The organism is Pseudomonas sp. SLBN-26 (assembly GCF_006715895.1).
Taxonomy (GTDB): domain Bacteria; phylum Pseudomonadota; class Gammaproteobacteria; order Pseudomonadales; family Pseudomonadaceae; genus Metapseudomonas; species Metapseudomonas otitidis.
Window position 1 is genome coordinate 4725836 of sequence record NZ_VFOB01000001.1, and the last position, 228716, is coordinate 4954551.

The 228716-nt window shown below is 66.4% G+C and carries 198 protein-coding genes, 3 pseudogenes and 2 riboswitches (1 of these 203 cut by a window edge); of the genes and pseudogenes, 111 read left to right on the top strand and 90 right to left on the bottom strand.

Features of this window, described 5'->3' with window-relative positions; genetic code table 11:
- The first annotated feature begins 86 nt into the window (after window positions 1-86).
- The 9 genes from FBY21_RS21900 to FBY21_RS21940 all read left to right on the top strand — a co-directional run bounded on the left by FBY21_RS21900 (window position 87) and on the right by FBY21_RS21940 (window position 7022).
- Window positions 87-1745 carry an OFA family MFS transporter gene (locus FBY21_RS21900; protein WP_142013644.1) on the top strand — a complete coding sequence of 553 codons (1659 nt, stop codon included), beginning with the start codon at window positions 87-89 and terminating at the stop codon, window positions 1743-1745.
- A gap of 131 nt (window positions 1746-1876) precedes the next feature.
- Window positions 1877-2470, top strand: a complete 594-nt coding sequence (gene hisB, locus FBY21_RS21905) for an imidazoleglycerol-phosphate dehydratase HisB (protein WP_069559962.1) — start codon at window positions 1877-1879, stop codon at window positions 2468-2470.
- Window positions 2470-3108 (top strand): imidazole glycerol phosphate synthase subunit HisH, encoded by a 639-nt coding sequence (hisH, locus tag FBY21_RS21910; protein ID WP_044405402.1) that lies wholly within the window; start codon window positions 2470-2472, stop codon window positions 3106-3108. Before hisB ends, hisH begins: the two co-directional genes overlap by 1 nt.
- A 4-nt stretch (window positions 3109-3112) precedes the next feature.
- Window positions 3113-3370, top strand: a complete 258-nt coding sequence (locus FBY21_RS21915) for a DUF2164 domain-containing protein (protein WP_044405403.1) — start codon at window positions 3113-3115, stop codon at window positions 3368-3370.
- A 40-nt stretch (window positions 3371-3410) separates the two neighbouring features.
- Complete coding sequence (gene hisA, locus FBY21_RS21920; RefSeq protein ID WP_142013646.1) at window positions 3411-4148, top strand: 1-(5-phosphoribosyl)-5-[(5-phosphoribosylamino)methylideneamino]imidazole-4-carboxamide isomerase; 738 nt, start codon at window positions 3411-3413, stop codon at window positions 4146-4148.
- A 4-nt stretch (window positions 4149-4152) separates the two neighbouring features.
- The gene (locus FBY21_RS21925; RefSeq protein WP_142013648.1) at window positions 4153-4449 is read left to right on the top strand and encodes a chorismate mutase; all 297 of its coding nucleotides are present in this window, start codon (window positions 4153-4155) and stop codon (window positions 4447-4449) included.
- A gap of 22 nt (window positions 4450-4471) precedes the next feature.
- Window positions 4472-5242, top strand: a complete 771-nt coding sequence (gene hisF, locus FBY21_RS21930; protein ID WP_044405405.1) for an imidazole glycerol phosphate synthase subunit HisF — start codon at window positions 4472-4474, stop codon at window positions 5240-5242.
- Between the two features lie 134 nt (window positions 5243-5376).
- Window positions 5377-6132, top strand: a complete 756-nt coding sequence (locus FBY21_RS21935; RefSeq protein WP_142013651.1) for a substrate-binding periplasmic protein — start codon at window positions 5377-5379, stop codon at window positions 6130-6132.
- Window positions 6133-6266: 134 nt separating this feature from the next.
- A complete protein-coding gene (locus FBY21_RS21940) occupies window positions 6267-7022 on the top strand; it encodes a substrate-binding periplasmic protein (RefSeq protein ID WP_069559958.1) in 756 nt (251 codons plus the stop codon).
- A gap of 46 nt (window positions 7023-7068) precedes the next feature.
- Here FBY21_RS21940 and FBY21_RS21945 read toward each other — a convergent pair whose 3' ends face one another.
- The 5 genes from FBY21_RS21945 to gpmI form a co-directional block, all read right to left on the bottom strand.
- Window positions 7069-8568: a hypothetical protein gene (locus tag FBY21_RS21945; RefSeq protein WP_142013653.1), complete on the bottom strand. Its 1500-nt coding sequence runs from the start codon at window positions 8566-8568 to the stop codon at window positions 7069-7071.
- Window positions 8569-8638: 70 nt separating this feature from the next.
- Entirely contained in the window at window positions 8639-9628 is a 990-nt protein-coding gene (locus FBY21_RS21950) for a divergent polysaccharide deacetylase family protein (protein WP_309296038.1), read from the bottom strand.
- Between the two features lies 1 nt (window position 9629).
- Window positions 9630-10964, bottom strand: a complete 1335-nt coding sequence (locus tag FBY21_RS21955) for a S41 family peptidase (protein WP_074973843.1) — start codon at window positions 10962-10964, stop codon at window positions 9630-9632.
- A gap of 31 nt (window positions 10965-10995) precedes the next feature.
- On the bottom strand, window positions 10996-12258 hold the full coding sequence (locus FBY21_RS21960; protein WP_074973840.1) for a murein hydrolase activator EnvC family protein: 1263 nt from the start codon (window positions 12256-12258) through the stop codon (window positions 10996-10998).
- 126 nt (window positions 12259-12384) lie between these two features.
- Window positions 12385-13920, bottom strand: coding sequence for a 2,3-bisphosphoglycerate-independent phosphoglycerate mutase (gpmI, locus tag FBY21_RS21965; RefSeq protein WP_142013655.1), 1536 nt, complete (start codon window positions 13918-13920; stop codon window positions 12385-12387).
- Between the two features lie 143 nt (window positions 13921-14063).
- Here gpmI and FBY21_RS21970 point away from each other — a divergent pair, with 143 nt between their 5' ends.
- The 3 genes from FBY21_RS21970 to secB are packed head-to-tail and all read left to right on the top strand — an operon-like array spanning window position 14064 to window position 15240.
- Window positions 14064-14477, top strand: a complete 414-nt coding sequence (locus FBY21_RS21970; protein ID WP_044405412.1) for a rhodanese-like domain-containing protein — start codon at window positions 14064-14066, stop codon at window positions 14475-14477.
- Window position 14478: 1 nt separating this feature from the next.
- The gene (grxC, locus tag FBY21_RS21975; RefSeq protein WP_044405413.1) at window positions 14479-14733 is read left to right on the top strand and encodes a glutaredoxin 3; all 255 of its coding nucleotides are present in this window, start codon (window positions 14479-14481) and stop codon (window positions 14731-14733) included.
- 36 nt (window positions 14734-14769) lie between these two features.
- Window positions 14770-15240 carry a protein-export chaperone SecB gene (gene secB, locus FBY21_RS21980; RefSeq protein ID WP_044405414.1) on the top strand — a complete coding sequence of 157 codons (471 nt, stop codon included), beginning with the start codon at window positions 14770-14772 and terminating at the stop codon, window positions 15238-15240.
- A 66-nt stretch (window positions 15241-15306) separates the two neighbouring features.
- Here the strand turns inward: secB and FBY21_RS21985 are convergent, their stop codons facing one another.
- Entirely contained in the window at window positions 15307-15768 is a 462-nt protein-coding gene (locus FBY21_RS21985) for a tRNA (cytidine(34)-2'-O)-methyltransferase (RefSeq protein WP_142013657.1), read from the bottom strand.
- A 64-nt stretch (window positions 15769-15832) separates the two neighbouring features.
- Here FBY21_RS21985 and FBY21_RS21990 point away from each other — a divergent pair, with 64 nt between their 5' ends.
- Window positions 15833-16207, top strand: a complete 375-nt coding sequence (locus FBY21_RS21990) for a hypothetical protein (RefSeq protein WP_232060772.1) — start codon at window positions 15833-15835, stop codon at window positions 16205-16207.
- Window positions 16208-16925: 718 nt separating this feature from the next.
- Here the strand turns inward: FBY21_RS21990 and ntrC are convergent.
- The 5 genes from ntrC to glnA form a co-directional block, all read right to left on the bottom strand.
- A complete protein-coding gene (ntrC, locus tag FBY21_RS21995; protein WP_142013659.1) occupies window positions 16926-18362 on the bottom strand; it encodes a nitrogen regulation protein NR(I) in 1437 nt (478 codons plus the stop codon).
- Window positions 18359-19444, bottom strand: coding sequence for a nitrogen regulation protein NR(II) (gene glnL, locus FBY21_RS22000; RefSeq protein ID WP_044405420.1), 1086 nt, complete (start codon window positions 19442-19444; stop codon window positions 18359-18361). The genes ntrC and glnL overlap by 4 nt, the downstream gene beginning before the upstream one ends.
- A gap of 189 nt (window positions 19445-19633) precedes the next feature.
- Complete coding sequence (locus FBY21_RS22005; protein ID WP_142013661.1) at window positions 19634-20251, bottom strand: DUF4124 domain-containing protein; 618 nt, start codon at window positions 20249-20251, stop codon at window positions 19634-19636.
- Between the two features lie 8 nt (window positions 20252-20259).
- Window positions 20260-20799: a DUF4124 domain-containing protein gene (locus tag FBY21_RS22010; protein ID WP_142013663.1), complete on the bottom strand. Its 540-nt coding sequence runs from the start codon at window positions 20797-20799 to the stop codon at window positions 20260-20262.
- Between the two features lie 197 nt (window positions 20800-20996).
- A complete protein-coding gene (glnA, locus tag FBY21_RS22015; protein ID WP_044405511.1) occupies window positions 20997-22400 on the bottom strand; it encodes a glutamate--ammonia ligase in 1404 nt (467 codons plus the stop codon).
- 331 nt (window positions 22401-22731) lie between these two features.
- On the opposite strand from glnA, the gene thiI reads away from it, so the two are divergent.
- From thiI to FBY21_RS22030, 3 genes are all read left to right on the top strand, one after another.
- Window positions 22732-24186, top strand: a complete 1455-nt coding sequence (gene thiI / locus FBY21_RS22020) for a tRNA uracil 4-sulfurtransferase ThiI (protein WP_044405426.1) — start codon at window positions 22732-22734, stop codon at window positions 24184-24186.
- A 129-nt stretch (window positions 24187-24315) separates the two neighbouring features.
- Window positions 24316-26133: a translational GTPase TypA gene (typA, locus tag FBY21_RS22025; protein WP_044405428.1), complete on the top strand. Its 1818-nt coding sequence runs from the start codon at window positions 24316-24318 to the stop codon at window positions 26131-26133.
- A gap of 144 nt (window positions 26134-26277) precedes the next feature.
- On the top strand, window positions 26278-26550 hold the full coding sequence (locus FBY21_RS22030) for a hypothetical protein (protein ID WP_107330419.1): 273 nt from the start codon (window positions 26278-26280) through the stop codon (window positions 26548-26550).
- A gap of 16 nt (window positions 26551-26566) precedes the next feature.
- Here the strand turns inward: FBY21_RS22030 and FBY21_RS22035 are convergent, their stop codons facing one another.
- Together FBY21_RS22035 and FBY21_RS22040 are read right to left on the bottom strand one after the other, a co-directional pair.
- Complete coding sequence (locus tag FBY21_RS22035; RefSeq protein ID WP_142013665.1) at window positions 26567-27187, bottom strand: trimeric intracellular cation channel family protein; 621 nt, start codon at window positions 27185-27187, stop codon at window positions 26567-26569.
- Between the two features lie 21 nt (window positions 27188-27208).
- A riboswitch (glycine riboswitch) is annotated at window positions 27209-27308 on the bottom strand.
- Window positions 27309-27399: riboswitch (glycine riboswitch) on the bottom strand.
- A 47-nt stretch (window positions 27400-27446) separates the two neighbouring features.
- Complete coding sequence (locus FBY21_RS22040; RefSeq protein WP_044405434.1) at window positions 27447-29090, bottom strand: methyl-accepting chemotaxis protein; 1644 nt, start codon at window positions 29088-29090, stop codon at window positions 27447-27449.
- A gap of 294 nt (window positions 29091-29384) precedes the next feature.
- Here FBY21_RS22040 and FBY21_RS22045 point away from each other — a divergent pair, with 294 nt between their 5' ends.
- A complete protein-coding gene (locus FBY21_RS22045; protein WP_142013667.1) occupies window positions 29385-30149 on the top strand; it encodes a hypothetical protein in 765 nt (254 codons plus the stop codon).
- A 78-nt stretch (window positions 30150-30227) separates the two neighbouring features.
- On the opposite strand, the gene FBY21_RS22050 is transcribed toward FBY21_RS22045, so the two are convergent.
- On the bottom strand, window positions 30228-31712 hold the full coding sequence (locus FBY21_RS22050; protein WP_142013669.1) for a M4 family metallopeptidase: 1485 nt from the start codon (window positions 31710-31712) through the stop codon (window positions 30228-30230).
- A gap of 539 nt (window positions 31713-32251) precedes the next feature.
- Between FBY21_RS22050 and cptA the strand changes: the two genes are divergently transcribed.
- Together cptA and FBY21_RS22060 are read left to right on the top strand one after the other, a co-directional pair.
- A complete protein-coding gene (gene cptA / locus FBY21_RS22055) occupies window positions 32252-34036 on the top strand; it encodes a phosphoethanolamine transferase CptA (protein WP_142013671.1) in 1785 nt (594 codons plus the stop codon).
- 190 nt (window positions 34037-34226) lie between these two features.
- Window positions 34227-35135, top strand: coding sequence for a DUF808 domain-containing protein (locus FBY21_RS22060; protein WP_142013673.1), 909 nt, complete (start codon window positions 34227-34229; stop codon window positions 35133-35135).
- Window positions 35136-35202: 67 nt separating this feature from the next.
- Here FBY21_RS22060 and FBY21_RS22065 read toward each other — a convergent pair whose 3' ends face one another.
- Window positions 35203-35601, bottom strand: coding sequence for a YkgJ family cysteine cluster protein (locus tag FBY21_RS22065; protein WP_142013676.1), 399 nt, complete (start codon window positions 35599-35601; stop codon window positions 35203-35205).
- A 238-nt stretch (window positions 35602-35839) separates the two neighbouring features.
- Here FBY21_RS22065 and FBY21_RS22070 point away from each other — a divergent pair, with 238 nt between their 5' ends.
- From FBY21_RS22070 to FBY21_RS22100, 7 genes are all read left to right on the top strand, one after another.
- Window positions 35840-39532: a DUF2339 domain-containing protein gene (locus tag FBY21_RS22070; RefSeq protein ID WP_142013678.1), complete on the top strand. Its 3693-nt coding sequence runs from the start codon at window positions 35840-35842 to the stop codon at window positions 39530-39532.
- The gene (locus tag FBY21_RS22075) at window positions 39529-40893 is read left to right on the top strand and encodes a DUF3999 domain-containing protein (protein WP_142013680.1); all 1365 of its coding nucleotides are present in this window, start codon (window positions 39529-39531) and stop codon (window positions 40891-40893) included. Before FBY21_RS22070 ends, FBY21_RS22075 begins: the two co-directional genes overlap by 4 nt.
- 183 nt (window positions 40894-41076) lie before the next feature.
- Window positions 41077-42726: a histidine kinase N-terminal 7TM domain-containing protein gene (locus FBY21_RS22080; protein WP_253543761.1), complete on the top strand. Its 1650-nt coding sequence runs from the start codon at window positions 41077-41079 to the stop codon at window positions 42724-42726.
- 159 nt (window positions 42727-42885) lie between these two features.
- Window positions 42886-43896 carry a class 1 fructose-bisphosphatase gene (locus FBY21_RS22085; protein ID WP_074973619.1) on the top strand — a complete coding sequence of 337 codons (1011 nt, stop codon included), beginning with the start codon at window positions 42886-42888 and terminating at the stop codon, window positions 43894-43896.
- Between the two features lie 3 nt (window positions 43897-43899).
- Complete coding sequence (locus FBY21_RS22090; protein WP_142013684.1) at window positions 43900-44499, top strand: DUF924 family protein; 600 nt, start codon at window positions 43900-43902, stop codon at window positions 44497-44499.
- Between the two features lie 69 nt (window positions 44500-44568).
- Complete coding sequence (locus FBY21_RS22095; RefSeq protein WP_044405457.1) at window positions 44569-44823, top strand: lipoprotein; 255 nt, start codon at window positions 44569-44571, stop codon at window positions 44821-44823.
- Window positions 44823-45374 (top strand): lipocalin family protein, encoded by a 552-nt coding sequence (locus tag FBY21_RS22100; protein ID WP_044405460.1) that lies wholly within the window; start codon window positions 44823-44825, stop codon window positions 45372-45374. Before FBY21_RS22095 ends, FBY21_RS22100 begins: the two co-directional genes overlap by 1 nt.
- Before the next feature lie 16 nt (window positions 45375-45390).
- Here FBY21_RS22100 and FBY21_RS22105 read toward each other — a convergent pair whose 3' ends face one another.
- Window positions 45391-46749, bottom strand: a complete 1359-nt coding sequence (locus FBY21_RS22105; protein ID WP_142013686.1) for a formimidoylglutamate deiminase — start codon at window positions 46747-46749, stop codon at window positions 45391-45393.
- Window positions 46750-46911: 162 nt separating this feature from the next.
- Here FBY21_RS22105 and hutC point away from each other — a divergent pair, with 162 nt between their 5' ends.
- The 9 genes from hutC (at window position 46912) to FBY21_RS22150 (ending at window position 57407) form a co-directional block, all read left to right on the top strand.
- Window positions 46912-47664 carry a histidine utilization repressor gene (gene hutC / locus FBY21_RS22110; protein ID WP_069559931.1) on the top strand — a complete coding sequence of 251 codons (753 nt, stop codon included), beginning with the start codon at window positions 46912-46914 and terminating at the stop codon, window positions 47662-47664.
- Window positions 47661-48233 carry a HutD family protein gene (locus tag FBY21_RS22115; RefSeq protein WP_142013688.1) on the top strand — a complete coding sequence of 191 codons (573 nt, stop codon included), beginning with the start codon at window positions 47661-47663 and terminating at the stop codon, window positions 48231-48233. Before hutC ends, FBY21_RS22115 begins: the two co-directional genes overlap by 4 nt.
- Before the next feature lie 319 nt (window positions 48234-48552).
- Complete coding sequence (locus FBY21_RS22120) at window positions 48553-49878, top strand: YjiH family protein (protein WP_107330153.1); 1326 nt, start codon at window positions 48553-48555, stop codon at window positions 49876-49878.
- 38 nt (window positions 49879-49916) lie between these two features.
- On the top strand, window positions 49917-51587 hold the full coding sequence (hutU, locus tag FBY21_RS22125) for a urocanate hydratase (protein ID WP_142013690.1): 1671 nt from the start codon (window positions 49917-49919) through the stop codon (window positions 51585-51587).
- 6 nt (window positions 51588-51593) lie between these two features.
- Window positions 51594-53126, top strand: coding sequence for a histidine ammonia-lyase (hutH, locus tag FBY21_RS22130; RefSeq protein WP_142013692.1), 1533 nt, complete (start codon window positions 51594-51596; stop codon window positions 53124-53126).
- 76 nt (window positions 53127-53202) lie between these two features.
- Window positions 53203-54597: an amino acid permease gene (locus tag FBY21_RS22135; protein WP_074973633.1), complete on the top strand. Its 1395-nt coding sequence runs from the start codon at window positions 53203-53205 to the stop codon at window positions 54595-54597.
- 87 nt (window positions 54598-54684) lie between these two features.
- The gene (gene hutI / locus FBY21_RS22140) at window positions 54685-55893 is read left to right on the top strand and encodes an imidazolonepropionase (protein ID WP_142013694.1); all 1209 of its coding nucleotides are present in this window, start codon (window positions 54685-54687) and stop codon (window positions 55891-55893) included.
- Entirely contained in the window at window positions 55886-56689 is an 804-nt protein-coding gene (hutG, locus tag FBY21_RS22145; protein ID WP_142013696.1) for an N-formylglutamate deformylase, read from the top strand. Before hutI ends, hutG begins: the two co-directional genes overlap by 8 nt.
- Before the next feature lie 181 nt (window positions 56690-56870).
- Window positions 56871-57407, top strand: a complete 537-nt coding sequence (locus FBY21_RS22150) for an REP-associated tyrosine transposase (protein WP_142016561.1) — start codon at window positions 56871-56873, stop codon at window positions 57405-57407.
- 246 nt (window positions 57408-57653) lie between these two features.
- On the opposite strand, the gene FBY21_RS22155 is transcribed toward FBY21_RS22150, so the two are convergent.
- Complete coding sequence (locus FBY21_RS22155; RefSeq protein ID WP_142013698.1) at window positions 57654-58085, bottom strand: hypothetical protein; 432 nt, start codon at window positions 58083-58085, stop codon at window positions 57654-57656.
- A gap of 95 nt (window positions 58086-58180) precedes the next feature.
- Here FBY21_RS22155 and pip point away from each other — a divergent pair, with 95 nt between their 5' ends.
- From pip to FBY21_RS22180, 5 genes are all read left to right on the top strand, one after another.
- Window positions 58181-59155, top strand: a complete 975-nt coding sequence (gene pip / locus FBY21_RS22160) for a prolyl aminopeptidase (RefSeq protein ID WP_044405487.1) — start codon at window positions 58181-58183, stop codon at window positions 59153-59155.
- Window positions 59155-59592 (top strand): D-aminoacyl-tRNA deacylase, encoded by a 438-nt coding sequence (dtd, locus tag FBY21_RS22165; protein ID WP_044405489.1) that lies wholly within the window; start codon window positions 59155-59157, stop codon window positions 59590-59592. Before pip ends, dtd begins: the two co-directional genes overlap by 1 nt.
- 157 nt (window positions 59593-59749) lie before the next feature.
- On the top strand, window positions 59750-60541 hold the full coding sequence (locus tag FBY21_RS22170; protein WP_044405490.1) for a transporter substrate-binding domain-containing protein: 792 nt from the start codon (window positions 59750-59752) through the stop codon (window positions 60539-60541).
- Between the two features lie 94 nt (window positions 60542-60635).
- Window positions 60636-61598, top strand: coding sequence for an amino acid ABC transporter permease (locus FBY21_RS22175; protein WP_074973645.1), 963 nt, complete (start codon window positions 60636-60638; stop codon window positions 61596-61598).
- Window positions 61591-62325, top strand: a complete 735-nt coding sequence (locus tag FBY21_RS22180) for an amino acid ABC transporter ATP-binding protein (RefSeq protein WP_044405493.1) — start codon at window positions 61591-61593, stop codon at window positions 62323-62325. Before FBY21_RS22175 ends, FBY21_RS22180 begins: the two co-directional genes overlap by 8 nt.
- Window positions 62326-62714: 389 nt before the next feature.
- Here FBY21_RS22180 and FBY21_RS22185 read toward each other — a convergent pair whose 3' ends face one another.
- From FBY21_RS22185 to ubiE, 14 genes and pseudogenes are all read right to left on the bottom strand, one after another.
- Window positions 62715-63137: a UPF0158 family protein gene (locus FBY21_RS22185; protein ID WP_069565327.1), complete on the bottom strand. Its 423-nt coding sequence runs from the start codon at window positions 63135-63137 to the stop codon at window positions 62715-62717.
- 55 nt (window positions 63138-63192) lie between these two features.
- Complete coding sequence (locus FBY21_RS30350) at window positions 63193-64056, bottom strand: methyl-accepting chemotaxis protein (RefSeq protein WP_409563821.1); 864 nt, start codon at window positions 64054-64056, stop codon at window positions 63193-63195.
- Window positions 64048-65133, bottom strand: a pseudogene (locus FBY21_RS30355) (methyl-accepting chemotaxis protein); the annotation flags it as partial. The pseudogene FBY21_RS30355 and the gene FBY21_RS30350, both read right to left, overlap by 9 nt.
- Before the next feature lie 205 nt (window positions 65134-65338).
- Window positions 65339-66202: a methyl-accepting chemotaxis protein gene (locus tag FBY21_RS30360; protein ID WP_371320947.1), complete on the bottom strand. Its 864-nt coding sequence runs from the start codon at window positions 66200-66202 to the stop codon at window positions 65339-65341.
- Window positions 66197-67258, bottom strand: a pseudogene (locus tag FBY21_RS30365) (methyl-accepting chemotaxis protein); the annotation flags it as partial. The pseudogene FBY21_RS30365 and the gene FBY21_RS30360, both read right to left, overlap by 6 nt.
- 86 nt (window positions 67259-67344) lie before the next feature.
- Complete coding sequence (locus tag FBY21_RS22200; protein WP_142013704.1) at window positions 67345-68052, bottom strand: 16S rRNA (uracil(1498)-N(3))-methyltransferase; 708 nt, start codon at window positions 68050-68052, stop codon at window positions 67345-67347.
- Window positions 68049-68834 carry a twin-arginine translocase subunit TatC gene (gene tatC, locus FBY21_RS22205; RefSeq protein ID WP_142013706.1) on the bottom strand — a complete coding sequence of 262 codons (786 nt, stop codon included), beginning with the start codon at window positions 68832-68834 and terminating at the stop codon, window positions 68049-68051. The genes FBY21_RS22200 and tatC overlap by 4 nt, the downstream gene beginning before the upstream one ends.
- Complete coding sequence (tatB, locus tag FBY21_RS22210) at window positions 68831-69325, bottom strand: Sec-independent protein translocase protein TatB (RefSeq protein WP_142013708.1); 495 nt, start codon at window positions 69323-69325, stop codon at window positions 68831-68833. Before tatB ends, tatC begins: the two co-directional genes overlap by 4 nt.
- Before the next feature lie 6 nt (window positions 69326-69331).
- Complete coding sequence (locus FBY21_RS22215) at window positions 69332-69595, bottom strand: twin-arginine translocase TatA/TatE family subunit (protein ID WP_074973657.1); 264 nt, start codon at window positions 69593-69595, stop codon at window positions 69332-69334.
- 24 nt (window positions 69596-69619) lie between these two features.
- Window positions 69620-69955 (bottom strand): phosphoribosyl-ATP diphosphatase, encoded by a 336-nt coding sequence (locus tag FBY21_RS22220; protein WP_142013710.1) that lies wholly within the window; start codon window positions 69953-69955, stop codon window positions 69620-69622.
- Window positions 69948-70349, bottom strand: a complete 402-nt coding sequence (hisI, locus tag FBY21_RS22225; RefSeq protein WP_044406666.1) for a phosphoribosyl-AMP cyclohydrolase — start codon at window positions 70347-70349, stop codon at window positions 69948-69950. The genes FBY21_RS22220 and hisI overlap by 8 nt, the downstream gene beginning before the upstream one ends.
- 73 nt (window positions 70350-70422) lie before the next feature.
- Complete coding sequence (gene ubiB / locus FBY21_RS22230) at window positions 70423-72018, bottom strand: ubiquinone biosynthesis regulatory protein kinase UbiB (RefSeq protein ID WP_142013712.1); 1596 nt, start codon at window positions 72016-72018, stop codon at window positions 70423-70425.
- Complete coding sequence (locus tag FBY21_RS22235; RefSeq protein ID WP_044406672.1) at window positions 72015-72632, bottom strand: SCP2 domain-containing protein; 618 nt, start codon at window positions 72630-72632, stop codon at window positions 72015-72017. Before FBY21_RS22235 ends, ubiB begins: the two co-directional genes overlap by 4 nt.
- On the bottom strand, window positions 72632-73402 hold the full coding sequence (ubiE, locus tag FBY21_RS22240) for a bifunctional demethylmenaquinone methyltransferase/2-methoxy-6-polyprenyl-1,4-benzoquinol methylase UbiE (RefSeq protein WP_044406675.1): 771 nt from the start codon (window positions 73400-73402) through the stop codon (window positions 72632-72634). The genes FBY21_RS22235 and ubiE overlap by 1 nt, the downstream gene beginning before the upstream one ends.
- A gap of 127 nt (window positions 73403-73529) precedes the next feature.
- Here ubiE and FBY21_RS22245 point away from each other — a divergent pair, with 127 nt between their 5' ends.
- From FBY21_RS22245 to FBY21_RS22255, 3 genes are all read left to right on the top strand, one after another.
- Entirely contained in the window at window positions 73530-73805 is a 276-nt protein-coding gene (locus FBY21_RS22245; protein ID WP_044406678.1) for a polyhydroxyalkanoic acid system family protein, read from the top strand.
- Window positions 73806-73916: 111 nt separating this feature from the next.
- Window positions 73917-74357 carry a phasin family protein gene (locus FBY21_RS22250; RefSeq protein WP_044406681.1) on the top strand — a complete coding sequence of 147 codons (441 nt, stop codon included), beginning with the start codon at window positions 73917-73919 and terminating at the stop codon, window positions 74355-74357.
- A gap of 10 nt (window positions 74358-74367) precedes the next feature.
- Window positions 74368-75135 carry a phasin family protein gene (locus FBY21_RS22255; RefSeq protein WP_142013714.1) on the top strand — a complete coding sequence of 256 codons (768 nt, stop codon included), beginning with the start codon at window positions 74368-74370 and terminating at the stop codon, window positions 75133-75135.
- A 47-nt stretch (window positions 75136-75182) separates the two neighbouring features.
- Here FBY21_RS22255 and FBY21_RS22260 read toward each other — a convergent pair whose 3' ends face one another.
- The 10 genes from FBY21_RS22260 to FBY21_RS22305 all read right to left on the bottom strand — a co-directional run bounded on the left by FBY21_RS22260 (window position 75183) and on the right by FBY21_RS22305 (window position 87926).
- The gene (locus FBY21_RS22260) at window positions 75183-75800 is read right to left on the bottom strand and encodes a TetR/AcrR family transcriptional regulator (protein ID WP_044406688.1); all 618 of its coding nucleotides are present in this window, start codon (window positions 75798-75800) and stop codon (window positions 75183-75185) included.
- Between the two features lie 56 nt (window positions 75801-75856).
- A complete protein-coding gene (gene phaC, locus FBY21_RS22265; RefSeq protein WP_044406691.1) occupies window positions 75857-77539 on the bottom strand; it encodes a class II poly(R)-hydroxyalkanoic acid synthase in 1683 nt (560 codons plus the stop codon).
- A 168-nt stretch (window positions 77540-77707) separates the two neighbouring features.
- Window positions 77708-78565: a poly(3-hydroxyalkanoate) depolymerase gene (gene phaZ / locus FBY21_RS22270; protein ID WP_044406694.1), complete on the bottom strand. Its 858-nt coding sequence runs from the start codon at window positions 78563-78565 to the stop codon at window positions 77708-77710.
- A 152-nt stretch (window positions 78566-78717) separates the two neighbouring features.
- The gene (phaC, locus tag FBY21_RS22275) at window positions 78718-80397 is read right to left on the bottom strand and encodes a class II poly(R)-hydroxyalkanoic acid synthase (RefSeq protein WP_044406696.1); all 1680 of its coding nucleotides are present in this window, start codon (window positions 80395-80397) and stop codon (window positions 78718-78720) included.
- Between the two features lie 290 nt (window positions 80398-80687).
- A complete protein-coding gene (locus tag FBY21_RS22280; RefSeq protein ID WP_074973668.1) occupies window positions 80688-81059 on the bottom strand; it encodes a gamma-butyrobetaine hydroxylase-like domain-containing protein in 372 nt (123 codons plus the stop codon).
- Between the two features lie 71 nt (window positions 81060-81130).
- Window positions 81131-82468 (bottom strand): ATP-dependent protease ATPase subunit HslU, encoded by a 1338-nt coding sequence (hslU, locus tag FBY21_RS22285; RefSeq protein WP_044406700.1) that lies wholly within the window; start codon window positions 82466-82468, stop codon window positions 81131-81133.
- A 29-nt stretch (window positions 82469-82497) separates the two neighbouring features.
- Window positions 82498-83028, bottom strand: coding sequence for an ATP-dependent protease subunit HslV (gene hslV / locus FBY21_RS22290; RefSeq protein WP_044406703.1), 531 nt, complete (start codon window positions 83026-83028; stop codon window positions 82498-82500).
- 97 nt (window positions 83029-83125) lie between these two features.
- Window positions 83126-83836 carry an SPOR domain-containing protein gene (locus tag FBY21_RS22295; protein ID WP_142013716.1) on the bottom strand — a complete coding sequence of 237 codons (711 nt, stop codon included), beginning with the start codon at window positions 83834-83836 and terminating at the stop codon, window positions 83126-83128.
- A gap of 7 nt (window positions 83837-83843) precedes the next feature.
- Entirely contained in the window at window positions 83844-85583 is a 1740-nt protein-coding gene (gene argS / locus FBY21_RS22300) for an arginine--tRNA ligase (RefSeq protein WP_142013718.1), read from the bottom strand.
- 123 nt (window positions 85584-85706) lie between these two features.
- The gene (locus FBY21_RS22305) at window positions 85707-87926 is read right to left on the bottom strand and encodes a primosomal protein N' (RefSeq protein ID WP_142013721.1); all 2220 of its coding nucleotides are present in this window, start codon (window positions 87924-87926) and stop codon (window positions 85707-85709) included.
- 194 nt (window positions 87927-88120) lie between these two features.
- Here FBY21_RS22305 and rpmE point away from each other — a divergent pair, with 194 nt between their 5' ends.
- From rpmE to FBY21_RS22320, 3 genes are all read left to right on the top strand, one after another.
- Complete coding sequence (gene rpmE / locus FBY21_RS22310; protein WP_003453200.1) at window positions 88121-88333, top strand: 50S ribosomal protein L31; 213 nt, start codon at window positions 88121-88123, stop codon at window positions 88331-88333.
- A gap of 156 nt (window positions 88334-88489) precedes the next feature.
- The gene (locus FBY21_RS22315; protein ID WP_142013722.1) at window positions 88490-89923 is read left to right on the top strand and encodes a M48 family metalloprotease; all 1434 of its coding nucleotides are present in this window, start codon (window positions 88490-88492) and stop codon (window positions 89921-89923) included.
- Between the two features lie 99 nt (window positions 89924-90022).
- The gene (locus tag FBY21_RS22320; protein ID WP_074973678.1) at window positions 90023-91291 is read left to right on the top strand and encodes a malic enzyme-like NAD(P)-binding protein; all 1269 of its coding nucleotides are present in this window, start codon (window positions 90023-90025) and stop codon (window positions 91289-91291) included.
- Window positions 91292-91396: 105 nt separating this feature from the next.
- On the opposite strand, the gene FBY21_RS22325 is transcribed toward FBY21_RS22320, so the two are convergent.
- The gene (locus FBY21_RS22325) at window positions 91397-93817 is read right to left on the bottom strand and encodes a penicillin-binding protein 1A (protein ID WP_174244764.1); all 2421 of its coding nucleotides are present in this window, start codon (window positions 93815-93817) and stop codon (window positions 91397-91399) included.
- Between the two features lie 184 nt (window positions 93818-94001).
- On the opposite strand from FBY21_RS22325, the gene FBY21_RS22330 reads away from it, so the two are divergent.
- From FBY21_RS22330 to hemE, 11 genes are all read left to right on the top strand, one after another.
- A complete protein-coding gene (locus FBY21_RS22330; RefSeq protein ID WP_044406728.1) occupies window positions 94002-95066 on the top strand; it encodes a pilus assembly protein PilM in 1065 nt (354 codons plus the stop codon).
- Window positions 95066-95638 (top strand): type 4a pilus biogenesis protein PilN, encoded by a 573-nt coding sequence (gene pilN, locus FBY21_RS22335; RefSeq protein WP_044406731.1) that lies wholly within the window; start codon window positions 95066-95068, stop codon window positions 95636-95638. Before FBY21_RS22330 ends, pilN begins: the two co-directional genes overlap by 1 nt.
- On the top strand, window positions 95635-96258 hold the full coding sequence (pilO, locus tag FBY21_RS22340) for a type 4a pilus biogenesis protein PilO (RefSeq protein ID WP_142013726.1): 624 nt from the start codon (window positions 95635-95637) through the stop codon (window positions 96256-96258). The genes pilN and pilO overlap by 4 nt, the downstream gene beginning before the upstream one ends.
- The gene (gene pilP / locus FBY21_RS22345) at window positions 96258-96788 is read left to right on the top strand and encodes a type 4a pilus biogenesis lipoprotein PilP (protein ID WP_107331194.1); all 531 of its coding nucleotides are present in this window, start codon (window positions 96258-96260) and stop codon (window positions 96786-96788) included. The genes pilO and pilP overlap by 1 nt, the downstream gene beginning before the upstream one ends.
- A 54-nt stretch (window positions 96789-96842) precedes the next feature.
- A complete protein-coding gene (pilQ, locus tag FBY21_RS22350) occupies window positions 96843-98927 on the top strand; it encodes a type IV pilus secretin PilQ (protein ID WP_142013728.1) in 2085 nt (694 codons plus the stop codon).
- A gap of 5 nt (window positions 98928-98932) precedes the next feature.
- Entirely contained in the window at window positions 98933-99451 is a 519-nt protein-coding gene (gene aroK, locus FBY21_RS22355) for a shikimate kinase AroK (protein ID WP_074973697.1), read from the top strand.
- A 52-nt stretch (window positions 99452-99503) separates the two neighbouring features.
- Window positions 99504-100607: a 3-dehydroquinate synthase gene (gene aroB, locus FBY21_RS22360; RefSeq protein WP_142013730.1), complete on the top strand. Its 1104-nt coding sequence runs from the start codon at window positions 99504-99506 to the stop codon at window positions 100605-100607.
- A gap of 10 nt (window positions 100608-100617) precedes the next feature.
- On the top strand, window positions 100618-102285 hold the full coding sequence (locus FBY21_RS22365; RefSeq protein ID WP_142013733.1) for an SPOR domain-containing protein: 1668 nt from the start codon (window positions 100618-100620) through the stop codon (window positions 102283-102285).
- A gap of 264 nt (window positions 102286-102549) precedes the next feature.
- Window positions 102550-106995 carry a glutamate synthase large subunit gene (gene gltB, locus FBY21_RS22370; RefSeq protein WP_142013735.1) on the top strand — a complete coding sequence of 1482 codons (4446 nt, stop codon included), beginning with the start codon at window positions 102550-102552 and terminating at the stop codon, window positions 106993-106995.
- Between the two features lie 113 nt (window positions 106996-107108).
- Window positions 107109-108527 carry an FAD-dependent oxidoreductase gene (locus FBY21_RS22375; protein WP_074973707.1) on the top strand — a complete coding sequence of 473 codons (1419 nt, stop codon included), beginning with the start codon at window positions 107109-107111 and terminating at the stop codon, window positions 108525-108527.
- Window positions 108528-108790: 263 nt separating this feature from the next.
- On the top strand, window positions 108791-109858 hold the full coding sequence (gene hemE, locus FBY21_RS22380; RefSeq protein WP_044406752.1) for a uroporphyrinogen decarboxylase: 1068 nt from the start codon (window positions 108791-108793) through the stop codon (window positions 109856-109858).
- Window positions 109859-109916: 58 nt separating this feature from the next.
- Here hemE and FBY21_RS22385 read toward each other — a convergent pair whose 3' ends face one another.
- The 23 genes from FBY21_RS22385 to FBY21_RS22495 all read right to left on the bottom strand — a co-directional run bounded on the left by FBY21_RS22385 (window position 109917) and on the right by FBY21_RS22495 (window position 129844).
- On the bottom strand, window positions 109917-110342 hold the full coding sequence (locus FBY21_RS22385; protein WP_044406755.1) for a hypothetical protein: 426 nt from the start codon (window positions 110340-110342) through the stop codon (window positions 109917-109919).
- 208 nt (window positions 110343-110550) lie between these two features.
- Window positions 110551-110997, bottom strand: coding sequence for an excinuclease (locus FBY21_RS22390; protein WP_044406758.1), 447 nt, complete (start codon window positions 110995-110997; stop codon window positions 110551-110553).
- Window positions 110998-111023: 26 nt separating this feature from the next.
- Window positions 111024-111431, bottom strand: a complete 408-nt coding sequence (locus FBY21_RS22395; RefSeq protein WP_142013737.1) for a hypothetical protein — start codon at window positions 111429-111431, stop codon at window positions 111024-111026.
- 14 nt (window positions 111432-111445) lie between these two features.
- Window positions 111446-112672, bottom strand: coding sequence for a beta-ketoacyl-ACP synthase (locus tag FBY21_RS22400; protein ID WP_044406764.1), 1227 nt, complete (start codon window positions 112670-112672; stop codon window positions 111446-111448).
- Window positions 112672-113400, bottom strand: coding sequence for a 3-oxoacyl-ACP reductase FabG (fabG, locus tag FBY21_RS22405; protein WP_142013739.1), 729 nt, complete (start codon window positions 113398-113400; stop codon window positions 112672-112674). Before fabG ends, FBY21_RS22400 begins: the two co-directional genes overlap by 1 nt.
- Window positions 113397-113846, bottom strand: coding sequence for a hotdog family protein (locus tag FBY21_RS22410; RefSeq protein ID WP_044406769.1), 450 nt, complete (start codon window positions 113844-113846; stop codon window positions 113397-113399). The genes fabG and FBY21_RS22410 overlap by 4 nt, the downstream gene beginning before the upstream one ends.
- Window positions 113843-115030, bottom strand: coding sequence for a beta-ketoacyl-[acyl-carrier-protein] synthase family protein (locus tag FBY21_RS22415; protein WP_142013741.1), 1188 nt, complete (start codon window positions 115028-115030; stop codon window positions 113843-113845). The genes FBY21_RS22410 and FBY21_RS22415 overlap by 4 nt, the downstream gene beginning before the upstream one ends.
- On the bottom strand, window positions 115027-115524 hold the full coding sequence (locus FBY21_RS22420; RefSeq protein ID WP_142013743.1) for a hypothetical protein: 498 nt from the start codon (window positions 115522-115524) through the stop codon (window positions 115027-115029). Before FBY21_RS22420 ends, FBY21_RS22415 begins: the two co-directional genes overlap by 4 nt.
- The gene (locus FBY21_RS22425; protein ID WP_377743920.1) at window positions 115521-116255 is read right to left on the bottom strand and encodes a class I SAM-dependent methyltransferase; all 735 of its coding nucleotides are present in this window, start codon (window positions 116253-116255) and stop codon (window positions 115521-115523) included. The genes FBY21_RS22420 and FBY21_RS22425 overlap by 4 nt, the downstream gene beginning before the upstream one ends.
- A gap of 4 nt (window positions 116256-116259) precedes the next feature.
- Window positions 116260-117501: an NAD(P)/FAD-dependent oxidoreductase gene (locus tag FBY21_RS22430; RefSeq protein WP_142013745.1), complete on the bottom strand. Its 1242-nt coding sequence runs from the start codon at window positions 117499-117501 to the stop codon at window positions 116260-116262.
- Window positions 117488-118645 carry a sodium:proton antiporter gene (locus tag FBY21_RS22435; RefSeq protein ID WP_142013747.1) on the bottom strand — a complete coding sequence of 386 codons (1158 nt, stop codon included), beginning with the start codon at window positions 118643-118645 and terminating at the stop codon, window positions 117488-117490. Before FBY21_RS22435 ends, FBY21_RS22430 begins: the two co-directional genes overlap by 14 nt.
- Window positions 118642-120972 carry an MMPL family transporter gene (locus FBY21_RS22440; RefSeq protein WP_142013749.1) on the bottom strand — a complete coding sequence of 777 codons (2331 nt, stop codon included), beginning with the start codon at window positions 120970-120972 and terminating at the stop codon, window positions 118642-118644. The genes FBY21_RS22435 and FBY21_RS22440 overlap by 4 nt, the downstream gene beginning before the upstream one ends.
- Window positions 120962-121570, bottom strand: a complete 609-nt coding sequence (locus FBY21_RS22445; protein WP_074974123.1) for an outer membrane lipoprotein carrier protein LolA — start codon at window positions 121568-121570, stop codon at window positions 120962-120964. The genes FBY21_RS22440 and FBY21_RS22445 overlap by 11 nt, the downstream gene beginning before the upstream one ends.
- On the bottom strand, window positions 121567-121992 hold the full coding sequence (locus FBY21_RS22450; protein WP_044406790.1) for an acyl-CoA thioesterase: 426 nt from the start codon (window positions 121990-121992) through the stop codon (window positions 121567-121569). The genes FBY21_RS22445 and FBY21_RS22450 overlap by 4 nt, the downstream gene beginning before the upstream one ends.
- On the bottom strand, window positions 121985-123526 hold the full coding sequence (gene hutH, locus FBY21_RS22455) for a histidine ammonia-lyase (RefSeq protein ID WP_074974122.1): 1542 nt from the start codon (window positions 123524-123526) through the stop codon (window positions 121985-121987). The genes FBY21_RS22450 and hutH (FBY21_RS22455) overlap by 8 nt, the downstream gene beginning before the upstream one ends.
- Complete coding sequence (locus tag FBY21_RS22460) at window positions 123507-124439, bottom strand: glycosyl transferase (RefSeq protein ID WP_044406796.1); 933 nt, start codon at window positions 124437-124439, stop codon at window positions 123507-123509. The genes hutH (FBY21_RS22455) and FBY21_RS22460 overlap by 20 nt, the downstream gene beginning before the upstream one ends.
- Window positions 124436-125170, bottom strand: a complete 735-nt coding sequence (locus FBY21_RS22465; protein WP_044406798.1) for a glycosyltransferase family 2 protein — start codon at window positions 125168-125170, stop codon at window positions 124436-124438. Before FBY21_RS22465 ends, FBY21_RS22460 begins: the two co-directional genes overlap by 4 nt.
- Before the next feature lie 374 nt (window positions 125171-125544).
- Window positions 125545-127212, bottom strand: a complete 1668-nt coding sequence (locus FBY21_RS22470) for an AMP-binding protein (RefSeq protein WP_142013751.1) — start codon at window positions 127210-127212, stop codon at window positions 125545-125547.
- Complete coding sequence (locus FBY21_RS22475) at window positions 127209-127754, bottom strand: hypothetical protein (protein ID WP_107330500.1); 546 nt, start codon at window positions 127752-127754, stop codon at window positions 127209-127211. Before FBY21_RS22475 ends, FBY21_RS22470 begins: the two co-directional genes overlap by 4 nt.
- Entirely contained in the window at window positions 127751-128005 is a 255-nt protein-coding gene (locus FBY21_RS22480; protein ID WP_074974116.1) for an acyl carrier protein, read from the bottom strand. Before FBY21_RS22480 ends, FBY21_RS22475 begins: the two co-directional genes overlap by 4 nt.
- Window positions 128006-128015: 10 nt before the next feature.
- Window positions 128016-128276 (bottom strand): phosphopantetheine-binding protein, encoded by a 261-nt coding sequence (locus FBY21_RS22485; RefSeq protein ID WP_044406810.1) that lies wholly within the window; start codon window positions 128274-128276, stop codon window positions 128016-128018.
- Complete coding sequence (locus FBY21_RS22490; RefSeq protein WP_164707400.1) at window positions 128257-129078, bottom strand: lysophospholipid acyltransferase family protein; 822 nt, start codon at window positions 129076-129078, stop codon at window positions 128257-128259. The genes FBY21_RS22485 and FBY21_RS22490 overlap by 20 nt, the downstream gene beginning before the upstream one ends.
- Window positions 129079-129121: 43 nt before the next feature.
- Window positions 129122-129844, bottom strand: coding sequence for a beta-ketoacyl synthase chain length factor (locus FBY21_RS22495; protein WP_142013753.1), 723 nt, complete (start codon window positions 129842-129844; stop codon window positions 129122-129124).
- Window positions 129845-130100: 256 nt separating this feature from the next.
- Here FBY21_RS22495 and FBY21_RS22500 point away from each other — a divergent pair, with 256 nt between their 5' ends.
- Window positions 130101-130868, top strand: coding sequence for a ParA family protein (locus tag FBY21_RS22500; protein WP_044400610.1), 768 nt, complete (start codon window positions 130101-130103; stop codon window positions 130866-130868).
- A 36-nt stretch (window positions 130869-130904) separates the two neighbouring features.
- Here the strand turns inward: FBY21_RS22500 and FBY21_RS22505 are convergent, their stop codons facing one another.
- Both FBY21_RS22505 and FBY21_RS22510 read right to left on the bottom strand, forming a co-directional pair.
- Window positions 130905-131723, bottom strand: a complete 819-nt coding sequence (locus FBY21_RS22505) for a universal stress protein (RefSeq protein ID WP_044400613.1) — start codon at window positions 131721-131723, stop codon at window positions 130905-130907.
- A gap of 189 nt (window positions 131724-131912) precedes the next feature.
- On the bottom strand, window positions 131913-132356 hold the full coding sequence (locus FBY21_RS22510) for a YiiD C-terminal domain-containing protein (protein ID WP_044400616.1): 444 nt from the start codon (window positions 132354-132356) through the stop codon (window positions 131913-131915).
- A gap of 527 nt (window positions 132357-132883) precedes the next feature.
- Between FBY21_RS22510 and FBY21_RS22515 the strand changes: the two genes are divergently transcribed.
- Window positions 132884-133375: a Bro-N domain-containing protein gene (locus FBY21_RS22515; RefSeq protein WP_253543764.1), complete on the top strand. Its 492-nt coding sequence runs from the start codon at window positions 132884-132886 to the stop codon at window positions 133373-133375.
- 253 nt (window positions 133376-133628) lie between these two features.
- On the opposite strand, the gene trxC is transcribed toward FBY21_RS22515, so the two are convergent.
- The 3 genes from trxC to FBY21_RS22530 form a co-directional block, all read right to left on the bottom strand.
- Window positions 133629-134066, bottom strand: coding sequence for a thioredoxin TrxC (gene trxC / locus FBY21_RS22520; protein ID WP_142013757.1), 438 nt, complete (start codon window positions 134064-134066; stop codon window positions 133629-133631).
- Between the two features lie 63 nt (window positions 134067-134129).
- Window positions 134130-135407 (bottom strand): bifunctional O-acetylhomoserine aminocarboxypropyltransferase/cysteine synthase, encoded by a 1278-nt coding sequence (locus tag FBY21_RS22525; RefSeq protein WP_142013759.1) that lies wholly within the window; start codon window positions 135405-135407, stop codon window positions 134130-134132.
- Window positions 135408-135534: 127 nt separating this feature from the next.
- Complete coding sequence (locus tag FBY21_RS22530; RefSeq protein WP_044400627.1) at window positions 135535-136512, bottom strand: sulfite exporter TauE/SafE family protein; 978 nt, start codon at window positions 136510-136512, stop codon at window positions 135535-135537.
- 226 nt (window positions 136513-136738) lie between these two features.
- On the opposite strand from FBY21_RS22530, the gene FBY21_RS22535 reads away from it, so the two are divergent.
- Window positions 136739-137434: an aspartate/glutamate racemase family protein gene (locus FBY21_RS22535; protein ID WP_142013761.1), complete on the top strand. Its 696-nt coding sequence runs from the start codon at window positions 136739-136741 to the stop codon at window positions 137432-137434.
- 7 nt (window positions 137435-137441) lie between these two features.
- Here the strand turns inward: FBY21_RS22535 and selO are convergent, their stop codons facing one another.
- The 3 genes from selO to FBY21_RS22550 all read right to left on the bottom strand — a co-directional run bounded on the left by selO (window position 137442) and on the right by FBY21_RS22550 (window position 144155).
- Window positions 137442-138902, bottom strand: coding sequence for a protein adenylyltransferase SelO (gene selO, locus FBY21_RS22540; protein ID WP_074974103.1), 1461 nt, complete (start codon window positions 138900-138902; stop codon window positions 137442-137444).
- Window positions 138903-138970: 68 nt separating this feature from the next.
- Window positions 138971-142276, bottom strand: coding sequence for a mechanosensitive channel MscK (gene mscK, locus FBY21_RS22545; RefSeq protein WP_142013763.1), 3306 nt, complete (start codon window positions 142274-142276; stop codon window positions 138971-138973).
- 130 nt (window positions 142277-142406) lie between these two features.
- Window positions 142407-144155, bottom strand: coding sequence for a potassium/proton antiporter (locus tag FBY21_RS22550; protein ID WP_142013765.1), 1749 nt, complete (start codon window positions 144153-144155; stop codon window positions 142407-142409).
- A gap of 429 nt (window positions 144156-144584) precedes the next feature.
- On the opposite strand from FBY21_RS22550, the gene FBY21_RS22555 reads away from it, so the two are divergent.
- The 11 genes from FBY21_RS22555 (at window position 144585) to FBY21_RS22605 (ending at window position 159386) form a co-directional block, all read left to right on the top strand.
- Entirely contained in the window at window positions 144585-146288 is a 1704-nt protein-coding gene (locus tag FBY21_RS22555; protein WP_409563804.1) for a ShlB/FhaC/HecB family hemolysin secretion/activation protein, read from the top strand.
- Window positions 146289-146314: 26 nt separating this feature from the next.
- Complete coding sequence (locus tag FBY21_RS29725; RefSeq protein ID WP_142013767.1) at window positions 146315-154087, top strand: DUF637 domain-containing protein; 7773 nt, start codon at window positions 146315-146317, stop codon at window positions 154085-154087.
- A 10-nt stretch (window positions 154088-154097) separates the two neighbouring features.
- Entirely contained in the window at window positions 154098-154445 is a 348-nt protein-coding gene (locus tag FBY21_RS22565) for a hypothetical protein (protein WP_142013769.1), read from the top strand.
- Window positions 154446-154525: 80 nt separating this feature from the next.
- The gene (locus FBY21_RS30370; RefSeq protein WP_222119530.1) at window positions 154526-154750 is read left to right on the top strand and encodes a restriction endonuclease fold toxin; all 225 of its coding nucleotides are present in this window, start codon (window positions 154526-154528) and stop codon (window positions 154748-154750) included.
- Between the two features lie 101 nt (window positions 154751-154851).
- Window positions 154852-155250, top strand: a complete 399-nt coding sequence (locus FBY21_RS22575; RefSeq protein WP_142013771.1) for an Imm7 family immunity protein — start codon at window positions 154852-154854, stop codon at window positions 155248-155250.
- 119 nt (window positions 155251-155369) lie between these two features.
- The gene (locus tag FBY21_RS22580; RefSeq protein WP_142013773.1) at window positions 155370-155696 is read left to right on the top strand and encodes a hypothetical protein; all 327 of its coding nucleotides are present in this window, start codon (window positions 155370-155372) and stop codon (window positions 155694-155696) included.
- A gap of 228 nt (window positions 155697-155924) precedes the next feature.
- A complete protein-coding gene (locus FBY21_RS22585; protein WP_222119531.1) occupies window positions 155925-156278 on the top strand; it encodes a DUF596 domain-containing protein in 354 nt (117 codons plus the stop codon).
- 15 nt (window positions 156279-156293) lie between these two features.
- Window positions 156294-156839, top strand: coding sequence for a hypothetical protein (locus tag FBY21_RS22590; RefSeq protein WP_142013775.1), 546 nt, complete (start codon window positions 156294-156296; stop codon window positions 156837-156839).
- Window positions 156840-157132: 293 nt separating this feature from the next.
- On the top strand, window positions 157133-157498 hold the full coding sequence (locus FBY21_RS22595) for a hypothetical protein (RefSeq protein ID WP_142013777.1): 366 nt from the start codon (window positions 157133-157135) through the stop codon (window positions 157496-157498).
- A 211-nt stretch (window positions 157499-157709) separates the two neighbouring features.
- Complete coding sequence (locus tag FBY21_RS22600) at window positions 157710-158102, top strand: hypothetical protein (protein WP_142013779.1); 393 nt, start codon at window positions 157710-157712, stop codon at window positions 158100-158102.
- 825 nt (window positions 158103-158927) lie between these two features.
- Window positions 158928-159386, top strand: a complete 459-nt coding sequence (locus FBY21_RS22605) for a hypothetical protein (RefSeq protein ID WP_142013781.1) — start codon at window positions 158928-158930, stop codon at window positions 159384-159386.
- Window positions 159387-159442: 56 nt separating this feature from the next.
- On the opposite strand, the pseudogene FBY21_RS22610 reads toward FBY21_RS22605, so the two are convergent.
- A pseudogene (locus tag FBY21_RS22610) lies at window positions 159443-159766 on the bottom strand (acyl-CoA dehydrogenase C-terminal domain-containing protein); the annotation flags it as partial.
- Between the two features lie 173 nt (window positions 159767-159939).
- Between FBY21_RS22610 and FBY21_RS22615 the strand changes: the two are divergent.
- The 3 genes from FBY21_RS22615 (at window position 159940) to FBY21_RS22625 (ending at window position 162860) form a co-directional block, all read left to right on the top strand.
- Complete coding sequence (locus FBY21_RS22615) at window positions 159940-160305, top strand: hypothetical protein (protein ID WP_139233726.1); 366 nt, start codon at window positions 159940-159942, stop codon at window positions 160303-160305.
- A gap of 435 nt (window positions 160306-160740) precedes the next feature.
- Window positions 160741-161106, top strand: a complete 366-nt coding sequence (locus tag FBY21_RS22620; protein WP_142013785.1) for a hypothetical protein — start codon at window positions 160741-160743, stop codon at window positions 161104-161106.
- Between the two features lie 1295 nt (window positions 161107-162401).
- A complete protein-coding gene (locus FBY21_RS22625; protein WP_142013787.1) occupies window positions 162402-162860 on the top strand; it encodes a hypothetical protein in 459 nt (152 codons plus the stop codon).
- A 56-nt stretch (window positions 162861-162916) separates the two neighbouring features.
- Here FBY21_RS22625 and FBY21_RS22630 read toward each other — a convergent pair whose 3' ends face one another.
- Window positions 162917-164719 carry an acyl-CoA dehydrogenase gene (locus FBY21_RS22630; protein WP_142013790.1) on the bottom strand — a complete coding sequence of 601 codons (1803 nt, stop codon included), beginning with the start codon at window positions 164717-164719 and terminating at the stop codon, window positions 162917-162919.
- Window positions 164720-164857: 138 nt separating this feature from the next.
- Between FBY21_RS22630 and FBY21_RS22635 the strand changes: the two genes are divergently transcribed.
- The gene (locus tag FBY21_RS22635) at window positions 164858-165697 is read left to right on the top strand and encodes a 23S rRNA (adenine(2030)-N(6))-methyltransferase RlmJ (RefSeq protein ID WP_142013793.1); all 840 of its coding nucleotides are present in this window, start codon (window positions 164858-164860) and stop codon (window positions 165695-165697) included.
- A gap of 63 nt (window positions 165698-165760) precedes the next feature.
- Here the strand turns inward: FBY21_RS22635 and msrA are convergent, their stop codons facing one another.
- The gene (gene msrA, locus FBY21_RS22640) at window positions 165761-166408 is read right to left on the bottom strand and encodes a peptide-methionine (S)-S-oxide reductase MsrA (RefSeq protein WP_107328976.1); all 648 of its coding nucleotides are present in this window, start codon (window positions 166406-166408) and stop codon (window positions 165761-165763) included.
- Between the two features lie 63 nt (window positions 166409-166471).
- The gene (locus FBY21_RS22645; RefSeq protein ID WP_142013795.1) at window positions 166472-169171 is read right to left on the bottom strand and encodes a putative bifunctional diguanylate cyclase/phosphodiesterase; all 2700 of its coding nucleotides are present in this window, start codon (window positions 169169-169171) and stop codon (window positions 166472-166474) included.
- 80 nt (window positions 169172-169251) lie between these two features.
- On the opposite strand from FBY21_RS22645, the gene FBY21_RS22650 reads away from it, so the two are divergent.
- A complete protein-coding gene (locus FBY21_RS22650) occupies window positions 169252-169782 on the top strand; it encodes a hypothetical protein (protein ID WP_107328978.1) in 531 nt (176 codons plus the stop codon).
- A 181-nt stretch (window positions 169783-169963) separates the two neighbouring features.
- Here FBY21_RS22650 and aceF read toward each other — a convergent pair whose 3' ends face one another.
- Window positions 169964-171946 carry a dihydrolipoyllysine-residue acetyltransferase gene (gene aceF / locus FBY21_RS22655; protein WP_142013797.1) on the bottom strand — a complete coding sequence of 661 codons (1983 nt, stop codon included), beginning with the start codon at window positions 171944-171946 and terminating at the stop codon, window positions 169964-169966.
- An 11-nt stretch (window positions 171947-171957) separates the two neighbouring features.
- A complete protein-coding gene (aceE, locus tag FBY21_RS22660; RefSeq protein ID WP_044400963.1) occupies window positions 171958-174603 on the bottom strand; it encodes a pyruvate dehydrogenase (acetyl-transferring), homodimeric type in 2646 nt (881 codons plus the stop codon).
- A gap of 239 nt (window positions 174604-174842) precedes the next feature.
- Between aceE and glnE the strand changes: the two genes are divergently transcribed.
- The 15 genes from glnE (at window position 174843) to FBY21_RS22735 (ending at window position 192852) form a co-directional block, all read left to right on the top strand.
- Complete coding sequence (gene glnE / locus FBY21_RS22665) at window positions 174843-177791, top strand: bifunctional [glutamate--ammonia ligase]-adenylyl-L-tyrosine phosphorylase/[glutamate--ammonia-ligase] adenylyltransferase (protein ID WP_074970667.1); 2949 nt, start codon at window positions 174843-174845, stop codon at window positions 177789-177791.
- A gap of 53 nt (window positions 177792-177844) precedes the next feature.
- A complete protein-coding gene (locus FBY21_RS22670) occupies window positions 177845-178768 on the top strand; it encodes a branched-chain amino acid transaminase (RefSeq protein WP_044400969.1) in 924 nt (307 codons plus the stop codon).
- A 93-nt stretch (window positions 178769-178861) separates the two neighbouring features.
- Complete coding sequence (waaF, locus tag FBY21_RS22675; RefSeq protein WP_142013799.1) at window positions 178862-179899, top strand: lipopolysaccharide heptosyltransferase II; 1038 nt, start codon at window positions 178862-178864, stop codon at window positions 179897-179899.
- Window positions 179896-180957, top strand: a complete 1062-nt coding sequence (gene waaC / locus FBY21_RS22680; RefSeq protein WP_142013802.1) for a lipopolysaccharide heptosyltransferase I — start codon at window positions 179896-179898, stop codon at window positions 180955-180957. The genes waaF and waaC overlap by 4 nt, the downstream gene beginning before the upstream one ends.
- Window positions 180957-182078: a glycosyltransferase family 4 protein gene (locus FBY21_RS22685; protein WP_142013804.1), complete on the top strand. Its 1122-nt coding sequence runs from the start codon at window positions 180957-180959 to the stop codon at window positions 182076-182078. Before waaC ends, FBY21_RS22685 begins: the two co-directional genes overlap by 1 nt.
- Window positions 182075-182881, top strand: a complete 807-nt coding sequence (gene rfaP, locus FBY21_RS22690) for a lipopolysaccharide core heptose(I) kinase RfaP (RefSeq protein WP_142013806.1) — start codon at window positions 182075-182077, stop codon at window positions 182879-182881. Before FBY21_RS22685 ends, rfaP begins: the two co-directional genes overlap by 4 nt.
- A complete protein-coding gene (locus FBY21_RS22695; RefSeq protein ID WP_142013808.1) occupies window positions 182881-183615 on the top strand; it encodes a lipopolysaccharide kinase InaA family protein in 735 nt (244 codons plus the stop codon). Before rfaP ends, FBY21_RS22695 begins: the two co-directional genes overlap by 1 nt.
- Window positions 183612-184358, top strand: coding sequence for a lipopolysaccharide kinase InaA family protein (locus tag FBY21_RS22700; RefSeq protein WP_142013809.1), 747 nt, complete (start codon window positions 183612-183614; stop codon window positions 184356-184358). Before FBY21_RS22695 ends, FBY21_RS22700 begins: the two co-directional genes overlap by 4 nt.
- The gene (locus tag FBY21_RS22705; RefSeq protein ID WP_142013810.1) at window positions 184355-185809 is read left to right on the top strand and encodes a lipopolysaccharide kinase InaA family protein; all 1455 of its coding nucleotides are present in this window, start codon (window positions 184355-184357) and stop codon (window positions 185807-185809) included. Before FBY21_RS22700 ends, FBY21_RS22705 begins: the two co-directional genes overlap by 4 nt.
- An 86-nt stretch (window positions 185810-185895) precedes the next feature.
- On the top strand, window positions 185896-187650 hold the full coding sequence (locus FBY21_RS22710; RefSeq protein ID WP_142013811.1) for a carbamoyltransferase: 1755 nt from the start codon (window positions 185896-185898) through the stop codon (window positions 187648-187650).
- Window positions 187637-188743 (top strand): glycosyltransferase, encoded by a 1107-nt coding sequence (locus tag FBY21_RS22715; RefSeq protein WP_142013813.1) that lies wholly within the window; start codon window positions 187637-187639, stop codon window positions 188741-188743. The genes FBY21_RS22710 and FBY21_RS22715 overlap by 14 nt, the downstream gene beginning before the upstream one ends.
- Window positions 188740-189789 (top strand): hypothetical protein, encoded by a 1050-nt coding sequence (locus FBY21_RS22720; RefSeq protein WP_142013815.1) that lies wholly within the window; start codon window positions 188740-188742, stop codon window positions 189787-189789. The genes FBY21_RS22715 and FBY21_RS22720 overlap by 4 nt, the downstream gene beginning before the upstream one ends.
- A 161-nt stretch (window positions 189790-189950) precedes the next feature.
- The gene (locus FBY21_RS22725; protein ID WP_142013818.1) at window positions 189951-190823 is read left to right on the top strand and encodes a DUF6625 family protein; all 873 of its coding nucleotides are present in this window, start codon (window positions 189951-189953) and stop codon (window positions 190821-190823) included.
- A complete protein-coding gene (locus FBY21_RS22730; protein WP_142016576.1) occupies window positions 190820-191971 on the top strand; it encodes a glycosyltransferase in 1152 nt (383 codons plus the stop codon). The genes FBY21_RS22725 and FBY21_RS22730 overlap by 4 nt, the downstream gene beginning before the upstream one ends.
- A complete protein-coding gene (locus FBY21_RS22735; protein WP_142013821.1) occupies window positions 191968-192852 on the top strand; it encodes a glycosyltransferase in 885 nt (294 codons plus the stop codon). Before FBY21_RS22730 ends, FBY21_RS22735 begins: the two co-directional genes overlap by 4 nt.
- A 9-nt stretch (window positions 192853-192861) precedes the next feature.
- On the opposite strand, the gene FBY21_RS22740 is transcribed toward FBY21_RS22735, so the two are convergent.
- Together FBY21_RS22740 and FBY21_RS22745 are read right to left on the bottom strand one after the other, a co-directional pair.
- Window positions 192862-193512, bottom strand: a complete 651-nt coding sequence (locus tag FBY21_RS22740; protein WP_142013824.1) for a lipopolysaccharide kinase InaA family protein — start codon at window positions 193510-193512, stop codon at window positions 192862-192864.
- Window positions 193512-194693: an O-antigen ligase family protein gene (locus tag FBY21_RS22745; RefSeq protein ID WP_160158618.1), complete on the bottom strand. Its 1182-nt coding sequence runs from the start codon at window positions 194691-194693 to the stop codon at window positions 193512-193514. Before FBY21_RS22745 ends, FBY21_RS22740 begins: the two co-directional genes overlap by 1 nt.
- A 126-nt stretch (window positions 194694-194819) precedes the next feature.
- Here FBY21_RS22745 and msbA point away from each other — a divergent pair, with 126 nt between their 5' ends.
- The 6 genes from msbA to FBY21_RS22775 all read left to right on the top strand — a co-directional run bounded on the left by msbA (window position 194820) and on the right by FBY21_RS22775 (window position 203167).
- Window positions 194820-196655, top strand: coding sequence for a lipid A export permease/ATP-binding protein MsbA (msbA, locus tag FBY21_RS22750; RefSeq protein WP_142013830.1), 1836 nt, complete (start codon window positions 194820-194822; stop codon window positions 196653-196655).
- A complete protein-coding gene (locus FBY21_RS22755; protein WP_142013833.1) occupies window positions 196655-197551 on the top strand; it encodes a GNAT family N-acetyltransferase in 897 nt (298 codons plus the stop codon). Before msbA ends, FBY21_RS22755 begins: the two co-directional genes overlap by 1 nt.
- A 4-nt stretch (window positions 197552-197555) precedes the next feature.
- Window positions 197556-198956: a PIG-L deacetylase family protein gene (locus FBY21_RS22760; RefSeq protein WP_142013837.1), complete on the top strand. Its 1401-nt coding sequence runs from the start codon at window positions 197556-197558 to the stop codon at window positions 198954-198956.
- 72 nt (window positions 198957-199028) lie between these two features.
- Window positions 199029-200450, top strand: coding sequence for a bifunctional D-glycero-beta-D-manno-heptose-7-phosphate kinase/D-glycero-beta-D-manno-heptose 1-phosphate adenylyltransferase HldE (hldE, locus tag FBY21_RS22765; RefSeq protein WP_074970633.1), 1422 nt, complete (start codon window positions 199029-199031; stop codon window positions 200448-200450).
- Between the two features lie 162 nt (window positions 200451-200612).
- Window positions 200613-201893 (top strand): acyl-CoA dehydrogenase family protein, encoded by a 1281-nt coding sequence (locus FBY21_RS22770; RefSeq protein ID WP_142013841.1) that lies wholly within the window; start codon window positions 200613-200615, stop codon window positions 201891-201893.
- Window positions 201894-201958: 65 nt separating this feature from the next.
- Window positions 201959-203167 (top strand): acyl-CoA dehydrogenase family protein, encoded by a 1209-nt coding sequence (locus FBY21_RS22775; RefSeq protein ID WP_074970629.1) that lies wholly within the window; start codon window positions 201959-201961, stop codon window positions 203165-203167.
- A gap of 22 nt (window positions 203168-203189) precedes the next feature.
- Here the strand turns inward: FBY21_RS22775 and FBY21_RS22780 are convergent, their stop codons facing one another.
- The 4 genes from FBY21_RS22780 to FBY21_RS22795 all read right to left on the bottom strand — a co-directional run bounded on the left by FBY21_RS22780 (window position 203190) and on the right by FBY21_RS22795 (window position 206535).
- A complete protein-coding gene (locus FBY21_RS22780) occupies window positions 203190-204098 on the bottom strand; it encodes a hypothetical protein (RefSeq protein WP_044401024.1) in 909 nt (302 codons plus the stop codon).
- A gap of 41 nt (window positions 204099-204139) precedes the next feature.
- The gene (locus FBY21_RS22785; protein WP_044401028.1) at window positions 204140-204949 is read right to left on the bottom strand and encodes an aldo/keto reductase; all 810 of its coding nucleotides are present in this window, start codon (window positions 204947-204949) and stop codon (window positions 204140-204142) included.
- The gene (locus tag FBY21_RS22790; protein ID WP_142013844.1) at window positions 204946-206121 is read right to left on the bottom strand and encodes an NAD(P)/FAD-dependent oxidoreductase; all 1176 of its coding nucleotides are present in this window, start codon (window positions 206119-206121) and stop codon (window positions 204946-204948) included. Before FBY21_RS22790 ends, FBY21_RS22785 begins: the two co-directional genes overlap by 4 nt.
- Before the next feature lie 81 nt (window positions 206122-206202).
- The gene (locus tag FBY21_RS22795; RefSeq protein ID WP_044401034.1) at window positions 206203-206535 is read right to left on the bottom strand and encodes a DMT family transporter; all 333 of its coding nucleotides are present in this window, start codon (window positions 206533-206535) and stop codon (window positions 206203-206205) included.
- 93 nt (window positions 206536-206628) lie between these two features.
- Here FBY21_RS22795 and FBY21_RS22800 point away from each other — a divergent pair, with 93 nt between their 5' ends.
- A complete protein-coding gene (locus tag FBY21_RS22800; protein WP_074970621.1) occupies window positions 206629-207513 on the top strand; it encodes a LysR family transcriptional regulator in 885 nt (294 codons plus the stop codon).
- Between the two features lie 85 nt (window positions 207514-207598).
- Complete coding sequence (gene waaA, locus FBY21_RS22805; protein WP_142013848.1) at window positions 207599-208870, top strand: lipid IV(A) 3-deoxy-D-manno-octulosonic acid transferase; 1272 nt, start codon at window positions 207599-207601, stop codon at window positions 208868-208870.
- A gap of 25 nt (window positions 208871-208895) precedes the next feature.
- On the opposite strand, the gene FBY21_RS22810 is transcribed toward waaA, so the two are convergent.
- Together FBY21_RS22810 and FBY21_RS22815 are read right to left on the bottom strand one after the other, a co-directional pair.
- Entirely contained in the window at window positions 208896-209489 is a 594-nt protein-coding gene (locus FBY21_RS22810; RefSeq protein ID WP_044401043.1) for a cupin domain-containing protein, read from the bottom strand.
- Window positions 209490-209575: 86 nt separating this feature from the next.
- The gene (locus tag FBY21_RS22815) at window positions 209576-211525 is read right to left on the bottom strand and encodes an FAD-dependent oxidoreductase (protein WP_142013851.1); all 1950 of its coding nucleotides are present in this window, start codon (window positions 211523-211525) and stop codon (window positions 209576-209578) included.
- A 262-nt stretch (window positions 211526-211787) separates the two neighbouring features.
- On the opposite strand from FBY21_RS22815, the gene FBY21_RS22820 reads away from it, so the two are divergent.
- Window positions 211788-212750 carry an ABC transporter substrate-binding protein gene (locus FBY21_RS22820; protein ID WP_409563822.1) on the top strand — a complete coding sequence of 321 codons (963 nt, stop codon included), beginning with the start codon at window positions 211788-211790 and terminating at the stop codon, window positions 212748-212750.
- Window positions 212751-212817: 67 nt separating this feature from the next.
- Entirely contained in the window at window positions 212818-213609 is a 792-nt protein-coding gene (locus FBY21_RS22825; RefSeq protein WP_044401052.1) for a class II aldolase/adducin family protein, read from the top strand.
- 37 nt (window positions 213610-213646) lie between these two features.
- Here FBY21_RS22825 and FBY21_RS22830 read toward each other — a convergent pair whose 3' ends face one another.
- Both FBY21_RS22830 and FBY21_RS22835 read right to left on the bottom strand, forming a co-directional pair.
- Window positions 213647-214531 (bottom strand): dihydrodipicolinate synthase family protein, encoded by an 885-nt coding sequence (locus tag FBY21_RS22830; RefSeq protein ID WP_142013857.1) that lies wholly within the window; start codon window positions 214529-214531, stop codon window positions 213647-213649.
- A 48-nt stretch (window positions 214532-214579) separates the two neighbouring features.
- Entirely contained in the window at window positions 214580-215362 is a 783-nt protein-coding gene (locus FBY21_RS22835; RefSeq protein ID WP_044401056.1) for an aldolase, read from the bottom strand.
- Between the two features lie 136 nt (window positions 215363-215498).
- Between FBY21_RS22835 and FBY21_RS22840 the strand changes: the two genes are divergently transcribed.
- Both FBY21_RS22840 and FBY21_RS22845 read left to right on the top strand, forming a co-directional pair.
- The gene (locus FBY21_RS22840) at window positions 215499-216038 is read left to right on the top strand and encodes a helix-turn-helix domain-containing protein (protein WP_107331363.1); all 540 of its coding nucleotides are present in this window, start codon (window positions 215499-215501) and stop codon (window positions 216036-216038) included.
- 43 nt (window positions 216039-216081) lie between these two features.
- The gene (locus FBY21_RS22845; RefSeq protein WP_142013860.1) at window positions 216082-216717 is read left to right on the top strand and encodes a TetR family transcriptional regulator C-terminal domain-containing protein; all 636 of its coding nucleotides are present in this window, start codon (window positions 216082-216084) and stop codon (window positions 216715-216717) included.
- A gap of 21 nt (window positions 216718-216738) precedes the next feature.
- Here the strand turns inward: FBY21_RS22845 and FBY21_RS22850 are convergent, their stop codons facing one another.
- On the bottom strand, window positions 216739-217545 hold the full coding sequence (locus tag FBY21_RS22850; RefSeq protein ID WP_409563805.1) for a helix-turn-helix transcriptional regulator: 807 nt from the start codon (window positions 217543-217545) through the stop codon (window positions 216739-216741).
- Window positions 217546-217692: 147 nt separating this feature from the next.
- On the opposite strand from FBY21_RS22850, the gene FBY21_RS22855 reads away from it, so the two are divergent.
- The 8 genes from FBY21_RS22855 to FBY21_RS22890 all read left to right on the top strand — a co-directional run.
- Window positions 217693-219102: an aminotransferase gene (locus FBY21_RS22855; RefSeq protein ID WP_142013863.1), complete on the top strand. Its 1410-nt coding sequence runs from the start codon at window positions 217693-217695 to the stop codon at window positions 219100-219102.
- A gap of 53 nt (window positions 219103-219155) precedes the next feature.
- Window positions 219156-220553, top strand: a complete 1398-nt coding sequence (locus FBY21_RS22860) for an APC family permease (RefSeq protein WP_142013867.1) — start codon at window positions 219156-219158, stop codon at window positions 220551-220553.
- Between the two features lie 173 nt (window positions 220554-220726).
- Window positions 220727-221461, top strand: a complete 735-nt coding sequence (locus FBY21_RS22865; protein WP_107331359.1) for a response regulator transcription factor — start codon at window positions 220727-220729, stop codon at window positions 221459-221461.
- Between the two features lie 2 nt (window positions 221462-221463).
- Window positions 221464-222231: a substrate-binding periplasmic protein gene (locus FBY21_RS22870; RefSeq protein WP_142013870.1), complete on the top strand. Its 768-nt coding sequence runs from the start codon at window positions 221464-221466 to the stop codon at window positions 222229-222231.
- The gene (locus FBY21_RS22875; protein ID WP_142013873.1) at window positions 222228-224441 is read left to right on the top strand and encodes an ATP-binding protein; all 2214 of its coding nucleotides are present in this window, start codon (window positions 222228-222230) and stop codon (window positions 224439-224441) included. Before FBY21_RS22870 ends, FBY21_RS22875 begins: the two co-directional genes overlap by 4 nt.
- Before the next feature lie 345 nt (window positions 224442-224786).
- On the top strand, window positions 224787-226214 hold the full coding sequence (locus FBY21_RS22880) for an amino acid permease (RefSeq protein ID WP_074970598.1): 1428 nt from the start codon (window positions 224787-224789) through the stop codon (window positions 226212-226214).
- A gap of 648 nt (window positions 226215-226862) precedes the next feature.
- Window positions 226863-227651, top strand: coding sequence for an enoyl-CoA hydratase/isomerase family protein (locus FBY21_RS22885; RefSeq protein WP_142013876.1), 789 nt, complete (start codon window positions 226863-226865; stop codon window positions 227649-227651).
- Between the two features lie 17 nt (window positions 227652-227668).
- Window positions 227669-228716, top strand: partial view of an acyl-CoA dehydrogenase family protein gene (locus FBY21_RS22890; RefSeq protein WP_142013879.1) — the 5' portion only. It continues 113 nt past the right edge of the window; only the first 1048 of its 1161 coding nucleotides appear in the window; the start codon lies at window positions 227669-227671; its stop codon lies off the right edge, out of view.

The following is a 228716-nucleotide window of genomic DNA, read 5'->3' on the forward strand; positions in this document are numbered from 1 at the left end:
TGTGAGTTTGTGGGCGGTGCGTGGGGAGACTGTGCGCACCGCTCGACCCACCTGCGTGCATATCAAAAAAACAGGATAACGACACAATGAGCAGTACCCTGAGCTTGGGCGGCGATGCCGTCCGGCCCGCGTTCCTTTCCAAGGAACGCACCATCGCCCGACCGGGCTTCAACCGCTGGCTGGTGCCGCCGGCGGCCCTGGCCATCCACCTCTGCATCGGCATGGCCTATGGCTTCTCGGTGTTCTGGCTGCCGCTGTCCAAGGCCATCGGCATCACTGCGCCGGTGGCCTGCTCCCCGGAGATGAGCTTCATCGCCCAGGTGTTCTCCAGTGACTGTGACTGGCCGATCTCCATGCTGGGCTGGATCTACACCCTGTTCTTCATCTTCCTCGGCTGCTCGGCCGCCATCTGGGGTGGCTGGCTGGAACACGCCGGCCCGCGCAAGGCCGGCCTGGTCTCGGCCTTCTGCTGGTGCGGTGGTCTGCTGATCTCGGCCTTCGGCGTCTACATCCACCAGATCTGGCTGATGTGGGTCGGCCTGGGGGTGATCGGCGGCATCGGCCTGGGCCTGGGCTATATCTCGCCCGTTTCGACCCTGATCAAGTGGTTCCCGGACAAGCGCGGCATGGCGACCGGTATGGCCATCATGGGCTTCGGTGGTGGTGCCATGGTCGGCGCGCCGCTGGCAGCCGAGCTGATGAACCACTTCGCCAGCGCTGAAAGCGTCGGTGTATGGCAGAGCTTCGTGGTGATGGCGGTGGTCTATTTCATCTTCATGGTGGGCGGCGCCCTGGCGTACCGCGTGCCGCCGACCGGCTGGAAGCCCGAGGGCTGGACCGCGCCGGTGAAGAAGGCCAACAACGCGATGATCACCAAGGGCCACGTCCACGTGAACACCGCGTGGAAGACCCCGCAGTTCTGGCTGGTCTGGGCCGTGCTGTGCCTGAATGTCTCTGCCGGCATCGGCATCATCGGCATGGCCTCGCCCCTGCTGCAGGAAGTGTTCGGCGGCAAGCTGATCGGCAACCACCTGAGCTTCAACGAGCTTGACGCCGCGCAGCTGGCGCAGATCGCCGCCATCGCGGCCGGCTTCACCGGCCTGCTGAGCCTGTTCAACATCGGTGGCCGCTTCTTCTGGGCGTCCTTCTCCGACCTGATCGGCCGCAAGGCGACCTACTTCGTGTTCTTCGCCCTGGGCTTCCTGCTCTACGCGCTGGTGCCCTGGACCGGCCACCTGGGCAGCGTGGCGTTCTTCGTCTTCTGCTTCTGCCTGATCCTGTCCATGTACGGCGGCGGCTTCGCCACCGTGCCGGCCTACCTGGCGGACCTGTTCGGCACCCAGATGGTCGGTGCCATCCACGGTCGCCTGCTGACGGCCTGGGCCTTCGCCGGCATCCTCGGCCCGGTGCTGGTGAACTACATCCGCGAGTACCAGCTGAGCGTGGGTGTCGAGCGCGCTGCCGCGTACGACATCACCCTGTACATCCTCGCCGGCCTGCTGGTGCTGGGCTTCCTGTGTAACCTGCTGGTGCGCCCGGTGGCGCCGAAGTACTTCATGACCGACGTCGAACTGGCCGCCGAGCGCGCCATCGGCCATGACGCCAGCCAGAGCACCCAGGTGCTGGAGTGGTCGGCCGACCCGTCCAGCCGCCCGCTGGTGATCGCCGCCTGGCTGGCCGTCGGCCTGCCGCTGGCCTGGGGTGTGTGGATCACCCTGCAGAAGACCGCCGCGCTGTTCGGCTGATCGTCCCTGCACCGGGCGATGTCGGCGTCTTGCCGGCATCGCCCGGCTTCCTCCGCCGATCGGCTTCAAGCCTGTGGAAAACTCGGCCTATAATGTCGCCCCTTTCGCCCAATGATTTTGCGGAGTTGGTGATGGCCGAACGTAAGGCATCCGTTGAGCGCAACACCCTGGAGACCCAGGTCAAGGTCTCGATCAACCTGGACGGCACTGGCAAGGCCCGCTTCGATATCGGCGTGCCCTTCCTTGAGCACATGCTCGACCAGATCGCCCGCCATGGCCTGATCGACCTCGACATCGAGTGCAAGGGTGATCTGCACATCGACGACCACCACACCGTGGAAGACGTCGGCATCACCGTCGGCCAGGCCTTCGCCCAGGCCATTGGCGACAAGAAGGGCATCGTCCGCTACGGCCATGCCTATGTCCCGCTGGACGAGGCGCTGTCCCGCGTGGTGATCGACTTCTCCGGCCGCCCCGGCCTGCAGATGCACGTCCCCTTCACCCGCGCCACCGTCGGCGGCTTCGACGTGGACCTGTTCCAGGAGTTCTTCCAGGGCTTCGTCAACCACGCCCTGGTGACCCTGCACATCGACACCCTGCGTGGCCACAACACCCACCACCAGATCGAGACCGTCTTCAAGGCCTTCGGCCGCGCCCTGCGCATGGCCATCGAGCTTGACCCGCGCATGGCCGGCCAGATGCCGTCCACCAAGGGCGTGCTCTGATGCAGACCGTCGCAGTCATCGATTACGGCATGGGCAACCTGCACTCGGTTGCCAAGGCCCTGGAGCACGTCGGCGCCGGCCGGGTGCTGGTCACCAGTGACGCCAGCGTGATCCGCGAGGCGGACCGCGTGGTGTTCCCCGGCGTGGGTGCGATCCGCGATTGCATGGCCGAGATCCGCCGCCTGGGCTTCGACAGCCTGGTGGCCGAGGTCAGCAAGGACCGCCCGTTCCTCGGCATCTGCGTCGGCATGCAGGCGCTGCTGGAGCACAGCGAGGAGAACGACGGCGTCGACTGCATCGGCCTGTTCCCGGGCCAGGTGCGCTTCTTCGGCAAGGACCTGGCCGAGGCCGGCGAGCCGCTGAAGGTGCCGCACATGGGCTGGAACGAGGTGCAGCAGAGCGTGGCTCATCCGCTCTGGCACAACATCCCGGACCTGGCGCGCTTCTATTTCGTGCACAGCTACTACATCGAGGCCGGCAACCCCAAGCAGGTGGTCGGTCGCGGCCACTACGGCAAGGACTTCGCCGCCGCGCTGGCCGAGGGCTCGCGCTTCGCCGTGCAGTTCCACCCGGAGAAGAGTCACACCCACGGCCTGCAGTTGCTGCAGAACTTCGCCGCCTGGGACGGCCGCTGGTAAACCCATGAGCCGCGGGAAGAAGGCCCCCAGCCTGCAACTCGACGCGACCCAGACCCAGGACGCCGTGCTGGCCATCAAGCGTTTCATGGCCGACCGCTTCGAACTGGAGCTGGGTTCCTTCGAGGCCGAGGAAGTCCTGGACTTCTTCGCCCGCGAATTCGCTCCGCATTTCTACAACAAGGCGATCTCCGACGTGCAGGCGCACCTGAAAGACAGGTTCGACAGCATCGAGAGCGACTTGTGGGCGCTCGAGAAAGCCTGAGCGCACCGCCGACTCCACTGACTTCGAACAGGTTGAACCGATGCTGATTATCCCCGCTATCGATCTGAAGGACGGTGCCTGCGTGCGCCTGCGCCAGGGCCGCATGGAAGACTCCACGGTGTTCTCCGACGACCCGGTGAGCATGGCCGCCAAGTGGGTGGACGGTGGCTGCCGCCGCCTGCACCTGGTGGACCTCAATGGCGCCTTCGAAGGCAAGCCGGTGAACGGCGAGGTGGTCACCGCCATCGCCAAGCGCTACCCGAACCTGCCGATCCAGATCGGCGGCGGCATCCGCTCCCTGGAAACCATCGAGCACTACGTCAAGGCCGGCGTCAGCTACGTGATCATCGGCACCAAGGCGGTGAAGGAGCCCGAGTTCGTCACCGAGGCCTGCAAGGCCTTCCCCGGCAAGGTCATCGTCGGCCTGGACGCCAAGGACGGGTTCGTCGCCACTGACGGCTGGGCCGAGGTGAGCAGCGTGCAGGCCGTGGACCTGGCCCGCCGCTTCGAGGCTGATGGCGTCTCCGCCATCGTCTACACCGACATCGCCAAGGACGGGATGATGCAGGGCTGCAACGTCGAGGCCACGGCGGCCCTGGCCGCTGCCAGCCGCATCCCGGTGATCGCCTCCGGCGGCATCCACAACCTGGGCGACATCGAGAAGCTGCTGGCCGCCAAGGCCCCCGGCATCATCGGTGCCATCACCGGTCGCGCCATCTACGAAGGCACCCTGGACGTCGCCGAGGCCCAGTCCTTCTGCGACAGCTACAAGGGCTGATCCCATGGTCGAGTGCCAGTCCATCGAGCAGGTCAGGGAACAGATCGACGCGCTGGACCGGCGCATCGTCCAGTTGCTGGCCGAGCGCAGCGGCTATGTCCGCCAGGCGGCGCGCTTCAAGACCGACGCGGATGCCGTCCGCGCCCCGCAGCGCGTGGAGCAGGTGATCGCCAAGGTCAGGGCGCTGGCGGCCGAGAACGGTGCACCCGTCGAGGTCGTCGAGCAGGTCTACCGGGCAATGATCAACGCCTTCATCGACGCCGAGCTGGCCGAGCACGCGGCCCTGAATCCTTCCGCCTGAGGGCGGCAGTAGGAGAGAGAACATGGCTTTAGCCAAACGCATCATCCCCTGCCTCGACGTGGACAACGGCCGCGTGGTGAAGGGCGTCAAGTTCGAGAACATCCGCGACGCCGGTGACCCGGTGGAGATCGCCCGCCGCTACGACGAACAGGGGGCTGACGAGATCACCTTCCTCGACATCACCGCCAGCGTCGACGGCCGCGATACAACGCTGCACACCGTCGAGCGCATGGCCAGCCAGGTGTTCATCCCGCTCACCGTGGGCGGTGGCGTGCGCACCGTGCAGGACATCCGCAACCTGCTCAACGCCGGTGCCGACAAGGTCTCCATCAACACCGCCGCGGTGTTCAACCCCGAGTTCGTCGGCGAGGCGGCCTCGCGTTTCGGCTCCCAGTGCATCGTCGTCGCCATCGACGCCAAGCGGGTCTCCGCGCCGGGCGAGACGCCGCGCTGGGAAATCTTCACCCACGGCGGCCGCAAGCCCACCGGGCTGGATGCAGTGGCCTGGGCGGCGAAGATGGAAGAGCTGGGTGCCGGGGAAATCCTCCTGACCAGCATGGACCAGGACGGCGTGAAGAGCGGTTACGACCTGGGCGTTACCCGCGCCATCAGCGAGCGTGTGCGTATCCCTGTGATCGCCTCCGGTGGCGTCGGCAATCTCGAGCACCTGGCCGCCGGCATCCTCGACGGCAAGGCCGATGCGGTGCTGGCCGCGAGCATTTTCCATTTCGGCGAATACACTGTTCCGGAGGCGAAGGCCTACTTGGCCAGCCGGGGCATCGTGGTGCGCTGAGCACGATTCTTGCCTTCATTTATGCTTTGGCTGCAACCGTGATCCGGTTCGCAGCCTGGGCAGCCGAGGCCGATACCCTGTACCCGGGGTCAGGCCCGTTGGTTTTACCCATCCTCCTTACAAGGTAGTTGCATATGTCGAAACGCCTCCTGCTCGCCCTGGCGAGCACTCTCCTGGTGCTCGCCGGGACCGTTCGCGCCGAAGTGGACGAGAACTACACCGTGGTGCTCCTGACGGAGAACTTCCCGCCGTACAACATGGCGATCAACGGGAAGAACTTCGCCCAGGAAGACAACATCGACGGGATCGCTGTCGACATCGTGCAGGCAATGTTCAAGCGCGCCGGGGTCAAGTACACCATGACCCTGCGCTTCCCCTGGGACCGCATCTACAAGCTGGCGCAGGAGAAGGCCGACTACGGCATCTTCGTCACCGCCCGCCTGCCGGAGCGCGAGGCCTCCTTCAAGTGGGTCGGCCCCATCGGCCCGGACGACTGGGTCCTGCTGGCCCGTGGTGACAGCACCATCAGTGTCAGCAGCCTGGAGCAGGCCAAGCAGTACAAGGTGGGCGCCTACAAGGGCGACGCCATCCACCAGGCCCTGACCGACAAGGGCATCGAGGCGCATGCCTCCCTGCGTGACCAGGAAAACGCCAAGAAGCTGGAGAAGGGCCAGATCGACCTCTGGGCCACCGGCGATCCCGCTGGCCGCTACCTGGCCAAGCAGGAAGGCATCACCGGTCTGAAGACCGTGCTGCGCTTCAACCAGACCCCGCTGTACCTGGCGCTGAACAAGAACGTGCCGGACGAGGTGGTCAAGAAGCTCCAGGACGCCCTGGAGCAACTGCGTAGCGAAGGCTTCGTGGACAAGACCATCAACAGCTACCTGTAAGAACCTCGCGACCGGCCCAACAGCCGGTCGCTTGCCATTGGATGGCAGGACGGGCTGAGTGAACGTCTGTGGGACCGTGCCCACGCAGGGATGCCGCTGGCCATAATCACAACACCAACGCGAGCGGTAGAACGATGCACAAGCTATTCAGACCTCTTCTGGCCCTGGGCCTGATCACCCTTTCCCTGGCGGCTCGCGCCGAGCTTCCGGCCGACTACAAGGTGGTCCTGCTCACCGAGAACTTCCCGCCCTTCAACATGGCGGTCGACGACAAGAACTTCGCCCGTGACGACGGCATCGACGGCATCAGCACCGATATCGTCCGCGAGATGTTCAAGCGCGCCGGCATCTCCTACAACCTGACCCTGCGCTTCCCCTGGGATCGCCTCTACCGCCTGACCCAGGAGAAGCCCAACTACGGCCTGTTCTCCACCACCTACACCGAAGAGCGCAAGCCGCAGTTCAAGTGGGTCGGTCCGCTGGCCAAGAGCGGTTGGGTGCTGCTGGCTGCGCCGGGTAGCACGCTGAGCGTGAAGGACCTCAAGAGCGCCGGGCAGTACCGCATCGGTGCCTACAAGAACGACGCCGTCAGCCAGTACCTGGAGACCCAGGGCCTGAGCCCGCAGAACGCCCTGCGTGACCAGGAGAACGTGAAGAAGCTGGAGAAGGGCCAGATCGACCTGTGGGCGACCACCGACCCGGTGGGACGCTACCTGGCCAAGCAGGAAGGCGTGACCGGGCTGCAGACCGTGCTGCGCTTCAACGAGGTCGAGCTGTACCTGGCCTTCAACAAGGACACCCCCGACGAGGTGATCGAGCGACTGCAGAAGGCCCTGGACCAGATGCGCGCCGAAGGCTTCGTCGAGGAAGCGACCAAGAACTACCTCTGAGTCCCGTCTCCCAGCCGGCGCGCCGTAATGGTGCGCCGGCTTCGCCTTACTTCAGGCCGTAGCGATAGATGCGCCGGTCGTTGCTGTCGTACCAGTTGCCCTTGGCCCAGAACACCTGGTCCTGATTGCGGTCCAGCCCGAGCACGCCCAGGTAGCCGGCGATGGCCAGGCGCGACCAGGAGCGGCCGCCGTCGCGGGAATAGAACACCGCATCCGCTGAAATACGCGCCGACTCGCCATCCTCCGTGGGGTACAGCCACTGGGGCACTTCGTAGCGGCTGTCGGTATTGGCCAGCAGCACGCCGTTACCCGCCAGGAACCCTCGCAGCCCGCTGGACGCCGGGAGCGGCCAGAAGGGCGTGGGCAACGCGCCGTTGACCTGCCAGGTGCCGCTGTCCCGCTGCCACTCGGCCACCTCCGTGGCGCGTTCGCCCTCCCGGCTGATCACGCCGTACACCTGGCCCTGGCCGGTGCCCACCAGCTCTTCCACCAGCACGCCGGTGTCCCGCTGCAGCGGGCCGATGCGCCATTGCCCGCCTTCGCGGACCAGCTCCGCGCGGGTGGTGACGAACAGCGGGGTGTCGAGGTAGCGCCCGCCGGGCTTGCCGTAGAGGAAGGACTGCCCGATCCACAGCGCCGCGTGGTCGTCGTCGTACTGCCAGACGTGCGGGGTGATGGTGCCGAAGGTCCCGGCGCTGTCGCCCCACTCGGCGTCGGCGGGCGCGCGTTTGCGGATCTCGTCCAGGCCCACCAGCAGGTTCTCCGAAGCGGCCAGGGCCTGGCGGGTGTGCCCGCGATCGGGGGAGTAGTAGAGGCCGGCACGGTTGTCGGCGACGGTGTCGGGCTCGTAGTCGTACGCCGCGCTGGGTGTGGCGCTCTGCGGCAGGGTGGCCCAGGCCCAGACCTGGTCGGCATCGTGGAAGTAGGGCTTGAGGGACCAGGCCAGGTTATCGGCCTCGGGGAAGAAGCCGTCCGGCAGCACCTGCCAACTGGCGCCCTGGTCATCGCTGCGCAGCACCACGGTCTGCTGCAGGCCCTCCAGCGGGTCCTTGCCGGGGCGATCCACGCCGGTCAGCAGGAACAGGCTGCTGCCGTCGGCATTGGCCACCAGGCAGGCGGTCTCGTCCAGGCGGGCGACCTGGACGAAGCGGCCCTGCTCATCCAGCCGCGACAGGTAGGTGGTCTGTGCTTCACGGGACAGGCCGCCGAAGAACGGGGTGAAGGTGCTCGGTTCGTCGCCGTCGTCGGGCTTCTTCTCGCCACGGATCAGTTGGCTGAGGTCCTGGCCTACTGCTTCGTCCTCGGAGCGGTCGCCTTCCATGCGTCCCACCAGCCAGGTATTGCGTGGCGTGGCCACGACGCCGGTGCAGTACTGCTCCATGGCGCGCTGCTCGATGCGTTCGACGCTGCCGACCACGGCCTCGTCGGGGCTGGCGCCACCCAGTTCCAGCTTGGCGCTGGTGATGATCCAGATGAAGCCGAGGGGCACCACGGCGGCAAGGGCCACGGCGGCGAGCGGTACGAAGTGGTCACGGCGGAGGGGCATGGCGGGCTTCCGTTCAGGGCGGGCGGCCAGCCTATAGCCCTGGCGCGCGCTTGCCCAGGCTGGCGCGGTGCTAGCGGTACTGGCCGCCCTTGCCGTGGGCGGCCATGGCGCGGTTGCTGCGCAGGGCGATCATCTGCGGCACGCTCACCAGCTCGAAGCCGCGGGCGGCCAGGCGCGGCAGCTCGCGTTCGAGCAGGGCGAGGGTGGCCGGGTGAGGATGACCGATCATCACGGCAGTGCCCTGCTTGCGCGCCAGGCTGAGGGCGGCCTCGAACTGCCGGGCGATGGCCTCGGGGTGCTGGTCGTCATCGAGGAACACATCCCGGGAGAGGCTGGCCAGCCCGACCTTCTGCGCTTCGGCGGCGGCGACGGTGGCGGCGCTGGTGCGGCTGTCGACGAAGAAGCGGTGGTCGGCCTGCAGGCGCTTCATCAGCCAGGCCATGGCCTCGGGCTGGGCGGTCATGCGGCTGCCCATGTGGTTGTTCACGCCCTGGCTGTAGGGCACGGCGGCGAAGGCTGCGTCCAGCCGCCGGGCCAGCTCGGCCTCGGGCAGGCCGGGGTGCCAGGCGAAGGGACCGCCGGCGGGGTCCATCGGCAGGTGCAGCATCACCGTGCGGCGGGCGTCGTGGGCGCGCCGGGCCAGGTCGGTGGCGTGAGGAGTATCGGGGATGATCGCCAGGGCGACGGTGGCCGGCAGGGCGAGGACGCGGCGGTCGCGCTCAGGGGTCTGCCCCAGGTCGTCGATGATCAGCGCCAGGCGGGGTCGCGCGTGACTGGCCGGTGCAGCGGGCTTGGCCGAGGGTTTGGCCGGAGTTGGCGTGGGTTGTGTAGGCGCGGGAACAGGAACAGGAACAGGTGCGTGGGCGGGTGCCGGTGAGGCACCGACAGCGGGAGCCCGCGGGTTGAGGACCAGCGGGCCCGGCCGGATCGGCTCCGGCTGGGCCACCGGCGCCTGCTCCGGCGCCGCCAGGGGCAGCCGGGGCAGGGGTGGCAACGGCTCGCGGGCCTCGGCCACCAGCGCGCCGAACAGCAGCGCGAGCAGCCAGGCGCGGCGACGCACCCTACTCTCCGCGGGTGACGTTGAGCCCTTTGAGCAGGTTGAGGGCCTGGTTCAGCTGGAAGTCGTCGTCCTGCGGACGCGCGGCGGCAGCCTTGCCCTTGCTGGAGCTGGGACGGTCGGCGCCGCCGTTGCCGTTGCCCAGGTGGCCGGCCAGGTCCGCTTCCTTGAAGTTCTCGGTGTCCTGCTCGCGGGTCACCTTGGCGCGGCTGACCTCGATGTCCGGGACGATGCCCTGGGCCTGGATGGAGCGGCCGTTGGGGGTGAAGTAGAGCGCGGTGGTGAGCTTCAGGGCGCGGTCGTTGTTCAGCGGCAGCACGGTCTGCACCGAGCCCTTGCCGAAGCTGTCGGTGCCCATCAGCACGCCACGCTTCTGGTCCTGCAGGGCGCCGGCGACGATCTCGGCCGCCGAGGCACTGCCGCCGTTGATCAGCACCACCAGCGGTACGCCTTCGCTGGCGTCGGCCGGGTCGGCGGAGAAGCGCAGCTCGGAGTTGGCGATGCGGCCCTTGGTGTAGACGATCAGGCCCTTGGTGAGGAAGTGGTCGGCCACTTCCACCGCAGCCTGGAGCACGCCGCCGGGGTTGTTGCGCAGGTCCAGCACGAGGCCGGCGAGCTTCTTGTCGCCGTTGTCCTTGCGCAGCTTGGCCAGGGCCTTGCCCACTTCCTCGCCGGTGTTGACCTGGAACTGGGTGATGCGGATGTAGCCGTAGTTCTTGTCCAGCAGCTGGCTCTTGACGCTCTTGACCTTGATCACCGCGCGCTTGAGCTCGACGTCGAAGGGCTGGCCGCCCTCGCGCACGAGGGTCAGGACGATGGGGCTGCCGGCCTTGCCGCGCATCTTGTCGACCGCTTCCATCATCGACAGGCCCTTGGTGGGCTGGCCGTCGATCTTGACGATCAGGTCGCCCGGCTGGATGCCGGCCTTGGAGGCGGGGGTGTCGTCGATGGGCGAGACGACCTTGATGAAGCCGTCCTCGGTGCCCACTTCGATGCCCAGGCCGCCGAATTCACCGCTGGTGCTCTCCTGCAGCTCCTGGAACGCCTCGGGCTCTAGGTAGGCGGAGTGCGGGTCGAGGTTGCTGAGCATGCCCTTGATGGCGTTCTCCAGCAGGGTCTTGTCGTCCACCGGCTCGACGTAGGCCGATTTGATGCGGTCGAGCACCTCGGCGAAGGTGCGCAGCTCGTCGAGGGGCAGGGGCGCCTTGCCGGGGGCCGGGGCCGGTGCGGCTGCAGCGGGCGCGGCGGCTTTGGACTCCTGGGCGGCGTGGATGAGCGGCGAGCCCACGAGCAGCGCCAGGGCCATGGCCAGGGGGGTAAGGCGGGACAGATGCGGCATGCGTATCAACTCCTACGGGATTGGGTGGCGCTTATCCTTGCGCTCGGCACCACTGCGCGGGGTCGCTGGGGCGCCCCTGCTGGCGGATGGCGAAATACAGCGCGGGTGTGTCCTGGCCGCCGGTGGTGCCGACGGTGGCGATGGACTCACCGGCTTTGACGACGTCGCCGGCGTTCTTCAACAGGCTCTGGTTGTGGCCATACAGGCTCAGGTAGCCGTTGCCGTGGTCGAGGATGACCAGCAGCCCGGCGCCGCGCAACCAGTCGGCGAACACCACGCGCCCGCCATGGATGGCGCGCACCTGGCTGCCGGCGGAGGCTCCGATGAGCACACCGTCCCACTTGGTTCGTTCGTCTTCGCCGCGCGGAGTTCCAAATCTCGCCACCAGGCGACCATTCACCGGCCAGGGCAGCTTGCCCCGGGCGCTGGAGAACGGGCCGCCGTAGGAGGTGCCGGCGCTGGAGACCAGCGGGCCTTCGACGGTGCGCGGCGGGGTGCCGGGGGTGCGTTTGAGGGCTTCTTCCTGGCGCTGGCGCTCGGCCAGTTCGCGCTTGCGCGCTTCCTCGGCTTCGCGGGCCTGGCGGGCCAGGGTTTCCTCGATGGTCTTGAGCACGCGGCCGAGCTCGGCCTGTTCCTGCTCGCGGGCCTTGAGCTTGCGGTCGCGGTCGCTGACGTCGCGGTTGAGCTTGGCCAGGGCCAGCTGGCGCTCCTTGCGCAGGGCAGCGAGCTGCTCGCGGCGGCCGTCCAGGGCGCTTTTCTGCTCGACGAGGGCGGCCTGCTGGGTGGCGATGTCGCGTTCGACGTTGGCCAGCTGGCGCAGGGTCTCGTTGAAGGTGGCCAACTGCTCCATGCGCGCCTGGCTGAGGTAGTCGTAGTAGGTGAGGGTGCGGGCGAACTTCTCGGGGTTCTGCTGGTTGAGCAGCAGCTTGAGGTATTCCTGCTGGCCGCTCTGGTAGGCGGCGCGGGCCTGGATGCCGATCAGCCGCTGCTGTTCAGCGCGCGCGCCCTGGAGTTTTTTTTTCTCCTGATCCAGGCGCTTCACCTCGCCTTCGCCCTTGTCCAGCTCCTGCTGGAGGTCCTTGACCTGCTTCTCCAGCTGGCCCATGTCGGACTCGGTCTTCTTCAGGTCGGCCTGGACGCCGGATTTCTCCTCCTGCAGCTGCTTGAGCAGCTTCTTCAGCTCGGCGACGTCCTTGGCGGCCTGGTCCAGCTGCTGCTGGGTCTGGGCGCGTTCGTCGGCGAAGGCCGGTGCCAGGAGGCAGGCGCAGAGGAGGAACGTGAAGGCGCGGAACATGAGGGGTGCGTCACCAGGCGGGAGGACCGGCCTAGTATGCCCGTCACGCTCTGTAAAAAAAACGCCCCGGGGCCTGCGCACCGGGGCATTCGGACCAATCCGAGGGGCCGGCGGTCGGCCCTGGGGTCATTTCAGCTCGACGATCGGGGTGCCGGTCATCTCGGGCGGCACCGGCAGGCCCATCAGGGTCAGCACGGTGGGGGCCACATCGGCGAGGACGCCGCCTTCGCGGATGCGGGCGGGGCGCTTGCCGTAATAGATGAAGGGCACGGGCTCGCAGGTGTGTGCGGTGTGGGCCTGGCCGGTGGCTTCGTCTTCCATCTGCTCGACGTTGCCGTGGTCGGCGGTGATCAGCGCTTCGCCGCCGACCTTGTCGAGGGCGGCGGTGATGCGGCCCAGGCAGGTGTCCAGGCACTCGACGGCCTTGACCGCCGCCTCGAACACGCCGGTGTGGCCGACCATGTCGCCGTTGGCGTAGTTGACGATGATCACGTCGTAGCGCAGGTGCTCGATGGCGTCGACGATGCGGTCGGTGACCTCGGGGGCGCTCATCTCCGGCTGCAGGTCATAGGTGGCGACCTTCGGCGAGGGGATGAGGATGCGCTCTTCGCCGGCGAAGGGCTCTTCGCGGCCGCCGGAGAAGAAGAAGGTGACGTGGGCGTACTTCTCGGTCTCGGCGATGCGCAGCTGGGTCTTGCCGTTGTTGGCCAGGTATTCGCCGAGCACGTTGTTCAGGGATTCGGGCTTGAACGCGCTGGGGGCGGGGATGCTGGCGGCGTACTGGGTCAGCATCACGTAGCCGGCCAGAGCGATTTCGCGGGCACGGGCGAATTCCTTGAAGCCGGGCTCGACGAAAGCGCGGGACAGTTCGCGGGCGCGGTCGGCGCGGAAGTTCATGAACACCACGGCATCGCCGTCTTCCACCCGCACCGGCGCGCCGATGGTGGTGGCCTTGACGAACTCGTCGCTCTCGCCGCGCTCATAGGCGGCGGCCAGGCCTTCGGCGGCGGTGGCGGCGGTGAACTCGCCACGGCCTTCGGTGATCAGGTTGTAGGCGGCTTCGACGCGGTCCCAGCGGTTGTCGCGGTCCATGGCGTAGTAGCGGCCGATCAGGCTGGCGATGCGGCCCTTGCCGAGGCGGGCAAAGGCGGCGTCGAGCAGTTCGATGGAGGGCTGGGCGCTTCTGGGCGGGGTGTCGCGGCCGTCGAGGAAGGCGTGCAGGTAGATCTTCTCGGCGCCGCGCTGGGCGGCCAGTTCGGCCATGGCGACCAGGTGGTCCTGGTGGCTGTGCACGCCGCCATCGGAGAGCAGGCCCATGAAGTGCACGGCCTTGCCGGCGGCGACGGCCTTGTCCACGGCGTCGACGATCACCGGGTTGGCGAAGAACTCGCCGTCGCGGATGGCCTTGGTGACGCGGGTGAAGTCCTGGTAAACCACGCGGCCGGCGCCGAGGTTCATGTGGCCCACCTCGGAGTTGCCCATCTGCCCGTCGGGCAGGCCCACGTCCATGCCGGAGCCGGAGATCAGCCCGTTGGGCTGGGTCGCGCGCAGGTGGTCATAGACCGGGGTGCGGGCGGCGTGGATGGCGTTGTAGTCCGGGCTGTCACTGTGACCGAAGCCGTCCAGGATGATCAGGACCAGGGGTTTGGGCGTGGCTGTCATGGCGTCCGACTCGCAAGGGGGCGTGAGCAAAAAGGGAGCGGCATTTTACGTACAAGTTCCTTGTACGTCACCGCTGGCCGGGGTTTGGTGGACCTGTGGCGCTGTGTATACTGGCCGGCATTTTACCGCCCCGGGACCCGTCGATGCTTGCCCACCTGATTGAATTTGCCACTAACCACTATGTGCTGAGCGCTATCTTCGTCGTCCTGCTGGTGCTGCTGATCGCCCATGAACTGCGCCGCAGCGGTCGTGCGGTGAGCACCCGCGAGCTGACCGCGCTGGTCAACGCCGGCCAGGGCCTGGTGCTGGACGTGCGCTCGGTGAAGGACTTCGGCACCGGCCACATCGTCGACTCCCTGAACATCCCCTTCGAGAAGCTCGCCGCCCGCATGGCCGAGCTGGAAAAGCACAAGGACAAGGCCATCATCGTGGTCGATGCCATGGGCCAGCACGCTGGCACCGTTTGCCGTGACCTGAAGAAGGCCGGTTTCAATGCGCTCAAGCTGTCCGGCGGTATCGGCAGCTGGCGCGGCGAAAACCTGCCCCTGGTGAAGTGAAATGCCGAACGTCGTCATCTATTCCAGCGACTGGTGCCCCTACTGCATGCGAGCCAAGCAGCTGCTGCAGAGCAAGGGCGTCCAGTACGAAGAGATCAAGGTGGACGGGAAGCCCGATGTACGCGCCGAGATGACCCGCAAGGCGGGCCGCACCTCGGTGCCCCAGATCTGGATCGGCCCGACCCATGTGGGCGGCTGTGACGACCTCTATGCCCTGGAGCGGGCCGGGAAGCTGGATGCCCTGCTCGAGGCTTGACCCTCCGGTAACGGACGAACAAGAAGGTTCTGCCAAATGACTGAACAAGCAAACGGCGCTTCCCAGGAAGCCGCACCGCAATTCTCCCTGCAGCGCATCTACGTGCGTGACCTGTCCTTCGAGGCCCCCAAGAGCCCCGAGATCTTCCGCCAGGAGTGGTCCCCCAGCGTCGCGCTGGACCTGAACACCCGCCAGAAGAACCTGGACGGCGACTTCTACGAAGTCGTGCTGACCCTGTCCGTGACCGTGAAGAACGGCGAGGAAACCGCCTTCATCGCTGAAGTGCAGCAGGCCGGCATCTTCCTGATCAAGGGCCTGGATGCGGCGTCCATGAGCCACACCCTGGGCGCCTTCTGCCCGAACATCCTGTTCCCCTATGCTCGCGAAACCCTGGACAGCCTGGTGGTGCGCGGCTCCTTCCCGGCGCTGATGCTCTCCCCGGTGAACTTCGATGCCCTGTACGCCCAGGAAATGGCGCGTATCCAGGGTGGCGAAGCCCAGGCCTGAGCCGTTCCGGCTCCATGAAAAAGCGCCCTTCGGGGCGCTTTTTTGTTGGCGGCGACCGGCCCGGGGTCAGTCCAGGCAGAAGCCGTGCTGGCGCCAGGCCTCGTAGACCGCCACGGCGACGCTGTTGGAGAGGTTCAGGCTGCGGCAGCCCGGGCGCATCGGCAGGCGCAGGCGCTGGGATTCGGGCAGTGCGTTGCGCACGTCGTCCGGCAGGCCGCGGCTCTCCGGGCCGAAGAGAAACGCGTCGCCCTTCTCGAAGGCGACATCGTGGAACAGCCGGCTGCCCTTGGTGGTGAAGGCGAACACCCGGGGTTGGCCGAGGCTGGCCAGGCAGCTGTCCAGGTCGGGATGACGCCGCAGGGTGGCGTACTCGTGGTAGTCCAGCCCGGCACGGCGTAGGCGCTTGTCGTCCAGCTCGAAGCCCAGGGGCTCGATCAGGTGCAGGTCGCAGCCCGAGTTGGCACACAGCCTGATAATGTTGCCCGTGTTTGGCGGGATTTCCGGTTGAAAGAGGATGACGTGGAACATGCGTGGCCCCGAGCCCGAAACAGGGCGGCATTCTAGCGCCGAAAAGGACGAGCGTAGGCGTCTGTTGCCGCGCTTCATCGGCTCGCTGGCGATCTTCGGCCTGCTGCTGGGAATGATGATCGGCCGCCTCACCGAACCCGAGCCCACCCGCCTGGAGCGTATCGAGGTGGCCGAGGGTGGCCTGGTGCTGTGGTTCAACCGCACGCCGCGCCAGACCGCCGAGCACCGTGACGGCGCACTGGCCTTCGTCTTCGAAGCGCGCGCCCAGTCGGCCCAGGGGCGCCTGCAGATGGCGGGGCGACCGGTGAACTGGCGATTGCAGATGACGCCCGCCGGGGCGGTGCTGCACTTCGTGGCCATGCGCCCGTTGAAGGGCGAGTGGCAGGGGGCTTGGGTGGACGGCCAGTGGCGCCTGTCCATCGACCTGCACGAAGGGTAGTGAAAAGAAAAGGGCTCCGGGCCTGCCTGTACCCGAAGCCCCTGAAGGCTGCTCGCCACGGTGCGTGGCTGGAGCGCTACAAGAAAGGGGATTCCCCGGCCTGCCTGTACCAAGGTCCCCGAAAGGGTTTGCCCGTTGCCGCGCCTGGGGCGGCGGCTGCGAGCGGCTGTAAGAAGGGGGATTCCCCGGCCTGCCTGTACCAAGGTCCCCGAAAGGGTCTTGCCCGTTGCCGTGCCTGGGGCGACGGCGGCGAGCGGTTGTAAGAAAGGGGAATCCCCGGCCTGCCTGTACCTGGGCCCCCGAAAGGGTTTGCCGCTGTTCGGTCGCGGAGCGGGGCTCGACGCGGGACCGGGCAGCGGGTGGTGCATATAAAGAGGGGGCTTCTCGGCCTGCCTGTACCAAGGGCCCCTGAAACTGTACGTACCAGGACCAATGCAGAGGCTGTGCCAAGTTGTGTTCCGGCGTGGTTCTGTCGGCTGTGGATAACGCTGCAAGCCAGTGGATACGCGGCCTGCAGCTTTACAGGCAGTGCCTTCGCGGAGGGGGTGAAGGGGCTCTGACAGGCAGACGCTGAGCCCGCGCTTCGGCACAGGGCTGGGGCATCTGATCGAACGGTTGCACAGGTGCGGGGCAGGCGGCTGATGCGTTGAAAGGCCTGCTGCAGAGCGATTGCCAATGAAAAGGCCGCCCGCAGGCGGCCTTGGAGGGCGGGGAGGGGTCAGGCGTCGTCGCCGTCGTCCTCGTCGGCACCGTCCACTTTCATGCCCAGCTCCTTGATCTTGCGGGTGAGGGTGTTGCGCCCCCAGCCCAGCAGCACGGCAGCGTCGCGGCGGCGGCCGGCGGTGTGCTTCAGGGCGGTCTCGATCATGATCCGCTCGAAGGCGGGTACGGCGGTGTCCAGCAGGCTGGACTGGCCACGGCCCAGGGCCTGGTCGGCCCATTGGCGCAGGGCCTGCTCCCAGTTGGTGACTGGCGCCGCGTCCTGGGGCTGGGTGAGCAGTTCCGGCGGCAGGTCGTCGACATGCACTTCGCGGCCCGAGGCCATCACGGTGATCCAGCGGCAGGTGTTCTCCAGCTGGCGCACGTTGCCCGGCCAGGGCAGGTTCTTCAGGTATTCCTCGGTCTCCGGCTTGAGCAGCTTGGGCTCCACGGCCAGTTCCTGCGCCGCGCGGGCGAGGAAGTGGCGGGCCAGGGCGGGGATGTCCTCGCGGCGGTCGGACAGCCGGGGAATGTGGATGCGGATGACGTTGAGGCGGTGGAACAGGTCCTCGCGGAACTTGCCAGCCTGCACCAGGTTTTCCAGGTTCTGGTGGGTGGCGGCGATGATGCGCACGTCCACCTTCACCGGGGTGTGGCCGCCCACGCGGTAGAACTCGCCATCGGCCAGCACCCGCAGCAGGCGGGTCTGGGTGTCGGCGGGCATGTCGCCGATCTCGTCGAGGAACAGGGTGCCGCCGTCGGCCTGCTCGAAGCGGCCACGGCGCTGGTTGGCCGCGCCGGTGAAGGCGCCTTTCTCATGGCCGAACAGCTCGGACTCCATCAGGTCCTTGGGGATCGCCGCCATGTTCAGGGCGATGAAGGGCGAGGCGGCGCGCGGGCTGTGGCGGTGCAGCGCATGGGCCACCAGCTCCTTGCCGGTGCCGGATTCGCCGTTGATCAGCACGGTGATGTTGGAGTGGCTGAGGCGGCCGATGGCACGGAACACCTCCTGCATCGCCGGCGCTTCGCCGATGATTTCCGGGGTGCGCGGCTGGTTGGCCGGGGCCACCAGGTTCTGCTGTTCCTGGGCGTGCTGGAAGGCGCGCTTGACCAGGGAAACGGCCTCGTCGACGTCGAACGGCTTGGGCAGGTACTCGAAGGCGCCGCCCTGGTAGGAGGCGACTGCGCTGTCCAGGTCGGAATGGGCGGTCATGATGATCACCGGCAGGCGCGGGTACATCTCACGGATGCGCGCCAGCAGGTCCAGGCCGCTGGCTCCGGGCATGCGGATGTCGGAGATGATCACGTCCGGCTGCTGCCGGGTCAGGCGGCTGAGCACGCTGTCGGCGCTGTCGAAGCTCTGGGTGGTCATGCCTTCCTGCTGCAGGGCCTTTTCCAGCACCCAGCGGATGGAGCGGTCGTCGTCGACGATCCAGACGGTTTCACTTCGGGTCATGAGGATGCGGCTCCTTGTTCCAGCGGCAGGAAGAGCGAGAAGACGGTGTGGCCGGGGTGGCTCTCACACTCGATCAGGCCCTGGTGCTGGCTGATGATGTTCTGGGCGATGGCCAGGCCGAGGCCGGTGCCGTCCGGGCGCCCGCTGACCATGGGGTAGAAGATGGTGTCCTGCAGCTCGGGGGGGATGCCCGGGCCGTTGTCGATGATCTCCACCTTGGCCACCAGGCGATGGCGGGTGTGACCGATGGTGAACTGGCGCAGGGTGCGGGTGCGCAGGGTGATGCGGCCCAGGCGCAGGTCGTTCTGGCCGGACAGGGCCTGCATGGCGTTGCGCACGATATTGAGCACGGCCTGGATCATCTGTTCCTTGTCGATGAACACGTCCGGGATGCTCGGGTCGTAGTCGCGCACCAGGTTGACGCCGCCCTGGCTCTCGGCCTCCACCAGGCTGCAGACGCGCTCCAGCACCTCGTGGACGTTGGTCATGGCCAGCTGCGGCAGCTTGTTGGAGCCGAGCATGCGGTCCACCAGGTTCCGCAGGCGGTCGGCCTCTTCGATGATGACGTTGGTGTAGTCCTTCAGGCTTTCCTCGGGCAGCTCCCGGGCCAGCAACTGGGCAGCGCCACGGATGCCGCCCAGGGGGTTCTTGATCTCGTGGGCGAGGCCGCGCACCAGCAGCTTGGTGGTTTCCTGCTTGGAGAGTTGGGCCTCTTCCTTGGTGATGCGCAGCAGGCGGTCGCGGGGGTGTACTTCCAGCAGCAACAGGGTGGCGCCCTTGTTGAGGATGGGCGTCACCGCGTAGTCCACCGTGATGGTCTGCCCGGAGAGCGAGGTCAGCATGGCCTCGCGCTTGGTGAAGGGGTGGGCCTGTTCCACGGCCTGGCGCAGGGACGCCAGGGCCTCGGGGGATTCGGTGAACAGCTCGCTGATGAACTGGCCGTGGCTGCGCTGGCCGCTGACGGCCAGGAGCATTTCCGCCGCCGGGTTCATGTACTCAAGGCGCAGGTCGGCATTGAGCAGGATCACCGCGGTGGTCAGGTTGTCGAGCAGCAGTCGATGCAGGGCGTCGTTGATGGTCATGGGTCGGTCATCTCGGCGATGCGCGGGAAAATGCAAGAAGCAAACCAAGCCCTGAAAAGACGCGCGGAATGCCGCCCACAGCGGTGCCCGGCCACGCGACGGCGCATGCCGGGGCGCAGCGGGCGAACCAAAATGGGGAGAGTATAGAAAGTGGTGCGCCTGCTCGCACCGAAATGGTGCGAGGTGCGATCAGAGGAACGGCAGGATGCCGATGATGCCCTTGTCCGGCTCTTTCGGCTTGTCCTTCAGCGGGCATTCGGGGCGCACGCCCCAGTCGGCTTTCTTGCAGGGGTTCACGCGGCGTTTCTGGTCGAGGGATACGCGTTTCACGTGCACCGGCTGGTTGGGGGTGCGCTCCACCACGCGGCCCTGCGTGTCGATGATCTCCACCGCCAGCTGGTGGGTGCCCCGCTCCAGGTTGCTGAGGGGGAAGACCGGGCTGCGGCCGGGCTCGCCCTGGACGTTGCCGTCGAGCACCAGGCGGTAGTTGTGGCCGTCGCGCAGTACCGGATCGCTGGTGGCGGTGACGATCAGGCCGCCGTCGCCGGTGACGGTGGCATCAGGCTCGGGGATCAGGATGCGCAGCACCTGGTAGCCCTGCTCCCGTGGGATGGGGGCGGGCGGCGCCACCAGTGGCGCACCGCGCTGCGGGGTCATGGCGTTGGAGGGGGCCAGTTCGATGCGTTTGGCATTGCCGGGCTTGGGCTGGTCGGTGAAGACGCGGTTTCCCTCCTCGTCGATGTAGGTGTAGACCTGGGCGACGGCGGGCAGGCTGGCGAGAAGCAGGCAGAACAGGAGCGTGCGCATGGGGCGGGCTAGGTTCTCGGCGTGGGTTGCGGGCGCAGGGCCGGGCTTTTGAGGTCGACCCGCTGCAGGGTGAAGGTCTGGGTGTCGCTCTGCTGCACTACCTTCTCGCCCTCCATCACCTGGACGGACACGCTGTGCTCGCCACGGCTGGCGTTGGTGACCTGCAGGCGCGGGACATTGGCGGGGCTGCCATAAGGTTTGCCATCCATCACCAGGCGCAGACTGTGGCCGGGCTGCAGGCGCGGTTTGATGCGCACATCGAGGGTGAACGAGCCGTTGTTGGCGCGCAGGGCTTCGTCGTTGGGCAACACCAGGCTCAATTGCTCGTAGGCGGCGCTGACCTTCTTCTCGGGTTCGGCCGGCGGCGGGGCAACGGGTTTCTGGGCCTCGACGGTGTTGGTCGGCGGCAGGTCGACCGTTTCCACCTTGCCCCCTTCCGGCGGCTGGTTGGTGAACACGGTATGGCCGTTGGCGTCGGTGTACTTGTAGATCTGCGCGCTGGCGGGCAGGGCGAGCGTCAGCAGCAGGCAGGCGAGCATGGGGCGCATGGCCGGTCTCTCCGGATGGGAATGGCGCTAAGCCTTGCACCGGTGGGCGGTGCTGGCAAGTTCGGGCTGCCGGTGCTGTGCGGTGTCGCCGAAAACCCGGGCCGGGAACGGGGTTGCGGGGATGAAAAAAGGCCTCCCGAAGGAGGCCTCTCGAAACGTGCCGCTGGTGCGGCACTCTGCCTGGGCAGGCGACTGGATCAGACGCTGTAGTACAGGTCGTATTCCAGCGGGTGCACGAAGGTGCGCACCTTGATCTCTTCTTCGCTCTTCAGCTCGATGTAGGCATCGATGAAGTCGTCGGAGAACACGCCGCCCTTGGTCAGGAAGGCACGGCCCTTGTCCAGCTCTTCCAAGGCTTCCTTCAGGCTGCCGCAGACCTGCGGGATCTCTTTCGCCTCTTCCGGCGGCAGGTCGTACAGGTTCTTGTCGGCGGCATCGCCGGGGTGGATCTTGTTCTGGATGCCGTCCAGGCCGGCCATCAGCAGGGCTGCGAAGCACAGGTAGGGGTTGGCAGCCGGGTCCGGGAAGCGCGCTTCGATGCGGCGGGCTTTCGGGCTGTTGACGTACGGGATGCGGATCGAGGCGGAACGGTTGCGGGCGGAGTAGGCCAGCATGACCGGGGCTTCGAAGCCGGGCACCAGACGCTTGTAGGAGTTGGTGGACGGGTTGGTGAAGCCGTTCAGCGCCTTGCCGTGCTTGATGATGCCGCCGATGAAGTACAGGGCGGTATCGGACAGGCCGGCATAGCCTTCGCCAGCGAAGGTGTTCTTGCCATCCTTGGAGATGGACATGTGAACGTGCATGCCCGAGCCGTTGTCGCCGTACAGGGGCTTCGGCATGAAGGTCACGGTCTTGCCGTAGGCGTCGGCGACGTTGTGCACGCAGTACTTCAGGGTCTGGACTTCGTCAGCCTTGGCAACGAGGGTGTTGAACTTCACACCGATCTCGTTCTGGCCGGCGGTGGCCACTTCGTGGTGGTGAACTTCGACCACCAGGCCCATTTCTTCCAGGGCGTTGCACATGGCGGTACGGATTTCGTGGTCGTGGTCGACCGGCGGTACCGGGAAGTAGCCGCCCTTCACGCCCGGACGGTGGCCCTTGTTGCCGCCTTCGATGTCGGCGTCGGTGTTCCAGGAGGCCTGTTCGGAGAAGATCTTGAACATGGAGCCGGAGATGTCGGACTTGAACTTCACTTCGTCGAAGATGAAGAACTCGGGCTCCGGACCGACGAATACGGTGTCACCGATACCGGTGGACTTCAGGTATTCCTCGGCGCGACGGGCGATGGCGCGCGGGTCGCGGTCGTAGCCTTGCATGGTGCTCGGCTCGATGATGTCGCAGACCAGGATCAGGGTCGGCTCTTCGGTGAAGGGGTCCAGGACGGCGGTGCTGTCATCCGGCAGCAGGATCATGTCGGAGGCTTCGATACCTTTCCAGCCGGCGATGGACGAACCGTCGAACATCTTGCCGTGTTCGAAGAAATCGTCGTCGGCGTCACGGGCCGGCATGGTCACGTGCTGCTGCTTGCCTTTGGTGTCGGTGAAGCGCAGATCAATCCACTTCACGTCGTGTTCTTTAATCAGTTGAAGCGACTTCGACATGTTGTCCTCCAGGTGGATGAGGGCGGCATTCATGCGACCCCCAATAAAGGTGAAGCCGGGGCGGGATAGTCCGCCAGGGCGACCTGCCTCACAAGGGAGCAATTTGCGTGCCAGTGCCCAGGAATGGGCCGGAGCCCCACAGCTCAGGCGGGCCGGGGACTGCGGCCGGTTTGTGCACAGTTTTGCGCACCATAAACGTGCCAGTTTGATGTGTCGTGCACCGTATTGGTGCTCGATTGTGGTGCGTGATTGATTTTGGTCAAAGCTTGAACAATTTCCGCTATAATCCGCGCCCCTCTTTTTCCGTCGCCTTTGCGGGCGCAGTTTTTCCATGAAACTCATCATCAAGGTCTTCCCAGAAATCACCATCAAGAGCCGGCCGGTGCGCAAGCACTTCATCCGCCAGCTCGCGAAGAACATCCGGTCCGTGCTGCGCGACCTCGACCCGGATGTCGAGGTGTCTGGCGTCTGGGACAACCTGGAGCTGGTGACCCAGTGCACCGAGCCCAAGCTGCTGGCCGAGATGATCGAGCGCCTGAGCTGCACGCCGGGCATCACCCATTTCCTGGAAATCAACGAATACCCGCTGGGTGATTTCGACGACGTCTTCGAGAAGTGCAAGCTGCACTACGCCGACCAGCTGCCCGGCAAGATCTTCGCCGTGCGCTGCAAGCGTGCCGGCAAGCACAGCTTCAGCTCCATGGAACTGGAGCGCCACGTCGGCAGCCGCCTGCGTCGCGAGTGCGGTGCCGCCGGCATCTCGCTGAAAAACCCGGAAGTGGAAGTGCGGATGGAAGTGCGAGACCAGCGCCTGTTCGTCATCCACCACCAGCACGAAGGCCTCGGCGGCTACCCGCTGGGCTCCCTGGAGCAGACCCTGGTGCTGATGTCCGGTGGTTTCGACTCCACCGTCGCCGCCTTCCAGATGATGCGCCGCGGCCTGATGACTCACTTCTGCTTCTTCAACCTCGGCGGCCGTGCCCATGAAGTGGGCGTGATGGAAGTGGCCCACTACCTGTGGGAGAAGTACGGCCGTTCCCAGCGAGTGCTGTTCATCAGCGTGCCCTTCGAGGAAGTGGTCGGCGAGATCCTCGGCAAGGTCGACAACAGCCAGATGGGCGTGGTGCTCAAGCGCATGATGCTGCGCGCCGCCACCCACATGGCGAAGAAGCTGCACATCGATGCCCTGGTGACCGGCGAGGCCATCTCCCAGGTGTCCAGCCAGACTCTGCCCAATCTCTCGGTGATCGACTCGGCCACCGACATGCTGGTACTGCGTCCGCTGATCGCCAGCCACAAGCAGGACATCATCGACACCGCCACCCGCATCGGCACCGCCGAGTTCGCCAAGCACATGCCCGAGTACTGCGGCGTGATCTCGGTGAACCCCACCACTCGCGCCAAGCCGGGCCGCATCGAGCACGAGGAAGAGCAGTTCGACATGGCCGTGCTGGAGCGCGCCCTGGAGCGCGCCCGCCTGGTGGCCATCGACCGCGTGATCGACGAGATGGGCCAGGACCTGCAGGTGGAGGAAGTGCGCGAGGCCCTGCCGGGGCAGATCATCCTCGACATCCGCCACCCCGACGCCCAGGAAGACGAGCCGCTGGCGCTGGAAGGCATCGACGTGCAAACGCTGCCCTTCTACGCGATCAACAGCCGCTTCAAGGACCTGGACGCCAACCGCCAGTACCTCCTGTATTGCGACAAGGGCGTCATGAGCCGCCTCCACGCTCACCACCTGCTCAGCGAGGGGCATACGAATGTGCGCGTTTATCGCCCGGCTTAAGCAGCCCGGGCTCTACGGCGGCAGCATCCGTCACCGCCCCCCCGACCGGCGGCCGCGCCGAATCGACTGATCTTCATACAGGCCGCCTAGACTCAGCGGCACACCGAATCCCCTGATCGAGATACACCCGTGATCGAAAAACTGCGCAACATCGCCATCATCGCCCACGTCGACCATGGCAAGACCACCCTGGTAGACAAACTGCTGAAGCTCTCTGGCACCCTCGACCGCAAAGAAGCGGAATCCGAGCGCGTGATGGACTCCAACGACCAGGAGAAAGAGCGCGGCATCACCATCCTGGCGAAGAACACCGCCATCAAGTGGAACGGCTACAACATCAACATCGTCGACACCCCCGGCCACGCCGACTTCGGTGGCGAGGTGGAGCGCGTGATGTCCATGGTGGACTCCGTGCTGCTGGTGGTCGACGCCCAGGACGGCCCCATGCCGCAGACCCGCTTCGTGACCCAGAAAGCCTTCAAGGCCGGCCTGCGTCCGATCGTCGTGGTCAACAAGATCGACCGTCCGGGCGCGCGTCCCGACTGGGTCATCGACCAGATCTTCGACCTGTTCGACAACCTCGGCGCCACCGACGAGCAGCTCGACTTCCCGATTGTCTACGCCAGCGCCCTGAACGGCATCGCCGGCCTCGACCACGAGAAGATGGACGACAACATGGACGCCCTGTTCCAGGCGATCATCGACCACGTCCCGGCCCCGGTGGTGGACACCGAAGGCCCGTTCCAGATGCAGATCTCCCAGCTGGACTACAACAGCTTCCTCGGCGTGATCGGCATCGGCCGCATCGCCCGCGGCAAGATCAAGACCAACACCCCGGTGGTGGCCGTCAGCGACGACGGCAGCAAGCGCAACGGCCGCGTCCTGAAGATCATGGGTCACTCCGGCCTGCAGCGCGTCGAAGTCGCCGAAGCCGAAGCCGGTGACATCGTCTGCGTCAGCGGCATGGACGAACTGTTCATCTCCGACACCCTGTGCGACCCGCAGAACGTCGAAGCCCTGCCGCCGCTGACCGTCGACCAGCCCACCGTGAGCATGACCTTCCAGGTCAACGACTCGCCCTTCGCCGGCAAGGAAGGCAAGTTCGTCACCAGCCGCAACATCAAGGACCGTCTGGAGAAGGAACTGCTGCACAACGTCGCCCTGCGCGTCGAAGCGGGCGATTCCGCCGAGAAGTTCAAGGTCTCCGGTCGTGGTGAGCTGCACCTGTCCGTACTGATCGAAACCATGCGCCGTGAAGGCTTCGAGATGGGCGTAGGTCGTCCGGAAGTGGTGATCATCGAGAAGGACGGCGAGAAGCAGGAGCCCTACGAGAACGTCACCATCGACATCGAAGAGCAGCACCAGGGCTCGGTGATGGAGCAGATGGGCCTGCGCAAGGGCGATCTGACCAACATGATCCCCGACGGCAAGGGCCGTGTACGCCTGGAATACACCATCCCGGCGCGTGGCCTGATCGGCTTCCGCAACAACTTCCTGACCCTGACCTCGGGCACCGGCATCCTGACCTCGACCTTCAGCCACTACGGCCCGATCAAGGCCGGCGAAGTCACCAACCGTCAGAACGGCGTACTGGTCTCCATGGCCACCGGCACCGCCCTGACCTACTCGCTGGAAACCCTGCAGAGCCGCGGCAAGCTGTTCCTCGCCCCGGGCGACGAGATCTACGAAGGCCAGCTGTGCGGCATCAACAGCCGCGACAACGACCTAGTGATCAACCCCACCAAGGGCAAGAAGCTCGACAACATGCGCGCTTCCGGCAAGGACGAAGTCATCGCCCTGGTTCCGCCGATCAAGTTCACCCTGGAACAGGCGCTGGAATTCATCGCCGACGACGAGCTGGTGGAAGTGACGCCGAAGTCCATCCGCCTGCGCAAGAAAATGCTGAACGAGAACGACCGCAAGCGCTACGAGCGCAGCAAGGTCTGATCTCCGATCAGTAACTGAAAAGCCCCCGCCGGATCGCTCCGGCGGGGGCTTTTTGTTGGGTGTGTCGCGGTGCTGTCCAGGTGTTGTGCGCTGGCTGTACCGTATGCGTCGGTCTTCCAATCAGCGTGATTTGCAAGGGACTGTATGGACTCTCCCAATTTCCTCATGCCCATGCTGGTGGTCAGCTCTCTGATCGTCGCCAGCCTGATCCTGCTTCCTTTCATGGTCGTACGGCTGACTCAGCCCCGTTGGGCGCTTTTCAAGTCTGCAATCGAGTTCGTTCTCATGGCCTGCCTTCTTTCGGCCCTGTTTACCGGGGCTGTCGGCGTACCCGTTGCACTCGCTCTTGCGGTGCTCAGCCACCGCCGCCGTGCTTCACGATACGCCGCGTCCTCTCCCGGTCCGGAGGAGAGCTGAGGCGGCGCCGAAAGGGCTAGTGCTCCCACCGCCCCGGCGCATAGGAAAACATCGGCAGCGACCAGCCGAAGCGGATCGCCGACAGCCTCAGCAGCAGGCCGACGCTGAAGGAGGCGAGCAGGTTGATGTCCTCGTTCACGCCCTGCTGGCGCAGGCCCAGGTAGAGCAGGGCGACCAGCAGGGAGACGCTGGCGTAGAGCTCCTGGCGCAGCACCTGCGGGGTGCGGTTGCAGAGGATGTCGCGGAGGATGCCGCCAAAGATGCCGGTGATGATCCCGGCCATCGCCACCACCGGCAGCGCGTAGTCCAGGCCCAGGGCGACGTTGCAGCCGATCACCGTGAAGGCGATCAGGCCCATGGCATCGAGCACCAGGAACAGCTGCCGCAGGTGGTGCATGAAGCGTGACAGCAGTATGGCCATTAGGCCGGCGCCTATGGTGAGGAAGATGTACTCGGGGTGCTGGGTCCAGCTCACCGGATAGTGGCCGAGGAGGATGTCGCGGACGGTGCCGCCGCCCAGGGCGGTGAGGAAGGCGATGAGGCTGACGCCGAACAGGTCCATGTTGCGGCGACCGGCAGCGAGGGCGCCGGACATGGCTTCTGCACAGATGGCGATCAGGTAGACAGAGGTAAGCACACAGAACTCCTGCGTTGTGCTGCCCCTCCCCCTGTCCTGTGTACCTGAGAGTTTCTACGGCGTGTGCCGTTTGCCCCTTCGGTGGGCCGCTCGCCGGCGGCCGCTCTCCAGTTGGCGATCATGGAAATCCGCAGTGACTGCTGCCTGAGCGATTATGGGAGTTTGCGCCTTCGGCGGGAGCGCATGGCGCCCCTCTCTCCTGCGGGGCGCGGAGTATATGCGTTGCACCAAAGTTGTGCGAGCGGTCAGCTTCCCTGTGTCAGGTGCGGAACACGCCCAGCCCGCTCTTCAGGGCGCGGGCCGTATCGCCCAGTTCGGCGGCGGAATGGTTGATGGCGTCCACGTCCTGGCGGGTGTGCTCGAAGGCGCTGCGCATGTCCCCCAGGCGGCCGGACATGTCGGCCACCGCGTGCTGGATGTGTTCGCTGCTGGCCAGGGCCTGCTCGACGTTGGCGTTCACCTCGCCCATCTGGCGCACCAGGGTGTCCAGGGCGTCCAGCGCTTCGTCGGCATTGCCGGCCAGGGCGCGGGAACGCTCGGCGGTACTGCCCATGCGCTGGGCGATCTGGCGGATGGCGCCGGTCACCTGGTCGATCACCCGGTGGGCGTCGCTCAACACGCTCTTGGTCTGGCCCGCCAGCTTGCGCACCTCGTCGGCCACCACGGCGAAGCCCCGGCCGGCGTCCCCGGCGCGGGCGGCTTCGATGGCGGCGTTGAGGGCCAGCAGGTTGGTCTGTTCGGAGATGCCGGCGATCATCTGCAGCACCTGGCCGATCTGCTCCGCCTCGCGGCTGAGGCCGTCGAGGTCGGTGGCCAGTTCGATGTTGGACGAGGTGCTGCCGTGCACGTCGGCGATCAGCTGCTGCAGCTCCTGGTGGGCCCGGCTCAGCTCGCTGCTGGTGCGCTCGAGGTTGCTGCGCACCGCGCCGGCCAGGTTGGAGGATTGCCCGGCGGCCTGCTGGATGGACTGGCCGTGATGATCCACGTCCGCCAGCTGGTGGGCGGCCTGCTGGATCTGCTGGGTGATGTCGTCGGCGCGGCGGAGGAAGGTTTCCGCCAATTGCTGGTTGCTGTCGGCCATGCCGAGGGCGCCGGCAAGGGTCTGGCGCAGGTCCTGCAGCAGGCCGGACAGGCGCGTGCCCATCTGCCCCAGCTCGTCCTCGCTGGTGACGGCCAGCGGGCGGGAGAGGTCGCGGTTCTGGGCGATCTGGTTGAGCTGGCCGGTCAGGCCGCGAATGGCGTGCACCAGCATGCGGGTCACCAGCCAGGACAGCAGCAGGCCGATGCCCAGGGTCACGCTGCCGATCAGCAGCAGGCTGTGCAGGCTGTCGGTGATGGCCTGGTCGAGGCTGGTCAGGGTCACGTCCACGCCGACGACATAGGGCTGGCCGCTGGCAGTGCGCATCGGCAGGAAGATGGAGCGGAAGGTCCCGTAGCTGTCGGTGTATTCGTCGAACTGCGCCTGGCCGCTGCGGGCTGCCTGGATAACCGCCGGGCTGGCGTCCTTGTACTCCTCCAGGTGCTTGGCGTAGCTGTCGCTGGCGATCTCGTCGCCGCTGGCGCCGTCGGAGAGGTAGAAGACCCGGCCGCTGCCGTCGACCATCAGGGTGTAGGCGAACTTCAGGCCCACCTCGCCGGCGTACTCGCCCAGGTTGCGCACCTGCTGCAGGTACTCGCCCTCGCGCAGGCCGTCGGCGGTGCGCGTGCGTTCCAGGTAATCGTTGCCCAGCAGGCGCGGCACGGCATGGGCGGCGGCACGCAGGCGGTTGTCCATCTGCTCGCGGATGTCCAGCGACTTCACGTACTGCGCGTAGCTGATGAAGGTGGCGATGCTGATCAGGTTGACCAGGGTGATGGCCAGCAGAATCTTGGTCTGCAGGCTGACAGAACGCAGCGACGGCATGAGGTCAGTTCCATCCGAGAGGGGAGTCCGGCCGTCGTTGCGTCGGCCTACATTTTGTTTCGGAATACTCTGACAGAACTTGAGTGGCAAGTGGCCAGGTCGTGCCTGGGATTTCGAAGATTTTCCTCGCCCCCCCCCCTGGCCGTTCTTTTGTGTGACGCAGGCCCATGCTCAAGCGGGCGCCATCGGTAGAATGGCCACTCGCCATCACCGGGGTGGTGGCGTGTGCGCAATGGGTTGAGCAGCAAGGGTGAGGGGCCGGTATCCGGCGTCTTGCCAAGGAGAAGCAAGCCAGTGACTGGCCTGACGGTGGTGATTCTCGCTGCGGAGAGCGGCGTAAAGCGTGAGCGCTGGACCCGGGAGTCCGTGCCCAAGCAGTTGATCAAGGTGCGTGGCGAGACCCTCCTGGGTCGCACCCTGAGGATGCTGGAGGCCCGGGGCGTGCAGTGCCCCTGGTTGCTGACCGCCGACGAGGCCCTCGCCCGTCTGCCGGTACGGGCCTGGTGCCCGGTGCGCCGGGATACCAAGGCTGACAGCCTGCTGTCGATCCGCCCGCTGTGGCAGCGCGGCGACCTGCTGGTGCTCTACAGCGATGTGTATTACTCCGAGGCGGCCTTCGAGGCGATCTTCGCCGGCGCGGGTACCCGCTTCTTCGGGCGCGACGGCCGCAGTGCCTACACCTTCAAGAACTACGGCGAGCTGTTCGCCCTGCGCATCACCGCGGCGGACCGGCCCCGGGCGCGCCAGGCCCTGGAGGCGACCGTGGACTTCCACCGGCGTACCGGCAATCAGAGCTTCTGGACCTTCTACCGGTTGATGGCGGGGTTGCCCCTGGAGGATACGAAGGCCATCGAGCGGGATTGCTTCGTGGACATCCACGATGAGACCGACGACATCGACTTCGTCGAAGAGGTGCCGCAACTGCTGGCAGCCATCGACAAGCCGCTGAGCTGGCGAGTGCGTCATCTGCTGCGGCGTCTCAGCCTGCTGAACAAGAAGCGTCGGGATCGCAAGCGGCTCATCCTCGCTGGGGCGGGCAGTGTGCAGCCATCTGCCTAGGCGGGTGGTGCTTGTTCAGTCTGAGAAAACGCATGACCCCGGTAGTCCAGCACGCCGGGGTCATGCGTCAGGTCGGGGTTACAGCGCTGTCTTGCAGCTCACGCCCACGGCCTTGAACGCGTTGATCACATCCGCCGTCGGCAGGCTGCGGTTCTGCGCTGAGCGGATCACGCCGCAGGCACCCTGGTCGAAGTTGCTGGTCTCGGTCCAGTAGAAGCGGTTGGCGTCGACGAACACTTCGAAGGCCTTGCGGGTGTTCCAGCCGGTGGACTGGGCCAGCAGGTAGAAGGCCCGGTTGTACACCCCGCTGGCGTGGTGCACGTCGATGCCGTCGTAGTAGTCGCTGGCGTTGTCGATGGAACTGCCGTCACGGCTCGGCTGGTCCATGTAGCGCAGTGAGCCGGTGCCCTTGAAGATCTCGGCGCCCACCTTCCAGTCGTTCTGGCCTTTCATGTAGTACTCGGCGGCCTCGCCGGCCATGTCCGAGAAGGCCTCGTTCATGCCGCCCGACTGCCCCTCGTAGACCAGGCCGGAGTTCAGCTCGGTGAAGCCGTGGCTGACCTCGTGGGCCGACACGTCGAGGGAAACCAGCGGGTAGAAACGGTTCTTGCCGTCGCCGAAGGTCATCGCCTGGCCGTCCCAGAACGCGTTCTCGTAGCCGTTGCCGTAGTGGACCTTCATGTACAGCTTCTTCTCGTTCAGCGGGCGCAGGCCGCCGAACCAGTTGCCGTACATCTGGAACACCACGTTGCCGAAGTAGTGGGCGTCGTTGAGGGGCGAGTAGGCGCCGTTGGTCAGCTTGTACTCGTTGTACGGGCAGGCGAAGCGGAAGGGCTTGGTGCTGGTGTTGCTGGTGCTGTTGCCGAGGTTCACGGTGATCACGTCGCCGCTGTTCATCTCGCAGCGGTCATTGACGATCAGCGGGCCGTACTGGGTGCCGTACAGGTAGCGGCCGGTCTTGGTGTTGCCACCCGGGCCGGTGGCTTCGGCGTGGGCCAGGCCCTCCCAGCGGCGCAGCACCTCGCCGGTGTTGGCCTCGATCATCACATGGGGCCGCGACGGCTCCGGCCCGCCGACGAAGAACGAGACCACATAGGCCAGCTGGGCCTGCTTCTGCTCGTTCAGGCGCACCACCAGTTCGCTCTGCTCGTTGCTCACCGGCTGGCTGGTGTTCACCAGGCTGCGGGCCTGCTGCAGGGCCTGCTCGGCGCTGAGGGTCGGGGTGGCGTCGCGCACCAGGTCCTGCTCGATGCCGGCCACCAGTCGCCCGGCGCGCCGGGGCTGGCTGCCGGTGGCGGCCTCGGTGATGGCTTCGCCCCAGACGCGGACGCCCTTGTAGTACTGCTGGTAGCGGGTGACCTGCGTGCCGCTGGGCAGGCGGGTGCTCGATTCCTTGACCAGGTCATCGTCCGCCACGCCGAGGGCGGCGCGGATGTCGCCACCGGCCAGGCCGGAGCGCGGGGTGGGGAGGGTGGATACGTCGATCAGTTCCGCCGCGAATCCCATCGCGGGGGTGGCCAGGGCAGCCACGATCAACGAGTGCTGGAACAGTTTCCTTTGCATGGCGTGGTTCTCCTTTTTTGTTGGGAAACGGAGGGTGACTCCGTGTTGCTCCGGCGGCCTTGTGGGGGTGAGAGCGGAGCGAGACACCGCGCTGGCCCGGTGGGTGGCCCGGGCCAGGGCGATGAGCGCTTAGATATAGACGGGTGATTTCGAATATCAAAGATGTTCGAAGAGAATTTATTGATATCGAGTCAATTCAAAGAACTTAAGTCCTGCTTAAATCCTAGTGCGACAAGGGTTTCGCTGGGGTGACCCAAATTGGTGCAGTCAGGGAAGGCGACGAAAGGACGTGCAGCGAAGGGCGAGAGGTCGCCTGGAGCGTTATAGCCGGCTTCGACTTCTTGTGCGAGGCCGTTGGTCAAGTCGGCATTTTCGCCATAGCGTCCGTTAACCATGTCAGTTATATGGCGAATTGATGTCATCTACGTTGTGTCGGACGTGGGACTTTGCTTTGACGAAGTTTTCACAGGGGGTTCGGCACAGTCCCTTCGGATAGCGCCGACCCTGTCGGCATCCGAAGCTCGAACTGGGGAGTCTGTATGTCGCAAGCACAGGTTGCAGGGAAGCGCGGAAAGGTCGACTGGGCCGGCATTGGCCGGTTGTTCCTGTACTTCTGGCTGTTCTCAGGCCTCACCCAGACCCTGATCCTCGCCACCGGCACCAGTGGTTTCACCGGCTTCCGCCAGGCCTTCCTGCTGAGCGGTCTGTGGCTGATCCCGGTGCTGCTGTTCCCCGCCCGTACCCGGCTGATCGCCGGCGTCATCGGCGTGCTCCTGTGGCTCGCCTCCCTGCCGGCGTTCTTCTACTTCCTGGTGTACGGCCAGGAGTTCTCCCAGAGCGTCATCTTCATCATGTTCGAGTCCAACACCGCCGAGGCCAGCGAGTACCTGACCCAGTACCTCGCCTGGTGGATCCCGCTGGTGGTGCTGGCCTACGCCGGCGTGGCCTGGCTGCTGTGGCGCGGTCTGCGGCCGATCTACCTGCCCCGGCGTACCGCCTGGGTGGCCAGCCTGGTGCTGGGCATCGCCCTGCTGGGCTACCCGGTGACCCGGCAGATGGTGGTGAACGCCAACATGGCCGAAGCCATGGACGCCATCGACAAGCGCCTGGAACCGGCCGTGCCCTGGCAACTGGCCGTGGGCTACCGCCAGTACCGCCAGCAACTGTCGAACATGCAGGACCTGCTGGAAGGCAACCGCGCCGTCGCCACCCTGCCGGGCCTGAAGGACAGCCTCGGCAACGCGCCGGCCACCCTGGTGCTGGTCATCGGCGAGTCCACCAACCGCCAGCGCATGAGCCTGTACGGCTACCCTCGCGCCACCACGCCCAACCTCGACCGCCTGCGCAACGAGCTGCAGGTGTTCGACAACGTCGTCACCCCGCGCCCCTACACCATCGAGGCGCTGCAGCAGGTACTGACCTTCGCCGACGAGCAGCACCCCGACGCCTACCTGTCCACGCCTTCCATCGTCAACGTGATGAAGCAGGCCGGTTACAAGACCTACTGGATCACCAACCAGCAGACCCTGACCAAGCGCAACACCATGCTCACCACCTTCTCCAAGCAGGCGGACGAGCAGTTCTACCTGAACAACAACCGCAACCAGAACGCCCGCCAGTACGACGACGATGTCTTCGAGCCGTTCTCCAAGGTCCTGGCCGAGGACGCCCCGCGCAAGTTCATCGTGGTGCACCTGCTGGGTACCCACATGAGCTACCAGTACCGCTACCCGGAAGCGTTCGAGCGCTTCACCGACCGCCAGGGCGTGCCGCCGAACGTCACCGACGACCAGCTGCCCACCTACAACAGCTACGACAACGCCGTGCTGTTCAACGACCACGTGGTCTCCACCCTGATCGAGCGCTTCAAGGCCACCGACCCCAACGGCTTCCTGCTCTACCTGTCCGACCACGGTGAGGCGGTGTTCGACCCCGAGCACCCCACGGTGCTGGGGCGCAACGAGGCGGCGCCCACCTCGCCCATGTACACCATCCCCTTCATGGTCTGGACCAGCCCGAAGTGGAAGCGTGACCACCCGCAGCAAGTGGCCGGCGTCGAGTCGCGTCCGCTGAGCAGCAGTGCGCTGATCTACACCTGGGCGGACCTGGCGGGCCTGCGCTTCGACACCTTCGACCCCAGTCGCAGCGTGGTGAATGCCGCGTTCAAGGAGCGCCCGCGGCTGATCGGCAACCCGGACCAGCCCAAGTCGCTGATCGACTTCAGCCTGATCAAGCCAAAGCCCAAGGCGCCCGCCCCGGTGGAGGTGGCCCGTGAGGGCGATGAGGTGCCGCTCAAGAGCGGCCCGCCCAGCACCCGGGGCTGACCCCCAGCGGCCCGTGTCGGATGACGCGGGCCGTTTCGTTTCACCCCCTCGTCCGATCGCGCCGCTCTTCCATGAGCGGTGAGGGCGTCTTTTTTGTCGGTTTTTCCATCCCGTGCATGGAATGGGGCAGGGCGCTGTTGCATCATGCCGCCCCAGCGTTTCACCGCCCCAACCGACGAAGGATTCCCCCATGGCCGGAGCCAGCCTGCTCACCCTGATCGACGACATCGCCAGCGTGCTCGACGACGTTTCCCTCATGACCAAGGTCGCCGCGAAGAAGACTGCCGGCGTGCTGGGAGACGATCTCGCCCTCAATGCCCAGCAGGTTTCCGGCGTGCAGGCCGAGCGTGAGTTGCCGGTGGTGTGGGCCGTGGCCAAGGGCTCGGCGGTGAACAAGGCCATCCTGGTGCCGGCCGCGTTGCTGATCAGCGCCGTCGCTCCCTGGCTGGTGACCCCGCTGCTGATGGTGGGCGGCGCCTACCTCTGCTTCGAAGGCTTCGAGAAGCTCGCCCACAAGTGGCTGCACAGCGCCGAAGACGACGAGAAGGCCCATGCCGAACACGTTGACGCCCTGGCCAAGAGCGACGTCGACCTGGTGACTTTCGAGAAAGAGAAGATCAAGGGGGCCATCCGCACCGACTTCATCCTCTCGGCCGAAATCATCGCCATCACCCTCGGCACCGTCAGCGAGTCCAGCTTCGCCGTGCAGGTCGCGGTGCTGGTGGGCATCGCCGCGATCATGACCGCCGGTGTCTACGGCCTGGTGGCCGGCATCGTCAAACTCGACGACCTCGGTTTCTACCTGGTGCGCAAGGCCAGCGCGACGGCCCAGGCCATCGGTCGCGGCATCCTGCGGGCCGCGCCGTACATGATGAAGGCACTCTCGGTGATCGGTACCGCCGCGATGTTCCTGGTCGGTGGCGGCATCCTCACCCACGGCATTCCCGCTACCCATGAGCCGATCCACCACCTGGCCGAGGCCGCCGGGGCCGTTGGCGTGGCCGTCCCGACCCTGGTCAACGGCGTGGTCGGCATCCTCGCCGGCGCCGTGGTGCTGATGGGCGTGAGCCTGGTGAAGAAGGTGCTGGGCAAGGGCTGACCTTCAGCCGCCGCGCGTTCCCGGGCGGAAGCCCGGGCTGCAGGAGCCCCGCCTGGGGCGAGGGCGATCAGGCCTCGATCGGCTTGAAGGCGCAGTAGCCGGGGCGGGGGCCGATCTTCGGGTGGTTGCGGCAGGTTTCCGGGCGCTTGTCGTAGATGGTGCACAGGCGCGTCTTGCGGTTGAGGAAGTAGCAGTCGTTGTTGCTCATCCGCGTCAGGGTGAAGAGCCCGGTCTTCTGGTTGAAGCGCTCCACCACCCCGTCCTTCATCAGCCGCTTGGCGATGTTCTTCAACGGCTCGCCGCGCTCGAATTCGTCCACCAGCTCCATGCGGATCAGGTCGCTCAGGCGGGCTTCCACCGGCATGGTGCAGCAGCTGGAAACGCATGCGTGGCACATGCTTTTCTCGTAGCGGATCCAGGTTTCGGTGCGATCGAGATCGGCGCCGACGATCAGCAGGGTCTTCATGTCAGGGCAGGGTCAGGGCTTGGAGGGGCGCGCATCATAGCGGGATTGGCCAATTTGTGAACAGCGCGCCGCCGACCGGCGCGTGACGGCCCGAATTTCCGTGAAATTGCTGTGTCTGTGAGGCAACCGGCATTCGTCTGTAGGGAGCGGCACCTTGCGCCGAATATACTGGCGCATCGCCGCAAGGCCCGGCCTCGATGCCGGCACGGCGACTTTCTCACTCTCGGGAAGACAGCGCATGCAATGGATTTTCATGCTGGTCGGCTTGGCCATGGGGGCGGCGGCTGGTGAATCGATCACCGGCGCCTTGCTGGGGGGGCTGATGGGCCTCGGCCTGGGGCAGGCGATCCGCCTGCAGGGCCTGGGGCAGGAAAATGCCCGCCTGCAGAAGGAACTCCGCGAATTCTCCACCCGCTTCGAAAAGGGCACCGAAGCCCTGTTCCAGCGCCTGCTGGAGGTGGAGAAACGCACCGCCGAGCGGCCGACCCGCGCCCCGGCGGCCGACGCGCCGCCCACCCCGGCGGTGGAAACGCCCGCCGCTGCGCCTCAGCCCGAGGTCACCGCCCGGCCCGAGCCGCAGCCTGAAGAGACCGAACTGGTCTGGGAACTGCCGGCCGACGTGGAGCCGCCCGTGGCCGCGCAGGTCGCCGCCGAGGGGCCTGCCGCGCCCGAAGCGCCGCTGGACTGGACCCTCGAGCCCCTCCCCGAACCCGTTGCCGCCGCTGAAGCGGCGCCTCAGCGACCGGAGCAACCTGCACCACGCCCCATCGTCCGGCATGCCCCGGCGCCCCGCAGCGAGCCGGCCTACCGCCACGAGCCCTCGCTGTTCGAGCGCGGTTTTGCCGCGGCCAAGGCCTGGCTGTTCGGCGGCAACACCGTCCTGCGCATCGGTGTGCTGCTGCTGTTCCTCGGCCTGGCCTTCCTGCTGCGCTACGCCACCGAAGGCATGGTGGTGCCGATCCAGGTGCGCTACGCCGGCGTGGCGGCGGCCGCCATCGCCCTGCTGGGGCTCGGCTGGTGGCTGCGCCGCCGCAACCCCTCCTATGCCTTGATGCTGCAGGGCGCGGGGATCGCGGTGCTGTACCTGACGGTGTTCGCGGCCATGCGCCTGCACCCGCTGCTGGACCCGAAGGCCGCGCTGGTGCTGCTGGTGGTGGTCACGCTGTGCTCGGCCGTGCTTGCGGTGCTGCAGGATGCACTCGGCCTGGCCGCTGCTGCGGCGCTGGGCGGTTTCGCCGCGCCGATCCTCACCTCCACCGGCAGCGGCAACCATGTGGCGCTGTTCTCCTACTTCGCCCTGCTCAATGCCGGCATCTTCGCCATCGCCTGGTTCAAGGCCTGGCGCCTGCTCAACCTGATCGGCTTCGTCGGCACCTTCGGCATCGGCATGGCCTGGGGCAACCGCTCCTACACGCCGGAGCTGTTCGCCAGCACCGAGCCCTTCCTGGTGCTGTTCTTCCTGATGTACGTGGCCATCGGCCTGCTGTTCGCCCGTCGGCGCCTGCGCGAGGCGGCCAACGCACCGACGGAGCGCGACGCGCTGTTGAATTGGTCGGTCCGCCAGGGTGACTACCTCGATGCCACCGTGCTGTTCGGCCCGCCGCTGGTGGGCTTCGGCCTGCAGTACGCGGTGATCCGCCACTTGGAATTCGGTGCCGCCTTCAGCGCCCTGGCCCTCGGCCTGTTCTACATGGTGCTGGCGCGCCTGGTGGCCGGGCGCACCGCCGGCCGCGCGCTGCTGCTGGTGGAAACCTGCCTGGCCCTGGGCGTGGTGTTCGGCACCCTGGCCATCCCGCTGGGGCTGGACGCCCGCTGGACCTCTGCCGCCTGGGCGGTGGAAGGGGCCGGCATCTTCTGGCTCGGCCTGCGCCAAGGGCGCCCGCTGGCCCGCGCCTTCGCCCTGGCCCTGCAGGCCGGCGCGGCGCTGGCCTTCATCAGCGGCCTGGAGCTGGGTCGCAACAGCCTGCTGGAAGGCGCGCCTCTGGGCGCCCTGATGCTGGGCGTGGCCGGCCTGTTCAGCTACTGGCAGCTGCGCATCACCCCGGCGGACCGCCTGCGCAGCCACGAGCCCGGCCTGCAGCCGGTGCTGGCGGCCTGTGGCCTGGGCTTCCTCTACCTGATCGCGCCGCTGTGCTGGTACGCCGAAGGCACCGCCATCGCCTGGGCGCTGGCCGGCCTGGCCACGCTGTTCGCCGGCCTGCGTCTGCGTTCGCGCACCTTCCTCTTCGCCGCTTTCGCGGTGCAACTGCTGGGTGGGGCGGTGTTCCTGCTGGGCATCGACCGCGACAGCCTGGGCGTCGGCGGCGCGCTGGGCTGGCGCAGCCTGATCACCGCCTCGCTGATCGGCCTGGCGCTGATCGGCGGCATGCTGGTGGCCGCGCGGGACGAGATGGTGCGCGACGACGCGCGCCTGCTGCGCGGTATGTCCGTGGTGCTGTTGGCGGGCCTGGTGTTCATCAACCTGGCGGTGCTGTTCGTCCTGCCGTGGCGCTCGGCCGCCGCCGTCTGGGGCGGCAGCGGCCTGCTGATCATCTGGCTCAGCCTGCACCTGCAACTGCGTGCCAGCTTCGTCTTCGGCCTGGGGCTGCAGGCCGTGGCCGGCATCACCTTCCTGGCGGTCAGCCCGCTGCTGCTGGGTGAGCTGAGCAGCGAAGGGCTGCGCCCGCTGGCCCATGCCGGCTTCTGGACGCCGGCCGTGCTGGCCCTGGCGGCGCTGGTGGGGGCCTGGCGCCTGCACCGCGAGCACCGCCGCGAAGACCCGCGCCTGCCGGGCGTCAGCCTCGGCCACCTGGCCCAGCTGCTGCTGGTGTGGAGTGCCGGCTGGTGGGCCCTGGCGGGGTTGTCGGAGATCATCCGCTTCGCCGAGCCGGCGCTGCGCGTGCCCCTGGCGCTGGTACTGGCGGCCCTGAGCGTGGCGGCCTGGTCGCAACTGGCGCGTCGTGAACGCTGGGAAGGCCTGGCGCTGCTCTGCCTGCTGCTGGTGCCGGCGGCGCTGGTGGCCCTGCTCGGTGCCTGGACGCCGCGCTACCACCCGGCGGCCGACTTCGGCTGGCTGGGCTGGGGGCTGGTGTTCGCCGCTCACCTGCTGGTGCTCAAGCGCCTGCATGACCTGCTGCCGGAGGGCGCGCGCAGTGCCGCCCATGTGCTCGGCTGCTGGTTGATCCTCGGTGTGTTGGCGCTGGAGCTGCGCTACCTGCTCCTGCTGCTCTCCGAGCACTACAACGCCTGGCGCTGGCTGGGCTGGGCGCTGCTGCCGAGCCTCTACCTGCTGGCGATGACCCGCCTGCCGCGCTTGCCCTGGCCGGTGTCCGCGCACCCGCGCGAGTACCGCCTGTGGGCCGCGCTGCCGCTGGCGCTGATGATGCTCGGCTGGTTCTGGGTGGCCAACGCCTGGAGCGACGGCAGTGCCGATCCGCTGCCCTACCTGCCGCTGGTCAACCCGCTGGAGCTGGGCCTGCTGTTCGCCCTGCTGGGGGTCAGCCTGTGGCTGCGCGACTACCTGCCCGAGTTCGGCCTGGGCGAAGACGTGGAGCTCTGGCTGCCCCAGGTGGTGGTGGGCGCCTCGCTGTTCGCCCTGGCCACGGCCGTGGTGTTCCGTACCGCCCACCACTGGGGCGGCGTGCCCTTCACCCTGCAGGCCCAGCTGGATTCCATGCTGGTGCAGGCGGGGCTGTCCCTGGTCTGGACCACCATCGCCCTCGGCCTGATGGTCGGCGGCCACCGCCGCGTGCACCGCGAGCTGTGGCTGGTGGGCGCGGCGCTGATCGGCGTGGTGGTGGCCAAGCTGTTCTTCGTCGAACTGGGCAACCGGGGCGGCCTGGAACGCATCATTTCCTTCATCGGCGTCGGCGTGCTGCTGCTGGTCGTCGGTTACTTCGCGCCCTTGCCGCCCAAGCGGGGCGCCGCTGAAACGGAGCAGGTCAGTACATGAGTCGTCTAACCCTGTTGCTGGGCGCCTGCCTGGCAGTGGCCAGCCCGGCATTCGCCGCCGAGAAACTCGCCGACTACACCGCCCAGATGCCGCTCAAGGTGGAGGGGCAGGGCCCCTGGTACCGCCTGGAGTTGCCCATGGCCCTGCAACTGGCGGCAGCCCATGGCGACCTGCGTGACCTGCGGGTGTTCAACGCCGAGGGTGAGCCGCTGGCCTACTCGCTGACCCGCAGCGAAGGCAGCACCGCCCGCACCGAGCAGGCGCTGGACCTCAAGTGGTTCCCCCTGCGTGGCCCGGCCAATGTGGACAGCGCGCCCCGCGTGCGGGTGGAGCGCAGCACCACCGGCACCCTGGTGGAAGTGGTGCCGGAGGAGCCCGCCGCGCCGGGCGAGCGCCTGCGCGGCTGGCTGCTGGACGCCAGCGCCGCCCAGGGCCCGCTGGAGCGCCTAGTGCTGGACTGGACGACGGGCGAAGAGGGCTTCCAGCGCTTCTCCATCGAGGCCAGCGACGACCTGCAGGACTGGCGCCCCTGGGGCACCGGCCAACTGGCCCGGCTGAGCTTCGGCGGGGATCGCATCGACCAGCGTGAAGTGGCGCTGCCGGGCCAGCCCGCCCGCTACCTGCGCCTGTTGTGGCTGGACGCCGAGGCTCCGGTGCTGTCCGCCGCGCGGGTCACCACGGCCAGCCGCGAGAGCCGCCCGGCGCCGATGGTCTGGTCCGATCCGCTGCCGGCGCGCCGCGAAGGGGAGGGCGAGTACCGCTGGGACCTGCCGCTGCCCATCGCCGCCGAGCGCCTGTGTTTCGCCCTGGAGCAGCCCAACACCCTGGCACCGGTCCAGCTGCAATCGCGCAACGACCCGGCCGGCCAGTGGCGGCCGCTCACTTCAGGCCTGCTCTACCGCCTGCCGGGGGAGGGCAAGGAGAACGTCCATGACGAGCTGATCCTCTCCGGCTGGGACCGCATCCAGCAGGTGCGCCTGAAAGTGGACCTGCGTGCCGGCGGCTTCGGCACCCAGGGCCCGGCGCTGCGGGTGGGCATGCGCGCCACCGAGGTGGTGTTCCTCGCGCGGGGCACCGGCCCCTTCGTGCTGGCCGTCGGACGCCCAGCGGCCACGTCCTCGGCGCTGCCGCTGGGCACCCTGGTGCCCGGCCTGCGGAACGACTCGCTGGCGAAGATGGGCCAGGCGCGTATCGAGGGCGACCTGCGCGTCACCCAGGCCGTGGCGGAGGACAAGGCCGCCGTCCAGGCCGAGCAGACCGACTGGAAGCGCTTCGGCCTCTGGGCCGTCCTGCTGCTGGGCGTGGGGCTGCTGGTGATGATGGCGGTCAGCCTGCTGCGCGCCCAGAACAAGGGCGCATAAGCGGCGTTGTTGCCACCATCTGTCACATGGATGGTGGCTTTTTGCTGTATCGTTGCGCGGTCGCGCGGTATGGGCCGCGCCTCTTTTCCAGACAGGTTCCGACGCCGTGAAACGCGCTTTCTTCCCGCTGCCCCGTGCCCTTGTCCGGCATGCCGGGGCCGCTCGCCCTGTGGAAGCGCGTCGGTGAGCCTGTGTTCGATCCCGGGCTGGAGCCTCACGCCGCCGGTGCTGTTCACCGGGGTGGTGGCGGTCGGGGTCATCCTGCTGGCGCGCTGGGTCGGCCGGCAGCGTTACTTCCCCGGCCGCGCCAGCTTCATCCTCATGCACCTGGGCATCCTCTGGTGGCTGGGGGCCGCCGGCCTGGAGCTGGCTGCCGAGGGCGCCTCGTGCAAGGTGCTGTGGGCCACCATGGCCTGGCCGGGCATTGTCGGGGTGCCGACGCTCTGGGCGGTGTTTCTCTGGCAGTACGTCAACAGCATCCGTGAGCCCCTGTCTCCACGTCGCTACCTGGCCCTGTCCATCGCGCCGCTGCTGGCCTGGGCGCTGGCGGCCAGCAACCCCTGGCACCAGGCCTTCTACGGGCCGGGCACGGCGCCGCTGAGCGACCTGCCCGGTGCGCCGGTGCGTTACGAGCACGGGGTGCTGTTTCACGGCGTGGCGGTCTACGTCTATCTGCAGATGCTGTTCTGCCTCTACGTGGTGGCGCGCGCGGTGCTGGCCAGCCACGGCCTGCACCGCCGGCACTACCTGGCGTTCGTCTTCGTCACCTGCGTGCCCTGGGTCGCCAATGCGTCCTACGTGATGTTCGGCTGGACCCTGTTCGGGTTCGATCCGACCCCCTTCAGCTTCGCCTTCACCCTGGCGGCGTTCTCCTGGCTGATCGTCGGTGTGCGCCTGTTCGACCTGATGCCGGTGGCGCGCCACCTGCTGCTGGAGGAACTGCCCGATCCGGTGCTGGTGGTGGATGCCAAGGGCCGTGTCATCGAGGCCAACCCGGCGGCCCTGCGCCTGGCCGGTCTGCGCGGTGGCTGGCAGGGCCGGGTGCTGGCGGAGTGGCCGGTGGTCGGCCAGCCGCTGCAGGCGCTGTTGCAGGAGTCGGGCAACCTGGAGGCGATGCTCACCCTGGAGGCGCCGGAGCGGTACTTTGAGGTGCGCTGCCGGGCCATCGAGCGGCTGACCCGCACCGGCAACCACGTGCTGGGGCGGATGATCTACCTGCGCGACGTCACCGCGCGGCATTGCAGCGAGCTGCAGCTGGCCGAGGCCCTTGCCACCAGCGAGGAACGCCTGCGGACCATCTCCAGCCTCCACGAGCAGTTGCGCCAGCAGGCCCTGCGCGACCCGCTCACCGGCCTCTACAATCGCCGCTACCTCAGTGAGTTCTTCGAGCGCGAGATGGCCCGTGGCCTGCGCGAGCAGAGCCCGATCGCCCTGGCGCTGATCGACCTGGACCACTTCAAGCAGCTCAACGACCGCCACGGCCACCTGGTGGGGGACGACGTGCTCAAGGGCGTCGCCGGCTACCTGGAGTGCAGCCTGCGCAGCTCGGACGCGGTGTTCCGCTTCGGCGGCGAGGAGTTCCTGCTGGTGATGCCCGGGGCCGATGCCCACGAGGCGGCCGAGCGCCTGGAGGCGATCCGCCGTGAACTGGCCACCACGGCCCTGGTGACCCGCAACGGCGAGCTGCGGGTGACCCTGTCCGCCGGCCTGGCGGTCTGGCCGGGCCAGGGGCAGGGCCTCGACGAGCTGCTGCAGATCGCCGACGCCGCCCTCTACGAGGCCAAGCGCAACGGCCGCAACCGCGTCTGCAGCCTGGCGAGCCTTTCGTCCTGAGCCGTCACTGAACCTGTGCGCCCGTGTCGCGTCTGATCCTTCGGCACCGCTTCGTCAGGGCCCTGCCTACCGTCCGCCGTGTCGCCTGGCGTGAAGCAATGCGCCGCGAGTCGCGCTAAACTGCGCGCGTTTTTTCCCCATTCCATCCGGAGCCAATTCATGTCCCGCGTTACCCTCAGTCGCTATCTGATCGAGCAGACCCGTAGCCACAACACCCCTGCCGATCTGCGCTTCCTCATCGAGGTGGTGGCGCGTGCGTGCAAGGAGATCAGCCACGCGGTGTCCAAGGGCGCGCTGGGTGGCGTGCTGGGCAGCATGGGCACCGAGAACGTCCAGGGCGAAGTGCAGAAGAAGCTCGACGTGCTCTCCAACGAAATCCTGCTGGAAGCCAACGAATGGGGCGGCCACCTGGCCGGCATGGCCTCCGAGGAAATGGACAACGCCTACCAGATCCCCGGCAAGTACCCCAAGGGCGCGTACCTGCTGGTGTTCGACCCGCTGGACGGCTCCTCCAACATCGACGTCAACGTCTCGGTCGGCACTATCTTCTCGGTGCTGCGCTGCCCGGATAAGTACCTCTCGCAGAATGACAGCCTGAACGAACAGGCCTTCCTCCAGCCCGGCACCCAGCAGGTCGCCGCCGGCTACGCCATCTATGGCCCGCAGACCATGCTCATGCTGACCCTGGGCGACGGCGTGAAGGGCTTCACCCTGGACCGCGAGCTGGGCTCCTTCGTGCTCACCCACGACAACATCCGCGTGCCGGAAACCACCGCCGAGTTCGCCATCAACATGTCCAACCAGCGCCACTGGGAAGCCCCGGTGAGCCGCTACGTGGGCGAGATGCTGGCCGGCAAGGAAGGCCCGCTGGGCAAGAACTACAACATGCGCTGGATCGCCTCCATGGTGGCCGACGTGCACCGCATCCTGACCCGTGGCGGCGTGTTCATGTACCCCTGGGACGCCCGTGAGCCGGAGAAGCCCGGCAAGCTGCGGCTGATGTACGAAGCCAACCCGATGTCCTTCATCATCGAGCAGGCCGGCGGCGCCGCCACCAACGGTCGCCAGCGCATCCTCGACCTCCAGCCCGAGTCCCTGCACCAGCGCGTGCCGGTGTTCCTGGGCTCCAAGGAAGAAGTGGCCCGGGTCACCGGCTACCACCTGGAGTAACCCATGCAGCCCTGGCAGCCGCTGCTGGACTGGTGGTTCGGGCCCGAGGCCCCGGCCAGCGAGGTGGTGGCGAGCCGCCAGGGCCTGTGGTTCGGCAAGCGTGACAGCCAGGACCGCGAGGCCAGGGAGCGCTTCGGCCCGCTGGTGGAGCAGGCCCTGGCCGGCGGCCTCGCCGAGTGGGGCCAGTGCCCGGACGGCTGGCTGGCCCGGTTGCTGTTGCTGGACCAGTTGCCGCGCATGATCTTCCGCGACCAGCCCCGCGCCTTTGCCGGCGATGCCCTGGCCCGCGAGCAGGTCCGCGACGGCCTGGCGCAGGCGTGGGACCGGCAGCTCCCGCCGATCCGCCGCGTCTTCGCCTACCTGGTGCTGGAGCACGCCGAGGACCTGGCCCTGCAGGACGAGGCCGTGCAGCGCTTCGCCGCCCTGCGGGATGCGCTGCCCGAGGCCGAGCGCGGCCCCTTCGACAGCTACCTGGACTACGCCGAGCGGCACCGCGCGGTGATCGCCCGCTTCGGTCGCTTTCCCCACCGCAACGCCATCCTGTCGCGCGCCTCCACCGAGGCGGAGCTGCGTTTCCTCGAGGAACCCGGCTCGCGCTTCTGAATCCAATGGGCATCCGCCGCCTCGCTGTGCCAAGCTTTGCGGCGTTCCTACCCCTGAACGGAGTCATCCATGCGCCTGCGTATCCTCGCCCTGCTGTCCGTCTGCGTCGCACTCGCCGCGTGCAACAAGATCAACCAGGAGAACTACTCCAAGATCAAGGCCGGCATGGCCAAGACCGAGGTGGAGCAACTGATCGGCGAACCCACCGAATGCTCCGGCGCGGTCGGCCTCACCAGTTGCACCTGGGGTGACCAGCAGACCTTCATCAGCATCCAGTTCGCCGCCGACAAGGTGGTGATGTACCAGGGCAAGGGGCTGAAATGATGCGCCGGGCCCTGTTTGCCGCCGCCCTGCTGCTGGCTGGCTGCGCCGGCACCGGCAGCCCGGCGGAACCGCCGCGCACCGCCGGGCAGGTGGACCTGCAGCGCTACCAGGGCACCTGGTACGAGCTGGCGCGCCTGCCGATGTTCTTCCAGCGCAACTGCGCCCAGTCCGAGGCCCACTACAGCCTGGAAGGCGAGGGCCGCGTCGGGGTGCTCAACCGCTGCCGCACCCCCGAGGGCGAGTGGCAGGAGGCACGCGGCTACGCCGTGCCCCAGGTGGAGGGGCAGACCGACAAGCTCTGGGTGCGCTTCGACAACGTCTTCACCCGGCTCTTCCCGAACCTCGCCAAGGGCGACTACTGGGTGCTCTACCTGGACGAGGGCTACACCACCGCGCTGGTGGGCAACCCGAACCGCGAATACCTGTGGATGCTCTCGCGCACCCCGGTGGTTTCGGAGAAGACCCGCGCGCGCCTGGTGCGCCTGGCCCAGTCCCAGGGCTACGACACCGACCGTCTGATCTGGCGCACACCCGACAGCCAGATGCCCTGACCCCGGCGGCGGGCCGTCAGCCCAGGACGGTCCGCAGCACCTCGGCGAAGGCCCAGGCCGTCGCTTCCTCGGCAGGGTGGTGGCCGTTGCGCACCACCCAGCGTCCGCCCACCATCACATCCCGCACCTGGCGGTCGCCGCCGGCGAACAGCCAGCGGTTGAGCAGCGCATCCCCCTCGGCGGTGGCCAGGTAGGGGTCGGTGCCGTCCAGCACGATCCAGTCGGCCCGGCTGCCCACGGCCAGCGCCCCCACCGGTTGCCCCAGGGCCTGGGCGCCGCCGGCCAGGGCCGCATCGAACAGGGTGCGGCCCACCTGGGGCTGCTCCGGGCGATTCAGGCGATTGCGCCGCTGGTCACGCAGGCGCTGGCCGTATTCCAGCCAGCGCAGTTCCTCCACCACGCTCACCGACACATGGCTGTCGGAGCCGATGCCCAGGCGCCCGCCCCGGGCGAGGAAGTCCACCGCCGGGAAGATCCCGTCGCCCAGGTTGGCCTCGGTGGTCAGGCACAGGCCCGCCACCGCACGGCTGCGGGCCATGGCCTGCACCTCATCGGCCTCGGCGTGGGTGGCGTGCACCAGGCACCAGCGCGGGTCCACCGGCGCGTGTTCGTACAGCCACTGCAAGGGGCGACGGCCACTCCAGGCCAGGCAGTCGTCCACCTCCTTCTGCTGCTCGGCGATGTGGATGTGGATCGGCCGGGCCCCGTCTTCGGCGGCCAGCACCGTGGCCAGTTGGTCGGGCGTCACCGCCCGCAGGGAGTGGAAGCACAGCCCCAGCCCCTGATCCGCCGGCAGTGCCTCGCGCAAGCGCTGTTGCAGGGTCAGGTAACTGTCGGTGCTGTGGATGAAACGGCGCTGGCCCTCGTTGGGCGGCAGGCCGCCGAAGCCGGCGTGGCTGTAGAGCACCGGCAGCAGGGTCAGGCCGATGCCGCTGTCGCGGGCGGCGCGGCTGATGCACAGTGCCAGCTCCGCAGGGTCGGCATAGGGGCGGCCGGCCGGGTCGTGGTGCACGTAGTGGAACTCGGCCACGGCGGTGTAGCCGGCCTTGAGCATCTCCACGTAGAGCTGGCGGGCGATCACCTCCATCTGCTCGGGGCTGAGGCGGCCCACCAGGCGGTACATCAGCTCGCGCCAGGTCCAGAAGCTGTCATTGGGGTTGCCCGCCACCTCGGCCAGGCCGGCCATGGCCCGCTGGAAGGCATGGGAGTGCAGGTTGGGCATGCCCGGCAGCACCGGCCCGTGGAGCCGCTCGGCGCCCTCGGAACCGGCATCGGGGAGGACCTGTTCAAGCAGGCCGGAAGCCCCGACCTCGAAGCGGACATTGCGTGCCCAGCCCGAGGGCAGGAGGGCTCGTTCAGCGTGGAAGGCAGGCATGGCGCGGGCTCCCGGTGAGTGGTCTTATTTGTATATACATATACAGACGTTGTAGGGCGCCGTAAACTTGCGGCTGTCCGTGCTTGTCCGCCGGTGTCGAATCCGGTACATGCCGGTAGCGGGTGCCTGCCTGGTGCCCGCCGTTTCCACAAGGAGATTCCCGTGTCCCCATCGCCCTCCGCGCCGTCCTCCCTGGCCGCCCAGATCGGTGACGCCCCCGCGCCGCTGTACGCCCGGGTGAAGCAGATGATCACCCAGCAGATCCAGTCCGGCGCCTGGCCGCCGCACTACCGGGTGCCGTCGGAGAGCGAGCTGGTGAGCGAGCTGGGCTTCAGCCGCATGACCATCAACCGTGCCCTGCGCGAGCTGACCGCCGACGGCCTGCTGGTGCGCATGCAGGGCGTGGGCACCTTCGTCGCCGAGCCCAAGGGCCAGGCTGCGCTGTTCGAGGTGCACAACATCGCCGAGGAAATCGCTGCCCGTGGCCACCGTCACCACTGCGTGGTGGTCAGCCTGCAGGAAGAGCAGGCCGGCCCCGAGCGCGCCCTGGCGCTGGACCTGCGCGAAGGCCAGCGGGTGTTCCACTCGCGCATCGTGCACTTCGAGAACGACGTGCCGGTGCAGATCGAGGACCGCTACGTGAACCCCGCCGTGGCCCCCGACTACCTAGCCCAGGATTTCACCCGCCAGACGCCCCACGCCTACCTGTCCCAGATCGCCCCGCTCACCGAGGGCGAGCACGTGGTGGAGGCCATCCTCGCCGACGCCGACGAGTGCCGCCTGCTGCAGATCGAACGGGGCGAGCCCTGCCTGCTGATCCGCCGTCGCACCTGGTCCGGGCGCAACACCGTCACCAGCGCCCGCCTGCTGTACCCCGGCTCGCGTTACCGCCTCGAAGGACGCTTCGGCTCATGAACCGCATCCGCCTGCTCAAGGCAGCCGACTACCCGCGCATGCCGTGGAAGAACGGCGCCGGCTCCACCCTGGAGATCCTCCGGGATGCCGGGGACGGCCTCGACCGCTTCGGCTGGCGCCTGTCCATCGCCGATGTCGGCCAGTCCGGCCCGTTTTCCGCCTTCAGCGGCTACCAGCGCGTCATCACCGTGCTGGAAGGTGCCGGCATGCGCCTGACCGTGGACGGCCAGCCTTCCCGCGACCTGGGCCCCCTGGATGCCTTCGCCTTCGACGGCGGGGCGGTCGTGGACTGTACCCTCATCGACGGGCCGATCCGCGACTTCAACCTCATCTACGCCCCCGCGCGCTACGCCGCCCGCTTGCAATGGCTGCGCCTCGACGGGCCGCAGTCGCTGTTCAGCGATGCCGATCACCTGCTGCTGTTCGCCGCCGAAGCAGGCGCCGGCCTCCAGGGCGGCCCGCTGCTGGAACGCCACGACTGCCTGCACCTGGAGCGCTCGGGCAGCCTGTCCGAGGTCCGTCTCGAGGGGGCCGGCACCCTCTGCCTGATCGAGCTGCTGGCGCGCTGAGGCGCGCCCGACCTTCCCTGCCTTCCCCGCGCTGTTCGCCCTTGCCGGGCACCCCCGTCCGCCTGCCTCCCACTGTTACCGAACGCCTCAACGGTGTGCGGTGCTGCTCCCGAATGATGCGCCGCTGCCCCAGGTAGCGGTCGGATCGGTTGCGCCCGTGTAAACCGGGGATGCCTGCCCGAGCCCAGGTAATCCGGCGCTTTCCTCCGTGATGCAGGCGCAGCGGAGCGGGTTGGTCCCTGAATTGCATATGCTTGTATGTACAAGTAGATACGTGTCTGTTCCTGAGTCCTGAACACCCTGTAACCGGAGACGCGCGATGCCTGGCAACCTTTCAGCGACTGCACAGCCGAACCGCACCCTGGCACTCGTCCGCCTGCTGGGCTACAGCGCCATCGGGCTCGTGCTGTTCTTCGTCCCGTTCGAGATCGCCGGCCGTTCCACCATCCTGATCGACCACGCCGCCTCGGCCCTGCAGGTGCACGCGCGTCCGCTGGTCATCGGTCTGGCGTTGCTCTTCATGCTCTACGGCGCCATCGAGCCCTGGCGCAGCGGGCGCTGGCGCCAGGGCTTCACCCACCTGGTGTTCAGCGTCCTCAAGGGCGTCGGCTTGCTGGTCGGGGTCGCCTACCTGTTCCAGGTGGGGCCCGCCGCCGTCTATGAGCCGGGCATGCTGCCGTTCCTCTTCGACAAGCTGGTGCTGAGCCTGGCCCTGATCGTGCCGCTGGGGGCCCTGGCGCTGGTGTTCCTCATCGGCTTCGGCCTGCTGGAGCTGGTGGGCGTGCTGATGCAGCCGGTGATGCGCCCCATCTGGCGGACCCCGGGCAAGTCGGCCATCGACGCCGTGGCCTCCTTCGTCGGCAGCTACTCCGTCGGCCTGCTGATCACCGACCGCATGTACCAGCAGGGCCACTACAGCGTGCGCGAGGCCGCCATCATCGCCACCGGGTTCTCCACGGTGTCGGCGCCCTTCATGGTGATCATCGCCAAGACCCTCGGCCTGATGGGGCAATGGAACCTCTACTTCTGGGGCGCCATGCTGGTGACCTTCGCCGTGACCGCCGTCAGCGCGCGGATCTATCCGCTGTCGCGGCTGCCGTCCGAAGGCCGGGCCGAACCGCCGCTGGCACCCGGTGCCAGCCGCCTGGCCAGTGCCTGGCGCGCTGGGCTGGAGCAGGCCGCCCAGGCCCCGACGCTGGCATCGGCCCTGCGGGAAACCTTCATCGATGGCCTGCGCATGACCGCCGCCATCCTGCCCAGCATCCTTGCCGTCGGGCTCCTCGGGTTGCTGGCCGCCCGCTACACGCCGCTGTTCGACGCCGTCGGCCTGCTGCTCTATCCCGTTACCTGGCTGCTGGGCCTGGGCGAGCCGATGGTGGTGGCCCGCGCCCTCGCTGCCGGCCTGGCCGAGATGTTCCTGCCGGCGATGCTGCTCAAGGACGCTGACGTGCTGGTGCGCTTCGTCACCGCCATCGTGTCCGTCAGCAGCGTGCTGTTCCTGTCCGCCTCGATCCCCTGCGTGCTGGCCACGCGGATCCCGCTCCGCCTGCGGGACCTGCTGCTGGTCTGGCTGCAGCGCACCCTTCTCAGCCTGGTGTTCAGCGTGCCGCTGGCCTACCTGGCGCAATTCCTGGGCTGGCTGTGAGCCGCCCGAACATCCATCCACCTTCGCTGGAGACTGCCATGACCAAGTACCGCGACATCGAGATCCGCGCCCCGCGCGGCACCACCCTCAACGCCCGGAGCTGGCTCACCGAAGCCCCGCTGCGCATGTTGATGAACAACCTCGACCCCGAGGTGGCGGAGAACCCGAAGGAGCTGGTGGTGTACGGCGGCATCGGCCGCGCCGCGCGCAACTGGGAATGCTTCGACGCCATCGTCGACAGCCTGAAGAAGCTCGGCGACGACGAGACCCTGCTGGTGCAGTCCGGCAAGCCGGTGGGGGTGTTCCGCACCCACGCCGACGCCCCCCGCGTGCTGATCGCCAACTCCAACCTGGTGCCGCACTGGGCCACCTGGGAACACTTCAACGAACTGGATGCCAAGGGCCTGGCCATGTACGGCCAGATGACCGCCGGCAGCTGGATCTACATCGGCAGCCAGGGCATCGTCCAGGGCACCTATGAAACCTTCGTCGAGGCCGGCCGCCAGCACTACAACGGCGACCTCAAGGGCCGCTGGGTGCTCACCGCCGGCCTGGGCGGCATGGGCGGCGCCCAGCCCCTGGCCGCGACCCTGGCCGGGGCCTGCTCGCTGAACATCGAGTGCCAGCAGAGCCGCATCGACTTCCGCCTGAAGACCCGCTACGTGGACGAGCAGGCCAAGGACCTCGACGACGCCCTGGCACGCATCGCCCGCTACACCGCCGAAGGCAAGGCCATCTCCATCGCCCTGCACGGCAACGCCGCCGAGATCCTCCCGGAGCTGGTGCGCCGGGGCGTGCGCCCGGACATGGTGACCGACCAGACCAGCGCCCACGACCCGCTCAACGGCTACCTGCCCGCCGGCTGGACCTGGGAGCAGTACCGCGACCGCGCGCAGACCGACCCGGCCGGCGTGGTCAAGGCTGCCAAGCAGTCCATGGCCGTGCACGTGCGCGCCATGCTCGACTTCCAGAAGCAGGGCATCCCCACCTTCGACTACGGCAACAACATCCGCCAGATGGCCCAGGACGAGGGCGTGGCCAACGCCTTCGACTTCCCCGGCTTCGTCCCGGCCTACATCCGCCCGCTGTTCTGCCGGGGCATCGGCCCGTTCCGCTGGGCCGCGCTCTCCGGCGACCCGCAGGACATCTACAAGACCGACGCCAAGGTGAAGGAGCTGATCCCCGACGACGCCCACCTGCACCGCTGGCTGGACATGGCCCGCGAGCGCATCGCCTTCCAGGGCCTGCCGGCACGCATCTGCTGGGTCGGCCTGGGCCTGCGCGCCAAGCTGGGCCTGGCCTTCAACGAAATGGTGCGCTCGGGCGAACTGTCCGCACCGGTGGTGATCGGCCGTGACCACCTGGACTCCGGCTCGGTGGCCAGCCCCAACCGCGAGACCGAGGCCATGGCCGACGGCTCCGACGCCGTCTCCGACTGGCCGCTGCTCAACGCTCTGCTGAACACCGCCAGCGGCGCCACCTGGGTGTCGCTGCACCATGGCGGCGGCGTGGGCATGGGCTTCTCCCAGCACTCCGGCGTGGTGATCGTCTGCGACGGCACCGACGCCGCTGCCGCGCGCATCGCCCGCGTGCTGACCAACGACCCGGCCACCGGCGTCATGCGCCATGCCGATGCTGGCTACGCTGTGGCCATCGATTGCGCCCGCGAGCAGGGCCTGAACCTGCCCATGATCGGCAAGGGGGAATAAGCCGAAATGAATGCCTTGCACCTCACTCCCGGCCACCTGACCCTGGCCCAGCTGCGCGCCGCCTTCCAGCAGCCCCAGCGCATCACCCTCGACGCCTCGGCCGATGCGCCCATCGCCGCCAGCGTCGGCTGCGTCGAAGCGATCATCGCCGAGGGCCGCACCGCCTATGGCATCAACACCGGGTTCGGCCTGCTGGCCTCCACCCGCATCGCCCCCCATGACCTGGAGAAGCTGCAGCGTTCCCTGGTGCTGTCCCACGCCGCCGGAGTCGGCGAGGCGCTGGACGACGCTATGGTGCGGCTGATCATGCTGCTCAAGGTCAACAGCCTGGCGCGCGGCTTCTCCGGTATCCGTCGCGCGGTGATCGACGCCCTGGTGGCGCTGCTCAACGCCGAGGTCTATCCGCACATCCCGCTCAAGGGCTCGGTCGGTGCCTCCGGTGACCTGGCGCCGCTGGCGCACATGTCCCTGGTGCTGCTCGGCGAGAGCCGCGCCCGCCACAAGGGCCAATGGCTGCCCGCCCGCGAGGCCCTGGCCATCGCCGGGCTGGAGCCGCTGACCCTGGCCGCCAAGGAAGGGCTGGCACTGCTCAACGGCACCCAGGCGTCCACCGCCTACGCCCTGCGCGGGCTGTTCGAGGCCGAGGACCTGTTCGCCGCCGCCACCGTCTGCGGCAGCCTCAGCGTCGAGGCCATGCTCGGCTCGCGGGCACCGTTCGACGCGCGCATTCATGCCGCCCGTGGCCAGCGCGGCCAGGTGGATGTGGCGGCGGCGTACCGCGAGCTGCTCACCGCCAGCAGCGAGATCGCCCGCTCTCACGAGAAGTGCGACAAGGTCCAGGACCCGTATTCCCTGCGCTGCCAGCCCCAGGTCATGGGCGCCTGCCTGACCCAGCTGCGCCAGGCCGCCGAGGTGTTGGAGATCGAAGCCAACGCGGTTTCCGACAACCCCCTGGTGTTCGCCGAGGAAGGCGACGTGGTGTCCGGCGGCAACTTCCACGCCGAGCCGGTGGCCATGGCCGCCGACAACCTGGCCCTGGCCATCGCCGAAGTGGGCTCGCTGTCCGAGCGGCGCATCTCGCTGATGATGGACATGCACATGTCCCAGCTGCCGCCCTTCCTGGTGGAGAACGGTGGGGTCAACTCGGGCTTCATGATCGCCCAGGTCACCGCTGCCGCCCTGGCCAGTGACAACAAGGCCCTGGCCCATCCCCACAGCGTCGACAGCCTGCCCACCTCGGCCAACCAGGAGGACCACGTGTCCATGGCGCCGAACGCCGGCAAGCGCCTCTGGGCCATGGCCGAGAACGTGCGCGGCATCCTCGCCATCGAGTGGCTGGGGGCCTGCCAGGGGCTGGACTTCCGCACCGGCCTGAAGACCTCGCCGAAGCTGGAGCAGGCCCGCACCACCCTGCGCCAGCAGGTGCCCTACTACCAGGAGGACCGCTTCTTCGCCCCCGACATCGAGGCCGCCAGCGACCTGCTGGCCAGCGGTTGCCTCAACGCCCTGGTGCCGGCCGGCCTGCTGCCGAGCTTCTGAGCCCCTTCGCCGCCCCGGTCCCGGGGCGGCTCCATGCCTGCCTCTGCATGACAAGAACAATCAGGAGAGCAATGGAATGACCACGTCACACTCTTCCCTCCAGCGAGGCCTGAGCGCCCGCCACATCCGCTTCATCGCCCTGGGCTCGGCCATCGGCACCGGCCTGTTCTACGGCTCCGCCTCGGCCATCCAGATGGCCGGCCCTTCCGTGCTGCTGGCCTACCTGGTGGCCGGTGTCGCGGTGTACATGGTGATGCGCGCTCTCGGTGAAATGGCCGTGCGCAACCCCACGCCCGGCGCCTTCGCCGAATACGCCAGCACCTACATCGGTCCGCTGGCCGGGTTCATCACCGGCTGGACCTATGCGTTCGAGATGGTGATCGTCTGCCTCGCCGACGTGACCGCCTTCGGCATCTACATGGGGTTCTGGTTTCCCGACGTGCCCCGGTGGATCTGGGTGCTGTCGATCATCTGCTTCATCGGCGCGCTGAACCTGTGCACGGTGAAGGTTTTCGGTGAGCTGGAGTTCTGGCTGTCGCTGATCAAGGTCGGGGCCATCGTTGCCATGATCCTCGGCGGCTTCGGCATCATGCTCTACGGTTTCGGCCTGGAGACCGGCCATGCCGGCACCGGTCTCGAGAATCTCTGGCAGCACGGCGGTTTCATGCCCCATGGCTTCGGTGGCCTGGTGGCCTCCCTGGCCGTGGTGGTGTTCGCCTTCGGCGGCATCGAGATCATCGGCGTGACCGCTGCCGAAGCCCGCGACCCGCAGAAGGTCATCCCCCGTGCGGTGAACGCGGTGCCGGTGCGCATCCTGCTGTTCTACGTGCTGACCCTGTTCGTGCTCATGGCGATCTTCCCCTGGCCGCAGATCGGCACCCAGGGCAGCCCCTTCGTGCAGATCTTCGACGGGCTGGGTATCGGCTCGGCCGCCATGATCCTCAACCTGGTGGTGATCTCCGCCGCCGTGTCGGCCATCAACAGCGACGTATTCGGCGCCGGTCGCATGCTCTATGGCCTGGCGCTGCAAGGCCAGGCGCCGTCCGGCTTCGCCCGGGTCTCGCGCCATGGCGTGCCCTGGCTGACCGTGGTGGTGATGGCTGGCGCACTGCTGATCGGCGTGGTGCTGAACTACCTGATCCCGGAGCGGGTGTTCCTGCTGATCGCTTCCATCGCCACCTTCGCCACCGTCTGGGTCTGGCTGATGATCCTCGTTTCCCAGGTGGCCATGCGTCGGCGCATGAGCCCGGCCGAACAGCAGGCATTGGCGTTCAAGGTGCCGTTCTGGCCGGTGGGACCGGTCCTGGCCATCGCCTTCATGCTGTTCATCTTCGCCGTGCTGGGCTGGTTCCCGAAGACCCAGATGGCGCTGCTGGTGGGGCTGGTGTGGATTGCACTGCTGGTGCTCGCCTACTGGCTCTGGGTGCGTCCGTCGGGCCGCGAGCCCGAGCCGCTCGCCGAACTGCCTTGAACCCCGTGCCGCCCGCAATGCGGGCGGCCTCATCCATGGAGGATCCATGACCCTCGCCCATTCCAGCCATGCAAAGGGCCCACGATCATGAAGACGCTCTGGCACAACGCCCACATCGCCACCCTGCGGGACGGGCGCTACTCCATCATCGAGCACGGCGCGCTGCTCACCGAAGGTGCGCTGATCCGCTGGGTCGGCCCGCTGGCCGAGGCCCCGGATACCGGCGATGCCAGGCGGGTCGACCTCGGTGGCGCCTGGGTCACCCCGGGGTTGATCGACTGCCACACCCACCTGGTGTTCGGTGGTGACCGCAGCGCCGAGTTCGAGCAGCGCCTGGAGGGCGTCAGCTACGCCGAGATCGCCGCCCGGGGCGGTGGCATCGCCAGCACCGTGCGCGCCACCCGCGAGGCCAGCGAGGACGAACTGCTGGCCAGCGCGGTGACGCGCGCCCGGCATCTGCTGCGAGACGGCGTCACCACCCTGGAGGTGAAGTCCGGCTACGGGCTGGACCTGGCCAGCGAGCGCAAGATGCTGCGGGTCGCCCGGCGCCTGGGTGAGGTGCTGCCGGTGACGGTGAAGACCACCTGCCTCGCCGCCCACGCCTTGCCGCCGGAATACGCCGGCCGCGCCGACGACTACATCGAAGTGGTCTGCACCGAGATCCTGCCGGCACTGGCCGCCGAGGGCCTGGTGGATGCGGTGGACGCCTTCTGCGAGCACCTGGCCTTCTCCCCGGCCCAGGTCGAGCGGGTGTTCCAGGCTGCGCGCGGACTGGGGTTGCCGGTGAAGCTGCACGCCGAGCAGCTGTCGTCCCTGCATGGTTCCAGCCTGGCGGCGCGCTACGACGCCCTGTCGGCGGACCACCTGGAATACATGACCGAGGACGACGCCATCGCCATGGCCGATGCCGGCACCGTCGCCGTGCTGCTGCCGGGCGCCTTCTACCTGCTGCGCGAGACCCAGCTGCCGCCCATCGACGCCCTGCGTCGCCACGGCGTGACCATGGCGGTGGCCAGCGACCTCAACCCCGGTACCTCGCCGGCGCTGTCCCTGCGGCTGATGCTCAACATGGCCTGCACCGCGTTCCGCCTGACCCCGGAAGAGGCACTGGCCGGCGTCACCCTCAACGCCGCCCGCGCCCTGGGCCTGGCCGAGCGTTGCGGCAGCCTGGAAGCGGGCAAGCTCGCCGACTTCGTCGCCTGGGACATCCAGCGCCCGGCGGAGCTGGCCTATTGGCTCGGCGGCACCTTGCCCAACCGGGTGGTGCGCCACGGACAGGAGATCGACCTTGGATAACGTCCTCGACTTCACCCCCGGCCGCGTGCCGCTGCTGATCAGCATGCCGCACCCCGGCACCCGCCTGACCCCGGCGGTGGAGGCCGGCCTGAGCGATGCCGCGCGCTCGCTGATCGACACCGACTGGCACATCCCGCTGCTGTACGACTTCGCTGCCGAGCTGGGGGCCGCGACCCTGGCGGCGCGCTACTCGCGCTACGTCATCGACCTCAACCGCCCGGCGGACGACACGCCGCTCTACGCCACCGCCACCACCGGCCTGTTCCCCGACGTGATGTTCGACGGCCAGCCGCTGTTCCGGGCGGGGTGCGAGCCTTCGGCCGAGGAGCGCGCCGGTTACCTGGACGGCATCTGGGCGCCGTACCACGGGCGCATTGCCGAGGAGCTGGCGCGGCTGAAGCGCGAGTTCGGCTATGCGCTGCTGTTCGACGCCCACTCCATCCGCGCCTTCATCCCCCGCCTGTTCGACGGCCACCTGCCGGACTTCAACCTCGGCACCAACGCCGGCGCCAGCTGCGACCCGGGCCTCGCCGATGCGCTGGTCAGCGTCTGCGCCCGCGTCGAGGGTTACAGCCACGTGCTCAACGGCCGCTTCAAGGGCGGCCACATCACCCGCCACTACGGCCAGCCGGCCCAGCACATCCACGCCGTGCAACTGGAACTGGCCCAGCGCACCTACATGAACGAAGAGGAGCCCTTCGCCTTCCGCGAAGATCTCGCCGTTCCCACCCGCAAGGTCATCCGCCAGCTGCTGCTGGCGATGCTCGCCTGGGGGCGGGAGCGCTACGGGCGATAGACCCTGCACCAGGTAGCCCGGGCTTCAGCCCGGGGAGGGGCGGGCACTTTCCACCTTTCCCGGGCTGAAGCCCGGGCTACGACGGATGCAGACGCTTCGGCGGGCCGTTCGGCCTCGAGCCGACAGAGCGCGGGTGGTCACCCTGCAAGGCTCTCCGGCCCCCTATCCGGACGTGCCATTCATGGTGATGTATCGACGAGCCCGCCAAGCCGGGGGCTGCTACTTCCTTACCCTGGCGCTGGCAGATCGGCGAAGCGATCTGCTCGTGCGCCATTTCGATCTGTTGCGCGAAGCGATTCGCCAGGCCCGCTCGCGACGGAGCTTTCGCCTCGATGCGATCGTTGTGCTGCCCGAGCACCTGCACATGGTGATGAGCCTGCCCGAAGGGGACGACGACTTCTCAAGCCGCATTGCGTCGATGAAGGCGGCCTTCGTCCGGGCGTTGCGTGCGCAGGGGCATCCCGTGAGACCCAACGCCAAGCGTGAGGCCGGGCTGTGGCAGCCTCGCTTCTGGGAGCACTTGCTACGGGACGAGAGGGATTTCGCTGCCCATGTCGACTACATCCACATCAATCCGCTCAAGCACGGCCTGGTCACACGGGTCGCCGACTGGCCGCATTCGAGTTTCCACCGTTACGTGCGGGAGGGCCTGTTACCGGCGGATTGGGCCGGGGGCGAGGAGAGCCGCATCACCGGAGCAGGCGAACGGCGTGCATAGCCGGAGTGTTGTGTGAGGTGCACGGACTCCCGGGCTGAAGCCCGGGCTACGGGTGGGTGTTCCCTTGTGCCGATGGTTCAGGCCGGGCGCTGGTGTAGCCCGGACTTCAGTCCGGGATGGTCTTGGGCGCACGGGATTCCCGGGCTGAAGCCCGGGCTACGGGTGGACGCTTCCTTATGCCGGTGGGGCCGGCTGGGTGCTTTCGTAGCCCGGACTTCAGTCCGGGGCGAGGCACAACGGCCGGGGTCACTCCCAACTGAGGCGGGCGAGCTTCCAGTCGCCGTCGTCGCGCCACCATTCGAGTTTCACGGCGTATTGGCGGGCGGCATCGGGGATGAGGCCTTCGGCGCCGGTGAGGGCGACGCGGGCGTCGGTGTGGCCCTTTTCACGGTAGGTGGTGTCGAGGCGGCTGTCCTGGCTCAGGGCGATGATCGACACGTTCTTGTGGCGCATGAACAGCAGCGCCATGGTGCGCCGTGCCCACTCACGGTCGTTGCCGTCGGCGGTGGTGAACTGCGGGTGCAGCTGCTTCATCACCGCGCCGGTGTCCTTCGCTTCCAGGTTGGCCTGCAGGGCCTTGACCGCTGCCTCCAGCTCGGCGGCCGGATCTTCGCGGCCGCAACCGGCGAGCAGGGCCAGGAACAGTACGATCGGTAGGGTGAACAGCCTCGCTGACATATTCGAACTCCATTTCCCTCGTTTATGATGCCGGGCACATTAGGCGGCGGATGTCCCGTGGGGCATTGGCCTAGAGCACAGAATCGGAGCCCAGCATGCTGACTTTGTATCCGGAAATTAAGCCCTACGCCCGCCACGAACTGGCTGTGGACGAACCGCATGTGCTCTACATCGACGAGAGCGGCACCCCCGACGGCTTGCCGGTGGTGTTCATCCACGGCGGCCCGGGTGCCGGCTGCGATGCCCTGAGCCGGCGCTTCTTCGACCCGACCCTGTACCGCATCGTCACCTTCGACCAGCGTGGCTGTGGCCGCTCCACCCCCCACGCCAGCCTGGAGAACAACACCACCTGGGACCTGGTCGCCGACCTCGAACGCATCCGCGAGCACCTGGGCATCGACCGTTGGGTGCTGTTCGGCGGTTCCTGGGGTTCCACCCTGTCGCTGGCCTACGCCCAGGCCCACCCGGACCGGGTGCGGGCACTGATCCTGCGCGGCATCTTCCTGTGCCGTCCCCAGGAGCTGAAGTGGTTCTACCAGGAGGGCGCGAGCCGGCTGTTCCCCGACTACTGGGAGGACTACCTGGCGCCGATCCCGGCGGACGAGCAGGACGACCTGATCCAGGCCTTCTACAAGCGCCTCATCGGCACCGACCAGATCGCCCAGATGCACGCCGCCAAGGCTTGGTCCACCTGGGAAGGCCGCACCGCCACCCTGCGCCCCAGCGCCTCGGTGGTGGAGCGCTTCAGCGAGCCGATGCGCGCGCTGTCCATCGCCCGCATCGAGTGCCACTACTTCGTCAACAACGCCTTCCTCGAACCCAACCAGCTGCTGCGCGACATGCCGCGCATCGCCCACCTGCCGGGGGTGATCGTGCACGGTCGCTATGACGCCATCTGCCCCCTGGAGAACGCCTGGGAGCTGCACAAGGCCTGGCCCAACAGCGAGCTGCAGATCGTCCGCGACGCCGGCCACGCCGCCTCCGAAGCGGGCATCACCGATGCCCTGCTGCGCGCCACGGACAGCATCGCCCGCCGCCTGCTGGACCTGCCGCCGGAAGAGGAAGCCTGATGAAGGCGCTGCTGCAACGGGTCTCCGCCGCCCGGGTGGACGTCGCCGGGGAGACCGTCGGCGCCATCGACCGCGGCCTGCTGGTGCTGGTGGGCGTCGAGCCCCAGGACACCGAGGCCAGCGCCGACAAGCTGCTGCACAAGCTGCTCAACTACCGTGTGTTCAGCGATGCCGAGGGGAAGATGAACCTGTCCCTCGGTGCCGTGGAGGGCGGCCTGCTGCTGGTCTCGCAGTTCACTCTGGCCGCCGACACCCGCAGCGGCCTGCGCCCGAGCTTCTCCAGCGCCGCGCCGCCGGCCCAGGGCGAGCGCCTGTTCGACTACCTGGTGGCGCGGGCCCGTGCCCAGCACGCCCAGGTCGCCACCGGGCGCTTCGGCGCCGACATGCAGGTGCACCTGGTCAACGACGGCCCGGTCACCTTCCTGCTGGAAAGCTGAGCCCGCTTCGCTCCGCGCCGCCTGTCCGATAGTGGCGTGCTTGTTGCTTCGGGTTGACTCGCCATCCACGGTCCGGGCGGTTAGGATTTCGCGCCATGCCCGTCGGGTCCGTGGGCGCCGCTTCACACAATAACGATCTGCCCTGTCAGGAGTAAGAATGAAGAAGCTTCTCGCATCCCTGTTGCTCTCCGCCTGCGCCTTCACCGGCCTGGCCCACGCCGGCGTCGTCGATGACGCGGTCAAGCGCGGCACCCTGCGGGTCGGCATGGACCCGACCTACATGCCCTTCGAAATGACCAACAAGCGCGGCGAAATCATCGGCTTCGAAGTGGACCTGCTCAAGGCCATGTCCAAGGCCATGGGCGTGAAGCTGGAGCTGGTGTCCACCAGCTACGACGGCATCATCCCGGCCCTGCTGACCGACAAGTTCGACATGATCGGCTCCGGCATGACCCTGACCCAGGAGCGCAACCTGCGCATCAACTTCTCCGAGCCCTTCATCGTGGTCGGCCAGACCCTGCTGATCCGCAAGGACCTGGAAGGCAAGATCAAGTCCTACAAGGACCTCAACGACGGCCAGTACCGCATCACCTCCAAGATCGGCACCACCGGCGAGATGGTCGCCAAGAAGCTGATCGCCAAGGCCCAGTACCACGGCTTCGACAACGAGCAGGAAGCGGTGATGGACGTGGTCAACGGCAAGGCCGATGCCTTCATCTACGACGCCCCCTACAACGTGGTTGCGGTGAACAAGGCCGGTGCCGGCAAGCTGGTGTACCTGGAAGAGCCCTTCACCTACGAGCCCCTGGCCTTCGGCCTGAAGAAGGGTGACTACGACAGCATCAACTGGATCAACAACTGGCTGCACCAGATCCAGAAGGACGGCACCTACGAGCGCATCCATGCCAAGTGGTTCAAGAACACCGCCTGGCTGAAGGACATGGAATAACGGGACGCGCTCCCCGCTGCACGCGACAGGTCCGGCCCACGAGGCCGGACCTGTCTTTTTCGCCCCCCAGGCATCGCCATGAGCGAGACCCATCGTGACTAGAAAACACCGCCGTACCTGGCCCTGGCACCTGCTGACGGGCCTGATCCTGCTGGTGGTCGCCTACGGCCTCTGGTACTCCACCTCCCTGATCTCCTACGAGTGGCGCTGGAACCGGGTGCCGCAGTATTTCGCCTACCAGGCCGAAGAGGCCCAGCGCGCGGCCGACTACGCGCGGGTCGAGGCCATTGCCGAGGAAGGCGCCAACGCCCGGGTGACCCTGGTCACCGAGGGCGGCGAGGAGCAACAGCTGCAGGTGGCCAAGGACAGCCTGCAGGTCAGCCAGGGCGACGACCTCTCCGAAGGTGACGTGGTCGGCGTGACCCGACACTGGGCGGCCGGCCCGCTGCTCTGGGGCCTCTGGACCACCCTGTGGATATCCGTGCTTTCCGGCGCGCTGGGGCTGGTGATCGGCCTTTTCACCGGGCTCTGCCGGCTGTCGCAGAACCCCACCCTGCGCGACCTCTCCACCGTGTACGTCGAGCTGGTGCGGGGCACCCCGCTGCTGGTGCAGATCTTCATCTTCTACTTCTTCATCGGCACTGTGCTGGACCTCTCCCGGGAGTTCGCCGGCGTCGCCGCCCTGGCGCTGTTCACCGGGGCCTACGTGGGCGAGATCGTCCGCGCCGGCGTGCAGTCCATCGCCCGTGGGCAGAACGAGGCCGCGCGTTCCCTCGGCCTCACCGGCGGCCAGTCGATGCGCTACGTGATCCTGCCCCAGGCGTTCAAGCGCGTGCTGCCGCCGCTGGCCGGGCAGTTCATCAGCCTGGTGAAGGACACCTCGCTGGTGTCGGTGATCGCCATCACCGAGCTGACCAAGAGCGGCCGCGAGGCGATCACCACCTCGTTCTCCACCTTCGAGATCTGGTTCTGCGTCGCCGCGTTGTACCTGGTCATCAACCTGCCGCTGTCGCAGATCGCCAACCGACTGGAGCGGAGGCTCGGGAAAAGTGATTGAAGTCCGTAACCTGATGAAAGTCTTCGATGCCCGTGGCCAGGAAGTGCGCGCCGTCGACGACGTGACCACCTCGGTCAAGCGCGGCGAGGTGGTGGTGGTGATCGGCCCCTCCGGCTCCGGCAAATCCACCTTCCTGCGCTGCCTCAACGGCCTGGAGGAACTGGACGCGGGTTCGGTGAGCATTGACGGCGTCGACCTGGCCAACCCGAAGACCGATGTGAATGCCTACCGCCGCGAAGTCGGCATGGTGTTCCAGCACTTCAACCTGTTCCCGCACATGACCGTGCTGGAGAACCTCTGCCTGGCGCAGAAGGTGGTGCGCAAGCGCGGCAAGGCCGAGCGCGAGGAGAAGGCCCGGGCGCTGCTGGCCAAGGTGGGCATCGCCCAGAAGGCCGGCGAGTACCCCTCGCGCCTGTCCGGCGGCCAGCAGCAGCGCGTGGCCATTGCCCGGGCGCTGTGCATGGAGCCGAAGGTGATGCTGTTCGACGAGCCCACCTCGGCGCTGGACCCGGAGATGGTCGGCGAGGTGCTGGACGTGATGAAGCAGCTGGCCCAGGAGGGCATGACCATGGTCTGCGTCACCCACGAGATGGGCTTCGCCCGCGAGGTGGCCGACCGGGTGCTGTTCTTCGACCATGGCAAGTTGCTGGAGGATGCGCCGCCGGCGCAGTTCTTCGACCAGCCCCGGGACCCGCGTGCGCAGGCGTTCCTCAGGCAGGTGCTGTAAGGGAATGGAAAGGGCCGCGATGCGGCCCTTTTTCTTTGATCGTCCAGGGGGGGAGCATCGAGAGCTTTGTCGCCAAGCTGGTTACCGAGCTCGGCGGATGTCACCTGTTTCGCCCCGCCGGGCGAGTTTCTTTTTTCAGTCGCCAAAAAAGAAACCAAAAAGGCTCGCCCCTGCATCCGGCCCGACTGCGTCGGGTTCCCTCGCTTCACCGCCGCTCCAGGGGCCCGCGCTGACGGGCCATCCCTGGCCCGGCAGCGCTTTCGCGACATCCATGTCGCTCAACCCCTTCCACTGCGGCTTCGCTCGGCCTTCTGAAGGGGCCGTTTCCCGGCCCCACCATCGAAGCTGAGCAGAGCATTCAGTTGCGCATCAAGCTGGGTTCAAAGGCGTCAATGCAGGGGCACAGCCGCCTGCAATTCGTTGTCCTCCAGCCAGTCCTGCGCCAGCTCCCTCAGGCGGGCCGCTTCGAAGTGGTGCCAGGCTTCCAGCAGCACCGGGTATTCCATCAGCACGTGGCGGAAGGCACGGGCCGGTTTGCGGCCGGCCAGGGCCTGTTGCAGGGCGGTGTAGGCGTGGGGGTGGACGACTTCGTGGAGGAATTCCTCCATCAGCCGCAGCTCGTCGCCGTGGGTGAGGGGTTCCACCAGCAGGAAACGCTCCGGCTCTTCGCGCAGGAGGGTTTCCAGCTGGGGATCGGCATCCTCTTCAGGGATCAGCAGGACCTTGCCGGTGAGCAGGTCCAGGTAGTGGTCCAGGCCCTCGGTGGAGAGGGCGAAGGCCAGTTGGTCGAGGTCGATGGTCAGGGGGCGCATGGCTCGGGCCTCGGCAAGGGGGAAGGCCCGATCCTACGCCCTCCGGCGGGCGGTGTCAGACCCGGAAGCGCCCGACCATCTGTTGCAGTTCGTTGCCCAGGCGTGCCAGCTCAACGCTGGACGCGGCGGTCTGGTCGCTGGCGGCGGCGGTCTGCTCGGAGATGTCGCGCACGTTGAGGACGCTGCGGTTGATCTCCTCGGCCACGGCGCTCTGCTGCTCGGCGGCGGCGGCGATCTGCTGGTTCATCGACTGGATGGCCGAGACGGCGCCGGTGATGGAGGTCAGCGAGTCGCCGGCCTCGCGGGCCAGGCGCAGGGTGTCTTCGGTCAGCTCCAGGCTGCTTTCCATCATGCCGGCGGCCTGCTGGCTGCCGTTCTGCAGGCCGGCGATCAGCTCCTGGATTTCCTCGGTGGACTGCTGGGTGCGCTGGGCCAGGCCGCGCACTTCGTCGGCCACCACGGCGAAGCCGCGCCCGGCCTCGCCGGCGCGGGCGGCTTCGATGGCGGCGTTGAGGGCCAGCAGGTTGGTCTGGTCGGCGACGGTCTTGATCACGTCCAGCACGCTGCCGATCTTGTCGCTCTCGCGGCGCAGCTGCTGCACGGACTCGGTGGAGCGGCCCACTTCGGCGGCGAGGCGGTCCACCTGGCCGAGGGCTTGGCGCACCAGGCGGTCGCCCTGGGCGGCTTCGCGGTCGGCGGAGGCGGCGGCTTCGGAGGCCTGCTCGGCGTTGCGCGCCACGTCGTGGACGGTGGCGGCCATTTCGTTCATGGCGGTGGCGACCTGGTCGGTCTCGACCTTCTGCGCGTTCACGCCGGCGCTGGTCTGTTCGGTGACGGCGGAGAGTTCTTCGGCGGCGCTGGCGATCTGGGTGACGCCGTCGCCGATGCGCCCGATCAGCTGGCGCAGGTTGCCGGCCATGGCCTGGAGGGCGCGCTGCAGCTGGCCCAGTTCGTCCTGGCGATCGGCCTGCAGTTCGGCGCGCAGGTCACCGTCGGCGATGCGCGAGGCGAAGGCCAGCGCCTGGCGCAGCGGGGCGAGGATCTGCCGGCTGATGGACCAGGCGGCGAACACGGCGAGGCTGATGGCCAACAGGGTGCTAATGAGCAGTTGGCTGCGGGCGCTGGTGGCGTCGCTGCTGCGGGCCTTCACCTGCAGCTCGTAGATCCGGTTGCCCTGGTCGCGCATGGTCTCCGCGTGCTTGCCCATGGTGTCGATGGCGGCGCGGCTGGCCTCGACGCCCTGGCCGAACTGGCGCACGGCGCTGAGGTAGGCATCGAAGGAGGGGCGGGCGCGGGCCAGGTAGTCGGCGAAATCGCCGGTGGCCTGCTGCCTGAGTGCGTCGAGGTCGCGCTGCAACTGCGCCAGGGCGGCCTGGGCCGGTTGTTCGGATTCCGGGGTCTGCTGGAAGACGAAGCCACGCACCAGGTAGCGGATGGACAGCAGCTGCTGGTTGAGCCCGGTGATGGTGCGGGTTTCGTCCAGTAGTGCAGGGTTGGTCGGGTCGCGGGCGAGGTCGTCGAAGCGCCGCTTCTGCAGTTCGGCGAACTGGGCGAGTACGGCCTCGGCGGACTTGATCAGCACGGCACGGGCGGCGTTGCGGTCGTCCTGGGCGCGGACCAGTGCGGCGAGGGACTGGCGGTAGGCGTTGATCTCGCTGCGCAGTTGCTCCAGTCGGGTCCGGCCTTGGGCGGTGTGGGCGTCGGCCTCCAGGCGGTCGCTGATGGCGAGCATGGCGTCGATCAGCTGTTCGATGTTGCGGGCGTGCTGCAGGTCGCCGGTGCTGACGAACTGCAGGCGTTGGGCGCGGGCGTCCTTGATGGTGTTTTCCAGCTCGCTGACGGTGACCATCTGGTCGCTGCTGTCGATCATGCGGTCGATGCCGCGGATGCCGGTGAACATCACCGCCAGGGTGAGGAGCAGGACGAGGCCGAAGCCGAAGGCAAGTTTGCGGCCGACCCGCAGGTCGGCGAGCCGTTGTGTGCACCAGTGGTACATGGTTTCTCCCGGGAATGCGTAAGCCCGGCGGTGCGCGGGGCATCGCCGTGGCGGGTGAGGCGTCTGTTGGAGTTATTGGGAAAGGCGCTGCCGAGACGGCGGCCTGTGACGCGGGGGCGGGAGAGTAGCCGGCGCCCCGGGGCGCCGGCAAGAATATGGTGGCAGTTTGATATTTCGTCTGATGGCCGGCCCGGACGGCTTGCTATCAGACGCGGAAGCGGCTGACCAAGTCCTGCAGGCTGCCGCCCAGGCGGGCCAGTTCGACGCTGGAGGTGGCGGTCTGATGGCTGGCGGAGGCGGTCTGCTCGGAGATGTCGCGCACGCTGACCACGCTGCGGTTGATCTCTTCGGCCACGGCGCCCTGCTGCTCGGCAGCGGCGGCGATCTGCTGGTTCATGGCCTGGATGGTGGACACCGATTCGGCGATGGCGCCCAGGCGGCGGCCGGCGCGGCGGGTCAGTTCGACGGTGCTGTCGGTCAGCTCGCGGCTGGTTTCCATCAGGCTGGCGGCGCGTTGGGCACCGCTCTGCAGGCCGGCGATCAGCGCTTCGATCTCCTGGGTGGATTGTTGGGTGCGCTGGGCCAGACCGCGCACTTCGTCGGCCACCACGGCGAAGCCGCGACCGGCTTCGCCGGCTCGGGCGGCTTCGATGGCGGCGTTCAGGGCCAGCAGGTTGGTCTGGTCGGCCACGGTCTTGATCACGTCCAGCACGCTGCCGATGCGTTCGCTCTCCTGCTTGAGGTGGGTGACGGCGTCGCTGGAGCGGGTGACCTCGTCGGCCAGGCGATCCATCTGCTGCACGGCGTCGTTGACGGCCGTCTCGCCTTCGCGGGCCTGGCGGTCGGCGGCGCTGGCGGACTGGGAGGCGTCTTCGGCGTTGCGGGCGACCTCGTGGACGGTGGCGGCCATCTCGTTCATGGCGGTGGCGACCTGGTCGGTCTCGACCTTCTGGGCGTTCACGCCGGCGCTGGTCTGGGTGGTGATGGCGGAGAGTTCCTCGGCGGCACTGGCGAGCTGGGTGACGCTGTCACGGATGCGGCCGATCAGGTCGCGCAGGCTGGCGTTCATGCGCTGGATGCTGCCCTGCAACTGGCCCACCTCGTCGCTGCGCTGCACCACCAGGTCCCGGCTGAGGTCGCCGGCGGCGATGCGCTCGGCGGCGTCGAGGGTGTCACGCAGGGGCTGGGTGATCTGCCGGGTGATGAGCAGGGCGGCGAACAAGCCGAGCACCAGGGCGATGATCGAGGCCACCAGCAGCATGACGTGGGTCTGGCGGGTCTCGGCTTCGAGCTTGGCGTTCTGTTGTGTGTACAGGCGCGCACTGATCTCCAGCAGGCGCTGGCCCTGCTGGCCCATGGCGTCGAACTGGGCCTGGGCGTTGTCGTTGGCGCGGCGATAGGCGCTGATGGCGTCGCGGTAGGTCTTGAGGTTGCTGCCAACGCGGGCCAGGTCGGTGTCGTCGTTGCCCAGGGTGGCGGCCAGCTTGGCCTGGTTGCCGAGGGCGGCGTCCACGGCTTGCAGGGCGGCGTCCTGGAAGCTGGGGTCGTTGCTGAAGGTGTAGCCACGGACCTGGAAGCGGGCCTGCATTACTGAGAGGCGCAGGTCGGCCAGTTCGTGGAACTGGGTGAGGCGGCCGGCATCGTCGAGGGTGATGTCGGCGAGGACGCGCTCAATGAGGTTGCCGATGGAGGCCATGGCGGCGTCGGCGCTGGTGCCCAGTTGGCTGCGCGCGCCCTCGCGGGTCTGGTAGGCCTTGCCGAGCTCGGTGAAGGCGGCCTGGTAGGCCTGGGTCGCCTGGCGGGCCTGCTCCATGTGCTCGCGGTCGCGGGCGTCGGTGAAGTGCTGTTCGAGGGTGCGGGTGTGGTCGTTGATGGCCTGCACGCGCGCGCGTACACGCTCGGCGTTGTTGGCGTCCTGCTTGAGCTGGTAGGCCTGCTGGCTGATCTGCAGGTCCTTGGCCAGCTCGCTGAGGTTGGCCGAGTCCTGGAGTTTCTGGCCTCGATCCAGGGTCTCGTCGATGGCGAGCCAACCGGTGAGGGTGATGAGCAGGGTGAGCAGCAGAACGAGGCCGAAGCCGATGGCGAGCTTGAGGCTGACACTGAGGTTACTGAACCAGCGTGACATGCTTCTTCTCCTGGCGAACGCGGCAGAGAGGTTGAGGGAGGTGGAAGTTTATCGGCGGATTGCCGGGGCGCTTGATGGGGCGCCTGTCAGAACAGGCGGGCGAGCAGAGCGGTAACCGCCGTCTCGACCCGCAGGATGCGTTCGCCCAGTTGCACCGCTTCGAATCCGGTGGCTTGCAGCTTCTCGACTTCGTAGGGGATCCAGCCGCCTTCGGGGCCGATGGCGAGGGTGACGGGGCCTTCCACGGCCCGTGGGCAGTCCGGCCAGGGGCCGGGGTGGCCGACCAGGGCACGGGTGCCGGCGGCGAGGGCGGGCAGGCGGTCTTCGACGAAGGGCTTGAAGCGTTTCTCGATCACCACCTCGGGGAGCACCGTGTCGCGGCCCTGTTCGAGGCCGAGGATCAGTTGCTCACGGATGGCGGCGGGTTCGAGGAAGGGGGTCTGCCAGAAGCTCTTCTCGACCCGGTAGCTGTTGAGCAGCACCAGGCGTGGCACGCCCATGGTGGCGACGGTCTGCAGCACGCGGCGGAGCATCTTCGGGCGTGGCAGGGCCAGCAGCAGGGTCAGCGGCAGCTTGGCCGGCGGCGGCTGGTCGAGGCTCACCTGCAGTTCGGCGTGGTCGGCTTCCAGGACGGTCAGCCGGCCTTCGCCCATGGCGCCGCCGAGCAGGCCGACCCGCAGGCTGTCACCGGCTTCGGCGCGGTGCACGTCATGCAGGTGCTTGAGGCGGCGGCCACGCAGGAGGGCGTGGCCGGGGGCGACGAAATCGCCCTCTTCCAGCAGCAGGAGGTTCACGGGCGGGTGGCGGGCGGCTGGTCTTCGGGCGCGCTTTCCGGCGTGTCGTTGCGCCGGCGCACCAGGCCGCCGCAGAACACGCCGACCTCGAACAGCAGCCACATGGGCACGGCCAGGAGGGTCTGGGAGAAGATGTCCGGCGGGGTGAGGATCATGCCGACCACGAAGCAGCCGATGATCACGTACGGGCGGATCTTCTTCAGGTAGGCCACGTCGACCACGCCGATCCAGATCAGCAGCACCACCGCGACGGGGATCTCGAAGGCGACGCCGAAGGCGAAGAACAGCGTCATGACGAAGTCGAGGTAGCTGGCGATGTCCGTCATCATCGACACGCCTTCGGGGGTGACACTGGCGAAGAAGTGGAAGATCAGCGGGAACACCAGGAAGTAGGCGAAGGCCATCCCGGAGTAGAACAGCACGATGCTGGACACCAGCAAGGGCATGGCCACGCGCTTCTCGTGCTTGTACAGGCCGGGTGCGATGAAGCCCCAGACCTGATGCAGGATCACCGGCATGGCGAGGAACAGCGCCACCACCATGGTCAGCTTGAATGGGGTGAGGAAGGGCGAGGCCACGTCGGTGGCGATCATCGTCGCGCCTTCCGGCAGGTACTGGCGCAGCGGTGCGGAGACGAGGGTGTAGATCTTCTGGGCGAAGTAGAACAGCCCGGCGAAGATCAGGAACACCGCCGCGACGCAACGCAGCAGGCGGGTACGCAGTTCGGCGAGGTGCGAGACCAGGGGCATCTCCTGGTCGTATTCCGGCTTCTGGTCGCTCATAGGGGGCGGGGCGGCTGTGGCGGTTCGGCGGAGGGGGGCGTGGCAGCCGGCGGGGTCGCCAGCGGGGCGGCGACCGTGGCGCCGGACGCGGCGGGTGTCGTGCTGGGCACGGGCTGGGCAGCAGGCGACGGTGGGGCGCTGGCTGCCGCGACGGGAGCCGGTACCGGCTGCGGGGCGGCCGGGGTGGGCGAGGCCTCGGCGGCTTCGTCGCGCTGCGCCGGGTCGGCCAGCAGGTTCTCCAGGCTGGGCGGCACGATGCTTTCCTTGATCTGCCGCTCCATCGCCATGATCTGCTCGTTGTGCAGTTGGCGACGGATCTCGTCGGCGCCGATCTCGCGCTCCACTTCCTGCTTGATGGCGTTGAAGCTGCGTTTCAGGCGGCCGATCCACAGGCCTGCCGTACGTGCAGCACCCGGCAGGCGCTCGGGGCCGAGCACCAGCAGGGCCACGAGGCCGATCAGCAGCAATTCACCAAAGCTGATGCCGAACATGGCGCATCAGTCCTTGCGCACAGTCGGCTCTTCGACCTTGTGTGCCTGGCCGTCGATGGTGTGCGGCTGGTTCAGCGGGGCGGCAGTCGGCTGGGCGGCGGGCTGCTGGGGCTGCTCGGCCTTCTGCTCCTCTTCGGTGTTCATGGCCTTGCGGAAGCCCTTGATGGCTTCGCCGACGTCGGAGCCGAGGTTCTTCAGGCGCTTGGTGCCGAAGACCAGGACGACGACGATCAGAATGACCACCCAGTGTTTCCAGTCGAAAATACCCATGGTTTGCTCCTGCGTATCGATTCGTTAGGCGGAAGGCTGGCGGGCGGCTTTTTCAGCGTGCCCGGACAGGCCGAAGCGACGCTCCAGTTCTTCCAGTACGGCCTGGGGATGCTGGCCGAGGGCGGCGAGCATGACCAGGCTGTGGAACCAGAGGTCGGCGGTTTCGTAGATCAGGTCGCTGCAGTCGCCGCTGGTGGCGGCATCCTTGGCGGCCAGGATGGTTTCAACCGATTCCTCGCCCACCTTCTCGAGGATCTTGTTCAGCCCCTTGTGGTACAGGCTGGCCACGTAGGAGGAGTCGGCCGGCGCGTTCTTGCGGGCTTCGAGCACCTCGGCGAGGCGGGAAAGGGTGTCACTCATGTGCATGTCCTGCGTGGTAGATCGCGTCGGGGTCCTTGATGACCGCGTCGACGGTCTTCCAGCCGCCGTTCTCGTAGACGCGGTAGAAGCAGCTTTCGCGGCCGGTGTGGCAGGCGATGCCGCCGATCTGCTCGACCATCAGCACGATCACGTCGGCGTCGCAGTCCAGGCGCAACTCGTGGAGCTTCTGCACATGGCCGGATTCCTCACCCTTGCGCCAGAGTTTGCCGCGCGAGCGTGACCAGTAGATGGCACGGTTCTCGGCCACGGTCAGGGCCAGGGATTCGCGGTTCATCCAGGCCATCATCAGGATGCGTCCGGTCTTGTGGTCCTGGGCAATGGCCGGGACCAGGCCGTCGGCGTTCCAGTGGATGTCTTCCAGCCAGTCGTTCATGTCGGTTTCCACGAGCAGGCCGGGTGCGGGCCCGGCCGGGGGCAGTAGTGTGCCAGCGCTGGCGCGGCCTTGGCTATCGGCGAAGTACGAGATATAGACCACTGGCCAGCATCAGCCAGGCCGGCCAGGCGGCGAGGTGCTGCTCCAGGCCGGTACTGGCCGCGCCCACCAGCAGGGCGGCGCCGATCAGGCGCGGGGCGAGGCCGTCGCTGGAGCGGCGCCAGGGTGGTGGCGGGTCGCTGGCGTGGGGCTGGCTCATGCGCTCCAGCAGGTCGCGGGTCATGCCGGCCAGGTGCGGCACCTGCTCGACCTGGGCCTGCAGGTTGGACAGCAGGCTCTTGGGGCTGACGCGCTCGCGCATCCAGCGCTCCAGGTAGGGCTGGGCGGTGCTCCAGAGGTCGAGGTCGGGGTAGAGCTGGCGGCCGAGGCCTTCGATGTTGAGCAGGGTCTTCTGCAGCAATACCAGTTGCGGCTGCACTTCCATGTTGAAGCGGCGTGCGGTCTGGAACAGGCGCAGCAGCAGCTGGCCGAAGGAGATGTCCTTCAGCGGCTTCTCGAAGATGGGTTCGCAGACGGTGCGGATGGCCGCTTCGAAGTCGTTCACCCGGGTTTCCGCCGGGACCCAGCCGGAGTCGATGTGCAGCTGGGCGACGCGGCGGTAGTCACGCTTGAAGAAGGCGATGAGGTTGCGCGCGAGGTAGTCCTGGTCCTCGGGGGTGAGGCTGCCGATGATGCCGCAGTCGATGGCGATGTACTGCGGGTTCCAGGGCTGGCGGGTGCTGACGAAGATGTTGCCGGGGTGCATGTCGGCGTGGAAGAAGCTGTCGCGGAACACCTGGGTGAAGAAGATCTCCACGCCGCGTTCGGCCAGCAGCTTGAGGTCGGTGCGCTGGTCGGCAAGGGTGGCCAGGTCGGTGACCGGGACGCCGTAGATGCGCTCCATCACCAGCACCTTGGGGCGGCACCAGTCCCAGTAGACCTGGGGCACGTAGAGCAGCGGCGAGCCTTCGAAGTTGCGCCGCAGCTGGCTGGCGTTGGCCGCCTCGCGCAGCAGGTCGAGCTCGTCGTAGATGGTCTTCTCGTAGTCGCTGACCACTTCCACCGGGCGCAGGCGGCGGGCGTCGCTGGAGAGACGCTCGGCCAGGCGGGCGATGAGGAACAGCCAGGCGAGGTCCTGGCGGATCACCGGCTTGAGGCCCGGGCGCACCACCTTGACCACCACGTCTTCGCCGCTCTTCAGGCGTGCGGCGTGGACCTGGGCCACGGAGGCGGAGGCCAGCGGGGCGACGTCGAAGCGGGTGAAGACGTCGCTGATGCGGGCGCCGAGCTGCTCTTCGATCAGGCGCACGGCCTGCTCGGGGTCGAAGGGGGGGACCTGGTCCTGCAGGCGTGCCAGCTCGTCGGCGATGTCCGGCGGCAGCAGGTCACGGCGGGTGGAGAGCAGTTGGCCGAACTTGATGAAGATCGGCCCGAGGCCTTCGAGGGCCAGGCGCAGGCGCTCGCCACGGGTCAGCTGCAGGTCGCGCCGGGGGAACCAGCGCCAGGGCAGCAGGCAGCCGAGCATGCGCAGCCACCAGGGCAGCGGGAGGTCGAATATCAGGTCGTCGAGGCGGTAGCGGATGACCACGCTCTGGATGCGCAACAGGCGGCGGACGGCGAGCAGCTTCATGCGTCTGGGGGACTTTTCCGGGTCAGGCGACCGATGCGGGCTTCGAGACGGTCGAGATCGATCTTGAGACGGTCCAGTTCGGCGAAGCGGGCTTCCGCTTCACGCTGGCCCACCAGGGTGCGGGATTCCTCGGCGAGGTAGTCGGCGAGGTTCTGGCGCAGGCTGTCCAGGCTCTGCCCGGCCCAGCCGGCGCGGCTGCGCAGGTGGCCGGCGAGCAGTTGGGTGCCCACCGGACCGAGCCAGCGGGAGACTTCGTATTCCCAGTCCAGCTCCAGGTCCTGCAGCACCGCGGCCAGTTCCATGAGCGCAGCGCTGTCGCCTTCCAGTTCCACCTCGGGGCGGTGCAGGACGGCGGTCTTCTCCTTGCTCAGGGCCAGGCGCAGCAGGCTCGCGGCGGGGGCGCGCAGGGTGCAGTCGGCCGGTGCGGCCCAGTGGGCGGCGAGGACCAGGCCGTCGCCGCCGGGCAGCAGGTAGAGCTCCAGCGCGGGGGCCTGGCAGTCGATGCGGATCACCTTGCCTTCCAGGCGGGACAGCCGGGGCAGGGCGGTGGCGTCGAGGCGCAGGACCCGGTTGAGGCCGTGTTCGGCGCCGGCCAGCAGGGCCTGGGTGAGCATCAGGGCTTGATGCCGCGATGCAGGGCGACGATGCCGCCGGTCATGTTGTGGAAGGTGGTCCGCTCGAACCCGGCTTCCACCATCATGGCCTTGAGGGTTTCCTGGTCGGGGTGCATGCGGATCGATTCGGCCAGGTAGCGGTAGCTCTCGGCGTCGTTGGTGATCAGCTTGCCCATCAGCGGCAGCAGGGTGAAGGAGTAGGCGTCGTAGGCCTTGCTCAGCAGGTTGCTGGTGGGCTTGGAGAACTCCAGCACCAGCAGGCGGCCACCGGGCTTGAGCACGCGCAGCATGGAACGCAGGGCGGCGTCCTTGTGGGTGACGTTGCGCAGGCCGAAGGCGATGGTGACGACGTCGAAGTGGTTGTCGGGGAAGGGCAGCTTCTCGGCATCGGCCTGGACGAAGCTGACGTTGCCGGCGACGCCGCTGTCCAGCAGCTTGTCGCGACCGACCTGGAGCATGGAGGCGTTGATGTCGGCGAGGACCACTTCACCGGTGGGGCCGACCAGGCGGGAGAACTGGCGGGTGAGGTCGCCGGTGCCGCCGGCGATGTCCAGCACGCGGTTGCCCGGGCGCACGCCGGACAGTTCGATGGTGAAGCGCTTCCACAGCCGGTGGACGCCGCCGGACATCAGGTCGTTCATCAGGTCGTACTTGGCGGCCACCGAGTGGAACACTTCGGCGACCTTGGCGGCCTTCTGGCTCTCCGGCACGTTCTGGTAGCCGAAGTGGGTGGTGGGTTCGGCGTCGTGGCCTTTGCGCGGTTCGTTCATGTCGCTGCCCCGGAATAGAATTGGCGGCCATTCTAGGCTTGTCGGCCTGGTTTGTCTTGGGCTGCGCCCGGCGCCTGGAGTGGCCTGCTATAGTCGCGCGACCTTAAGTCGCAGTCCGGAGACACCCATGGCACGCATCCACGTCGAACGTTCCCACCAGCTCGGAAAAGCCGCCGTGCGGGAGAAGGCCGAGCAGCTCGCCGAGCGCCTGGCGCGCGAGTACGACGTGCGTTACCAGTGGCGCGGCGACACCCTGGAATTCAGTCGTAGCGGGGCTGACGGGCGCATCGAGGTGAGCGACGACAGGGTCAATGTCGAGGTGAAGCTGGGCCTGCTGCTGTCGGCCATGGGCGGCAGCGTGAAGCGCGAGATCGAGAAGGCCCTCGACGAATACCTGGCCTGACGGCCGCCGCACCCGTCCTGCGGCTAGTATGCGGTTTCTAATTTTCCTGGCTAACGTGCACCCCAAGCCCCGATTCCGGGCGAGTCCCCCACAATCCGCGTGAGGTGCACCATGGCCAAGGCAGCCACCGCCAAGAAGAAAGTCGAAGTAGAGAAGACCCCCGTTCTTTCCGACGTACGCCTCTATGCCAGGAAGATCTGGCTGGCGGGCCTAGGCGCCTACGCCAAGGCCGGCCAGGAAGGCGTCGACTACCTGCGTGAGCTGGTCAAGGCCGGCGAAGGCGTCGAGAAGCGCGGCCGCAAGAGCGTCGATGCCGGTGTCGAGGCGGCCAACAGCCAACTCGATTCGGTCAAGGGCAGCGTGCTCGAGAGCGTGGCGGGCGTGAAGGAAAAGGTCGAGGTCCAGATCGACCGCATCGAGAAAGCATTCGACAACCGCGTAGCAGTGGCACTCAATCGCCTCGGGATTCCCTCCCGCCAGGACGTTGAGGCACTCTCTGCTAAGCTCGATGAGTTGAGCGCATTGCTCGAACACGTCGCGCGAACCAAATAAGGAGAGCAGGATGGCTGGTAAGAAGAAAACCGCAAAAGAAACCAACTCCTGGATCGGCGAGATCGAGAAATACTCGCGCCAGATCTGGTTGGCGGGCCTCGGGGCCTATTCCAAGATCAGCAACGACGGCACCAAGCTGTTCGACACCCTGGTCAAGGATGGCGAGAAGGCCGAGAAGCAGGCCAAGACCGAAGTCGACAAGCAGGTCGATGCCGTCAAGTCCCGTGTCGGTTCGCGCGTGGATTCGGCCAAGTCCCGGGTCGATGAAGTGAAGGACAAGGCGCTCGGCAAGTGGAGCGAGCTGGAAGAGGCTTTCGACAAGCGCCTGAACAGCGCCATCTCCCGCCTGGGCGTGCCCAGCCGCAACGAGGTGAAGGAACTGCACGGCAAGGTCGAGGCCCTGACCAAGCAGATCGAGAAGCTGACCGGTGTTTCCGCCAAGGCGGTCAAACCGGCAGCCAAGCCCGCCGCCAAGGCAGCGCCGGCGAAGGCCGCTGCAGCCAAGCCGGCCGCTAAGCCTGCTGCCAAACCGGCGGCCAAGCCTGCCGCCAAGGCTGCTCCGGCGAAAGCCACTGCTGCCAAGCCGGCCGCCAAGCCCGCGGCTGCCAAACCGGCTGCTGCTAAGCCCGCCGCCAAACCGGCTGCGAAGAAGGCTCCGGCCAAGAAGCCGGCTCCGGCGAAAGCGGCGGCTCCGGCCCCGGCGGCTGCGCCCACTGCTCCGGCAGCACCGGCTCCGGCCGCTGCGGATGCGCCGAGTGCGGCAACGCCCCAGGCCTGATCCCCTCAGGTCACCTGAACGCCCGGCCCATGCCGGGCGTTCTCGTTTCAGGCTTCCAGGTAGCGACGGGCGAGGCCTTCGACGGCCATCCGCGCCTCCGGGCGCAGGTGTGGCGCCACCAGCATCATGATCTGGAAGACCACCAGTTGGCTCTCGCCGGCGCCGTTGCCGAGGATGCGCTGGTAGTCCAGCGAGAACAGCAGGGTGAGGGTGATCTGCTCCACCAACTGGCCGAGGGCGGGGGTGTCGCTCACCAGCTGGTCGTCCGCCTTCAGGCGCGCCAGCAGGGCGGCCAGGGTGCGCTTGAGGGCGTTCAGCCAGTGGCGCATGCCGCGTGCGAGCCGGGGCAGGCGCCCGGCCAGGTTGGACAGGTCCTGGAAGAGGAAGCGGTAGCGCGCCACCCGCTCGACGATCAGGTGCAGGAACAGCCAGTACTCCTCCACGTCCAGCCGGGCGCCATCGGGTGGGTCGAGCAGGGGCTCGGTCTCGGCCTGGAAGCGCTCCAGCAGCGCCATCACCAGCGGCTCCTTGCCGTGGAAGTGGTAGTAGAGGTTGCCGGGGCTGATGCCCAGCTCGGTGGCGATCTCCAGGGTGGTGACGTTGGGTTCGCCCTCCTGGTTGAACAGCGCCAGGGCGCATTCGAGTATGCGGTCGCGGGTCTTCATCCTGCCTTCTTGTTCTGTTCTGCCGGACCCGCCCACCGGGTCCGGCGACTTCCTGTTCAGCGTACGTGTACGTAGGTGCCGGGCGAGGCCTCCATCGGCGGGTAGTCCGGGTTGCCCAGCGCCACCTGGGTTTCCCGCTGCTCGCCCGAGCGCGCCTGGATCCACTCCAGCCATTTCGGCCACCAGCTGCCGGCGACGCTCTCCGCGTCGTAGTACCAGGCACGGTGGTCGGAGCTGAGGGTGGGGTTCTCCAGGTGGGTGGCCTTGGGGTTGCCGGGCGGGTTGAGGATGCTCTGGATGTGGCCGCTGTTGGAGAGCACGAAGCGGCTCTCGCCCCCTAGCAGCAGGGCGGAGCGGTAGACCGACTCCCAGGGCGTGATGTGGTCGTTGATGCCGGCCACGCTGAAGCTGTCGACGGTGACCTTCTTCAGGTCGATCGGCGTGCCGCACACTTCCAGCGCGCCGGGGCGGGTCAGCGGGTTGTGCTTGAACAGGTCGAGCATGTCGCCGTGCATGGCGGCCGGTAGCCGGGTGTTGTCGTTGTTCCAGTAGAGGATGTCGAAGGCCGGTGGCTGGCGGCCCAGCAGGTAGTTGTTGATGAAGTAGTTCCACACCAGGTCGTTGGGACGCATCCAGGCGAAGATCTTCGACATGTCGCGGCCATCCAGCACGCCGGCCTGGTAGGAGCGGCGCTTGGCGGCTTCGAGGGTCTGCTCGTCGGCGAACAGCGCGGCCGGTGTTTCCACCTGGGAGTCCAGCAGGCTGACCAGGTAGGTGGCGCTGCTGACCTTGCGCAACTGCCGCTTGGCCTGCAGGTGGCCTTGCAGGGCGGCGATGGTCAGGCCGCCGGCGCAGGCACCGACCAGGTTGAGGTCCTTGCTGCCGGTGATAGCGCGGCACACATCGGTGGCTTCCTCCAGGGCCTGCACGTAGCTGGACAGGCCCCACTCGCGGTGACGCGCGTCGGGGTTGCGCCAGCTGATGGCGAACACCTGCAGGCCGTTCTTCAGGGCGTACTGGACGAAGCTCTTCTCCGGCGTCAGGTCGAAGATGTAGAACTTGTTGATCTGCGGGGGAACGATCACCAGGGGCTTGAGGTACTGCTTCTCGCTCATGGGCTTGTACTGGATCAGCTCCAGCATCTCGTTGCGAAACACCACCGAGCCCGGTGTGGTGGCCAGGTTCCGCCCGACTTCGAAGGCATGCTTGCTGACCTGGCTGGGCATGGCGTTGTTGTGCAGCAGGTCGTCGAACAGGTGGCGCGCACCGTTGATCAGGCTGAGGCCGCCGGTGTTGAACAGCTCCTTGACCGCCAGCGGGTTGAGCAGGCTGTTGGACGGGGCCACGGCATCGCTGAGCAGCGACAGCACGAAGCGTGCGCGGGTGCGGTCGTCCGGGGACAGCTCGCTGTCGTCGATCCACTCCATCAGGTGCTGCTGCCAGGCCAGGTAGGCCTGGAGCCCGCGCCGGTAGAAGGGGTTGAGCCGCCAGGACGGATCGGCGAAGCGGGCATCCTGCGGGTTGGGGGTGTAGGGCGTGTCTCCCAGCAGCACCCGGCCGAGCTTGCCGCCCAGCTTGAGCAGGTGGCGGGCGCTGTGCACCGGGCGCTTGGCGCTGTGCACGGCCAGGGTGCGGACGGTCGAGGCCAGGTCCTTGCCTCGGAGGCCGACAATGGCGCTCTGCACGTTCATGAAGTTAGCGGGGACCGGCAAGGCGCCCGAGTCCTTTTTCTCTCGCATGGGGGCAACACTCCGTAATCAGTCCATCGTCATGGAGGGTCAGCAAGGCTCGTACCACGAGCACAACAGGTGCATTCCAGACCAGTTCCCGGGAAATTCAAGTCCGGGCGGGCTGCACCGTGCCGGCGCTCAGGTAGGGAAGGGCCCCATCCTGGGGCGCGATTTGGCTCAGGGGGTGCGGGGCAGCAGCGGCTTGGGGTGCATGACTGCCCGCCGCCGCTCCTGGGCGAGGAACTTCATGATGATCGGCGCGACTGTTTCAGCGCGTGTCACCAGGAACAGGTGGCCGTCGTCGATCACGTGCAGCTCCGCATTGGGGATGCGCCAGGCCAGCAGGCGCATGTTCACCAGCGGGATGATCGGGTCGTCATCGCCGGCCAGCACCAGGGTCGGCTGGCGGATGCGGTGCAGCCAGTGGATGCTGGTCCAGCCGAGGCCGGCGAACAGTTGCCAGTAGTAGCCCAGCTTGCCGGAGGAGCGCACCTTGCTCGCGTGGGCCATGGCCAGGCCGGGGTCGCGGCGGAAGGCGCCGCCGTAGATGTCCGGGGCGATGTGCACGCCGTAGGACGGCTGGATGTAGCGCCGCGGGCTGGCCATGCGCATCAGCACCTTGGGCTTGCCGGGCACCATCACCGCGCCGGCGGAGGTGGCGGCGAGGATCAGCTTCTTGCAGCGCTCGGGGTAGTCGTGGGCGAACTGCTGGGCGAGCGCGCCACCCCAGGAGACGCCGATGGCGTTGACCTGGCCGTAGTCGAGGTAGTCCAGCATCCGCGCGGCGAGCTTGGCCAGGCCGGGGAAGCGGTAGGGCGTGCTGGGGGTGGAGGAACCGCCGACGCCGGGGACGTCGAAGGCGATCACCTCCTGGTCCGGGTCCAGCGCCTGGACGAAGGGGAACACCAGCTCGAGGTTGGCGCCGATGCCGTTGAAGATCAGCAGCGGCGTCAGGTGTTCGCCGCCCGGACGTACCGCAGTGCGGATGGTCTGGCCGTCGAGGTCGATGGTGCGGAAGACGAAAGGTTGCGGCATGCGCGAGCCCCTATGGGTGGATACGGCGGGCGGCGCCGGCTGGGGCTCCGCCTGGACTGCCGGGGATGAGCCGGCTCAGGCCGCCGCCCATTCGGGCGGCGAACCGGTTCGGCACGTCCGGGTGCCGGGGCGACGATGCGCGCGAGGCGCTATCAGCGCTCGTGGACATAGGTTCCTGGGGACGCCTCGCCGGCCGGGTAGGCCTTGTTGCCGAGGGTCAGCGTGGCTTTCTTCAGCTTGCCCGAGCGCTCGGCCAGCCAGGCCTGCCAGTGCAGCCACCAGGAGTCGGCGTGCTTGGTGGCGTTCTCCTGCCAGGCCTTCGGGTCGGCGGGCATGTCGCTGCCGGTGGAGAAGCGCGCCTTGGGGTTGCCGGGCGGGTTGAGGATGCTCTGGATGTGGCCGCTGTTGGATAGCACGAACTCGCACTTGCCGCCCAGCAGGCGGGCCGAGCGGTAGCAGGCTTCCCAGGGGGTGATGTGGTCGGTGGTGCCGGCCACGCAGAAGAAGTCGCAGGTGACCTTCTTCAGGTCGATCGGTGTGCCGCAGACTTCCAGCGCGTCGGGCCGGGTCAGCGGGTTGGTCTTGAACATCTCCACCAGCTCGCCGTGGAAGGCGGCGGGCAGGCGTGTGGTGTCGTTGTTCCAGTAGAGGATGTCGAATACCGGCGGCTCGTTGCCCAGCAGGTAGTTGTTCACCCAGTAGTTCCAGATCAGGTCGTTGGGCCGCATCCAGGCGAACACCTTGGCCATGTCCTTGCCTTCGAGCACGCCCGACTGGTACGAGCGGCGCTTGGCGGCTTCGAGGGTCTGCTCGTCGGCGAACAGCGCGACCTGGGTGTCGAGGTTGAAGTCCAGCACGCTCACCAGCTGGGTGAAGGCGTGCACCTTCTGCTCGCCGATGGCCTGGTAGTGACCCAGCAGGGCGACGGTGGTGATGCCGCCAGAGCAGGCGCCGAGCATGTTGAGGTCCTTGGCGCCGGTGATCTTCAGCACCACCTCGATGGTTTCCTTGAGGGCCTCGATGTAGGTCGACAGGCCCCATTCGCGCTGGGCCTTGGTGGGGTTGCGCCAGCTGACGATGAAGGTCTGGATGCCGTTGCGCAGGTTGAAGCGCGCCAGGCTCTTCTCCGGGGAGAGGTCGAAGACGTAGAACTTGTTGATCTGCGGCGGCACCACCAGCAGCGGGCGTTCATGCACCTGCTCGGTGATGGGCTTGTACTGGATCAGCTCCAGCACGTCGTTGCGGAACACCACGGCGCCTTCGGTGGTGGCGAGGTTCTTGCCGACCTCGAAGGCGTCCATGTTCACCTGGCTCGGCATGCCGCCGTTGTTCACCAGGTCCTTGGCCAGGTGGGAGAGGCCGTCGAGCAGGCTCTTGCCGCCGGTCTCGAAGAAGCGCTTGACCGCTGCCGGGTTGGCCATGGTGTTGGTGGGGGCCATGGCCTCGGTCATCAGGTTGATCACGAAGTGGCCGCGGCTGGTATCGGACTCTGACAGGTTGCTGTGCTCGATCCACTGGTGCAGTTCCTTGCGCCAGGCGAGGTAGGTCTGCAGGTAGCGGCGATAGAGCGGGTTCTGGCTCCAGGCCGGGTCGTTGAAGCGGCGGTCGTCCGCTTCGGGGTGCAGGTCGGAGGAACCGAGCAGCACGTTCTTCAGTTCGACGCCGAAACGGGCGACATGCTTGGCACTGTGGAAGGGCTGCTTGACGGCCTGCAGCATGACCATGCGTGCGGAGGTCAGCAGATCCTTCCCGCGGATGCCGATCACCGGGTTCAGGCCCAGGGTGTTCTCCGAGGCTTGTCGCTGCAGGTCTTCGTTGTTCTTGTTGCTCATCTACGACGCTCCATTGTCCTGAGACGGATACCGGCGAACTGCTGTACGGGACAGTTAAGCGTGGCCTGGTACTGCTCGGGTTACCGGGGGTGCGAAGAGAACTTCGCCTGTTTCTGTGAACCTTTGGTTGCCAAATGCATGGAACCTGCCAGTTCTGGTTACCCGAGTTTAGGTGAATGCGCAAGCTGGCCCGGGGGCTGGCGTGCGTCGAAGAGTATGGCGGCGGGATCTAGAAAATGCGCTCTAACCGCGTGCGCCCTGGCCAGGATGGGGCCAGGGCCTGCACCGCTTCAGAGCATGAGGCGGACGACGCTTTCGTCGGGGTCGCGGGAGCGCCCGGCGGCCTGGAGCTGCGCCAGGTAGTCCTTCCAGAGCTCGTCCTGGCGGGTGGCGAGTTCGTAGAGGTAGTCCCAGGTGAACAGGCCGCTGTCGTGGCCGTCGTCGAAGGTCAGTTTCAGGGCGTAGTTGCCGGCGGGTTCGACCTTCACCAGGGCGACGTTCTGCTTGCCGTATTGCAGCACCGGCTGGCCGTGACCCTGTACCTCGGCGGAGGGGGAATGCACGCGAAGGAATTCGGCGGGCAGGCTGTGGCGTTCAGTGCCGTAGCTGAGCACCAGGGTGCGGGATGCCTTGTGCAGTGCGATGGCGGTGGGGATGCGCATGGGCGGGGCTCCGGACCGGGGCGGCCAGCCGGGCGGGATGCCGCGGCTGGCACGCGAGTGTGTCGCACAGCTTAGAGGATGTAGCGCGACAGGTCTTCGTCCTGGGCCAGCTCGCCCAGGTGGCCGTTGACGTAGGCGGCATCGATGCGGATCGGGGCCTCCTCGTGCTGGGCCGCGAGGTCGCCGGCGCTGAAGGAGACTTCCTCCAGCAGGCGCTCCAGCAGCGTGTGCAGGCGACGGGCCCCGATGTTCTCGGTCTTCTCGTTGACCTGCCAGGCGATCTCGGCCAGGCGCTTGATGCCCTCGGGGGCGAACTCGACGTTCAGGCCCTCGGTCTTCAGCAGTGCGGTGTACTGCTCGGTGAGCGAGGCATGGGGTTCGGTGAGGATGCGCTCGAAGTCCTCCGGGGAGAGGGCCTTGAGTTCCACGCGGATCGGCAGGCGACCTTGCAGCTCGGGCACCAGGTCGCTGGGCTTGGCCAGGTGGAAGGCGCCGGAGGCGATGAACAGGATGTGGTCGGTCTTGACCATGCCGAGCTTGGTGTTGACGGTGCAGCCTTCGATCAGCGGCAGCAGGTCACGCTGCACCCCCTCGCGGGAGACGTCGGCGCCACCGACGTTGGCGCGCTTGGCGACCTTGTCGATCTCGTCGATGAAGACGATGCCGTTCTGCTCCACGGCTTCCAGGGCGCGGGCCTTGAGTTCTTCCTCGTTGACCAGGCGCGCGGCCTCCTCGTCGCGGACCATCTTCAGCGCGTCCTTGACCTTGAGCTTGCGGCTCTTGCGCTTGCCCTTGCCCATGTTGGAGAACAGGTTCTGCAGCTGGCTGGTCATCTCCTCCATGCCGGGCGGGGCCATGATCTCGACACCGGCCGGGTTTTCGGCCACTTCGATGTCGATTTCCTTGTCGTCCAGCTGGCCTTCGCGCAGGCGCTTGCGGAACAGCTGGCGGGTGTTGGTGTCCTCGCGCTGCGGCTCGTCACCGAAGCCGCTGCGCGCCGGCGGCAGCAGGGCGTCGAGGATGCGTTCCTCGGCGGCGTCTTCGGCGCGGTGGCGGACCTTGTGGATCTCCTGCTCGCGCATCATCTTCACGGCGGCATCGGCCAGGTCGCGGATGATCGACTCGACGTCGCGGCCGACGTAGCCCACTTCGGTGAACTTGGTGGCTTCGACCTTGATGAACGGGGCGTTGGCCAACTTGGCCAGGCGCCGGGCGATCTCGGTCTTGCCGACGCCGGTGGGGCCGATCATCAGGATGTTCTTCGGCGTCACCTCGGCCCGCAGTTCGGCGGGCAGCTGCATGCGCCGCCAGCGGTTGCGCAGGGCGATGGCGACGGCGCGCTTGGCGTCTTCCTGGCCGACGATGTGGCGGTTGAGTTCGTGGACGATCTCGCGGGGGGTCATGGACATGGATGTCGCTCCGGGGCTGGACAGGGCGCTCATTCGGCGCTGTCCAGCTCCTCGATGGTCAGGTTCTGGTTGGTGAACACGCAGATGGAGCCGGCGATGTTCAGGGCGGTCTCGGCGATTTCCCGCGCGGAGAGGTCGGTGCGCTGCAGCAGGGCGGTGGCCGCGGCCTGGGCGAAACCGCCGCCGGAGCCCATGGCGATCAGGCCGTGCTCGGGTTCGACCACGTCACCGTTGCCGGTGATGATCAGCGAGGCGTCCTTGTTGGCCACGGCCAGCATGGCTTCCAGGCGGCTCAGGGAGCGGTCGGTACGCCAGTCCTTGGCCAGTTCGACGGCTGCCCGCACGAGGTGGCCCTGGTGTTTCTCCAGTTGGCCTTCGAAGCGCTCGAACAGGGTGAAGGCATCGGCGGTGGCGCCGGCGAAGCCGGCCAGCACCTGGCCGTGATACAGCCGGCGCACCTTCTTGGCGTTGCCTTTCATGACGGTGTTGCCGAGGGAAACCTGGCCGTCGCCGCCCATGACGACTTTGCCGTTGCGGCGGACTGAAACGATGGTGGTCAAGGGAGGAGTCTCCACGCAGCGGGGCGAAAATGCCCGAATGGAAACCCAGATGGGGGAGCCCGCGCGGCTTTTCAACCGCGCGGGGGTGATTCGTCGATCAGCGTGCCTGCCGCTGTTGCAACAGGAGATTACCGAAGCCGCTGCCGGCCAGCTGTTTCTGTGCGGTGGCGAGCTGCTCGCGGCTGGCGAAGGGACCGACCAGCACGCGGTACCAGGTTTCCTCGCGCACGGTGCCGGACTCCACCTGGACGTTCTGGCCCAGCAGGATGATCTGGGCGCGGACGCGGTCGGCGTCTTCCTTCTTGCGGAAGGAGCCGGCCTGGAGGAAGAACTGGGTGGTGGTCGGCGCCTTGGCCACGGTAGGCGGAGGCGGCGGTACCTGGCCGGCGAGGGCGGCTTCGGCCCGTGCCTTGTCGATCTTCGCGGCTTCTTCCGGGGTCACCGGCTGCTGGGGCGTCGGCGGGGTGGCCGGCGTCTCCTTGGGCAGGGCGTCCGGCGGCACGATGACCTCTGACTCCGGCAGCAGCGTGTAGAAGTCGTACTTCGGCTTGGCCGGCTCGCTCTCCGCCGAGGGCTGCGCGGGCTGGGCCTGGCCCTGGGGCTTGGGCTTGCCGCCGGCGGCCTGCTGCTGTTGCTCGGGCTTGGCGCGGCGGATGTCGTCGCGGCCGGGCTCGAGCTTCATCAGCATGACCACGAAGCCGCCGATGACCAGGCCGATGGCCAGCCAGACCCAGCCAGGCACCGGTTTCTTCGCCGGTGCCTGGTAGCGGCTAGCTCCGCGTTTGGGGGCTGCTTTCTTCTTCGCCATGGGTCCGTTACATGCGTTCCAGGGTGTTCAGGCCGAGGAGTTCCAGGCCTTGCTTGAGGGTGCGACCGGTGAGGGCGGCGAGGCGCAGGCGGCTCTGCTGGGTGGCTTCGTCCTCGGCGGCGAGGATCGGGCAGTTCTCGTAGAAGCTGGAGAACAGGCCGGCCAGGTCGTAGAGGTAGGTGCAGAGGATGTGCGGAACGCCCTTGGCGGCAACGTTGTTGAGGATGTCGGCGAACTGCGCCAGTTTGGCGGCCAGGGCCTGCTCCTGCTCGGCGGCGAGGATGATCTGCCCGCCGATCTCGTCGACGCCCTTGCCCAGCTTGCGGAACACGCTGGCGGTGCGGGTGTAGGCGTAGAGCAGGTAGGGCGCGGTGTTGCCTTCGAAGCTCAGCATCTGCTCGAAGTTGAAGCTGTAGTCGCTGGTGCGGTGCTTGGAGAGGTCGGCGTACTTGACGGCGCCGATGCCGACGGCGCGGGCGATCTGGCGCAGTTCGGCCTCGTCCAGCTCCGGGTTCTTCTCCTTGACCAGGGCATAGGCGCGCTCTTCGGCCTCGTTGAGCAGGTCGATCAGCTTGATGGTGCCGCCGTCGCGGGTCTTGAAGGGCTTGCCGTCGGCGCCGTTCATGGTGCCGAAGCCCATGTGCTCCATCTCGAAGTCGGGGCGTACGAAGCCGGCCAGTCGCGCGGCGGCGAAGACCATCTGGAAGTGCAGGGCCTGGCGCTGGTCGACGAAGTAGAGGGCGCGGTCGGCCTTGAGCACGCCGCTGCGGTAGCGGGTGGCGGCGAGGTCGGTAGTGGCGTAGAGGTAGCCACCGCCGGCCTTCTGCACGATCAGCGGCAGCGGGTCGCCTTCGGCGTTCTTGAACTCGTCCATGAACACGCACAGCGCGCCGTCGCTTTCGGTGAGCAGTCCCTTGGCGCGCAGGTCGGCGACCACGTTGGGCAGGTCGTCGTTGTAGGCGCTCTCGCCCTTCACATCGGCCATGGTCAGCTTCACGCCCAGGCGGTCGTAGACGGCCTGGCAGTGGCTGAGTGAGATGTCGTTGAAGCGGTTCCACAGGCGCAGGCACTCGGCATCGCCGGCCTGCAGCTTGACCACCAGTTCGCGGGCGCGGTCGGCGAATTCGCTGGATTCGTCGAAGCGCTTCTTGGCGGCGCGGTAGAAGCCTTCCAGGTCCGACAGCTCGGCGTCGCTGTCCACCGGCTGCTCCTGCATGTAGGCCAGCAGCATGCCGAACTGGGTGCCCCAGTCGCCCACGTGGTTCTGGCGGATCACCTCGTCGCCGAGGAACTCCAGGACGCGGGCCACGCCGTCACCGATGATGGTGGAGCGCAGGTGGCCGACGTGCATCTCCTTGGCCAGGTTGGGGGCGGAGAGGTCGACCACCACGCGCTGGGCCGGGCCGGCCTTGCGCACGCCGAGGTGGGCGTCAGCCAGGGCGGCGTCCAGGCGCTGGGCCAGGGCCTGGGTGTTCTGGAAGAAGTTGAGGAAGCCGGGGCCGGCGATCTCCACTTTGCTCACCTGGTCGTCCTGGGGCAGGGCGGCGATCAGCTTCTCGGCCAGGTCGCGCGGCTTCAGGCCGGCGGGCTTGGCCAGCATCATGGCGATGTTGCTGGCGAAGTCGCCGTGGGTCTTGTCCTTGGTGTTTTCCACCTGGATGGTGGGGGTCAGGCCTTCGGGCAGTACGCCTTCGCTGGCGAGACGGTTCAGGGCGTGCTGGATCAGCTGGCGAATGGTGTCTTTCATGTTCTGCTCTCGGCCGGAAGTCGGCGGCGCCGTGGCGCTGGTTGAAAACCGCGCATTATCGGCGTGCAGTGCCCGCCGCTTCAAGCGCCAGGCGCCGAGGGGCGCCTGTGACGGTGGGTCGCGTCAGAACAGGTCGATCGGGTCGACATCCAGGGACCAGCGTACGGCCCGGCCGCCGGGGAGCTGTTCCAGGGCCTGGGACCAGGGCGTGAGCAGGCGGTGCAGGGTGGCGCGGCTGTTGGCCTGGAGCAGCAGCTGGGCGCGGTGCTTGCCGGCGCGGCGCTCCATGGGTGCGGGGACGGGGCCGAGCAGCTCGACACCGCTGAGGTGCAGCTCGGCCAACTGCTGTTCGGCTTCGGCACAGGCGCTGTCGAGGAAGGCTTCGGCCTGTCCGGGCTTGTGCGCTTCGGCCCGCAGCAGGGCCAGGTGGGCGAAAGGCGGCAGGCCGGCGGCGCGGCGCTCGGAAAGGGCCTGCTCGGCGAAGGCGAAGTAGCCCTCTTCGGTGAGTTGCACCAGCAGCGGGTGGTCGGCCAGGTGGGTCTGGATGATCACCCGGCCCGGTTCCTCCGCGCGGCCGGCGCGACCGGCCACCTGGACGATGAGCTGGGCCATGCGCTCGCTGGCGCGGAAGTCGGCGGAGAACAGGCCGCCATCGGCGTCGAGGATCGCCACCAGGGTGACCCGGGGGAAGTGGTGCCCCTTGGCGAGCATCTGGGTGCCCACGAGGATGCAGGGCTCGCCCTTGTTGATGGTGCCGAACAGTTGGGCCATCGCATCCTTGCGCGAGGTGCTGTCGCGGTCGATGCGCAGCACGGGGAACTGTGGGAAGAGGATGCCGAGGCGTTCTTCGGCGCGCTCGGTGCCGGCGCCGATGGGGCGCAGGTCGACCTTGCCGCAGTCGGGGCAGTTGTCCGGGCGGCGCTGGACATGGCCGCAATGGTGGCAGCGCAGCTCGTTGTGGCGCTGGTGCAGGGTCATGCGGGCGTCGCAGCGGGTGCACTGGCTGATCCAGCCGCAGTCGTGGCACAGCAGGGTGGGTGAGAAGCCTCGGCGGTTGAGGAAGACCAGCACCTGCTGGCCGGCCTCCAGGGTCTGCTGGATGGCCTGTTGCAATGGGCCGGAGATGCCGCTGTCGAGCGGGCGGCTCTTCACGTCCAGGCGCAGGAAGCGCGGCTGCCGGGCGCCGCCTGCGCGCTGGGTCAGCCGCAGCAGGCCGTAGCGGCCGGCGTAGGCGTTCTGCAGGCTTTCCAGGGAGGGGGTGGCGGAGCCCAGCAGGATCGGCACGTTCTCCTGGCGGGCGCGGACGATGGCCAGGTCGCGTGCGTGGTAGCGCAGGCCTTCCTGCTGTTTATAGGAAGCGTCGTGCTCTTCGTCGACGATGATCAGCCCCGGGTTCTTCATGGGGGTGAACAGGGCCGAGCGGGTGCCGATGATGATGTCGGCCTCGCCGTCGCGGGCGGCGAGCCAGGCGTCCAGGCGTTCGCGGTCGTTGACGGCGGAGTGCAGCAGGGCGACGCGGGCGTTGAAGCGCCGGGAGAAGCGCTCGAGGGTCTGCGGGCCGAGGTTGATCTCGGGGATCAGCACCAGGGCCTGCTTGCCGGCCTGCAGGGTCTCGCGGATCAGTTGCAGGTAGACCTCGGTCTTGCCGCTGCCGGTGACGCCGGCGAGCAGGAAGGCGTTGAACTGGCCGAAGGAGGACTGCACCGCGTCGAAGGCGGCCCGTTGCTCGCCGTTGAGCGGCAGTTCGGCCTGGGCCAGCCAGTGTTCGTGGCGCGGCGCAGGGGCGTGGCGGCGGGTCTCCACGCGCGCCAGTCCCTTTTCCAGCAGCAGGTCGAGGCTGTCCTTGTTCAACTGCAGCTGTGCGAGCAGCTGGTGGGCGACGCCATGGGGGTGCTGGGCGAGGATGGCCAGGGCCTGGCGCTGGCGTGGTGCGCGGGCCAGGCGCGGGTCGTCGGCGCGGGCGCCTTCGCAGGCGTGCCAGAAGCGCTCCTGGCGGGCTTCGGCCGGTTCGCCCTGGCGCAGCAGCACGGGGAGTGCCCAGCTAAGGGTGTCGCCGAGGCTGTGCTGGTAGTACTGGGCCGTCCACAGGCAGAGCTGGAACAGCGGCGCCGGCAATGGCGGCTGGCGGTCCAGCAGGGCAAGTGCGGGGCGGAGCTTGTCCTCCGGGACTTCGCTGCGGTCGGTGACTTCCACCAGTACGCCGATGACTTCGCGACGGCCGAACGGCACCCGCACGCGTATGCCGGGCTGCAAGGCGGCCGGGGCCACGCCGGCAGGGGCGCGGTAGTCGAACAGGCGGCGCAGGGGCGAGGGCAGGGCGAGTCGCAGGATGGGGCTGGGCACGGGGAACTCCGGTGGGGGCCCGGGGATGCTAGGGGGATGCCGTTCCCGTCGCAAGCGGCGGGGTGGGTGCCGTGCGTCGCTCGGCGCAGGCTGCGCTTGCGCGTCGGGGAAGGTCTGGTATCATCTCGCGCCTGTTTCCGTGCGGTACTCGACATAGGGTCGGGTGGCGGCACGCCAGACCTGAGGATCAAGCCATGAAACCGGAAATCCATCCCGAATACGTAGCGATCGAAGCTACCTGCAGCTGCGGTAACGTCATCAAGACCCGCTCCACCCTGGGCAAGAACATCAGCCTCGACGTGTGCTCCGAGTGCCACCCGTTCTACACCGGTAAGCAGAAGGTCCTGGACACCGGCGGCCGTATCGATCGCTTCAAGCAGCGCTTCGGCGTGTTCGGCGCCAAATAAGGCCCGTTCGCCGGGAGGCTCGCAACGAGCTCCCAGCTGCACGAAAAGGCGCCCCGAGGGGCGCCTTTTTCATGCCCGTCTTCCGGGCATTGACGCTGTGCCGCCGGGCGGCGTAGAACCGCGGCTCCTGGCACGGTGGACCTCAACGAGGTGGCGATGCCCTTTCTTCCCTGGCTGCTGCTGGTCGTGTGCATGGCACTGGCGAGCGGGTGCGCGGTGAACCCGGCCACGGGGCGGGACGACTTCGTGCTGATGGACGAGGCGGCCGAGCAGGAGCTTGGCATCCGCTACAACCAGGACGTGCAGCAACGCTACCCCCGCTACCCGGATGCGCAGCTCCAGGCCTATGTCCAGCAGGTCGGGGAGCGGGTGGCCCGGCACAGCCATCGTCCTGACCTGGCCTTCATCTTCACGGTGATCGATTCGCCGGATCTCAACGCCTTTGCCCTGCCGGGCGGCTACATCTATGTGCACCGGGGGCTTTTGGCCTACCTGGGGTCGGAGGCGGAGCTGGCGGCGGTGCTGGCCCATGAGATCGGCCACGTCACGGCGCGCCATGGTGCGCGACAGCGGAGTCAGTCCCAGGCCTGGGGTGCAATCGGCCAGGTGGCGGCGCTGGGCACCGGGGTGGGGGCCGTGGCGGATGCGACGCAACTCCTGGGCGGGGCACTGGTGCGTGGCTACGGCCGGGAGATGGAGTTGCAGGCCGACGAGTTGGCGCTGCAGTACCTCGCGCGCAGTGGCTATGACCCGCAGGCGCTGGTGAGGGTCATCGAGGTGCTCCAGGCCCAGGATGCTTTCCTCCGCTCGGAGCGTGCTGATCCCGGTCGACAGGCTGGCGGCTACCACGGGCTGTTCGATTCGCATCCGGCCCACGAGGCGCGCCTGCTCCAATTGATGAGTCGAGAAACGGGCTCGGGGGTCTGGAATCGCGATGCCTACTTCCAGGCGCTGGATGGGTTGGTCATCGGTGGGCCGGTGGGGCAGGGCGTGCTGCGTGGTCGGCATCTCTCGCACGGGCCGCTGGGGGTGATGCTCGACTATCCGCCGGGGTGGCGAGTGGTCAGCGAGCCGGATTCCGTGACGGCCTACTCGCCAGATGGGGTCGTCTACCTCGGGTTGCGTTCGGAACCTGTCGATCCAGGGCTATCGCCGATGGCATTCCTCAGTGCTCGCGTGGGGGATCGGCATCTACTGGAAGCGCAAACCCTGGACGGCGCCGCCTTGCCCGGGGCGACGGCCTGGCTCGCTGGCCCGCCGGCCCGACGCGTGGCGGTGGCTTTCGGAGACGCGCGCGCGTATCTCTTCGTCGCCGGGGCCGAGAAGGACGCGGCCCTGCGGGATGCCGATGCACAGGTGTTGGCCACCGTTCTTAGTCTCCGTGGAGTGACGGAGCAGGATGCGTCCCTCGCCGAACCGGTACGGATTCGTACGGTTAAGGTGGGGAAGGGGCAGCATCTGACAGATTTCATTTCCGTCGGAAACGCTGCGGTTTCCACCCGCGAACTGGAAAATAGGATACGATTGCTCAACAATCTGTATCCAATCGGTGATGTGCAACCTGGGGATTGGCTGAAAGTCGTACGTTAGAGGGGTTGACGAGCCGTGACTGCCTAGTCTTGTAGGCCCCTTGCTTCTTGCGTATGCTCGCCCGTCCGTCTGTCATAACAGTAAAAGCGGAATGCCAACATGTCTGATCTGAAAACTGCCGCTCTCGAATACCATGCCCAACCCCGCCCCGGGAAACTGAGCGTCGAGCTGACCAAGCCGACCGCCACCGCCCGCGACCTCTCGCTGGCCTACAGCCCGGGTGTCGCCGAGCCGGTGCGCGAGATCGCCCGTGATCCCGAGCTGGCCTACAAGTACACCGGCAAGGGCAACCTGGTGGCAGTGATTTCCGACGGCACCGCCATCCTCGGCCTCGGCAACCTCGGCCCGCTGGCCTCCAAGCCGGTCATGGAAGGCAAGGGTGTTCTGTTCAAGCGCTTCGCTGGTGTCGACGTGTTCGACATCGAAGTGGATGCCGAGAGCCCCCAGGCCTTCATCGACACTGTCAAGCGCATCTCCATCACCTTCGGCGGCATCAATCTTGAAGACATCAAGGCGCCCGAGTGCTTCGAGATCGAGCGCACCCTGATCGAACAATGCGACATCCCGGTCTTCCACGATGACCAGCACGGTACCGCCATCGTCACGGCTGCCGGCATGCTCAATGCCCTGGAAATCGCCGGCAAGACCCTGCCGGAAGCCCAGATCGTCTGCCTGGGTGCCGGTGCTGCGGCCATCTCCTGCATGAAGCTGCTGGTGAGCATGGGCGCCAAGGTCGAGAACATCTACATGGTCGACCGCAAGGGCGTGATCCACGCCGGCCGCGATGACCTGAACCAGTACAAGGCGGTCTTCGCCCACGAGACCTCCAAGCGCACCCTGTCCGATGCCCTGGAAGGTGCGGACGTGTTCGTCGGTCTGTCCGGCGCCAACCTGCTGAGCGCGGAAGACCTCAAGCGCATGGCGGCCAACCCGATCGTCTTCGCCTGCTCCAACCCGGATCCGGAAATCCAGCCGGAACTGGCCCATGCCACCCGCAGCGACGTGATCATGGCCACCGGCCGTTCGGACTACCCGAACCAGGTGAACAACGTGCTGGGCTTCCCCTTCATCTTCCGCGGTGCGCTGGACGTTCGTGCCACCCGCATCAACGAAGAAATGAAGATTGCAGCAGCGCTGGCGCTGCGTGACCTGGCCAAGCAGCCGGTGCCCAAGGATGTCTGCGATGCCTACGGCGTGGCTTCCCTGGAGTTCGGCCGTGAGTACATCATTCCGAAGCCGATGGACAAGCGCCTGATCACCGTGGTTTCCGACGCGGTTGCCAAGGCGGCCATCGAGTCCGGCGTAGCAACCCTGCCGTATCCGAAGCACTACCCGCTGAAATCGGTGGACGATGTGTTTCAGGGCTGATTGCCGCTGATGTGAAGAACCCGCCTGCTGGCGGGTTTTTCATGTCTGGAGGATGTGTTCGGCTGGAAAGGAAGAGCCCGCTGATCGCGGGCTCTTCTCGTTTGCTCAGAACAGATCGATAGGGGCAGCTTCGTCCGCCGGCAGGGGGCTGCCTGGAATGCTGGAGCCCGGGTCGAGTTCGCTCATGGGCGGGGGTGAGTCTTCGCTCTTGAACAGTTCGAAGAATGCATTGGGCGTTCCCGGTGTTGCTGCGCGCCCGCTCAGGGGGTCGATGCGCAGCGTGAGAATCCCTTCGGGTTCTGGCTGGACGTGCTCCGGTTTGTCCTTCAGGGCTGCACTCATGTAGCTCATCCAGATCGGCAGGGCGACCGTGCCGCCGTACTCGTGCCGGCCCAGGCTCTCGGGCTGGTCGAAGCCGACCCACACCGTGGTGATGTAGTCGGCGTTGTAGCCGGAGAACCAGCTGTCCTTGGATTCGTTGGTGGTGCCGGTCTTGCCCGCGATATCGCCACGCCCCATGGCCAGGGCGCGTCGGCCGGTGCCGCGCTTGATCACGTCCTGCAGCATGCTGGTCAGGATGTAGGTGGTGCGGGCATCGACGATGCGTTCGGCGGTGGTCGGCTCCGCAGTTGCATCATGGTTGAGCTGGGTGTCGGGGGCGGCGTTGACCTGGGCCATGCTGGCGCTGGGTTTGTCGTCCTGCGGCACGCGGGGCGGGTTGGCGGTGAAGATGACCTTGCCTTCCCTGTTTTCGATTCGCTCGATGAGGTAGGGCTGGATCTTGTAGCCGCCGTTGGCGAAGGTGCTCCAGCCGGTCGCGATCTCCATCGGGGTGAGGGTGGCAGTGCCCAGGGCGAGGGAGAGGTTGCGCGGCAGTTCATCCTTGTTGAAGCCGAAGCGGCTGATGTAGTTGATCGCGTAGTCGATCCCCACGGCTTGCAGAAGGCGGATGGAAACCAGGTTGCGCGACTTGTACAGCGCTTCCCGCATGCGGATGGGGCCGAGGAAGGTGTTGTTGTCGTTCTTGGGGCGCCACACCTTGTCCAGGTACTCGTCGACGAAGACGATGGGGGCGTCGTTGACCAGGCTGGCGGCAGTGAAGCCGTTATCCAGCGCTGCACTATAAAGGAAGGGTTTGAAGCTCGAGCCGGGTTGGCGCTTGGCCTGGGTGGCGCGGTTGTAGTTGCTCTGCTCGAACGAGAAGCCGCCGACCAGGGAGAGGATGGCGCCGCTGTAAGGGTCGAGTGAAACCAGGGCACTCTGGGCTGAAGGCTGCTGGCTGAACAACAGGGCGCCGTTGGGTTGGCGCAGTACGCGGATCAGGTCGCCAACCTGTACCACGTCTGCCGGCTGGCGCGGGCGGGCGCCGAGGCTGTTGGTGTTCAGGTAAGGGCGGGCCCACTTCATGCTGTCCCAGCTGACGGCCTCTTCATTGCCGCTGCGAGTCAGCACGAGGATGCCGCTCTGCTCGACCTGGGTGACGATAGCGGGCTCGAGGCCGCCAATCGTGCGCTGCTTGGCAAGCTCCTGACCCCATCCTTCGCGGGTCATGCCGGGAAGTCGGGTTTCCGGGCCGCGGTAGCCGTGGCGCTGGTCGTACTCCATCAGGCCGCTGCGCAGGGCGACGTTGGCGGCTTCCTGCAGGTCGCTCGGTGTCGTGACAGTGACGCGGAAACCTTCGGTGTAGGCATCGCTGCCGTAACGTCCGACCATTTCGGCGCGAGCCATCTCTGCGATGTAGGGTGCGTTCACTTCTGGGGTCGGAACATGGTAGCTCGCGTCGATCGGTTCACTGATGGCGGCCTCGTAGCGCGCCTGGTCGATCTTGCCCAGCTTGAACATGCGCCCGAGGATCCAGTCGCGACGCTCCTTGCTGCGGGTCGGGTTGACCAGTGGGTTGAAGCGAGAAGGCGCCTTCGGCAGGCCGGCGATCATGGCCATCTGGGCCAGGCTCAGCTCCCGGATTGACTTGCCGTAGTAGACCTGTGCAGCGGCTTCGATGCCGTAGGCGCGGTTGCCCAGGTAGATCTTGTTGACGTAGAGCTCAAGGATCTCGTCTTTGCTGAGCTCTCGTTCGATCTGCAGGGCAAGAAGTATCTCGTTGATCTTTCTGGAGAAACTCCGCTCGCTGGTGAGGAAGTAGTTCTTCGCCACCTGCATGGTGATGGTGCTGCCGCCGCTCTGGATATGTCCGCTTTTCAATAATTGAGTGGCAGCGCGCACCAGGCTCGTGAGGTCGACGCCATAATGGTTGGCAAAGTTGTCGTCTTCCGCCGCCAGCAGGGACTGGATGAATTCCGGGGGGATGTCCGCGAAACGGATCGGTGCCCGCCTCATCTCGCCGAACTCGGCGATCAGCTTCCCATCGCTGCTATACACGCGCAGCGGTATCTGCAGCTGGATGCTGCGCAGGGAATCGACAGACGGAAGACTCGGGCTAAGGTAGAGATAAGCGCCGCTGAAACTGAGCAACAGCCCACAAAAAACAGCAACGCAAGACCACCAGAAAAACTTCAGCAGGCGTATCAAGATTCTTGGATTTCCAGGCAAAAGAATGAGTTAAGCGGAAACAGATCTGAAAAGGGAAAAACTGATCACATTATAAGCGTTTTTTTTCCCGGGGAGCCATTTGCGCTTCTGTCAAGACTGTTATTTAATGTGGAAAAACATAAATCGTCCGTAAGTCACGGACGCTGATAGGAAATCGGTCGTGCTAGGGCTCTTCAACAAGAAAGCGAATTCGCTGCTGGGGATCGACATAAGCTCGACCTCGGTCAAGCTCCTCGAATTGAGTCGCTCGGGTGGCCGCTACAAGGTAGAGGCCTACGCCGTCGAGCCGCTCCCGCCAAATGCTGTCGTCGAAAAGAACATTGCTGAGCTGGAAGGCGTCGGCCAGGCACTGTCGCGTGTGGTCGCCAAGGCGAAGGCAGGCTCCAAGCTGGCAGCCGTTGCTGTGGCGGGGTCGGCCGTCATCACCAAGACGATCGAGATGGATGCGGGGCTGTCCGATGACGAGCTGGAGAACCAGCTCAAGATCGAAGCTGACCAGTACATTCCTTATCCCCTTGAAGAAGTAGCCATCGATTTCGAGGTTCAGGGCGTTTCTGCACGAAACCCCGAGCGAATGGATGTGCTGCTGGCAGCCTGCCGTCGCGAGAACGTCGAGGTGCGCGAGGCAGCGCTTGCTCTCGCCGGGCTCACCGCGAAAGTCGTGGATGTCGAGGCCTATGCGCTTGAGCGCGCCTATGGGCTCCTTGCTTCCCAGTTGGGGAATGGATCGGAAGATTTGACGGTTGCGATCGTGGACATCGGCGCGACGATGACCACCCTGAGCGTCTTGAATAATGGTCGCACCATATACAGTCGCGAGCAGTTGTTCGGAGGTCGCCAGTTGACCGAAGAAATTCAGCGCCGCTATGGCCTGTCTGTCGAGGAAGCGGGCTTGGCCAAGAAGCAGGGCGGTCTTCCGGATGACTACGACAGCGAGGTTTTGCAACCGTTCAAAGAGGCAGTTGTCCAGCAAGTCTCGCGGTCGCTGCAGTTCTTTTTTGCAGCGGGTCAGTACAACGATGTCGACTACATCCTCCTGGCTGGCGGGACGGCCTCTATCCCTGATCTGGATCGCCTGATCCAGCAGAAGATCGGAACGCCGACGCTGGTCGCAAACCCCTTCGCCGACATGGCACTGAGCGGCAAAGTCAACGCAGGTGCGCTGGCAAGTGATGCGCCGGCCTTGATGATCGCTTGTGGCTTGGCAATGAGGAGTTTCGACTGATGGCGCGTATTAACCTGCTACCGTGGCGTGAGCAGCTGCGGGAAGAGCGCAAGCAGCGATTCCTGGTGGCCTTGGGCGGTGTGGTCGTTATTTCTGCAGGCCTCGTGTTCCTTGGTGACCAATACCTCAATGGCGAGATCGATAACCAGAACGCCAGAAATGAATTCGTACGCAAGGAAATTTCTGTTCTGGATACGCGCATCAAGGAAATCAGCGAGCTCAAGACGCGCCGGCAGCAGTTGCTGGAGCGCATGAAGATCATTCAGGACCTGCAGGGCAACCGCCCGATCATTGGTCGTGTCTTTGATCAGCTCGTTCGCACTCTACCCGATGGTGTGTATTTCACGACCGTGAAGATGGCAGGGTCCAGTATTGCCATCACTGGGGCAGCTGAATCCAACAACCGTGTTTCCAACTTGATGCGGAATCTGGATGCCTCCGAGTGGTTGACCGCACCGAACCTGACAGAAGTCAAGGCGATCACCGCCGGTGCTGTTGATCAAGCCAACGTGTTTCAACTGACCGTGCAGCAGACACAGCCTGCTGCGGACAATGCCGGAGCCAAGAAATGAGTCTGGCTGATTCTCTGGAAAGTCTGCGCAAGATCGACCTCAACGATCTTGACCTGAATAACGTCGGTTCCTGGCCGTCTGCCGTTAAGGTCATAGCCTGCATTTTGGTGATGGCTGCGATCTTGGCACTGGGTTACAACTTTCACCTCAAGGATCTTGAGGTGCAGCTCGACCAGCAGCGTGCTGAAGAAGAGTCGCTGAAGCAGCAGTTCACCACCAAGGCTTTCCAGGCTGCCAACTTGGAAGCCTACAAGGACCAGATGAAGGAAATGGAGACTTCCTTCGGTGCGCTTCTTCGTCAGCTTCCAAGCGACACCGAAGTTCCTGGTTTGCTTGAGGACATTACGCGCACTGGACTGGGTAGTGGTTTGGAGTTCGAAGAGATCAAGCTCCAGCCGGAAGTGGTTCAGCAGTTCTATATCGAACTGCCTATCCAGATATCGGTAGTAGGCAGCTATCACGACTTGGCGACATTTGTGAGTGGCGTCGCCAGCTTACCGCGTATTGTCACACTGCATGATTTCAGTATTGCTCCGCTCAGCCCGGAAAGTACTTCCAAACTGCGTATGAGTATTTTGGCCAAAACTTACCGATACAACGACAAGGGGCTGCAGAAATGATGCGCGTCAGCTCCAAGGCTGTTCTTGCCTTAGTGGTGTTTTCCAGTTTGTCGGGGTGCGGGAATAGCGGTGATTTCTCGGATCTTCAGGCTTACATGGATGAGGTCCGTGCGCGTCCCAAGGGGACCATTGAACCGTTGCCGAAGTTCCAGCCCTATGAGGCCTTTACTTATAGTGCCGCTGCACTACGGAGTCCCTTCCAGCCTCCGGTGAAAATCGATCTGGCTAACAAGGTGAAAGGCAGCAAGGATGTCCACCCGGATGAAACCCGGGTCAAGCAATTCCTCGAAGGGTTCAATATCGAGACCTTCGAGATGGTGGGTACGCTTTCCAATAACGGTGGGATGTTCGCGTTGGTCCGTGGGGCAGGAGGGGTGCACCGGATCAAGGTTGGCGATTATCTGGGGCGAAATGACGGCAAGGTTGTTTCTATCAGCGAAGGCAAGATTGATGTCGTCGAGATCGTCCCGGATGGAGAGGGTGGCTGGCTTGAGCGTCCTCGGAGTCTCACGCTCATGGAACGCTCTTAAGGGCGGGGTGACTTTATGAACTACAAACACCGGTCTGCACAACGGAATTTGACAATGAACAGCTCCCTAACGCGCCTTGGACTTTCTCTTCTGGCGGCCATGTTTTCACCCATGTTGCTGGCTGCTGACCTCAAGGCTCTGGACGTCGCGGCCCTGCCGGGCGGAAAGGTCGAGCTGAAACTCGGTTTCGACGGCCCCGTTGTACAGCCGAGAGGCTACACGATTGAGCAGCCTGCAAGGATCGCATTGGACCTGCCTGGCGTTGCCAACAAACTTGGCAGCAAGAACCGCGAGCTCGGGGTAGGTAACGCTCGGAGCGTCACTCTTGTCGAGGCGAAAGATCGCACTCGCATGATCATCAACCTGTCAACGTTGGTGCCTTACAGCACGCGAGTTGAGGGTAACAACCTTTATGTCCTGGTTGGCGATGCTGCCGGTGCTGCTCAACAGGCTGCACGCACCAGTGCGCCAGTAGCGGCTCCGTCACAGCCTGCCGCACCTGTAAAAGCGTTCGCGCCTGCGGGCAAGGCAATCAGCAACATTGATTTCCAGAGAGGCGAGCAGGGCGAGGGTAACGTTGTGATTACCCTGTCCGACCCCAGTGTGAGTCCCAACATCCAGGAGCAGGGTGGAAAGATTCGCCTGGACTTTTCCAAGACCCAAATTCCGGAGTCTCTGCGTGTTCGTCTTGATGTAAAGGATTTCGCGACCCCGGTTCAGTTCGTCAGTGCCTCTGGCAGCTCGGGTGATGCCAGTATCGTGATCGAGCCGACGGGCTTCTACGACTACCTGGCCTACCAGACTGAAAACAAGCTGACTGTCAGTATCAAACCGCTTACCCAAGAAGATATGGAGAAGCGCAAGACCGAGCGCTTTGCCTATTCTGGCGAAAAGCTCTCGCTCAATTTCCAGGATATTGATGTCCGCTCGGTACTGCAGCTGATTGCTGACTTCACCGATCTGAACCTGGTTGCGTCCGATACCGTACAAGGCAACATCACGCTCCGCCTGCAGAACGTACCTTGGGATCAGGCACTTGATCTCGTCCTGAAAACCAAGGGCCTGGACAAGCGCAAGGTCGGTAACGTGCTGCTGGTTGCACCAGCGGACGAGATCGCTGCCCGTGAACGCCAAGAATTGGAGTCTCAGAAGCAGATTTCCGAATTGGCTCCGCTGCGCCGCGAGCTCATTCAGGTCAACTACGCCAAGGCGGCTGACATCGCCAAGCTCTTCCAGTCCGTCACGAGCGGAGAGCCGTCAACCACCGATGAACGGGGCTCCATTACCGTCGATGATCGTACCAACAGCATTATCGCCTACCAGACCCAGGACAAACTGGACGAATTGCGTCGCATCGTTACCCAGCTCGACATCCCGGTTCGCCAGGTAATGATCGAGGCGCGGATCGTTGAGGCAAACGTCGACTATGACAAGTCGCTCGGTGTGAATTGGCGTGGTGCAAGTATTGGTGACAATAACTTCACCATCGGCGGCAAGGGCGGCGTTCGTACAGGTGCAAACCCGACCAGTCCTAATGCTGCACTGGGGACGTTCGTTGACATGGGGGCAACCAACTCGACGTCATCGATTGGTATCGGCTTCGTAACCGACAACACCATCCTCGACCTTGAACTCTCGGCAATGGAGAAGACCGGTAACGGTGAAATTGTTTCCCAGCCGAAGGTTGTCACCTCTGACAAAGAGACCGCCAAGATCCTGAAGGGTGCAGAAATCCCTTACCAGGAAGCCAGCTCCAGTGGCGCCACCAGCACCTCCTTCAAAGAGGCCGCTCTGTCCCTCGAGGTGACCCCGCAGATCACGCCTGACAACCGCATCATCATGGAAGTCAAGGTGACCAAGGATGCTCCTGACTTCTCCAATGCCCTTAATGGCGTACCCCCGATCAACAAGAACGAGGTTAACGCCAAGGTCTTGGTGAATGACGGCGAAACCATCGTGATCGGTGGCGTGTTCTCAAACACCCAGACCAAGTCGACCGACAAGGTACCGTTCCTGGGCGATCTCCCTTACCTCGGCCGGCTGTTCAAGCGTGACACCGTCCAGGACAAGAAAGCCGAGCTGCTGGTATTCCTGACTCCGCGTATCATGAACAACCAGGCTATCGCTGTGAGTCGCTGATATCAGTGCACAATCTGATCCTCGTTGGCCCGATGGGAGCTGGAAAGAGCACCATCGGGCGTTTGCTTGCCAAGGAACTCCGTTTGCCGTTCAAGGACTCCGACAAGGAGATCGAACAGCGAACTGGGGCGAATATTCCCTGGATTTTCGATGTGGAGGGGGAGCAGGGCTTCCGTGACCGCGAACAGGCCATGATCCAGGAGCTTTGCGAAGCCGATGGGCTGGTCGTGGCGACGGGTGGGGGGGCCGTGCTTCGGCCTGCCAACCGTGAAGCGCTGCGATCGGGCGGTCGGGTGGTTTACCTCCACACCTCTGTCGACCAGCAGATCGGCAGGACGTCCAAGGACCGCAACCGGCCGCTTCTGCGGACGGCAGATCCGGCCAAGGTCCTCCGTGACCTCATGGCCATTCGTGATCCGCTCTACCGTGAGATCGCCGACATCATCATCGAGACCGATGAACGTCCGCCGCGGATGGTGGTGCAGGAAATACTTGAGCGACTACAGGGCCTTCCGCCCCGTTAAAGGGCGGGCGGAACTGCGCTATCCTAGTGCCCTTTTTCATAGTGGGGGCCTCATGCGGACACTTCAGGTCGATCTCGGCGAGCGTAGCTATCCCATCCACATCGGTGCCGACCTGTTGTCGAAGGCCGAGCTGTTTGCGCCGCATATCGCGGGCAAGCAGGTGGCCATCGTCACCAACGAAACCGTCGCCCCGCTTTATCTCGAACGGCTGACCCAGACCCTCGCCGGCTACAAGGTCCAGCCAATCGTTCTGCCTGATGGCGAGTCCTTCAAGAACTGGGAAACCCTCCAGCTCATCTTCGACGGCCTGCTCACCGCACGTCATGACCGCCGCACCACCATCATCGCGCTGGGTGGCGGCGTCATCGGCGACATGGCCGGCTTTGCCGCCGCCTGCTACCAGCGTGGCGTCGACTTCATCCAGGTCCCGACCACCCTCCTGTCCCAGGTGGATTCCTCGGTCGGTGGAAAGACCGGCATCAACCACCCCCTCGGCAAGAACATGGTGGGTGCCTTCTACCAGCCCAAGGCCGTGCTGATCGATACTGCGACCCTGCGCACGTTGCCGCCTCGCGAACTCTCCGCCGGGCTCGCCGAAGTGATCAAATACGGCCTGATCTGCGATGCGCCATTCCTGGACTGGCTGGAAACGCACATGGAGGCTCTGCTGGCCCTCGAGCCGACGGCGCTGACCGAGGCCATCGAGCGCTCCTGCGCTGCCAAGGCCCGCGTAGTGGGTGCCGATGAACGCGAATCCGGCATCCGCGCCACCCTCAACCTGGGGCATACCTTCGGCCACGCCATCGAGACCCACATGGGCTACGGCGTCTGGCTGCATGGTGAGGCGGTAGCCGCCGGGACCGTCATGGCCCTGGAAATGTCCCGTCGCCTCGGCTGGATCGACGCCGCAGAGCGCGACCGCTCCATGCGCCTGCTGCGTGCAGCGGGCCTGCCGATCGTACCGCCCCAGGAGATGACTCCCGCCCATTTCCTGGAGCACATGGCCGTAGACAAGAAAGTGATCGATGGCCAGTTGCGCCTTGTGCTGCTGAGCCGGCTCGGAGAGGCGGTAGTCACCGCCGATTACCCGGGCAACATTCTGGACGAGACCCTGAGCGCCGATTACCGCGCCCTGGCCGAAGAGCTTGGAGAGTAAAAACAGTCCCATGAGCAGCCTGCACGCTGAAGAGGCCTTCCTGGCCCATTACCAGTTCACCCATGACCCGTTCGCCGCGCGGGTCCCCGGCTTCAAGTTCTACCCGGCCCAGCGCAAGCCCGTCCTCGGCCAGTTGCACCACCTGGCCCGCTACAGCCAGCTGTTGCTGGTCGTGACCGGGCCCAACGGCGCCGGCAAGACCCTGCTGCGCCAGGCCCTGGTTGCCAGCACCAACAAGCAGGCCGTGCAGAGCGTGGTCGTGTCCGCGCGCGGCGCCGCCGAGGCCGGTGGTCTGATGCGCCTCATCGCCCAGGCGCTCGGCATTCCGCAGGCAGACAGCCGCTCCATCCTCGCCCAGGTCGGCCAACTGGCCCTGACCGGCCAGGAGGTCTACCTCCTCGTCGATGATGCCGAGGACCTGGACGACACCGGCGTCGACAACCTGCTGGCCCTGGCGGCCGGCAGCGGCGAATCGCGTCCCCATGTCTTCCTCTTCGCCGACTCCTCGCTGCTGCCGCGCCTGGAACTGGTCGCCGATGGTGAAGAACGCTTCCACGCCATTGAACTTCTGCCCTACAGCGAGGACGAAACCCGCGAATACCTGGCGCAGCGCCTCGAAGGGGCCGGCCAGAGTATCGACCTGCTGACCGAGGAACAGATCGAAGACATCCACCTCCAGTCCGGAGGCTGGCCCGGCGGCATCAATCAGGCCGCTCGCGAGCTCCTGGTGGAAGCGATGCTCGCCGAGCGGGGCGCATCGCGCAAAGGAGGGTTCAGCTTGAATCTACCGAAGAAGCACCTGCTGGCACTGGGCGTCGTTGCCGTCGGTGTCGTCGCCGCCTGGCTGATGCAGGGTCGTTCCGAACACACCGCACCGGCCCAGCCCACTACGGCACAACTGCCCCTGGGCCAGGGCGTTGCCCCGTCCACGCCTGAGCAGCCGGGCAAACCCGGTGAAGCGCCGGCCGTCGAATTCGCCGGCTCGTCGCAGCCGCTGCCCCTGCCGCTGGTGGGCGAAGCCCAGCCGGTCATCCGTGAGCCGCTGGCCCAGGCCGCCGGGCAGGAAGACCAGGATGAAGCCGGTACCCCACCCGCAGGCAGCGCCGTGCCGCCCACCGTGACCACGGTCGCCCCGCCCGTCGGAGCCACGGCCAGCCCCGCGCCGGCCCAGCCGCCCGCCCCCATCGTCACCCAGCAGCCGGCTACCCGACCGGCACCGCCGGCCACCGCGCCTGCCGCTCCGGTCGTGGCCCAGGCCACCCCCAGTGCGCAGCCGACCAAGCCCGCAGCAACCCCGGCGCCGACCGCCAAGCCCGCAGTGACCGCACCGGCAGCCAAGCCGGCCGAGAAGCCTGCTGCCAAACCGGCTGCAGTCGCCTCCACGGGTGGTGGTGCAGGTGATGGTTGGTACCGTGCCCAGGCAGGTGGCAACTACGCCGTGCAGATCCTTGGCACCAGCTCCGAAGCCAGCGCCAAGTCGTTCGTCCAGCAGAATGGTGGCGAGTACCGTTACTTCAAGAAGCTGCACCAGGGTAAGCCACTGTACGTGGTCACTTATGGTAACTTCCCCAGCCGCAACGCTGCCCAGGCCGCCATCAAGGCCCTGCCCGCCAAGGTGCAGGCCGGCAAGCCCTGGCCGAAGAGCTTCGCCAGCATCCAGCAAGAGATGGCCCGCTGAGCCCGGTCCCGGGCTCACCTGTCACTTGGCATCCTCAGATGTGACCGGAAAGTCGCTAGCACGACCTTCCGGTCTATTCCTTCGCTTTTGCGACAAAAACTTTCACCGAATCGTCGTGCAGATTTGTAACGACCCCAGTGGATATGTACACTGACCTCCCTTTTGCCTACGCAAAGCTGGCGTCAAGTCTGGCGCGAGAGGTAACTGGTTGAATTAAAAGAAATTCCGCCTCTAAAAAGAGGCTGCTCTGGTGAGAGTTCCCCTATGAAAGCAGGTCTGTACCATCCTGATGAGTTCAAGGATAACTGCGGCTTCGGCCTGATCGCCCACATGCAGGGCGAGGCCAGTCACCATCTTCTGCAAACCGCGATCGAAGCACTGACCTGCATGACCCACCGCGGCGGTATCAACGCCGACGGCAAGACCGGCGACGGCTGTGGCCTGCTGATCCAGAAACCCGACCTGTTCCTGCGTGCCATCGCCAAGGAAACCTTCGGCGTCGACCTGCCTGGGCAATACGCCGTGGGCATGGTGTTCTTCAACCAGGACAACGCCCGTGCCGAGGTCGCCCGCGCGAACATGAATCGCGAGATCGAAGCCGCCGGCCTGCAGCTGGTCGGCTGGCGCAAGGTCCCGGTGGACACCAGCGTGCTCGGCCAACTGGCCCTGGAGCGCCTGCCGCAGATCGAGCAGGTGTTCATCAGCGGCGAAGGCCTGTCCGACCAGGAGATGGCGGTCAAGCTGTTCAGCGCGCGTCGTCGCTCGTCCGTGGCCAACGCCGCCGATGCCGACCACTACGTCTGCAGCTTCTCCAACAAGACCATCATCTACAAAGGCCTGATGATGCCGGCCGACCTGCAGCAGTTCTACCCGGACCTGGGTGACGAACGCCTGCAGACCGCCATCTGCGTCTTCCACCAGCGCTTCTCCACCAACACCCTGCCGAAGTGGCCGCTGGCGCAGCCCTTCCGCTTCCTCGCCCACAACGGCGAGATCAACACCATCACCGGCAACCGCAACTGGGCCGTCGCCCGTCGCACCAAGTTCGCCAACGAGCAACTGCCCGACATTGACGAACTCGGCCCGCTGGTAAACCGTGTCGGTTCCGACTCCTCCAGCATGGACAACATGCTCGAGCTGATGGTCACCGGCGGCATCGACCTGTTCCGTGGCGTGCGCATGATCATCCCGCCGGCCTGGCAGAACATGGAAACCATGGATGCCGACCTGCGTGCCTTCTACGAATACAACTCCATGCACATGGAGCCCTGGGACGGCCCCGCCGGCGTCGTGCTGACCGACGGCCGCCACGCCGTCTGCCTGCTCGACCGCAACGGCCTGCGCCCGGCCCGCTGGGTCACCACCAAGAACGGCTACATCACCCTCGCCTCCGAAATCGGCGTGTGGGACTACAAGCCCGAGGACGTCATCGCCAAGGGCCGCGTCGGCCCCGGCCAGATCCTCGCCGTCGACACCGAGACCGGCCAGATCCTCAACACCGAGGACATCGACAGCCGCCTCAAGTCGCGCCACCCCTACAAGCAGTGGCTGCGCCAGAGCGCCGTGCGCATCCAGGCCAAGCTCGACGACGACCACGGCGTCGCCAGCTACGACAGCGACCAGCTCAAGCAGTACATGAAGATGTTCCAGGTCACCTTCGAAGAGCGTGACCAGGTACTGCGCCCGCTCGCCGAGCAGGGCCAGGAAGCGGTCGGCTCCATGGGCGACGACACCCCCATGGCCGTCCTGTCCAAGCGCGTGCGCTCCACCTACGACTACTTCCGCCAGCAGTTCGCGCAGGTCACCAACCCGCCGATCGACCCGCTGCGCGAAGCCATCGTCATGTCCCTGGAGATCTGCCTGGGCGCCGAGCGCAACATCTTCTCCGAGTCCCCGGCCCATGCCAGCCGCGTCATCCTCAGCAGCCCGGTGATTTCCCCGGCCAAGTGGCGCGCGCTGATGACCCTCGACCGCGAAGGTTTCGAGCGCCAGGTCATCGACCTCAACTACGACGAGTCCATCGGCCTCGAAGCCGCCGTGCGCAACATCGCCGACCAGGCCGAAGAAGCCGTGCGCGCCGGCAAGGTGCTGCTGGTCCTCACCGACCGCAACATCGCCCCCGGCAAGCTGCCCGCCCACGCCTCCCTGGCCGTCGGCGCCGTGCACCACCGCCTGGTGGAGCAGGGCCTGCGCTGCGACTGCAACATCCTGGTCGAGACCGCCACCGCCCGCGACCCGCACCACTTCGCCGTCCTGGTGGGCTTCGGCGCCTCCGCCGTCTACCCCTACCTCGCCTACGAAGTACTGGCCGACCTGATCCGCACCGGCGAAGTCCTCGGCGACCTCTACGAAGTCTTCAAGCACTACCGCAAAGGCATCTCCAAGGGCCTGCTGAAGATCCTCTCGAAGATGGGCATCTCCACCATCGCCTCCTACCGTGGCGCCCAGCTGTTCGAAGCCGTCGGCCTGGCCGACGAAGTCGTCGACCTCAGCTTCCGTGGCGTTGCCAGCCGCATCCAGGGCGCCCGCTTCGTCGACATCGAGAGCGAACAGAAGCTGCTCGCCCAGGAAGCCTGGAGCAACCGCAAGCCGATCCAGCAGGGCGGCCTGCTCAAGTTCGTCTACGGCGGCGAGTACCACGCCTACAACCCCGACGTGGTCAACACCCTGCAGGCCGCCGTGCAGCAGGGCAGCTACGAGACCTACAAGCAGTACAGCGCCCTGGTGGACCAGCGCCCGGTGTCCATGATCCGCGACCTGCTCAAGGTCAAGGAGAGCACCCAGCCCCTGTCCCTCGATGACGTCGAGCCCGTCGGCGACATCCTCAAGCGCTTCGACTCCGCCGGCATCTCCCTCGGCGCCCTCTCGCCCGAAGCCCACGAAGCCATCGCCGAGGCCATGAACCGCCTGGGCGCGCGCTCCAACTCCGGCGAGGGTGGCGAAGACCCGGCCCGCTACGGCACCGTGCGCAGCTCCAAGATCAAGCAGGTCGCCACCGGCCGCTTCGGCGTCACCCCCGAGTACCTGGTCAACGCCGAAGTGCTGCAGATCAAGGTCGCCCAGGGTGCCAAGCCCGGCGAAGGTGGCCAGCTGCCTGGCGGCAAGGTCAACGGCCTGATCGCCCGCCTGCGCTATGCCGTGCCCGGCGTCACCCTGATCTCGCCGCCGCCGCACCACGACATCTACTCCATCGAAGACCTGGCCCAGCTGATCTACGACCTCAAGCAGGTCAACCCCCAGGCCCTGGTCTCGGTGAAGCTCGTGGCCGAGCCTGGCGTCGGCACCATCGCCGCCGGCGTGGCCAAGGCCTATGCCGACCTGATCACCATCTCCGGCTATGACGGCGGCACCGGCGCCTCCCCGCTGACCTCCATCAAGTACGCCGGCAGCCCCTGGGAACTGGGCCTCTCCGAAGCGCACCAGACCCTGCGTGGCAACGACCTGCGCGGCAAGGTCCGCGTGCAGACCGACGGCGGCCTGAAGACCGGCCTCGACGTCATCAAGGCCGCCATCCTCGGCGCCGAGAGCTTCGGCTTCGGCACCGCCCCGATGATCGCCCTGGGCTGCAAGTACCTGCGCATCTGCCACCTGAACAACTGCGCCACCGGCGTCGCCACCCAGAACGACAAGCTGCGCAAGGACCACTTCATCGGCACCGTCGAAATGGTGATGAACTTCTTCACCTACGTCGCCGAAGAAACCCGCGAGTGGCTGGCCCGCGTCGGCGTGCGCAGCCTCGGCGAACTGATCGGCCGCACCGACCTGCTGGACATCCTGCCGGGCGAAACCGCCAAGCAGGGCAACCTCGACCTCACCCCCCTGCTGGGCAGCGACCGCATTCCGGCCGACAAGCCCCAGTACTGCCAGGTGGACCGCAACCCGCCGTTCGACCCCGGCCTGCTGGCCGAGCGCATGTGGGACATGGCCAAGGGCGTCATCGAGAGCAAGTCCGGTGGCTGCTTCGACCTCACCATCGGCAACTGCGACCGCTCCATCGGCGCACGCATCTCCGGCGAGATCGCCCGTCGCTACGGCAACCAGGGCATGAAGGACACCCCCGTGACCTTCCGCTTCAAGGGCACCGCCGGCCAGAGCTTCGGCGTGTGGAACGCCGGCGGCCTGGACCTCTACCTCGAAGGCGATGCCAACGACTACGTCGGCAAGGGCATGACCGGCGGCAAGCTGGTCATCACCCCGCCCAAGGGCAGCCCGTTCAAGAGCCAGGAGTCGGCCATCATCGGCAACACCTGCCTCTACGGCGCCACCGGCGGCAAGCTGTTCGCCGCCGGTACCGCCGGCGAGCGCTTCGGCGTGCGCAACTCCGGCGCCCATGCCGTCGTGGAAGGTACCGGCGACCATTGCTGCGAATACATGACCGGCGGCTTCGTCTGCGTCCTCGGCAAGACCGGCTACAACTTCGGTTCCGGCATGACCGGCGGCTTCGCCTACGTGCTGGACATGGACAACAGCTTCGTCGACCGGGTCAACCACGAACTGGTGGAAATCCAGCGCATCAGCAACGAGTCCATGGAGGCCTACCGCAGCCACCTGCACAGCGTGCTGGTGGAGTACGTCAAGGAAACCTCCAGCGACTGGGGTGCCCACCTGCTGGAAAACCTGGACGACTACCTGCGCCGGTTCTGGCTGGTCAAGCCGAAGGCTGCGAACCTCGCGTCGCTGCTCTCCAGCACCCGAGCCAACCCGCAATAACAAGCGCCCGAGCCGCGAGCCCGCGCGTCACCGACGCCGGGCCCGCTGGCCAACCGTGATGAGTCTTGCAGCGTGCCGCCCTGACGTGCCGCTGCTGTTAAGAGGTTTTCCAAATGACTGAACGTCTGAACAACGACTTCCAGTTCATCGAGGTCGGGCGCAAGGATCCGAAGAAGAAACTGCTGCGCCAGCGCAAAAAGGAATTCGTCGAGATCTACGACACCTTCAAGCCCCAGCAGGCGGCCGACCAGGCCCACCGCTGCCTGGGCTGCGGCAACCCCTATTGCGAATGGAAGTGCCCGGTCCACAACTTCATCCCCAACTGGCTGAAGCTGGTCTCCGAAGGCAACATCCTCGCCGCCGCCGAACTGTCCCACCAGACCAACACCCTGCCCGAGGTCTGCGGCCGCGTCTGCCCGCAGGACCGTCTCTGCGAAGGGGCCTGCACCCTCAACGATGGCTTCGGCGCGGTCACCATCGGCTCGGTGGAGAAGTACATCACCGACACCGCCTTCGCCATGGGCTGGCGCCCGGACATGTCCAAGGTCAAGCCCACCGGCAAGCGCGTCGCCGTCATCGGCGCCGGCCCGGCCGGCCTCGGCTGTGCCGACGTCCTGGTGCGCAACGGCGTGACCCCCGTGGTGTTCGACAAGAACCCCGAGATCGGCGGCCTGCTGACCTTCGGCATCCCCGAGTTCAAGCTCGAGAAGCACGTCCTCAGCCGTCGCCGCGAAGTCTTCACCGGCATGGGCATCGAGTTCCGCCTCAACACCGAAGTCGGCAAGGACATCACCATGGAGCAGCTGCTCGGTGAGTTCGATGCCGTGTTCATGGGCATGGGCACCTACACCTACATGAAGGGCGGCTTCCCCGGCGAAGACCTGCCCGGCGTGCATGACGCGCTGGACTTCCTCATCGCCAACGTCAACCGCAACCTCGGCTTCGAGAAGTCCCCCGAGGACTTCGTCGACATGAAGGGCAAGCGCGTCGTCGTCCTCGGCGGCGGCGACACCGCCATGGACTGCAACCGCACCTCCATCCGCCAGGGCGCCAAGGCCGTCACCTGTGCCTACCGCCGTGACGAAGAGAACATGCCCGGCTCGCGCAAAGAGGTGAAGAACGCCAAGGAAGAGGGCGTGAAGTTCCTCTTCAACCGCCAGCCCATCGCCATCGTCGGCGACGGCAAGGTGGAAGGCGTCAAGGTCGTCGAAACCCGCCTCGGCGAGCCCGACGCCCGTGGCCGTCGCAGCCCCGAGCCGATCCCCGGTTCCGAAGAGATCATCCCGGCCGAAGCCGTGCTGATCGCCTTCGGCTTCCGTCCCAGCCCGGCGCCGTGGTTCGAGCAGTTCGACATCCGCATCGACAGCCAGGGTCGCGTCGTCGCCCCGGCCCAGGCGCAGTACAAGCACCAGACCAGCAACCCCAAGGTCTTCGCCGGTGGCGACATGGTGCGCGGCTCCGACCTGGTGGTCACCGCGATCTTCGAAGGCCGCACCGCCGCCGAAGGCATCCTCGACTACCTGGGCGTTTAAGCGGCAAGCCACACGCCGCCAGTGCGCAGGGTGGATGCCGCTCTTGGCATCCACCAGGCGGAGTGGCCGGTGAACACGGAAGGTGGACCGATAAAGCGCGGTCCCCCCTGCAGGCCATGTGGGCCGACGGGGCGCCAACTGCCCCTCGGCCTGTAGCCCTTCGCCGCGACATTCTGTCGCGAAAGACAAAAGGCACGGCACCCGCCGTGCCTTTTGCGTTGGGCTTTGCGAAAATGCCGGCACTTTTTTGCTGGGAACCTGCCATGACCGCTCTGAAGAACGACCGCTTCCTTCGCGCCCTGCTCAAGCAGCCCGTCGACGTCACCCCCGTCTGGATGATGCGCCAGGCCGGTCGTTACCTGCCCGAGTACCGCGCCACCCGCGCCAAGGCCGGTGACTTCATGAGCCTGTGCATGAACCCGCAACTGGCCTGCGAAGTGACCCTGCAGCCCCTGGACCGCTACCCGCAGCTGGACGCGGCCATCCTCTTCTCCGACATCCTCACCATCCCCGACGCCATGGGCCAGGGCCTGTACTTCGAGACCGGCGAAGGCCCGCGCTTCCGCAAGGTGATCAACACCCGCGCCGACATCGACGCCCTGCCCATCCCCGACGCCGAGGAAGACCTGGGCTACGTCATGGACGCCGTGCGCACCATCCGTCGCGAACTCGATGGCCGCGTCCCGCTGATCGGCTTCTCCGGCAGCCCCTGGACGCTCGCCACCTACATGGTCGAAGGCGGCTCCAGCCGCGACTTCCGCAAATCCAAGGCCATGCTCTACAACGACCCGCAGGCCATGCACGCCCTGCTGGACAAGCTGGCCCGCTCGGTCACCACCTACCTCAACGGCCAGATCCTCGCCGGCGCCCAGGCCGTGCAGATCTTCGACTCCTGGGGCGGCGCCCTCTCCGCAGCGGCCTACCAGGAATTCTCCCTGGCCTACATGAAGCAGATCGTCGACGGCCTGATCCGCGAGCACGAAGGCCGCCGCATCCCCGTCATCCTCTTCACCAAGGGCGGCGGCCTGTGGCTGGAGTCCATGGCCGACACCGGCGCCGAAGCCCTCGGCCTGGACTGGACCTGCGACATCGGCAGCGCCCGCGCCCGGGTCGGCGGCAAGGTCGCCCTGCAGGGCAACATGGACCCGTCCGTGCTCTACGCCAGCCCCACCGCCATCCGCAACGAAGTCAGCCGCATCCTCGCCGCCTACGGCCAGGGCACCGGCCACGTCTTCAACCTCGGCCACGGCATCACCCCCGAAGTGGACCCGGCCCACGCCGGCGCCTTCTTCGAAGCCGTCCACGAGCTGTCGGCCCAGTACCACGGCTGATCGCCACCCCAATGAAAAAGGCCGCATCAGCGGCCTTTTTCATGTCCACGCAGGCGTGTCAGTAAGCCGTGTAGCGCTCCTCCACCTGGCGCCGCTGCAGCGTGTATTCCTTCAGGTCGATCTCATTGCCCGCCAGTTTCGCGTCCAGCTCGTCCAGCGCCTTCTTGCGCTGCCGTTCGATGTGGGTACGGGTGGCCTGGTAGTTGATGGAGCGCGACGCCTCGTAGCCGCTCACCGGGTCCCAGAGGATCGACAGCGGCCACAGCAGCAGGTTGACCACCCCGAAGCCGTACTCCCGCCCGTAGAACGACCCGCCGCCCGGCAGCAGGCCCAAACCCGCGCCCAGGCCCGGGTTCTTTTCCTGCACCGCCATGCCGCGGGCTTCGTAGTGGTCCAGCTCGGCCTTCTGCACCGAGTTCAGGCCGGTGGCGCAACCGGTGGTGAGGGCGAGGGCCAGGGTGGCGATGGCAAAACGTACACGCACGGCTTGTTCCTTCTTGTTGGAGTTTGGAGACCCGCAAGCGCGGGGCCGCGAGGCTAGCACGGGGTCCTGGGGCGCCCGGGCGTAGGGCCTTGAAGGAAATTTCCGAGGATCAGGCGTGTATCGGCGGGCCCTTGAAGGGCGGCCGAGCCCACTGCCGCCAGAAAGCAAAAAGGCCGCACAAGGCGGCCTCTCTTCACGGCAACGCGGCTTACTTGACGTTGGCCACCTTGCCCTTCAGGGCAACGCCCGCCATCAGCGCACCGGCGTGGCACTCGTACTTGGCGCTGTCCTTGTACTCCTTGTTCTTGTAGTTGCTGGCGATGTCGACCACCGCGTTGGCACCGGCGGACTTGGCCGCGTTCTGCAGGCGGATCAGCGCCGATTGCAGGGCCCAGCGGCAGGCTTCCTCGTCGGTCTTGTTGAAGGCGTTGGTCTTCTGGCTGGTGGTCACGTTCGGGTTGATCACCGTCACCTGGCCCGCCGGGGTGTTGCCCGCCAGGTAGAACTTCACGGTGCCGTCCAGGCGGCCGGCCTGCACGGCCTCGGCGACCACGGAGTTGAAGTCGAGGAAGTGCGTCGTATCGCGGGCTTGGCTGATGCCCGGCAGCAGGGTGGCGGTGAGCAGGGCTACGGCGGTCCAGGTCTTGCGTTGCATGGTCGTCTCCTTGACGGCTTTTGGGGTCATTGTCCGGCGATCGCTGCGCGGGTCTGGATCTCGCGCAGGATGGTGTTGCTGAGGTTGTTCACCCAGCGGTTGTAGTTGCGGTGGATCTCGCCGTTCTCGTAGTTCAGCCCGCTGCTGTTGCGGTACTGGATGTCGAAGTCCAGGGGGCTGTAGACGATGGCGATCTCCGCGCGATGACGGTTGCGCACATTGATGCTGGCGCTGATCTCGGTCGGCGTGACGCGGGTCGGCGTCCAGTCGCGGGCCTGCAGCGCCGCGAGGATGGCCGCCTGCATCTGCGACTGGCTCACGTTCAGGCTGGGCGGCACCGGCTCGTGGGGGTTCAGGACCGGGCGCTGGGTGCTGCAGCCGGTGGCCAGTGCCAGGGCCAGCGCGAGGACGGCGAGGGGACGTGTTCCTTTCATCGTGGGGCTCCGTGTCAGCGCCAGCGACGGAAGATCAACGAGGTGTTGACCCCGCCGAAGGCGAAGTTGTTGTTCATCACGTACTCGTTGCTCATCTGGCGCGGGCCGTCGCGCAGGTAGTCCAGCTCGCCGCAGGCCGGGTCCACCGCGTCCAGGTTGAGGGTGTGGATGTACTGGTCGCGGTTCATCATCTCGATGCTGAACCAGGACTCCAGCGCGCCGCAGGCACCCAGCGTGTGGCCGAGGAAGCTCTTCTGCGAGCTGATGGGCATCTGCGCGCCGAACAGGCTGCTGGTGGCGAGGGTCTCCGCCACGTCGCCCTGCTCGGTGGCGGTGCCGTGGCCATTCACGTAGCCGATGGCCGAAGGCGGCAGGCCCGCGTCCTGCAAGGCCAGTTCCATTGCCCCGCGCATCGTCGCCTGCTCCGGCTTGGTGGTGTGCTGGCCATCGGCGTTGCAGCCGAAACCGACGATCTCGGCGTGGATCCGCGCGCCACGGGCCAGGGCATGCTCCAGTTCCTCCAGCACCAGGATGCCGGCCCCCTCGCCGATCACCAGGCCGTCGCGGCCGGTGTCGTAGGGGCGCGGCGAGGTGTGCGGCGCATCGTTCTTCAGGCTGGTGGCGTAGAGCGCATCGAACACCATCGCCTCGGTGGGGCAGAGCTCCTCCGCACCGCCGGCCAGCATCATCGGCAGGCGGCCGAACTTGATCGCCTCGTAGGCGTAGCCGATGCCCTGGCTGCCGCTGGTGCAGGCGCTGGAGGTGGGGATCAGCCGGCCCTTGAGGCCGAAGAAGATGCTGATATTGGCCGCCGCCGTGTGCGGCATCATGCGCACGTAGGAGTTGGCGTTGAGGCCGTCGGCCACCGAGTTCAGCAGCATGTTGCCGAAGGCCTTGATCTCCTCGGTGCTGCCGGTGGACGACCCGCAGGCCACGCCCATGCGCCCGTCACGGATGCGCTCGTCGCCCGCCAGCCCGGCGTCCGCCAGGGCCCGCTCGGCGGCGTAGACCGACAGCTTCGAGACCCGCCCCATGCTGCGCATCTGCTTGCGGGTCCAGTGCGACGGCGTGGTGAAGCCGTCGATGGGCCCGGCCAGGCGGGTGTTCAGCTCGGCGAAGCGGTCCCACTCGTCCATCCGGCGGATACCGCTGCGGTTGGCCGTGAAATGGCTCCAGATACTGTCCCAGTCGTCGCCCAGGGAGGTGATGCCGGCCATGCCGGTGACCACTACACGTTTCATCAGCACAGCCCACCGTTCACAGCGAGGACCTGCCGGGTGATGTAGCCGGCCTCCTCGGACATCAGGAAATTCACCGCACCGGCCACCTCTTCCGGCGTGCCCATGCGCTGGGCCGGGATCATCTTGAGGATCTCCTCCACCGGCACCCGCTCATCGAGGATCTCGGTGTCGATCAGCCCCGGCGCCACGCAGTTGACCGTGATGCGGCGCTTGGCCAGCTCGATGGCCAGCGCCTTGGCGGCACCGATCACCCCGGCCTTGGAGGCGCTGTAATTGACCTGCCCGCGGTTGCCCACCAGCCCCGACACCGAGGTGATGCAGACGATGCGCCCCGGCTTGCGGCGACGGATCATCGGCATGCTCAGCGGGTGCAGCACGTTGTAGAAGCCGTCCAGGTTGGTGCGCAGCACGCTGTCCCAGTCCTCGTCGGTCAGCGCCGGGAAGGCGCCGTCGCGGGTCAGGCCGGCGTTGCACACCACCCCGTAATAGGCGCCGTGGGCCTCCACGTCGGCCTCCAGCTGCTCGCGGCAGGCGGCGCGGTCGGAAACGTCGAACTGCAGCACCCGGGCGTTGCGGCCCAGGGCTTCGATCTCGGCCTTCACCGCCTCGGCCTCGTCGCGGCGCGAGCGGCAATGCAGCACCAGGTCGTAGCCCGAGCGCGCCAGGCGCAGGGCGATGGCGCGGCCGATGCCGCGGCTGGAGCCGGTGACCAGGATGGTCTCGGTCATGCTTGGGGTTCCTCCAGGTAGCTCGCCACCTGCGGCGGACGGAAGACGTTGAGGCGGGCGAAGGCCTCGACGCCCGGCCCGGTCAGGCGGCATTCGAAGACGCCCATGCCGCTGTCGTCCTGCAGGGAGCGGGTGGCGGTGATGTGCAGGTCCACGCCGGCCGGGAAGCGGTCGACGTTGCATTGGTAGTGGCGGGTGCCGAGCAGAAAGCCCAGCTCCACCGGTTGTCCCGCCTGACGGGCCTGGCAGCCGGCATAGGCGGCGATGCTCTGGGCCATCAGTTCCACGCCGACCCAGGCCGGCAGGCTGCCGTCGTCCTGGGTGAACAACCCCGGGCGCACGGTCAGGCGGGTTTCCACGTCCTCGTCGCCGAAGCGCAGGACCTGGTCGATCAGGATCATGTCCCCGGCATGGGGGACCAGTTCGGCTATCGGCCAATCGCTCATGGCGCGTCTCCGAGAATCAGGCTGATGTTGCTGCCGCCGAAGGCGAAGGAGTTGCTCATCAGGCGGCGCGGGCGCTGGGTAGGCAGGCGCGAGGCCCCGTCCACCAGGCGCAGGGCCGGCAGCTCGGGGTCGGGCTCGCCGTCCCAGCGGTGGGGCGGCAGGCGGTGCTCCGGGTTCCATGGGCTCAGGGCCAGCCAGCAGAAGGCCGCCTCCAGGGCCCCGGCGGCGCCCAGGGTGTGGCCGGTCAGCGGCTTGGTGGACGAAGCCGGCACGCCCTCGGGGAACACCGCCGTGGTGGCCAGGCTCTCCATCGCATCGTTGTGCTGGGTGGCCGTGCCGTGCAGGTTCAGGTAGTCGATCGCTGACGGCTCCAGCCCGGCATCGGCCAGGGCCTGGCGCATCGCGCGCTGGGCCCCCAGGCCGCTGGGCTCGGGGGCGGAGATGTGGTGCGCATCGGAGCCGGCACCCGCGCCCAGCAGGGCGATGCCGCCGGCGTCGCGCTCCATCAGGAACAGCGCCGCGCCCTCGCCGATGTTGATGCCCCGGCGGTTGCGCGAGAGCGGGTTGCACAGGCTGTCGGAGACCGCCTCCAGCGCGGCGAAGCCGTTCAGGGTCAGCCCGCACAGCGAGTCCACCCCGCCGCACACCACCGCATCGCACACCCCCAGCTGCAGCAGGCGGCGCGCGCTGAGCAGGGCCCGGGCGCTGGAGGTGCAGGCGGTGGAAATGCAGTAGGCCGGGCCGGCGCTGCCCAGCCAGGCCGCCAGGAAGGCCGCCGGCGCCACCAGCTCCTGCTGGGCGTAGCGGTAGTCCGCCGGCAGGGCGCCGGTGCGCAGCTGCTCACCGATGCCCAGGCTGGCTTCCTGGATGCCCGAGGTGCTGGTGCCCAGCACCACGCCCACCCGTGCCGCGCCATGGCGGGCCACGGCGGCGCGCAGTTCCGGCTCGATCTCCAGGGCGGCGGCCAGCAGCAGGCGGTTGTTGCGGCTGTCGCAGGCGGCCAGCTCGGCCGGCAGTGCCGGCAGTTCGGCGTCCACCGCGCCGAGGGTCAGGGTGCGCTCAGGCACCCAGTCGGCGTGGGGGCGCATGCCGGCGGTATCGCCGGCCAGGAGGTTGCGGGCCACGGCGGCCTTGCCCTGGCCCAGGGCACAGACCAGGCCCAGTGCGTTGAGGGATGCGGTCATCGAGGCTCCTCGCCCGTCAGCGGGCTGATGCGGTAATGCGGTCCTTCGCGGCGTTGCAGGTCGAATTGCAGGGGCGTGCGGTAGGCCACCCGCCAGCGGCCATCCAGCTCGCGGCTGCCGTCGGCGCCCACCTGCTGGTGAATGCCGGCGTAGACGCGGGGCAGGACCTCGGAAGGCACCAGCGCGTAGAGCAGCGCGGCGAACAGCTCGCGGGCTTCGGGGTTGGGCGGCAGCAGGCCGTCGTTGTGCCAGGCGCCGGCCTCCAGGCGCTGGCGCGCCAGGGGCACGCCCAGCGGATCGAACAGCGACCAGCGCAGCACGCCGCCCTCGTCCTGCACCACCAGCAGCCAGTCGCGCTGCTCGCCCTGGGCCTCCCGTGCCACGTGCAGCGACAGCGGCAGCCCCAGCGGCGGCACGCGCGCCGGCACCGGGGTGGTCCCGGCACAGGCGGCCAGCAGCAGGCAGGCCAGCAGGGTCAGCGCGCGCCAGGTCATGCTGCCGGTGCCTCCAGGGGCTTGCGGGCCACCAGGTTCACCAGCGTCTCGTTGCGTTGCCCGGGCGGGGGTGGCGTGCGCAGGCCCCAGCGCTCCAGCAGGCCGAAGTCGCTGGAGCGGCTCCACCACAGGTAGGGGTAGGAGACGTTGCGCGGCTCGAACACGAAGCCCTGGTCGCGCACCATCGCCTCGTACTCGGCGGCGGTGCGCTGCACATGCATCGGGTGGCGGAACAGCCAGCGGATCACCCAGGTGTCGATGTAGTAGCGCGTGGACTCGGCGAACAGCAGGTAGCCGCCCGGCTTCAGCACCCGCCAGAACTCCGCCAGGGCGCGCTCCTGCTCCACCAGGTGGTGGAAGGTCTGGTGGCAGAACAGCAGGTCCACGCTGGCGTCCGGCAGCTGCAGCTCGGCGCAGTCGCTGGCCAGCAGCTCCACCGCCAGCCCCTGGCGCTCGGCTTCGGCGCGGGCGCAGTCGAGGCTGTGCGGGTCGGCGTCCAGGCCGATCATCCGCGACGGCGCGAAGGCGTCCGCCAGCAGGCGGAAGGACTTGCCCTGGCCGCAGCCGGCGTCCAGCAGCACCGGCGCCTCCGGCAGCGGCGCGTGGAACAGGCCCTTGAGGTCGTTGATCGCCACCCGCAGCACGTGGTGCTCCCAGGTGTGGCTCTGCAGGAACCAGAAGCCGAAGCGGGTTTCCTCGACGTAGGTGGCGGCGGCGCGCTGCATGCTCATGCCCTCACTGCGCCGCGCACAGTTCGCTGATCATCCGCAGCCGGCGCTTGGGCTCGGCGACGAAGGGGTTGCGGGTGTCCCAGGCGTAGCCGGCGAGGATCGAGCAGATCATCCCGCGGATCTCCGGCGAGCCGCCCTGGTAGAAGATCACGTCCTGGAAGGTGCCCTCGTACCAGCCCTCCACATAGGCGCGGAAGGCGTCCACGCCCTTCTTCAGCGGCGTGGCGAAGTCGCTTTCCCAGTCCACCGGCTCGCCGTTCAACTGACGGTCCAGCAGGTTCGCCGCCATGCTCGACGAGCGCATGGCGATGGTCACGCCGGAGGAGAACACCGGGTCGAGGAACTCGGCGGCGTTGCCCAGCAGGGCGAAGCCCGGGCCGTGCAGGGTCTTCACGTTGGCCGAGTAGCCGCCCAGGGCGCGGGCCGGGGTGTCCCACACGGCATTGGCCAGCAGGCGGCGCAGGTTCGGCGTCTCGGCGACGAAGGCCTTCAGGCAGGCGTCCAGGTCCTCCGGGCGGTTGGCGAAGTGGCTGCTTTCACCGACCACGCCCAGGGAGCAGCGGCCGTTGCTGAAGGGGATCAGCCAGAACCACACGTCGCGGTACTCGGGGTGGATGGTGATGAGGATCTTCTCGCGGTCGAAGGCCGGGTCGTCGATGCGGTCCTCGATGTGGGTGAACACCGCCTGGCGCACCGGGAAGCTGGACGGCGCCTCCAGGTCCAGCAGGCGCGGCAGCACCCGGCCGTAGCCGCTGCCGTCGAGCACGAAGGCGGTTTCCACCTGGTACTGGCTGCCGTCCAGGCGCTGCACGGTCAGGCGCGGGCAGTCGCTGGATAAGTCGGCGGCGATGATCTCCTCCTCGTAGCGGATCTCCACGCCCTGGCGTGCCGCCTCATCGGCCAGCAACTGGTCGAAGGGCGCCCGCTGCACCTGGAAGGTGCTGCCCTTGCCGGGGGTGAATTTCTCCCGGAAGTCGAAGTCGGTGTAGCGCTCGCCCCAGGCGAAGGCCGCGCCGTGCTTGACCTGGAAGCCGGCGGCCATCACCGCGTCGAGCATCCCCGCTTCCTCGACGAAGTCCAGGCAGTGGGACAGCAGGCTCTCGCCGATGGAGAAGCGCGGGAAGCGCTGGCGCTCGAGGATCAGCACGTCGTGGCCCTTGCGCTTGAGCAGGGCGGCGGCGATGGCGCCGGAGGGGCCGGCACCGATCACCACCACCTGGCGTTGCTGGACTTCAATGGACTTCATGGGGACTCCTTTCCGAAACGGTAGAGGGAACGGCCCGGGCGCGTTGGGTCAGGGCCGGCAACAGGGTGGCGATCAGTCCCATCAGCATCAGCGCGAAGTACAGCTGCGCGCTGATGATCTGCTGCTGGAACAGGAGGTTGAGGAAGACGATCTCGGTCAGCCCGCGGGTATTGAGCAGCACGCTCTGGCGCCATTTCGCCGGGCTCGCGGCCAGGCGGCCCTCGGCCCAGGACAGCCCCAGCCAGTTGCCCGCCAGCTTGCTCAGCACCGGCAGCACCAGCAGCGCACTGAACTGCACCCAGGAATAGCCCTGCCAGGCCGTGTGCCAGTCGATCTGCAGCAGGCCGTAGGCGAGGATCAGCGGCACCGCCAGCCACACCTGCAGGGCGTGGAACACCGCCACCGGCAGCGGCAGGCGGAAGGGCACGCGCAGCGCCGCCATCACCAGCAGGTAGGCGATGCCGAACACCAGGGCATTGAGCTTGAGCTGTTGCAGGGTCAGCAGCAGGGCGAAGAAGGCCAGGCTGTAGACCAGCGGCGCGCGCACCCGCACCAGATACAGCGCCAGCGGCAGCAGCGCGGCCAGCAGCGGCCAGAGCAGGGTGGTGGGCGCGGCGCTGCCCTGGGCCAGGCCGAACAGGCACCAGCACATCAGGTCCATCAGGATCGCCGCCTGCAGCAGGCGGCGGATGGTCGGCTCCGGGTAGCCCAGGTGGCGCAGGTAGAGGAACAGCACCGGGATCGCGGTGAGGGCGAACAGCAGCCCCACCGCCACGTTCGACAGCCCGCTCGCCGTCGGCAACAGCCAGGTGGCGCAGGCCAGGCCGCAGAAGAACGGCACGAAGAAGCTCGGCAGCGCGATCTTCACGCTGGCCGCCTCCAGGCGCAGGTCGATCACGTCGCTGAGGATGTGCCCCAGCAGCAGGGTAAAGGCCAACCCGTACAGCGGCTTGAGCCAGGGCGCGGCGAGCACCTGGGCGTTGTCCAGGCCCACCGGCGTGGCCAGCCAGAGCATCACCAGGGGCAGGCCGAAGCTGGCCAGCAGCAACTGGCTGACGATGGGGATCAGCCCCAGCAGGCGACCCACCCGGGTGAACAGGGCGAACAGCCCCAGCAGGCCGATCCAGAACAGCACCAGAGTCATGCCGGCAGCTCCTGGCCGCGGGGCACGTCCGCCTGGGCCCAGGGCGCCAGCAGGAAGCAGAAGAACAGCCCGAGGCTGATGGTCAGGCCGAAATTGGCGATGGCCGGGGTCTGGCTGAGCAGCAGCAGGCCGAACGACAGCCAGCTGGTCAGGCCCGACAGCAGCGTGCCCAGCAGGCTCACCGCTGCGCCGCCCACCGCCTCGCGCATGAGGATCGCGTAGTCCACGCCGATGGCCGTCACCAGCAGCAGCCCGAACAGGCTGAACAGCGTCAGCGGCTGGCCCAGCCAGCCGAGGCAGGCCAGGGACGCCAGCGCCGCCAGCAGCGGCAGCGCCACCACCCGCAGCGCGCCGCCGAGGCCGAAGGGCAGGCACAGCAACAGCAGGATCACCGCACAGGAGGCCAGTTTCAGCTCGGCCGCGCTGACCTGGGTGGCGGCGAACAGCCGGTTCAGCTCACCGATGCGGTCCACCGCCTGCACGCCCTCCAGCCCGGCCGCGGCCTGCTCCAGCAGCGCCGGGGAGGCCGCGCCTTGCAGGCTGACGATGCCGGCCACCCGGCCCTGGGCATCACGCCCCAGCCAGAGCGGGCGCCAGGCCTCGCCCAGGGGGCCGGCCAGGGCCGCCTCCAGGGACAGCGGCGGGGTGTTCAGCAGGCGCGCGCGCTCGGCCTCCAGGGCGTCCAGCGGCAGGCCCAGGTCCAGCAGCGGCTGCCAATGGGTGGGCAGGGCCTCCAGGGCCTGGTGCAGGGCCGCCAGGCGGCTGGGCGGTGCCGCCAGCTGGCTGAGGGCGCGGTAGCCCTGCAACTGGCCGTCGGCCACCGCCCGGTCCAGGCGCTCGGTGAGGGCGGCCTGGCGTTCCAGCAACTGGGCCTCGTCGGTGGCGCGCACCAGGAAGAACTGGCTGGTGGGCTGCAGGCCGGTGAGGCGGGCGATCTCGCGGGCTTCGTCCAGCAGCTGCGGCTCGGCGCCGAGCCACTGGCGCAGGTCGTTCTGCGGGCGCACCTGCCACACCCCGGCGGCGCAGAAGGCCAGCAGGGCCAGCAGCCAGGGCAGGCTGCCGGTGCGCGCCAGCAGCGCCGTGCGGCGGGCCAGCAGGCCCTCGGCCAGGCGCAGCGGCGCCGTCGGCGGGGCCAGGCGCAGGCCGCCGAGCAGGGCCGGCAGCAGGCACACCGAGCAGAGGTAGGCGGCCACCAGCCCGGCGGCGGAGAACACCGCGATCTGGGTCAGCGCCGGGAAGGGGGTGAAGGCCAGGGCCAGGTAGCCCACCAGGTTGGTGCCCAGGCTCAGGCTGAGGCCGGGCAGGGTGGCGCGCACCGCGTCCCAGGCGCGCCAGCGCGGGTCGCTCCAGCCCTTGCTGAGGTAGTGCAGCGGGTAGTCGGCGGCGACCCCGGTGAGGCTGGCGCCGAGCACCAGGGTCAGCGCGTTGATCTCGCCGAACACCAGCACGCAGGCGGTGCAGCCCGCGCCCAGGGCCAGGGCCACCGGCAGCAGGCTGAGCAGGGTGCGCGGGCGGCGGAACACCACCAGCATCAGCAACAGCGTGCCGAGGCTGGCGCCGCCGCCGATCAGTGCGATCTCGCGGCTGGCCTTGGCCTGGCCGGCGGCTGCGTGCAGCAGCCCGCTGGCGGCCAGCAACCGGCCACCCTCGGCTTCCACCTGCTGGCGGGCCTGGGCCACCTGCCCGGCCAGCCAGGGCGGGGTCTGCATGTCGAAGGCGCCGTCACGGGTGCGCAGCCGCAGCAGCGCCCAGGTGGTGTCGCCGTCCTTCACCAGCAGCGCGCCGCTGGCCAGGTCGGCCCGCACCCGCCCGGCGGGCACCAGGGCCTGCTGGCCGAGGCCGGCCAGGCCCAGCCAGTCGTCCTCGGTGGCCACCAGGCCGGTGCTGGCGAAGGGGTCGAAGAGGCGTTCGGCGCGGGCGGCGACGAAGGCCTCCGGCTGCTGTTCCAGGCGCGTGCGGTCCGCAGCACCGAGCAGCGCCAGGCGGCTGTCCAGCAGTTGCCGGCGCACGGCCGGCAGGTCGGCCTCCAGGCTCCACTGGGCGCGCTCGATGTGCGGGTCGTTCTGCCAGCCCTGGCCCAGGCGCCGGGCCAGGTCGATGGCGCGCGCCGCGTCGGGGTGGCCCACCAGCAGCAGGACTTCGCGGTTGAGCGGTTCCTGCATGCGCTGCTCGGCCTGGCGCACCAGCGCATCCCCGGCGCCCTGGGGCAGCAGCGCGAGCATGTCGGCGGCCACCGGCGGGCCGTTGCGCCACTGCCAGGCGGCCAGCGCCAGCAGGCCCGCCAGGGCCAGCAGGAACAGGCGCGGCAGCAGGCGCTCAGCGCGCAAGGTCGGCGGCCTCGTCGGCGGTCAGGGTGTCGGCGGCCTGGCTGGCCGGCAGGCGCAGCAGGGTGCGGTCGCCCTGGGTTTCCACCAGCTCGATGCGCTCCACCAGGGCGCCCCCTTCGATGCGGATGGCGCTGAAGATCTGTTGCAGCAGCAGGGCGCGCGGCGCCAGGTGCAGGGTCCAGTGCTGGCTGTCGCCCTCCAGCGTCAGCGCGAAGTCACGCTCCAGGCCGCTGCGGTCGCCCTTGAGCACGGCGAGGAACAGCCGGCTCTGCTGGGCGGCGACGTCCTGGCCGGGCTGGGCCTGCCACTGGCCGTCCACGCGCCGGGCGATGCCCTGGTCGCTGATGCGGTAGTCCTGGCGCAGGGGCTTTTCCAGGCGCCAGAGCAGGCCGCCTTCGCGGGCCAGGGTGAACTGGCCGGTGCTGGTCAGGGGTTGCGGCAGGGCGCGCAGGTGCTTCTCCTGCACGAAGGGCCCGCGCACCACCGCCGGGGCGGCGAGGCGCTGGGCCAGCTGGTCGAGGTCGAAGGCCTGGGCAAGGCCGCTGGCCAGCAGCGCCGGCACCAGCAGCAGGGCCCGCAGCCAGGGCGCGCGGATCATGGCAGGGCGCGCTCCACGGCATCGGTGAACACCTTGGGCGAGGCCAGCTGCATCTCGCGGCTGGCGATCTCCACCGCCACCTGCACGCTGCTGGCGCGGGTCATGCGTTCGCCGGTCTCGGCGTCGGTGATCAGGTAGTTGATCTTCAGGCGGTTCTCCCACTCCACCAGGTCCGCCCGCACGCGGATGCGCTGGCCGAAGCGCGCGCCGCGCACGTAGCGCAGCTGCAGGTCGATGATCGGCCAGGCGTAGCCGGCGTCGCGCATGTGCCCGTAGTTGTGGCCGATGCGGTCCAGCAGGGCGCAGCGGGCCACCTCCAGGTACTTCACGTAGTGGCCGTGCCAGACCACTTCCATCATGTCCACGTCGAAGAACGGCACGAGGATCTCCACCTCGGCCTGGATCACCCCGGCGCTACGCATAGAGCCTCCAGTGGCGGGCGCGGATGCGCTCCAGGCACAGGCGCAGTTCGCCTTCCAGGGCGCGGTCCTCGATCACCGGCGGGAAGTCCCCGGCCAGTTGGCGGTGCATGGCGGCCAGGGGCGCGGGCAGGTCACGCTCGCCGGCACGCTGGCGCAGCCATACGCCCTGGTTGGCGGCCAGCAGGGTGGCGGCGGCCACCTGCTCGGTCAGTTCCAGGCTGCGCAGGGCGTCGCGGGCGGCGATGGTGCCCATGCTCACCTTGTCCTGGTTGTGGCATTCGGTGGAGCGCGAGAAGACGCTGGCCGGCAGCGTGTTCTTCAGCGCCTCGGCGGTCCAGGCGCTGGCGCCGATCTGCACGGCCTTGAAGCCGTGGTTGATCATCGCCGTGGCCTGGGGCGCGCCGGAGAGGTTGCTCGGCAGGCCGTGGTTGTAGCGCACGTCCACCAGCAGGGCGAGCTGGCGGTCCAGCAGGTCGGCGACGTTGCCCACCAGGTTCTTCAGGCTGTCCATGGCGAAGGCGATGTGGCCGCCGTAGAAGTGCCCGCCGTGCAGCACGCGCTCGGCCTCGGCGTCGATCAGCGGGTTGTCGTTGGCGCTGTTCAGCTCGGTTTCGATGAACTGCCGCAGCAGGCCCAGGCTGTCGGCCAGCACGCCCAGCACATGGGGCGCGCAGCGCAGCGAGTAGCGGTCCTGCAGGCGGTGCAGCGGCGCGGTCGGTGCGTCGATAGCCAGGTCCTGGCGCAGCCAGGCGGCCACCTGCATCTGCCCCGGGTGCGGCTTGGCGGCGAACAGGCGTTCGTCGAAGTGCTCGGGGTTGCCCTCCAGCGCCACCACGTTGAGCGCGGTGATGCGGGTGGCCAGTTGCAGCAGGTAGTCGGCACGGGCGTAGGCCAGGCAGGCCAGGGCGGTCATCACGGCGGTGCCGTTCATCAGCGCCAGGGCTTCCTTGGGGCGCAGCACCAGCGGCTCCCAGCCCAGCTCGGCGTGCACCTCGGCGGCGCTGCGGCGCTGGCCCTGGTAGACCACCTCGCGCTGGCCGGAGAGGGTGGCGGCCACGTAGGAGAGCGGGGTGAGGTCGCCGCTGGCGCCCACCGAGCCTTCCTCCGGGATCACCGGCAGCACGTCGTGTTCGAGGAACGCCTGCAGGCGCTCCAGCAGCTCCACGCGCACGCCGGAAACCCCGTGGCACAGCGACTGCAGGCGCGCCGCCAGCACCGCGCGGGTGGCGGCCTCGTCCAGCACCTTGCCCAGGCCGCAGCCGTGGAAGGTGAACAGGTGGCGCGGCAGGGCTTCCACCTGCTCCAGCGGCACGGCCACCACGCAGGAGTCGCCGTAGCCGGTGGTGACGCCGTAGATCACGCCTTCCTTGTCCAGCAGGGTGTCGAGGAAGCGCGCGCCCTTGGCGATGCGCTCGCGCCAGGCGGCGTCGCCCTGCAGCAGGGCGGGGGCGCGGCGCTGGGACAGGGCCACGACGTGCTCGATGGACAGCGGCTGTTCGCCGAACACCACCGGTTCAGGCTGTTGTGTCGTCATGTTCGTTCCAGAACGGATAGAAGTTGAACCATTGCAGCGGTGCCAGCAGGCACAGCTCGCCCAGGCGTTGGGCATAGCGGGCCACCCAGGCCTCGATCACCGCGTCACGCTCGCCCCGGCGCCACTGCACCTGCTCGGCGAAGGGTTCGAGGTGGACCTGGTAGCGCCCGCCGATCTTCAGGCAGGTCATCAGGTTGAGCGGGCACTTGAGCAGCCCGGCCAGCAGCCAGGGCCCCTGGGGGAAGGCCGCGGGACGACCGAGGAAGTCGACCCGGACGTTGCGACCGCCGTGCAGCGGCACGCGGTCGCCGGCAATCGCCAGCCACTCGCCGCGCTCCAGGCGTTCGCTCAATTGGAGCATGACCGCCGGGTCCAGCTCGCTGACCTGGATCAGCCGCAGGTGCGTGGCCCCGGCTTCGCCCAGCAGGCGGTTGAACTGTTCGGCATGGCGGGTGTGCACCAGCACGTTCATGGTCACCTGCTCGCTCAGCTCGGCCAGCGCGCGGCACACCTCCAGGTTGCCCAGGTGGGCGCCCACCAGCATCTGCCCGCGTGTGCTGCGCATGTGTTGGTGCAGGCCGCTGGGGTCGTGCAGGTCCACCTGGTCCAGGCCGATGCGCCCGCCCCAGATGTCCAGCTTGTCCAGGAGGGCATCGGCGAAGGCCATGAACTGGGCGAACACCGAGCCGAGGCTGGGCGCCAGCTCCGGGCGGCCGCTCCAGTCGGCCAGGCGCTGCTGGTAGTAGCGCGCCGCGCGGCGGGCCTTGCCGCCGAAGAGGAAGAAGTACAGGACGATCAGGTGCAGCAGCGGGCTGAGCACCCGCCGCCCGAGGCGCCGCGCGATCAGCGCGGTGAACTTCATCAGCAGGAAGCTGCCGCGCTCGCGCTGGTCGGCCCAGTGCTCGCGGCTCATCCCCGGCACCTGCGCCAGAGGATCAGCGGCGCGCGCAGCAACATGCCGAAGAACAGCTTGGCGTGCATCTTCGAGATCAGCGCGTTGTCGTGGAACAGGCGGAAGTGCGAGAGCCCGTCCAGCGGGTAGTGCACCTTGGTCGGCAGCCAGTGCATGGGCTGGTTGCGCCAGGCCAGGCGCACGAGGACCTCCGGGTCGAAGTCCATGCGCTTGCCGAGGCGGGTGGTCTCGGTGAGTGCCAGGGTCGGGGCCAGGGGGTAGACGCGGAAGCCGCACATGCCGTCGCGGATCGACAGCGAGAGGCTGTTGATCCACACCCACACGTGGGTCAGGTAGCGGGCGTAGAGGCGGCTCTTGGGCACGCTTTCGTCGTACTGCGGGTAGCCGCAGATCAGCTCGCCCGGGCGGGCCTGGGCGGCGGCGAGGAAGCGCTGCACGTCGGCGAGGTCGTGCTGGCCGTCGGCGTCCACCTGCAGGGCGTGGGAGAAGCCCAGCCGGCCGGCTTCGCGCAGGCCGGCCATGACGGCGCCGCCCTTGCCCTGGTTGACGGCCAGGCGCACCAGGTGGACGTCGGGCTGGGTGGCCAGCTGGTCCATCACCTGGGCGCAGGCGGGGCTGGAGGCGTCGTCCACCAGGACGCAGGGCAGGCCGTGCTGGCGCAGGGCGTCGACCACCAGGGGCAGGGCGTGCTCGTGGTTGTAGACGGGGATGACGGCGCAGGGCTTAAACATTGCGCGCTTCCCCTTGAAGTGCGTGGGTGTCTGGCTGATTGCCGTGCATGGTGGGCAGCGCCTGTTTCGCCTTGCCGGGCGAGTTTCTTTTTTCAGTCGCCAAAAAAGAAACCAAAAAGGCTTGCCCCTGCATCCGGCCCCGGCTTTGCCGGGGTGCCCTCACTCCGGCGTCGCTCCGGAGGTCGGCGCGACAGGCCATCCATGGCCTGACACGCCTCTCGCGGCATCCATGCCGCTCGTCCTCCTGCGCAACGCCTGCATTCGGCCTCCTGAAGGGGCGTTTGCCCCGCCCACCTTCTGAGCAGGGCATGAGCAGGTGTTCGCCGATCCAGAGCGGCAGGTTCATATCCACGGTTGAGAAGGCAACGCTGGTGTTAGGCATGGTCGGCCACCAGCAGGATGCGCCCGGAGGAGCAGGCGGCTTCGCCGTTGCGGAAGGCGAAGTAGAGCTTGCCCTTGTCGGTGTCGAAGCGCAGGGACAGGTGCAGGCGGTCGCCGGGGCGGACCAGTTGCTGGAACTTGAGGACTTCCATGCCGGCGAAGCGCGGGGGCAGGGTCATCACCTGGCGGGCGAGGTGCTGGGCCCAGTCGATCTGCACCACGCCGGGCAGTACGGGGGTGGCGGTGAAGTGGCCGGAGAAGTGGGCGAGGTCCAGGGGGACCTCCAGCTCCAGGCGCCATTCGCCGTCCTGTTCGTGGGCGCTGAGGGGTTCGACGCGGGTCGGGCGCGGGGCCTTGAGCTGGGCGTCCACCTGCACCTGGGGCAGTTTGCCCTGGCTGCTCCACGGCAGTTGCCGCACCAGGCGCCAGCGGCGCGGCAGGGCGATGGCTTCGCAGTGGCCGGCCAGGTGCTTGCGCAGGGTTTCGGTCAGGGCGCGGCGGCCGCCGTTGCGCAGGGCGTGCAGGCCCTGGGGCGAGAGGGCGACCAGGGCGCCGAGGAAGGCGCGGTTTTCCTGTACCACGCCCAGGCGCACTTCGGCGACGAAGGGGTGTTCGCCGAGGGCCTGTTCCAGCATGGGCAGGGAGATGCGTTTCTCTTCCAGCTTGACGATGCGGTCGAGACGGCCGAGCAGTTCGAAGCGGCCGTCGGCGTCGATGCGCACGGCGTCGGCGGTCTGCTCGCGGTGCCCCTCGGGCAGGTAGGGCGAGGTGAGGTGCAGGGCGCCGTCGGCGTCCTGGCCGACCACTACGCCGGCGAAGGGCGTCCAGCGGCTGCCGCCCTGGCGCCAGGCGATGCCGCCGGTTTCGGAGCTGCCGTAGATTTCCGTCGGCCACTGGCCGAGGCGCTGTTGCAGGGCTTCGGCGGCGTCCGCCGGCAGCGCGCCGCCGGAGGAGAACACCCGGCGCACGGCGGCCAGGGCGGGCCAGTCGAGGTTGTCGCCCATGCGTTTGAGCAGGGCGGGGCTGGCCACCCAGGCGAAGCCGGCGGGCGCGGCGGCGAGGCTGGCGCGCTGGAGGTCTTCGGCGAAGGGCTGGGCGCGGCGCACGAAGGGGCGGCCGGCGGACAGCGGCCAGAGCACGCGGAACAGCAGGCCGTAGATGTGCTGGGCGGAGACGCTGGCGACCAGGGTGGCACCGGCCAGGTCGGCGCCCCAGAGCGCTTCCAGGGCCTCTACTTCGTTGCCCAGCTGGCGCAGGGTCTTGCCGATCAGCTTGGGTTCGCCGCTGGAGCCGGAGGTGCACAGGGTCAGCCGGCAGTGCTCGGGGTCGAGGGCGGCGGCGGGCAGGGCCGGGCCGTCGAGGCCGTCGAGGCTGTCGAGCCAGAGGTCGCAGCCGTCGGCCAGGCGCCGGCGGGTCTCGGGCTGGGCGTCGGCCGGCAGCAGCACGTCGACGCCGGCACGCCAGGCGCCGAACAGGGCGATGGCCAGGTCTGCGCCGTCTTCCAGGTACAGGGCCACGCGCTGGGTGCCGCGTGCCTGCAGGGCGCCGGCCAGGGCCAGGGCGCGCTGGGCGAAGCCGGCGTGGTCAAGGGCGGGGTCGAGTGCCACCGGGCGCCCGGGGTGGGCGTCGAGCAGCAGCTCCTGTGGGACGATCCAGGTCACGCGAATCTCCGTACACGCTGGCGCACCAGCCATTCCCCGGCGAACAGCAGCCCCATCAGCAGGTAGGCGATGAGGCCGGTATAGAGCGTCCACCAGGTCAGCGGCGCCCACAGGGTGAGGGCGGCCGCCACCAGGCCGTTGAGCAGGAAGAACAGGGTCCACACCGCCGTCACGCGGCGGGTGTAGCGCACGGCCACCTCAGGCAGCTCGGGCTCGCGCAGGCGGGCCAGGCGTTCCACCACGGGCATGCCGTGCAGCAGGCTGGCGCCGAACAGGCCGAGCAGCACGGCGCTCATCAGCACCGGGTACCAGCGCAGCAGGTCGGCCTGGTTGGCCAGCCCCAGCAGCAGGCAGAAGCCCAGGGCGGCGAAGGCCGTCAGGCGGCTGCCGGGGCGCTGTGCGCTGCCCAGGCTGCGGGCCAGCCAGAGGCCGCCGAGCAGCAGGGCGAACAGGCGCGGCGAGAGGTGCTCCATGCCGTAGTACACGGCGAAGGGGTAGCCCAGCCCGGCCAGCACCAGCAGCAGCCCGACGAGCCGGCTCATTCGGCGGGGTTCACCAGGCGGTGCACGGCCTCGACCACGTCGCCCACGGTGCGCACGGCCTTGAATTCCTCGGCGGCGATCTTGCGCCCGGTCTGGCGCTTGATGTGGTCGATCAGGTCGACGGCGTCGATGCTGTCGATCTCCAGGTCTTCGTAGAGGTTGGCCTCCAGGGTGACGCGCTCGGGTTCCAGCTCGAAGAGCTCGACCAGGGCGTCGCGCAGGGTGGCGAAGATCTCATCACGGTTTTGCATCGCGGCCCCCTCAGGCGGCTTTCTGTGCCGACACGAAGGCCGCGAGGCTGGCCACGTTGGCAAAGTGTTTGCGGGTGTCCTTGGCTTCGGCGTCGATCTTGATGCCGAAGCGTTTCTGGATGGCCAGGCCCAGTTCCAGGGCGTCCACCGAGTCCAGGCCGAGGCCTTCGCCGAACAGGGTCTGCTCGTCGCCGATGTCTTGCGGGCCGATGTCTTCGAGGCCGAGGGCCTCGATGATCAGGTTCTTGATCTCAAGTTGCAGAGCGCTCATCCAGGCCGAGCTCCTTCATGAAATGGTGGTGGAGATGGTCGTTGAGGCGGCGCGAGGCGATCGGCGCCGGCCCCTGGTCGGCGAAGGCCTTGGGATCGATGTCCTGGCCGACGCGCAGATGGAAGTGGAAGCGCCGCGACGGGATGCTGTACCAGGGCTCGGCCTTGGTCAGGGTGGTGGGCGTCACGCTGATGGTCACCGGGGTGACGATGCGTGCGCCGCGCAGGGCGATGGCGGCGGCGCCCCGGTGGAACTGCGGGGCCTGCCCCGGCGTGGTGCGGGTGCCTTCGGGGAAGACGATCAGGGTCTGGCCTTCCTCCAGCACGCGGGCGGCCTCGTCGAGCATGTCCATGCTGCCGCTGTTGCTGATGTACTGGGCGGCGCGGATCGGGCCGCGCATGCAGGGGTTGTCCCAGAGGCTCTGCTTGACCACGCAGTTGGCGTCGCGGATCAGGCCGATGAGCACCACCACGTCGATCAGCGAGGGGTGGTTGGCGATGACCATCTGCCCGGGGCGGCCCAGGCGTTCGGCGCCTTCCACTTCATAGGTGAGCACGCCGCTGCGGTGCATGAACTGCACGAACAGCCAGAACAGCCGGCTGGTGGTGGCGCGGGCGCGGCGGCGGTGGTCGGTGGCGTCGCCCGGCAGCAGCGAGAGCAGGGGGAACACGAGGATGCGCAGCAGCACCCCGCCGATGCCGAACAGGGTGAAGGACAGGGCCGTGGCGATCAGGCGCCACCAGTAGGGCGCGTCGGGACGCTCGACGCTGGCCGGGGTGAGGAAGCGCTCCGGTGCGTTCATCGGGCACCTGCCGTGCGGGCGGTGGGGAGCGGGGCGCAGGGGCTCAGGGTCGGTTGCGTTGCCAGGTCCATGTACGGCTCTTCCAATGATGCTGAATACGTGGCAGGTCCAGGTGCAGGGCCCGCAGCAGGCCCAGGGCATGGGGCCAGGCGGCGGGGGTGGTCTCCGCCGGGGCGGGGGCCAGGGTCAGCGACCAGTCGTGGCCGGGCACCAGGCGCAGGGCCAGGGCGTAGGCGAACGGCACGTCGTCGACCAGGGGGCGGTAGAGGTCCGGCGGGCTCTCTTCGGTGATCACCAGCAGCACCGCCGGTGCGCCGTCGGCCAGCAGGCCGGCCGCTTCCAGCAGGGCGTGTTCCAGGCCGTCGCCTTCGGCGGCCACGGCGGTCATCTCGCTGGTGTCGCCCCGCAGGATCGACCACTGGCCGATGACCGCGTTGTGCACCGAGAGGCTGAACTGGGTGGGCGAGAGCGGCTCGCCGCGCGCCAGGTCCTGCAGCAGCGCGAGGGTGCGGGGCGTTTCCCCGTGCCGCGAGGCGAACACCATGGGCACCTGCTCGCCGTCGCTCACCAGGGGCCAGGCGACGCTCATGGCCATGCGTGCCAAGCGCGACAGGCGGCGGCGCTGCATGGCCGGGAGGAAGGCGACATCGGGCTGGGCATCGACAAGATCGGGCAGGAAAGGCTCTGCGCACCAGGCATGCCAGGCGTCCGCGGTTTCCAGGCCTGGGGCCCAGGCACGCCATTGTTCGATGCTGAAGTGAGTCACGCTGAAAGAGCTCTTCTCGGCCCCTGTCGGGCGTCCATGTCGACTGGCAATCGCTGACGGCAGAAGCCCGGTCGATGACGCCATAGCAAAGCGCCACATTATTTCAGTCCTACGGACCTATCTGCAAATTGCTGACACAAAATTCGGATGTAAGGCACAACTTCTGACGGGTGGGGAAAAGTCCTGCACGTCCCTCGCCCTTGTCATGGGCTTTGCATAGAATCCGGGGTCTATTCCAAGGGACAGGGGGTGTGAGATGCGGCGAGTGGTGTTCAACCAGAAGGGCGGCGTGGGCAAGTCCAGCATCGCCTGCAACCTGGCGGCGGTGAGTGCGGCGGAGGGTTATCGCACCCTGCTGATCGACCTGGACGCCCAGGCCAACTCCACCCACTACCTGACCGGTCTCACCGGGGAGGACATCCCCATCGGCATTGCCGACTTCTTCAAGCAGACGCTGGCCTCCAGCCCCTTCACCCGCAAGGGCAAGGTGGACATCTACGAGACGCCTTTCGACAACCTCCACGTGGTGACCGCCACCGCCGAGCTGGCGGACCTGCAGCCCAAGCTGGAGGCCAAGCACAAGATCAACAAGCTGCGCAAACTGCTGGACGAGCTGGCCGAGGACTACGACCGCATCTACCTGGATACACCGCCGGCACTGAATTTCTATACGGTTTCGGCGCTGATCGCGGCGGATCGCGTGTTGATTCCCTTCGATTGCGACAGCTTCTCGCGCAATGCCCTCTACGGCCTGCTGGCCGAGATCGAGGAGCTGAAGGAAGACCACAACGAGGATCTGGAGGTGGAGGGCATCGTGGTCAACCAGTTCCAGCCCCGTGCCACGCTGCCCCAGCAGCTGCTGGACGAGCTGGTCGCCGAGGGCCTGCCGGTGCTGCCGGTGAACCTGATGAGTTCGGTGAAGATGCGCGAGTCCCACCAGGTGTGCACGCCGCTGATCCACCTGGACCGCAGCCACAAGCTGACCCAGCAGTTCGTCGAACTGCACGACCTGCTGGACGCCTGACCTCCCACCGGGGCGCGTTGTGCGCCCCGTCTTTCCTTACTTGACGATCAGCACGTCGCACGGCGGCCGCTGCAGCAGGTGCAGTGCCTGGCTGCCGAGCAGGGCCTGGGCGACCATGCTGCGGCTGTGGCTGCCGAGGGCGACGAACTGCGGCTTGGCGGCGGCGATGCGCTCGTCCAGGGCGTGGGGCAGGGCGCCCTGGGTCACCTGCAGGTCGATGCTGGGGGTGTCCTTGACGTGGCCCAGCTCATCGGCCAGCAGGCGCTCCAGCAGGCCGCGCTGGGTGCCGACGTAGTCCCCGGCGGTGCCGGCCTTGGCCAGCAGGCGCCCGGTCAGCTCCATCACGTTCACCGCCGTCAGGCGGCCTTCCGCGCCCAGCAGCGAGCAGGCGGCGCGCAGCGCGTCGCAGGCGCACAGGGAGAAGTCCAGGGCCACCACGCCGCTGCGGTAGGGCTCGGGCTTCTCGCCCACCACCAGCAGCACGGGGATGGCCACGTGGCGGGTGACGCGCTCCAGGGTGGTGCCGATGAACAGTTCCGGTGCGTTGTGGTGGTGGTTGCCGATCACCAGCAGGTCGGCGCCGCTTTCCTCCACCTCTTCGAGAATCTGCAGGGCCGGCCGGCCCTTGCGCAGCAGCACCTGGGCGTCCAGGGCGCCGAGTTGCTCCAGGCGTTGCTGGAACAGCTTCTGGGCGCCGTCGCGCAGGTTCTCCTGCAGGGTGCTGGGCAGGTGGTCTTCAAGGACGTGCAGCAGCGTCAGGCGCGCGCCGTAGCCATGGGCCAGGGCGACGGCGCGCTGCAGGGCGAGGTCGGATTCGCGGCTCAGGTCGTGGGTGATGAGGATGTGCTTGAACATGGTGGCGGGAACCTCCTGTAAGGGCCTGTCGAAAACTACCTGCATTGACGGCCTCGCCTGCGTTTTCGGGGGCGAGGCTGGCGCTGCCGGAGTCAAGCAGGGCGCCCACCAGGGCGCTCAGGCCAAGAGGCGCCACTGTGAGGCATGGCGCCGCGCGGCAATTTGATCCACGGCAAGGGCCCCGCGCGATCAGTGGGCACGCAGCTGGTACAGCCCACGGCTCTTGGCCACCACTTCGCCGCTGGCGTCCACCAGGTCCAGTTCCAGCAGGTACTCGGCCTTGCCGGTCTCGCTGGCCTCGGCCTGGATGCGGGCGATTTCATCGGCACCGAGCCGCGCCTCCACGGTGATGTCGCCGGTGGCCGGGCGGCGGAAGCGCAGGTTCATCTCCTTGACGATGGGGTAGAAGCGCCGGGTGTCGAAGCTGGTGAGGAACAGCGCGCCGCCGGGCACCTCGGCCAAGGTGAAGAGGGCGCCGGCATAGAGGGTGCCGATGTGGTTCTGGTTACCGGCCAGCGGGGCCATCAGCTTCACGTAGCCCGGTTCCAGGGTCAGGGCCTTGAGGCCCATGCGGCTGACGAAGGCGATCTTGTCTTCGGTGAAGTGGCGGGCCATCTCTTCGTTGAATTGCATGGCGAACTCCGGCTGGACGAATGCCTGGAGCCTAGTCGCTCATGCCTACCGGGCAATGACCGGCGCGGCCAGCGGGGGTGACCGAAACGCTCAGGGGCATGGGCTCCAGCCGGGGGGGATGGGCGGCGTATGCCGGATGCTCGGGCGCAGGCTCCCGGACTGAAGTCCGGGCCACGGCTTGGCAGGGCGCTCCGTAGGATGGGCTGAGCTGTGCGAAGCCCATCATTGCCGGCGTGCGCATGGGCATCAGCCATTTCCCACGCGCTAACTGCCTTGCTGCTTCTCTGAGGTGCCCATAGCCTCTGTCGCCGGCGCCTAAGAAACGCCTTTACCAGAGCGGTCCTCCGCACCCGACAGCTATGCGGCTTTTTTGTGCTCGCGGCATAATCGCGCTCGCAAAAAACCTCTGCTCTGTCGGGAGTGGACTAATACAAGACCCGAAAGGGGAATATGTCCGGCCCGTCTCTGGTGGGTTTCTTAGCTCCCGGCACCAATCACGCCCTAAGAAGCGATCAGAGGTCATGGACATGCCCGATTCCCCCCGTCACGACGACGAAATCCTTATTCCTTCCCTGTTCACCCGTCATCGCCGCCAGCTCCGTGCGCTGTTGCTGGACGACGAGCCCTGGTTCGTCCTCAACGACCTGGCGCGGTTGATCAACCGCGTGCCGCTCGATGAGCGCGCGCCGCGCAACCTGGACCCGGACCAGCTGCAGCCCGCCTGGGTGCGCGACAGCCGTGGCGAGTACCGGCGGGAGCTGCTGGTGAGCGACTGCGGGGTCTATGCGTTGCTGATCTTCTACTACCACCCGGAGAACAGCGGCATCCGTCGCTGGATCAGCCGTGAGGTGATCCCGCGCCTGCGCGAGGCCCATCACCCGGACACCCTGCGGCCTTACCGCGATGTGGTGCAGTGGCAGACGTGCCCGCTGGAGGTGTTGCGCTGGCAGGGCAAGGCCTGGGTTCACCTGGGTGATTGCCCGGTCTTGCCCCAGGCCCGGCCCCGGGTCATCGGCTGACCGGCAGGCGCGCAACCTGCGGGGCGGGCGATGCGCCCCGTAGCCCGGACTTCAGTCCGGGGCCTGCTGCATGCCCGAACGCCCGCGATGATGGGCTTCGCACAGCTCAGCCCATCCTACGGGTGCCTGGTATGCGGTTTAGGTGATCCCTGGCTCTTGAGCCCGTAGCCCGGACTTCAGTCCGGGGCCTGCTGCATGCCTGAACGCCCGCGATGATGGGCTTCGCACAGCTCAGCCCATCCTCTACGGGTGCCTAGGCGATTCCCTGGCTCTTGAGCCAGCCCAGCAGTTGCGGCAGGGGCAGGGCGCCGCTCTGGCGGGCGATTTCGACGCCGCCCTTGAACAGGATGAGCGTGGGGATGGAGCGGATGTTGAGCTGCCCGGCCAGTTGCCGGTTGGCTTCGCTGTCCAGCTTGCCCAGGCGGCAGCGGCCCTGGAGCTGGGCGGCGGCTTGCTGGTAGGTGGGGGCGAAGGCCTTGCAGGGGCCGCACCAGTCGGCCCAGACGTCCACCAGCAACGGCAGGTCGCCGCGCAGCTGCTTGGTGAAGGTGGCTTCGCTGAGGTCGAAGGGGCTGGCCGGCAGCACGGCGGCCTTGCAGTGGCCGCAGCGGGGCGAGTCGCCCAGGCGGTTGGCGGGGATGCGGTTGAGGCCGGCGCAGTGGGCGCAGGGAATCATCAGGGGGTCGGTCATGGTCGGCTCCGGATCAGGTTTCCCTGATCTGGAGCCGACCGGCCGAATATCAAGCCCCGCGCGTCAGCCGCGCGATGCCTCCAGGGCCTGGCCGAGGTCGGCGAGGATGTCGTCGATGTGCTCGATGCCGATGGACAGGCGGACCATGTCGCGCGGTACGCCGGCCTTCTCCAGCTCTTCGTCGTTGAGCTGGCGGTGGGTGGTGGAGGCCGGGTGGCAGGCCAGGGACTTGGCGTCGCCGATGTTCACCAGGCGCACCACCAGGTTGAGGGCGTCGATGAAGCGCGCGCCGGCTTCGGCGCCACCGACGATGCCAAAGGAGAGGATCGCCGCCGGCTTGCCGTCGGTGTAGCGCTGGGCCAGTTCGTGCTCGGGGTGGTCCGGCAGGCCGGCGTATTTCACCCAGGCCACCTGGGGGTGGGCCTGGAGGAACTGGGCGACCTTCTGCGCGTTCTCGGTGTGGCGCTCCATGCGCAGGGCCAGCGTCTCCAGCCCCTGGAGGATGAGGAAGGCGTTGAACGGCGACAGGGCGGCGCCCATGTTGCGCAGCGGCACCACGCGGCAGCGGCCGATGAAGGCGGCGGGGCCGAAGGCTTCGGTGTAGGTGACGCCGTGGTAGGACGGGTCGGGGGTGTTGAGCAGCGGGAAGCGGTCCTTGTGCTCGGCCCAGGGGAATTTGCCGGAGTCGACGACGATGCCGCCGATGCTGTTTCCGTGGCCGCCGATGTACTTGGTCAGCGAGTGCACGACGATGTCGGCGCCGTGCTCGAAGGGGCGGCAGAGGATGGGCGTGGCGACGGTGTTGTCGACGATCAGCGGTACGCCGTGGCGGTGGGCGGCGGCGGCCAGGGCCGCGAGGTCGATGATGTTGCCGGCCGGGTTGCCGATGGATTCGCAGAACACGGCCTTGGTGCGCTCGTCGATCAGCGCTTCCAGGGCGGCGATGTCGTCATGGGCGGCGAAGCGCACCTGGATGCCGGAGCGCGGCAGGGTGTGGGCGAACAGGTTGTAGGTGCCGCCGTAGAGCTTGGCCACCGAGACGATGTTGTCGCCGGCCTCGGCGACGGTCTGGATGGCGTAGGTGATGGCGGCCATGCCGGAGGCCACGGCCAGGGCGCCGACGCCGCCTTCCAGCGCGGCGACGCGCTTCTCCAGCACGTCGTTGGTGGGGTTCATGATGCGGGTGTAGATGTTGCCGGCGACCTTGAGGTCGAACAGGTCGGCGCCGTGCTGGGTGTCGTCGAAGGCGTAGGAGGTGGTCTGGTAGATCGGCACGGCCACGGCCTTGGTGGTCGGGTCGGGGCTGTAGCCGGCGTGGATGGCAAGGGTTTCCGGTTTCATTGGGCCTGCGTTCCTTCAGGGTGCGATGGAGGTGCGCAGCATGAAAAACGCCGGGGCCCCGGGTCAATGACCTGAGGCAATCGGATTCGGGCGTTTTTAGACCGAAAAGCCAGGGAGTTAGATCGCCTCAGCGCAGCGCGATGTAGATGTTGAAGGCGCTGATGAGGGTGATCAGGGTGCCGACCAGGGTCAGCAGGGTGCGCGCCGGCAGCTTCTTGCACAGCAGGGCGGCGAAGGGCGCGGCGAACAGGCCGCCGAAGACCAGGCCGGCCACCATGAACCAGGTGTTCAGCTCGCCCGCCAGGAGGATGAAGGAGGTGGCGCTGGAGATGGTCAGGAAGAACTCGGCGAAGTTCACCGAGCCGATGGTGGTGCGCGGGTCGCTGCCCGAGCCCAGCAGGCTGCTGGTGACCACCGGACCCCAGCCGCCGCCACCGGCGGCGTCGACGAAGCCGCCGAACAGCGCCAGCTTGGCCACATGTTTGGGCGCGCGGCGCTGGGCGACGTGGCGGTAGGCCTTGCTGAGGATGTACAGGCCCATCAGCAGCAGGTAGGCGGAGATGAAGGGCTTGAGCACGGCGCCGTCGAAGGAGGTGATCAGCACCGCGCCGAGCACGGCGCCGATGATGCCGGGCAGCAGCAGGCGCAGGAACAGGGACTTGTTGACGTTGCCCAGCTTGACGTGGGAGATGCCGGAGAGGCCGGTGGTGAACACTTCGGCGATGTGCACGCTGGCGCTGGCCGCCGCCGGGGAGGCACCGGCAGTGAGCAGGAAGGTGGTGGCGGTGATGCCGTAGGCCATGCCCAGGGCGCCATCCACCACCTGGGCGAGGAAGCCCACGGCGACGGCGCTCCAGAAGCTGGGGCTGGTGAGGGCGCGTTCGATGATGTCGAGGCCGGTTTCGCCGCCGTGGTCACCGAAGAACAGGCGCCAGGCGAGGAAGCCGAGCAGGCTCACGAGGATCAGCACCGCGACCCACATCGCGGCGCGCAGCACCGGGTGGTTGTCGGGGTGGGTGACGAAGTCCTCGACGGGGGGGATGCCGAGCGCCTGGTGTTCGCTGTTGACCGGGCTCTGGCTGAGGTCGAGGTTGCGGATCTTCATGAGGGGTACGGCGCCTGACAGTGGGTGGTAGAACAGGCCGGAATAAGCAGGCGGCGAAGATAAGCGGCTTTGCTTAGAGAGTCTAAGAAGATTTCTGCAGGTTCTTATTCCATTTGCTTTGAAGGGGCATCGGCCACCGGGCTGTACCGGCCCATCCCTCGGCAACTGTATGCGCCGTCCGTTGCGGGCCCTGGGCTAGGCTGGGGGCCTTTTCCGGGAGGTGTGTATGAAGGTGCTGGGTGTTCTGGGCGGGATGAGCTGGGAGTCGACCCTGAGCTACTACCGGCTGCTCAACGAGGGGGTGCGTGCGCGCCTGGGTGGCCTGCATTCGGCGCCGCTGCTGGTGCATTCGGTGGACTTCGCCGGCATTGCCGCGCTGCAGGCCGGTGGCCGCTGGGACGAGGCCGGCCAGCGCCTGGCCGAGGCGGCGCAGGGGCTGGAGCGGGCCGGTGCCGGGGCGCTGTTGCTGGCCACCAACACCATGCACAAGGTGGCCCCGGCCCTGGAGGCGGCGCTGGCGATCCCGCTGCTGCACATCGGCGATGCGGTGGGCCACAGCCTGCAGGCGATGCAGGTGGACAACGTGGCCCTGCTGGGCACCCGCTTCACCATGCAGGAAGCCTTCTACCGCGAGCGCCTGGCGCAGCGCTTCGGCATCCGCGTGCAGGTGCCGGGGGCGGAGGCGATGGCCGAGGTGGACCGGGTGATCTACGGGGAGCTGTGCCAGGGCCGCTTCCTGCCGGCCTCGCGGGACTTCTACCTGGCCGAACTGGAGCGCCTGCGCGCGGCCGGCGCCCAGGCGGCGATCCTCGGCTGCACCGAGATCGGCCTGTTGCTGGAAGGCTGCGAGGCGCCGCTGCCGCTGGTGGACAGCACCGAGCGGCACGTGGCGATGGGGCTGGAGTGGTTGCTGGCGTCCTGAGCGGGGTTCAGGAGGAGCAACTGATCTCCAGGTGCTTGCCCCACTCCGGCGGGCGTTCGGCGTAGCGCTCCATGCCGGGCTGTTCGTCGAAGGGGCGGGCGAGCACGGCGTGCAACTGGCGCACTTCGCTGTAGTCCCCCTGCTCGGCGGCCTCGATGGCGCGCTGGGCCAGGTAGTTGCGCAGGATGTAGCGGGGGTTCACGGCGTGCATGCGCTGGCGCCGCTCGGCCGGTTCGCCACCGTCGCGGGCGGCGCGCTGGCAGTAGTCGGCGGCCCAGGCGTCGAAGCCGGCGAGGTCGACGAATTCGTTGCGCAGCACGGCCACGGCCTGCTCCGGCGCGTCTTCGCCGAGGCGGCGGAAGAAGCCGGTGTAGTCCACCGCGCTGGTCTGCATCAGTTGCAGCAGGCGCTGCACCCGGTCGGCGTCGTCGTCTTCGGCGCGGGTCAGGCCGAGGCGGCGGCGCATCAGGTCCAGCCAGTGGGCCTGGTACAGGGGCAGGAACAGGCCGAGGGTTTCGCGCAGTTCGTCCACCTCCACCTGGGGCGTGAGGGCCTGGGCGAGGGCGGCGAGGTTCCAGTGGGCGATGGGCACCTGGTTGCTGAAGCTGTAGCGGCCGCTGTCGTCGGAGTGGTTGCAGATGTGGTTGGCGTCGAAGTCGTCGAGGAAGGCGTAGGGGCCGAAGTCGAAGGTGATGCCGAGGATCGACATGTTGTCGGTGTTCATCACGCCGTGGCAGAAGCCGTAGGCCTGCCAGCGGGCGATGAGTTCGGCGTTGCGCTCGACGATTTCGCGGAACATCGCCGCCCAGGGGCGCTCATGGCCCTGCAGGTGGGGGAAGTGGCAGGCCAGGACGTGCTCGCCGAGGGCCTGCAGCTGCTCGTGCTGGCGGGTGTAATAGAAGTATTCGAAGTGGCCGAAGCGCACGTGGCTGGGCGCCATGCGCAGCAGGGTGGCGCCGGTCTCGCGGCGCTCGCGGTACACCGGGGTGCTGGAGCCGATCACGCACAGGGCGCGGCTGCTGGGGATGCCGAGGGCGTGCAGGTGTTCGCTGGCGAGGAATTCGCGGATGGAGCTGCGCAGCACGGCGCGGCCGTCGCCCATGCGCGAGTAGGGCGTCTGCCCGGCGCCCTTGAGGTGCAGGTCCCAGTGCTCGCCGGCCTGGTTGACCACTTCGCCCAGCAGCAGGCCGCGACCGTCGCCGAGGCGCGGGTTGTAGGCGCCGAACTGGTGCCCGGAATAGACCATGGCGCGGGGCGCGGCGTCGGCCCAGAGGCGGTGCCCGCCGAACAGTTCGGCGAACAGCGGGCTGTCGGCTTCGGCCGGGTCCAGGTCCAGCAGGGCCAGGGCGGCGGGGCTGGCCACCACCAGACGCGGGTCGTCCAGCGGGTCGGGCAGCACGTCGGTGGAGAAGGCGTCGCCGAGGCGGGCGAAGCGGTTGTCGAACTGCAGGGCGTCGAGATTTTTCATGGCGGCAGCTTGTCACGGCCCGGAGGCGGGGGAAACCCGTGGGGACCGACGGTCCCCACGGGGCGGGGTCAGGGCGCGGCGGGGGCCTCGTCCTCGGCGGCAGGCGCGGGGGCGGGCGGGAGCTTGCGGCTGAGGGTGACGTCCATCTTCGGCACCGAGGAGATGTTGATGCCGTGCTCCTGGAACAGCTGGTCGATGCGCCGGTTGAGTTCGTCGGTGGCCAGGCCCCGGTCGCCCAGTTCGCGCACGTACACCTTCAGCTCGTGCTCCAGGGCGGTGGCGCCGTAGGTCTTGAGCTGCACGCTGGGGGCCGGGTCGCGCAGCACGCGGCTGTTCTCCTGGGTGGCCTGCAGCAGCAGCTTGCGCACCAGCTCCAGGTCGGCGCCACGGTTGACGTTGTAGATCAGCACGATGCGGGTGACGGTGTCGGTCAGCGTCCAGTTGATCAACTGGCTGGTGAGGAAGGTCTGGTTGGGGACGATCACTTCCTTGCGGTCGCTGTCGGTGATGTGGGTGGCGCGGATGCGGATCCGGTTCACGGTGCCGGTGACGGTGCCGATGGTCACCAGGTCGCCGATGCGCACGGGGCGCTCGAACAGCAGGATGAGGCCGGAGATGAAGTTGGCGAAGATCGCCTGCATGCCGAAGCCGATGCCCACGGAGAGGGCGGCCACCAGCCATTGCAGCTTGTCCCAGCTGACGCCGAGGGTGGACAGCGCGCTGACGAAGCCGAGCCCGGCGATGGCGTAGGAGAGCAGCGTGGTGGTGGCGTAGGCGCTGCCCTGGGCGAGCTTCATGCGCGAGAGCACCAGCACTTCCAGCAGGCCCGGCAGGTTGCGTGCGAGCACGACGGTGATGCCGGCGATGATCAACGCGCCGAGTACGTCGAGCAGGCTGATGGGCACCTGGGTGGCGGCGTCGCCGGTGCCGGCGCCGTACTGGTAGAGGGTGATCTGGTCGAGGTAGGCGAACACGGTGATGAGGTCGGCCCAGACCAGGTACATGCAGGCGATGAAGCCGCCCAGCAGCGCCAGGCGGATCAGCCGCAGGGACTGCTGGTTGACCTGCTCGATGTCCAGCACCGGCTCTTCCACCGCGACTTCCTCGCCTTCGGCGTTCTCCTTGGTCTGCGCCTGGCGCTTGGCCAGGGCGCGGGCGTAGGCCAGGCGGCGGGCGGCCACGGCCAGGCCCCGGACGAAGGCGGCTTCGATCAGCAGGGCGAGGATCAGCAGGTAGAGCGTGTTGATCAGCCGGTCGGTGAGCTTGAGCGAGGTGTAGTAGTAGCCGAAGCCCACGGCGACCATGAAGGCCAGGGGCAGCAGGGTGAAGGCGATGCCGATCAGCAGGCGGAAGGGCGAGGTCTGCTCGCGCATCGGTTCGGCCAGCAGCAGGTTGCTCAGCACCAGGGCCATCAGGGCGTAGCAGGTGAGCACGACGATGATGCCGATGACGTCGTCGGCCAGGGCCTGGGGCTGGTGCTCGGCGACGGTCACCACGGCCACCAGGGCCATGACCACCACGCCGAGGCGGCGGATCTGCTTGCTCAGCAGCGCCACCTGGGGGCGCGGCCAGCGGAAGTGCAGCTCGGCGACGCCGCCCGGGGCGAGGATGCGGTACAGGGTGTAGAACACCAGCCAGGCCAGCGCCATCTCCAGCAGGGCGGAGCCGAGGGTGGCGTTCTGGCCACGGGCGTCGATGTGCAGGGCCAGGCCGCAGAGGGCGAGGAAGAGGGTCACCGGCAGCGCCAGCAGCACGTTGAGCAGCAGCGCCAGGGGCGTGTGCATCTGGCTGTCGCGCTTGTAGTGGCCGATGTCGCGGTGCAGGTCGTTGAGCTTGCTGTACAGCCAGCCACGCCGCCAGAGCAGGGCGCCGATCAGCAGCAGCAGGGGGATGAACAGCCAGGGGCGGTCCACCAGGCCTTCCCAGAGTTCGGTGACGCCTTCGCCCCAGGGCAGTTCGGCGAGCTGGGTCTTCAGGTGCTGCGGGGCGCCCTTGAGCCAGGCCAGGTCCAGCGGTTTGTTGCTGGGGATCCAGAACATCTGCTCTTCGAGGGTGTTGCGCAGGGCCTGGGCGGTGGTGGCGAGCTGCTTCTGGTTGAGCTGCAGGGTGATGGATTCGTTGAGCAGGGCGTTGAGTTCGCGGCCCAGGCGGTCGAACAGTTCGACCCGGGTGGTGGCCAGATCCAGCAGGGTTTCGCGCAGGTCCGGGGTGACCTGCTCGGGCGGCTGGCGGGCCAGCAGGTTGTCGACGTAGTCCTGCGGGTTGCCCATCTTGTCGCGCTGCTGGCCCAGTTCGAACTGGTAGAGGCGGATGTCGGCGATCTCGTCGGCGAGGTTGGCGTCCAGGCGCAGGTGCGGCAGGGCCTGCTTCTGCTGGTAGAGGATCTTGGACAGCAGCAGGCTGCCCTTGAGCACGCTGATCTGCTCTTCCAGGGCCTGGTCGGCCTGGCTGAGGGTGTCCAGTTGCTGGCGGGTCTGCAGGTTCTGCTGGGTCAGTTCGTTGAGGCGGTCGGTGGAGCGCAGCAGGTAGTCGGAGAGCTTGAGGTTGGTGGCGCTCTCGGCGGCCAGCAGGCTGTCGGGGGTGGCCTTCTGGGCCTCGCGGGAGAGTTCGGCGACGGTCTGCTCGGAGCTTTCCCGGCGCTTGATGTTGATCAGCGACTGCAGGTCCTGGCTTTCCTGCTCCAAGCGGTGGGTGCGTTCCACCATCAGGTCGCGGCGGCTGTTGCCCAGGTCCTGCAGCAGGCTGTTGCCGGCCAGTTCCTGGCGGCGCAGCTGGGTCTGGGCTTCGAGGGCGGCCAGTTCGGCGTTGTACTGGTCGCGCAGCTCTTCGCTGATGGGCTTGCCGGCGTCCTTGCCGACCTTGAGCAGGGCGTTGAGCTGCTGGGTGCGGGCCTGGTTGCTGCTGATCTCGGCCTGGGCGCGCTCGGGGCGGGTCTGGGCGGTGATGATCAGGCTGTTGGCTTCGGCCAGCTGCTTCTGCCCGTCGGAGAGCTGGGTGCTGCGCTGGCTGAGCACCTGTTCCAGCTGGGCGAGGCTGGACTTGGCGTAGCGTTCGCTCACCGGCACCTGGCGGGTGGCCTTGAGGCGGGCCAGCTCGCGCTGGGCGTCGCTGATCTGCCGGGGGGCCTCGGCCAGCTGGCGCTTGAGGTCGGCCAGGCGCTTTTCGCTGTCGGCCTGGTTCTCCAGCAGGGTGAGGGTCTGTTCGAGGATGGCCTTGAGGGCCTTCTGCTCGGCTTCCGGCAGCTTGCGCTCGGCGAGGGTGTCGAGGCTGTGCTGGACTTCGGTGCTGCTGGGCGGGGCGGCGGCGTGGGCGCCGGGGCCGAGCAGGCAGAGGCTGAGCAGGGCGGCAGTGAGTAAGGGGCGCAGGGAGGGCATGGTCGCGTGGGGCGGCTCTGGTTGGTTGCGGTGAATCTTATGCCAGCGTGGCGGGCCGGTTGTGGTGCCCGGTCACGCGGCGTTGATCAGGTCGCTGCTGCCGGCAGCAGCTTAGCTGCAATCGTCGTGATCAGAGGAACAGGCCCGGTCCGGGGCGGGCGTGACCTTCGGGGAATCTGACGCCGACCTTGCGCACCTTGTTCCCTTCCATCAGGGCGACGGTCCAGGTCAGGCCGTTCCACTCCACCTGGTCGCCCACCACCGGCTCGCCGCCGATCTCGTGGGCGATGAAGCGGCCCAGGGGCTGGCTGCCGTCGATGTCGTCCAGGCGCAGGCCGTAGAGCGCGGCCACGGCGGACAGCTGGGCGTCGCCTTCGAGGACGAAGTCGCCGAAGAAGCGCAGGTCCAGGCCGCGCTGGGGCGCCTGGCTGAACAGTTTGCCGAGGCCGGGCAGGTCCTGTTCGTGGCCGACCACGCAGAGGATGTCGCCGGCTTCCAGCACGGTGGAGCCGGAGGGGTGCAGCAGTTCGGTGCCACGGAACAGGGCGGCGATGCGGGTGCCTTCGGGCATCTTCAGTTCGCGCAGGGCGGCGCCGATGCACCACTTCTCGGCACCCAGGCGGTAGACGAACAGCTCCCACTCGCTGGTGGGGTGCACTTCCAGCCCGGCACGGGAGATGGGCGCCGGCTCCGGCGGTACCGTCACCCGCAGCAGCTTGGCCGCCCAGGGCAGGCTGGTGCCCTGCAGCACCAGCGATACCAGGACGATGAAGAAGGCGACGTTGAAGAACAGCTGGGCGTTGGGCAGGCCGGCCATCAGCGGGAACACCGCGAGGATGATGGGCACCGCGCCGCGCAGGCCGACCCAGGCGATGAAGGCCTTTTCGCGGTTGTGGAAGGCGCGGAAGGGAATCAGCCCCACCGCCACCGACAGCGGGCGGGCGACGAGGATCATCCACAGCGCCAGGCCCAGCGCCGGGACGATGATGGGCAGCAGGTCATGGGGGGTGACCAGCAGGCCGAGCACCAGGAACATGCCGATCTGCGCCAGCCAGGTCAGGCCGTCGAGCATGTGCAGGATGCCGTGGCGCGAGCGGATCGGACGGTTGCCGAGGAACAGGCCGAACAGGTACACGGCGAGGATGCCGCTGCCGCCCACGGCGTTGGTGACGGCGAAGACCAGCAGGCCACCGGCGACCACCAGCAAGGGGTAGAGGCCATTGGCGAGGGTGAGGCGGTTGATCAGCTGCAGCATCAGCCAGCCGCCGCCCAGCCCCAGCAGGGCGCCCAGGCCGAACTGCTGGGCGATGTGCACCGGGAAGCTCCAGCTGAAGCCGGTCTCGCCGCTGCTGAGCATTTCGATCAGGGTGATGGTCAGGAACACCGCCATCGGGTCGTTACTGCCGGACTCGATCTCCAGGGTGGCGCTGACCCGCTCGTTGAGCCCGCGCCCGCCCAGCAGGCTGAACACCGCTGCGGCATCGGTGGAGCCGACGATGGCGCCGATCAGCAAGCCTTCCAGCAGGCTCAGGTTGAACAGCCAGGCGGCGGCCACGCCGGTCAGGCCGGCGGTGATCAGCACCCCGACCGTGGCCAGGGACAGCGACGGCCAGAGGGCCACGCGGAAGGTCGCGACGCGGGTTCGCAGGCCGCCGTCCAGCAGGATCACGGCCAGGGCCAGGTTCCCCACCAGGTAGGCCTGGGGGTAGTTGTCGAAAATGATGCCGCCGGGCCCGTCGTTGCCGGCGAGCATGCCGACCACCAGGAAGATCACCAGGATCGGGATGCCGAAGCGCGAGCCGAACGCACTGACGAGGATGCTCATGCCCACCAGCAACGCGCCGATCAGGAACAGGCTGTTGATGGTGGTTGCATCCACGTTGGCGGAACTCCTGCAAAGGGGGTACGAGGGCGGGGCGGAAAGGTGCATGCAGCGTGCATGCCAGCCGGATTCTAACCTGCCGACCGCAACGGCCCGCAAGCACAGTTTGGCCATGATCCGCAGGTTTTTTGGAACGGGTCTGACGGGCGCGGGGACGTTTTCGACTTGTTGGTCGGCGTGTTGGGCCGTGGGGCGGATGAGTGGGTTCCGCAGGGCGGGGGACGTTCTTCCCCTCGCTGTCGGTTGTTGTACGGGCGATCTCAAGGCTTCTGGGACGGTGGTTCCAGCTTGGTGCGGGTTCTTTTACCTGGGTCACATTTCTGACGTGAAGGTGTGCAACTGGTCGTGTGGTCGTTGTGTGGCGCCCTGCACTTCTTAGAATTCGCGCCCCGATGTCGATGTGCCACCACTCCAAGGAAGGTCGTCATGCGCATGCAGCCGTTTGCAGTCGGCTTCTGCCTGCTGTTGTTTCCTGTTTTCCAAGTCTTTGCCGCCGATCCCGTGGTGCCGTCCCCTGGCGACCGCGACCTGATCCGCGACCGCCAGGAGCGGCTGCTGGAAGAGCAGCGCAAGCGCCTGCAGGAACTGCAGCAACTGCCCGGCCGCGCCGAGCCGGTGGCCCCCAGCCAGCCCCAGGCACAGGGCCCGTGCTTCGACATCCAGCGCATCCGCCTGCAGGGCGTGCACCTGATCAGCGAGGTGCGCCAGCGCGAACTGCTCAAGCCCTTCGAACACCAGTGCCTGGACAGCGGGCGCCTCAACGACCTGCTCAAGGCCATCACCCAGCACTACATCGACCGCGGCTACGTCACCTCCCGCGCCTACCTGCCGCAGCAGGACCTGGCCGACGGCGAACTGGACGTCATCGTCGTCGAAGGCCGCCTGGAGAGCGTGGAAGGCTCGGCGATCGCCAGCGACCGCGAACTGGCCCTGGCCTCCCCGGCGCAGACCGGCGAGCCGCTGAACCTGCGGGAACTGGAGCAACTGGTAGAGCAGATCAACCGCCTGCCCTCGCGCCCCGCCGAACTGGAGCTGGTGCCCGGCAGCGAAGTGGGCGGCAGCCGCGTCCAGCTCAAGGGCGAGCCCGGCAAGCCCTGGCGGGTCGGCGTCAACCGCCACAACGACGGCCAGCGCAGCACCGGCGAACAGCAGTGGGGCGCCAGCCTGGAATGGGACAGCCCCCTGGGCCTGGCCGACCAGCTCAGCCTGCGCGCCGGCGGCGACGCCGTCAGCGACCGCTGGCGCCACTCCGCCAACCAGAGCTTCGCCTACAGCCTGCCGTATGGCTGGTGGAGCTTCAGCTACGCCTACAGCCAGAGCTACTACCGCACGCGCACCCCGGGCCAGGGATTCGCCTTCGTCTCCGACGGCGAAAGCAAGACCCACCAACTTCGTGCCGACCGCGTCCTGCACCGCGACAGCGTCAGCAAGACCGGCCTCAGCCTCGGCCTCGCCCACCTGGAAACCCGCAACTACATCGAGAACGCCCTGCTGGGCAGCTCCAGCCCGCGCATCACCGAAACCCAGCTGGGCTTCAACCACGGCCGCCGGCTCGGCAGCGCCTTCGTCAACCTCGACCTCGGCTGGCAACAGGGCATCGGCGCCCTGGACGCCAAGAACAGCCGCATCGACGGCAAGAGCGGCACCAACGCCCGCTACGACAAATACAGCCTCACCGCCAGCTACCTGCAGCCCTTCCAGCTGCTCGGGGAAAACCTCAGCTTCGACAGCCTCATCAACTACCAGCGCAGCGAAGACGAACTCAACAGCCCCCAGCGCATCAGCATCGGCGGCCTCAGCTCGGTGCGCGGCTTCAAGGACCAATCCCTGTCCGGCAACAGCGGCGGCTACTGGCGCAACCAACTGCGCTGGACCCGCCCCGTGGACTGGGCCCCCTTGCAGCCCTTCGTGCGCCAGTACGGCCTCGCCTTCGCCTACGACCTGGGGCAGATCCAGGGCGACCGCAACAACGCCCGCAGCCATGGCCGCCTGAGCGGCAACGCCCTCGAATTCAGCGCCCGCGGCCCGAACCTGGCCGTCTCGCTCACCTTCGCGCGGTCCCTCGAACGCCCTGACGTCATCGAACGCCAGGAGCACCCGATCTACGCCCGCATCGACCTGTTCTACTGATTTCGCGTCACCCGGAGCCCCACCTCATGGACGTTCGCAGCCCCTTCTTCCAGAACATCGCCACCGTGCTCATCGGCGTCATGTTCCTCAACCCCATCGTCAGCACCGCCGCCGACCTCGCCGTGGACGCCGCCGCCGGCGGCAACACCAGTATTGGCGCCGCCGCCAACGGCGTACCCGTGGTCAACATCGCCACGCCCAACGGCAACGGCCTGTCGCACAACAAATTCAGCGACTACAACGTCGGCGAACAGGGGCTCATCCTCAACAACGCCACCAACAAACTGCAGAGCACCCAGCTGGGCGGCTACATCCTCGGCAACCCCAACCTCAACGGGCGCGCCGCCGGCGTCATCCTCAACGAAGTCACCGGCACCAACCCCAGCCAGCTCAAGGGCTACACCGAAGTGGCCGGGCAGGGCGCCCACGTCATCGTCGCCAACCCCCACGGCATCACCTGCGACGGCTGCGGCTTCATCAACACCCCCCGCGCCACCCTAAGCACCGGCGCCCCCGTGGTCGAGAACGGCGCCCTCAAGCGCTACGACGTCGACGGCGGACAGATCCGCATCGAAGGGCAGGGGCTCAACGCCAGCAACGTCGACCAGTTCGAACTGATCACCCGCAGCGCCCAGATCAACGCCGAACTGCATGCCCGGCAACTGGCAATGATCACCGGCCGCAACGACGTCGACGCCGCCACCCTCGCCGCCACCGCCAAGGCCGACGACGGCACCGACAAACCCCAACTGGCCATCGACAGCAGCGCCCTGGGCGGCATGTACGCCGGCGCCATCCGCCTCGTCGGCACCGAACAGGGCGTCGGCGTCAAACTGGCCGGTGACATGGCCGCCAGCGGCGGCGACATCCAGATCGACGCCAACGGCAAGCTCACCCTCGCGCGCACCGCCGCCAGCGGCAACCTCACCGCCAACGCCACCGACATCGAACTCACCCGAAGCACCTACGCCAGCGGCAACGCCCGCCTCACCACCGGCACCCTCGACAACCAGGAACGCCTCGCCGCCGGCGGCGACCTGCGCCTCGACGCCACCCACATCGACAACCCCGGCCGCCTCGAAGCCGGCGTACGCAGCGACGGCAGCGCCAACACCGACAACCCCGCCAGCGTCCTCGACATCCAGGGCGGCACCCTGCGCAACCGTGGCACCGTAAACGCCCAGGGCAGCCTCACCACCGACCTCGCCACCCTCGACAACCAGAGCGCCGAACTGGTCGCCACCGGCAGCGCCCGGATCAAGGCCAGCACCCTCGACAACCGCCAGGGCGGCCAACTCATCGGCCGGCAGGACCTGACCCTCGACGGCCAGACGCTGGACAACCGTGGTGGCACCGTCGCGTCCAATAAAGCCCTCACCGTCACCGCCCGCGACCGCCTCGACAACAGCCAGGACGGCCTCATCCTCTCCAAGGCCGACGGCCTCACCCTCGACACCGCCGTCCTGGACAACCAGAACGGCACCGTCCAGGCCGACAGCGGCGAACTCAAGGCCACCACCAGCACCCTCGACAACCGCAACGGCAAACTCCTCACCGGCCAGGGCGCCCTGACCGTCGACGCCCAGGACCTGCGCAACCAGCAAGGGCGCCTCATCGCCCAGAACGGCACCCTCACCGCCCGCAGCGACACCCTCGACAACACAGCCGGCCGCCTCCAGGGCGACAGCCTCGACCTCACCACCCGCACTCGCCTCGACAACAGCCAAGGCCACATCACCGCCACCCAGGGCAACCTCAGCCTCACCCGCGGCGAACTGCTCAACGACAACGGCCAGATCCAGGCCAAGCACAGCCTCACGGTGAACGCCGACAGCCTGCGCAACCACAGCGGCAGCCTCGGCGCCGACACCATCGACCTCACCCTCGGCGGCCTGCTCGACAACAGCGGCGGCCTGGTGGAAGCCGCGCAGACCCTCAGCCTCGACCTCAACGACGCCCGCAACGCCAACGGCAAACTGCGCGCCCTGGGCAGCAGCGGCGAAAGCGTCTTCCGCCTCGGCGGGCGCTTCGACAACGACAACGGCCTGGTGGAAATCGGCAACGCCGCCTTCCGCCTCAGCAGCACCCAGCTCAGCAACCAGGGCGGCACCCTGCGCCACGTCGGCAACCAGGGCTTCGGCCTCAACCTGGCCGATGTCGGCCAGGCCGGCGGCCGCTTCCTCACCAACGGCACCCTCAGCCTCGACGTAGCCGACTGGACCAACAGCAGCCTGCTGCAGGCCCAGCGCATCGACCTCAAGGTCGGCCGCTTCACCCAGACGGCCACCGGGCAACTGGTGTCCATCGACGACATCACCGCCAGCGGCACCGACTGGACCAACGACGGCCTGATCGAAACCCAGGGCAAGCTCCAGCTCGCCCTCAGCGGCCGCTACCAGGGCAACGGCAGCCTCAAGAGCCAGAGCGACATGACCGTCAGCGCCGCCAGCGCCGAACTGGGCAGCGGCGCCCAACTGCGCAGCGGCAGCAACGGCGACTTCCGCCTGGGCGGCACACTCTCCAGCGCCGGTCAGCTCAGCGCCGCCGGCGACCTGCTGCTCAAGGCCGGCAGCGTGGACAACCGCGGCACCCTCGGCGCGGCCAAGGCCCTGCGCCTCGAAAGCGACAGCCTGCGCAACGAGCGCGGCCTGGTGTTCAGCGGCGCGGACATGGTGCTGCGCACCGGCAGCCTGACCAACCTGCTGGGGGACCTCTACAGCCTGGGGAGCCTGAGTGTTGCGAGGGATGATGCCGGGGCCCAGCTGACCCGCCTGGAGAACATCTCCGGCTCCCTGGAAAGCTCGGGCGACATGAGCCTGCGGGCCGCCGTGCTGAGCAACCGCAAAGAGACCTTCGTCGAGGGGCGTGAGCTCACCTACGGCTACATCAGCGTGGTCTGCTACGACTGCAGCGGTGACCACCACAACGTCGACTACGTGGCCACCGAACGCTTCAAGACCATCGTCGCCAGCGATTCCGCCGCCGGCCGGATCAACTCGGGCGGCAATCTGGACATCCAGGGCGGTGCGGTCAGCAACCTGTACAGCAGCCTCAGCGCCACCGGCAACATCGCCATCGTGGCCACCAGCCTGGACAACACCGGCGCGGCCAGCGGCACCATCGAGCGCACGCGCCGCTTCAACACCGGGCGCGTCACGGACGGTACCGACGAGCGTTTCCGCGGGAACTACATCGACCCCTACAACGCCCGTCCGATGCCCAAGGAGATGCCCGGCGCGCTGTACGCCTGGAACCTGGTGAGCGACATCGAAACCCGCACGCCGACCGGATCCGCTGCGCCGGCCATCATCCAGGCGGGCGGCAACGTGAGCATCCAGGCGACCCAGCCGCTCACCAACGATGCCGTCATCACCGGCCAGGCACCCCAGGCCGGCGCGAGCCGCAGCCTGGACAGCCAGGTTTCCGATTCCAGCCAGCCGTTGGTGGTCCGGCTGAATGCCCAACTGGCACCCGACGTCCAGCAGCAGGCCATCAACCCCGTCGCCTTGCCCGGGTTCAGCCTGCCCCAGGGGCAGAACGGGTTGTTCCGGGTCAACACCGACCCCGGCCACCCCTACCTGATCGAAACCAACCCGGTATTCGCCAGCCTGTCGGGCTTCATCAACTCCAGCTACCTGCTGGACCGCCTGGGCTTCAAACCGGACGAGACCCAGCGTCGCCTGGGGGACGGCCTGTATGAGCAGCGCCTGCTCCGGGAGGCGGTCATCGCCCGTACCGGCAAGCGCTTCCTGGATGGACTGGCCTCCGACGAGGCCCAGTTCAAGTACCTGATGGACAACGCCCTCGCCAGCAAGGAGCGCCTCAACCTCGCCCCGGGCATCGCCCTGAGCGCAGAGCAGGTCGCCGCGCTGACCCACGACATCGTGTGGATGGAGGAGCAGGAGGTCAGTGGGCAGAAGGTGCTGGTACCGGTGCTCTACCTGGCCCAGGCCAAGGACCGCCTGGCCCCGAGCGGCGCGCTGATCCAGGGCCGCGACGTGGCGCTGATCAGCGGCACCACCCTCACCAACAGCGGCACCCTGCGGGCCAGCAACAACCTCCAGGCCTCGGCCCTCAACGTCAGCAACAGCGGCCTGATGCAGGCCGGCGAGCGCCTGTCCCTGCTCGCCACTGACAGCATCCGCAATGCCCGTGGCGGCCTCATCAACGGCAAGGATGTCAGCGCCATCGCCCTCACCGGCGACATCATCAACGAGCGCACCATCAGCCAGGAGTCCCGCAGCGGCAGGAACTTCAGCCAGCTCACCAGCGTGGTGGACAAGGCGGCCGGCTTCGAGGCCGGCAACAGCCTGAGCCTCACCGCCGGGAAGGACATCCAGAACATCGGCGGCAGCCTCAAGGCCGGCGGCAACGCCACCCTGAAGGCCGGCAACGACCTGGTCATCGCCTCTGCTGCCGAGGAAAACGGCAGCATGCGCCAGGACAAGCGCCATTTCTGGAGCACCACCAGCACCACCCAGCATGGGAGTGATGTGCAGGTGGGGGGGGATCTGAAGGCCAGCGCCGGGCAGGACCTTGCGGTGATTGCCAGCACCGTCAAGGCGGGGGGCGATGTCAGCCTGGAGGCCGAGCGCGACATCACCATCGCCGCGGCAGCCGACGAGACCAGCAGCGAGTACCGCTACAAGCGCAGTGGCAAGAAGGTCAACAAGCAGGACAGCACCGTCCGCCAGCAGGCGGCGGTGATCGAGGCGGGCGGCGGCCTCGATATCGAGGCGGGCGGCAACCTGCTGCTCAGCGCCAGCAAACTCAAGGCCGCTGAAGAGGCCTACCTGTATGCCGGCGAACAGCTGGCCCTGACTGCCGGACAGGACAGCGACTACCACCTGTACGACATGAAGAAGAAGGGAGCCTTCGGCGCCAAGAAGAGCCAGCGCGATGAAGTGACCGATGTCCGTAATGTCGGCACCACCATCACAACGGGGGGTGACCTCTCTCTGGTCAGTGAGGGCGACCAGCTCTATCAGCGTGCTCGCCTCGAAAGTGGCGGCAACCTGACCCTGGACAGTGGTGGCGCCATCACCTTCGAAGCGGTGAAGGACCTTCACCAGGAGAGTCACGAGAAGAGCAAGAGCAGCTTCGTCTGGAACTCCATGAGCGGCAAAGGCAATACCGATGAAACGGTGCTGCAGAGCCAGCTCATTGCCCAGGGCGAGATCGCCATCAAGGCGGTTGAAGGCCTGAAGATCGACGTCAAGCAGATCGATCAGAAGACCGTCAGCGAGACCATCGACGTCATGGTCAGTGCTGATCCGCAACTGGCGTGGCTCAAGGACGCCGAGAAGCGTGGCGACATCGATTGGCGACGCGTGAAAGAGGTACACGACTCCTTCAAGTACAGCCATTCGGGGTTGGGTGGCGGAGCGCAGATCATCATCGCGATCATCGTCACCTACCTGACTGCCGGTGCTGGATCCGTGATTGCTTCTACGGTTAGCGGTGCCGTTGAGGGCGGCCTAGCCGGAACGGTAGTAGGAGGGGTCGCTCAGGGCGCATTCCAGGCTGCTGCCGTACAGGGAACCATCAGCACCATCAACAACCGCGGAAACCTGGGCGCAATCGCCAAGGACATGACCTCCAAGGACGCCGTCAAAGGGTATGTGGTGGGCGGCGTGACAGCGGGGTTGGTGGGGAACTACAGCCCCGGCTCAATGGGGTTCAACTGGCAAAGTGTCGGCCAGGTGGCCAAGGTCACTGCAGTTCAAGCCGGTGTTAAGACCGCCGTTTATGGCGGCAGCCTCAAGGACAACCTCAAAAGCGCAGCAGTTGCCAACGCCGTTGCGATTGCAGGCGCCGCAGGTGCCGACGTCATCGGTGGATTGCGTCTTGAGACGGGCAGCTTCGAGAAGGTCGCACTCCACGCGACGTTAGGTGGCCTCCTGTCCGAAGCCATGGGTGGCGACTTCCGGACCGGTGCTATCGCCGCTGGCGCCAACGAGCTGATGCTCAAGTGGATTGGCGAACATGTGTTGCCAGCCGACCTCGATAAAACCAGCGATGCGTACCGGGAAGGGCGGGAGAAGCTGCTGGTCATCTCCCAACTCGTGGGTGCCCTGGCAGCAGGTATGTCAGATGGCAATGCGGAAATTGCAGCTGCGGTTGCGGCCAACGCGACGGCCAATAACTACCTGCGTCATCAGGATGTCCAGGCCCTTGTTCGAGAGCTTGATGGCTGTGAGCAGGCTGGCACCTGTGAGCAGATCAAGGCCAAGTACCAAAAGATCAGTGCGGAGAATACCGAGCGCCTGAAGAACTGCCGGGCAAACGGGAATTGTGAGCAGATCGAGCGAGAAGTAGCCGAGGGCAGAGCGGCAATGGACAAAGTCCAGGATCGCTATGCCAGTGCTGTATTGGAAAAAGAGTTTTCCAATCAACAATGGCGGGATGGCCAGGACGTCAAGAATATTCTTTTTGATATGGCCAGTGACAAGGCCAGAGATGCAAGTGCCCGAGATGCGGCAAAGCGTGAGGAGTATCTAAAGTCGGCGAGTCCGCAGGAGCTTCAGGCCCAGTTGGATGCAGAGGCGCGTGAGCTCTATATAAAAGATACGCAGAAGAAGCTGGACGAACTTATTGCCAATATGGATGGGCAAATCAATCAGTTGCCCGTGGAAGTTCGGGAGATACAGAAGCTACAGCAGGAATATGCCGGAAACTTCAAGGTCGTTGCGGAGTTGGGGCAAGCACTCAGTGAGATAGTCGAACCCGGTATCTGGGACGCACTGGGGCCCGCTGCCAAGCTGGCCAAGCTCGAGCGGCTGGCAACCGTCCTCAAGGCGGCGGGTGCGAGCAAGCTGAGTACCAAGGCTGCCGAGACCGTCATCGCTATCGAGGAGCTCAGTGCGAAGCTCAGAAAGCTGGAGGCGGGCAAGATCACTCCTTCTCAACAGGATCTAGCCAAGTACTCCAACCAGACCACCACTGGGAAGCTGGTCAAGCCATGCTGCTTTGCCGCAGGAACCATGGTTTCGACACCGGACGGCGACAAGGCGATCGAAACCCTCAAGGCCGGCGACATCGTCTGGAGCAAACCTGAGAAAGGCGGTAAGCCCTTTGCCGCAGCGGTCACCGCCACGCACGTGCGGACTGACCAGGCAATCTACCGATTGAGACTGAACGCCCTAGGCAAGGACCAGACCGACACTCTGCTGGTTACTCCGGGTCACCCCTTCTATGTGCCTGCTCGCAAAGATTTCGTACCAGCGATCAGCCTGAAGCCAGGGGATGAACTGCAGTCGTTGGGCGATGGCGGCAGCAATGACGCGTCCATACGGGTCGAGTCCATCGAGATGGTCCAGCCCCAGGGCGTGACCTATAACCTGACAGTGGATATAGGGCATACCTTCTATGTAGGGAGTCTGAAAACGTGGGTGCACAATACAGGGCCGTGCCTGCAGTGTGGGTCCGGTGGGTGTGTGGTGCATGCTACGGAGGGTCCAAAAGGGTTAGAGATAGCGTCGGGCAAGTTTGACTATCTATTTGGGCGTGTGGCTAGCAATTCCCACAACGCCGCTCGTTCGAATCAACTCGCCCTTGAGATGAAGAGGCTTGGTGTTCCAGATAATGCAAGTGGTTACCAAATGCTGACTGAGCACTTGGCTCTTTCGGTTAAAACCGAAGGCAACGTGGTGAATACGTTCACTAACCAGTTTGGAAAATTTGAGGTTAGGGAATCATTGTTTATGGGGCCATCAGGCAAGGCCGCGAATTTTCAGAGTACGTTTCAAGTTCTTGAGGACGGGACTCGAAAACTTAGCACAATCATACCTATTCATTAAGGAGGTCGGGGTGGACTTTCCAAGCATCAATGACTTTTTGGAAGAATTTGGTATTGAACCGGTCGAGATTGACCCAAGTTTGTCGTTATGTCGCTACATAAAAAAATCTGGCAGTAGTGAGTTGGAGGTTGATTTTTCTTTCAGCGCTGTAATGGGGTCGTTTCAGGTCGTGCTGCGGTTTGCTGAGCAGGAGTTGGCTATCATTACTTCGGAAAGTGTGAAGTTTATTGAGCTTTTTCGGGATGACGCGGGAGCAGGGATTCATGTCGTTTTTGATATCTGTACCTCGACATCAGAGGCTTGGGTGATGCTTGAACCTGACGTGAGTTGTCGGTGGTGGACATTGCGTAACGCATAATTTGAGTTGGTCAAAAAGAGGTAGCTGGTCCTGCTACGACGGGTGGGAAGGAAGTTTTTGCAAAGTATACAAAGGTCAATGTGAATGACCCCGCAGCAGACGCCATCGCAGCAAGGTTGGGTGGAGTTTCTTCAGTAAAATTTCCTGGTAAATTTAAAGATCGTGAATTTGATGTCTTTAGTGATGAGTTTATAGGGCAAACAAAGCCTGCTAATTTCCAAATGGGAAGCGCGTTCCGTAACCAAGCTAAAGGTACCTTTGGAAGCTGCTGTAGAATTAGGCCGAAAGTCTTATTTTCATTTTGATGGTGCGCCTAATTCGGCAGTTATTAAAAAATCAAATGAGTATGGAAGGCGATACGGTATAGAGCCAGTAATCGATAGGGCTCCATTGTAAGGAGATAGTTATGTATGAATTTCATGGTTGGATTAAATTATCAGAATCCCCTTCGGAAATGGATGAAGGGGGGCTAGATCAAAAAGTCAAAAAATTTAAAAATGAATTATCCAGCTTTGGATGGTCAAGCGGTAGAGGTGAAATTTTACTAATGAATGGCGTTTATACCCTTGTGTTAAACGCCATTCCTAATAGGCGGCGCACTGAAGCCGAAGACCTACAAAAAATAGTTGACATCGTGACGAAAGATTTTGCTGGGGCATATGGATTAATCTATGAGTACGATGAGCAGGCAAGTACTGAATATGGGCGCGGTGTGTTTTCAGTCAGAGTAATCAAAAGAGGAAAGTGCGAGGTTTTTTTAGATCCGTTTCTATCGCCAGTAATACCTGTCGTTGAGGGCAAATAATTTACAGGAGAAAAAGGGGGCAGATCTATTTTATTATTCCCCCAACATCGGCCTCGCGCTGGTGTTGTTTTATCTGCGGTCAGCGCCAAGCAATAGCTACCGAGGCGATTCAAACTGAGATGGCTATCTCTCTTTTTTGCTATTCATCACGTACCGCAGATGATGTCAAAGGAATACTTGATTCTTTGATCATGCAGCATCGGGATTTTTTTGCGGAAAAGTTCCTGATTTCTAGTCTTGATGACTTAAGAAGTCCTGCTACTTATTCTGATTCTGTTTTGGTGGAAATTGCACTTGAATACGGTATGCGTGCAAGTTGTTTATTTTTATTTGACCTTAACGACAAAAGTGCTGCAGGTTTACTGCCAGCGGTGGAGGCGACCATCAAGAGCGCACTGGGTGATAGCAATGTGCCAATCCTGTTTAATAACGAAGAGCGACGATAGAAAATACAAGCCTTATTAAATTAAATGCCAATTTATCAAATAAAGGTGGGGTTTCAGTTTTGATGCACAGGATGGCCTTAAGTCTAGTGATATGAATGTTTTTGTAGATCTTTATAAAGATGTTGCGATTGGTGGTGGTGAGGATATTTCTGGATTTATTTTTAATAAGCCAATTATTTAAAAGGTATCCTGCGTTGAAAGCATGTTCGAAAATACTTGGTCGTTAAATTGCGCCTGAATACCCTCTATCATAATGTTTCGAAAAGCGCATTTGGAATGTCGATGGGTGCCGTATGGCAACATATGACAGTTGAACTTATTGAGCTGTCATGCGGTAACCCGGATCGGGTCGATATTTTCTTTTCCCTGCTGGAGTGTTTCATCTTGGCGGGAGATATAAAGCTCGCATGCGACGGTACTTTTTTGAGTGGTTCGATTCCTGATCAGTTGAATATTCTAAAAGCGGCGTGGCCTAAGGAGCCAGGAGAGGATGATCTTGATGGCTTCGGCTTTTGGTTTCTTGCCGAAGCCCCTGCTGGAATTGTGTGGATAGACTCGGATGGAAAGGAGTTTTGGACTTAAGTCGCAGGTTATGGGGTGGAGAACGTGCGTAGCTTTTTAGATGTCAAAGAAAAGCTAGGCTTGAAAAGATTCTTATCAAGCGAATTAGGTACGTTGTATTTTGTACCTTACTCTTTGGGTTCTGCACGGATAATGGTTCGCCATTTTGACTCTGAGTTAAATCCTGAAAGCGTCAGTAGCTTTGTTGATATGCTGAGCTCCTGCAAGGGTTGGGTTGAGGCCCTACCAGGGCTGGCTGAATTTGTTAGGGTTGAGCAGCCTTTGGAAATTGGACTTGATTTTGTATCAAGACCACACCATACGTATTACATATCAACAGACTCCTATGTTGAAGAGTATGATCCAGCAGAAGCTCCGCCGGAGCTTGAGTTGATGAGAAAAATTGTCCGTGAATCAATTGGTGTCCTTGGTGGTGCTAAAAATAAAGTAATAGAAAAAATCATGAAGAGAAGCCTACTTGAGCCGGCAACTAAAACTTATTTCAATAGCGATGAGATGAAGTTCATAGTGGTGGAGCCAAGGTTCCTCGTGAGTGAAGTCGAGGCATGGGCTAAGAGTTAGTTATTTTTTGTAAACTTATTCGCGCTCTTGGTTGGTTCTAGGTGCTGCTGATTGTGAGTGGAACAAGTTGACGGAAGTGGTTCAGAGTGCTTGCTCACTTAGGTATATAGTTTGGCTTTAGCGACTCTTTGCTTAAAGGCAGAGCTCTGCTGTCTTTGGCAGATAATATGAGACGTACCTGCGCTGACTCAATAGCAAAAACAGAATTACTTAGGGCGGATGCTCAACCTTGGCGCGACCTATGTCCTGGTCTTCTGCAGTCGCCCCTATTTTTATTAGAGGTGGGAGGAATAATGGAAAAGTCAACGCGTTTGTATGAGTGTCATAGCTGCCTGATGGGGTCTAAAGATCCAGTAACATGCACGAATTGTGGAGTTTTAATCAGGAAGTTGGATCTTTCAGGGGCGATGGTGATCCCGCCTATTTGGGGTGTTGTGGTAATCAATGACATTAATCAGGAAGAGCTGGATGCTGTGAGCCGTGTGATAGATGAGGTGACGAATCGCTTCTATCAGAGTTTCTCTACTCTTGAAGTGGATGGCGCTCTAGCAATAGAGTGCAATGAGATTGCTGCTGCTAAGCTGATACCCAGATTGGAAGATGAGCTACGTGGACGTAGGCCGGATGTCGTAATTTGCTTTGAGGGTAAGCCGGAGTAGATAGCTGTCTTCAGCACCTGCAGTTTTTGAAAAAGACGATAAAAAAGCCAAATCACCCGCCCACTTCTGATTTTTCAGCCGGCGCGAGCACCTCGCGGCCGTTAATTCCTGCATTACAGGCACATCTCTCCCGCACTTGTCAGCAAGTGCCGGCGCGCGATCCGCAGATTTGAAGGATCGAATAAACGAAAGACCTGGAGGGTTATAAATAATGATTGATTTTTTGTTGAGATATAAAATTTCTCTCCAGGAGTTAAGAGCTTTCATTGCTCTGGTCGTGGGCGCTTCTGTGGATGAGGTCGTTGTTTTTCAGGATGCTGAGTTTTATGAGAGGGCTGGTGCGCTAGATTTGTCCAGCTGCAGATGTCTATGTGTTTTTTCGTACGTCTATGGGGAGGCTGCTATGTTGCTGCAGCTGTTCAGGTGTGAGATGAGTGCTGCGGATTTAAGGGGAAAAATAATATCTGCATCTTCTGTTCTGGGAGTTGAGTGTTATATTCCAGATCCCGTTGGTGAGGGTTGGGTTTATGTAGGGGGGAATGGAGTGGTGTCTGGTGTTAAAAGGATGTGCGACGATAATGAAGAGTATTTTTACTTTGGGTAAAGTGGTTCTTGTTCTGTTTTTGGAGTGTGGCGAAAGGCGAATTTATAAAGTGGGCGGATATATTTTTACTGGTAAAAGAAGAGCTGTAGGTGGCTATCTTGCTTAAGTTGAATAAATAATTGAATCGTTGCTTTGTTTGGCTTTGCCGTGGTGCGGGTCAAGGTAGCTAGGCACTTAAATGATTAAGATTTTTATCTGACCAATCGGCACTCTCCGAACATTGTAAGGTTCTGGGGGTGGTTGATAATATTTTTTTAGTTTGTTCGAATAATAACGAAGGTCTGGCTGATGCCGCTAACTGTATTTTCTGGTTGTCTTTATATTGTTGCTGGAATTGATGGAGTATTTTTCTAACAGTTGATGCAATGGTGTGATTGGTCTTTCGGGATGTTTTTATTCGGAGTGAAAGATTGAAAAAATCTAAAAATTTGTATGAGTGTCACAGTTGTCTTATGGAGTCTACAGACCCAGTAAGATGTACCCATTGTGGGGTTTTGATACAGGAGATTGATATTTCAAAAGCGATGTTCATACCGCCCGTTTGGGGGTATGTAGTGGTGGAAAGCTCTGATCAGGAAGTTCTTGAGGTTGTTAGGCGCATAACGAGCGAGGTAACAAGTGCCTTTTACCACAATTTCTATATTTCTGAAGTTACGGGTAAATTGCTTGTAAAATGCAACAACTATTCCGCTTCCCTGCTCATTCCTAGGCTGGAAGAAGAGCTGTCTAGTCGTAAGCCAAGTCTCTTGATTTATTTTGAGGGCAAGTCTGAGTAGATGGTTTTGTGGTAGGGGCTTAAGGCTGAATTCAATGGGTATAAAGAATATGAAGCGTACTTTTCTTATCGCATCCTTCGCTCTGGTGGCTGCCTGTTCCAATCAAGGCCCGGTGATTCCTCCGGTTACTTCCAATGACACACCCTCTGCCGCTATTCAGGCGTTCCGTGAAATCTGCCTGAAGACTGCGCCCGACTTTTCCCGGGCAGCGACTGCCGCCAAGGCATGGGGCGTCGAGGTGGGCGATATGGGCTTCATGGTGGCCGGCTTCAAGGCGGACAAGAGCCTGGGCGTTCAGATCCAGGCAGGGAAGGAGTGCGTCGTGACCACGCCTTCGCAGCGGGACGAGAGCCTTACCCGGCAATTGCTGGAAGCGGCTCGTGATTTGTCCAGTACGCCGGTTGCGCAAACATCGCCTGCGAAGATCACGCTGGATGGCCAGGTTTTCATCCTTGCCCATGACCGGGCGGGCGGTGAGGCGTATGTGCTTTTGAAGGCTGAAGACTGACCGCGAGCCATAAAAAAGCCCCGCATGTGCGCGGGGCGTGAAAGGTCCGGTTGGACTCAGAACCAGTCGGCTTGCATGCCCAGGCAGGTGTCGTCGCGGGCTTCGAGGATGGCCAGGCCTTCCTGCGCGCGGATGGCCTGTTCCAGCCAGCGCCAGCCGATGACGGCGTGGCCGAAGCTGTTGAGGTAGAGCGCTGAGTTGGCCAGGGCCTGGGCGACCTTGCCCTGCATCAGGTCGCCGAGCAGGGCGAGGGTGACGGTGGAGAGGCGGGCGAGCAGTTGCTCCAGCGGTTGGCGCAGGGCGTCCAGTTCGCTGTGGGCGGCGGCGCGCTGGCAAGTCTCGTTCATCAGGCGCTTGTGATAGCGGCTTTGCTCAGAATTTGGCCAATAAAATGGGCGTTCCGGTTGAGGCGCCTACCAACCTAGTTTGGGCTTATTGTGATGGGAAGATGGTGGTTGCGCGGCGCGCATCATTAGATAAAAGATCTCCACTGTAAATACGCCAGATCTTTTGAAGCAAGGTAAGTTCAAGTATTCAGTCCTAGGGGACCATAATGGAAAAAATGTCTTCTCTTGCATGTGAGGTGTGTGGCGGACGCTTAGAGGCTTTTAATGAGGGAAGTGCTCAAGGTTTAAAGTGTGTCAATTGTGACTGGTCATTGGTTACTACGCAGATTCCAGAAATCAGGGTTGATGAACAAGAATATTATGTCCTCTGTGATGGGGGGGTTAAGAGCGTGGCTCATATAAGAGCTGTTGCTGAAGTGTCAGGCCTAAATTTTTTGGAGGCTAGAAAGGCTCTTAAAGGGGGGCGTTTTGTAGTGTTCTCCGGTCAAGCAGTTGATGTTTTACGAGTTAAAGATATTCTTGGTTCTGCTGGGGTTCGGTATTCAATAGAGCCTGATTTCAGATGGGGCTGAACAAGCATTTCTTAGATGGTGCGACTAAGGTTCTCATGCGCCTGTAAAACTACAATGGCAATGACGTGAAGTTTATAATGGTGGATCCAGGTTTTTTCGTGAGTTAAGTCGAAGCATGGGGTAAAGGTTAATTATTGCTTATCAAGTGCTCGCGCTCTTGGTTGGTTTTAGGTACTGCTGATTTTTAGTTAAAAACTGACCAAAGTGGTTCAGGTCGCTTGCTCGTTAAAGTGTTCTTGCCACCAATATGACTTGGCTGTTAACGCTTCCTTGATCCAAAGCAGAGCTCTGCTGTCTTCGGCAGACAATATCAATGTACCTCCGCTGGATCGATAGCAAAAACAGCATTACCTAGGTCGGACGCTCGAGCTCGGTGTGACCTATGCTCTAGTCTTCTGCAGTTGCCCCTATTCTGATTAGAGGTGGAAAAGGTTAATGGAAAAAACAACGCGCTTATATGAGTGCCATAGCTGCCTGATGGGGTCTAAAGATCCAGTAACATGCACAAACTGTGGAGTTTTAATCAGGAGGTTGGATCTTTCAGGGGCGATGGTGATCCCGCCTGTTTGGGGTGTTGTGGTAATCAATGACATTAATCAGGAAGAGCTGGATGCTGTGAACCGTGTGATAGATGAGGTGACGAATCGCTTCTATCAGAATTTCTCTACTTTTGAAGTGGATGGCGCTCTAGTAATAGAGTGTAACGAGATTGCTGCCGCTAAGCTGATACCTAGATTGGAAGATGAGCTGCGTGGGTGTAGGCCAGATATTGTAATTTGTTTTGAGGGTAAGCCGGAGTAGATGGGCAACTTCAGTGCCTGCCGTTTTTGAAAATAGGGTCAGGATTTTTTCTTGTCTACAGGGTTGGGGAGAATTCTGCTTAAGTAGATTTCTATGCCTAAGTTAGTTGTGGGGATTGGAAGTATTCGTATGGTGGTCGGATCATTTAGAGTCTTCTGTTGAAGTATGGGGTTGGAGGCTTGGTTTTCACTGTTTGACTATTAAGAGATAAATATGACGGCAGGCGGTTCTGTTTTAGTAACTGGGTGGCTGATAATAATTGATTTTAAGCTGTATCTTGTTCAGGTTGATCAGGCCGAGCAGGTTGAAAATTGCGAGAGCTCTCAGAGAATAGAAGTGTCTGAGCCAGAAATAATTTTCTCGGTATTGGAGCGGATTTTGCCATTGGGAGGAGGTAATAGCTTTATATTTCACCGAGCTAGAGTTTGTGGCGTTATGACAAGTGGCGTGCAGAGAGTAGTCAAAGTGATTTCAATGTCGGTGGAAGAGAGAGGGGGTGGCTTTGTTTCAATCGCTATTGAGGGCAGCGCAGAGCGGCATAGGGCCAAGTATCAGGAATTTATCAGTAAGAGAGGGATAAAATCTAGCGATTGGCTCGATTACTATTAGGATTCAGCAGTGGTTTGCTGAGTTAATGGTCTAGTGATTTTTATTCTTCTTGTTTTGAGTTTTCCCTGCTCTTCTGCTAGCTATGTGGTAACGCGGTTGCATGCTGTGTGAGGTTTTTTGTTTTTTGGATTGCAAGGGCTTTGGCAGGCTGTAGATTATATTTTTCTGGTTGGCTTGTTGTTGTATTGGTTGTTGTCAATATTTTATGTGGTGGTGTGGTTGTTCTATTGGGTTGTGGTGTGCGCTTTTATTTGTTCGAGGTTGAGGGGAAGTGAAAAGAACTGCGAAGCTATATCAGTGCTATAGCTGCCTGAGAGAGTCTACAGATCCTTTAAATTGCACCAATTGTGGAGCGCCGATAGAGGAGCTTGATCTCACAAACGCAATGTTCATACCGCCCATTGGGGGGTATGTTGTGGTGGAAGGCTTTGATCAGGAAGCTCTTGAGGTGGTTAGGCGTATTGCGAGTGAGGTAGCAAATGCCTTTTACCACAATTTCTATATTTCAGAGGTTGCGGGTAAGTTGCTAGTGAAATGCAACGACTATTCCGCTTCCCTGCTCATTCCCAGGCTGGAGGAAGAGCTGTCTAGTCGTAAGCCAATACTCTTGATTTATTTTGAGGGCAAGTCTGAGTAGATGGTTTTGTGGTAGGGGCTTAAGGCTGAGTTCAATGGGTATAAAGAATATGAAGCGTACTTTTCTTATCGCAGCCGTCGCTCTGATGGCTGCCTGTTCCAATCAAGGCCCGGTGACTGCTCCGGTTGTTTCCAATCACGCACCCTCTGCCGCTATTCAGGCGTTCCGTGAAATCTGCCTGAAGACTGCGCCCGACTTTTCCCGGGCAGCGACTGCCGCCAAGGCGGTGGGCGTTGAGGTGGGCGATATGGGCTTCATGATGGCGGGCTTCAAGGCGGACAAGAGCCTGGGCGTTCAGATCCAGGCAGGGAAGGAGTGCGTCGTGACCACGCCTTCGCAGCGGGACGAGAGCCTTACCCGGCAATTGCTGGACGCAGCTCGTGATTTGTCCGGTACGCCGGTTGCACAAACCTCGCCTGCGAAGATCACGCTGGATGGCCAGGTTTTCATTCTTGCCCATGACCGGGCTGGCGGTGAGGCGTATGTGCTGTTGAAGGCTGAAGACTGACCGCGAGCCATAAAAAAGCCCCGCATGTGCGCGGGGCGTGAAAGGTCCGGTTGGACTCAGAACCAGTCGGCTTGCATGCCCAGGCAGGTGTCGTCGCGGGCTTCGAGGATGGCCAGGGCGTGGTGGACACCGGGCACTTCCCAGGTGAGGAAGAAGCGGGCGGCCTGCAGTTTGCCTTTGTAGAACTCGGTGTCGGCGGCGTTGCCGTTGGCCAGGCCTTCCTGCGCGCGGATGGCCTGTTCCAGCCAGCGCCAGCCGATGACGGCGTGGCCGAAGCTGTTGAGGTAGAGCGCGGAGTTGGCCAGGGCCTGGGCGACCTTGCCCTGCATCAGGTCGCCGAGCAGGGCGAGGGTGACGCTGGAGAGGCGGGTGAGCAGTTGCTCCAGCGGTTGGCGCAGGGCGTCCAGTTCGTTGTGGGCGGCGGCGCGCTGGCAGGTCTCGTTCATCAGGCGGTTGAGCTGCTTCAGGCCGGCGCCGTTGTTCTGCGCCAGCTTGCGCCCGAGCAGGTCGAGGGACTGGATGCCGTGGGTGCCTTCGTGGATGGGGTTGAGGCGGTTGTCGCGGTAGTACTGCTCCACCGGGTATTCGCGGGTGTAGCCGTGGCCGCCGAGGACCTGGATGGCCAGTTCGTTGGCCTTGAGGCAGAACTCGGAGGGCCAGGACTTGACGATGGGGGTGAGCAGGTCGAGCAGTTCGTGGGCCTGCTGGCGGGCGCTGTCGTCGGCGAGGGTCTGGGTGTCGTCGAACAGGCGCGCGGCATACAGGCCGAGGTCGAAGGCGCCTTCGACGTAGGCCTTCTGGGTGAGCAGCAGGCGGCGTACGTCGGTGTGCTGGATGATCGGGATCTGCGGGCTGCTCGGGTCTTTGCCGTCGGCGTGGCGGCCCTGGGGCCGGTTGCGGGCGTAGTCCAGTGAGTACAGGTAGCCGGCGTAGCCGAGCATGATGGCGCCCATGCCGACGCCGATGCGGGCCTCGTTCATCATCTGGAACATGTAGGACAGGCCGTGGTGGGGCTTGCCCACCAGGTAGCCGACGCATTCGCCGTTGTCGCCGAAGTTGAGCGCGGTGGAGGTGGTGCCGCGCCAGCCCATCTTGTGGAACAGGCCGGCGAGGATGACGTCGTTGCGTTTGCCGAGGCTGCCGTCGTCGTTGACCAGGAACTTGGGAACGATGAACAGGCTGATGCCTTTCACCCCGGGCGGGGCGTCCGGCAGCTTGGCCAGGACCATGTGCACGATGTTCTCGGAGATCGGCTGGTCGCCGCCGGAGATGAAGATCTTGTTGCCCTTGAGGCGGTAGGTGCCGTCGGCCTGGGGTTCGGCGCGGGTGCGGATGTCCGACAGGGAGGAGCCGGCGTGGGGCTCGGTGAGCGCCATGGTGCCGAAGTAGCGGCCTTCGATCATGGGGGCGAGGAAGCGGGCCTTCTGCTCTTCGCTGCCGAAGCTTTCGATCAGGTTGCTGGCGCCCATGGTGAGCATGGCGTAGGACGCGGTGCCGGCGTTGGCGGACTGGAAGTGGGCGAAGCAGGCCTGGGACAGCAGGTTGGGCAGCTGCATGCCGCCGACCTCGAAGTCGCGGGTGGCGTTGAGGAAGCCGGCTTCGATGAAGGCTTCCAGCGCGGGTTTGACCTCGGGGATCAACTGGGCGGCGCCGTCGACGTACTGCGGTTCGTGCTCGTCGTTCTTGCGGTTGTGCGGGGCGAAGAGCTCTTCGGCGATGCCGCGCGCGGTGGCGAGGGCAGCGTCGAAGGTCTCGCGGTTGTGGTCGGCGAAGCGCGGGCGCTGGGTCAGGGCTTCGGCATCGAGCACTTCATAGAGTTCGAAGGCCAGGTTGCGGGAGCTGAGCAGGGTCTCGGACATGGTCGGTCTCCGGTGGAATGCCCGGAGTCTAGATTGGTGAATGAAGGCCGCCTAGCAACATCCATGAGGGTGATGCAGCGGCCAAACCCGGCCTGGGTCGCGGCTGGTAAACTGCGCGCCTCGCGAGGAAACCATGCCATGAACTACCGTCACGCCTTCCACGCCGGCAACCACGCCGACGTGCTCAAACACCTGGCCCTGGCCCGGATGATCGCCCTGCTGTCGCGCAAGGACGCTCCCTTCGCCTACCTGGACAGCCATGCCGGGGTCGGCCTCTATGACCTGGCCGGCGACCAGGCCAGCCGCACCGGCGAATGGGAGGAGGGTATCGGCCGGCTGTGGGGCCGCGATGACCTGCCCGCTCCGCTGGCGGACTACCTGGGCACCGTGGCCGCGCTGAACCCGTCGGGTACGCTGCGCTACTACCCGGGCTCGCCGGAGGTGGCGCGCCGCCTGATGCGCCCCCACGACCGCCTGGTGCTGAACGAGATGCACCCGGAAGACGGCCAGGCGCTGAAGGAGAACATGGCCGGTGATCGCCGGGTGACGGTGCGCCTCGGTGATGGCTGGCACCTGCCGCGGGCGCTGCTGCCGGCGGCGGAGAAGCGTGCGCTGATGCTGATCGATCCGCCGTTCGAACAGGCCGATGACCTGGAGCGCTGCGTGACGGCGCTGAAGGAGGCGATTGGCCGGATGCGCCAGACGGTGGTGGCGATCTGGTACCCGATCAAGGACGAACGCCAGCTGAAGCGCTTCTACCAGGGGCTGTCGGCGTCCGGCGCGCCCAAGCTGCTGCGGGCGGAACTGATGGTGCACCCGACGGACAACAGCATCGGCCTGAACGGTTCGGGGCTGGCCATCGCCAACCCGCCGTGGGGCCTGGAGGAGGAGCTGCGCGAGGTGCTGCCCTGGCTGGCCGATGAACTGGTCCAGAGCCAGGGCGACTGGCGGTTGGACTGGCTGATCGCCGAGGGCTAGCAGACTTCCGCAGCGCCGATGGCGTTGCCGCTGCGGCGCTCAGGGGGCGATCAGCACTCGGGGTCAGGCCGGCAGGCAGACGCCGGTGCCGCCCAGCCCGCAGTAGCCGTTGGGGTTCTTGGCCAGGTACTGCTGGTGGTAGGCCTCGGCGTAGTAGAAGGCCGGTGCTTCGGCGATCTCGGTGGTGATAGCGCCGAAGCCGGCCTTGTCCAGTTCGGCCTGGAAGCGCGCTTCGCTGGCACGGGCGGCCTGGAGTTGGGCGTCGCTGGTGCAGTAGATCGCGGAGCGGTACTGGGTGCCGATGTCGTTGCCCTGGCGCATGCCCTGGGTGGGGTTGTGGGCTTCCCAGAACACGGCGAGCAGCCGTTCGTAGCTGATCACGCGCGGGTCGAACACCACCAGTACCACTTCGGTGTGCCCGGTGAGGCCGGAGCAGACTTCGTCATAGGTGGGGTTGGGGGTATGGCCTCCGGCGTAGCCGACGGCGGTGCTCCAGACCCCTTCCTGTTGCCAGAAGCGCCGCTCGGCGCCCCAGAAGCAGCCGAGGCCGAACACGGCCTGTTCCAGCCCGGCGGGGAAGGGCGCTTGCAGCGGGTGGCCGTTGACGTAATGAGCTTCGGGCACCGGCATCGGGGTCTCACGGCCGGGCAGCGCCTGGGCGGCGGTGGGCAGTTCGATCTTGTGGGCGAGGATCTGTGAGCGCAGGACCATGGCGTTCTCCTGAGGATGGGGCTGGTCGATAGACCCGCTTCGGGGCCTGATGTTACAGCGGCGTCAGTGAGCCGTGCGGCAGGGGTAGCGGTGCAGGCTCTCGATGAGCTGGGCGCCGGGAATGGGTTTGTCGAACAGGTAGCCCTGGCCGACGTCGCAGCGCTGGCGGCGCAGGAAGCCCAGCTGCGCGGCGGTTTCGATGCCTTCAGCGACCACCTTGAGCTTGAGCTTGTGGGCCATGGCGATCACGGCGGCGGTGATTTCCATGTCGTCGGAGTTGTCGGGGATGTCGTTGATGAAGCTGCGGTCGATCTTGATGACGTCGATGGGGAACTTCTTCAGGTAGCTCAGGGAGGAGTAACCGGTGCCGAAGTCGTCCATCGCCAGGGTGAGCCCGAGTGCCTTGAGGCGGTTGAGCTGCAGACGGGTGTCGTCGGTGGCCTCCAGCAGCAGGCCTTCGGTCAGCTCCAGTTCCAGCAGCGCGGGGGGCAGTTCCTCTTCCTGGAGGATGGCGGCGATGGAGCCCACCAGGTCGGGGTCGCTGAACTGCTTGGGCGAGAGGTTGATGGCGACCTGCACCTGGCCGAGGCCGGCGGCGCTGAGGCGGCGGCTCATGCGGCAGGCTTCGCGGATCACCCATTTGCCGATGGGGATGATCATCCCGGTCTCTTCGGCGACGCTGATGAACTGGTCCGGGCGGATCATGCCGCGCTCGGGATGCTGCCAGCGCAGCAGCGCTTCCATGCCGAGCAGTTGGCCGCTGCGCAGGCACAGCTTGGGCTGGTAGAAGACGTCCAGCTCGTTCTGCGCCAGGGCGCGGCGCAGGTTGTTCTCGACGAAGAGCTTGTAGCTGGCCTCGGCGTTGAGGGTTTCGGTGAAGAGTTGCAGTTGGTGCTTGCCGTTGGCCTTGGCCTTGTGCAGGGCGAGACCGGCGTGCTTCATCAGGGTCTGCGGGTCACGCCCGTGCTGAGGGGCGCAGGCGAGGCCGAGGGAGCCGGTGACGCTGATCAGCTGGTTGTCGACGAACAGGGGTTTGTCCAGGGTGCGGAGGATCTGGCCGGCGGTCTTCTGGCCGGTCTCCAGGTCGGCGCCGTCGAGCAGTACGGCGAATTCGTTGCTGGCGAAGCGGGCGAGGATGTCGCCGGGGCTCAGGGTGTTGCGCAGGCGCCGGGCGAGGCTGACCAGGAGCTTGTCGCCGGTCTGGTGGCCGAGGCTGTCGTTGATCCGCTTGAAGTTGTCGATGTCCACCAGCAGCAGGCAGAGGGGCGACTCCTGTTCGTGGCGGAAGCGCTCTTCGAGGCTGCGGATGAAGTAGGGGCGGTTGCCGAGGCCGGTGAGGTTGTCGGTGTAGGCCAGCTTTTCGATGCGCTGCTGGGCCAGCTTGTTGTGGGTGATGTCTTCGTAGATGCCGATGTAGTGCGTCAGCTCGCCGTTCTCGCCGAACACCTTGGAGATGGACAGCTGGCCCCAGTAGGGCTCGAGGTTCTTGCGGCGGCTGCGGAACTCGCCCTGCCAGCTGTTGCAGGTGCTGAGGCTGGAGCGGGCGTCGAACAGCAGGTCGCTGAGGTTCTCCAGGGCGGGCAGGTCGGAGAGGCGGCGGCCATGGACTTCGTCGGCGCTGTACTGGGTGATGGCGGTGAAGCTGGGGTTGACGTATTCCACCAGGCCGTCGCGGTCCACCAGCAGGAAGGCGCTGGCGCTCTGTTCGACCGCGCGCTGGAACAGGTGCAGGGCGGTGGTGGCGTCGAGGCGCTGCTGGTTGACCAGCACCTGGGCGAACTGGTCGGCCAGTTCGCCGGCGAAGGCGATCTCGTCGCTCTGCCAGACGCGGGGAGCGCCGGTGTGTTCCAGGCACAGGACGCCGACCACTTCACCGCCGATGCGCACGCTGGCGTCGAGCAGGGCGACGACGCCGGAGGGCTTGAGGTATTCCTCCTGCAGCTCGCTGGTGCGGGGGTCGCGCTGGGCACTGTGGGCGTCGATGGCGCGGCCGCTGTGCAGGGCCTCCAGGTAGCGCGGGAAACGGCTGACGTCGATCACCGGCGGCAGTTCGTGGTGCCCCTGGTCGCGCAGGTAGCGGCTGACCGGGCGCAGGGTGGTGTCTTCGAGCATCCACAGGGAGGCGCGGGCGACTTCGTAGGCTTCGCAGGCGGCCTGGGTGATCAGCCGCGCGGCTTCCTGCGCCGGGTCACCCGCGCTGTAGCGGTGGCGGGCCAGGCGGACGATGAGGCTTTGCTGGGCGCGGGAGCGGATGAGGTGCTGCAGGTGGTCTTCCTGGGAGCGCTGGTACAGCTCCAGGGAACTCTTGAGGCGGGCGTTCTGGGCTTCCAGCTCCTGGATCTGCTGGGCGTGGTCGGATTCCTCGACCGGGGTGTCCACCAGCAGCAGGTAGCCCCGCAGCAGCTGCCGGCCGTGCTGCTGGAAGGCTTCGCCGATCTCCAGCAGCTGGAGCACGCCATCGGGGCCGTGAAGCGGGTAGTGCACCTGGTAGTTGGCGCTGGAGACCAGTTGCTGCTGGATGTCGTCATGCAGCCGGTAGCGCGACTCGGGGCTCATCAGGCTGGCGTAGGGCGAGCCCACCAGGGCGCAGAGTTCGGTGGCGGGCAGGCCGATGTGGCGTTCGCAACTGGCATCGAGGAAGAGCATCGCCCAACTGGCTTCGTTCAGCCGCTCGAAACGCATGAGGCCAAGCCGCGAAGGGACTGGCAACTGCGTCACAACCTCGGCCACCGTACGGCTGGCGGCATCGGGATGGCTTTTCATCGGGCGGGTGGGTTCCAGTATGCTGGCCGAGTTCGGGCCTCGGCCCACTTCTAAAATTTGGCGTCGGGCAAGGGTGCATCATGCTGATGGGGCTGACAAGACAACTGGGTGGGGCTTTGTTGCTGTGCGGGCTGCTTTTTTCCGTTGGGGCGCGCGCGGCGGAGACGCAACCGGCCCTGAGCAGTGAGGAACAGGCGCGCTACCTGTCCGAGCTGAAGCGCCTGTACATGACCTCCGATGAGCGCAAGGCGCTGTTCGCCCACGCCAATTCGCTGCTCAGCACCTATGCCTTGAGCGCCGGCTACCAGGTTGGCCAGGCGGATCGCCGGGACCTGCGCTATCAGCTCAGCCTGGCGCGCCCGGGGGAGCTGATGCTGCGCGAGGAAACCCGCGCCGCCAATGGCACCGGGGTGGCGGTGCACAACCGCTTGCTGCCGGTGTTCGGCGTCGATCCGAGCATCAGCTACGAGTGCCCGCGTGGCGGCATCAGCTGCACCTTCAATGCGCCGGGCAGCAACGCGCCGCTGCTGACCATCGTGCGGGACGTGAAGGGCGCCGGCGAGCTGGCCAAGGCGCTGAGCTTCCTGATCCGCAACGTCCAGAAGGGTTGAGTTCCGGGGCCTTCCTCGGCCCTTGGCACCCGTTCTTTTCTTCTTCCTTGCCTTGCATCCTGCCGCGCATTTGCGCGGCGGGTCGTTGTTGTCTGCACCTCTATTTCGCACTCAAAAAAAACCCCGCCAATCGGCGGGGTTGAGGTACGAGCCTGACGTGCTCGCAATGAAGCAAAGGGTGTTACAGCAGCATGGTGCGGATGTCCGCCAGCACGTCGCCGAGGCGCTTGGTGAAGCGCGCGGCGGCGGCGCCGTTGATCACGCGGTGATCGTAGGACAGCGACAGCGGCAGCATCAGGCGAGGCTGGAAGGCCTTGCCGTCCCACACCGGCTGCATGGTGGCCTTGGAGACGCCGAGGATCGCCACTTCGGGCGCGTTGACGATCGGCGTGAAGCCGGTGCCGCCAATGTGGCCGAGGCTGGAGATGGTGAAGCAGGCGCCTTGCATGTCGTCGGCGGAGAGCTTCTTGGTGCGTGCTTTCTCGGCCAGGGCGGCGGCTTCGGCAGCAAGCTGCAGGAGGCTCTTCTGGTCGACATTGCGGATCACCGGGACCAGCAGGCCGTCCGGGGTGTCCACGGCAAAGCCGATGTGCACGTACTTCTTGCGGATCAGCGCCTTGCCGCTGGGGGCGAGGGAGCTGTTGAAGTCCGGCAGTTCCTTGAGCAGGTAGGCGCAGGCCTTGAGCAGCAGCGGCAGGACGGTGAGCTTGACGCCCGCCTTCTCGGCCACGGCTTTCTGGGCGACGCGGAAAGCTTCCAGCTCGGTGATGTCGGCGGAGTCGAACTGGGTGACGTGGGGCACGTTGAGCCAGCTGCGGTGCAGGTTGGCGGCACCGACCTGCATCAGGCGGGTCATGGCCACTTCTTCGATTTCACCGAACTTGCTGAAGTCCACGGTGGGGATCGGCGGGATGCCGGCACCACCGGTGGGCGCGGCGGCAGCAGCTGCCGGGGCATCCTTGGCCTTCTGCATGACCGACTTCACGTAGGCCTGCACGTCTTCCTTCAGCACGCGGCCGTGGGGGCCGGTGGCCGGAACGACCGCCAGGTCGACGCCGAACTCGCGGGCCAGCTGGCGAACCGCCGGGCCGGCGTGGACCTTGGCACCGCTGGAGCGGGCCGGTACGCCGGTGGTGTTGGCGGCGGCGGCGGACAGCGAGGCAATCGCCGAGACCTCGGCGGCGGCCACCGGGTGGGCGCCTTCCGGTACGCGGTGCAGCGGTTGCTGCTGGGCGGCCGGCTCGGCAGCCGCGGCGGCGCCTGCGGTCTTGAGCTTGAGGATCAGGTCGCCGGTGCCGACTTCGTCGTCCAGCTTGACGATGACGCTTTCCACCACGCCGGCGGCGGGGGAGGGAATCTCCATGGAGGCCTTGTCGGACTCCAGGGTGATCAGCGACTGGTCGGCCTCGACGGTGTCGCCGGCCTTGACCATGACTTCGATGACCTTGACCTTGCCGCTGGTGCCGATGTCCGGCACGTGGACGTCCTGCACGCTGGCGGCCGAGGCAGCCGGCGCTGCTGCGGGGGCGGCAGCCGGTGCCGGCGCGGCGGCAGGTGCAGCGGCCTGTGCCGGTGCCGGGGCAGCAGCGCCACCCGCGACCTTCAGCTTGATGATCAGGTCGCCGGTGCCGACTTCGTCGTCCAGCTTGACGATGACGCTCTCCACCACGCCGGCGGCGGGGGAGGGGATTTCCATGGATGCCTTGTCGGACTCCAGGGTGATCAGTGACTGGTCGGCCTCGACGGTGTCACCGGCCTTGACCATGACTTCGATGACCTTGACCTTGCCGCTGGTGCCGATGTCCGGCACGTGAACGTCCTGCACGCTGGCGCCCGAAGCAGCCGGGGCTGCTGCCGGGGCCGGTGCGGCAGCGGGCTTTTCCTCGGCCTTGGCGGCCGGGGCAGCAGCTGGAGCCGGGGCTGCGGCGGCACCTTCGACTTCCAGTTCCAGCAGTTCGTCGCCTTCCTTCAGGCGGTCGCCGAGCTTGACCTTGAGGCTCTTGATCACCCCTGCCTTGGGCGCGGGGATCTCCATGGAGGCCTTGTCGGACTCCAGGGTCAGCAGGCTCTGATCGGCTTCGATGCGGTCGCCGACCTTGACGAACAGTTCGATCACTTCACCTTCGCCGCTGCCGATGTCGGGTACGCGAATCAACTCACTCATCGCTACGCTCCTTAGCAGTCCAGCGGGTTACGTTTTTCGGGGTCGATGCCGAACTTGGCGATGGCCTCGGCCACTACGCGCGGTTCGATCTCGCCACGGTCTGCCAGGGCTTCCAGAGCAGCCAGCACAACCCAGTAGCGGTCCACTTCGAAGAAGTGGCGCAGCTTCTTGCGGCTGTCGCTGCGGCCGAAGCCGTCGGTGCCGAGCACCTTGTATTCCTTGCTCGGGACCCACTGGCGGATCTGGTCGGCGAACAGCTTCATGTAGTCGGTGGAGGCAACAACCGGGCCTTTGCGGCCGGTCAGGCACTGCTCGACGTAGGTCTGCTGCGGCTTCTGCTCCGGGTGCAGGCGGTTGCGACGCTCCACGGCCAGGCCGTCGCGACGCAGTTCGTTGAAGCTGGTGACGCTCCAGACGTCGGCGGCGACGTTGTACTCGTCACGCAGGATCTTCGCGGCTTCGCGGACTTCGCGCAGGATGGTGCCGGAGCCCAGCAGCTGCACGTGGTGCGCGGCTTCCTTCTTGTCCTCTTCGAGGAGGTACATGCCCTTGATGATGCCTTCCTCGGTGCCTTCGGGCAGCGCGGGCTGCTGGTAGGCCTCGTTCATCACGGTGATGTAGTAGAAGACGTTCTGCTGCTCTTCGGTCATCTGGCGGATGCCTTCACGCACGATCACCGCCAGCTCGTAGCCGTAGGTGGGGTCGTAGGTGCGGCAGTTGGGGATGGTGGCCGCCATGATGTGGCTGTGACCGTCCTCGTGCTGCAGGCCTTCGCCGTTGAGGGTGGTCCGGCCGGAGGTGCCGCCGATCAGGAAGCCACGGGCACGGCTGTCGCCGGCCGCCCAGGCCAGGTCGCCGATGCGCTGGAAGCCGAACATCGAATAGAAGATGTAGAACGGCAGCATCGGCTGGTTGTGGTTGCTGTAGGAGGTACCGGCCGCGATGAACGAGGACATGGCGCCCGCCTCGTTGATGCCCTCTTCGAGGATCTGGCCCTTCTTGTCCTCCTTGTAGAACATCACCTGGTCCTTATCGACGGGCTCGTAGAGCTGGCCGACAGAGGAGTAGATGCCCAGCTGGCGGAACATGCCTTCCATACCGAAGGTACGGGCTTCGTCCGGGATGATGGGGACGATGCGCTGGCCGAGCTCCTTGTCCTTGACCAGCTGCGCGAGGATGCGCACGAAGGCCATGGTGGTGGAGATTTCGCGGTCGCCGGTGCCGTCGAGGATGGCCTTGAGGGTATCCAGCGGCGGAGTCGGGATGCTGAAGCTGTTGGCACGGCGCTGGGGTACGTAGCCACCCAGGGCGGCACGGCGCTCATGCAGGTACTTGTGCTCGGCGCTGCCCGGCTCGGGACGTACGAAGGGCAGTTTTTCCAGGTCTTCGTCGCGGACCGGGATGTCGAAGCGGTCGCGGAACTGGCGCAGGCTGTCCACGTCCACCTTCTTGGTGTTGTGGGCGGTGTTCTGCGCTTCGCCGGCACCGGTGCCATAGCCCTTGATGGTCTTGGCGAGGATGACGGTGGGCTGGCCGGTGTGGTTCACGGCCTGGTGGTAGGCCGCGTAGACCTTGTACGGGTCGTGGCCACCACGGTTCAGCTTCCAGATCTCGTCGTCGGAAAGGTCCTGGACCATTTCCTTGAGTTCGGGGCTGTTGAAGAAGTTCTCGCGGACGTACGCACCGTCCTTCGCCTTGTAGTTCTGGTATTCGCCGTCGACCACTTCGTCCATGCGGCGCTGCAGGGAGCCGTCCTTGTCCTTGGCGAACAGCGGGTCCCAGAAGCGACCCCAGACAACCTTGTTGACGTTCCACTGGGCGCCACGGAAAACGCCTTCGAGTTCCTGGATGATCTTGCCGTTGCCGCGAACCGGGCCGTCGAGGCGCTGCAGGTTGCAGTTGATGACGAAGATGAGGTTGTCCAGCTTCTCGCGGCCGGCCAGGGAGATGGCGCCGAGGGATTCGGGCTCGTCGCACTCGCCGTCGCCCATGAAGCACCAGACCTTCTGCTTGCCAGCGGGGATGAAGCCGCGGGCTTCCAGGTACTTCATGAAGCGGGCCTGGTAGATCGCCTGGATGGGGCCGAGGCCCATGGACACGGTGGGGAACTGCCAGAAGTCCGGCATCAGCCACGGGTGCGGGTAGGAGGAGAGGCCCTTGCCGTCGACTTCGCGACGGAAGTTCTGCATCTGTTCTTCGCTCAGGCGGCCTTCCATGAAGGCGCGGGCGTAGATGCCGGGGCTGGCGTGGCCCTGGTAGAAGATCAGGTCGCCGCCGTGCTCCTCGGTGGGAGCCTGGAAGAAGTAGTTGAAGCCGATGTCGTAGAGGGTCGCCGAGGAGGCGAAGCTGGAGATGTGGCCGCCCAGGTCCGGGTCTTCGAGGTTGGTACGCATCACCATCGCCAGTGCGTTCCAGCGCACCAGGGAGCGAATGCGGCGCTCCATGAACAGGTCACCCGGCATGCGTGCTTCGTGGGAGACCGGGATGGTGTTGCGGTACGGCGTAGTCGTGGAGTAGGGCAGCTTGGTGCCGCTGCGGGCGGCCAGCTCACCCATGCGGGTCAGCAGGTAGTGCGCGCGGTCTTCACCTTCTTTGTCGAGTACGGACTCCAGGGCGTCCAGCCATTCCTGGGTTTCGACGGTATCGAGGTCTTGCATGGCTTGCTCCAGGGCGGAAAGGCTTCCAGAATCGGATGCCTATGTTCACTGCCGGCCTTTTGGGCAGGCAGAAGCTAATTCTTGGATTAACCGGGGGGTCGAACCGGCCTTGTGTAGTTTTACTACAAATCGACGGCGGATTCAGCTCTCTGGGCACAATCTTTCGTAGTAAAACTACAGATCCACGATGCGAGGCCTCTGGAACCGAGGCCCGGCGCGCGCCGATCACAGGATAGACCATGAGCCTGCCCCCGCTTGTCGCCCTGCCCCACCTGCTGCAACCCCTTGCCGAGCGCGCCCGCACCAGCTTTCTTGCCGGGCTCGAGCACCTCCCCGAATCGCTGCGCGCGACCTTCGAGCAGTGGCCCGAGGCACGCTGGGAGGCGTTTCGCCGGGTCTGTGCAGCCAGTGACTTCGTGGCTGAACAGGTGCGTCGCGATCCGGCCCTGCTGGTGCAGTTGGTGGAGTCGGGCGGGCTTGAATGTACACTCGAATCTGGAGGATTGTGTACAAAAATTGATGAACTCCTTGTCGATTGCGCAGACGATGAGGCGCTAGGCCGCTGCCTGCGGCGTTTTCGCAACCAGCAGCAGGTGCGCATCATCTGGCGCGACCTGACTCGCCAGGCCGATCTCGCCGAAACCTGCCGCGACCTCTCCGACCTCGCCGACGCCTGTATCGATCGTGCCTACCACTGGCTCTACCCGCGCCACTGCGCCCAGTTCGGTACGCCCATGGGCCGACGGTCAGGGCAGCCGCAGCACATGGTCATCCTGGGCATGGGCAAGCTGGGGGCGCATGAGCTGAACCTGTCCTCCGACATCGACCTGATCTTCGGCTATCCGGAGGGCGGCGAGACGGAAGGCGCGCGCCGTGCGCTGGACAACCAGGAGTTCTTCATCCGCCTCGGGCAGCGCCTGATCAAGGCGTTGGATGCCATCACCGTCGATGGGTTCGTGTTCCGTGTCGACATGCGCCTGCGCCCCTACGGTTCCTCCGGCGCGCTGGTGCTCAGCTTCAATGCGCTGGAGCAGTACTACCAGGACCAGGGGCGGGACTGGGAGCGCTACGCGATGATCAAGGCCCGTGTGGTGGGGGGCGACCCGGTTGCCGGGGCGCAACTGCTGGAGATGCTGCGGCCGTTCGTCTACCGCCGCTACCTGGACTTCTCGGCCATCGAGGCGCTGCGCTCGATGAAGCAACTGATCCAGCAGGAAGTCCGCCGCAAGGGCATGACCGAGAACGTCAAGCTCGGCTCGGGTGGCATCCGCGAGGTGGAGTTCATCGCCCAGGCCTTCCAGCTCATCCATGGCGGGCGCGACCTCAGCCTGCAGCAGCGTCCGTTGCTGAAGGTCCTGGCCACACTCGCGGGCCAGGGCTATCTGCCTGGCAAGGTGGTCGACGAGTTGCGCGAAGGCTATGCCTTCCTGCGCTACACCGAGCACGCCCTGCAGGCCATCGCTGATCGCCAGACCCAGATGCTGCCGGACGACGAGCTGGACCGCGCACGCGTTGCCTTCATCATGGGCTTCGACGATTGGGCGGCGTTCCATGAGCGCCTGATGTATTGGCGGGGCCGGGTGGGGTGGCATTTCCAGCAGGTGATTGCCGATCCCGATGAGGACGAGGCCGGCGGTGCCGGTGAAGCCTGCATCGGTGCCGAATGGCTGCCGCTCTGGGAGGAGGCGCTGGACCCTGAAAGCGCCGAGCGCCAACTGGAGGAAGCGGGCTTTCGTGATGCCCCGGCTGCCTTCAAGCGCCTCACCGACCTGCGCAACGGCCCCCAGCTGCGTGCCATGCAGCGCCTGGGGCGCGAGCGGATGGACGCCTTCATCCCCCGGCTGCTGGCAATGACCGTCGAGCATGCCACCCCCGACCTGGTGCTGGAGCGGGTACTGCCGCTGGTGGAAAAGGTCGCGCGCCGCTCTGCCTACCTGGTCTTGTTGACTGAGAACCCGGGCGCCCTGGAACGCCTGATCACCCTCTGCGCCGCCAGCCCCTGGATCGCCGAGCAGATCGCCCGCTACCCGTTGCTGCTGGACGAGCTGCTGAACGAAGGGCGTCTCTATCACCCGCCGCTGGCACCCGAACTGGCGGCCGAGCTGCGTGAGCGCCTGACGCGGATTCCGGAAGACGACCTGGAGCAGCAGATGGAAGCGCTGCGGCACTTCAAGCTGGCCCACAGCCTGCGGGTCGCGGCTTCGGAAATCGCCGGCACGTTGCCCTTGATGAAGGTGAGCGACTACCTGACCTGGCTGGCCGAGGCGATCCTCGACCAGGTACTGGCCCTGGCCTGGCGCCACACCGTGGCACGCCATGGCACGCCGCGGCGGGCCGATGGCTCGGCCTGCGACCCGGACTTCATCATCGTTGGCTACGGCAAGGTCGGTGGGCTCGAGTTCGGCCATGGCTCCGACCTGGACCTGGTGTTCATCCACGACGGCGACCCCCAGGCCGAGACCGACGGCGCCAAGCCCATCGACGGCGCGCAGTTCTTCACCCGCCTGGGGCAGCGCATCATCCACCTGCTGACCACCCAGACCACCTCCGGCGACCTGTACGAAGTGGACATGCGCCTGCGGCCTTCCGGTGCTGCAGGGCTGCTGGTGAGTTCCCTGGGCGCCTTCCAGCGCTACCAGGAGAGCGAAGCCTGGACCTGGGAGCACCAGGCCCTGGTGCGGGCGCGGGTGCTGGTGGGCTGTCCGCGCGTGGCGTCGGCCTTCGAAGCGGTCCGCCTTGCGGTGCTCGGGCGCGAGCGCGACATCGACACCCTGCGCCGCGAAGTCAGCGAGATGCGCGCCAAGATGCGCGACAGCCTGGGCAGCCGCTCGACCGCTGCCGGCACCGGCGAGAATGCCTTCGAAGCCGCATCGCCGTTCGATCTGAAGCAGGACGCCGGCGGTATCGTCGATATCGAATTTATGGTGCAATATGCGGCCCTCGCCTGGTCGCGACGGCATCCAGAGCTGGTTCGCTACACCGACAACATCCGCATTCTGGATGGTCTCGGCGCGGTGGGACTGCTGACCGCCGAGACCGTCAGCCTGCTGCAGGAGGCCTACAAGGCCTATCGTTCCGCAGCGCATCGCCTGGCCCTGCAGAAGCAGCCCGGCGTGGTGAGTGGGGACCAGTTCCAGGCGGAACGCCATGGCGTGATGCGGATCTGGCGCGAGTTGGGCTTGAGCTGACTGCCTGCCCACTCGCCGTGCTGAATCAATCGAACTCTTGAGGAGCTGGCAATATGTCGATGGCCGACCGTGATGGCGTGATCTGGTATGACGGCGAACTGGTGCCGTGGCGCGATGCGACCACCCACGTCCTGACCCACACCCTGCACTACGGCATGGGCGTGTTCGAAGGCGTGCGCGCCTACAACACCCCGGACGGCACTGCCATCTTCCGCCTGCAGGCCCACACCGACCGCCTGTTCGACTCCGCCCACATCTTCAACATGCAGATCCCCTTCACCAAGGAGGAGATCAACGAAGCCCAGCGCGCCGCCGTCCGCGAGAACGGCCTGGAAAGCGCCTACCTGCGCCCCATGGTGTTCTTCGGCAGCGAAGGCATGGGCCTGCGCGCCTCCGGCCTGAAGGTGCACGTCATCGTCGCCGCCTGGCACTGGGGCGCCTACATGGGCGAAGCCGCGCTGGAAGCGGGCATCAAGGTGCGCACCAGCTCCTACACCCGCCACCACGTCAACATCGCCATGACCCGCGCCAAGGCCAACGGCAACTACATCAACTCCATGCTGGCCCTGCAGGAAGCCATCTCCGGTGGCGCCGACGAGGCCATGCTGCTGGACCCGGAAGGTTACGTGGCCGAGGGCTCGGGCGAGAACATCTTCCTGGTCAAGGATGGCGTGGTGTACACCCCGGAAGTGACTTCCTGCCTCAACGGCATCACCCGCAACACCGTCCTGACCCTGGCCGGCGAGCTGGGCATCAAGGTGGTCGAGAAGCGCATCACCCGCGACGAGGTGTACATCGCTGACGAGGCCTTCTTCACCGGTACCGCCGCCGAAGTGACCCCGATCCGTGAAGTGGATGGCCGCCAGATCGGTGCCGGCCGTCGCGGCCCGGTGACCGAGAAACTGCAAAAGGCCTACTTCGACCTGGTGACCGGCAAGACTGCCGCCCACGGTGAATGGCGCACCCTGGTCAAGTAATCCGACTGAGCTGCATACCGCAAGCCGCAGGCTACAAGTGGGCGACCGCTTGGAGCTTGCGGCTTGTCGCTTGAGGCGTGAAGCTGCCCGCTTATGAAAATTCTGATCGTAGGCCCCTCGTGGGTCGGTGACATGGTGATGGCCCAGACGCTCTTCCAGTGTCTGAAGGCGCGCCATGGCGACTGCGAGATCGACGTTCTGGCCCCCGAGTGGAGCCGCCCCATCCTCGAGCGCATGCCGGAAGTCCGCCAGGCGCTGAGCTTCCCGCTCGGGCATGGCGTGCTCGAACTCGCCACCCGCCGGCGCATCGGCAAAACCCTGGCTGGCCAGTACGACCAGGCCATCCTGCTGCCCAACTCGCTGAAGTCGGCTTTGGTGCCGTTCTTCGCCGGGATACCCAAGCGCACGGGCTGGAAGGGCGAGATGCGCTACGGCCTGCTCAATGACATCCGCACGCTGGACAAGGCTCGTTACCCGCTGATGATCGAGCGCTTCATGGCGCTGGCATTCGAGCCCGGTGCCGAGCTGCCCCAGCCGTATCCACGCCCGTCCCTGCGCATCGAGGCGCAGAGCCGCGACGCCGCCCTCGGCCGCTTCGGCCTGGGACTGGATCGTCCGGTCCTGGCCCTGTGCCCCGGTGCCGAGTTCGGCGAGGCCAAGCGCTGGCCGGCCGAGCACTATGCCAAGGTGGCGGAAGTGAAGATCCGCGCCGGTTGGCAGGTGTGGCTGTTCGGCTCGAAGAATGACCACCCCGGCGGCGAAGACATCCGCATGCGCCTCATTCCCGGCCTGCGGGAAGAGGTGGTCAACCTGGCCGGGCAGACCAGCCTGGCCGAAGCCATCGACCTGCTTTCCTGCGCCGAGGCGGTGGTCTCCAACGACTCCGGCCTGATGCACGTCGCCGCCGCCCTGAACCGCCCGCTGGTGGCCGTGTACGGCTCCACCTCGCCGCAGTTCACGCCGCCTTTGGCCGAGCACGTCGAAATCGTCCGCCTGGGTCTGGAGTGCAGCCCCTGCTTCGAGCGCACTTGCCGCTTCGGGCACTACAACTGCCTGCGCCAGCTCAAGCCGCGCCCGGTCATCGAGGCCCTCGAGCGCCTGGTGGCGGACCCGATCGAGGTCGCCGGATGAGGGTTCTGCTGGTCAAGACCTCTTCCCTTGGCGATGTGATCCACACGCTGCCGGCCATCACCGATGCGGCACGTGCCATCCCCGGCATCCAGTTCGACTGGGTGGTGGAGGAAGGCTTCGCCGAGATTCCCGCCTGGCACCCGGCGGTGGCCCAGGTCATTCCGGTGGCAATCCGCCGCTGGCGTAAGAACCTGTTCCAGACCCTGCGCAGTGGTGAGTGGGGGCGTTTCAAGCGGCGCCTGCGGGAGACCCGCTACGACCTGGTGATCGACGCCCAGGGGCTGTTCAAGAGCGCCTGGCTGACCCGCTACGCCAAGGCTCCGGTGGCCGGGCTCGATCGCGAGTCCGCCCGTGAGCCCATCGCCGCGCGTTTCTACGACCAGCCCCATGCCGTCGCCTGGGGGCAACACGCCGTCGAGCGGGTGCGCCAGCTGTTCGCCAAGGCACTGGATTACCCGTTGCCACAGAGCACCGGTGACTACGGCCTGAATCGCGCGCAACTGGCCGACGCGCCGGGCGCCGCGCCTTACCTGCTGTTCCTCCACGGCACCACCTGGGGCACCAAGCACTGGCCCGAAGCCTACTGGCGCGAGCTGGCCGAGCGGGTTTGCGAGCATGGCTGGAACCTGCGCCTGCCGTGGGGCAATGCCGCAGAGAAGGCCAGGGCCGAGCGCCTCGCCGAAGGCCTGGATGGCGCCGCCGTACTGCCGCGCCTGTCCCTGGCCGGCATGGCCAAGGTGCTCGCCGGCGCGCGCGCCTGTGTGGCCGTGGACACCGGGCTGGGGCATCTGGCTGCCGCCCTGGATGTGCCGACCCTGTCGCTCTATGGTCCGACCAACCCGGGCTTCACCGGCGCCTACGGGCGTTCGCAGGTCCACCTGGGCAGCGACTTCCCCTGCGCGCCCTGCCTGAAGAAGCAGTGCGCCTACCAGCCGAGCGAAGAGGAGCGCCGTCGCTTCGACCTCAAGCGCGAGCAGCCCCTGTGCTTCACCCGGCTGAACCCGCAGCGGGTGGCCACCCAGCTGGAGGCCCTGCTGCTGACCGAGGACTCCCACTGATGCAACTGGCCTTCGTGCTCTACAAGTACTTCCCCTTCGGTGGCCTGCAGCGCGACTTCATGCGCATCGCCCAGGAATGCCAGCGTCGTGGCCACGCCATCCGCGTCTACACCATGATCTGGGAAGGCGACGTGCCGGACGGCTTTGACGTGCGGGTCGCGCCGGTGAAGGCGCTGTTCAACCACAAGCGCAACGAGAAATTCACCGCCTGGGTCGAGGCCGACCTGGCGCGCCAGCCGGTGGAGCGGGTGATCGGCTTCAACAAGATGCCCGGGCTGGACGTCTACTACGCCGCCGACCCCTGTTTCGAGGACAAGGCGCAGACCCTGCGCAACGGCCTGTACCGTCGCTGGGGGCGCTACAAGCACTTCTCCGACTACGAGCGCGCCGTGTTCGCCCCCGAGTCGAAGACCGACGTGCTGATGATTTCCGAAGTGCAGCAGCCGCTGTTCGTGAAGCACTACGCCACCCCGGTGTCGCGCTTCCACCTGCTGCCACCGGGCATTGCCAGTGACCGTCGTGCTCCGGCCAATGCGGCGGACATCCGTGCCGAGTTCCGCCGGGAGTTCAAGCTGTCCGACGACGACCGGCTGCTGGTGCAGATCGGCTCCGGGTTCAAGACCAAGGGGCTGGACCGCTCCCTCAAGGCGCTGGCGTCCCTGCCGCGGGAGTTGCGCAAGCGCACCCGGCTGATCGTCATCGGCCAGGACGACCCCAAGCCGTTCCTGCTGCAGGTGAAGGCCCTGGGCATTTCCGACCAGGTGGACATCCTCAAGGGGCGTAGCGACATCCCGCGCTTCCTGCTGGGTGCCGACCTGCTGATCCACCCTGCCTACAACGAGAACACCGGCACGGTGCTGCTGGAGGCGCTGGTGGCCGGCCTGCCGGTCCTGGTCACCGACGTCTGTGGCTATGCCCACTACATCGACGAGGCCGAGGCCGGTCGCGTGGTGCCCAGTCCCTTCGAGCAGGACACCCTCAATCGCATGCTCGCCGAGATGCTCACCGACGATGCGGCGCGCCAGCGGTGGTCGGCCAATGGCCTGGCCTTCGCCGATCATGCCGACCTGTACAGCATGCCCCAGCGGGCGGCCGACCTGATTCTCCAGGAGCGTCCATGAAGCTGGAGCTGAGGGCGCCTTTCGAACAGCTGTGGCGCGGGCGTGATGCCTTCGAAGCGGTAGAGGCCCTGCAGGGCCAGGTCTATCGCGAGTTGGATGGCCGCCGCACGCTGCGTACCGAAGTCGACGGGCGGGGCTACTTCGTCAAGATCCATCGCGGCATCGGCTGGGGCGAAATCCTCAAGAACCTGGTGACCGCCAAGCTGCCGGTGCTCGGCGCCGGCCAGGAGTGGCGGGCGATCCATCGCCTGCAGGAGGTGGGCGTGCCGACCATGACCGCCGTCGCCTTCGGCGAGCGCGGCGACAACCCGGCCCAGCAGCACTCCTTCATCATCACCGAGGAACTGGCGCCGACCGTCAGCCTCGAGGACTTCTCCCTCGACTGGCCGCGTAATCCGCCGCCCCTGGCGCTCAAGCGCGCGCTGATCGACGAGGTGGCGCGAATGGTGCGTGAGATGCACCGCGCGGGCGTCAACCACCGCGACTGCTACATCTGCCACTTCCTGCTGCACACCGACCGGCCGGTGACCCCGAGCGACTTCCGCCTGTCGGTCATCGACCTGCACCGCGCCCAGGTCCGCCCGAGCCTGCCGCGCCGCTGGCGCGACAAGGACCTGGCTGCGCTCTATTTCTCGGCCCTGGATATCGGGCTGACCCGACATGACTGGCTTCGCTTCCTGCGGGTCTATTTTGACCGGCCATTGAGCGAGGTCTTGCGCCAGGAGCGGCCCCTGCTGGCCCACCTGGCTCGCAAGGCGGCGAAGCTCTATGCGCGCAAGCAGCGCTATGGAGATGCACTCTGATGGCGGCTTGGACACTGGCCCCCGATTACGCCGCGCTGGCGGAGGACTTTGGCAGCCTGGATCGCGTCTTTGCCCTGGAGGCGGAGCGCATCACCAGCGATCCGCTGTCCGAAGTCGTACGCCTGGAGCGTAACGGCATCCGTTATTACGTGAAGCGCTATTGGGGGGCAGGCAAGGGCCTGCGTCGCTACCTCGGGCGGCCCCGGGTCAAGGCGGAGTGGCAGAACCTGCGCTGGTTCGCCAAGTGGGGCATACCCACCGCGCCCATCGTCGCCTACGGCATGGAGCGCCGGGGTGGCGCTTTTCTGCGGGGTGCGCTGATCACTCGGGAGTTGCTGGACACCGAGGACCTGAATCACCTCGCACTCACTGACGATCCGCGTCTGCTCGACCGGCGCTGGGTGGATGGCATCAGCCGGCAACTGGCCAAGGCAACCCGGACCCTCCACGATCACGCGTTTGCGCACAACGACCTGAAATGGCGAAACCTGCTGGTGGACCCGGCCGGGAAACTGTTCTTCATCGACTGCCCCACGGGAGCCTTCTGGTGGGGGCGCTTCCTGAAGCGACGGATCGTCAAGGACCTCGCCTGCCTCGACAAGGTGGCCAAGTACAAGCTGTCCCGCGTTCAGCGGATGCGCTTCTACCTGCAATACCGGGGGCTCGCGCGCCTGGATCGCAGCGGCAAGGCTCAGGTCCGCCGTGTGCTGGGTTACTTCGAGGGGCGTGAATGAACGACTTCGTGGCCCCTGACGACCTGGCCTGCCTGCAGGCCCACGGCTTGGCCGACTTCGATGCCTTGTGGGCGCTCAAGCTCGAAGCCGTGGACCTTCCCAACACCGAGCGCGGCGGCTGGAGCAGCGTGTTCCGCCTGGAGCTGGGGGAGCGGGCGTACTACCTCAAGCGCCAATCCAACCACCTGACCCGCAGCCTGGCGCATCCCTTTGGTGAGCCGACCTTTGCCCGGGAGTTCCGCAATATCCGCCGTTATACCAAGCTGGGGATTCCCGCTTTGCAAGCGGCGTTCTTTGGCGAGCGCCGTCGTCCGGGCGAGCACCGCGCCATCCTGTTGACCCGTGCTCTGGATGGCTGGCACGAGCTTGACCACTGGCTCGACCAATGGCCTGCGATCGAAGCCGGCCAGCGCGAGGCCCTGCTGGACGCCTGCGGCCGTTTGGCGCGGCAGCTTCACGGAGCCGGGCAGATGCACGGCTGCTTCTACCCCAAGCACATCTTCCTGCGCCCTGCCGCCGTTGGTTACGAAGCGTGCCTGATCGACCTGGAGAAGACGCGTCCGCTGCTGTTCGGTCGTCGCGATCGGGTCAAGGACCTGGAGCCTCTGTTGCGCCGTGCGCGTATCTGGAGCGCCGATGATATCCGGCGCTTCCTGGTTGCCTACCTGGGAAGCAGCGCCGATGTCGAGCATTGGGAACAGCTCCTGATGCGACGCCAGCGAGACAAGGAGAGCCGCGCATGAGGCTCGTTGAACTTGTTGGCATGGGGCGTTCCCCTGCCTTGCCCCTGCAGCTTGAGCTGAACGGCGAACTGCTGCAGTTGGAGACTCTGCTGCGTGTGTTGCCGGGCCAGCGCTATGTAGGTGCTGCGATGTGGAAAGGGCGCCGGGTGCTGGCCAAGTTGCTGGTGGGGGGCAAGGCAGCCCGCCACTTCGAGCGCGAGCGCCAGGGCGCCGAGCTGATGGCGCGCCAGGGCCTGCCGACTCCGGCCCTGCTGGAAAGCGGGCTGGCGCCCGGGCAGGGTGGCTGGCTGTTGTTCGAGTTCCTCGAGGGCGCCAGCAGCCTGTGGGACGAGTGGCGCCGGGTCGAAGGCGAGCCGTTGCTCTCCGACGGCCAGCAGCGCGTCGTGGGTGAAGCCCTGGAGCTGGTCGCCCACTTGCATGCTCTCGGCCTGGTGCAAGAGGACCTGCATCTGGACAACATCCTCCGGCATGACGGGCAGCTCAAGCTGATCGATGGTGGCGGTGTGCGTGCCGTCTGCGAGGGCGAACCCCTGCCCCGCGAGCAGGTGCTGGCCAATCTCGGGGTGTTCTTCGCCCAGTTGCCCGCCACCCTTGCGCCCTACCTGGAAGAGTTGCTGGTGCATTACCTGCTGGCCAACGGCGAGCACGCCTTGCCGCTGGAAATGCTGGAGAAGGAGATCGCCCGGGTCCGCCGCTGGCGCCTGCGTGACTTCCTCGAGAAGGTCGGCCGCGAATGCAGCCTGTTCAGCGTCCGGCGCTCGCTGTTCGGCCTGCGTGCCGTTCGTCGGGATGCCGAGGCGCGTGTGGCGCCGCTGCTGGCTGCGCCGGATGCCGCCATCGCCGCCGGTCATCGCTTCAAGGACGGCGGTGCCGCAACGGTGGCACGGGTGGAGCAAGGCGGCGAGACGCTGCTGGTCAAACGCTACAACATCAAGAGCCTGCTGCACTGGCTAAAACGCTTCTGGCGGCCGTCCCGTGCCTGGCACAGCTGGCGCGAGGGTCATCGCCTGGCCTTCCTCGGCATCGCCACGCCGCGTCCGCTGGCGGTGGAGGAACACCGTTGGCTGGGCCTGCGCGGACGCGCGTACCTGATTACCGAATATCTGCCGGGTCAAGATATAATCGCCCGTTTTCGAGACGCCCAGGCGGACGGTGCGAACCAGGGGCTGCCGCCGGAAGCCGAGCTGGAAGCCCTGGATCGCCTGTTTGCCGCGCTGATCCGCGAGCGCATCAGCCACGGCGACCTGAAGGGGCACAACCTGTTCTGGCAGGACGGGCACTGGTCTTTGATCGACCTGGATGCGGTTCGGCAACACGGCAGCGAGCGCAGCTTCGCCAGGGCCTATGCCAGGGATCGCGAGCGCTTTCTGCGCAACTGGCCGGCGGATTCGGCGCTGTACCGCCACCTGGATGAACGTTTACCCAAGGCCAGCTTGAAGCCCGAGGCTTGAAGCTGGGAATGAGCCCCGAGGGGCTGTGTACTGGACAACTTGCCGGGCGTCACGACGCCCGGCCGCTTTGATAGAGGCTTAACACTGTGGCACTGACGATCCTCGGCCTTTCCGGCGCCCTCAGCCATGATCCTTCCGCCGCGCTCTACATCGACGGCAAGCTGATCGCGGCCGCCGAAGAAGAGCGCTTCGTGCGCGACAAGCACGCGAAGAATCGCATGCCCTACGAGTCGGCCAAGTTCTGCCTGGAGCAGGCGGGCATCAAGCCGTCCGATGTGGATGTGGTGGCCATCCCCTTCGCCCCCATCAGCCTCTTCGGCAAGGCCCGTTGGCAATACGCCAAGCGCTACTGGTACGCACCGGATCGCGCCCTGGACGCGATCCTCATGGGCAACCGCCGCTACAAGCGCTACCGCAACAAGATCGTCTGGTGCCTGGAGCAACTGGGCTTCGACGCCAAGAAGGTGAAGATCGAGCCGGTGGAGCACCACCTGGCCCACGCTTCCAGTGCCTACCACTGCTCCGGCTTCAAGGAGAAGACCGCGATCCTCGGGATCGACGGCAAGGGCGAGTACGCCACCACCTTCTTCGGCTGGGGCGAGAACGGCAAGATCCACAAGATCAAGGAATTCTTCGACCCGGATTCCCTCGGCGGCCTCTATGGCGCGATCACCGAGTACCTTGGCTTCGAGATGCTCGACGGCGAGTTCAAGGTCATGGGCATGGCGCCCTATGGTGACGCCGCCAAGTACGATTTCTCCCGCCTGGCCAAGTTCGAGAACGGCGAGCTGGTGATCAACACCGACTACGCCAACGTCATCGGCTTCCGCCGCTACAAGGAAAACGGCAAGGGCTACTACTTCTCGCCCAAGCTGATCGAATGGCTCGGACCGAAGCGCCAGGGCGACATCGCCGACGACCCCTACATCCACTACGCCGCCAGCATGCAGGCGCTGTTCGAGAAGCTGGCGCTGGAGATGATGGACTACTACCTGGGCGACATCATCCGTGACACCGGCAAGATCGCTTTCGCCGGCGGTTGCGCGCTCAACGTCAAGCTGAACCAGAAGATCATCGCCCGCTCGGAGGTGAAGGAGCTGTTCGTGCAGCCGGCCTCCGGCGACGCTGGCACCGCCGTGGGCGCTGCGGCCTATGTCTCCCAGAAGCGCGGTGTGCCGGTGGAGAAGATGGAGCACGTCTACCTCGGCCCGTCCTTCTCCAACGAGGAGGTCATCGCCGCCTGCGCCAAGCACCCGAACAAGCCGGTGTTCAAGCGTATCGAGAACACCCCGGAGCGCATCGCCCGCATCATGGTCGACGGCAACCCAGTGGCCTGGTTCCAGGGGCGCATGGAGTTCGGTCCGCGTGCCCTGGGCGGTCGTTCCATCATCGGTTGCCCGAGCGTTCCGGGCGTTGCCGATCGCATCAACGAACAGATCAAGTTCCGCGAGCGCTGGAGGCCCTTCTGCCCGTCGATGCTCGATACCGTTGCTCCGAAGATGCTCAAGGTGGACCACCCGAGCCCCTTCATGACCTTCACCTTCGAGGTCAACGAGGAGTGGAAGGAGCGAGTCTCCGAGGTGGTGCACGAGGACGGCACCTCGCGGGCCCAGGTGCTGGAGCGTCGGCACAACCCGCGCTGGTACGACCTGATGCTCGAGCTGGAGAAGCTGACCGGCAACGGCGTGTCGCTGAACACCTCCTTGAACCGTCGCGGCGAGCCGATGATCTGCTCGCCGACCGATGCCCTGAACATGTTCTACGGGTCGGACCTGCAGTACCTGATCATGGAAGACATCCTCGTGGTCAAGGAAGGCGCCGAGTGGTATGAGCAGCTCTGAACCGCGCGTCCTGCAGTTCTGCCACGGCTATGACGGGCCCTTTCTGGATTGCGCCCGTCAGTACGCCGTGCTGTTCGAGGGCACCCCTTACAAGGTGACGACCGTCTACCTCACGGGCGAGCCGAGTGAGGCGGTGGTGCAGGGATCGGCTTCCGATGAAGTGATCTTCCTCGGCCAGAGCAGCCGTGACGTGAGGGGGCTCAAGCTCGGTGCGATCCGTGCGATCCGCAAGATCGTGGCAGCTCGCGATTTCCGTTTCTGCATTGCCCACCGTTTCAAGCCGATCTACATCGCCTTGCTGGGTACATCGCTGCCTGTGATCGGCGTGCACCATGCCTTCGGTGACTACCAGCGGTTGTCGCGCCGGGTGTTCGCCAACTTCTTCCGCAAGCGCCTGGCGTTGCTGGGGGTGTCCAACGCGGTGCGTGACGACATGCGCCGTTGCCTGCCCGACTGGCCTGCTGAGCGGATCGAGACCCTCTACAACCGGATCGATATCGCGGCGGTCCAGGCTGGGCTCAAGTCTCGCGAAGAGGCGCGCGAGGCGCTGGGCCTGCCCCAGGATGCCTGGGTGGTCGGTAATGTCGGCCGCCTGCACCCGGACAAGGACCAGGCCACGCTGATCCGCGGATTCGCCGAAGCGTTGCCGCAACTGCCAACTGGCAGCCTGCTGACCATCATGGGCAGTGGCCGGCTTGAGGCTTCCCTGAAAGCGCTGGCCGAGCAATTGGGCGTTACTGCACAGGTACGCTTCCTTGGGCAGGTCCCGGAAGGGCGGCGTTATTTCCGTGCTTTCGACCTGTTCGTGCTCTCGTCCGATCACGAGCCCTTCGGCATGGTGCTGCTGGAGGCGATGGCGGCGGAAGTCCCCGTAGTTTCCAGCGATAACGGGGGGGCATTCGAGGTTGTTCAAGGCGCTGGGCGATTATTCCGCTATCCGAACTCATCTATGTTGTCTGCCGTACTCATTGAGTCCGCTCAGAGTCCTTCCAGCGCTGTCGCTGAGCGCCTTGAGCAGGAGTTTTCCGACTCCGCAGCCAAAAGGCGCTTTTGGGCATTACCACTGGTCTCGCTACGGAGTGAGGCAGGGTGAGCGCCTGTCAGCGTCGTCTCGTGTATCTCCTGTACGGCGGACAGGCGGAATATCGGTGGGAGGCGAAGTACAGTCTTCTTTCGCTGCTGCGGCAGACTCCGCGAGAAGAGCTTCCCCAGATCCTTGTGTACACCGACAGGCCCGAGGATTTCCACGGCTGGCCAGTCGATCTGGAAGTGCTTGATGACGACCGGCTCAAGCAATGGCTTGGTAGCCAGGGCTATATGCACCGGTTGAAAGCAGCAGTGATGCACGATGCTTTCAACCTTCCAGGTTCCAGTATCTTCATCGATACCGATACTTTTTTTGCGGGCTCTGCGAGCAGGTTGTTCGAGCGCCTGGAAAAGGCCGATTGGTTGGTGGATGAAGTCGAGGCGCGTTGGGATGATTGGCGGGGCGAGCGTCTCCATGAAGCCGCAGCTGAAGTGCTGGAGCGTGAATACCAGATCAAGGGCGATATGCCGCTGATCAACTCTGGCGTGTTGGCTCTCAGAAACGAGCCGGTTGCTTGTTTGGATCTGGCGATCCGTCTGATTGACGAGATCTATCCGCTGGCACCTGATGTCCATGTTGTCGAGCAGTTCGCTGTCGGGTGTGCCGCATACTTAAGAAGGCTAGGGGCGCCCGCGAATGCTCAGGGGATTGTCAACCACTACTATGGCGACAAGCTTTTCTGGCGCTTGATGATCGCTGAGTTCTTCTCGATTCACGGGGAAGAGTTTTCCGAGCGTCTAGTTGCTGTTTCCGCCGAATTACCTTCGCAACGGCCCAAGCCTTCATTGCTGAAACGGCTCATGTTCCGCCTGCTTGCAATTGGACTGGATAAACAAGCTCGCAAGGGCGCGCGTGCGGCTTTTTTTGCGTTGCAAGTGCCCGGTGATCGATATTCCCGGTCGTGTGCGCCTGCCTATGCTCTTGATTGCCTGAACGCTCTCAAATCTGAGGAGGGTGAGCAGGATTTGCCGCCAAGTTGGCGGAAACTCCTTACGGCTTCCCAGGCGCAACGATTGGGCGATCTGCTCGAACAGGCGAGAAAATTGTGTTGAGATAACGCGCCCGCGTTTGCCTTGCTCCTCTATCTAAGTGGAATTGTGCCTGGCGTTTCGCGCATGACTGCAGGGTGTGGCTGGTTCTCGCGCGTTTGCGTGTTGAATGCGGCGCCCATAGAAGATTCGTTCTCTTTTAGTGGAGGTTTGGAAGCGTGGCCGTGTCCCCGAGCATTTGCTTTGTCATTCCCTATTTCGGGCGCTGGCCATTCTGGATGCCGTTGTTTCTGGAAAGTTGCCGGCTCAATCCCGACATTGACTGGCTGCTCTTCAGTGACTGTGGTGAGCCCGAGCATCTGCCGCCGAATGTCCGTATCGAGCCTATCGACTACGCAAGCTACTGCGCATGGGTATCTCAGCGCCTCGGCATTCCATTCGCGCCGGCAAATCCGTACAAGCTCTGTGATCTCAAGCCTGCCCTCGGCTACATCCATGAGGACAGGCTGCGGGGCTACGATTTCTGGGCCTTCGGTGATCTTGATGTTCTCTACGGGCGCTTGCGGCAGTACTTCACTCCCGAGCGACTGGCGCGCTATGACCTTTATTCCACTCACGCTCGTCGCGTTTCGGGCCATTTATGCCTGCTGCGCAACACCGCAGCGATGCGTGAAGTTTTCATGCGAATGCCGGAATGGCAGAAGCGGCTGAGTGACCAAGTGCATCACGCGCTCGACGAGGGGGCATTCAGCCGTCTGTTCCTGTGGCGCAAGAACTTCCCCGAACCGCTTTTCAACCTGGTTGGTCGCTTCAATCCATTGCGTCGGCGCAGTGAATTCATCGAGGCGTTCAGTACACCCAATGGGTGCATTCCATGGATTGATGGCAGTTTCCGTTTTCCTCAGCGCTGGTTCTGGCAAAGCGGTAGCTTGACCAACGACATGGATGGTGACCGCCAATTCCCCTATTTCCATTTCGCTATTTGGAAGCGGGATGCATGGAATACTCAGTCGGAACCCGCCTTGCAGGCGACGCAAGCGCTTGCTGAAACGCACGCCTGGGTGATCGACGAAAAAGGATTCGCAGAGTGGAAATGAACAAAGGACGCCGCATCAAGGTCCTGCAGTTGCACCCTGACTACAACATCAAGGCGCATGACTTTGCAGATCTGGGGGAACAGATTTTCCGGGCCTTGCCGTCGGAGCGATTCGAAACCGTCAACGCTTTTCTGCGGGGGTGCCCGGCTCCTGGGCAGCCTGTGAGTCGAGCCGAACGCTCGGTTTACTTCGGCTTTTCCGACAGCCAGCTCAAAGGCATGCGAATTCGCGCCATGTGGCGTCTTTACCAGTACTGCCGAAGCGAGCGCTTCGATGTGGTGATCTGTAATCGTTTCAAACCAGTGAACATGATGCTGATGCTCAACCGCTGGTTGAAGATTCCGCTTTGCATCGGTATCGCACATGGTTTTGGAGAGTATGACCGCGCTTACAGGCGGCGCCAGACCGCTCGGCTGGTCAGCGCATCCTGGCGCTTCGTCGGGGTTTCTCCAGCTGTGCGGCAGTATCTATTGGAGTGTCGCTGTGGTTTTACTGAGCGCAACACGGTTGCGATCACCAATGCCATCGATATTGTCCAGGCGGAAGCGCTGCAACTGCCTAGTGAGGTTGCGCGTGAGCAACTGGGGCTTCCCATGCATGCACGTTTGGTGGGGGCGCTGGGTCGTCTGGTTCCGGTAAAGGGGCACATGTATCTGGTGCAGGCGTTCTCGCAAGTTGCGGGGCAATTTCCTGATGCCCACCTGGCAATCATCGGTGCCGGGCGAGAGCATGATCGTCTGCAACAGGAGATCGAGCGTCTGGGGTTGGCGGGACGAGTTCACTTGCTCGGATTCCGCGATAACGCCTTGCGCTATGTCCGTGCGTTCGACATCTGGGCAATGCCTTCATTGGCTGAAGGGTTGGGCCTGGCGCTGCTCGAGGGCATGTGTGGGCGTCTGCCGGTTATCGCGAGCGATGTACCCGCCATGCTGCCATTAATCCAGGGGGCCGGCGGCTTGGCTGTGCCGCCGGCCAATGTGCCTGCCTTGAAAGAGGCATTGTCCCAATACCTCGCGCTAAGCGATGCCCAACTCGCAGAGAAAGGCGAAAACGCTTATCGCTATCTGCAGGAGCAGCACGACATAGATGTTTTTCGACAGCAGTATCTGGAACTGATTGAAACGGCTTTGGAAGAGGTAGCGAAATGACCCAGCAACAGCCTTTGGTGACCGTCATCGTCGCGTCCTATAACCATGCGCCTTACATCGAACAGTGCATCTTGAGTGTCATTCAGCAGACCTATCCGAACATTGAGCTGCTGGTGATCGACGATGGCTCCACTGACGACAGTGTTGTGCGTATCCAGCGCTTGCAGCAGCAATACGGATTTGATTTCCGTGTGCAGCAGAACAAGGGGCTGACCCATACCCTCAACGAAGCTGTGGCACGAGCCCAGGGAAGCCTGATTGCTCCGTTCGGCTCGGACGACATCATGGTTCCCGAGCGTATCGCGAAGCAGGTCGCCTACATGCAGGACAAACCGGAGGTCGGGATCTGTGCCGGGAACATTGAGCTGATCGATTCGGCTGGCCAGCTGTTTCCGGAGTCACGCCAACGTCGTGACACTGCGTTCCGCCGGCTGGATTTCGATGATGTATTCATGGAACGCAAGCCGTACCCTCCGGCGCCTACGCTGCTTTTCCGCAAGGAAGCGCTGGAGCGCGTGGGGGGGTTCGATCCGCAGATACGCTTGGAAGACCTGCTGATTGAACTCAAGATCACCCATGCGGGGTATTTTATCGATTGCCTGGGCGAGGTATTGGCGCAGTACCGGAAACACGGCAGCAACTCATCCAAGAACACGCCGTTCATGGTGGACAGTATCTTGCGCACCTATGCCTTGTTCAGTGCCCATCCCCAGTATGAGTTCGTCAGAACGCGCTTCCTCAGCTCGATGTTCCTGAAGTGCTCCAATCGTGATCGTCAGTATGCTCGCCAACTGCTCCGCCAGATTCCGTTCCGCTCCTGGAATAAGAAAACCTGGCGTGGATTGGGTCGACTGCTTTTCTCTCCCTTGGAGAAGCAGTGACCGGCAGCTTCATGCTGACTGATCGTTTGCCAGAACTGCCTTGGCGTAATGCCCTGCGTGCTGGGCATAGCCCTCAGCCAGTGCGTCGTTGAATTGCTCGAACAGCCAAGACCTGTCCTTGTCGTAGCGGCGCATATGTTTGAGGTTGCGTAGCCTTAGGCGCAGGCTCAGTGGCCGACGGCCAATTTTCATGTCGGCAAGATCGATCAAGCCGAGTTCGGAGCTTGGCAGCAGCAGTACGTTGCCCAGGTGAATGGAGCGGAAGTAAACGCCCTTCTCATGCAATAGGCCCAGCAGTTGGCCGAACTGCTTGACCAAAGGCTGTTGCTGCGAAGGCCCGGATTGCTCCAAGGCGTGCCTCAGGGTTTCACCGGGGAGGGGGCGATAGCGCACGGCTGTGCGATTGATAGGATCTTCGAGGCGATAGACCTCAACGATCTCCGGTGTGGCGAAGCCGAGTCTTTGCAGGCGCTTGGCGTTGTCGGCGAAACGCTTTGCGTACGGTTTCAATGTCTCGCTGGAGAGCAGACGGCGCTTGCGAAACAGCTTGAGGAAGCTGCCGTCGCTCAGTCGCAGAACCTTCGGGCCGAGCCCGTCCTGCTCCAGAACGGTCGAGTCGTGACTTAGCGCCTGCAGCTGCTCGTTGGAAAGAAAGAGCATCAGGTTGATTTCTCCTCTTGGTGTCCAATGCTCAGTGTGGCGACCCATGCCAAGGGGATCCACGTCAGCAGCCAGTGCTCTTTGGGGCGTGGCAGGATGCCCCCTCCCTCAGTCAGTCCTGCCCCCAGCCCATAGAGCACCAATGCCCCGGCGATGATGAAGCAGACGTCACTGCGGCGGTGCCAGCAGATCCACAGAGCGCTGGCATGCATGAGTAGCCAGCACACCCCTCCAACCAAGCCGGTATAGAAGAGCACGCCCAGGAAAAAGTTGTGGGGTTCGCTTAACGCAAAGCCAAGCTCTGGGATGACGAAAGAAACCGGGGCATCGAACCCGTGGCCTATCAGGGGGTGGAGCTGGATTTTCTCCAGTGCCAATTGCCAGATATCGAAGCGATAGGAGGTGCCGCGGTTCAGTAGGCTTTCTGGGTACAGCATAAGGAGGCAAGTCACGATGATTACGCCCGTCGCTGCGAGCAACATTGCCCGTCTGTCCCAGCAGCAGGCCACCAACCAGATTGACGCAATTGCAACTGCAATCAATGGCGTTCGGGAGCCTGTAGCGAGCAGGGCCATGAACAGCAGAGCCAGAGGCAAAAGTGAGACAAGACCGTTTCTAGGCGCGGCGGTCATTGCATAGCCGAGCCAGAGGATGCAGAAAAAGCCGAACAGATGCGAGCTGAGCAGGGGGTTGTCCAGCGCGCCGCTTCCGATCAGGCGGGCCCCCTCTGTGTAATGGCGGGCGAAATCGACCAGCGAGTAGGCCACAATCGGAATCATCAACAGTGCGGCCAGATGGACAGTTGTAAGAAGGCGCGAGCAGTTGTCACGCGCCATCAGTGCGCAGGCGACAAACAGCATGAGGATGTACAGCGGCCTCTTTAAGAGTGAACTTACGGATTCATCTGTAGTGGACCAGGCGATGCTGAGCAATGCCCAGGCGGAGAATGCTATGAAGGCAAGCGTGACGGGAGTCCGAAGCACACGCAGCGTCTGGGCAGGCTGCAACAGGAAGGCAATAAGCGCAGGGGCGGCCATGAGCGCATAGAAGAGCTTGTGGTACTGGTTGCGCTCACCCAACCAGGCAAGACCGGTCAGCAGGCAGAACAGACCGGCTGGTAGTACCCAGTCGCTGATGAAGTTGAACGCATTGCGCTGCCAGGCGCGTGAAGCGAGAGACATTGAACCCGCATCCCTGATGTCGAATCGAGGCGCGATTCTACGGGATACAGCCGGATATTTCGCGTGTCTGGCGGGGCCGAGGGGCTGTGATAGCATATGCGCCCGCTCTGCCCATGGCGCACTTCCATGACCGACAACTCTGCAGACTCGCGATCGACCTCGAGCCTGAAGATCTATTTCCGGCTGCTCTCCTACGTAAAGCCCTACATCGGCCTCTTCCTCATCAGCATCGTCGGGTTCCTGATCTTCGCCTCGACCCAGCCTATGTTCGGCTATGTGCTGAAGTACTTCGTCGACGGGCTGAACAACCCCGAGGCCAGCTTCTTCGCCGGCGTGCCCTTCGTGCAGGACCACCCCTGGCTGGCGCGCCTGCAACTGCTGCAGGCCGTGCCGCTGCTGATCGTGTTCATCGCGCTCTGGCAGGGGATCGGCTCCTACCTGGGCAACTACTTCCTGGCCAAGGTCTCGCTCGGTCTGGTCCATGACCTGCGTCTGGCGTTGTTCAACAACCTGCTGGTGCTGCCGAACCGCTACTTCGACAACCACAACTCCGGCCATCTCATCTCTCGCATCACCTTCAACGTCACCATGGTGACCGGCGCCGCTACCGACGCCATCAAGGTGGTGATCCGCGAAGGCATGACGGTGGTCTTCCTGTTCGCCTCCCTGCTCTGGATGAACTGGCAGCTGACCCTCGTGATGGTGGCCATCCTGCCGTTGATCGCCTTCATGGTGAGTAGCGCCAGCCGCAAGTTCCGCAAGCAGAGCAAGAAGATCCAGGTCGCCATGGGGGATGTCACCCACGTCGCCTCCGAGACCATCCAGGGCTACCGGGTGGTTCGCAGCTTCGGCGGCGAGTCCTACGAGTCGAGCCGCTTCCTCGACGCCAGCACCAGCAACACCGACCGCCAGCTGAAGATGACCAAGACCTCGGCGGTCTACACCCCCATGCTGCAGCTGGTGATCTACAGCGCCATGGCTGTGCTGATGTTCCTCGTCCTCTACATGCGTGGTGATTCCTCGGCCGGTGACCTGGTGGCCTACATCACCCTGGCCGGCCTGCTGCCCAAGCCGATCCGCCAGCTGTCCGAAGTCAGCTCCACCATCCAGCGCGGTGTCGCCGGTGCCGAGAGCATCTTCGAACAGCTCGATGAGGAGCCCGAGATCGACCGCGGCACCGTCGAGCGCGAGCGCGTCGAAGGCCGCCTGGAGGTCCGCCACCTGAACTTCCAGTACCCGGGCAGCGAGAAGCCCGTTCTGGACGACATCTCCTTCGTCGCCGAACCCGGCCAGATGGTGGCCCTGGTGGGGCGCTCCGGCAGCGGCAAGTCGACCCTGGCGAACCTCATCCCGCGCTTCTACCACCACGAGAACGGCGAGGTCCTGCTGGATGGCGTCGAGATCGAGGATTACCGCTTGCGCAACCTGCGCCGGCACATTGCCCTGGTCACCCAGCACGTCACCCTGTTCAACGACACGGTGACCAACAACATCGCCTACGGCGACCTCGCCGGCGCCCCGCTGGAAGACGTCAAGGCCGCTGCCGAAGCCGCCTTCGCCGCCGAGTTCATCGAGAGGATGCCCCAGGGCTACGACACCCTGGTGGGCGAGAACGGCGTGCTGCTGTCCGGCGGCCAACGCCAGCGCCTGGCCATTGCCCGCGCCCTGCTGAAGAACGCGCCGCTGCTGATCCTCGACGAGGCCACCTCCGCGCTGGACACCGAGTCCGAGCGGCACATCCAGGCCGCGCTGGATGAAGTGATGAAGGGCCGCACCACCCTGGTGATCGCCCACCGCCTCTCCACCATCGAGAAGGCCGACCTGATCCTGGTGATGGACCAGGGCCGCATCGTCGAGCGCGGTACCCACCGCGAGCTGCTGGCCCTCAACGGCTACTACGCCCGCCTGCACGCCAAGCAGTTCGAGGACGACGGCAAGGACGCGGTGGAGCAGGACGCCTGATGCTCAGCTACCTGCGCGCCTGGCGTGAGCGGGGCTGGGAGCCCATCGACGCCGCCACCTATACCCGTGCCTGGCACGAATTCGGTGGCAGCGTCGCCACCCACCCCGAGGTGGTCGAGCGCCTGGCCGGCCTGGCCGGCATCCCCGTGCGCTACCTGGGTCGGAACCAGGGCGGCCGCCTGGTCGCCGCACTGCCCACCTGGGGCCGACACCTGGCGCTGTCCAAGGACGTGCTCAAGCAACAGGGCAAGCGCGGCCTGTTCGACCTGGGCAACGCCGAAATCATCCTGCCCATCGCCGAGCAGGCCGGCGTAGCCCTGCGTCATCGGGCCCGCTATGTCTCGGCCCTCAACCTCGGCGGCATCACCGGCTTGCGCGAGCAGCCCGAGGGCCTGGCCCTGGCCCGCGAGCCGGAGGACTACAGCAAGAAGTTCCGCTACAACCAGCGCCGCGAGCAGCGCCTGCTGGAAGAGGCGGGCGGCGTGATCCGCCCTATGCTGGAGTTGGAACCGGCGGAGCAGGCGGCCATCTATGCCGACCTCTTCCACCGCCGCTGGGGCTTCGACGCCACCGGCAAGGCGCACCTGGCCGAGGTGTTCGGCCTGATGCGTGAGTTCATGACCGGCTCGCTGATCTACCTGGAGGACCGCCCCGTGGCCATCCAGGTGCTCTACCGGGTCGAGGCCCCGCGCTGGGTCAGCCTCGAATACATCAACGGTGGCGTCGACCCCCAGGAGCGCGCCTTCAGCCCCGGCAGCGTCCTCAGTTTCGTCAACACCCAGGCCGCCTGGGCCGAGGCCCGCGCCCTGGACAAGCCGCTGCGCTACTCCTTCGGGCGTGCCGACCGCGAATACAAGGACCGCTGGTGCCACCGCGTGCCCGTCTACCAGGTGTGAACCCATGAGCGGACGCAAGCAGCAACTGCTGAAACGCCACCGCCGGCAGAAGCGCATCGCGCTGCTGGTGGCCCTCGTCCTGCTGGTGGCACTGGGCATCGGCGTGGCCTGGTGGCTGGTGCCGCTGGCCCTGGTGCTGGGCTGGATCGCCCATGAGGCCTGGTTCGCCGACCACCTGTTCTACGCCCCGAGCGATGACTACCGCTACGCCTTCCCGGCTGGTACGCCCGAGTGGCCGCTCGACCTGGCCAGCGGCCTCGTCCACCTGCCCGAGGGCGCAGGCGCGGCGGACACGCTGATCCTGCGGGTGCGCCTGCGCGCGTCCTGGCTGGGCCGCTGGCTGGACCCGGCAGTCTGCGTGGGTGACGACTGCCAGGACTTCGAGCGCGGCGTCGATGGCTGGCGCTACCTCAACCTGACCGGCCAGCACGACGCGCTGCAGGCCGGCACCCTCGTCATTCGTGGGCGTTTCTGCCGGGTCGCCGCCGACGCCACTCTTTACGCCCTCGCCCAGCCGGACTTCCGCCAGCAGCGGGTGATGGTCATCGCCCCCCACGCCGACGACGCCGAACTGGCCGCATTCGGGCTGTACAGCCAGGCCGCCGAGGCCAGCATCGTCACCCTCACCCAGGGCGAGATCGAAGCCGAGCACTACCAGCGGCTCGGCCTGGACGCCGCCGAAGCCGCCCGCCTCAAAGGGCGCCTGCGCAGCTGGGACAGCCTGGCCATCCCGCTCTGGGGCGGTGTCCCGCAATCCCGCTGTGTGCAGCTCGGCTACTACTGCCTGCAGCTCCCGGCCATGGCCCAGGCGCCCGACCAGGGCTTCGGCTCGAAGGTTTCCAGGGATGCCGACGTCCGCACCGTGCGCCAGCACAACCCCATCGAGCTGCCCGGCGACGCCGACGGCGTGCCCAGCTGGACCAACTTGGTGGCTGACCTGGCGCGCCTGCTGGAGCATTTCCGCCCCGAGGTGGTGGTCACGCCCCATCCCGAGCTGGACCCCCACAGCGATCACGTCGCCGCGACCCAGGCACTGCTCGCGGCCATCCAGCAAGCCGACTGGCAGCCCGCCAGCCTGCTGCTCTACGCCAACCACCTGCACGACAACGACCGCTGGCCCATGGGCCCCGCCGGCCAGGGCATCGCGCTGCCACCGGCCATCGAGCCGCTTCCGGCCGACCCGCTGTGGAGCCTCTGCCTGGATGCCGCGCAACAGCGTGACAAGGCCCAGGCCCTGGCCATGCAGCATGACCTGCAGGGGCCGCTGCCCACCAAGAAACGCCTGCGCCGGCTGATCCAGCGCTGCCTCGCAGGCCGCCGCTGGCCAGCCACCGGCGAGGACGAATTCTTCCGCAAGGCCGTGCGTCGCCACGAGCTGTTCTGGGTCCGCCGGCTTTCCGATTGACGGGCGCCTTCGCCGGGGTGGATCGGCTGCTATGGTATGATCCGCGCCGTTTTTCCATGCCCTGGAGTCTTCATGAAGCTCACCATGCCCCGTTTCGATCTGGCCCCCGTTCTGGTGGTGGGCGATGTCATGCTCGACCGTTACTGGCATGGCGGCACCTCGCGCATCTCCCCCGAGGCGCCGGTTCCGGTGGTGCGTGTGGACCAGATCGAAGACCGTCCGGGCGGTGCCGCCAACGTGGCGCTGAACATCGCCGCCCTGGGCGCACCGGCGGCCCTGGTCGGTGTCACCGGTGAGGACGAAGCCGCCGAGAGCCTGCTCGCCAGCCTCGGCGCCGCCGGCGTGGATGCCCGCTTCCAGCGCATCGCCGGGCAGCCCACCATCGTCAAGCTGCGGGTCATGAGCCGCCACCAGCAACTGCTGCGCATGGACTTCGAAGAGCCCTTCGACACCGACGCCGAGGCCCTGGCCGCCGAGGTCGAACGCCTGCTCACCGGCGTCAAGGTGCTGGTGCTCTCCGACTACGGCAAGGGCGCCCTGAAGAACCACCAGGCGCTGATCCAGGCAGCCCGTCGCAAGGGTATCCCGGTGCTGGCCGATCCCAAGGGCAAGGACTTCGGCATCTACCGGGGCGCCAGCCTGATCACCCCCAACCTCAATGAATTCGAGACCATCGTCGGCCGCTGCGCCGACGAGGCCGAGCTGGTCGCCAAGGGCGCCCGGCTCATGCAGGAGCTGGACCTCGGCGCCTTGCTGGTGACCCGTGGCGAGCACGGCATGACCCTGCTGCGCCCCGGCCACCCGGCCCTGCACCTGCCGGCCCGTGCCCGCGAAGTGTTCGACGTCACCGGCGCTGGCGACACCGTCATCTCCACCCTGGCCGCCAGCCTGGCGGCCGGTGAAGACCTGCCCCAGGCCGTCGCCCTGGCCAACCTGGCCGCCGGCATCGTGGTCGGCAAGCTGGGTACCGCCGCCATCAGCGCTCCCGAACTGCGCCGCGCGGTGCAGCGCGAGCAGGGCTCCGAGCGCGGCGTGCTGAGCCTGGAGCAACTGCTGCTGGCCATCGAAGACGCCCGCGCCCACGGCGAGAAGATCGTCTTCACCAACGGCTGCTTCGACATCCTCCACGCTGGCCATGTGACCTACCTGGAGCAGGCCCGCGCCCAGGGCGACCGCCTGGTGGTGGCGATCAACGACGACGCCTCCGTCAGCCGCCTCAAGGGCCCCGGCCGGCCGATCAACTCGGTGGACCGGCGCATGGCCGTGCTCGCCGGTCTCGGCGCCGTGGACTGGGTGGTGAGCTTCAGCGAAGACACCCCCGAGCGCCTGCTGGGCGAGGTCAAGCCGGACATCCTGGTCAAGGGTGGCGACTACGGCGTCGAGCAGGTGGTCGGTGCCGACCTGGTCCGTGCCTACGGCGGTGAAGTGCGGGTACTCGGCCTGGTGGAGAACAGCTCCACCACCGCCATCGTCGAGAAGATCCGCAGCCGCTGATTCGCTGAGCTTTCCCTCGGTCCGACAGGGCCGACGCGCAGCAGCCCCTGAACGGGGTTTCCACTGGCCGAGGCGCCACAGCGGCGCGTCGGCCCGGTCATAGGCGCCCCTGGCGGCGCGCGCGCATCATCCCGGCATCCTCACCCCGCGTGGAGCGATGCCATGAGTACCGATGTGCAGGGCCGTGCCCTGTCCGTGCTGAACCGCGTGGCCCAGGCCGACTGGCCGGACCGGTTCAAGCTGCGCAAACCCTTCGAACGCCTCCTGTACACCGGCAGCCGTGCCGGCTTCCGGATGGCGGCCAAGCCCGCCAAATCTGCCAAGGCCCCGCGCCCGGCGGACCCGGACGGCCTCTTCGACCTGTCCCTCAGCGACGAGCAGCAGATGCTCGTGGAGATGCTCGGCGCCTTCGCCAGGGAGGTCCTGCGGCCGGCTGCGGAAGCGGCGGATGCCCAGGGCTGCGTTTCCGCCGAGCTGATCAACCAGGCCCTGGAGCTGGGCCTGGCCCACTACGGCGTCAGCGAAGCGCTGGGCGGCATGGCCGGTGAGCGCACCGTCGTCACCAACGCCCTGATCGCCGAAGCCCTCGGCGGGGGCGACCTGTCCCTGGCGGCCTCGCTGCTGGTGCCGCTGTCGGTGGCCAACTGCATCCGCCGCTGGGCCTCCCAGGAGCAGCAGGCCCGCTGGCTGCCCGCCTTCGTCGGGGCTGCGCGCCCGCCGGCCATGGCCATCGCCGCCAGCGAGCCGGGCCTGCTGGTCGACCCGCTGCGCCTGGCCACCCGCGCCAAGCGCAAGGGCCGCCACTACCAGCTCGACGGCGAGAAGTGCCTGGTGCTGGAGGGCCTCAACGCCAGCGCCATCCTGGTCGCCGCCCAGACGGCCGACGGCCCGGCACTGTTCCGCGTGGATGTCGGTGCCAAGGGCCTGAACCTGCGCCCCGAACCGGCCATGGGCCTCAAGGCCTGCGCAACCGCCCGGCTGAGCCTGAAGGGCGTGCGGGTGCCGGTGGAGGACCGCCTGGCCGGCAGTGCCTTCGATCTGGAGCGCTTCCTCGCCTACACCACCCTGGCCTGGTGCGCCCTCGCCGTGGGCACCGCCCAGGCCGCGCTGGACTACGTGGTGACCTACTGCAACGAGCGCGTCGCCTTCGGCGAACCCATCAGCCATCGCCAGGGCGTGGCCTTCATGGTGGCCGACATCGGCATCGAGCTGGATGCCATGCGCCTGATGGTCTGGCGGGCCTGCGCCCGTGCCGAGCGCGGCGAGGACTTCCGTCGCGAGGCCTACCTGGCGCGCCTGCTGTGCGCCGAGAAGGCCATGAAGATCGGCACCGACGCCGTGCAACTGCTCGGTGGCCACGGCTTCACCAAGGAACACCCGGCCGAGCGCTGGTACCGCGACCTGCGTGCCGTGGCCGTCATGGCCGGCGGCCTGCACTTGTGAGAACCGCTTTCTACCGATTGCGCGTCTAGCTCGAACGGTCGAAATCCGGCCCTGAGGACTTTGTGATGAACCTGGAAACCCCGAAGAAATTCCGTGGCCTGGCCAACCAGGCCCACCAGGTGGCGGCGAACTACTTCCGCCCCATCTCCCGCAAGTACGACAAGGCCGAGCACGCCTACCCCAAGGAGCTGGACCTGCTGGCCGCCCTGCTGGACGGCATGAACGCCGGCTCCCCCGATGCGGTCGGCGCCACCTCCGCCAGCAAGCGTGGCAGTGGCCAGGCGGAGGAGGGCGTGCGCAACGGCGGCAACCTCTCGGCCCTGCTGGGCGTCATCGAGCTGTGCTGGGGCGACGTCGGCCTGCTGCTGGGCATGCCCCGCCAGGGCCTGGGCAACGCCGCCATCGCCGCCGTGGCCAACGAGGAGCAGCTCAAGCGCTTCGGCAGCACCTGGGCGGCCATGGCCATCACCGAACCGGGCTGCGGCTCGGACTCCGCCGCCATCCGCACCACGGCGGTGAAGGACGGTGACCACTATGTGCTCAACGGCGAGAAGATCTACGTCACCTCCGGCGAGCGCGCCGATGCGGTGGTGGTCTGGGCCACCCTGGACAGGAGCCTCGGCCGCGCCGCGATCAAGTCCTTCGTGGTGGAGAAGGGCACCCCGGGCATGACCGTCACCCGCCTGGAGAAGAAGCTTGGTATCAAGGCCTCCGACACCGCCTCCATCAGCTTCAACGACTGCCGCGTCCCGGCGGCCAATCTGCTGGGCAACCCCGAGATCGACGTGCAGAAGGGCTTTGCCGGGGTGATGGAGACCTTCGACAACACCCGTCCCCTGGTGGCCGGCATGGCCATCGGCGTCGCCAAGGCCGCGCTGGACAGGACCCGCGAGCTGCTGAAGAAGGCCGGCTGCCGCTTCGACTACCGCAAGCCGCTGCTCAGCGTGAGCCACGCCGAAGCCACCCTCTATCGCCTGGAGGCCGAGTGGGAAGCGGCGCGGCTGCTGACCCTCAAGGCTGCCTGGATGGCCGACAACAAGCTGCCCAATTCCAAGGAAGCCTCCATCGCCAAGGCCAAGGCCGGGCGCGTCGCCAACGAGGTCACCCTCAAGTGCGTCGAGCTGTGTGGCGCGCTGGGCTACGGGGAAGACGAACTGCTGGAGAAATGGGCGCGGGACTCGAAGATCCTCGACATCTTCGAAGGCACCCAGCAGATCCAGTTGCTGATCGTGGCCCGGCGCCTGCTGGGCAAGAGCTCCAGCGAGCTGAAGTAGGCCGCGAGTGCGACTGGCAGGCTCAGCCCGCCAGTCGCCGCCGGCTCATCGGTGCGGTGCCGACCCGTGCCAGCCAGTCCTTCCAGCGCACCCGCTCGTCCCGCACCAGCCAGCCGTCCTGCTCGGCAAACCCTTCCGACAGCCACAGCCCCCGCGTGCTGGCCGGCTTCAGCTCGCCGTCCAGCAGGGTGAACAGCTCGCCGGTGGGCTGGCCGTCCTGGCAGGGCAGCAGGTAGATGTCCGGCCGGCGGCGCTCCAGGCTGGCCACCAGGGCCTCGCCCTGCAGCACTTCATCGACGTGGAACAGGCTCGGCTGGCGCGCCTCGCGGGGCAGCTCCAGGGCCAGGTCGTAGACCAGCTGCAGGGAAGCGGTGGGCAGGTGCACGTAGGCATGGGGGCGCTCCAGCAGCGTCAGGCTGCCGCTCTGCACCGGCCGTGCCGCGCCGGACAGCGGGCTGAGACGGAAGTAGGCGTGCTCCAGGTAATGCAGGGCCTTGGGGTAGGGCGTCGGCAGCCAGGTGTCGGCGAAACGGCCGGCGAGCCAGCCGTCCGGCGTCTCGATCAGGCATTCCTCGGCCACTTCCTGAATGGCGGTCAGCAGCGGCAGGTTCAGTTCATGGGCCGGCACATAGCCGGAAATGAGCTTGAGCACGGTGTCGCCCCGGTCCTGGCGGCGCTGGCGCACCACCACCCAGTAGGTCTGGCCGTGCAGGGTCAGGGTCAGGCGCACCGAAACCCCGAGGTTGGCCAGTTGCACCGAGAAGCGCTGGTTGTCGTCGATCACCAGGGGCTGGCGACGCCGTTCGAGCATCTGCGCGAAGTTCATCGGCAGGCCGAGGCTGCGGTAGGCCAGCCCGTCCGGGCTGGCGTCCACCTGCAGGGGCAGGGTCTTGAAGAGGGTCGGGTCCTTGCGTGCCAGGGTGCGCGGCATGGCGGCTCCTCCTTGCGTCGGGGTCGGCCGCGGGCGCGGCGTCAGGCTGGCCCACCCAGTACCGCGGCGGCCGTCGCGACATTATGGGACAGGTGCAGCGGATTGATGGTTCCGATGATGGCGCTGGTCACCCCTGGGTGACCGAAGATCAGCTCGAAGCTGGCCCGCACCGGGTCCACCCCGGGTGCCAGGCAGACATGGCCGCTGGCCAGGCCCTTCTTCACCAGCAGGCCCTTGGCGTGTTGGGCAGCATAGTCCAGCACCGGGCGCTCGCCCTGTTCGTTGAGGTTGTAGGTGACCATCGCGCAGTCGCCGCGCTCCAGCGCCAGCAGGCCGCCTTCCACCGTCTTGCCGGAGAGGCCGAAGGCGCGGATCTTGCCGGCCTGCTTCAGCTCGGCGAGGGTCTCGTAGACGCCGCTGTCCCGTAGCACCGCCACGTCGTTGCCGTCGGAATGCACCAGCACCAGGTCGATCACGTCGGTCTCCAGGCGCTGGAGGCTGCGCTCCACGGAGCGGCGGGTGTGGGCCGGGCTGAAGTCGAAGTGCGACTGGCCGGCTTCGAACTCCTCGCCCACCTTGCTGACGATCACCCAGTCCTGGCGCTGGCCGCGCAGCAGCGGGCCGAGGCGCTCCTCGCTGCGGCCGTAGGCCGGCGCGGTGTCGATCAGGTTGATGCCCAGGTCGCGGGCCAGCGCCAGCAGCTGGCGGGCTTCCGCATCGTCGGGGATGGTGAAGCCGGAGGGGTACTTCACGCCCTGGTCGCGGCCCAGCTTGACGGTGCCGAGCCCCAGGGGGGAGACCCGCAGGCCGGTGTCGCCGAGGGGGCGGTGCAGGTGGTGCAGGCTGTTCATCCCAGCAGTTCCTCCCAGGCCGGTTGGGCCACCGGCGGGCGGGGCAGGGCGGGCAGCGGTGCGTGCTGGCCGGGGCGGATGCCGTCGCGGTCCAGGCTGGCCAGCACACGGTCGGTGAAGTCCGGCGCCAGGGCCAGCTTGGTCGGCCAGCCCACCAGCAGGTTGCCCTGCTCGGCGAGGAAGGCGTTGTCCGGGCGCACCAGGCCGGATTGCGCCGGCTCCGCGCGCTCCACCCGCAGGGTCGCCCACTGGGTGCCGGTGTAGTCGATCCATGGCAGCAACTGCTGCATCTCCTGCTCGGCAGCGGCGATCTGCTCGGCCTCGTTGCGGGCCACGCCATCGGCTTCCGCCAGGTCGCCGCCCAGGTACCAGACCCACTGGCCATCGGCCGCCGGGTGGCTGGTGACGGTGACCCGCGGCTTCGGCCCGCCACCCAGGCAGTGGGCATACAGCGGCTTCAGCCCCGGCCCCTTGGCCATGACCATGTGCAGCGGGCGGCGCTGCATGGCCGGCTGCTGGATGCCCAGCGCCTGCAGCAGCGCCTCGTTGCCGGCGCCGGCGCTGAGCACGATGCGCTGGGCGCGGATCTCGCGGCCGTCCACGCGCAGGCCCACCAGGGCCTCGCCGTCGCGCAGTGGCTCCACCTGGTGACCGGCCAGCAGGCTGTCGCCGGCCAGCTCGGCCAGGCGGGCGATCACGCTGGGCACGTCCAGCACCAGCTCGGCCAGGCGGTAGACTTTGCCCTTGAATTTCGGGTGTTGCAGCGCCGGGGGCAGCTCGCTGCCGCTGACCGGGTCGACCCGGCCGCGCATGGCCTTGCTGGCGAAGAAGCTGGTGACGTTGCCGAACAGGCTGCCCGGCGACCACAGGTAGTGGGCGTCGGAGAGCAGGCGCACGCCGGAGAGGTCCAGCTCGCCGCTGCCGGCCACGGCTTCGCGCCAGCGGCGCGGCATGTCGGAGATGGCTTCGGAGGCGCCGGTGAGGGCGCCGTGCAGGGCGTACTTGGTGCCGCCATGGATGATGCCCTGGGACTTCACGCTCTGGGCGCCGCCCAGGCTGGCGGATTCCACCAGCAGCGTGGCATAGCCCAGCTGGCGCAGGCGGGCGTTGAGCCAGAGGCCGGCAATGCCGCCGCCGAGGATGAGGATGTCGGTGCTGAGGGGTTCGGCCATGGGAGACGACGCCTGGGAAAAAACAGGGGCGCAGTATAGCGCCCCTGTCGCGTGTGCCGTGCGTGGCCGTTCGCCGCTGGATCAGTGACCCGTGCTGCTGGAGAACAGCTGGATCACCACCACCCCCGAGACGATCATCCCCATGCCCACTACGGCCGGCAGGTCGAGCTTCTGCTGGTAGATCACCAGTGCGGCGATGCTCACCAGGACGATGCCGAGTCCGGCCCAGATGGCGTAGGCGATGCCCACCGGGATGCTCTTCACCACCATCGTCAGCATCCAGAAGGCGATGGCGTAGCCGCCGATGACCAGCACCAGCGGCAGGGGTTTGTTGAAGCCGTCGATGGCCTTCATCGAGGTGGTGGCAACCACTTCGGCGGCGATGGCGATGGCGAGGTAGATGTAGCCGGTCATGGTCAGGCCCTCCTGTCAGGTGGGCGGATTCTAGAGTTTTCCATGATGGGATAAAGTCATTACCCATCTGAATCAGAGATAGGTTGAGCCGCCATGCACTGGAACCTCGAACAGATCCGCGTCTTCGTCGCCGTGGCCGAGGGGCGCTCGTTTTCCTCCGTCGCACGGGACCTGCGCCGCGCCCAGTCCGCCGTCAGCACCGCCATTGCCCTGCTGGAAGAGGACCTGGGGGTGGCGCTGTTCGACCGCAGCAGCGGGCGCCAGCCCAGGCTGACGCTGGAGGGAGCGGCCCTGCTGGAGGAGGCCCGCGAAGTGCTGCGCCAGTGCCAGCGCCTGGAGGGTCGCGCCCAGGGGCTGTCCCGTGGCGAGGAGGCACGCCTGCGCCTGGCCCAGGACGAGGCCATGCCCTACCAGCCGGTGCTGGCCAGCCTGGAGGCACTGGGGGCGGCCTTCCCGCTGCTGGAGGTGCAGCTGGCCAGCAGCGCCCAGGGCGACGTGGCGCGCAAGCTGCTGGAGCGCCGCGCCGACCTCGGCCTGCTGTTCCACCACGAACACATGCCCGACGCCCTGGAGCGCCAGCGCCTCGGCACCATCGAGATGGTCACCGTCTGCGGCGCGACTCACGCCCTGGCCGCCAGCGGCTACGCCGACCGCCGCGAGCTGGTGCGCCACCGGCAGATCCTCATGGCCCCGCAGGACAGCCACTACCCCGGCGGCGAGCAGCTCGGGCCGCAGGTGTGGCGCGCCGACAGCTTCTACGTCATGGCCGAACTGGTGATGCGCGGGCTGGGCTGGGCCTGGCTGCCCCGGCACGTGGCGCAGTACCCGGCCTACCAGGGCCACCTGGTGGAGCTGCGCAGCGACTGGACGCCGCCCTCGCTGGTGGTGGAGCTGGTCTGCCGGCGCGACGAAGCCCTCGGCCCCGCCGCGCTGTGGCTGGCCGACCAACTGGCGGAGCACCTGCAGGCCCTGGGCTGAGGCCCAGCCGCCGGCGCCCGAAAACGCTTCGATTGCCGGACCGCTCAGTTATCATCCGCCCCCTGTCCGCATCACTGGCCTCACCATGAATCGCACCCTCTACACCCTGCTGTTCCATCTCGGCCTGCCCCTGGTGGCCCTGCGCTTGGCCTGGCGCGCCTGGCGGGCGCCGGCCTATGCCCGGCGCATCGGCGAGCGTTTCGCCCTCGGCCTGCCACCGCTCAAGCCGGGGGGCATCTGGGTGCACGCCGTGTCGGTGGGGGAGAGCATCGCCGCCGCGCCCATGGTGCGCGAGCTGATGGCGCGCCACCCGGACCTGCCCATCACCCTCACCTGCATGACCCCCACCGGCTCCGAGCGCATCCAGGCGCTGTTCGGCGACCGCGTGCAGCACTGCTACCTGCCCTACGACCTGCCCTGGGCCGCGTCGCGCTTCCTCGACCGGGTGCGGCCGAAGCTGGCGGTGATCATGGAAACCGAACTCTGGCCCAACCACATCCACCAGTGCGCGCGGCGCCGGATCCCGGTGGTGCTGGCCAACGCCCGGTTGTCGGCCCGCTCTGCACGGGGCTATGCGCGCTTCGCCAAACTCACCGCGCCGATGCTGGCCGAGCTGGACTGGATCGCCGTGCAGACCGAGGCCGAAGCCGAGCGCTTCCGCCAACTGGGCGCGCGCCCGGAATGCGTGGGGGTGACCGGCTCGATCAAGTACGACCTCACCATCGACCCCGCCCTGCCGGCCCGTGCCGCCGAGCTGCGCGCCGCCTGGGGCGCCAGCGGGCGACCGGTGTGGATCGCCGCCAGCACCCATGCCGGCGAGGACGAGATCATCCTCGCGGCCCATCGCGCGGTGCTGGCCCGGCGTCCGGATGCCCTGCTGATCCTGGTGCCGCGCCACCCGGAGCGCTTCACCCCGGTGTACGAGCTGAGCCGCCAGTCCGGCTTCGCCAGCCAGCGCCGCTCCAGTGGCGAGTCGGTGGCGGCGCAGACCCAGGTGCTGGTGGGCGACACCATGGGTGAGCTGCTGTTCCTCTACGCCCTGGCCGACAGCGCCTTCGTCGGTGGCAGCCTGGTGCCCAACGGCGGGCACAACCTGCTGGAGCCGGCGGCCCTGGGCAAGCCGGTGCTGTCCGGCCCGCACCTGTTCAACTTCCTCGAAATCGCCGCGCAACTGCGCGATGCCGGCGCCCTGCTGGAGGTGGACGGCGCCGAGGCCCTTGCCCGTGACGTCGAAGGGCTCTGGGCCGACGCCGCACGCGCCGCTGCCATGCGCGATGCCGGGCTCGGCGTGCTGCGGGCGAACCAGGGCGCGCTGGAGCGCCTGTTGGCTGGCCTGGCTGCCCGAATCAAGAAGTGAGGAGCGTCGCCGAGGCGGCGCTGGATCAGAAGGTCGGCGGGGTCACGATCCACAGCACCAGGGCATCCCGCTCGCCGGGGTTGCCGTAGCGGTGCGGCTCCTGGCTGGAGAAGGCGAAGCTGTCGCCTTCGTTCAGCAGGAAGTGGCGTTCGCCGACCCACAGCTCGAACTGCCCGCTCAGCACGTAGCCGGCTTCCTCGCCTTCGTGGCTGTAGCTCTCCTCGCTGTAGGTGCCGGGCGGAAAGCGCGAATGGAGGACCTCCAGCGAACGGCTGGGCTGCGGGCTGAGCAGCTCGTCGGTGATGCCGTCCTCGTAATGCAGGCTCATGCGGGCGTTGCGCCGCACCACGTAGCCCCGGTCGGCCTCGGCCACGGGGGCTTCGCTGCCGAAGAACCACTGGATGGTCACCCCCAGGCTGCGGGCGATGTTGAACAGCGCCGGGATCGAGGGGTAGGCGAGGTTGCGTTCCAGCTGGCTGATGTAGCCGGCGGTGAGCGAACTCTGCTCGGCCAGCTCGCTCAGGGTCATGCCGCGGCGCTTGCGCAGGCCGCGGATGCGGGTGCCGAGGAACTGGCTTTCAGGCGGTACGGCCTGGGGCGAGGGCGGCAGTGGGCTCATGGTCTGGCTGTCCTTGTAGGCCGGCGGCCCGGTGTGTCGGGCGCGGCATTGTAAGGCAGGTTCGACCCTTGCCGCGCGCCCCGGCTTCAGAGCGTCCAGGCTGCCTGCAGCCCCTCGAAGATCGCCTCTTCCGCCGTGCGGGCCGCCAGGCAATCGCCAATGCGCTGGAACGGCACCCGGCCTTCCAGGGCGCTGCCCAGCTCATCGAACGGCGCATGGCCCTGGCACAGCACCAGGGTGTCCACCTGCTCGAACAGCATCGGCTCGCCGCTGGCGCTGTGCAGCATGTACACCGTGTCGTCGTCGCAGCCATACAGCCGCGCGTAGGGGGTGACCGGGATGCCCAGGCGATGCAGCTCGCCGGCCATCTGGTCGCGCACGTACAGCGGCAGGCTCTCGCCGCAGTGGGTGCCGTTCACCGCCAGCCGCACCGCATGCCCCTGGCGCACCAGGTGCTCGGCGATGCCGGGGCCGATCCAGTCGCAGCGCCAGTCGGCCACCAGCACCGAGCGACCGACCTTCACCTCGCCGCGCAGCACCTGCCAGGCATCCACCACCTGCAGGTCGCCGCCGCGTTCGAACGCCGGCCAGTAGGGGCGGGCGCCGGTGGCGAGGATGACCCGGTCCGGGCGCTCCCGCTCCACCAGGGCCAGGTCCACCCGGGTGTTGCGCTGCACCTGCACGCCGGCCAGCTCCAGCTCGCGCTGCAGGTTGGTAGCGGCGCCGCCGAATTCGCTGCGCCGGGGCAGCAGTTGGGCCAGCAGCACCTGCCCGCCGAGCTGGGCGCCGGCTTCGTAGAGGGTGACCTGGTGGCCACGGCGGGCCGCCACGGCGGCCGCCTTCATGCCGGCCGGGCCGCCGCCGACCACCATCACCCGCTGCGGGCGATCGGTGGGGACGAGGCGCCCGAACTGCTGTTCGCGCCCGGTTTCCGGGTGCTGGATGCAGGAGATGGGGTAGCCCTTGTGGAAGTGGCCGATGCACGCCTGGTTGCAGGCGATGCAGGCGCGCACGTCGTCCACCCGGCCGCTGGCGGTCTTCTCCGGCATCTGCGGGTCGCAGATCAGCGCCCGGGTCATGCCGCACACGTCCGCCTGGCCGCTGGCGATGATCTGCTCCGCTTCCTGGGGCTGGTTGATGCGCCCGGTGACGAACAGCGGAATGCCCAGCCGGGCCTTGAAGTGCCCGGCGGTTTCGGCCAGGTAGGCCGGCGCCACCGCCATCGGCGGCACGATGTGTACGGCGCCGCCGAAGGAGGCGGAGGTGCCAGCCACCAGGTGCACGTAGTCCAGCTGCGGCTGCAGGGCGAGCACGGCGCTGAGGGATTCGTCCTCGGTCAGCCCCTGGGGGTCGCGCTCGTCGGCGGAGATGCGCAGGCCGACGATGAAGTCTTCGCCGCCGGCTTCACGTACCGCCTCAAGCACCTCGCGGAGGAAGCGCAGGCGGGCGTCGAGGTCGCCGTTGTAGCCGTCCTCGCGCAGGTTGACCCGGGGGTTGAGGAACTGCGCCGGCAGGTAGCCGTGGCTGGCCACCACCTCCACACCATCCAGCCCGGCCTCGCGCAGGCGCCGGGTGGCGGCGCCGTAGCCGGCGACGATCTCGTCGATCATGGCCTGGTCGAGGGCCCGGGGCATGACCCGGAAGCGCTCGTTGGGCGTGACGGACGGTGCGTAGGCCACCGCCAGCAGGCCGTTGGCGGTCTCCATGATCTCCCGCCCGGGGTGGAACAGCTGCGACAGCACCAGCGTGCCGTGGGCGTGGCAGGCCTTGGCCAGTTCGCGGTAGCCCTCGATGCAGGAGTCGTCCGTGGCCATCAGCACGTGGGAGGTGTAGCGCGCGCTGTCGTGGACGCCGGCCACCTGCAGCACGATCAGCCCCACGCCCCCTTCGGCGCGGGCGCGCTGGTAGGCGATCAGGGTGTCGTTGACGCGGTTGTCGGTGGGCATGCTGGTGTCGTGCCCGCTGGACATGATGCGGTTCTTCAGGCACTTGCCGCGCAGGTGCAGGGGCTCGAACAGGTGGGGGAAGGCAGTCATGGGGGCCTCGGCGAGGTCGTTTCTTATAAATTCATTACTTGTTTGTTTTAAGTAAAAAATCAACTTGTTTTTTTAATGGCGCGGCCCTAGCGTGAAAGCCCCCCTCGACGGGGCATCCCTGAACAACAACAAGACTGGGAGCACGTTCATGCGAAACCACACCTCATCTCCGTTCCACCGGCGCAGCGCGCCGTTCCTGCCCCGCCTGCTCACCTGCCTGGCCCTGCTGCTGCCCGCCCTGGGTGCCCAGGCGGCGCCCGACATGGTGGTGGTCGGCTACGGTGGCGACGGCCAGAAGGCCCAGGACGAAGCCTTCTTCAAACCCTTCGCGGCCGAGGATGGCCACCGCCTGATCCAGACCGAATACAACGGCGAGATGGCGCGCATCCGGGTGATGGCAGAGACCGGCCACGTGGACTGGGACCTGGTGCAGATCGAGGGGCCCGACCTGGTGCGCGGCTGCGAGAGCGGCCTGTTCGAGACGCTGGACTGGTCGCGCCTTGGGGGCCGCGAGGCACTGATCGACCAGGCCGCCCAGGACTGCGGCTCGGCCGCGATGGTGTGGGGCGTGGCCCTGAGCTACGACGCCGACCGCCTGAAGACGGCGCCCACCTCCTGGGCGGATTTCTGGGATCTGGAGAAATTCCCCGGCAAGCGCGGCCTGCGCAAGCGCGCCGTGTACAACCTGGAGTTCGCCCTGCTGGCCGACGGTGTGCCGGTCGGCGAGGTGTACAAGGTGCTGGCCACGCCGGCCGGGGTGGACCGCGCCTTTGCCAAGCTCGACCAGATCAAGCCGCAGATCCAGTGGTGGGAGGCCGGTGCCCAGCCCACCCAGTGGCTGGCGGCAGGCGATGTGGTGATGACCTCTTCCTACTCCGGACGCGTGGCCGCCGCGCACCAGGGGGGGCGCAACTTCACCCTGGTGCTGCCCGGCAGCCTCTACGGGATGGACTACTGGGCGGTGATCAAGGGCTCCCGGCACCTGCCCCAAGCCGAACGGCTGATCGCCTACATGAACCGCAAGGCGCCGCAGCTGGACTACATCGGCCGCATCCCCTACGGCCCGACCAACCGTGAGGCTGCCGCCGCGCTGGACGCCGAGCAGGCGCGCTGGATTCCGGCCACGCCCCAGGCCCTGGCGGACGCCCTGCCCATGGACGTGGAGTTCTGGGTCGACCACGGCGAGGAGCTGGAGGAGCGCTTCAACGCCTGGGCGGTGCGCTGATAGGTGCCGCTACCCGGCCCGCCCTCGTGGTGGGCCACTTCACCTTCCACCGACCCCGGAGCCTTCCATGACGCCGCTGCACGCCCCGCTGCCCCCTTCGTCCTGCTCCCCCGAGGAGCGCACCCTGCGCCAGGAGCTGGCCGCCTGCTACCGGCTGGTGGCGCACTTCCGCATGACCGACCTGATCTTCACCCACATCTCGGTGCGCCTGCCGGGGCCCGAGCACCACTTCCTGATCAACCCCTACGGGCTGATGTTCGACGAGATCCGTGCCAGCGACCTGGTGAAGATCGACCTGCAGGGCCGCCCGGTGGAGCCGACCCGCCACAAGGTCAACCCGGCGGGCTTCGTCATCCACAGCGCCATCCATGCCGCCCGCGAGGACGCCCGCTGCGTGCTGCACACCCACACCCGCGCCGGGTGCGCGGTGGCCGCCCAGCCGGCCGGGCTGCTGCCGGTGAACCAGATCTCCATGGAGTTCTATGGCCGCGTGGCCTACCACGGCTACGAGGGCGTGGCGCTGAATCTCGACGAGCAGAAGCGCCTGGTGGCTGACCTCGGCGACAAGCCGGTGATGATCCTGCGCAATCACGGCCTGCTGACGGTGGGGGAGACGGTGGCCCAGGCCTTCCTGCGCATGTACTACCTGGAGAAGGCTTGCGACATCCAGCTGGCCGCCCAGGCCGGTGGCGAGCTGCTGCTGCCGTCCCACGAGGTCTGCGAACACACCCAGCGCCAGTTCAACGAACCCGCGCGCCCGCTGGCGGACGGCGAGTTGAGCGACCCGGATGCCAACGAACTGGCCTGGCAGGCGCTGCTGCGCCTGCTGGACCGGGTGGCACCGGACTACCGCGACTGAGCCGCCCCGCCCGCCGTGCGGCGGGCGGGGCCGCCGGTCAGCGCAGCTCGGCCAGCAGGCCGCTCAGGTAGCGCTGCCCTTCGTCATCCAGCGCCTGCAAGGGCAGGCGCGGGACGCCCACGTCCAGCCCGGTCAGGCGCAGGCCAGCCTTCACGGTGGTGGGCAGGCCCCGGCGGGTGATGTAGTCCAGCAGCGCCAGCTGGCGATAGAACGACTCCCGCGCCTCGTCCAGGCGCCCCTCGCGCACCGCCTCGTAGAGCGCCAGGTTGTGCCGGGGGATGAGGTTGGGCGCTGCGGTGCACCAGCCTTTCGCCCCGGCCACCAGAGCCTCCAGCGCCAGCGGGTTGCAGCCGTTGTAGAAAGCCACCTGGCCGTCGGAAAGCAGGTGCAGCCGGTGCATGCGCTGGATGTCGCCGGTGCTCTCCTTGACCATCGTGACGTTCTCCACCTCCCGGACGATCCGCAGGATCAGCTCCACCGGCAGGTCCGTGCCGCTGGTGCCCGGGTTGTTGTAGAGCATCACCGGGACGCCGATGGCCTCGCCCACCGCACGGTAGTGGGCGAGGATCTCCGCCTCGCTGAGCTTCCAGTAGGACACCGGCAGCACCATCACCGCGCTGGCGCCCAGCTGCTCGGCCAGGCGGGCGCGGCGCACGGTGCGCGCGGTGGTCAGGTCGGACACGCTGACGATGCTCGGCACGCGGCCGGCGATGGTGCTCAGGCTGAACTCCGCCACCGCGTCCCATTCCGGGTCGCTGAGGTAGGCGCCTTCGCCGGTGCTGCCCAGGGGCGCGATGGCGTGCACACCGCCGTGCAGCAGACGTTCGATGGAGTGGCCGAGGGCCGGCAGGTCGAGGGCGCCGTCCGCGCCGAAGGGGGTGATGGTGTAGCCGATGATGCCGTGGAGGATGGAAGAGGACATGGGTGCACCTGGGGCAATGAACGAAAGGTCTTGTGTGGTGGTGCGCGGTCAGCTCAGGCAGTCGCCGTGCTGACGCAGGCTGCGCCGTGCGTAGTAGCTGAAGGCCGCGCCGTGGCGCTTGGGCGTGGAGATCCAGTCATGGGCCTCGCGACCGAGGGCCGGCGGGATGGGGCGGATCTCGCCGGCGGACATGGCCAGCAGCTGCATCTTCGCGGCGCGTTCGAACAGCAGCGCCAGCACGCAGGCTTCCTCGATGCTGGCACCGGTCACCAGCAGGCCGTGGTGGGAGAGCAGGATGGCGCGCTTGTCGCCCAGGGCGGCGGAGATGATCTCGCCCTCTTCGTTGCCCACCGGCACCCCCGGCCACTCCTTGAGGAAAGCGCAGTCGTCGTACAGCGGGCAGAGGTCCATGTGCGAGACCGCCAGCGGCACTTCCAGCATCGACAGGGCGGCGGCGTGCAGCGGGTGGGTGTGGATGATGCAGTTCACGTCCGGGCGGGCGCGGTACACCCAGCTGTGGAAACGGTTGGCCGGGTTGGCCATGCCCTGGCCCTGGAGCACCTTGAGGTCCTCGTCGACCCGCAGCAGGTTGCTGGCGGAAATCTCGTCGAAGCCCAGCCCCAGTTGCTGGGTGTAGTAGGTGCCGGGCTCCTCGGCACGGCAGGTGATCTGCCCGGCCAGGCCGGAATCATGGCCGCCCTCGAAGAGGATTCGGCAGGTCAGGGCCAGTTTTTGCCGGGCCGTCCACGTATTATCCAACAGGCTGGTCTGCATCTGCCGTTCGGCATGCTGGATCAGTTGGTCCTTGGGGAGGTGCATGGTAGTTGCCATGTGAGCATCCTTAGCCGGGTGACGCGAGTGGGGCTCGCGGTCATGTCGAAGCGAATGACACAAACAAAGCTAAATGACACAAAGTGTCATTGGCAAGAGAAAAGTTTCCCGCACCGACGCCAAAGGGGCGTTCTGCATGTCCATGCGATTGAAATTGTTGAGAAAAAAACTGGGGATGACCCTGGAAACGTTGGCCGAGAAGACCGGCATGACCAAGAGCTACCTGTCCAAGGTGGAGCGGGGCCTGAGCACGCCCTCCATCGCCACCGCGCTGAAGCTGTCGAAGGCGCTCAGCGTGCCGGTGGAGGAACTGTTCGCCGAGGAGGGTGCCGCCAGCGAGGGCTACAGCCTGGTGCGCCACGACGAGCGACAGCCGCTGGCGCGGGACGACGAGGGCCCGGGCTACGCCTCCCTCGCCCGGCAGATCGGCGACCGCGCGCTGCTGCCGTTCATCGTCCATCCCCCCCGGGACTTCAGCCATTCGACCTTCAAGGAGCACCTGGGCGAGGAGTTCATCTTCGTTCACCGGGGGCGGGTGGAGGTCGACTTCCTGTCCGAGCGCCTGACCCTGGAAACCGGCGACGCGCTGCACTTCAACGCCCAGAAGCCGCACCGCCTGCGCTCCCTGGGCGAGGAGCAGGCCGAGTTGCTGGTGGTGGTGCACAGCGAGGAGTGAGGCCGTTTCCCGGCCCCGCGGTTGAACGAACAGGAGCGTGGTGATGAATACGGAAGTGCGGTTTTCCCGGCTGGAGCCGGAGCAGCGCAAGGCTTTGCTGGTGGATGCCACCCTGGTCTGCCTCAAGCGCTACGGTTTCCAGGGCGCCTCCGTGCGCAAGATCTGCGCCGAGGCGGGTGTCTCCGTCGGCCTCATCAACCACCACTACGAGGGCAAGGATGCGCTGGTGGCCGAGGCCTACCTGGCGGTCAGCGAGCGGGTCATGGGCCTGCTGCGTTGCGCCGTGGAGTCCGCCCCGGCGCCTGCCCGGCGGCGCCTCTCGGCCTTCTTCCAGGCCTCGTTCTCGGCCGAGATGCTCGACCCCCAGCTGCTCGACGCCTGGCTGGTGTTCTGGGGCGCGGTGACCCACATCGAATCCATCCGCCGGGTTCATGACCAGTCCTACGGCAACTACCGCAGCCTGCTGGCCGACGCCCTCGCCCTGCTGGCGGACGAGGAGGGCTGGCCCGCCTTCGACGCCGGCCTCGCGGCCATCAGCCTCAGCGCGCTGCTGGACGGGCTGTGGCTGGAGTCCGGCCTCAACCCCGCCACCTTCACCCCCGAGCAGGGCGTGGTGATCTGCGAAGCCTGGGTCGATGGCCTGCAGGCCGGCGCCTACCGGCGTTTCCAGGGCGTGTGATCGAGCCGGCTGTGCGGGCCCTCAGCCGCCCGTCCGGCTCAGCCATTCGATGAACAGCGAGAACAGCTCCGCCTGGGAGCCGATCCCCAGCTTGATGTAGAGGTTCTTGCGGTGCATGCGCACCGTCTCGGGAGAGATCGCCAGGGCCTTGGCGCTGGACTTGGCCGAGTGACCGCGCAGCAGCAGGTGGCACACCTCCAGTTCGCGGGCCGTGAGGCGGCCGTCACCGAAATGCCGGAACGCCTGCTGCAACTGCGCAGCGAAGCTGGGCTCCGCCTGGGCCGGGGGCGCGGTCTGCGCCCAGTGGCGGCGGCCCAGTTCCAGCACCGTGGGGGCGAGGGCGCGCAGCAGGGCCAGTTGCCCGGGCTCGAAGGGGCGGGCGCTGAGGCCGTTGTAGAGGCTGACGGACACCCGCTCCCGCGGGCCCAGTTCGAGCATGAAGTAGCAGTCCTCCACCGAGCCGGCGCCCAGGTAGTAGGTTTTGTAGTACTGGCTGCTGAAGAAGTCGTCCGGGGCGATCTCGCCGAGGGTGTAGAAGCCTTCGGCCAGGCCCTGGTCCACCGCCAGGCAGAACGGGTCCAGCAGGTAGCCACGGGAGAAGTAGCGCTCGAGCAGCAGCTCGCGGCTGCCGGGTGGTATGCCGCGCTCGTGGAGCAGGGTGGGGGCGCTGCCGATGCGCTCCAGGCTGATCATCACCGACTCGATCGGCACCAGGCTGGCGAGGGCGTCCAGCAGGCGGCCGGGGAACGCCTCGGTGCCGCAGCTGGCGATGGCGCCGGCGAGGTGTCGGTGCCAGTTCTGCAACCTGTCCAGTTCCACCTGCTGCACCTGTATCACCGCCCGGCTCGCTGAGTTCGCGGCAGCATACCCCAGGGAAAAGGCGACGCCGAGCGTCGGCCCCTACCCTCAAATGGGGTATGTCCGTGGTCGGGACGGGTGCATAGGCTCCGGGCATCAACCAGCAGGAGAACCCCGATGTCCGTGTCCGTCCCGTTGCCGCCGCCCACCCGTGAACAGGCCCGCCTGGCGGCCCTGGACCGTGCCCACTACCTGCACGGCTACCACCTGTTCGACGAGCACCGCGTGCTCGACTCCCTGCAGATCGCCGGAGGGGAGGGTGCCTACATCCACGACCTGGCCGGCAACCGCTACCTGGATGCGGTGGGGGGCATGTGGTGCACCAACATCGGCCTGGGGCGCGAGGAGATGGTCGAGGCCATCGCCGAGCAGGCGCGCCAGCTCGCCTACTCCAACCCCTTCTGTGACATGGCCAACCCCCGTGCGGTGGAGCTGTGCGCCAAGCTGGCGGAGCTGGCGCCCGGAGACATCGACCATGTCTTCCTCACCACTGGCGGCTCCACCGCCGTCGATACCGCCATCCGCCTGGTGCACTACTACCAGAACTGCCGGGGCCTGCCGCAGAAGAAGCACATCCTCAGCCGTCGCCACGCCTACCACGGCTCCACCTACCTGGGCATGTCCCTCGGCGGCAAGCAGGTGGACCGCGAGAGCGGCTTCGACTTCATCCAGGACGGCATCCACCACCTCAGCGGGCCCTACCCCTACCGCGCCCCCGAGGGCATGAGCGAGGCCGACTACCTGGAAAGCCTGGTGGCCGAGTTCGACGACGCCGTGCGTGCAGTGGGGGCAGACAAGGTCGCGGCCTTCATCGCCGAGCCGGTGTTCGGCTCCGGCGGCGTGATGGTGCCGCCGGAGGGCTACCACGCCCGCATCTGGGCGCTGTGCCAGCGCTACGACATCCTCTACATCGCCGACGAGGTGGTCACCTCCTTCGGCCGCCTCGGGCACTTCTTCGCCAGCGAGGCGGTGTTCGGCATCCAGCCGGACATCATCACCACCGCCAAGGGCCTGACCTCGGGCTACCAGCCGCTGGGGGCCTGCCTGTTCTCCGAGCGCATCTGGTCGGTGATCGCCGCGCCTGACCAGGGCCGCTGCTTCACCCACGGCTTCACCTACTCCGGCCACCCGGTGGCCTGCGCGGCGGCGCTGAAGAACATCGAGATCATCGAGCGGGAAGGCCTGTTGGCCCACGTCGAGGACGTCGGCCGCTATTTCGAAGCGCAGCTGCGCACCTTGCTGGACCTGCCCATGGTGGGGGACGTGCGCGGCATACGCTTCATGGCCTGCGTCGAGCTCGTGGCCGACAAGGCCCGCAAGACCCTGTTCCCCGAGGCGCTGAACATCGGCGAGTGGGTCCACCTGCGGGCGCAGAAGCGCGGCCTGCTGGTGCGGCCGATGGTGCACCTGAACGTCATGTCGCCGCCGCTGATCCTCACCCGCGAGCAGGTCGACTTCATCGTGCGCGTGCTGCGCGAAAGCATCATCGAGACCCAGGAGGACCTGAAGCAGGCCGGTCACTGGTAGCGCCGACGCGGCGCCCCCGCGCCGCCCATTCCCCCACAGAGGAAAGCCCCCCGATGGACGACAACAAGAACAAGGTCCTGCGCTTTCGTGATGTCACGCTGTTCACCGTCTCGGCCATGCTGTTCATGGACCAGATCGCCCTGGCCGCGGCGCTCGGTTCCACCAGCCTGTTCTGGTGGGGCTACGTGCTCCTGCTGCTGTTCATCCCCATGGGGCTGATGACCGCCGAGCTGGGCACCACCTTCCCCGGCAGCGGCGGTGTCTACCACTGGGTGCGCCTGGCCTTCGGACCGCGCTGGGGCGCCCGGCTGTCGTGGATGTACTGGGCCAACAACGCCCTGTGGATGCCCTCGGTCTACATCCTCTTCGCCGCCATGCTCAGCGAGTTCTTCCTGCCCGGGCTGGGGTTGTGGAGCAAGATCGCCATCGGCGTGTTCCTGGCGCTGCTCACCGCCCTGTTCAACGCCATCAACCTGCGCATCGGCAAATGGCTGCCGAACCTGGGGGCGCTGATGAAGCTGGTGGCGGTGCTCGCGCTGGGCATCGGCGGCATCCGCTACGGCCTGGAGCACGGCTTTGCCAACGCGTTCAGCCTGGAGGCGATCCTGCCGTCTTCCGGGGTGCAGTTCGCAGCGCTGGGGGTGATGGTCTACGGCATCATGGGCACCGAGCTGGCCTGCTGCAGCGCCCCGGAGATGCGCAACCCGCACCGTGACATTCCCCGCGCGGTACTGGTCTCGGGCCTGCTGATCGCTGCCTTCAACGTGTTTGGCACCCTCGGCGTGCTGGCCGCGTTGCCGCCCGAGCAGACCGACGTCACGCGGATCTTCTCCGAGTCGCTCTACCAGATGTACGGCCATGAAGGCCTCGGTGGCGCCTTCGCCACCCTGGTGGCCTGCTTCGTGCTCTTCACCCTGTTCACCAACATGGTCACCTGGAGCATGGGCACCAACCGGGCGGCGGTGGCAGCGGCCACGGCCGGGGAACTGCCGGCAGTGTTCGGCGTGGTCCACCCGCGCTACCGCACGCCCATCGGCCCGGCGTTGCTGGCCTCTGGCGTGAGCATCCTGGTGATGCTGGTGTACGGCCTGGTCGCCCACAGCGCCGAGGAGCTGTTCTGGACCCTGCTGTCCATCTTCGCAATGATTTTCATGATGCCGTACGTGCTGATGTGCCTGGCCTTCATCCGCCTGCGCCTGGCCGACCCCACGCCGCGTGCCTTCCGCCTGCCGTTGGGCAATACCGCCGCCTGCACCTGGGCGGGCCTGGTCGGCTTGCACGTGGTCGCCGGCATCGTGCTCTTCGTGGTCACCCCCGGCGAGCCGATGGACTGGGGCAAAGCCAGCAAGATCCTCTGTGGCGTGGGCCTGGCGCTGCTCATCGGCGAAGTGCTGATCCGGGGCCAGGCCTTGCGCCAACTGGTGCCCCGTCCCTTGCTCGGCAGCCGCTGAGGCTGGCGCCGGCCCGGGGCCTGGCTGACCGGTGGCAGCCGGGCCTGCGTGCCTGCTTGTTGATCGGCCGTTCAGTAGTGGCTAGGCTGCTGCAGCCACCCTGGCCTCGGCCCGGGTGTCACCGTCCGACAACCAGAACAAGAAACGCCCCGGCACGCCGGAGGTGAAAGGTGATGGCGATGGTTCCCCGCGTATTGGTCGTCGATGACGATCCGGTGATTCGTGAGCTGCTGCAGAGCTACCTGGGCGATGAGGGCTACGAGGTGTTCTGCGCGGCCGATGCCGAGCAGGCCGAAGCCGTGCTGGCCAAGACCTCCCACCTCGGCCAGCCCGTGGAGCTGGTGCTGCTGGACGTCCGCCTGCCCGGCAAGGACGGCCTGACCCTGACCCGCGAGCTGCGGGTGCGCTCCGAGATCGGGATCATCCTGATCACCGGGCGCAACGACGAGATCGACCGCATCGTCGGCCTCGAATGCGGCGCCGACGACTACGTGATCAAGCCCCTCAACCCCCGCGAGCTGGTGTCCCGGGCGAAGAACCTGGTGCGCCGCGTCCGCCATGCCCAGGCCGAGCCCGGCCCCGTGCGCCAGGTGCTCAAGCAGTTCGGCGACTGGCTGCTGGACACCGACCGGCGCCGCATCATCGATTCCACCGGCCATGAAACGCTGCTCACCCAGGGCGAGTTCCAGTTGCTCAGCACCTTCCTGCGCAACAGCGGCCACACCCTCAGCCGTGACCAGTTGATGGACCAGATCCGCAACCGCGAATGGCTGCCCAACGACCGCTCCATCGACGTGCTGGTCGGGCGCCTGCGCCGCAAGTTGCGCGACGACCCCGCCGACCCGCAGCTGATCATCACCATCCACGGCGCCGGCTACCTGTTCACCGCCACCCCCAGCGAGGCCTGAACATGCGCTGGCTGGCACTCCTGGCCTGGGGCTGGTGCAGCCTCGGGCTGGCGGCCGAGACCATGCGCTATTGCGACTACCCGGTGTACCCGCCCGTGTCCTGGAGCGATGGCCAGGCCGTGCGCGGCCTGGCGCCCCAGGTGGTGAAGCGGGTGCTCCAGGAACTGGGCTACGAGATGCAGGTGGTGGTGCTCGGCAACTGGAAACGCTGCCTGATGGATGCCGCCAGCGGCCGCGTCGACCTGGTGCTGGCCTACCGCACCGGGGAGCGCCAGCAATACCTGGCGTTCGCCGAGGCGCCGGTGCTGCGGGAGGAGGTCGCGCTGTTCTACAACCGCCACAAGCCCCTGGCGGTGAGGAGCCTGGCCGACCTCGCCGGCTACCGTGGCGGGCTGCTGTTCGGGGAAAGCTACGGCACCGAGTTCGACCGCTTCGTCACCCGCCAGGGGCGCATCGAATATGTCTCGGACAGCCGGCAGAACTTCGGCAAGCTGATCCGCCAGCGCATCGACTTCATCCCCTACGAGCGGCGCACCGGGCGGCTGTTCGTGGCGGGCATGCCGGGCGGTGAGGCCATCGTCGACGCGCCCGAACCCCTGGCGGTGGACTCCTTGCGGCTGGCCGTGTCGCGGCGTTCACCGCTCCTGGCGCGGCTCGACGACATCGACCGCATCCTGCAGACGCTGCAGGCCGACGGCAGCCTGCAGCGCTGGCTGGAAGAGAGCGAGCGCGACTACCGCACCCAGGGGCGTCCCCTGGAGTCACCATGAAGGCCCTGCACGCCCCCGGACCGCTGGCCCGGCGCCTGCTGCAGCGGGTCCTCGGCTTCAGCCTGTGCGTCACCCTGCTGGCCGGCGCGGTGCAGCTGGGCCTGGAGTACCGGCGCGAGATGCAGGCCATCGAACAGCGCCTGGAGCTGATCCGCAGCGGTTACCTGGCCAGCTTCGAGCGCAGCCTCTGGGACCTCGACCAGGCCCAGCTGCGGGTGCAGCTGCACGGCCTGGTGGACTTCCCCGACGTCGCCTGGGCGAGCCTCGCCAGCGAGGATTTCACCCTGGTCCAGGGCGACATCCAGGTGCCCGGTCCGGTGCGGGTCGAGCATTTCCCCCTCGGCTACCAGCCGCCCGACGGCGAGCGGCGTGCCCTCGGAGAACTGACCCTGGCCATCGACCTCGGGGCCGTTCATCGGCGCCTCTGGCAGAGCGGACTGGACGGCCTGCTGTGGATGGGCGCCTTCCTCTGCGGCCTGGCGGTGGCCCTGAGCCTGCTGTTCCACAGCCTGGTGACGCGGCACCTGGAGCGCATGGCCGACTTTGCCCAGCGCATGGCCGAAGGCGACCTGCAGCAACCGCTGCACCTGGACAAGCGCGCCCGGCCCCGGCCGGACGAGCTCGACACCGTGGCCCAGGCCCTGGACACCATGCGCCAGGCCCTGGGGCGCGAGCGCAGCGAGCTGCAGCGCCAGGTCGAACGGCGTACCGCCAGCCTGCAGCGGGCCAAGGAGGAAGCCGAGGCTGCGAACGAGGCGAAGATGCGCTTCCTGGCGACCATGAGCCACGAGATCCGCACCCCGCTCAACGGCATCCTCGGCATGGCCGAACTGCTGCGCGACGCCGACCTGGGCACGCTGGAGCGCAAGCGCCTGCACGCCCTGCACAAGGCCGGGGAAGGCCTGCTGGCGGTGCTCGACGAAGTCCTGCTGTTCGCCCGCCTGGAAGACGGGGTGAGCCTGCCGGAAGCCGTCGAGTTCGACCTGGGCGAACTGCTGGACGAGGTGCTGACGCTGCTGGAGCCCCGCGCCGAGGACAACGGCACCGTACTCTCGCTGCGCCTGGACCCGTCGGTGAACCGCCGCTGCCGAGGGGCCGAACAGTTCCTCCGCCAGGTGCTGAGTAACCTGGTGGCCAATGCCGTGAAGTTCACCGCCGACGGTGACGTGCGGGTGGAGGTGACCGCCACCCCGGCCCAGGGCGCGGCCCAGCGCGTGCGCTTCGTGGTCAGTGACAACGGCATCGGCATTCCCGAGGCGGCCCAGGCGCGGATCTTCGAGCGTTTCGTCCAGGCCAGCGATGCCGTCACCCGCCGCTACGGCGGCAGCGGCCTGGGGCTGGCCATCAGCAAGCGGCTGGTGGACGCCATGGGCGGGCAGATCGGCCTGCACAGCCGGGAAGGCGAGGGCAGCCGTTTCTGGTTCGACATCGAACTGCAACCGGCGGCGCTCCCGGCTGCCCGGTCGGTGGGCAACGCACCTGCGGGCCGTGCCCTGCAGGTTCTGCTGGTGGAGGACGTGGCGCTGAACCGCGATGTGGCCCTGGGGCTGCTGGAACGGGACGGCCACCACGTGCAGGCCGTGGACGATGCCCAGCCCGCGCTGGACGCCTGCCGCCAGCAGGCGTTCGACCTGATCCTGCTGGATATGCACCTGCCGGGCATGGACGGCATCGAGCTGTGCCGGGCGATCCGCCAGCAGGCGGACGGGCTCAACCGGGCGACGACCATCCTCGCCTTCACCGCCAGCGTCGAACCGGCCAGCGTCCGCCGCTACTTCGAGGCGGGCATGCAGGGCGTGCTGGCCAAGCCCCTGCGCCTGGACGCCCTGCGTCGTGCACTGGCCATGCCCGGCAGCCCGCCGCCGGACGAGGCGGACGACGGAACCGCGCTCGACACCCGGCTGCTGGCCACCCACCGCGAACTGCTGGGGGAGAACCGCCTCGCCGCGCTGGTCGGCGCCCTGCGCCAACTGCTGGCCGAGCAGATGCCGCTGCTGCACGACGCCATCCGCGCCGACGACCGGGACGAAGTCGCCGGCCTGGCCCACCGCCTTGCCGGCAGTTGCCGGTCGCTGGGCTGGCGTGGCCTGGGGAACGGCCTGGCGGCCCTGGAAGCCGCCGCCCTGGCGGGCGAGGTGCTGCAGGGCTGGAGCGAGCGGCTGGACCGGGAATGGGCGGCGGCCGAGGCGCAGATGCAACAGCCCGCCTGAAGGACACTTATAAAAACTACCTGCGTTGTCATCGCGGCGTTAAAAACAGGCTCGTGCGCGAGTCCGATCAAAATGCTCATTTACCGCACGTAAACTGCGCTTTTTCGCCTGTTTTTGCCTTGCGCTGACTGCCTCGCCTACGTTTTTAAAAGCGCCCTGAAGCGAGACAGCTTCATTACAGCTTTTTACAACTTCGATCCCGGCGATCAACGGCGCCTTACATCTCCTTCGAATAATCCAGCGGTATCCGTGCTCGAGCCACGGCCTCTGATCGATTGGAGATAACAACAATGACCCAACGTAGAGTTCCGCTCACCCGCACCCGCCGCTCCCCGGAGGTGCGCCATGTCTGAGACCCATCACGCCGGCAGCGGCGAGAAAATCCAGCTCACCCGGGCGCTCAAGAGCCGGCACATCTTCATGCTCTCGCTTGGCGGGGTGATCGGCACCGGCCTGTTCATGGGCTCGGGCGTCACCATCGGCTCCGGTGGCCCGATGGGCGCCATCCTCGCCTACCTGGTCGCTGGCCTGCTCATGTACCTGGTGATGGTCTGCCTCGGCGAGCTGTCGGTGCAGATGCCGGTCTCCGGCTCGTTCCAGGCCCATGCCACGCGCTTCATCGGCCCGGCCACCGGCTTCATGATCGGCTGGGTCTACTGGATGAGCTGGGCCTCCACGGTGGGCCTGGAGTTCACCGCCGCCGGGATGCTGATGACGCGCTGGTTCCCGGATGTCCCCATCTGGGTGTGGTCAGGGCTGTTCGTGGTGGTGCTGTTCTCCCTCAACGCCCTGGCGACCCGGGCCTTCGGCGAGGCCGAGTACTGGTTCTCCGGCATCAAGGTGGCGGCCATCCTGGTGTTCATCCTGGTGGGGCTGCTGGCGGTGTTCGGCGCCATTCCCCTCGAAGGCCAGTCAGCGGCGCCGGGCCTGGCCAACCTGGTGGGGGATGGCCTGTTCCCCAACGGGCTGGCCGCCGTGTTCGCGGTGATGATGACGGTGGTATACGCCTTCCAGGGCTGCGAGATCATGGGCGTCGCCGCCGGCGAGACCGACCAGCCGGAGAAGAGCATCCCCCAGGCGGTGCGCAACGTGGTCTTCCGCGTGCTGATCTTCTACGTGCTGGCCATCGGCGTGCTGGCCGCCATCGTCCCCTGGCGGGAGGCGGGGCTGATGGAGAGCCCGTTCGTCCAGGTGTTCGACAAGGTGGGCATTCCCTATGCCGCCGACCTGATGAACTTCGTGATCCTCACGGCGATCCTTTCCGTGGGCAACTCCGGGCTCTACGCCTCCACCCGCATCCTCTGGGCCATGTCCAAGACCGGCATGGCGCCACGCCAGCTGTCGAAGCTGAGCGCCCGGGGCGTGCCGCTGTATGCGCTGCTGATCACCCTGTGCTTCGCCCTGCTGTCGCTGCTGACCAGCATCGTCGCCGCTGACACCCTGTTCATGGTGTTGATGGCGGTGAGCGGCATGGCCGGCACCGTGACCTGGATCGTCATCGCCTACGCCCAGTACCGCTTCCGCCGCGAGCACATGGCCAAGGGCGGCACCCGGGCCGACCTGAAGTACTCGGCGCCGTTGTTCCCGCTGGTGCCGTTGGCCTGCATCGCCATCTGCTGCTCGCTGTTCGTCTTCCTCGCCCTCGACCCCACCCAGCGGCCGTCGCTGTACTGGGGCTTCGGCTTCATCGCTGTGTGCTACGGCGCCTACTTCCTGATCCGCCGCAGGCGTGGTGGTGATGTGGGGGAGGAGATCGTCCCCAGCATCGGCTGATCCCCGTCTCACGACCAAGGCCCCGCACTGCGGGACCTTGGTCGTGGCTAATTTCCCCACAGCGTGTTGCTGATTGCTGAGTTCTGCTGATGTCGCCTGTTTCGCCTTGCCGGGCGAGTTTCTTTTTTCAGTCGCCAAAAAAGAAACCAAAAAGGCTCGCCCCTGCATCCGGCCCGACTGCCGTCGGGTTCCCTCGTTCCATCGTCGCTCCAGGGGCCCGCGCTGACGGGCCATCCATGGCCCGGCAGCGCTCTCGCGACATCCATGTCGCTCAACCCCTTACGCGATGATTCCACTCGGCCTCCTGAAGGGGTAGGTTTCGCCGCCCCACCTTCTGAGCCAGGTATGGGAATGGCTTGCGCTTCAGGCAGAAGGACCATGAGGCCGCTGGTGCAAGGCTCAGGAGGCTCGCAATAGCGGATTGGAACATCGCCTTTCCGTGGCGTAGGGATCTTTGTTCGATGTTGTAACGCTGCCGGATGCCGACGCTGTACGCGCGCCCTTCGGGGCCAGGGCTGGCGCGTTCCGGCGGCTTTGCACGCTTCGTTACAGGCGGCTTCCGGGGTGGATTGTGATCTTGTTGAACGACTGTTTAGCATGAGGCCACGCATTCGCCTCCGCACAATCAACGACAAGAACGAGGGCCGCATGACACAGCCATCCCCGCTCAGCCGGGTCCAGGGCGGTATCGCCTGGATCACCCTGAACCGCCCTGCGCAGCGCAACGCGCTGGACATCCCCACGCTCAAGAACCTGCTGGCCCAGTTGGACGCCCATGAGGCCGACCCGGCGGTGCGCGTCATCGTGCTCACCGGTGAAGGCCGCAGCTTCTGCGCCGGCGCCGACCTCGCCGAATGGGCCGAGGCCGAAGCCCGGGGCGAGCTGGAAACCTACGGCTGGACCGAAACCGCCCACGCCCTGATGCGCCGCCTGCATGGCCTGGACAAGCCGACCATCGCCGCCGTCAACGGTACCGCCGTGGGCGCGGGGATGGACCTGGCGCTGTGCTGCGACTTCCGCATCGCTGGCGCCTCCGCGCGCTTCAAGGCCGGCTACACCGGCATGGCCTACTGCCCGGACGCCGGCGCCAGCTGGCACCTGCCGCGCCTGATCGGCAGCGAAGCGGCCAAGCGCCTGCTGTTCCTCGATGAGCTGTGGAACGCCGAGCGAGCGCTGAGCACCGGCCTGGTCGGCGAGGTGGTTGCCGATGAACACCTGCTGGCACAGGTCGGCGAATTCGCCGCGCGCCTGGCCGCCGGCCCGACCTTCGCCTTCGCCCAGACCAAGCGCCTGATGCGCGAGGGCGCCAGCCGCACCCTGGCCCAGCAGCTGGAAGCCGAGCAGGCCGCCGGGCTGCTCTGCGGCCGCAGTGACGATGCCGCCGAGGCGCTGCGCGCCGTGGCCGAGAAACGTTCCCCCCAATTCAACGGCCGCTGACGGCTGCAGGTGATGCCATGGATTTTCAACTGACCCAGGAACAGGACATGCTCGTCGAGGCGGTCAAGGCCTTCGTCGAGAAGGAGCTGCTGCCCCACGAAGAAGCAGTGGACCGCGCCGACGCCGTATCCCCGGAGCTGGCCGCGCAGATTCGCGGCAAAGCCATCGCTGCTGGTTTCTACGCCTTCAACATGCCCGAGGACGTCGGCGGCGGTGGCCTGGACTACCTGTCCCAGGCGCTGGTCGAGCGCGAGTTGTCCAAGGTGTCCTGGGCGCTGCATGTGTTCGTTGCGCGCCCGTCGAAGATCCTCATGGCCTGCACCGGCGCGCAGATCGGCGACTACCTGCTGCCGTGCGTGCAGGGCGAGAAGATCGACTGCTTCGCCCTCACCGAGCCGGGCGCCGGTTCCGACGCCAACGCCATCAAGACCCGCGCCGTGCGTGACGGCGACGACTTCATCATCAACGGCGCCAAGCACTTCATCAGCCACGCCGGACACGCCGATTTCGCCATCGTCTTCGCGGTGACCGACACCTTCGAGCGCAACGGCAAGAAGCGCAACGCCGTGACCGCCTTCCTGGTGGACAAGGGCACCGCCGGCATGACCGTGCGCCGGGGGCCGAAGTGCGTGAGCAACAAGGGCTACCACACCTACGAGATCTTCTTCGACGACTGCCGCGTGCCGGCCTCCAAGGTGCTGGGTGAAGTGGACAAGGGCTGGGAAGTGGCCAACGCCTGGCTCACCGCCGGTCGCGTGATGGTGGCTGCCAACTGCGTCGGCCAGGCCCAGCGCGCGCTGGACCTGGCGCTGCAGTGGTCCGCCGACCGCAAGCAGTTCGGCCAGCCCATCGGCAGCTACCAGGGCATCTCGTTCAAGCTCGCCGACATGGCCACGCAGATTCGCGCCGCCGAGCTGATGACCCTGCACACCGCCTGGAAGATGGACCGCGGCACCATGACCGACGGCGAGGCCGGCATGGCCAAGCTGTTCGCCAGTGAAGTGCTGGGCAAGGTCGCCGACGAGACGGTGCAGATCTTCGGCGGCATGGGCCTGATGGACGAAG

Bases quoted from the DNA above. Each gene is read 5' to 3' on its own strand.
- FBY21_RS22760 (WP_142013837.1), top strand. From the start codon at position 197,556: ATGAGCGGACGCAAGCAGCAACTGCTGAAACGCCACCGCCGGCAGAAG.
- FBY21_RS22670 (WP_044400969.1), top strand. From the start codon at position 177,845: ATGTCGATGGCCGACCGTGATGGCGTGATCTGGTATGACGGCGAACTG.
- FBY21_RS22845 (WP_142013860.1), top strand. From the start codon at position 216,082: ATGAATACGGAAGTGCGGTTTTCCCGGCTGGAGCCGGAGCAGCGCAAG.
- FBY21_RS22645 (WP_142013795.1), bottom strand. From the start codon at position 169,171: ATGAAAAGCCATCCCGATGCCGCCAGCCGTACGGTGGCCGAGGTTGTG.
- FBY21_RS22010 (WP_142013663.1), bottom strand. From the start codon at position 20,799: ATGCGCCCCATGCTCGCCTGCCTGCTGCTGACGCTCGCCCTGCCCGCC.
- FBY21_RS22170 (WP_044405490.1), top strand. From the start codon at position 59,750: ATGAAGAAGCTTCTCGCATCCCTGTTGCTCTCCGCCTGCGCCTTCACC.
- FBY21_RS22075 (WP_142013680.1), top strand. From the start codon at position 39,529: ATGAGTCGTCTAACCCTGTTGCTGGGCGCCTGCCTGGCAGTGGCCAGC.
- FBY21_RS22220 (WP_142013710.1), bottom strand. From the start codon at position 69,955: ATGAGTGACACCCTTTCCCGCCTCGCCGAGGTGCTCGAAGCCCGCAAG.
- phaZ (WP_044406694.1), bottom strand. From the start codon at position 78,565: ATGCCGCAACCTTTCGTCTTCCGCACCATCGACCTCGACGGCCAGACC.
- FBY21_RS22085 (WP_074973619.1), top strand. From the start codon at position 42,886: ATGTCCCGCGTTACCCTCAGTCGCTATCTGATCGAGCAGACCCGTAGC.
- FBY21_RS22120 (WP_107330153.1), top strand. From the start codon at position 48,553: ATGCCTGGCAACCTTTCAGCGACTGCACAGCCGAACCGCACCCTGGCA.
- trxC (WP_142013757.1), bottom strand. From the start codon at position 134,066: ATGACCGACCCCCTGATGATTCCCTGCGCCCACTGCGCCGGCCTCAAC.
- FBY21_RS22535 (WP_142013761.1), top strand. From the start codon at position 136,739: ATGAAGGTGCTGGGTGTTCTGGGCGGGATGAGCTGGGAGTCGACCCTG.
- FBY21_RS22185 (WP_069565327.1), bottom strand. From the start codon at position 63,137: ATGCGCCCCCTGACCATCGACCTCGACCAACTGGCCTTCGCCCTCTCC.
- FBY21_RS22820 (WP_409563822.1), top strand. From the start codon at position 211,788: ATGGTGGTGGTCGGCTACGGTGGCGACGGCCAGAAGGCCCAGGACGAA.
- FBY21_RS22870 (WP_142013870.1), top strand. From the start codon at position 221,464: ATGCGCTGGCTGGCACTCCTGGCCTGGGGCTGGTGCAGCCTCGGGCTG.
- pip (WP_044405487.1), top strand. From the start codon at position 58,181: ATGCTGACTTTGTATCCGGAAATTAAGCCCTACGCCCGCCACGAACTG.
- FBY21_RS22865 (WP_107331359.1), top strand. From the start codon at position 220,727: ATGGCGATGGTTCCCCGCGTATTGGTCGTCGATGACGATCCGGTGATT.
- FBY21_RS22555 (WP_409563804.1), top strand. From the start codon at position 144,585: ATGCGCATGCAGCCGTTTGCAGTCGGCTTCTGCCTGCTGTTGTTTCCT.
- FBY21_RS22885 (WP_142013876.1), top strand. From the start codon at position 226,863: ATGACACAGCCATCCCCGCTCAGCCGGGTCCAGGGCGGTATCGCCTGG.
- FBY21_RS22070 (WP_142013678.1), top strand. From the start codon at position 35,840: ATGCAATGGATTTTCATGCTGGTCGGCTTGGCCATGGGGGCGGCGGCT.
- FBY21_RS22105 (WP_142013686.1), bottom strand. From the start codon at position 46,749: ATGCCTGCCTTCCACGCTGAACGAGCCCTCCTGCCCTCGGGCTGGGCA.
- FBY21_RS22575 (WP_142013771.1), top strand. From the start codon at position 154,852: ATGTATGAATTTCATGGTTGGATTAAATTATCAGAATCCCCTTCGGAA.
- FBY21_RS21940 (WP_069559958.1), top strand. From the start codon at position 6,267: ATGCACAAGCTATTCAGACCTCTTCTGGCCCTGGGCCTGATCACCCTT.
- hisA (WP_142013646.1), top strand. From the start codon at position 3,411: ATGCTGATTATCCCCGCTATCGATCTGAAGGACGGTGCCTGCGTGCGC.
- thiI (WP_044405426.1), top strand. From the start codon at position 22,732: ATGAAACTCATCATCAAGGTCTTCCCAGAAATCACCATCAAGAGCCGG.
- FBY21_RS22050 (WP_142013669.1), bottom strand. From the start codon at position 31,712: ATGCAAAGGAAACTGTTCCAGCACTCGTTGATCGTGGCTGCCCTGGCC.
- msrA (WP_107328976.1), bottom strand. From the start codon at position 166,408: ATGGTCCTGCGCTCACAGATCCTCGCCCACAAGATCGAACTGCCCACC.
- FBY21_RS22235 (WP_044406672.1), bottom strand. From the start codon at position 72,632: ATGCTCACCCAGGCCCTGCTGGCCGGCGCCGAACACGGCCTCAACCGG.
- FBY21_RS22005 (WP_142013661.1), bottom strand. From the start codon at position 20,251: ATGCGCACGCTCCTGTTCTGCCTGCTTCTCGCCAGCCTGCCCGCCGTC.
- FBY21_RS22490 (WP_164707400.1), bottom strand. From the start codon at position 129,078: ATGAACGCACCGGAGCGCTTCCTCACCCCGGCCAGCGTCGAGCGTCCC.
- FBY21_RS22485 (WP_044406810.1), bottom strand. From the start codon at position 128,276: ATGAGCGCTCTGCAACTTGAGATCAAGAACCTGATCATCGAGGCCCTC.
- FBY21_RS22065 (WP_142013676.1), bottom strand. From the start codon at position 35,601: ATGAAGACCCTGCTGATCGTCGGCGCCGATCTCGATCGCACCGAAACC.
- FBY21_RS22430 (WP_142013745.1), bottom strand. From the start codon at position 117,501: ATGAAGTCCATTGAAGTCCAGCAACGCCAGGTGGTGGTGATCGGTGCC.
- FBY21_RS22060 (WP_142013673.1), top strand. From the start codon at position 34,227: ATGGCCGGAGCCAGCCTGCTCACCCTGATCGACGACATCGCCAGCGTG.
- FBY21_RS21960 (WP_074973840.1), bottom strand. From the start codon at position 12,258: ATGTTCCGCGCCTTCACGTTCCTCCTCTGCGCCTGCCTCCTGGCACCG.
- FBY21_RS22410 (WP_044406769.1), bottom strand. From the start codon at position 113,846: ATGAGCGATTGGCCGATAGCCGAACTGGTCCCCCATGCCGGGGACATG.
- tatC (WP_142013706.1), bottom strand. From the start codon at position 68,834: ATGAGCGACCAGAAGCCGGAATACGACCAGGAGATGCCCCTGGTCTCG.
- aceF (WP_142013797.1), bottom strand. From the start codon at position 171,946: ATGAGTGAGTTGATTCGCGTACCCGACATCGGCAGCGGCGAAGGTGAA.
- FBY21_RS22150 (WP_142016561.1), top strand. From the start codon at position 56,871: ATGGTGATGTATCGACGAGCCCGCCAAGCCGGGGGCTGCTACTTCCTT.
- FBY21_RS21985 (WP_142013657.1), bottom strand. From the start codon at position 15,768: ATGTTCCACGTCATCCTCTTTCAACCGGAAATCCCGCCAAACACGGGC.
- FBY21_RS22465 (WP_044406798.1), bottom strand. From the start codon at position 125,170: ATGTTTAAGCCCTGCGCCGTCATCCCCGTCTACAACCACGAGCACGCC.
- mscK (WP_142013763.1), bottom strand. From the start codon at position 142,276: ATGCCCTCCCTGCGCCCCTTACTCACTGCCGCCCTGCTCAGCCTCTGC.
- FBY21_RS21970 (WP_044405412.1), top strand. From the start codon at position 14,064: ATGCTTGCCCACCTGATTGAATTTGCCACTAACCACTATGTGCTGAGC.
- FBY21_RS22090 (WP_142013684.1), top strand. From the start codon at position 43,900: ATGCAGCCCTGGCAGCCGCTGCTGGACTGGTGGTTCGGGCCCGAGGCC.
- phaC (WP_044406696.1), bottom strand. From the start codon at position 80,397: ATGAGCAACAAGAACAACGAAGACCTGCAGCGACAAGCCTCGGAGAAC.
- hutI (WP_142013694.1), top strand. From the start codon at position 54,685: ATGAAGACGCTCTGGCACAACGCCCACATCGCCACCCTGCGGGACGGG.
- FBY21_RS21935 (WP_142013651.1), top strand. From the start codon at position 5,377: ATGTCGAAACGCCTCCTGCTCGCCCTGGCGAGCACTCTCCTGGTGCTC.
- FBY21_RS22810 (WP_044401043.1), bottom strand. From the start codon at position 209,489: ATGAGCCCACTGCCGCCCTCGCCCCAGGCCGTACCGCCTGAAAGCCAG.
- FBY21_RS22775 (WP_074970629.1), top strand. From the start codon at position 201,959: ATGAACCTGGAAACCCCGAAGAAATTCCGTGGCCTGGCCAACCAGGCC.
- FBY21_RS22135 (WP_074973633.1), top strand. From the start codon at position 53,203: ATGACCACGTCACACTCTTCCCTCCAGCGAGGCCTGAGCGCCCGCCAC.
- FBY21_RS22445 (WP_074974123.1), bottom strand. From the start codon at position 121,570: ATGATCCGCGCGCCCTGGCTGCGGGCCCTGCTGCTGGTGCCGGCGCTG.
- FBY21_RS21900 (WP_142013644.1), top strand. From the start codon at position 87: ATGAGCAGTACCCTGAGCTTGGGCGGCGATGCCGTCCGGCCCGCGTTC.
- FBY21_RS22825 (WP_044401052.1), top strand. From the start codon at position 212,818: ATGACGCCGCTGCACGCCCCGCTGCCCCCTTCGTCCTGCTCCCCCGAG.
- secB (WP_044405414.1), top strand. From the start codon at position 14,770: ATGACTGAACAAGCAAACGGCGCTTCCCAGGAAGCCGCACCGCAATTC.
- FBY21_RS21915 (WP_044405403.1), top strand. From the start codon at position 3,113: ATGAGCCGCGGGAAGAAGGCCCCCAGCCTGCAACTCGACGCGACCCAG.
- pilN (WP_044406731.1), top strand. From the start codon at position 95,066: ATGGCGCGTATTAACCTGCTACCGTGGCGTGAGCAGCTGCGGGAAGAG.
- FBY21_RS22095 (WP_044405457.1), top strand. From the start codon at position 44,569: ATGCGCCTGCGTATCCTCGCCCTGCTGTCCGTCTGCGTCGCACTCGCC.
- rfaP (WP_142013806.1), top strand. From the start codon at position 182,075: ATGAAGCTGGAGCTGAGGGCGCCTTTCGAACAGCTGTGGCGCGGGCGT.
- hemE (WP_044406752.1), top strand. From the start codon at position 108,791: ATGACCGCTCTGAAGAACGACCGCTTCCTTCGCGCCCTGCTCAAGCAG.
- FBY21_RS21945 (WP_142013653.1), bottom strand. From the start codon at position 8,568: ATGCCCCTCCGCCGTGACCACTTCGTACCGCTCGCCGCCGTGGCCCTT.
- hutU (WP_142013690.1), top strand. From the start codon at position 49,917: ATGACCAAGTACCGCGACATCGAGATCCGCGCCCCGCGCGGCACCACC.
- gpmI (WP_142013655.1), bottom strand. From the start codon at position 13,920: ATGACAGCCACGCCCAAACCCCTGGTCCTGATCATCCTGGACGGCTTC.
- FBY21_RS22785 (WP_044401028.1), bottom strand. From the start codon at position 204,949: ATGAACAGCCTGCACCACCTGCACCGCCCCCTCGGCGACACCGGCCTG.
- FBY21_RS22635 (WP_142013793.1), top strand. From the start codon at position 164,858: ATGAACTACCGTCACGCCTTCCACGCCGGCAACCACGCCGACGTGCTC.
- selO (WP_074974103.1), bottom strand. From the start codon at position 138,902: ATGAAAAATCTCGACGCCCTGCAGTTCGACAACCGCTTCGCCCGCCTC.
- FBY21_RS22605 (WP_142013781.1), top strand. From the start codon at position 158,928: ATGAAGCGTACTTTTCTTATCGCATCCTTCGCTCTGGTGGCTGCCTGT.
- FBY21_RS22480 (WP_074974116.1), bottom strand. From the start codon at position 128,005: ATGCAAAACCGTGATGAGATCTTCGCCACCCTGCGCGACGCCCTGGTC.
- FBY21_RS22255 (WP_142013714.1), top strand. From the start codon at position 74,368: ATGGCTGGTAAGAAGAAAACCGCAAAAGAAACCAACTCCTGGATCGGC.
- FBY21_RS22040 (WP_044405434.1), bottom strand. From the start codon at position 29,090: ATGCCGTCGCTGCGTTCTGTCAGCCTGCAGACCAAGATTCTGCTGGCC.
- FBY21_RS22315 (WP_142013722.1), top strand. From the start codon at position 88,490: ATGCCCTTTCTTCCCTGGCTGCTGCTGGTCGTGTGCATGGCACTGGCG.
- FBY21_RS22835 (WP_044401056.1), bottom strand. From the start codon at position 215,362: ATGGCAACTACCATGCACCTCCCCAAGGACCAACTGATCCAGCATGCC.
- FBY21_RS22505 (WP_044400613.1), bottom strand. From the start codon at position 131,723: ATGTTCAAGCACATCCTCATCACCCACGACCTGAGCCGCGAATCCGAC.
- FBY21_RS22395 (WP_142013737.1), bottom strand. From the start codon at position 111,431: ATGAAAGGAACACGTCCCCTCGCCGTCCTCGCGCTGGCCCTGGCACTG.
- FBY21_RS22390 (WP_044406758.1), bottom strand. From the start codon at position 110,997: ATGCAACGCAAGACCTGGACCGCCGTAGCCCTGCTCACCGCCACCCTG.
- ubiB (WP_142013712.1), bottom strand. From the start codon at position 72,018: ATGAAGCTGCTCGCCGTCCGCCGCCTGTTGCGCATCCAGAGCGTGGTC.
- FBY21_RS22365 (WP_142013733.1), top strand. From the start codon at position 100,618: ATGAGCAGCCTGCACGCTGAAGAGGCCTTCCTGGCCCATTACCAGTTC.
- FBY21_RS22615 (WP_139233726.1), top strand. From the start codon at position 159,940: ATGGAAAAAATGTCTTCTCTTGCATGTGAGGTGTGTGGCGGACGCTTA.
- hutH (WP_142013692.1), top strand. From the start codon at position 51,594: ATGAATGCCTTGCACCTCACTCCCGGCCACCTGACCCTGGCCCAGCTG.
- FBY21_RS22245 (WP_044406678.1), top strand. From the start codon at position 73,530: ATGGCACGCATCCACGTCGAACGTTCCCACCAGCTCGGAAAAGCCGCC.
- FBY21_RS22295 (WP_142013716.1), bottom strand. From the start codon at position 83,836: ATGGCGAAGAAGAAAGCAGCCCCCAAACGCGGAGCTAGCCGCTACCAG.
- hisB (WP_069559962.1), top strand. From the start codon at position 1,877: ATGGCCGAACGTAAGGCATCCGTTGAGCGCAACACCCTGGAGACCCAG.
- FBY21_RS22650 (WP_107328978.1), top strand. From the start codon at position 169,252: ATGCTGATGGGGCTGACAAGACAACTGGGTGGGGCTTTGTTGCTGTGC.
- hisI (WP_044406666.1), bottom strand. From the start codon at position 70,349: ATGAACGACTGGCTGGAAGACATCCACTGGAACGCCGACGGCCTGGTC.
- FBY21_RS22215 (WP_074973657.1), bottom strand. From the start codon at position 69,595: ATGGGTATTTTCGACTGGAAACACTGGGTGGTCATTCTGATCGTCGTC.
- FBY21_RS30350 (WP_409563821.1), bottom strand. From the start codon at position 64,056: ATGGCCGGCAACCTGCGCCAGCTGATCGGGCGCATCGGCGACGGCGTC.
- FBY21_RS30360 (WP_371320947.1), bottom strand. From the start codon at position 66,202: ATGAACGCCAGCCTGCGCGACCTGATCGGCCGCATCCGTGACAGCGTC.
- FBY21_RS22695 (WP_142013808.1), top strand. From the start codon at position 182,881: ATGGCGGCTTGGACACTGGCCCCCGATTACGCCGCGCTGGCGGAGGAC.
- FBY21_RS22595 (WP_142013777.1), top strand. From the start codon at position 157,133: ATGGAAAAGTCAACGCGTTTGTATGAGTGTCATAGCTGCCTGATGGGG.
- FBY21_RS22755 (WP_142013833.1), top strand. From the start codon at position 196,655: ATGCTCAGCTACCTGCGCGCCTGGCGTGAGCGGGGCTGGGAGCCCATC.
- ntrC (WP_142013659.1), bottom strand. From the start codon at position 18,362: ATGACCCGAAGTGAAACCGTCTGGATCGTCGACGACGACCGCTCCATC.
- FBY21_RS21925 (WP_142013648.1), top strand. From the start codon at position 4,153: ATGGTCGAGTGCCAGTCCATCGAGCAGGTCAGGGAACAGATCGACGCG.
- pilO (WP_142013726.1), top strand. From the start codon at position 95,635: ATGAGTCTGGCTGATTCTCTGGAAAGTCTGCGCAAGATCGACCTCAAC.
- FBY21_RS22625 (WP_142013787.1), top strand. From the start codon at position 162,402: ATGAAGCGTACTTTTCTTATCGCAGCCGTCGCTCTGATGGCTGCCTGT.
- FBY21_RS22420 (WP_142013743.1), bottom strand. From the start codon at position 115,524: ATGACCTGGCGCGCGCTGACCCTGCTGGCCTGCCTGCTGCTGGCCGCC.
- tatB (WP_142013708.1), bottom strand. From the start codon at position 69,325: ATGTTCGGCATCAGCTTTGGTGAATTGCTGCTGATCGGCCTCGTGGCC.
- msbA (WP_142013830.1), top strand. From the start codon at position 194,820: ATGACCGACAACTCTGCAGACTCGCGATCGACCTCGAGCCTGAAGATC.
- FBY21_RS22030 (WP_107330419.1), top strand. From the start codon at position 26,278: ATGGACTCTCCCAATTTCCTCATGCCCATGCTGGTGGTCAGCTCTCTG.
- argS (WP_142013718.1), bottom strand. From the start codon at position 85,583: ATGAAAGACACCATTCGCCAGCTGATCCAGCACGCCCTGAACCGTCTC.
- FBY21_RS22600 (WP_142013779.1), top strand. From the start codon at position 157,710: ATGATTGATTTTTTGTTGAGATATAAAATTTCTCTCCAGGAGTTAAGA.
- hisF (WP_044405405.1), top strand. From the start codon at position 4,472: ATGGCTTTAGCCAAACGCATCATCCCCTGCCTCGACGTGGACAACGGC.
- FBY21_RS22840 (WP_107331363.1), top strand. From the start codon at position 215,499: ATGTCCATGCGATTGAAATTGTTGAGAAAAAAACTGGGGATGACCCTG.
- FBY21_RS22475 (WP_107330500.1), bottom strand. From the start codon at position 127,754: ATGAGCCGGCTCGTCGGGCTGCTGCTGGTGCTGGCCGGGCTGGGCTAC.
- gltB (WP_142013735.1), top strand. From the start codon at position 102,550: ATGAAAGCAGGTCTGTACCATCCTGATGAGTTCAAGGATAACTGCGGC.
- FBY21_RS22435 (WP_142013747.1), bottom strand. From the start codon at position 118,645: ATGACTCTGGTGCTGTTCTGGATCGGCCTGCTGGGGCTGTTCGCCCTG.
- FBY21_RS22515 (WP_253543764.1), top strand. From the start codon at position 132,884: ATGCCCGATTCCCCCCGTCACGACGACGAAATCCTTATTCCTTCCCTG.
- FBY21_RS22425 (WP_377743920.1), bottom strand. From the start codon at position 116,255: ATGAGCATGCAGCGCGCCGCCGCCACCTACGTCGAGGAAACCCGCTTC.
- FBY21_RS22580 (WP_142013773.1), top strand. From the start codon at position 155,370: ATGGCTATCTCTCTTTTTTGCTATTCATCACGTACCGCAGATGATGTC.
- FBY21_RS22100 (WP_044405460.1), top strand. From the start codon at position 44,823: ATGCGCCGGGCCCTGTTTGCCGCCGCCCTGCTGCTGGCTGGCTGCGCC.
- FBY21_RS22620 (WP_142013785.1), top strand. From the start codon at position 160,741: ATGGAAAAAACAACGCGCTTATATGAGTGCCATAGCTGCCTGATGGGG.
- FBY21_RS22685 (WP_142013804.1), top strand. From the start codon at position 180,957: ATGCAACTGGCCTTCGTGCTCTACAAGTACTTCCCCTTCGGTGGCCTG.
- pilQ (WP_142013728.1), top strand. From the start codon at position 96,843: ATGAACAGCTCCCTAACGCGCCTTGGACTTTCTCTTCTGGCGGCCATG.
- FBY21_RS22375 (WP_074973707.1), top strand. From the start codon at position 107,109: ATGACTGAACGTCTGAACAACGACTTCCAGTTCATCGAGGTCGGGCGC.
- FBY21_RS22855 (WP_142013863.1), top strand. From the start codon at position 217,693: ATGTCCGTGTCCGTCCCGTTGCCGCCGCCCACCCGTGAACAGGCCCGC.
- pilP (WP_107331194.1), top strand. From the start codon at position 96,258: ATGCGCGTCAGCTCCAAGGCTGTTCTTGCCTTAGTGGTGTTTTCCAGT.
- FBY21_RS22280 (WP_074973668.1), bottom strand. From the start codon at position 81,059: ATGCGCATCCCCACCGCCATCGCACTGCACAAGGCATCCCGCACCCTG.
- rpmE (WP_003453200.1), top strand. From the start codon at position 88,121: ATGAAACCGGAAATCCATCCCGAATACGTAGCGATCGAAGCTACCTGC.
- FBY21_RS22830 (WP_142013857.1), bottom strand. From the start codon at position 214,531: ATGTCCTCTTCCATCCTCCACGGCATCATCGGCTACACCATCACCCCC.
- FBY21_RS22705 (WP_142013810.1), top strand. From the start codon at position 184,355: ATGAGGCTCGTTGAACTTGTTGGCATGGGGCGTTCCCCTGCCTTGCCC.
- waaA (WP_142013848.1), top strand. From the start codon at position 207,599: ATGAATCGCACCCTCTACACCCTGCTGTTCCATCTCGGCCTGCCCCTG.
- aroB (WP_142013730.1), top strand. From the start codon at position 99,504: ATGCGGACACTTCAGGTCGATCTCGGCGAGCGTAGCTATCCCATCCAC.
- FBY21_RS22320 (WP_074973678.1), top strand. From the start codon at position 90,023: ATGTCTGATCTGAAAACTGCCGCTCTCGAATACCATGCCCAACCCCGC.
- FBY21_RS21955 (WP_074973843.1), bottom strand. From the start codon at position 10,964: ATGCCGCATCTGTCCCGCCTTACCCCCCTGGCCATGGCCCTGGCGCTG.
- FBY21_RS22155 (WP_142013698.1), bottom strand. From the start codon at position 58,085: ATGTCAGCGAGGCTGTTCACCCTACCGATCGTACTGTTCCTGGCCCTG.
- fabG (WP_142013739.1), bottom strand. From the start codon at position 113,400: ATGACCGAGACCATCCTGGTCACCGGCTCCAGCCGCGGCATCGGCCGC.
- FBY21_RS22415 (WP_142013741.1), bottom strand. From the start codon at position 115,030: ATGACCGCATCCCTCAACGCACTGGGCCTGGTCTGTGCCCTGGGCCAG.
- glnE (WP_074970667.1), top strand. From the start codon at position 174,843: ATGAGCCTGCCCCCGCTTGTCGCCCTGCCCCACCTGCTGCAACCCCTT.
- FBY21_RS22770 (WP_142013841.1), top strand. From the start codon at position 200,613: ATGAGTACCGATGTGCAGGGCCGTGCCCTGTCCGTGCTGAACCGCGTG.
- hisH (WP_044405402.1), top strand. From the start codon at position 2,470: ATGCAGACCGTCGCAGTCATCGATTACGGCATGGGCAACCTGCACTCG.
- glnA (WP_044405511.1), bottom strand. From the start codon at position 22,400: ATGTCGAAGTCGCTTCAACTGATTAAAGAACACGACGTGAAGTGGATT.
- aceE (WP_044400963.1), bottom strand. From the start codon at position 174,603: ATGCAAGACCTCGATACCGTCGAAACCCAGGAATGGCTGGACGCCCTG.
- FBY21_RS22860 (WP_142013867.1), top strand. From the start codon at position 219,156: ATGGACGACAACAAGAACAAGGTCCTGCGCTTTCGTGATGTCACGCTG.
- FBY21_RS22460 (WP_044406796.1), bottom strand. From the start codon at position 124,439: ATGAGCCGCGAGCACTGGGCCGACCAGCGCGAGCGCGGCAGCTTCCTG.
- FBY21_RS22790 (WP_142013844.1), bottom strand. From the start codon at position 206,121: ATGGCCGAACCCCTCAGCACCGACATCCTCATCCTCGGCGGCGGCATT.
- FBY21_RS22500 (WP_044400610.1), top strand. From the start codon at position 130,101: ATGCGGCGAGTGGTGTTCAACCAGAAGGGCGGCGTGGGCAAGTCCAGC.
- waaC (WP_142013802.1), top strand. From the start codon at position 179,896: ATGAGGGTTCTGCTGGTCAAGACCTCTTCCCTTGGCGATGTGATCCAC.
- FBY21_RS22880 (WP_074970598.1), top strand. From the start codon at position 224,787: ATGTCTGAGACCCATCACGCCGGCAGCGGCGAGAAAATCCAGCTCACC.
- dtd (WP_044405489.1), top strand. From the start codon at position 59,155: ATGAAGGCGCTGCTGCAACGGGTCTCCGCCGCCCGGGTGGACGTCGCC.
- FBY21_RS22250 (WP_044406681.1), top strand. From the start codon at position 73,917: ATGGCCAAGGCAGCCACCGCCAAGAAGAAAGTCGAAGTAGAGAAGACC.
- hslU (WP_044406700.1), bottom strand. From the start codon at position 82,468: ATGTCCATGACCCCCCGCGAGATCGTCCACGAACTCAACCGCCACATC.
- FBY21_RS22530 (WP_044400627.1), bottom strand. From the start codon at position 136,512: ATGAAGATCCGCAACCTCGACCTCAGCCAGAGCCCGGTCAACAGCGAA.
- FBY21_RS22800 (WP_074970621.1), top strand. From the start codon at position 206,629: ATGCACTGGAACCTCGAACAGATCCGCGTCTTCGTCGCCGTGGCCGAG.
- glnL (WP_044405420.1), bottom strand. From the start codon at position 19,444: ATGACCATCAACGACGCCCTGCATCGACTGCTGCTCGACAACCTGACC.
- FBY21_RS22715 (WP_142013813.1), top strand. From the start codon at position 187,637: ATGAGCAGCTCTGAACCGCGCGTCCTGCAGTTCTGCCACGGCTATGAC.
- FBY21_RS22735 (WP_142013821.1), top strand. From the start codon at position 191,968: ATGACCCAGCAACAGCCTTTGGTGACCGTCATCGTCGCGTCCTATAAC.
- FBY21_RS22745 (WP_160158618.1), bottom strand. From the start codon at position 194,693: ATGTCTCTCGCTTCACGCGCCTGGCAGCGCAATGCGTTCAACTTCATC.
- waaF (WP_142013799.1), top strand. From the start codon at position 178,862: ATGAAAATTCTGATCGTAGGCCCCTCGTGGGTCGGTGACATGGTGATG.
- FBY21_RS22400 (WP_044406764.1), bottom strand. From the start codon at position 112,672: ATGAAACGTGTAGTGGTCACCGGCATGGCCGGCATCACCTCCCTGGGC.
- FBY21_RS22525 (WP_142013759.1), bottom strand. From the start codon at position 135,407: ATGAAACCGGAAACCCTTGCCATCCACGCCGGCTACAGCCCCGACCCG.
- FBY21_RS22115 (WP_142013688.1), top strand. From the start codon at position 47,661: ATGAACCGCATCCGCCTGCTCAAGGCAGCCGACTACCCGCGCATGCCG.
- cptA (WP_142013671.1), top strand. From the start codon at position 32,252: ATGTCGCAAGCACAGGTTGCAGGGAAGCGCGGAAAGGTCGACTGGGCC.
- hutH (WP_074974122.1), bottom strand. From the start codon at position 123,526: ATGACGACACAACAGCCTGAACCGGTGGTGTTCGGCGAACAGCCGCTG.
- FBY21_RS22450 (WP_044406790.1), bottom strand. From the start codon at position 121,992: ATGCGTAGCGCCGGGGTGATCCAGGCCGAGGTGGAGATCCTCGTGCCG.
- FBY21_RS22630 (WP_142013790.1), bottom strand. From the start codon at position 164,719: ATGTCCGAGACCCTGCTCAGCTCCCGCAACCTGGCCTTCGAACTCTAT.
- FBY21_RS29725 (WP_142013767.1), top strand. From the start codon at position 146,315: ATGGACGTTCGCAGCCCCTTCTTCCAGAACATCGCCACCGTGCTCATC.
- FBY21_RS22875 (WP_142013873.1), top strand. From the start codon at position 222,228: ATGAAGGCCCTGCACGCCCCCGGACCGCTGGCCCGGCGCCTGCTGCAG.
- phaC (WP_044406691.1), bottom strand. From the start codon at position 77,539: ATGCGAGAGAAAAAGGACTCGGGCGCCTTGCCGGTCCCCGCTAACTTC.
- FBY21_RS22780 (WP_044401024.1), bottom strand. From the start codon at position 204,098: ATGCCGCGCACCCTGGCACGCAAGGACCCGACCCTCTTCAAGACCCTG.
- FBY21_RS22815 (WP_142013851.1), bottom strand. From the start codon at position 211,525: ATGACTGCCTTCCCCCACCTGTTCGAGCCCCTGCACCTGCGCGGCAAG.
- FBY21_RS22510 (WP_044400616.1), bottom strand. From the start codon at position 132,356: ATGCAATTCAACGAAGAGATGGCCCGCCACTTCACCGAAGACAAGATC.
- FBY21_RS22260 (WP_044406688.1), bottom strand. From the start codon at position 75,800: ATGAAGACCCGCGACCGCATACTCGAATGCGCCCTGGCGCTGTTCAAC.
- grxC (WP_044405413.1), top strand. From the start codon at position 14,479: ATGCCGAACGTCGTCATCTATTCCAGCGACTGGTGCCCCTACTGCATG.
- ubiE (WP_044406675.1), bottom strand. From the start codon at position 73,402: ATGAACGAACCGCGCAAAGGCCACGACGCCGAACCCACCACCCACTTC.
- FBY21_RS22700 (WP_142013809.1), top strand. From the start codon at position 183,612: ATGAACGACTTCGTGGCCCCTGACGACCTGGCCTGCCTGCAGGCCCAC.
- FBY21_RS22740 (WP_142013824.1), bottom strand. From the start codon at position 193,512: ATGCTCTTTCTTTCCAACGAGCAGCTGCAGGCGCTAAGTCACGACTCG.
- FBY21_RS22795 (WP_044401034.1), bottom strand. From the start codon at position 206,535: ATGACCGGCTACATCTACCTCGCCATCGCCATCGCCGCCGAAGTGGTT.
- FBY21_RS22730 (WP_142016576.1), top strand. From the start codon at position 190,820: ATGAACAAAGGACGCCGCATCAAGGTCCTGCAGTTGCACCCTGACTAC.
- hldE (WP_074970633.1), top strand. From the start codon at position 199,029: ATGAAGCTCACCATGCCCCGTTTCGATCTGGCCCCCGTTCTGGTGGTG.